At 61.4% G+C, this 230,686-nt stretch carries 198 protein-coding genes, 1 pseudogene and 1 riboswitch; of the genes and pseudogenes, 97 read left to right on the top strand and 102 right to left on the bottom strand.

Translation table 11 applies throughout. From position 1 onward, the window contains the following. The first annotated feature begins 37 nt into the window (after positions 1-37). The gene (locus T3A99_RS11350) at positions 38-1,093 is read left to right on the top strand and encodes a phosphorylcholine phosphatase (protein WP_107321390.1); all 1,056 of its coding nucleotides are present in this window, start codon (positions 38-40) and stop codon (positions 1,091-1,093) included. A 167-nt stretch (positions 1,094-1,260) separates the two neighbouring features. On the opposite strand, the gene ilvD is transcribed toward T3A99_RS11350, so the two are convergent. The 5 genes from ilvD to T3A99_RS11325 form a co-directional block, all read right to left on the bottom strand. Continuing rightward, on the bottom strand, positions 1,261-3,102 hold the full coding sequence (ilvD, locus tag T3A99_RS11345) for a dihydroxy-acid dehydratase (RefSeq protein ID WP_047226039.1): 1,842 nt from the start codon (positions 3,100-3,102) through the stop codon (positions 1,261-1,263). 267 nt (positions 3,103-3,369) lie between these two features. After that, on the bottom strand, positions 3,370-4,572 hold the full coding sequence (locus T3A99_RS11340; protein WP_281459630.1) for an MFS transporter: 1,203 nt from the start codon (positions 4,570-4,572) through the stop codon (positions 3,370-3,372). After that, on the bottom strand, positions 4,565-5,509 hold the full coding sequence (locus tag T3A99_RS11335) for a diiron oxygenase (RefSeq protein WP_288911928.1): 945 nt from the start codon (positions 5,507-5,509) through the stop codon (positions 4,565-4,567). Before T3A99_RS11335 ends, T3A99_RS11340 begins: the two co-directional genes overlap by 8 nt. Further along, positions 5,506-6,588, bottom strand: coding sequence for a SagB family peptide dehydrogenase (locus tag T3A99_RS11330; protein WP_047226036.1), 1,083 nt, complete (start codon positions 6,586-6,588; stop codon positions 5,506-5,508). The genes T3A99_RS11335 and T3A99_RS11330 overlap by 4 nt, the downstream gene beginning before the upstream one ends. Before the next feature lie 404 nt (positions 6,589-6,992). After that, the gene (locus T3A99_RS11325) at positions 6,993-8,189 is read right to left on the bottom strand and encodes a class I SAM-dependent rRNA methyltransferase (protein ID WP_047226035.1); all 1,197 of its coding nucleotides are present in this window, start codon (positions 8,187-8,189) and stop codon (positions 6,993-6,995) included. Between the two features lie 199 nt (positions 8,190-8,388). Here T3A99_RS11325 and T3A99_RS11320 point away from each other — a divergent pair, with 199 nt between their 5' ends. From T3A99_RS11320 to T3A99_RS11310, 3 genes are all read left to right on the top strand, one after another. After that, positions 8,389-9,204: an HDOD domain-containing protein gene (locus T3A99_RS11320; RefSeq protein WP_171061309.1), complete on the top strand. Its 816-nt coding sequence runs from the start codon at positions 8,389-8,391 to the stop codon at positions 9,202-9,204. Between the two features lie 45 nt (positions 9,205-9,249). Further along, positions 9,250-10,062, top strand: a complete 813-nt coding sequence (gene mutM, locus T3A99_RS11315; protein ID WP_047226033.1) for a bifunctional DNA-formamidopyrimidine glycosylase/DNA-(apurinic or apyrimidinic site) lyase — start codon at positions 9,250-9,252, stop codon at positions 10,060-10,062. Positions 10,063-10,124: 62 nt separating this feature from the next. Next, positions 10,125-10,442 carry a hypothetical protein gene (locus T3A99_RS11310; protein ID WP_047226032.1) on the top strand — a complete coding sequence of 106 codons (318 nt, stop codon included), beginning with the start codon at positions 10,125-10,127 and terminating at the stop codon, positions 10,440-10,442. Between the two features lie 148 nt (positions 10,443-10,590). Here T3A99_RS11310 and T3A99_RS11305 read toward each other — a convergent pair whose 3' ends face one another. The 5 genes from T3A99_RS11305 to T3A99_RS11285 form a co-directional block, all read right to left on the bottom strand. Beyond that, positions 10,591-10,842: a YfhL family 4Fe-4S dicluster ferredoxin gene (locus tag T3A99_RS11305; protein WP_047226031.1), complete on the bottom strand. Its 252-nt coding sequence runs from the start codon at positions 10,840-10,842 to the stop codon at positions 10,591-10,593. A 136-nt stretch (positions 10,843-10,978) separates the two neighbouring features. After that, the gene (gene coaD / locus T3A99_RS11300) at positions 10,979-11,458 is read right to left on the bottom strand and encodes a pantetheine-phosphate adenylyltransferase (protein WP_007897855.1); all 480 of its coding nucleotides are present in this window, start codon (positions 11,456-11,458) and stop codon (positions 10,979-10,981) included. A 115-nt stretch (positions 11,459-11,573) separates the two neighbouring features. Next, entirely contained in the window at positions 11,574-13,169 is a 1,596-nt protein-coding gene (locus T3A99_RS11295) for a GMC family oxidoreductase (protein WP_322834311.1), read from the bottom strand. A 146-nt stretch (positions 13,170-13,315) separates the two neighbouring features. Next, positions 13,316-13,861: a hypothetical protein gene (locus T3A99_RS11290; protein ID WP_047226029.1), complete on the bottom strand. Its 546-nt coding sequence runs from the start codon at positions 13,859-13,861 to the stop codon at positions 13,316-13,318. 27 nt (positions 13,862-13,888) lie between these two features. After that, on the bottom strand, positions 13,889-15,319 hold the full coding sequence (locus T3A99_RS11285) for a coniferyl aldehyde dehydrogenase (RefSeq protein WP_047226028.1): 1,431 nt from the start codon (positions 15,317-15,319) through the stop codon (positions 13,889-13,891). A gap of 148 nt (positions 15,320-15,467) precedes the next feature. Between T3A99_RS11285 and T3A99_RS11280 the strand changes: the two genes are divergently transcribed. Continuing rightward, positions 15,468-16,139 (top strand): TetR/AcrR family transcriptional regulator, encoded by a 672-nt coding sequence (locus tag T3A99_RS11280; RefSeq protein ID WP_047226027.1) that lies wholly within the window; start codon positions 15,468-15,470, stop codon positions 16,137-16,139. 33 nt (positions 16,140-16,172) lie between these two features. Beyond that, the gene (locus T3A99_RS11275) at positions 16,173-17,027 is read left to right on the top strand and encodes a sulfurtransferase (RefSeq protein WP_288911935.1); all 855 of its coding nucleotides are present in this window, start codon (positions 16,173-16,175) and stop codon (positions 17,025-17,027) included. A 39-nt stretch (positions 17,028-17,066) separates the two neighbouring features. Here the strand turns inward: T3A99_RS11275 and T3A99_RS11270 are convergent, their stop codons facing one another. The 4 genes from T3A99_RS11270 to T3A99_RS11255 are packed head-to-tail and all read right to left on the bottom strand — an operon-like array spanning position 17,067 to position 21,547. After that, positions 17,067-18,068 carry a hydrolase gene (locus tag T3A99_RS11270; protein ID WP_281459629.1) on the bottom strand — a complete coding sequence of 334 codons (1,002 nt, stop codon included), beginning with the start codon at positions 18,066-18,068 and terminating at the stop codon, positions 17,067-17,069. A 29-nt stretch (positions 18,069-18,097) separates the two neighbouring features. Then, positions 18,098-18,709 carry a 16S rRNA (guanine(966)-N(2))-methyltransferase RsmD gene (gene rsmD, locus T3A99_RS11265; RefSeq protein ID WP_107321394.1) on the bottom strand — a complete coding sequence of 204 codons (612 nt, stop codon included), beginning with the start codon at positions 18,707-18,709 and terminating at the stop codon, positions 18,098-18,100. Continuing rightward, entirely contained in the window at positions 18,709-20,199 is a 1,491-nt protein-coding gene (locus T3A99_RS11260; protein ID WP_076383035.1) for a M16 family metallopeptidase, read from the bottom strand. The genes rsmD and T3A99_RS11260 overlap by 1 nt, the downstream gene beginning before the upstream one ends. After that, the gene (locus tag T3A99_RS11255; protein WP_274090485.1) at positions 20,192-21,547 is read right to left on the bottom strand and encodes a M16 family metallopeptidase; all 1,356 of its coding nucleotides are present in this window, start codon (positions 21,545-21,547) and stop codon (positions 20,192-20,194) included. The genes T3A99_RS11260 and T3A99_RS11255 overlap by 8 nt, the downstream gene beginning before the upstream one ends. Positions 21,548-21,891: 344 nt before the next feature. On the opposite strand from T3A99_RS11255, the gene ftsY reads away from it, so the two are divergent. The 4 genes from ftsY to rpoH all read left to right on the top strand — a co-directional run bounded on the left by ftsY (position 21,892) and on the right by rpoH (position 25,988). Continuing rightward, the gene (ftsY, locus tag T3A99_RS11250) at positions 21,892-23,334 is read left to right on the top strand and encodes a signal recognition particle-docking protein FtsY (protein WP_076383032.1); all 1,443 of its coding nucleotides are present in this window, start codon (positions 21,892-21,894) and stop codon (positions 23,332-23,334) included. Beyond that, entirely contained in the window at positions 23,331-24,002 is a 672-nt protein-coding gene (gene ftsE, locus T3A99_RS11245) for a cell division ATP-binding protein FtsE (protein ID WP_024778908.1), read from the top strand. Before ftsY ends, ftsE begins: the two co-directional genes overlap by 4 nt. Then, positions 23,999-25,021 (top strand): permease-like cell division protein FtsX, encoded by a 1,023-nt coding sequence (gene ftsX / locus T3A99_RS11240; protein ID WP_047226021.1) that lies wholly within the window; start codon positions 23,999-24,001, stop codon positions 25,019-25,021. The genes ftsE and ftsX overlap by 4 nt, the downstream gene beginning before the upstream one ends. Before the next feature lie 112 nt (positions 25,022-25,133). Then, positions 25,134-25,988, top strand: a complete 855-nt coding sequence (gene rpoH, locus T3A99_RS11235) for an RNA polymerase sigma factor RpoH (protein WP_003177476.1) — start codon at positions 25,134-25,136, stop codon at positions 25,986-25,988. Between the two features lie 198 nt (positions 25,989-26,186). On the opposite strand, the gene mtgA is transcribed toward rpoH, so the two are convergent. Beyond that, positions 26,187-26,909 (bottom strand): monofunctional biosynthetic peptidoglycan transglycosylase, encoded by a 723-nt coding sequence (gene mtgA, locus T3A99_RS11230; RefSeq protein WP_281459626.1) that lies wholly within the window; start codon positions 26,907-26,909, stop codon positions 26,187-26,189. 73 nt (positions 26,910-26,982) lie between these two features. Between mtgA and T3A99_RS11225 the strand changes: the two genes are divergently transcribed. The 4 genes from T3A99_RS11225 to trmB all read left to right on the top strand — a co-directional run bounded on the left by T3A99_RS11225 (position 26,983) and on the right by trmB (position 29,229). Then, complete coding sequence (locus T3A99_RS11225) at positions 26,983-27,354, top strand: DUF423 domain-containing protein (protein ID WP_047226019.1); 372 nt, start codon at positions 26,983-26,985, stop codon at positions 27,352-27,354. A 90-nt stretch (positions 27,355-27,444) separates the two neighbouring features. Beyond that, complete coding sequence (gene thiS, locus T3A99_RS11220; protein WP_160893822.1) at positions 27,445-27,645, top strand: sulfur carrier protein ThiS; 201 nt, start codon at positions 27,445-27,447, stop codon at positions 27,643-27,645. 54 nt (positions 27,646-27,699) lie between these two features. Continuing rightward, complete coding sequence (locus T3A99_RS11215) at positions 27,700-28,494, top strand: thiazole synthase (protein ID WP_003177480.1); 795 nt, start codon at positions 27,700-27,702, stop codon at positions 28,492-28,494. A 9-nt stretch (positions 28,495-28,503) separates the two neighbouring features. Further along, positions 28,504-29,229: a tRNA (guanosine(46)-N7)-methyltransferase TrmB gene (gene trmB, locus T3A99_RS11210; protein WP_047226017.1), complete on the top strand. Its 726-nt coding sequence runs from the start codon at positions 28,504-28,506 to the stop codon at positions 29,227-29,229. 146 nt (positions 29,230-29,375) lie between these two features. On the opposite strand, the gene T3A99_RS11205 is transcribed toward trmB, so the two are convergent. From T3A99_RS11205 to T3A99_RS11165, 9 genes are all read right to left on the bottom strand, one after another. Next, positions 29,376-29,699: a DUF3392 domain-containing protein gene (locus T3A99_RS11205; protein ID WP_047226016.1), complete on the bottom strand. Its 324-nt coding sequence runs from the start codon at positions 29,697-29,699 to the stop codon at positions 29,376-29,378. A gap of 17 nt (positions 29,700-29,716) precedes the next feature. Continuing rightward, complete coding sequence (gene hemW, locus T3A99_RS11200; RefSeq protein WP_322834310.1) at positions 29,717-30,916, bottom strand: radical SAM family heme chaperone HemW; 1,200 nt, start codon at positions 30,914-30,916, stop codon at positions 29,717-29,719. After that, on the bottom strand, positions 30,913-31,509 hold the full coding sequence (gene rdgB, locus T3A99_RS11195; protein WP_047226014.1) for an RdgB/HAM1 family non-canonical purine NTP pyrophosphatase: 597 nt from the start codon (positions 31,507-31,509) through the stop codon (positions 30,913-30,915). Before rdgB ends, hemW begins: the two co-directional genes overlap by 4 nt. Then, a complete protein-coding gene (locus T3A99_RS11190; RefSeq protein ID WP_047226013.1) occupies positions 31,506-31,940 on the bottom strand; it encodes a DUF4426 domain-containing protein in 435 nt (144 codons plus the stop codon). The genes rdgB and T3A99_RS11190 overlap by 4 nt, the downstream gene beginning before the upstream one ends. Positions 31,941-31,965: 25 nt before the next feature. Then, positions 31,966-32,586 (bottom strand): methionine biosynthesis protein MetW, encoded by a 621-nt coding sequence (gene metW, locus T3A99_RS11185; RefSeq protein ID WP_047226012.1) that lies wholly within the window; start codon positions 32,584-32,586, stop codon positions 31,966-31,968. Between the two features lie 7 nt (positions 32,587-32,593). Beyond that, complete coding sequence (gene metX, locus T3A99_RS11180) at positions 32,594-33,733, bottom strand: homoserine O-succinyltransferase MetX (RefSeq protein ID WP_047226011.1); 1,140 nt, start codon at positions 33,731-33,733, stop codon at positions 32,594-32,596. Between the two features lie 139 nt (positions 33,734-33,872). Further along, a complete protein-coding gene (locus tag T3A99_RS11175) occupies positions 33,873-34,463 on the bottom strand; it encodes a YggT family protein (RefSeq protein WP_047226010.1) in 591 nt (196 codons plus the stop codon). A gap of 10 nt (positions 34,464-34,473) precedes the next feature. Continuing rightward, the gene (gene proC / locus T3A99_RS11170) at positions 34,474-35,292 is read right to left on the bottom strand and encodes a pyrroline-5-carboxylate reductase (RefSeq protein WP_322834309.1); all 819 of its coding nucleotides are present in this window, start codon (positions 35,290-35,292) and stop codon (positions 34,474-34,476) included. A gap of 42 nt (positions 35,293-35,334) precedes the next feature. Continuing rightward, entirely contained in the window at positions 35,335-36,021 is a 687-nt protein-coding gene (locus tag T3A99_RS11165; protein ID WP_047226008.1) for a YggS family pyridoxal phosphate-dependent enzyme, read from the bottom strand. A 54-nt stretch (positions 36,022-36,075) separates the two neighbouring features. On the opposite strand from T3A99_RS11165, the gene T3A99_RS11160 reads away from it, so the two are divergent. Then, positions 36,076-37,110 (top strand): type IV pilus twitching motility protein PilT, encoded by a 1,035-nt coding sequence (locus T3A99_RS11160; protein WP_322834308.1) that lies wholly within the window; start codon positions 36,076-36,078, stop codon positions 37,108-37,110. A gap of 144 nt (positions 37,111-37,254) precedes the next feature. Here T3A99_RS11160 and T3A99_RS11155 read toward each other — a convergent pair whose 3' ends face one another. Beyond that, on the bottom strand, positions 37,255-37,866 hold the full coding sequence (locus T3A99_RS11155; RefSeq protein WP_322834307.1) for a C40 family peptidase: 612 nt from the start codon (positions 37,864-37,866) through the stop codon (positions 37,255-37,257). A 249-nt stretch (positions 37,867-38,115) separates the two neighbouring features. Here T3A99_RS11155 and T3A99_RS11150 point away from each other — a divergent pair, with 249 nt between their 5' ends. Continuing rightward, positions 38,116-38,544 carry an NINE protein gene (locus T3A99_RS11150; protein ID WP_047226005.1) on the top strand — a complete coding sequence of 143 codons (429 nt, stop codon included), beginning with the start codon at positions 38,116-38,118 and terminating at the stop codon, positions 38,542-38,544. Positions 38,545-38,665: 121 nt separating this feature from the next. Here T3A99_RS11150 and T3A99_RS11145 read toward each other — a convergent pair whose 3' ends face one another. The 7 genes from T3A99_RS11145 to gshB form a co-directional block, all read right to left on the bottom strand. After that, on the bottom strand, positions 38,666-39,937 hold the full coding sequence (locus tag T3A99_RS11145; protein ID WP_076383024.1) for a dihydroorotase: 1,272 nt from the start codon (positions 39,935-39,937) through the stop codon (positions 38,666-38,668). After that, positions 39,934-40,938: an aspartate carbamoyltransferase catalytic subunit gene (locus T3A99_RS11140; protein WP_047226003.1), complete on the bottom strand. Its 1,005-nt coding sequence runs from the start codon at positions 40,936-40,938 to the stop codon at positions 39,934-39,936. The genes T3A99_RS11145 and T3A99_RS11140 overlap by 4 nt, the downstream gene beginning before the upstream one ends. Before the next feature lie 24 nt (positions 40,939-40,962). After that, on the bottom strand, positions 40,963-41,469 hold the full coding sequence (gene pyrR / locus T3A99_RS11135) for a bifunctional pyr operon transcriptional regulator/uracil phosphoribosyltransferase PyrR (protein ID WP_274090489.1): 507 nt from the start codon (positions 41,467-41,469) through the stop codon (positions 40,963-40,965). An 85-nt stretch (positions 41,470-41,554) separates the two neighbouring features. After that, the gene (gene ruvX / locus T3A99_RS11130) at positions 41,555-41,992 is read right to left on the bottom strand and encodes a Holliday junction resolvase RuvX (RefSeq protein ID WP_047226001.1); all 438 of its coding nucleotides are present in this window, start codon (positions 41,990-41,992) and stop codon (positions 41,555-41,557) included. Then, positions 41,992-42,561 (bottom strand): YqgE/AlgH family protein, encoded by a 570-nt coding sequence (locus tag T3A99_RS11125; RefSeq protein ID WP_047226000.1) that lies wholly within the window; start codon positions 42,559-42,561, stop codon positions 41,992-41,994. Before T3A99_RS11125 ends, ruvX begins: the two co-directional genes overlap by 1 nt. A gap of 178 nt (positions 42,562-42,739) precedes the next feature. Beyond that, positions 42,740-43,636 (bottom strand): energy transducer TonB, encoded by an 897-nt coding sequence (locus tag T3A99_RS11120; RefSeq protein WP_047225999.1) that lies wholly within the window; start codon positions 43,634-43,636, stop codon positions 42,740-42,742. Between the two features lie 77 nt (positions 43,637-43,713). Further along, a complete protein-coding gene (gene gshB, locus T3A99_RS11115) occupies positions 43,714-44,667 on the bottom strand; it encodes a glutathione synthase (RefSeq protein WP_076383022.1) in 954 nt (317 codons plus the stop codon). 223 nt (positions 44,668-44,890) lie between these two features. On the opposite strand from gshB, the gene T3A99_RS11110 reads away from it, so the two are divergent. The 6 genes from T3A99_RS11110 to T3A99_RS11085 all read left to right on the top strand — a co-directional run bounded on the left by T3A99_RS11110 (position 44,891) and on the right by T3A99_RS11085 (position 55,156). Next, on the top strand, positions 44,891-45,319 hold the full coding sequence (locus T3A99_RS11110; RefSeq protein ID WP_047225997.1) for a response regulator: 429 nt from the start codon (positions 44,891-44,893) through the stop codon (positions 45,317-45,319). A 47-nt stretch (positions 45,320-45,366) separates the two neighbouring features. Next, entirely contained in the window at positions 45,367-45,732 is a 366-nt protein-coding gene (gene pilH / locus T3A99_RS11105) for a twitching motility response regulator PilH (RefSeq protein WP_047226188.1), read from the top strand. 10 nt (positions 45,733-45,742) lie between these two features. Then, the gene (locus T3A99_RS11100; protein ID WP_047225996.1) at positions 45,743-46,282 is read left to right on the top strand and encodes a chemotaxis protein CheW; all 540 of its coding nucleotides are present in this window, start codon (positions 45,743-45,745) and stop codon (positions 46,280-46,282) included. A 213-nt stretch (positions 46,283-46,495) separates the two neighbouring features. Further along, complete coding sequence (locus T3A99_RS11095) at positions 46,496-48,556, top strand: methyl-accepting chemotaxis protein (RefSeq protein WP_173407474.1); 2,061 nt, start codon at positions 46,496-46,498, stop codon at positions 48,554-48,556. 221 nt (positions 48,557-48,777) lie between these two features. After that, complete coding sequence (locus T3A99_RS11090) at positions 48,778-54,696, top strand: Hpt domain-containing protein (RefSeq protein ID WP_076383020.1); 5,919 nt, start codon at positions 48,778-48,780, stop codon at positions 54,694-54,696. After that, positions 54,689-55,156 carry a chemotaxis protein CheW gene (locus tag T3A99_RS11085; protein ID WP_047225993.1) on the top strand — a complete coding sequence of 156 codons (468 nt, stop codon included), beginning with the start codon at positions 54,689-54,691 and terminating at the stop codon, positions 55,154-55,156. Before T3A99_RS11090 ends, T3A99_RS11085 begins: the two co-directional genes overlap by 8 nt. A 147-nt stretch (positions 55,157-55,303) precedes the next feature. Here T3A99_RS11085 and T3A99_RS11080 read toward each other — a convergent pair whose 3' ends face one another. The 10 genes and pseudogenes from T3A99_RS11080 to ubiE form a co-directional block, all read right to left on the bottom strand. After that, positions 55,304-57,211: a methyl-accepting chemotaxis protein gene (locus tag T3A99_RS11080; RefSeq protein WP_370695183.1), complete on the bottom strand. Its 1,908-nt coding sequence runs from the start codon at positions 57,209-57,211 to the stop codon at positions 55,304-55,306. 134 nt (positions 57,212-57,345) lie between these two features. Further along, on the bottom strand, positions 57,346-58,053 hold the full coding sequence (locus T3A99_RS11075; RefSeq protein ID WP_047225991.1) for a 16S rRNA (uracil(1498)-N(3))-methyltransferase: 708 nt from the start codon (positions 58,051-58,053) through the stop codon (positions 57,346-57,348). Continuing rightward, complete coding sequence (gene tatC, locus T3A99_RS11070; RefSeq protein ID WP_047225990.1) at positions 58,050-58,844, bottom strand: twin-arginine translocase subunit TatC; 795 nt, start codon at positions 58,842-58,844, stop codon at positions 58,050-58,052. Before tatC ends, T3A99_RS11075 begins: the two co-directional genes overlap by 4 nt. After that, positions 58,841-59,260: a Sec-independent protein translocase protein TatB gene (gene tatB, locus T3A99_RS11065; protein WP_047225989.1), complete on the bottom strand. Its 420-nt coding sequence runs from the start codon at positions 59,258-59,260 to the stop codon at positions 58,841-58,843. The genes tatC and tatB overlap by 4 nt, the downstream gene beginning before the upstream one ends. Before the next feature lie 10 nt (positions 59,261-59,270). After that, positions 59,271-59,558, bottom strand: coding sequence for a twin-arginine translocase TatA/TatE family subunit (locus T3A99_RS11060; protein WP_047225988.1), 288 nt, complete (start codon positions 59,556-59,558; stop codon positions 59,271-59,273). Positions 59,559-59,582: 24 nt separating this feature from the next. Next, positions 59,583-59,915, bottom strand: a complete 333-nt coding sequence (locus T3A99_RS11055) for a phosphoribosyl-ATP diphosphatase (RefSeq protein WP_003186671.1) — start codon at positions 59,913-59,915, stop codon at positions 59,583-59,585. Beyond that, positions 59,908-60,306: a phosphoribosyl-AMP cyclohydrolase gene (hisI, locus tag T3A99_RS11050; RefSeq protein ID WP_003196931.1), complete on the bottom strand. Its 399-nt coding sequence runs from the start codon at positions 60,304-60,306 to the stop codon at positions 59,908-59,910. The genes T3A99_RS11055 and hisI overlap by 8 nt, the downstream gene beginning before the upstream one ends. 81 nt (positions 60,307-60,387) lie before the next feature. Further along, positions 60,388-61,992, bottom strand: a complete 1,605-nt coding sequence (gene ubiB, locus T3A99_RS11045) for a ubiquinone biosynthesis regulatory protein kinase UbiB (RefSeq protein ID WP_047225986.1) — start codon at positions 61,990-61,992, stop codon at positions 60,388-60,390. Beyond that, positions 61,989-62,613, bottom strand: a pseudogene (locus tag T3A99_RS11040) (ubiquinone biosynthesis accessory factor UbiJ). The gene ubiB and the pseudogene T3A99_RS11040 overlap by 4 nt, the downstream one beginning before the upstream one ends. Further along, the gene (gene ubiE / locus T3A99_RS11035; protein ID WP_047225985.1) at positions 62,613-63,383 is read right to left on the bottom strand and encodes a bifunctional demethylmenaquinone methyltransferase/2-methoxy-6-polyprenyl-1,4-benzoquinol methylase UbiE; all 771 of its coding nucleotides are present in this window, start codon (positions 63,381-63,383) and stop codon (positions 62,613-62,615) included. Before ubiE ends, T3A99_RS11040 begins: the two are co-directional and overlap by 1 nt. Positions 63,384-63,538: 155 nt before the next feature. Between ubiE and T3A99_RS11030 the strand changes: the two genes are divergently transcribed. From T3A99_RS11030 to T3A99_RS11020, 3 genes are all read left to right on the top strand, one after another. Continuing rightward, positions 63,539-63,814 carry a polyhydroxyalkanoic acid system family protein gene (locus T3A99_RS11030; RefSeq protein WP_076383012.1) on the top strand — a complete coding sequence of 92 codons (276 nt, stop codon included), beginning with the start codon at positions 63,539-63,541 and terminating at the stop codon, positions 63,812-63,814. Between the two features lie 252 nt (positions 63,815-64,066). Next, positions 64,067-64,489, top strand: coding sequence for a phasin family protein (locus T3A99_RS11025; protein WP_076383010.1), 423 nt, complete (start codon positions 64,067-64,069; stop codon positions 64,487-64,489). A 10-nt stretch (positions 64,490-64,499) separates the two neighbouring features. Then, positions 64,500-65,384: a phasin family protein gene (locus tag T3A99_RS11020; RefSeq protein ID WP_047225982.1), complete on the top strand. Its 885-nt coding sequence runs from the start codon at positions 64,500-64,502 to the stop codon at positions 65,382-65,384. 249 nt (positions 65,385-65,633) lie between these two features. Here the strand turns inward: T3A99_RS11020 and T3A99_RS11015 are convergent, their stop codons facing one another. From T3A99_RS11015 to T3A99_RS10970, 10 genes are all read right to left on the bottom strand, one after another. Then, entirely contained in the window at positions 65,634-66,254 is a 621-nt protein-coding gene (locus T3A99_RS11015; protein ID WP_047225981.1) for a TetR/AcrR family transcriptional regulator, read from the bottom strand. 60 nt (positions 66,255-66,314) lie between these two features. Continuing rightward, positions 66,315-67,997, bottom strand: a complete 1,683-nt coding sequence (phaC, locus tag T3A99_RS11010) for a class II poly(R)-hydroxyalkanoic acid synthase (protein ID WP_322834306.1) — start codon at positions 67,995-67,997, stop codon at positions 66,315-66,317. 112 nt (positions 67,998-68,109) lie between these two features. Then, positions 68,110-68,967 (bottom strand): poly(3-hydroxyalkanoate) depolymerase, encoded by an 858-nt coding sequence (gene phaZ / locus T3A99_RS11005; RefSeq protein ID WP_047225979.1) that lies wholly within the window; start codon positions 68,965-68,967, stop codon positions 68,110-68,112. Between the two features lie 258 nt (positions 68,968-69,225). After that, a complete protein-coding gene (gene phaC, locus T3A99_RS11000) occupies positions 69,226-70,905 on the bottom strand; it encodes a class II poly(R)-hydroxyalkanoic acid synthase (protein WP_047225978.1) in 1,680 nt (559 codons plus the stop codon). Between the two features lie 275 nt (positions 70,906-71,180). Further along, positions 71,181-71,558: a gamma-butyrobetaine hydroxylase-like domain-containing protein gene (locus T3A99_RS10995; RefSeq protein WP_076383002.1), complete on the bottom strand. Its 378-nt coding sequence runs from the start codon at positions 71,556-71,558 to the stop codon at positions 71,181-71,183. Between the two features lie 168 nt (positions 71,559-71,726). After that, on the bottom strand, positions 71,727-73,064 hold the full coding sequence (gene hslU / locus T3A99_RS10990; RefSeq protein WP_047225976.1) for an ATP-dependent protease ATPase subunit HslU: 1,338 nt from the start codon (positions 73,062-73,064) through the stop codon (positions 71,727-71,729). Between the two features lie 49 nt (positions 73,065-73,113). Further along, complete coding sequence (hslV, locus tag T3A99_RS10985; RefSeq protein ID WP_003186641.1) at positions 73,114-73,644, bottom strand: ATP-dependent protease subunit HslV; 531 nt, start codon at positions 73,642-73,644, stop codon at positions 73,114-73,116. Between the two features lie 281 nt (positions 73,645-73,925). Next, positions 73,926-74,621: an SPOR domain-containing protein gene (locus T3A99_RS10980; protein WP_047225975.1), complete on the bottom strand. Its 696-nt coding sequence runs from the start codon at positions 74,619-74,621 to the stop codon at positions 73,926-73,928. A gap of 1 nt (position 74,622) precedes the next feature. Further along, positions 74,623-76,359: an arginine--tRNA ligase gene (gene argS / locus T3A99_RS10975; protein WP_322834305.1), complete on the bottom strand. Its 1,737-nt coding sequence runs from the start codon at positions 76,357-76,359 to the stop codon at positions 74,623-74,625. Positions 76,360-76,569: 210 nt separating this feature from the next. Then, positions 76,570-78,789, bottom strand: coding sequence for a primosomal protein N' (locus tag T3A99_RS10970; RefSeq protein ID WP_160893802.1), 2,220 nt, complete (start codon positions 78,787-78,789; stop codon positions 76,570-76,572). Between the two features lie 292 nt (positions 78,790-79,081). On the opposite strand from T3A99_RS10970, the gene rpmE reads away from it, so the two are divergent. From rpmE to T3A99_RS10955, 3 genes are all read left to right on the top strand, one after another. After that, the gene (gene rpmE, locus T3A99_RS10965) at positions 79,082-79,303 is read left to right on the top strand and encodes a 50S ribosomal protein L31 (protein WP_047225972.1); all 222 of its coding nucleotides are present in this window, start codon (positions 79,082-79,084) and stop codon (positions 79,301-79,303) included. A 41-nt stretch (positions 79,304-79,344) separates the two neighbouring features. Continuing rightward, positions 79,345-80,130 carry a thermonuclease family protein gene (locus T3A99_RS10960; protein WP_322834304.1) on the top strand — a complete coding sequence of 262 codons (786 nt, stop codon included), beginning with the start codon at positions 79,345-79,347 and terminating at the stop codon, positions 80,128-80,130. 181 nt (positions 80,131-80,311) lie between these two features. Beyond that, positions 80,312-81,580, top strand: a complete 1,269-nt coding sequence (locus T3A99_RS10955; RefSeq protein WP_047225970.1) for a malic enzyme-like NAD(P)-binding protein — start codon at positions 80,312-80,314, stop codon at positions 81,578-81,580. Between the two features lie 256 nt (positions 81,581-81,836). Here the strand turns inward: T3A99_RS10955 and T3A99_RS10950 are convergent, their stop codons facing one another. After that, complete coding sequence (locus T3A99_RS10950; protein WP_173407570.1) at positions 81,837-84,281, bottom strand: penicillin-binding protein 1A; 2,445 nt, start codon at positions 84,279-84,281, stop codon at positions 81,837-81,839. Positions 84,282-84,488: 207 nt separating this feature from the next. Between T3A99_RS10950 and T3A99_RS10945 the strand changes: the two genes are divergently transcribed. From T3A99_RS10945 to gspM, 23 genes are all read left to right on the top strand, one after another. Continuing rightward, positions 84,489-85,553 (top strand): pilus assembly protein PilM, encoded by a 1,065-nt coding sequence (locus T3A99_RS10945; protein ID WP_047225968.1) that lies wholly within the window; start codon positions 84,489-84,491, stop codon positions 85,551-85,553. Continuing rightward, the gene (locus T3A99_RS10940) at positions 85,553-86,119 is read left to right on the top strand and encodes a PilN domain-containing protein (RefSeq protein WP_047225967.1); all 567 of its coding nucleotides are present in this window, start codon (positions 85,553-85,555) and stop codon (positions 86,117-86,119) included. Before T3A99_RS10945 ends, T3A99_RS10940 begins: the two co-directional genes overlap by 1 nt. Beyond that, positions 86,116-86,739, top strand: coding sequence for a type 4a pilus biogenesis protein PilO (gene pilO / locus T3A99_RS10935; RefSeq protein WP_047225966.1), 624 nt, complete (start codon positions 86,116-86,118; stop codon positions 86,737-86,739). Before T3A99_RS10940 ends, pilO begins: the two co-directional genes overlap by 4 nt. Further along, positions 86,736-87,281, top strand: coding sequence for a pilus assembly protein PilP (locus T3A99_RS10930; RefSeq protein WP_076382994.1), 546 nt, complete (start codon positions 86,736-86,738; stop codon positions 87,279-87,281). The genes pilO and T3A99_RS10930 overlap by 4 nt, the downstream gene beginning before the upstream one ends. Further along, positions 87,278-89,350: a type IV pilus secretin PilQ gene (gene pilQ / locus T3A99_RS10925; RefSeq protein ID WP_160893796.1), complete on the top strand. Its 2,073-nt coding sequence runs from the start codon at positions 87,278-87,280 to the stop codon at positions 89,348-89,350. The genes T3A99_RS10930 and pilQ overlap by 4 nt, the downstream gene beginning before the upstream one ends. A 4-nt stretch (positions 89,351-89,354) precedes the next feature. Further along, complete coding sequence (gene aroK / locus T3A99_RS10920) at positions 89,355-89,873, top strand: shikimate kinase AroK (protein ID WP_003196983.1); 519 nt, start codon at positions 89,355-89,357, stop codon at positions 89,871-89,873. Positions 89,874-90,020: 147 nt separating this feature from the next. After that, entirely contained in the window at positions 90,021-91,121 is a 1,101-nt protein-coding gene (aroB, locus tag T3A99_RS10915; protein WP_047225963.1) for a 3-dehydroquinate synthase, read from the top strand. A 10-nt stretch (positions 91,122-91,131) separates the two neighbouring features. After that, positions 91,132-92,694 (top strand): AAA family ATPase, encoded by a 1,563-nt coding sequence (locus T3A99_RS10910; protein ID WP_139048628.1) that lies wholly within the window; start codon positions 91,132-91,134, stop codon positions 92,692-92,694. Positions 92,695-93,043: 349 nt separating this feature from the next. Beyond that, complete coding sequence (gene gltB / locus T3A99_RS10905; RefSeq protein ID WP_047225961.1) at positions 93,044-97,492, top strand: glutamate synthase large subunit; 4,449 nt, start codon at positions 93,044-93,046, stop codon at positions 97,490-97,492. A 33-nt stretch (positions 97,493-97,525) separates the two neighbouring features. After that, the gene (locus tag T3A99_RS10900; protein ID WP_047225960.1) at positions 97,526-98,944 is read left to right on the top strand and encodes an FAD-dependent oxidoreductase; all 1,419 of its coding nucleotides are present in this window, start codon (positions 97,526-97,528) and stop codon (positions 98,942-98,944) included. 240 nt (positions 98,945-99,184) lie between these two features. Further along, positions 99,185-100,252 carry a uroporphyrinogen decarboxylase gene (hemE, locus tag T3A99_RS10895; RefSeq protein WP_047225959.1) on the top strand — a complete coding sequence of 356 codons (1,068 nt, stop codon included), beginning with the start codon at positions 99,185-99,187 and terminating at the stop codon, positions 100,250-100,252. A 335-nt stretch (positions 100,253-100,587) separates the two neighbouring features. Next, positions 100,588-102,054 carry an N-acetylglucosamine-binding protein GbpA gene (gene gbpA, locus T3A99_RS10890; protein WP_322834303.1) on the top strand — a complete coding sequence of 489 codons (1,467 nt, stop codon included), beginning with the start codon at positions 100,588-100,590 and terminating at the stop codon, positions 102,052-102,054. A gap of 55 nt (positions 102,055-102,109) precedes the next feature. Further along, positions 102,110-102,637 carry a type II secretion system protein N gene (locus tag T3A99_RS10885; RefSeq protein WP_322834302.1) on the top strand — a complete coding sequence of 176 codons (528 nt, stop codon included), beginning with the start codon at positions 102,110-102,112 and terminating at the stop codon, positions 102,635-102,637. A 9-nt stretch (positions 102,638-102,646) separates the two neighbouring features. Beyond that, complete coding sequence (gspD, locus tag T3A99_RS10880) at positions 102,647-104,566, top strand: type II secretion system secretin GspD (protein WP_322834301.1); 1,920 nt, start codon at positions 102,647-102,649, stop codon at positions 104,564-104,566. Next, on the top strand, positions 104,563-106,035 hold the full coding sequence (gene gspE / locus T3A99_RS10875) for a type II secretion system ATPase GspE (RefSeq protein WP_322834300.1): 1,473 nt from the start codon (positions 104,563-104,565) through the stop codon (positions 106,033-106,035). The genes gspD and gspE overlap by 4 nt, the downstream gene beginning before the upstream one ends. Positions 106,036-106,039: 4 nt before the next feature. Beyond that, on the top strand, positions 106,040-107,248 hold the full coding sequence (gene gspF, locus T3A99_RS10870; protein WP_322834299.1) for a type II secretion system inner membrane protein GspF: 1,209 nt from the start codon (positions 106,040-106,042) through the stop codon (positions 107,246-107,248). A 3-nt stretch (positions 107,249-107,251) separates the two neighbouring features. Beyond that, a complete protein-coding gene (gene gspG / locus T3A99_RS10865) occupies positions 107,252-107,707 on the top strand; it encodes a type II secretion system major pseudopilin GspG (RefSeq protein ID WP_322834298.1) in 456 nt (151 codons plus the stop codon). Further along, positions 107,704-108,177, top strand: coding sequence for a type II secretion system minor pseudopilin GspH (gene gspH, locus T3A99_RS10860; RefSeq protein WP_416221551.1), 474 nt, complete (start codon positions 107,704-107,706; stop codon positions 108,175-108,177). Before gspG ends, gspH begins: the two co-directional genes overlap by 4 nt. Further along, complete coding sequence (gene gspI / locus T3A99_RS10855) at positions 108,170-108,541, top strand: type II secretion system minor pseudopilin GspI (RefSeq protein WP_322834296.1); 372 nt, start codon at positions 108,170-108,172, stop codon at positions 108,539-108,541. Before gspH ends, gspI begins: the two co-directional genes overlap by 8 nt. Next, positions 108,534-109,067, top strand: a complete 534-nt coding sequence (locus T3A99_RS10850) for a type II secretion system protein GspJ (protein ID WP_322834295.1) — start codon at positions 108,534-108,536, stop codon at positions 109,065-109,067. The genes gspI and T3A99_RS10850 overlap by 8 nt, the downstream gene beginning before the upstream one ends. Continuing rightward, entirely contained in the window at positions 109,064-109,906 is an 843-nt protein-coding gene (locus tag T3A99_RS10845; RefSeq protein ID WP_322834294.1) for a type II secretion system protein GspK, read from the top strand. Before T3A99_RS10850 ends, T3A99_RS10845 begins: the two co-directional genes overlap by 4 nt. Beyond that, positions 109,906-111,009, top strand: coding sequence for a type II secretion system protein GspL (gene gspL / locus T3A99_RS10840; protein ID WP_322834293.1), 1,104 nt, complete (start codon positions 109,906-109,908; stop codon positions 111,007-111,009). The genes T3A99_RS10845 and gspL overlap by 1 nt, the downstream gene beginning before the upstream one ends. Next, positions 111,009-111,461 (top strand): type II secretion system protein GspM, encoded by a 453-nt coding sequence (gspM, locus tag T3A99_RS10835; protein ID WP_322834292.1) that lies wholly within the window; start codon positions 111,009-111,011, stop codon positions 111,459-111,461. Before gspL ends, gspM begins: the two co-directional genes overlap by 1 nt. A gap of 35 nt (positions 111,462-111,496) precedes the next feature. On the opposite strand, the gene T3A99_RS10830 is transcribed toward gspM, so the two are convergent. Continuing rightward, positions 111,497-112,750 (bottom strand): MFS transporter, encoded by a 1,254-nt coding sequence (locus T3A99_RS10830; RefSeq protein ID WP_223194559.1) that lies wholly within the window; start codon positions 112,748-112,750, stop codon positions 111,497-111,499. Positions 112,751-112,890: 140 nt separating this feature from the next. Here T3A99_RS10830 and T3A99_RS10825 point away from each other — a divergent pair, with 140 nt between their 5' ends. Beyond that, on the top strand, positions 112,891-113,802 hold the full coding sequence (locus tag T3A99_RS10825; protein ID WP_322834291.1) for a LysR family transcriptional regulator: 912 nt from the start codon (positions 112,891-112,893) through the stop codon (positions 113,800-113,802). A gap of 59 nt (positions 113,803-113,861) precedes the next feature. Beyond that, on the top strand, positions 113,862-114,305 hold the full coding sequence (locus T3A99_RS10820; protein ID WP_047225955.1) for a DUF2846 domain-containing protein: 444 nt from the start codon (positions 113,862-113,864) through the stop codon (positions 114,303-114,305). 123 nt (positions 114,306-114,428) lie between these two features. On the opposite strand, the gene T3A99_RS10815 is transcribed toward T3A99_RS10820, so the two are convergent. The 21 genes from T3A99_RS10815 to T3A99_RS10715 all read right to left on the bottom strand — a co-directional run bounded on the left by T3A99_RS10815 (position 114,429) and on the right by T3A99_RS10715 (position 136,855). Then, positions 114,429-118,481 carry a dermonecrotic toxin domain-containing protein gene (locus T3A99_RS10815; protein ID WP_322834290.1) on the bottom strand — a complete coding sequence of 1,351 codons (4,053 nt, stop codon included), beginning with the start codon at positions 118,479-118,481 and terminating at the stop codon, positions 114,429-114,431. A 239-nt stretch (positions 118,482-118,720) separates the two neighbouring features. Further along, positions 118,721-119,947 (bottom strand): beta-ketoacyl-ACP synthase, encoded by a 1,227-nt coding sequence (locus tag T3A99_RS10810; protein WP_047225953.1) that lies wholly within the window; start codon positions 119,945-119,947, stop codon positions 118,721-118,723. Then, a complete protein-coding gene (locus T3A99_RS10805) occupies positions 119,947-120,675 on the bottom strand; it encodes a 3-ketoacyl-ACP reductase FabG2 (RefSeq protein ID WP_188252175.1) in 729 nt (242 codons plus the stop codon). Before T3A99_RS10805 ends, T3A99_RS10810 begins: the two co-directional genes overlap by 1 nt. Then, positions 120,672-121,139, bottom strand: coding sequence for a hotdog family protein (locus T3A99_RS10800; protein WP_047225951.1), 468 nt, complete (start codon positions 121,137-121,139; stop codon positions 120,672-120,674). Before T3A99_RS10800 ends, T3A99_RS10805 begins: the two co-directional genes overlap by 4 nt. Further along, positions 121,136-122,332 (bottom strand): beta-ketoacyl-[acyl-carrier-protein] synthase family protein, encoded by a 1,197-nt coding sequence (locus T3A99_RS10795; protein WP_322834289.1) that lies wholly within the window; start codon positions 122,330-122,332, stop codon positions 121,136-121,138. Before T3A99_RS10795 ends, T3A99_RS10800 begins: the two co-directional genes overlap by 4 nt. Further along, on the bottom strand, positions 122,329-122,811 hold the full coding sequence (locus T3A99_RS10790; protein WP_139048622.1) for a DUF3261 domain-containing protein: 483 nt from the start codon (positions 122,809-122,811) through the stop codon (positions 122,329-122,331). The genes T3A99_RS10795 and T3A99_RS10790 overlap by 4 nt, the downstream gene beginning before the upstream one ends. After that, complete coding sequence (locus T3A99_RS10785) at positions 122,808-123,536, bottom strand: class I SAM-dependent methyltransferase (protein WP_047225948.1); 729 nt, start codon at positions 123,534-123,536, stop codon at positions 122,808-122,810. Before T3A99_RS10785 ends, T3A99_RS10790 begins: the two co-directional genes overlap by 4 nt. Positions 123,537-123,546: 10 nt before the next feature. Next, positions 123,547-124,794 carry an NAD(P)/FAD-dependent oxidoreductase gene (locus tag T3A99_RS10780; RefSeq protein ID WP_322834288.1) on the bottom strand — a complete coding sequence of 416 codons (1,248 nt, stop codon included), beginning with the start codon at positions 124,792-124,794 and terminating at the stop codon, positions 123,547-123,549. Then, complete coding sequence (locus tag T3A99_RS10775) at positions 124,781-125,938, bottom strand: sodium:proton antiporter (protein ID WP_322834287.1); 1,158 nt, start codon at positions 125,936-125,938, stop codon at positions 124,781-124,783. The genes T3A99_RS10780 and T3A99_RS10775 overlap by 14 nt, the downstream gene beginning before the upstream one ends. Next, positions 125,935-128,274, bottom strand: a complete 2,340-nt coding sequence (locus T3A99_RS10770; RefSeq protein ID WP_322834286.1) for an MMPL family transporter — start codon at positions 128,272-128,274, stop codon at positions 125,935-125,937. The genes T3A99_RS10775 and T3A99_RS10770 overlap by 4 nt, the downstream gene beginning before the upstream one ends. Continuing rightward, positions 128,258-128,851 carry an outer membrane lipoprotein carrier protein LolA gene (locus T3A99_RS10765; protein WP_047225944.1) on the bottom strand — a complete coding sequence of 198 codons (594 nt, stop codon included), beginning with the start codon at positions 128,849-128,851 and terminating at the stop codon, positions 128,258-128,260. The genes T3A99_RS10770 and T3A99_RS10765 overlap by 17 nt, the downstream gene beginning before the upstream one ends. Beyond that, a complete protein-coding gene (locus T3A99_RS10760) occupies positions 128,848-129,273 on the bottom strand; it encodes an acyl-CoA thioesterase (protein ID WP_076382963.1) in 426 nt (141 codons plus the stop codon). Before T3A99_RS10760 ends, T3A99_RS10765 begins: the two co-directional genes overlap by 4 nt. Beyond that, a complete protein-coding gene (locus tag T3A99_RS10755; RefSeq protein WP_047225942.1) occupies positions 129,266-130,810 on the bottom strand; it encodes an HAL/PAL/TAL family ammonia-lyase in 1,545 nt (514 codons plus the stop codon). The genes T3A99_RS10760 and T3A99_RS10755 overlap by 8 nt, the downstream gene beginning before the upstream one ends. After that, on the bottom strand, positions 130,791-131,735 hold the full coding sequence (locus T3A99_RS10750; protein WP_047225941.1) for a glycosyl transferase: 945 nt from the start codon (positions 131,733-131,735) through the stop codon (positions 130,791-130,793). The genes T3A99_RS10755 and T3A99_RS10750 overlap by 20 nt, the downstream gene beginning before the upstream one ends. Next, the gene (locus tag T3A99_RS10745; RefSeq protein ID WP_274090507.1) at positions 131,732-132,466 is read right to left on the bottom strand and encodes a glycosyltransferase family 2 protein; all 735 of its coding nucleotides are present in this window, start codon (positions 132,464-132,466) and stop codon (positions 131,732-131,734) included. Before T3A99_RS10745 ends, T3A99_RS10750 begins: the two co-directional genes overlap by 4 nt. A gap of 161 nt (positions 132,467-132,627) precedes the next feature. Beyond that, positions 132,628-134,307 (bottom strand): AMP-binding protein, encoded by a 1,680-nt coding sequence (locus T3A99_RS10740; protein WP_274090508.1) that lies wholly within the window; start codon positions 134,305-134,307, stop codon positions 132,628-132,630. Then, entirely contained in the window at positions 134,304-134,849 is a 546-nt protein-coding gene (locus T3A99_RS10735) for a membrane protein (RefSeq protein WP_047225938.1), read from the bottom strand. Before T3A99_RS10735 ends, T3A99_RS10740 begins: the two co-directional genes overlap by 4 nt. Continuing rightward, a complete protein-coding gene (locus T3A99_RS10730) occupies positions 134,846-135,100 on the bottom strand; it encodes an acyl carrier protein (protein WP_030140951.1) in 255 nt (84 codons plus the stop codon). The genes T3A99_RS10735 and T3A99_RS10730 overlap by 4 nt, the downstream gene beginning before the upstream one ends. A 9-nt stretch (positions 135,101-135,109) precedes the next feature. After that, a complete protein-coding gene (locus T3A99_RS10725; RefSeq protein ID WP_047225937.1) occupies positions 135,110-135,370 on the bottom strand; it encodes a phosphopantetheine-binding protein in 261 nt (86 codons plus the stop codon). After that, positions 135,351-136,160: a lysophospholipid acyltransferase family protein gene (locus tag T3A99_RS10720; protein ID WP_047225936.1), complete on the bottom strand. Its 810-nt coding sequence runs from the start codon at positions 136,158-136,160 to the stop codon at positions 135,351-135,353. Before T3A99_RS10720 ends, T3A99_RS10725 begins: the two co-directional genes overlap by 20 nt. Further along, positions 136,136-136,855, bottom strand: coding sequence for a beta-ketoacyl synthase chain length factor (locus T3A99_RS10715; RefSeq protein ID WP_076386490.1), 720 nt, complete (start codon positions 136,853-136,855; stop codon positions 136,136-136,138). Before T3A99_RS10715 ends, T3A99_RS10720 begins: the two co-directional genes overlap by 25 nt. Positions 136,856-137,213: 358 nt before the next feature. Here T3A99_RS10715 and T3A99_RS10710 point away from each other — a divergent pair, with 358 nt between their 5' ends. Further along, complete coding sequence (locus T3A99_RS10710) at positions 137,214-137,984, top strand: ParA family protein (RefSeq protein WP_047225935.1); 771 nt, start codon at positions 137,214-137,216, stop codon at positions 137,982-137,984. A 122-nt stretch (positions 137,985-138,106) separates the two neighbouring features. On the opposite strand, the gene trxC is transcribed toward T3A99_RS10710, so the two are convergent. After that, entirely contained in the window at positions 138,107-138,529 is a 423-nt protein-coding gene (trxC, locus tag T3A99_RS10705; protein ID WP_173407460.1) for a thioredoxin TrxC, read from the bottom strand. A 173-nt stretch (positions 138,530-138,702) separates the two neighbouring features. Further along, positions 138,703-139,329: an isochorismate family cysteine hydrolase YcaC gene (gene ycaC, locus T3A99_RS10700; RefSeq protein WP_047225933.1), complete on the bottom strand. Its 627-nt coding sequence runs from the start codon at positions 139,327-139,329 to the stop codon at positions 138,703-138,705. Between the two features lie 156 nt (positions 139,330-139,485). Between ycaC and T3A99_RS10695 the strand changes: the two genes are divergently transcribed. The 4 genes from T3A99_RS10695 to T3A99_RS10680 all read left to right on the top strand — a co-directional run bounded on the left by T3A99_RS10695 (position 139,486) and on the right by T3A99_RS10680 (position 141,698). Beyond that, a complete protein-coding gene (locus tag T3A99_RS10695) occupies positions 139,486-140,391 on the top strand; it encodes a LysR family transcriptional regulator (protein WP_188252209.1) in 906 nt (301 codons plus the stop codon). 165 nt (positions 140,392-140,556) lie between these two features. Further along, positions 140,557-140,838: a hypothetical protein gene (locus T3A99_RS10690; RefSeq protein WP_047225931.1), complete on the top strand. Its 282-nt coding sequence runs from the start codon at positions 140,557-140,559 to the stop codon at positions 140,836-140,838. Positions 140,839-141,003: 165 nt separating this feature from the next. Next, positions 141,004-141,300 carry a type II toxin-antitoxin system HigB family toxin gene (locus T3A99_RS10685; protein ID WP_076382959.1) on the top strand — a complete coding sequence of 99 codons (297 nt, stop codon included), beginning with the start codon at positions 141,004-141,006 and terminating at the stop codon, positions 141,298-141,300. Next, complete coding sequence (locus T3A99_RS10680) at positions 141,297-141,698, top strand: helix-turn-helix domain-containing protein (protein ID WP_076382957.1); 402 nt, start codon at positions 141,297-141,299, stop codon at positions 141,696-141,698. Before T3A99_RS10685 ends, T3A99_RS10680 begins: the two co-directional genes overlap by 4 nt. A gap of 124 nt (positions 141,699-141,822) precedes the next feature. On the opposite strand, the gene selO is transcribed toward T3A99_RS10680, so the two are convergent. From selO to T3A99_RS10660, 4 genes are all read right to left on the bottom strand, one after another. Next, on the bottom strand, positions 141,823-143,286 hold the full coding sequence (selO, locus tag T3A99_RS10675; RefSeq protein WP_107321425.1) for a protein adenylyltransferase SelO: 1,464 nt from the start codon (positions 143,284-143,286) through the stop codon (positions 141,823-141,825). A 37-nt stretch (positions 143,287-143,323) separates the two neighbouring features. Further along, entirely contained in the window at positions 143,324-146,686 is a 3,363-nt protein-coding gene (gene mscK / locus T3A99_RS10670; protein ID WP_274090509.1) for a mechanosensitive channel MscK, read from the bottom strand. Between the two features lie 34 nt (positions 146,687-146,720). Then, positions 146,721-148,463: a potassium/proton antiporter gene (locus T3A99_RS10665; RefSeq protein ID WP_047225926.1), complete on the bottom strand. Its 1,743-nt coding sequence runs from the start codon at positions 148,461-148,463 to the stop codon at positions 146,721-146,723. Positions 148,464-148,754: 291 nt separating this feature from the next. Next, positions 148,755-150,380, bottom strand: a complete 1,626-nt coding sequence (locus T3A99_RS10660) for a methyl-accepting chemotaxis protein (protein WP_047225925.1) — start codon at positions 150,378-150,380, stop codon at positions 148,755-148,757. A 258-nt stretch (positions 150,381-150,638) separates the two neighbouring features. Here T3A99_RS10660 and T3A99_RS10655 point away from each other — a divergent pair, with 258 nt between their 5' ends. Then, entirely contained in the window at positions 150,639-150,869 is a 231-nt protein-coding gene (locus T3A99_RS10655; protein WP_047225924.1) for a hypothetical protein, read from the top strand. Next, the gene (locus T3A99_RS10650; protein ID WP_047225923.1) at positions 150,866-151,168 is read left to right on the top strand and encodes a cell division protein ZapA; all 303 of its coding nucleotides are present in this window, start codon (positions 150,866-150,868) and stop codon (positions 151,166-151,168) included. Before T3A99_RS10655 ends, T3A99_RS10650 begins: the two co-directional genes overlap by 4 nt. 164 nt (positions 151,169-151,332) lie before the next feature. On the opposite strand, the gene T3A99_RS10645 is transcribed toward T3A99_RS10650, so the two are convergent. Further along, entirely contained in the window at positions 151,333-153,135 is a 1,803-nt protein-coding gene (locus T3A99_RS10645; RefSeq protein ID WP_274090510.1) for an acyl-CoA dehydrogenase, read from the bottom strand. A gap of 245 nt (positions 153,136-153,380) precedes the next feature. Continuing rightward, complete coding sequence (gene putA, locus T3A99_RS10640; protein ID WP_076382950.1) at positions 153,381-157,334, bottom strand: trifunctional transcriptional regulator/proline dehydrogenase/L-glutamate gamma-semialdehyde dehydrogenase; 3,954 nt, start codon at positions 157,332-157,334, stop codon at positions 153,381-153,383. A 466-nt stretch (positions 157,335-157,800) separates the two neighbouring features. On the opposite strand from putA, the gene putP reads away from it, so the two are divergent. Then, on the top strand, positions 157,801-159,285 hold the full coding sequence (gene putP, locus T3A99_RS10635; RefSeq protein WP_047225920.1) for a sodium/proline symporter PutP: 1,485 nt from the start codon (positions 157,801-157,803) through the stop codon (positions 159,283-159,285). A gap of 91 nt (positions 159,286-159,376) precedes the next feature. On the opposite strand, the gene T3A99_RS10630 is transcribed toward putP, so the two are convergent. Further along, positions 159,377-159,871, bottom strand: a complete 495-nt coding sequence (locus T3A99_RS10630; protein ID WP_076382946.1) for a DUF2165 family protein — start codon at positions 159,869-159,871, stop codon at positions 159,377-159,379. 266 nt (positions 159,872-160,137) lie between these two features. Here T3A99_RS10630 and T3A99_RS10625 point away from each other — a divergent pair, with 266 nt between their 5' ends. From T3A99_RS10625 to T3A99_RS10615, 3 genes are all read left to right on the top strand, one after another. Beyond that, a complete protein-coding gene (locus T3A99_RS10625) occupies positions 160,138-162,195 on the top strand; it encodes a type VI secretion system tip protein VgrG (RefSeq protein WP_322834285.1) in 2,058 nt (685 codons plus the stop codon). After that, positions 162,192-162,926 (top strand): DUF4123 domain-containing protein, encoded by a 735-nt coding sequence (locus tag T3A99_RS10620; RefSeq protein ID WP_322834284.1) that lies wholly within the window; start codon positions 162,192-162,194, stop codon positions 162,924-162,926. The genes T3A99_RS10625 and T3A99_RS10620 overlap by 4 nt, the downstream gene beginning before the upstream one ends. Before the next feature lie 94 nt (positions 162,927-163,020). Further along, positions 163,021-163,860: a 23S rRNA (adenine(2030)-N(6))-methyltransferase RlmJ gene (locus T3A99_RS10615; RefSeq protein WP_076382940.1), complete on the top strand. Its 840-nt coding sequence runs from the start codon at positions 163,021-163,023 to the stop codon at positions 163,858-163,860. A 118-nt stretch (positions 163,861-163,978) separates the two neighbouring features. Here the strand turns inward: T3A99_RS10615 and msrA are convergent, their stop codons facing one another. The 5 genes from msrA to aceE all read right to left on the bottom strand — a co-directional run bounded on the left by msrA (position 163,979) and on the right by aceE (position 173,613). Then, the gene (gene msrA / locus T3A99_RS10610) at positions 163,979-164,626 is read right to left on the bottom strand and encodes a peptide-methionine (S)-S-oxide reductase MsrA (RefSeq protein ID WP_047226186.1); all 648 of its coding nucleotides are present in this window, start codon (positions 164,624-164,626) and stop codon (positions 163,979-163,981) included. Positions 164,627-164,705: 79 nt separating this feature from the next. Continuing rightward, complete coding sequence (locus tag T3A99_RS10605) at positions 164,706-167,399, bottom strand: putative bifunctional diguanylate cyclase/phosphodiesterase (protein ID WP_047225915.1); 2,694 nt, start codon at positions 167,397-167,399, stop codon at positions 164,706-164,708. A 194-nt stretch (positions 167,400-167,593) separates the two neighbouring features. Continuing rightward, positions 167,594-168,988: an alkaline phosphatase D family protein gene (locus tag T3A99_RS10600; protein ID WP_322834283.1), complete on the bottom strand. Its 1,395-nt coding sequence runs from the start codon at positions 168,986-168,988 to the stop codon at positions 167,594-167,596. 321 nt (positions 168,989-169,309) lie between these two features. Continuing rightward, the gene (gene aceF, locus T3A99_RS10595) at positions 169,310-170,956 is read right to left on the bottom strand and encodes a dihydrolipoyllysine-residue acetyltransferase (RefSeq protein ID WP_322834282.1); all 1,647 of its coding nucleotides are present in this window, start codon (positions 170,954-170,956) and stop codon (positions 169,310-169,312) included. Between the two features lie 11 nt (positions 170,957-170,967). Beyond that, entirely contained in the window at positions 170,968-173,613 is a 2,646-nt protein-coding gene (gene aceE, locus T3A99_RS10590) for a pyruvate dehydrogenase (acetyl-transferring), homodimeric type (RefSeq protein ID WP_047225912.1), read from the bottom strand. A 383-nt stretch (positions 173,614-173,996) separates the two neighbouring features. Between aceE and glnE the strand changes: the two genes are divergently transcribed. The 13 genes from glnE to T3A99_RS10525 all read left to right on the top strand — a co-directional run bounded on the left by glnE (position 173,997) and on the right by T3A99_RS10525 (position 190,003). Continuing rightward, complete coding sequence (gene glnE, locus T3A99_RS10585; RefSeq protein WP_322834281.1) at positions 173,997-176,936, top strand: bifunctional [glutamate--ammonia ligase]-adenylyl-L-tyrosine phosphorylase/[glutamate--ammonia-ligase] adenylyltransferase; 2,940 nt, start codon at positions 173,997-173,999, stop codon at positions 176,934-176,936. A gap of 327 nt (positions 176,937-177,263) precedes the next feature. Continuing rightward, positions 177,264-178,298, top strand: a complete 1,035-nt coding sequence (gene waaF / locus T3A99_RS10580; RefSeq protein WP_107321432.1) for a lipopolysaccharide heptosyltransferase II — start codon at positions 177,264-177,266, stop codon at positions 178,296-178,298. 1 nt (position 178,299) lies between these two features. After that, a complete protein-coding gene (waaC, locus tag T3A99_RS10575; RefSeq protein WP_047225909.1) occupies positions 178,300-179,358 on the top strand; it encodes a lipopolysaccharide heptosyltransferase I in 1,059 nt (352 codons plus the stop codon). Continuing rightward, positions 179,358-180,482 (top strand): glycosyltransferase family 4 protein, encoded by a 1,125-nt coding sequence (locus tag T3A99_RS10570; protein WP_139048600.1) that lies wholly within the window; start codon positions 179,358-179,360, stop codon positions 180,480-180,482. The genes waaC and T3A99_RS10570 overlap by 1 nt, the downstream gene beginning before the upstream one ends. Then, positions 180,479-181,285: a lipopolysaccharide core heptose(I) kinase RfaP gene (rfaP, locus tag T3A99_RS10565; protein WP_322834280.1), complete on the top strand. Its 807-nt coding sequence runs from the start codon at positions 180,479-180,481 to the stop codon at positions 181,283-181,285. The genes T3A99_RS10570 and rfaP overlap by 4 nt, the downstream gene beginning before the upstream one ends. Next, positions 181,285-182,019 (top strand): lipopolysaccharide kinase InaA family protein, encoded by a 735-nt coding sequence (locus tag T3A99_RS10560; RefSeq protein ID WP_322834279.1) that lies wholly within the window; start codon positions 181,285-181,287, stop codon positions 182,017-182,019. Before rfaP ends, T3A99_RS10560 begins: the two co-directional genes overlap by 1 nt. Next, complete coding sequence (locus T3A99_RS10555; protein ID WP_047225905.1) at positions 182,016-182,768, top strand: lipopolysaccharide kinase InaA family protein; 753 nt, start codon at positions 182,016-182,018, stop codon at positions 182,766-182,768. Before T3A99_RS10560 ends, T3A99_RS10555 begins: the two co-directional genes overlap by 4 nt. Then, the gene (locus T3A99_RS10550) at positions 182,768-184,207 is read left to right on the top strand and encodes a lipopolysaccharide kinase InaA family protein (protein ID WP_322834278.1); all 1,440 of its coding nucleotides are present in this window, start codon (positions 182,768-182,770) and stop codon (positions 184,205-184,207) included. Before T3A99_RS10555 ends, T3A99_RS10550 begins: the two co-directional genes overlap by 1 nt. A 252-nt stretch (positions 184,208-184,459) precedes the next feature. Continuing rightward, positions 184,460-186,208: a carbamoyltransferase gene (locus T3A99_RS10545; RefSeq protein ID WP_092222386.1), complete on the top strand. Its 1,749-nt coding sequence runs from the start codon at positions 184,460-184,462 to the stop codon at positions 186,206-186,208. Next, entirely contained in the window at positions 186,201-187,100 is a 900-nt protein-coding gene (locus T3A99_RS10540; protein ID WP_274090516.1) for a glycosyltransferase family 2 protein, read from the top strand. Before T3A99_RS10545 ends, T3A99_RS10540 begins: the two co-directional genes overlap by 8 nt. Continuing rightward, positions 187,101-188,063 carry a glycosyltransferase family protein gene (locus T3A99_RS10535; protein ID WP_274090517.1) on the top strand — a complete coding sequence of 321 codons (963 nt, stop codon included), beginning with the start codon at positions 187,101-187,103 and terminating at the stop codon, positions 188,061-188,063. After that, positions 188,041-189,216 (top strand): hypothetical protein, encoded by a 1,176-nt coding sequence (locus T3A99_RS10530; RefSeq protein ID WP_274090518.1) that lies wholly within the window; start codon positions 188,041-188,043, stop codon positions 189,214-189,216. The genes T3A99_RS10535 and T3A99_RS10530 overlap by 23 nt, the downstream gene beginning before the upstream one ends. After that, a complete protein-coding gene (locus tag T3A99_RS10525) occupies positions 189,206-190,003 on the top strand; it encodes a polysaccharide pyruvyl transferase family protein (RefSeq protein WP_274090519.1) in 798 nt (265 codons plus the stop codon). The genes T3A99_RS10530 and T3A99_RS10525 overlap by 11 nt, the downstream gene beginning before the upstream one ends. A gap of 525 nt (positions 190,004-190,528) precedes the next feature. On the opposite strand, the gene T3A99_RS10520 is transcribed toward T3A99_RS10525, so the two are convergent. Further along, on the bottom strand, positions 190,529-191,140 hold the full coding sequence (locus T3A99_RS10520) for a lipopolysaccharide kinase InaA family protein (RefSeq protein WP_274090520.1): 612 nt from the start codon (positions 191,138-191,140) through the stop codon (positions 190,529-190,531). Between the two features lie 35 nt (positions 191,141-191,175). Here T3A99_RS10520 and msbA point away from each other — a divergent pair, with 35 nt between their 5' ends. The 3 genes from msbA to hldE all read left to right on the top strand — a co-directional run bounded on the left by msbA (position 191,176) and on the right by hldE (position 195,126). After that, a complete protein-coding gene (gene msbA, locus T3A99_RS10515) occupies positions 191,176-192,966 on the top strand; it encodes a lipid A export permease/ATP-binding protein MsbA (protein WP_274090521.1) in 1,791 nt (596 codons plus the stop codon). A gap of 42 nt (positions 192,967-193,008) precedes the next feature. Then, positions 193,009-193,605, top strand: a complete 597-nt coding sequence (gene cysC / locus T3A99_RS10510) for an adenylyl-sulfate kinase (RefSeq protein ID WP_274090522.1) — start codon at positions 193,009-193,011, stop codon at positions 193,603-193,605. A 99-nt stretch (positions 193,606-193,704) separates the two neighbouring features. Beyond that, the gene (gene hldE / locus T3A99_RS10505) at positions 193,705-195,126 is read left to right on the top strand and encodes a bifunctional D-glycero-beta-D-manno-heptose-7-phosphate kinase/D-glycero-beta-D-manno-heptose 1-phosphate adenylyltransferase HldE (protein ID WP_047225895.1); all 1,422 of its coding nucleotides are present in this window, start codon (positions 193,705-193,707) and stop codon (positions 195,124-195,126) included. Positions 195,127-195,278: 152 nt separating this feature from the next. Here the strand turns inward: hldE and T3A99_RS10500 are convergent, their stop codons facing one another. The 4 genes from T3A99_RS10500 to T3A99_RS10485 all read right to left on the bottom strand — a co-directional run bounded on the left by T3A99_RS10500 (position 195,279) and on the right by T3A99_RS10485 (position 198,801). Next, the gene (locus T3A99_RS10500; protein WP_047225894.1) at positions 195,279-196,244 is read right to left on the bottom strand and encodes a hypothetical protein; all 966 of its coding nucleotides are present in this window, start codon (positions 196,242-196,244) and stop codon (positions 195,279-195,281) included. Positions 196,245-196,278: 34 nt separating this feature from the next. Beyond that, positions 196,279-197,091 (bottom strand): aldo/keto reductase, encoded by an 813-nt coding sequence (locus T3A99_RS10495; RefSeq protein WP_274090523.1) that lies wholly within the window; start codon positions 197,089-197,091, stop codon positions 196,279-196,281. Beyond that, positions 197,088-198,263 carry an NAD(P)/FAD-dependent oxidoreductase gene (locus T3A99_RS10490; protein WP_274090524.1) on the bottom strand — a complete coding sequence of 392 codons (1,176 nt, stop codon included), beginning with the start codon at positions 198,261-198,263 and terminating at the stop codon, positions 197,088-197,090. Before T3A99_RS10490 ends, T3A99_RS10495 begins: the two co-directional genes overlap by 4 nt. Before the next feature lie 205 nt (positions 198,264-198,468). Then, a complete protein-coding gene (locus T3A99_RS10485) occupies positions 198,469-198,801 on the bottom strand; it encodes a DMT family transporter (RefSeq protein WP_047225891.1) in 333 nt (110 codons plus the stop codon). 104 nt (positions 198,802-198,905) lie between these two features. Here T3A99_RS10485 and T3A99_RS10480 point away from each other — a divergent pair, with 104 nt between their 5' ends. Both T3A99_RS10480 and waaA read left to right on the top strand, forming a co-directional pair. Continuing rightward, a complete protein-coding gene (locus tag T3A99_RS10480) occupies positions 198,906-199,796 on the top strand; it encodes a LysR family transcriptional regulator (protein ID WP_047225890.1) in 891 nt (296 codons plus the stop codon). A 22-nt stretch (positions 199,797-199,818) separates the two neighbouring features. Then, positions 199,819-201,093, top strand: a complete 1,275-nt coding sequence (gene waaA, locus T3A99_RS10475) for a lipid IV(A) 3-deoxy-D-manno-octulosonic acid transferase (RefSeq protein WP_322834277.1) — start codon at positions 199,819-199,821, stop codon at positions 201,091-201,093. 124 nt (positions 201,094-201,217) lie between these two features. Here the strand turns inward: waaA and T3A99_RS10470 are convergent, their stop codons facing one another. Continuing rightward, a complete protein-coding gene (locus T3A99_RS10470) occupies positions 201,218-202,657 on the bottom strand; it encodes a TolC family outer membrane protein (RefSeq protein WP_322834276.1) in 1,440 nt (479 codons plus the stop codon). Positions 202,658-202,811: 154 nt separating this feature from the next. Further along, positions 202,812-202,917, top strand: a riboswitch (TPP riboswitch). A 175-nt stretch (positions 202,918-203,092) separates the two neighbouring features. On the opposite strand from T3A99_RS10470, the gene thiC reads away from it, so the two are divergent. Both thiC and cytX read left to right on the top strand, forming a co-directional pair. Beyond that, a complete protein-coding gene (gene thiC, locus T3A99_RS10465) occupies positions 203,093-204,982 on the top strand; it encodes a phosphomethylpyrimidine synthase ThiC (RefSeq protein ID WP_047225887.1) in 1,890 nt (629 codons plus the stop codon). Between the two features lie 171 nt (positions 204,983-205,153). Further along, the gene (gene cytX / locus T3A99_RS10460) at positions 205,154-206,446 is read left to right on the top strand and encodes a putative hydroxymethylpyrimidine transporter CytX (RefSeq protein WP_322834275.1); all 1,293 of its coding nucleotides are present in this window, start codon (positions 205,154-205,156) and stop codon (positions 206,444-206,446) included. Here cytX and T3A99_RS10455 read toward each other — a convergent pair. Beyond that, positions 206,415-207,161, bottom strand: a complete 747-nt coding sequence (locus T3A99_RS10455) for a DUF3298 domain-containing protein (RefSeq protein ID WP_076382914.1) — start codon at positions 207,159-207,161, stop codon at positions 206,415-206,417. The genes cytX and T3A99_RS10455 overlap by 32 nt on opposite strands. A gap of 214 nt (positions 207,162-207,375) precedes the next feature. Between T3A99_RS10455 and T3A99_RS10450 the strand changes: the two genes are divergently transcribed. The 10 genes from T3A99_RS10450 (at position 207,376) to T3A99_RS10405 (ending at position 218,798) form a co-directional block, all read left to right on the top strand. Continuing rightward, entirely contained in the window at positions 207,376-207,993 is a 618-nt protein-coding gene (locus T3A99_RS10450; protein ID WP_139048582.1) for an NUDIX domain-containing protein, read from the top strand. After that, a complete protein-coding gene (locus T3A99_RS10445) occupies positions 207,984-208,436 on the top strand; it encodes a DUF1249 domain-containing protein (RefSeq protein ID WP_047225883.1) in 453 nt (150 codons plus the stop codon). Before T3A99_RS10450 ends, T3A99_RS10445 begins: the two co-directional genes overlap by 10 nt. Before the next feature lie 123 nt (positions 208,437-208,559). Continuing rightward, positions 208,560-209,375 (top strand): 3',5'-cyclic-AMP phosphodiesterase, encoded by an 816-nt coding sequence (cpdA, locus tag T3A99_RS10440; protein ID WP_274090526.1) that lies wholly within the window; start codon positions 208,560-208,562, stop codon positions 209,373-209,375. A gap of 1,116 nt (positions 209,376-210,491) precedes the next feature. After that, positions 210,492-210,848: a DUF6124 family protein gene (locus tag T3A99_RS10435; protein WP_274090527.1), complete on the top strand. Its 357-nt coding sequence runs from the start codon at positions 210,492-210,494 to the stop codon at positions 210,846-210,848. Positions 210,849-211,580: 732 nt separating this feature from the next. Continuing rightward, entirely contained in the window at positions 211,581-212,189 is a 609-nt protein-coding gene (locus tag T3A99_RS10430; RefSeq protein ID WP_047227287.1) for a YqiA/YcfP family alpha/beta fold hydrolase, read from the top strand. Between the two features lie 41 nt (positions 212,190-212,230). Next, the gene (gene parE / locus T3A99_RS10425; protein WP_047227288.1) at positions 212,231-214,135 is read left to right on the top strand and encodes a DNA topoisomerase IV subunit B; all 1,905 of its coding nucleotides are present in this window, start codon (positions 212,231-212,233) and stop codon (positions 214,133-214,135) included. Beyond that, positions 214,135-215,121, top strand: coding sequence for an esterase-like activity of phytase family protein (locus T3A99_RS10420; RefSeq protein ID WP_076382908.1), 987 nt, complete (start codon positions 214,135-214,137; stop codon positions 215,119-215,121). Before parE ends, T3A99_RS10420 begins: the two co-directional genes overlap by 1 nt. Next, a complete protein-coding gene (locus T3A99_RS10415; protein ID WP_076382906.1) occupies positions 215,118-215,639 on the top strand; it encodes a retropepsin-like aspartic protease family protein in 522 nt (173 codons plus the stop codon). The genes T3A99_RS10420 and T3A99_RS10415 overlap by 4 nt, the downstream gene beginning before the upstream one ends. Positions 215,640-215,649: 10 nt before the next feature. Then, complete coding sequence (gene parC / locus T3A99_RS10410; protein WP_047227291.1) at positions 215,650-217,914, top strand: DNA topoisomerase IV subunit A; 2,265 nt, start codon at positions 215,650-215,652, stop codon at positions 217,912-217,914. 179 nt (positions 217,915-218,093) lie between these two features. Then, on the top strand, positions 218,094-218,798 hold the full coding sequence (locus tag T3A99_RS10405) for a PqiC family protein (RefSeq protein ID WP_047227292.1): 705 nt from the start codon (positions 218,094-218,096) through the stop codon (positions 218,796-218,798). Positions 218,799-219,035: 237 nt separating this feature from the next. Here the strand turns inward: T3A99_RS10405 and T3A99_RS10400 are convergent, their stop codons facing one another. Continuing rightward, the gene (locus T3A99_RS10400; RefSeq protein ID WP_047227293.1) at positions 219,036-220,553 is read right to left on the bottom strand and encodes an AhpA/YtjB family protein; all 1,518 of its coding nucleotides are present in this window, start codon (positions 220,551-220,553) and stop codon (positions 219,036-219,038) included. A 133-nt stretch (positions 220,554-220,686) separates the two neighbouring features. On the opposite strand from T3A99_RS10400, the gene serB reads away from it, so the two are divergent. Then, positions 220,687-221,901 (top strand): phosphoserine phosphatase SerB, encoded by a 1,215-nt coding sequence (gene serB / locus T3A99_RS10395; protein ID WP_076382904.1) that lies wholly within the window; start codon positions 220,687-220,689, stop codon positions 221,899-221,901. Between the two features lie 92 nt (positions 221,902-221,993). Here serB and T3A99_RS10390 read toward each other — a convergent pair whose 3' ends face one another. The 4 genes from T3A99_RS10390 to T3A99_RS10375 form a co-directional block, all read right to left on the bottom strand. Continuing rightward, complete coding sequence (locus T3A99_RS10390) at positions 221,994-223,754, bottom strand: hypothetical protein (protein ID WP_047227295.1); 1,761 nt, start codon at positions 223,752-223,754, stop codon at positions 221,994-221,996. 195 nt (positions 223,755-223,949) lie between these two features. Beyond that, positions 223,950-224,810 (bottom strand): archaetidylserine decarboxylase, encoded by an 861-nt coding sequence (gene asd / locus T3A99_RS10385; protein ID WP_047227296.1) that lies wholly within the window; start codon positions 224,808-224,810, stop codon positions 223,950-223,952. A gap of 19 nt (positions 224,811-224,829) precedes the next feature. Continuing rightward, positions 224,830-225,645, bottom strand: a complete 816-nt coding sequence (locus T3A99_RS10380) for a rhodanese-like domain-containing protein (RefSeq protein ID WP_076382902.1) — start codon at positions 225,643-225,645, stop codon at positions 224,830-224,832. Positions 225,646-225,687: 42 nt separating this feature from the next. After that, positions 225,688-227,226: an HDOD domain-containing protein gene (locus T3A99_RS10375; protein WP_047227298.1), complete on the bottom strand. Its 1,539-nt coding sequence runs from the start codon at positions 227,224-227,226 to the stop codon at positions 225,688-225,690. Positions 227,227-227,392: 166 nt separating this feature from the next. On the opposite strand from T3A99_RS10375, the gene motA reads away from it, so the two are divergent. Further along, on the top strand, positions 227,393-228,244 hold the full coding sequence (gene motA, locus T3A99_RS10370; protein ID WP_139048564.1) for a flagellar motor stator protein MotA: 852 nt from the start codon (positions 227,393-227,395) through the stop codon (positions 228,242-228,244). A 1-nt stretch (position 228,245) separates the two neighbouring features. Further along, positions 228,246-229,283: a flagellar motor protein MotB gene (gene motB, locus T3A99_RS10365; protein ID WP_160893736.1), complete on the top strand. Its 1,038-nt coding sequence runs from the start codon at positions 228,246-228,248 to the stop codon at positions 229,281-229,283. Positions 229,284-229,451: 168 nt separating this feature from the next. Here the strand turns inward: motB and rsgA are convergent, their stop codons facing one another. Next, positions 229,452-230,483, bottom strand: coding sequence for a small ribosomal subunit biogenesis GTPase RsgA (rsgA, locus tag T3A99_RS10360; protein ID WP_047227301.1), 1,032 nt, complete (start codon positions 230,481-230,483; stop codon positions 229,452-229,454). Positions 230,484-230,686 lie beyond the last annotated feature (203 nt).

The raw sequence follows: 230,686 nt of genomic DNA, 5'->3' as shown, positions 1-230,686 counted from the left end.
GTTAGCGTCGAGTTCTTTGAACCTTGGAGAAACGCCGATGAAGCTTGCACCTCACCTTCTCGTTGTCGCCATGGGCCTGGGCCTCGTTGGCCAGGCGCTCGCCACTGAGCTCAAGCACTGGCCAGCGGAACAGGCCAAGGCGCTGGACGCGATGATCGCGGCCAACGCCAACAAAGGTAACTACGCGGTGTTCGACATGGACAACACCAGTTACCGCTACGACCTGGAAGAGTCGTTGCTGCCGTTCATGGAGAACAAGGGCCTCATCACCCGCGAAACCCTCGACCCATCTCTGAAGCTGATGCCGTTCAAAGACACGGCCGAACACAAGGAAAGCCTGTTCAGCTACTACTACCGTTTGTGCGAAGTGGACGACATGGTCTGCTACCCCTGGGTCGCCCAGGTGTTTTCCGGCTTTACCCTCAAAGAACTCAAAGGCTACGTCGACGAATTGATGGCTTCTGGCAAGCCGGTCCCGACCACGTATTACGACGGCGACAAGGTGGTCAACTACAACGTCAACCCGCCGAAGATTTTCACCGGTCAGGTCGAGCTGTACAACAAACTGATGGAAAACGGCATCGAGGTCTATGTCATGACCGCGGCTTCGGAAGAATTGGTGCGCATGGTCGCCGCCGATCCGAAGTACGGCTACAACCTCAAGCCGCAGAACATCATCGGCGTGACCACGTTGCTCAAGGATCGCAAGACCGGCGAACTGACCACCGCCCGCAAGCAGATCAGCAATGGCAAATATGACGAGAAGGCCAACCTGAGCCTTGAGTACACACCGTATCTGTGGACTCCGGCGACCTGGATGGCCGGCAAGCACGCGGCAATCCTGACGTACATCGACGAATGGAAAAAACCGGTGCTTGTGGCTGGCGACACCCCCAGCAGCGACGGCTACATGCTGTTCCACGATGTGAACGTGGCCAAGGGCGGCATTCACCTGTGGGTCAACCGCAAGGACAAGTACATGGACCAGATCAACGGCATGATGGCCAAGCACGCCGCGGCCCAGGCCAAGGAAGGGCTGCCAGTGACGGCGGACAAGAACTGGGTGATCGTCAAGCCGGAAGATATCCAGTAAACCCTGTGGGAGCGAGCCTGCTCGCGATGACGGTGTGTCAGCCAACTGAGATGTTACTGAACGTTATCGCGAGCAGGCTCGCTCCACAGTTGATCACCGATGGTTTGTTTCACTGCAAAAAAATGCCCCACCTTGAGTGGGGCATTTTTATTGCTGTTTATGGACGCTTACAACCCGTCGAGCATCGCCTTGTTACGCACCGCGCCCTTGTCGGCGCTGGTGGCGAGCAGGGCATAGGCCTTGAGGGCGGTGGTGACTTTGCGCGGACGCACTTCCACCGGCTTCCAGCCTTTGTTGTCCTGTTCAACACGGCGTCCGGCCAGTTCTTCATCGCTGATCAGCAGGTTGATCGAGCGGTTCGGAATGTCGATCAGGACTTTGTCGCCGTCGCGCACCAGGCCGATGGCACCGCCAGCAGCGGCTTCCGGTGAAGCGTGGCCGATGGACAGGCCCGAGGTGCCGCCGGAGAAACGGCCATCGGTCAGCAGTGCGCAGTCTTTACCCAGTCCTTTGGACTTCAGGTAGGACGTGGGGTAAAGCATTTCCTGCATGCCCGGACCACCTTTTGGCCCTTCGTAGCGGATGATCACGATATCGCCGGCCTTCACTTCGTCGGCGAGGATCCCGCGCACGGCGCTGTCCTGGCTTTCGAAAATCTTGGCGTTGCCTTCGAACACATGGATCGATTCGTCGACGCCGGCGGTTTTCACCACGCAGCCATCCAGAGCGATGTTGCCGTACAGCACAGCCAGGCCACCTTCTTTGGAGTACGCGTGCTCGACGCTGCGGATGCAGCCGTTTTCACGGTCATCGTCCAGGGTTTCCCAACGAGTCGATTGGCTGAACGCCGTTTGCGTTGGAATACCTGCCGGGCCGGCCTTGAAGAAATGATGCACGGCTTCGTCGGTGGTTTGGGTGATGTCCCACTTGGCGATGGCCTCGGCCATGGTTTTGCTGTGTACGGTCGGCAGGTCGGTGTGCAACAGGCCACCACGGGCCAGGGAGCCGAGGATGCTGAAGATCCCGCCAGCGCGGTGCACGTCTTCCATGTGGTACTTCTGGATGTTCGGCGCGACCTTGCACAGCTGCGGCACGTGACGGGACAGACGGTCGATGTCGCGCAGGTCGAAATCGATCTCGGCTTCCTGGGCGGCGGCCAGCAAATGCAGGATGGTGTTGGTGGAGCCGCCCATGGCGATGTCCAGGGTCATGGCGTTTTCGAACGCCTTGAAGTTGGCGATGTTGCGCGGCAGCACCGACTCGTCATCCTCGCCGTAGTAACGCTTGCACAGCTCGACGATGGTCCGGCCGGCCTGCAGGAACAGCTGTTCGCGATCGCTGTGGGTGGCGAGGGTCGAACCGTTGCCCGGCAGGGCCAGGCCAAGGGCTTCGGTCAGGCAGTTCATCGAGTTGGCGGTGAACATGCCGGAGCACGAACCGCAGGTCGGACAGGCGCTGCGCTCATACTCCGCGACCTTTTCGTCGGAAGCGCTGGAGTCGGCGGCGATCACCATGGCGTCCACCAGGTCAAGGCCATGGCTGGCGAGCTTGGTCTTGCCGGCTTCCATAGGGCCGCCGGAAACGAAGATCACCGGGATGTTCAGGCGCAAGGCCGCCATGAGCATGCCGGGGGTGATCTTGTCGCAGTTGGAAATGCACACGATGGCGTCGGCGCAATGGGCATTGACCATGTATTCGACGGAGTCGGCGATGATCTCGCGACTGGGCAGCGAATAAAGCATGCCGTCGTGGCCCATGGCGATACCGTCATCCACGGCAATGGTGTTGAACTCTTTGGCTACGCCACCCGCGCGTTCGATTTCCCGGGCAACCAGTTGACCCAGGTCCTTGAGGTGAACATGGCCTGGCACGAACTGGGTGAAGGAGTTGGCAATGGCGATGATCGGCTTCTTGAAGTCGTCATCCTTCATCCCCGTGGCGCGCCACAATGCACGGGCGCCGGCCATGTTGCGGCCATGGGTGGATGTTTTCGAGCGGTAATCAGGCATGGAGCACTCCGGGCGGCAAATCAGGTACGTATCAGGTATCAATGGGAAGTGAGCTTCTGTTGACGTCTGGAACACCCGGGTTTGGCCGTGTGTCCGGAAGTGGCCGATGACTTTGCAGGATCGCTGCGCGCCTCAGCATGAGCTCATAAACCCGCCGGGGATGAATGGCGATGAATGTCGCGATTCTACACCCCTGGCGTCAGGATGAAATGACGCAAAGCGCTGATCGGGTGCCAATGTCGTGCTCGGGATGACGACTGGCGATGTTCAACCCGTCAACAGCGTCCTGTGACGATGCCGGAGCAGACCATTGAGTGCCAGCCCCAGGAGGCTGAGCAACATCAGGCATAGAGCCAGGGTGGTTTGCAGGTCCAGCGGAGTGAGGCTGAGCGCGGCGCTGGTCAAACCGCCGACAATGAAGATCAGCACGCTGCCTGCCGAGGCGGATGTACCTGCTTGCTCGGGGAAGATATTCATCGCCCGGGTGTGGGCGGCCGCACGAGCAATGGTCGTTCCGGCGGTGCACACGATCATGGGCAGCAGCAGCGTGGTGACCGACAAGCCCAGATGGCTGGAGAGCCCAAGCATCAACACTCCCGCCGTCAGGATCAGGCACAGCCCCGTGAGGATTTGCGTCTGTGGGTCGATCCGGTTGCTCAGCACGGTCGCGACCGCTCCACCGCCGATATAGGCCAGCCCGTAGCCCAGCAACGTCAGCGAAAATGCCTGCGGCGACAGTTGCAGCTGGTCAATGAAAACCAGCGGTGAGATGACGATGAACGAGAAATGGCAGGAAAAAGCCAATGCTGACGTCAGCCAGTAGGCCATGAAGTTGAAGTCACTGCATACCGTCCGGTAGGACGCAATGAAGTCCGGGCGCCTGGGTTGGCTATCCGCTGGCAAAGGCTTGAGTAGAAGACTGGCGCTCAAGAACACACTGACAGCCAGGGCAATGAATACCAGGAAGCTGCCGCGCCAGCCCATCCAGCTTTGCAGTCCGGTGCCGGCCAAGGGCGAAACGGAAATGAAAATGCCGCCGCAGGTGACCAGGAAAATCCGTAATCGCTGCTGCTCCTGACCTGTAAACAGGTCCTGGATCAGTGCCTGAGAGAGCACGAAACAACCGCATCCCACGGCTTGGATGACCCGGAAAAGCAGGAAGGACCAGTAGTCATTGGCCACGACGCACCCGGTCGCGCCAATGGCCGAGACGATGATCCCGATCAGCAACAGGTTCCTTCGTCCCATGGCGTCGGAAAGCGGGCCGACCAGCAGTTGGGACATTGCGATCCCCACTGCGAACAGGCTGACAGACAGGGCAATATCGGGCGATGGACGCTCAAAGTGTTCGGACAGCGCCGGAAACGAAGGCAGCACCACATCGATGGGGAATACGCCGAGCAAGGTCAGCATCAACAATAAGCCGACAGTGGCCGTTTTGCGTGTGGCGAGATCATGAGTGTCAGCCATCGATAAACCCCGCCTGGAAGAACCTCTGCCGATTGGGGCCGTCTTCGAAGAAACCTGCCTGCTGCATGGCTGTGAAGGTCGAGACTGCCCCCGAGCGAACTCGCTGGGCGTGAGCGTCCGGTTGCAGGAGGTTTGCAACGATCTTCAACGCGTCCTGTTCGTCAAAGCCGACGCTGGCGAGGCTGCGCGTTAACCAAGGGATGTCGGGCTCGAAGTAAAGGCCGATGATGTCCAGCAGCAGCTTTGCGGCCAGAGCACGCTGGTCAGGGGCCAGGGAGGACCACAGATACTGGAACACCTCGCTGAAATAGCGACTATGGCGTGCCTCGTCCTCGAGATGATCCCTGAGCATCTGGTAAACCGTGGAGACCAAGGTCTCGCGGGTAATGGACAGCAGCTCCTTGGCGATGATCGTTTCGGAAACGAACCCCAGCAGAAACCACGCCAGAGGGCGATCCGGGGGGCTTGTGGCTTCGATCACGCCCACCAGGCGGTCGATGCGCCTGGGGAGCGAGCGGTCGCGGATGTCGTACAGGGCGACGATCTGTTCGGCCACTTCATTGGAAAACAGTGCGTGGTAACCCTCGTCGGTGTAGAGCTGCAGGGCGGCGGTTTTCATCTGGCTGGGGATGGGTACGCTCAGTTCGCCATGGACGATGGTTTCCACTGCGCGATTGACCACCCGGTGTTCGAGCAAGGTGGTGTAGTCGAGGAAGTACACCAGGTGATTGGCCGCCAGGCGTTGGGCAATGGCGCGCCCCGCCTTATTGATCAGCGGATGTTCGATATAGGGTATGAAGGCTGGCGCAAACCAGTCCCGACTGGCGAGTTGATGCTCCAGATCGTCGGGTAGGCGGTAGTGGTTTTTGCGCACGCGCACCGCAGCTTTGTTATCCCAGTCGCCCAAGGTGTAGCGCGGCCTCTGAGTGAAGGTCATGATGCAGAGTCCTGGCCATTGACCAGCGCCATCAGCGCCTGGCAGTGGACCTGCCCATCGCCATGACCGCAACCGACAAAAAACAACGGCTGTTCGGGAGTGTCTTCAAGGTCAAGCAGCCGTTCTACCTGACGGTCGCTCAATGCCCCGGTCAGCCAGGTCTTGAGGCCCAGCGCAGTGGCCACCATCAAAAAGGTCTGGGACACGTGGCCCGTTTCGACAAACGCCATTCGATAGGCGCGCGAGTGTTCGTACTTCCACCAGAGCTTGTCGAAGCGCGAAGTGATGAATAGCCCGAATGGCAACGGATTGATGAAGTGCTGTCCGGCTAACAATTGGCCCAGGGGTTCATCCGGAAGTGATCGGATCAGGCTCAAGGCATGTTCGGCCGGGTGGTAGGCGTAGATTCCAGGTTCCAGCCCGGCCACGTGACGCACGTACAGGTAACCTTCGCAGGCATTCAGGCCGCCGCCCGAGGGGCTACTGCGTCGCGCGCCCAGCGTTTCGGGATGACCGGTCTCGTGAGCAAAAGGGCGCTCGTTCAGGTAACCCAGGGTCAGGTAGAGGAGGGTGCTGACCTGCTCGATTGAAATGGCTCGTTCGCTGAATGAGCGAGAGGTGCTTCGACTGACAAGCGTCTGCCCCAGCGAAACGTCCTCGATGTCGACCAGGGAGCAGGGCGTCAAGGCAATCAGGTCAACCGGGCACGGTTTTATGCGGCAGGCCGGCGGCGGTGATGATAGAACCTCTTGGCAATGCTGCAGGTACAGGGTTGCCCATTCCTCGACATTTTGGGGAACACTTTCGCAAGGAATATTTTTTGTGCCGATATGAAATATTCTGGATAACTCGTCCCATCGCCATTCGAGGGCTTCCTTGGGTTCTGCAGTCAATATGCCGGCATTCAGGAATTCAATGTCGATGGGGTTGCAAGTGTCGAAGTGTGAAGGGTTGTGAATAAGTTGTGCCAGTCGCGTTGAATAATGCAGATCGAGCTCGAACTGAGTGTGCTGCTCATAGTTCCATACAATCTGGTGCGGCGGGCGCGCAAGTATGAAAACGCACGGATTTATATGCATTAAGGTTTTCCGCTGAGGGGGCGAGCATGGATGGGCTGAGGCGCCGGCACTCCTCAGCTCCACCCTTTACTTACTTAGCGGCCTGTTGGAACAATCAGGCCGGCCAGGTTTGCGATCTTGTTAGCTTCCAGATTGATTGCTTTCATGATACAGCTCCTTTTTTGAATAAGAGGTTTGAATAAATGTTGTTTTTTTCGAGGGTCATCACTTGCGAAGTGACAGTTCAATCATAGTTTTTAATGAGTGCTTGGCAAGCGGATATTGAGTAGGAAAGTTCCAGTAATAATGTGGGATGACTCATACAAAAAGTTATTTTGTAGGCTTTTGCTTAAGCGCTCGGTAACTTTTCACACGTGCAAAAAAAACGCAGCCAGGGCTGCGTTTAATAAGGGTCAGCAAATGATTCAGCTGTTGGGCAGCAACCGGCAGGTGATGCTCTTGATGTAGCGGGTCTCGGCGATGGCTGGGTGTACCGGATGGTCCGGTCCCTGGCCCCCGCGTTCGAGCAGCTGGATGTTGCGGTCCAGGTGCCGGGCGCTGGTCAGCAGGATGTTTTGCAGGTCGTCTTCGGGCAGGTGCATCGAGCACGAAGCGCTGACCAGGATGCCATCCTTGCTGAGCAGGCGCATGGCCTGTTCGTTGAGGCGGCGATAGGCGCCTTCACCGTTTTTCAGGTCTTTCTTGCGCTTGATGAACGCTGGCGGGTCGGCAACGATGACGTCGAAACGCTCTTCACTGGCCTTGAGTTCTTTCAGGGCTTCGAACACGTCGCCTTCAATGCAGGTCAGCTTTTCGGCAAAGCCATTCAACGCCGCGTTGCGCTCTACGCCATCGAGGGCGAAGGCCGAGGCGTCGACGCAGAATACTTCGCTGGCACCGAACGCCGCGGCCTGCACGCCCCAACCGCCGATGTAGCTGAACAGATCCAGTACGCGCTTGCCCTTGGCATACGGCGCCAGGCGTGCGCGGTTCATGCGGTGGTCGTAGAACCAGCCGGTTTTCTGACCTGCCATGACTGGAGCTTCGAACTTCACGCCGTTCTCTTCCAGGGCGACCCACTCCGGTACGAGGCCGAACACTGTCTCGACGTAGCGGTTCAGGCCTTCGGCATCGCGGGCGGCGGAATCGTTCTTGAACAGGATGCCGCTGGGCTTGAGCACCTGGGTCAGGGCGGCGATCACGTCGTCCTTGTGGGCTTCCATGGTGGCCGAGGCGATCTGCACCACCAGGATGTCGCCGAAACGGTCGACTACAAGGCCAGGCAGCAGGTCGGAGTCGCCGTAGACCAGGCGATAGAACGGCTTGTCGAACAAGCGCTCACGCAACGACAGCGCCACGTTGAGACGATGCACCAGCAGGGATTTGTCCAGCGGCAGCTTCACGTCACGGGACAGCAGGCGGGCGCAGATCAGGTTGTTGGGGCTCATCGCGACGATGCCCAACGGCTTGCCGCCAGCGGCTTCGAGGATGGCCTGGTCGCCGGCCTTGAAGCCGTGCAGCGGGGTAGCGGCTACATCGATTTCGTTGCTGTAGACCCACAGATGGCCGGCGCGCAGGCGACGGTCGGCGTTGGCTTTGAGGCGCAGGCTGGGCAGGGACATGACGTCGCTCCGGAAAAAAGAGCGGGAGTATAGCGTGTTGCGGCCTGTGCGGGGCTTGTGATGGACATGTGGCGCGATTTGCCCGACGGTGTATCGGATCCATCTTTAAGGGTTAGAATCGCCGCCTGACCCAGAGTGTATGCCCATGTCCCAAGAGCTTTCCGCCGAACAGATCCAACAGTCCCTGCAAGGCATCAGTGTGCCGCCCCAGCCGCAGATCATGGTGGATCTGCAGATGGAGCAGTACATGCCTGATCCGGACCTGGAGACCATTGCCAAGCTGATCTCCCATGACCCGGGCCTCTCGGGTGCCTTGCTCAAGATCGTCAATTCGCCGTACTACGGCCTGCGCAACAAGATCACTTCGATCCAGCGCGCGGTGAACCTGCTGGGCAGCCGTTCGATCATCAACCTGATCAACGCGCAGTCGATCAAGGGCGAGCTGCACGATGATGCCATCGTCACCCTCAATCGCTTCTGGGATACGGCCCAGGACGTGGCGATGACCTGCCTGACCCTGGCCAAGCGCGTCGGTCTGGAAAACGGTGATGAAGCCTACGCCTTGGGGCTGTTCCATGATTGCGGCGTGCCGTTGATGCTCAAGCAGTTCCCCAACTACATGAGTGTGCTGGAGCAGGCCTACGCCAATGCCAGCGCCGAGTGCCGGGTGGTGGACACCGAGAACCGCGAATTCAACACCAACCATGCGGTGGTCGGGTACTACACTTCCAAATCCTGGCGCCTGCCGGACCATGTCAGCCAGGCCATCGCCAACCATCACAACGCCCTGGCGATTTTCAGCGATGAGACGTCACGCAACAACAGTCAGCTGAAAAACCTGCTGGCGATCCTGAAAATGTCCGAAAACATCTGCTCATCGCACCGGGTCCTGGGCAATCAGCCGGTCGATCATGAGTGGGCCTGTGTCGGCGCTCTGGTGCTCGATTACATCGGTTTGTCGGAATACGATTTCCAGACCCAGAAGCAGGAAATTCGCGACCTCGCCACGCGCTAAGCATCGAAAACCAGCACCAGGCCTTCGCCTTATTCGAGAACCCCCATGCCAGAACTGCCGGAAGTCGAAACCACCCGCCGCGGAATTGCGCCCCACCTGGAAGGGCAGCGTGTCAGCCGTGTGGTCGTACGCGACCGGCGCTTGCGCTGGCCGATCCCCGAAGACCTTGATGTGCGACTGTCGGGTCAGCGGATAGTGCTGGTGGAGCGGCGGGCCAAGTACCTGCTGATCAACGCCGAAGTTGGCACCTTGATCAGCCACTTGGGCATGTCCGGTAACCTGCGCTTGGTGGAAGTCGGCATGCCTGCCGCCAAACATGAGCATGTGGACATCGAACTGGAATCCGGCCTGGCCTTGCGCTACACCGACCCGCGCCGCTTCGGGGCGATGCTCTGGAGCCTCGACCCGCTCAACCACGAATTGCTGATTCGCCTCGGGCCGGAACCGTTGACCGATCTATTCGATGGCGAGCGTCTGTTCCAGCTTTCCCGAGGACGCTCCATGGCGGTCAAGCCGTTCATCATGGATAACGCGGTGGTGGTGGGGGTGGGCAATATCTATGCGACCGAAGCGCTGTTCGCCGCCGGGATCGACCCACGCCGCGAAGCCGGGGGCATTTCCCGGGCGCGCTATCTGAAACTGGCGATCGAGATCAAACGCATCCTTGCCCATGCCATCGAGCGCGGCGGTACGACGCTACGTGATTTCATCGGGGGAGACGGCCAGCCGGGTTACTTCCAGCAGGAACTCTTCGTGTATGGCCGGGGCGGCGAGTCATGTAAGGTCTGCGGTACGGGGCTGCGGGAGATTCGCCTGGGCCAGCGCGCCAGCGTCTGGTGCCCACGCTGTCAGAGCTGATCCGTCCTGCGGTCTATAGTCTTATAGTCAGTTGTCATACTGCCTAGCCGAAGGATCGCCCGATGAATCTGCTCCGACCTGTCGTTCTCGCGCTGCTGTTGTGTCTCGGTTTGCCTGCCCAGGCGAACAGCGGCAGCGGCGACCCGCGCTACACCATCCAGAATCCGCCGGCCTACGCCATGATCGGCGACCTGCTGATCGCCCGTCCGCTGCTGCTCGCCGCCACCGTGATCGGTGCCGGGGCATTTGTGGTGTCGTTACCCTTTACGGCGTTGGGCGGTGGCGTCGGCGATGCGGGGAAGGCGTTGGTGGTGGACCCGGCGAAGGCGACGTTTGTGCGGTGCCTGGGGTGTGTTGGGGAGGGGTTTGAGCAGGAGTGATGTCGCTGTGGCTGCTGGCCTCATCGCGAGCAGGCTCGCTCCCACAAGGGATTTTGCTTAAGACATGAATGGTGTCGCCACCACAGAACCCTGTGGGAGCGAGCCTGCTCGCGATGAGGCCGGCACAGGCCCTACAGAACTACCTGGCTCAAACCTTGCCAGTAATCTTGCGATATTTCGCCATCAACTGTTCTTCCGTTTCCGGATGGGCCTCGTCCAGCGGAATGCAATCTACCGGGCAGACCTGTTGGCACTGAGGTTCGTCGTAATGGCCGACACACTGGGTGCACAGGTTCGGGTCGATGACGTAGATCTCTTCGCCTTGGGAGATGGCCTCGTTCGGGCACTCGGGTTCGCAGACGTCGCAATTGATGCAGTCGTCGGTGATGATCAGGGACATGCAGGCTCCTGCCGGGGCGTTGGGCCCGGGCATCTGAAAAACGTATGTGCGCAATTGTGCCGCATTGGCGAGCGCAGTGCACGCGGGCGCGATGGACTGCGCTGTGTTGGCTGCGAAGCGGATCGCAGCCAGCGGGTTATTTCTTGAAGCGCAGGGTCAACGCATCGGCCACGGCCGGGTGGACGAACTTGGTGATATCGCCGCCCAACGCCGCAATTTCCCGCACCAGGGTCGAGGAAATGAAGGAGTAGCGCTCCGACGGCGTCAGGAACAGGCTTTCGACGTCCGGCGCCAACTGGCGGTTCATGTTGGCCAGTTGGAACTCGTATTCGAAGTCCGAGACCGCACGCAGGCCACGCAGGAACACATTGGCGTTCTTTTCCTTGGCAAAGTGCGCCAGCAGCGTCGAGAAGCCGACCACTTCCACATTGGGCAGATGTTTGGTGACCTCGCGGGCCAGCTCCACACGTTGCTCCAGCGGGAACAGCGGGTTTTTCTTCGGGCTGGCGGCGACGGCGATGATCACATGGTCGAACAGGCGCGAGGCGCGTTCGACCAGATCGCCATGGCCCTTGGTAATAGGGTCGAAGGTACCTGGGTACAACACTCGGTTCATCGCGTCGTCCTGGCGGGTGTCCGTTGGGGAGTCGGATGGTATCGCAGCCTACTCGGTCGGCCAAGTCGGCTGTAAGGTAAGTAAGCACTATAGACAGTGCGAATAATCCGCCAACTCATGGGTTTTTCAAGCGATCGGCCAGGGATGTGGCCAATTGTGCCGTCAGCCCATACACCGATAATTGCGGATTGGCGCCAATGCTGGTGGGGAACAGCGAGCCGTCATGGATGGAAAGATTACTCAATTGATGATGTCGCCCAAGGCTGTCGGTGACGGCGCTTTTCGGATCTTCGCCCATGGCGCAACCACCCATCACATGGGCGCTGCCCAGGCGCGTGCGGTACAAGGCCAGGTCCAGGCCGTCGATCAGCGTACGGGCCTGGGCCAGGTTTTTCACGTAACGGGCGTCACTGTGCATTGGCATGACCGCCCTGGCGCCGCCGGCAAACTGAATCTCGGCCATGCTGTGAAACGCCCGGCGCAAGCCGTCCCAGGCATAAGGAGACACCGCATAGTCGAGCACAGGTGTGCCGTCGCTGCGCAACTGAACGTTGCCGCCGCTGCTGTCGGGGTGAAAACCATCGCGCAACAGCGCCAGCATGGCGTGGGTGTGGGGCAGTTGCGCCATATGCTCGGCGTTCTCGCTGCCAAACCCGCCCAGTAGCGCGGCGGCGAGGGCCGGGTGCAGGGGCGGAACTTCCAGTTTGTAGGACATCTTGCCGGTGGCGCCGTCCTGCCACTGGAAATGATCTGAATAAATCGATTGTGGTGCGCCGTAGAACGGATTGATCACCTCGTCGAATTGACCGGCCGACATGTTTACCAAGTGCAGGAAGGTGCGTTTACCCAGGCGTCCGTGCGGGTCGGGCGCTTCGGAGCGCAACAGCAAGGCCGGGCTGTTGATGCTGCCGCCGGCCAGTACGTAGTGCCGCGCCTTGACCGTGACGTGCCGTCCTGTCGGTGCCACACAACGTTCGTCCATGGCCAGGCATTCGAGGCCGACAACCGCAGCGTTTTTGATCATCAGCCGTTCGGCCCGTGCCAGGTAAAGCAGCGCGCCACCCTTGTCCAGCGTGGCCGGAATGGTGGTGACCAGCATCGACTGCTTGGCGTTGGTCGGGCAGCCCATGCCGCAATAGCCCAGGTTCCAGCAACCGCGCACATTGCGCGGGATGACGTGCCAGCTATAGCCCAGCTGTTCACAGCCTTTGCGGATCACGTCGTTGTTGGCATTGGGCGGAACCTGCCAGGGCGCCACCCCAAGGCGCTGTTCCATTTTTTCGAACCAGGGCGCCATTTCCTCGGGGCTGTGGCCCTTGACGTTGTGCTCGGTGGCCCAGTGATCCAGGGTCTGATCGGGCGTGCGGAAACAGGAGGTCCAGTTGATCAATGTCGTGCCACCCACCGCGCGCCCCTGAAGAATGGTGATGGCGCCGTCCTTACTCATGCGTCCGAGGCCTTCCTGGTAAAGGCTGGTGTAGGCCTGGTCCTCAAGCAGCTTGAAGTCATGGCTGGTCTTGAGGGGACCCTCCTCGATCAACACCACCTTGTAGCCGGCGGCGCTGAGGATTTCTGCCGTGGTGCCCCCGCCGGCGCCGCTGCCGATGATCGCAACGTCCGCTTCCAGGGTCAGGTCCTGGGTCAACTGCGCACCGTTGTAGGTGGTCCAGCCGCGGGCAAGACCTTCGCGGAAGAGATCGGGTACGGGCATGTTGGTGTTCTCTTATTTTTATGAGTATGTGATGCCCCCCTTTGGGAGCGAGCCTGCTCGCGATGGCGTCGGATCAGTTGCATCTGTATTGACTGACATACCGCCATCGCGAGCCTGCTCGCTCCCACAGGGTTTGGATGTGACTGTTAAACCGTTGGCGGTCCCGGGTATCCACAATGCGCCCAGGCCTCGGCCTGGCTGTACCACGCCATCATGACCATTTGCAGCAACGAGCTGTGCCCCTGGCGAAGCAGGTCGAGCGAGCTGTTTTCCCACCGACCGAGAAATTTCTGGATGTCATCGACGCTGGCGTTTTCCCACGAGCCCCAGATTCCGGTCAGTGGCCCACGGGTAACGCCCAGCGTGAGCACGTCGAATAACTGGTGCGTGAGCTTGAGCATGGATGGGGACAGATGAGCCAGGGTGGTGTCCAGGCTTTGCAAGGTCGCTTCAGCGGCGCCAGGAAGCTTTTCAGCGACCACGGAGCCGTCCAGCATCACGGGAATGACGGCGCGCAAAAACGGCAGGTCGTTGTCACGCAAGGCTACAAAACCGCTGGCCGAGCGGCTGGGGCCGCAACCGCTCAGGCTGGCACCCAGCCCGACGGTGACCAGGAAGGCGCTGGCGCCGAGGCTGAACTGCAACAGGCCGCGTCGTGAGAGGGCAGGTGTATCGGTCAGGCTTGGATTCATTATTGTTATTACCCGGAAAGACTGCTGCTAACGGACAAACAACTTCTGGATCAGTTTCTGGAGGGGCTTGCCGTATGGTGGATAAATCAGTTTCGCCGCGTTGAACCGCTGTTTGCTCAGTACGCCCTTGGCCTTGCTGAACGTCAGGAAGCCTTCGTGACCGTGGTAGTGCCCCATCCCCGAGGCGCCAATGCCGCCGAAGGGCAGGTCGTCCTGGGCGACGTGCAGCAGCGTATCGTTCAGGCAAACGCCACCGGAATGGGTCTCGTTGAGCACGCGATGATGCTCGGCCTTGTTGTAGCCAAAGTAGTAGAGCGCCAGCGGGCGAGGCCGCTGATTGATGTAGGCAAATGCCTGGTCCAGGTCCTGATAAGGCACGATGGGCAGCAGCGGGCCGAAGATTTCGTCCTGCATGACGGTCATGTCATCGCTGACGTTGAGCAACAGGCTGTGGGCCATGCGTCGCCCCTGACCTCGATCGAACAACTCGATCAGCAATGCGCCCTTGCTGGTGGCATCGCTTATGTAGCCGTTGAGTCGCGCCAATTGTCGTTCGTTGATGATCGCGGTGTAGTCCGGATTGTCAGTCAGGGTCGGATAAAACCCGCGAACCGCTTCGCGATACGCTTCAACGAATTCGCCGACACGGTTCTGCGGCACCAGTACGTAGTCTGGCGCGACACAGGTTTGTCCGGCATTCAGGGTTTTGCCGAATGCAATGCGCTCGGCGGCGTCTTTGACGGGCACGTCCGCGGATACGATGGCGGGCGATTTGCCTCCCAGTTCGAGCGTGACCGGGGTCAGGTTCTCGGCGGCGGCGCGCATCACGTGCTTGCCAATGCTGGTGGCGCCGGTGAACAGCAAGTGGTCGAAGGGCAACCTGGAAAACGCCATGCCGACCTCAGCCTCGCCGAGCACCACGCACACCAGATCCTGAGGGAAAATGCGCGCCAGCAGTTGTTTGAGCAGCAACCCGGTGGCAGGGGTCGATTCGCTCAGCTTGAGCATCACCCTGTTGCCCGCCGACAATGCCCCCACCAGCGGCCCGATAGCCAGGAACAGTGGGTAGTTCCAAGGCACGATGACCCCGACAACGCCCAACGGTTGGTACACCACTTTGGCTGACGCCGGCTGGAAGGCCACGCCTACCTTGCGCCGGGAAGGTTTCATCCAGCCCTTGAGGTGTCGGCTGGCGTAATGGATGCCGTGCAGGCTCGGCATGAGCTCGGCCAGCAGCGTTTCGTCCGCGCTGCGGTGGCTGAAGTCCTGGCTGATAGCATCGATCAGTGCTTGTCGCTCGTTGCTCAGTAGCTCGCGCAACGCCTTGAGCCATTGCCGCCGCTGCTCGGCAGGTGGCATGGGGTGGGCGGCAAAGGCCTGGCGCTGGGTGTCGAAAAGCGCTTGCAGTTCGCCCAGGTGCTGTTGAGATTCGCGCAGGTAAGCAACGTCGGCAGGCATGGGCGGGCACCGATAGTATTAGAGTGAGTGTTTTCTAGAGCTTGTGCTCTAAAAAGTCAACCGACATCCGTGACGCCTTTGGGTTTGTCCCGTGACCGATAGGTCGTAAGATGCCGTTAAATGCTTTCGTCGAATTAAAGCTCAAGCCATGGCCATACGAATAAAAACCAGCGAGCGCATCGTGCAGAACAGCCTTGAGCTGTTCAATCAGCAGGGTGAGCGCAGCGTCAGCACCAACCATATCGCCGCCCACATGGACATGTCCCCGGGCAATCTCTACTACCACTTCCCCAACAAGCAGGCGATCATCGCCGTATTGTTCAGTGAATACGAAAACCTGGTGGACAGTTTCCTGCGTCCGCCCCAAGGCCGTGCGGCTACTGTCGAGGACAAGCGTTTCTATCTGCAGGAGTTGCTCTCGGCGATGTGGCGCTACCGCTTCCTGCACCGAGACCTGGAGCATCTGCTCGACAGCGACCCGGACCTTGCCGCGCGCTATCGTCGGTTTTCCCAGCGTAGCCTGATTCACGGCACCGCTATCTACGAGGGCTTCGTGGCCGCCGGTATTCTGAAAATGGACCGGGTGCAAATCGAGTCCCTCACCCTCAATGCCTGGATCATCCTCACGTCCTGGGTCCGTTTCCTCTGCACCACACGGGAAAATTCCAACCATTTGAGCGAGCAGGCCATCAAGCGTGGGGTCTATCAAGTGCTGGTGCTGGAGGCCGGTTTCGTGACTGAGCAGGCCCGCGAAGCGGTGGATGCGCTGTTCAAGGAGTTCTATGTCCCCCTGGCCCAGACCCTGGAAGAAGGGGCGTAAGATTCAAATTCGATCGAGCCACAGGAGCCCGTTATGCCCATTGCGCAACTCATCAGTCCTCAAGTCCTGGAACACAGGCGGTCGCAGCCCGGACTGGTGATCCTCGATTGTCGTTTTGCCTTGGAGGACTCGGACTACGGCCAGCGCAGTTACGCCGAAGGCCATATTGCCGGGGCGTCCTTCGCTGACCTCGAACGGGACCTGAGTGGGCCGGTCACCAAAGGCGTGACCGGCCGCCATCCGCTGCCGGAGCCTGAGGCCCTGATGAAGCGTTTGCGGGCCTGGGGGATCGGCAACGACAGTGACATCGTTTTGTACGATGACGGCCCTGGCGCCTATGCCGCCCGGGCCTGGTGGTTGCTGGCCTGGCTGGGTAAGCGCGCTGGCGTTTATATCCTCGATGGCGGGCTCAAGGCTTGGCATGCTGCCGGTTTGCCCTTGAGTCTCGATCCACCGGTCAACGGTCCCGGGACCTTCAGTGGTTCGCCGGACGCGACCCTGTTGCTCAGTGCCGAGGCGCTTGAGCAGCGTCTTGGTGATCCGGACATGACCTTGCTCGATGCCCGGGCGTTGCCGCGTTTCAAGGGTGAGGTCGAGCCGATCGATCCGGTGGCCGGACATATTCCGGGCGCGCAGTGCGCAGCGTTCACCGAGAACCTGGGTGCTGATGGGCGCTTCCTGCCAGTCGACCAGCTCAAGCAGCGCTTTGCCGAGAAATTGGGAGGACGCTCGCCGACGGAACTGGTGGCCTATTGCGGCTCTGGCGTGACGGCATGCCATAACCTGTTTGCCTTGTGCCTGGCGGGGTATCCGTTGGGGAGGTTGTACGCCGGTTCATGGAGTGAGTGGATCACCGATCCCCAAAGGCAAGTGGCGGTCGGTGACTGAACGCAGGCCCCGCAGGAGATCGCAGCCTTGTTGCGCTCCTCAGCTCCTACAGGACAGGCCCGCCAGCCAACCGGGGATTCGCCGCTCCAGATAATACCCTGGGCGGCGCAAGCTCCCGTCGACAAAGCCCACATGCCCGCCTTGTGCATGCAGTTCAAGCTGGGTAGAGGCGGACAGCTCGCCAGGTTCGGGCACGCTGTGGGGGAATACGAAAGGATCGTCGCAGGCCTGGATGACCAGGGTCGGCGTACTGATCTCGCCCAGAAAGTAGCGACTGGAGGCGCGGCGGTAATAGTCCGCCGCGTCAGAGAAGCCGTGCAGCGGCGCCGTCACCCGTCCATCGAAGTCCCAGAAGGTGCGCATGTTTTCCAGGGGGCCCAGTGCTGTGAGGGTCGCCAGACCCTCGTGGCGTCCGTCGTGCTGGAACTGGCGTTGCTTGTTGCGCACGTAGGCCACCATCTCGCGCATGAAATGGGCCTGATAAAACCTGGAAAATCCCTGTCCGATGCGATCGGCACACTGGTCGAGGCGAAACGGTACCGACACCGCGACCGCTCCTTGCAACTGACTGTCGCCGCCTGTTTCCCCCAGGTGCTTGAGCAGCACGTTGCCGCCCAGTGAATAGCCCACCGCAAACAGCGGTGCCAAGGGGCGGCGGGACCGCAGATGGGCGATGGCGGCGGCCAGGTCTTCGCTGGCCCCCGAGTGATAGCTGCGGGGCAACAGGTTCGGTTCTCCCGAGCAACCGCGCCAGTTCAACGCCACGCTGGCCCAGCCCTGATTGCCAAGAGCCTGTTGCAGGCCGGCCACGTAGGGCGAGTTGGAAGAACCGGTCAGCCCGTGAAGCACCAGCACCAGTGGCGCGTCGACTCGATGTGGGCCATGCCAGTCGAGATCGAGAAAGTCGCCGTCTTCCAGCCACAGGCGCTCACGTTCCCGAGTGATGTGGATGGTCTTGCGCCACAGCGGTCCCCACAAGGTTTGCAAGTGCGGGTTGCCAAGGCCCAGGGCCGGGACGAAGTGTTCAGATGCAGCAGACACGATCATTTCTCGATGCACTGGCCAGCCGTTCAGCCAACGGCCTCGGCCACACGTTGCCACAACGCGTAATACACCCGTCCGGATTTCTGTTCACGATGCAGGCGCCAGTTGTCCGGCAACCCCAATGTGGACGGGGCGGCTTCGCTTTCAGTGTAGACCCAGGCATCGTCGGCCAGCCAATGACGTTCTTCGAGCAAGGTGCAAACGGCTGGCAGCAGGTTCTGATTGAAAGGCGGGTCGAGGAACACCAGGTCGAAAGGCGTCGCTGGCTGGCTGTCCAGATAGCGCAGCGCGTCGGCGGTCTGCACCTGACCGACGGTGCAGCGCAGTGTGCCCAGGTGCTCTTTCAGGCTGGAGACCGCCAGGCTGCTGGCGTCCAGCGCCTGCCCCATGGCGGCGCCACGAGACAACGCCTCAAGAAACAATGCACCGCTGCCGGCAAACGGGTCGAGTACCCGAGCACCGGCCACGTAGGGCGCGAGCCAATTGAACAGGGTTTCGCGTACCCGGTCCGGGGTTGGGCGCAGGCCCGGCGCGTCGGGGAAGCTCAAGCGCCGGCTGCGCCATTGGCCGCCGATGATGCGCAACTGATTCACACCGTTATGCACGGGTTTCTTGCTGGAATTGGATGGGCGGGCCATTAGTGCTCCGGAACCCCGAGCGGTTGCTCGGCAGGTTTTTCAGTGGGTGCCGGCAGCGGCTTTTGCGGCACGGTCGGGCCGGCGGTGACGATGACCATTTTATCCGTGCTCAGGTGTTTGTTCAGCGCGGCCTTGACCTGTTCGACGGTCAGTTCCTGGGACTGACGCATGAAGTCTTCCAGGTAGCTGAGCGGCAAGTCATAGAAACCCATGGCCCCGAGCTGGCCGACGATGTCTTCGTTGCTGGCGGTGGACAGCGGGAAACTGCCGGCCAGCTCGCGCTTGGCGTCATCGAGCTCTTTTTGGGTCGGGCCGTTCTTCAGGTAATCGGCGAAAACCTCCTGCACCAGTTTCAGCGTGCCTTCGCTCATTTCGGCGCGGGTCTGCAGGTTGATCATGAACGGGCCACGGGCCTGCATCGGCGAGAAGCCGGAATACACGCCGTAGGTCAAGCCACGCTTTTCCCGGACTTCGGTCATCAGTCGCGTGCCGAAACCACCACCGCCGAGGATCTGGTTGCCCAGGGACACGGCCGCATAGTCCGGGTCGTCCCGATCGATGCCCAGTTGCGCGAGCATCAGGTTGGTCTGCTTGGACGGGAACTCGATGTGACCGATGCTCGCCTTCGGTTCAACCGGTTGCACGGTCTTTGCCAGCGCCGGGCCCTTCGGCAGTGCGGCGGACACCTGATTGGCAATCGCTTCGGCTTCGGCGCGGGACAGGTCCCCCACCAGCGCAATCACCGCGTTGCCGGCGGCGTAGGCCCTGGCGTGGAAAGCCTGGACCTGGGCCAGCGTGATCGCAGGAATGCTTTGCGCGGTGCCGTCACTGGAATGGGCATACGGATGATCACCGTACAGACGCTTCATCAGTTCCAGCCCCGCCAGTTTGCCGGGGTTCTGCTTCTGGTACTCGAAACCGGCCAGCAACTGATTCTTGATGCGCGCAAAGGAGTCGGCGGGGAAGGTCGGTTTGCCAACGACGTCAGCGAACAGCTTCAGCGCCGGCTCGCGCTTGTCCACCACGCTGAGACTGCGCAGTGACGCCAGGGCCATGTCCCGCAAGGCACCGTTGCCGAAGTCGGCGCCGAGGCTTTCGAACCCCTGGGCAATGGCGCTGACATCCTTGCCCGCTACGCCCTCATTGAGCATGGCGTTGGTCAACAGCGCCAGGCCGGGTGTATCGCCGTCCTGGCTGCTGCCGGCGGCGAATGTCAGGCGCAGGTCGAACATTGGCAATTCCCGGGCTTCGACGAACAACACTTTGGCGCCGTCAGCGGTTGTCCAGGTTTGTACGTCGAGCTGGCGACGGCTGGGTGCCTTGCCGTCCAGTTCGGCCAAAGATTGCAGCTTGTTGCTGGCCTTGGCTTTGTCCAGCGCCTGGCTGGCGTTGGTGTCATTGGATGGCGACAGGTAAAAGGCCAAGGCGCCGATCAGGGCGATCAACACCACACCGATCAGCACCAGACGCGATGATTTGCGCTCACTCATGAGCTTTCTCCTCGGGCAGGACGTGCGCGACGCTCAGGCGCGAGCGGGTGAAATACAGCTGGGCTGCCTTCTGGATATCTTGCGGGGTCACGCTTTGCAGTTCAGCGAGTTCGGTGTCCATCAGTTTCCAGGACAAACCGACCGTTTCCAGTTGGCCGATGGCGGTGGCCTGGCTGGTGATCGAATCGCGCTCGTACACCAGGCCAGCGATGACCTGGGCGCGGACGCGCTCCAGCTCCTCGGCGGTCGGGGCAGTGGTTTTCAACTGTTCGAGCAGGCGCCACAGACCGGCCTCGGCCTGGGCCATGGTCTTGTTTTTCTGGGTGTTGGGCGTGGCCGACAAGGTGAACAGCGTGTCGCCACGGGTAAAGGCGTCGTAGCTCGACGAACCGCCGGACACCAGCTCTTCGCCGCGTTCCAGCTGGGTCGGGATCCGCCCGCTGTAGCCGCCATCCAGCAAGGCCGAGATCAGCCGCAGGGCATTGACCGAGCGTTTGTCGGTCGCGGTGGCGATGCTCGGTACGTTGAAGGCCAGCATCAGGCTTGGCAGTTGGGTCTGCACATGCAGGGTAATCTGCCGCTCGCCAGGTTCGGCCAGTTCCAGGGGAATCTTCGCCGGCGGCACGTCGCGCCGGGCAACCGGACCAAAGTAACGCTGGGCCAGCGTCTTGACCTCGTCGGGCGTGACGTCGCCGACCACCACCAGGGTCGCGTTGTTCGGCGCGTACCAGGATTCGTACCAGTGGCGCAGTTCCTCGACTTTCATCCGCTCCAGGTCGGCCATCCAGCCGATGGTCGGCGTGTGGTAGCCGCTGGCCGGGTAAGCCATGGCCTTGAAGCGCTCATAGGCCTTGGACATCGGCTTGTCGTCGGTGCGCATGCGGCGCTCTTCCTTGATCACCTCGATCTCGCGGCTGAACTCCTCCGGCGGCAGGCGCAGGCTGGCCATGCGGTCGGCTTCCAGTTCGAAGGCAACGCCCAGGCGATCGCGGGCCAGCACCTGGTAGTAAGCGGTGAAGTCATCGCTGGTGAAAGCGTTTTCTTCGGCGCCAAGGTCGCGCAGGATCAGCGAAGCTTCGCCGGGGCCGACTTTCGAGCTGCCCTTGAACATCATGTGTTCCAGCGCGTGGGACAAACCGGTCTGGCCCGGGGTTTCATAACTGGAGCCAACCTTGTACCAGACCTGGGACACCACCACTGGTGCGCGATGATCTTCGCGCACCACGACCTTCAGGCCGTTGTCGAGGGTAAATTCATGGGTGGGTTGTGGATCGGCAGCCAAGGCTGAAAAAGGCAGACAAACTGTGCTGAGCAGCAGGCCTGCAGCACGGCGGGCAAGAGCATTCATTCGTGTTTAAACCTGTTGGGCTGCCCGCTAGGTCTTAGCGTCGGCGGGCGAGAGGGTGCTAGGATACTGATCCGTTTTACTGGCGGCCACGCCTATCGGGCCTTTTCTCGGTCCGGGGTTGTTTGGGTTCTCGGAAGAAGCCCTGGGTTTGTTCGTTGATCCCAGCGTTTTCGCCGATGATGCCCTGCCAGTCCTTCGAAAAAATCGACCTTGAGGTGTCCTGGGGACAACTCGACAAAATGTTGCGCGTGAACAAGCTGGGTGAAACGCAGTCTGTTCAGCATCGAATATTTATCACCGAGGCGCCCTGATGGCGCGTCGCTACCGTGAGATAGCCGTCCTCCATGTTTGGTTCCAACGACGACAAGAAGACCCCAGCTGCGGCTGGCGAGAAAAAAGGCCTGTTCGGATGGCTGCGCAAGAAGCCGCAGGAAACTGTCGTCGAACAGCCGCAACCGCTGCCTGAGCCCGATGCCGAGGCGGTCGCCGAACAAGCAGCCCCGATTGTCCTGCCGATTGCCGAGCCGGTATTGCAACCGGCCGAGCCCGAGCCGGAGTCGAGCGCTGAACCGGTGGCCGAGCAACCGCTGGCCCCACCCGAAGGGCAAACCCCCTGGCTGACCTTGCCCGTGGCGGAAGAGCCGGTAGCGTTGGTGGAGGACGCGCAGGCGTCGCATACCGCCCCGCCGATTCCGGCACTGACCCCATCTGTCGCGGCCCCGGCCGTGGAGCCGATCGTCGAAGTGCCAGCGCCTGCCATCATGCCTGTCGCTGCCCCAGCCGCCCCTGAACCGGAGCCTGTTGCAGTTGAATTGCCAGCTCTCGCAGAGCCCGCGCCTGCCGCCGAAGAGAACAAGGTCGGCTTCTTCGCCCGCCTCAAGCAAGGCCTGTCCAAGACCAGCGCCAGCATCGGCGAAGGCATGGCCAGCCTGTTTCTGGGCAAGAAAGTCATCGACGACGAATTGCTGGAAGACATCGAAACGCGCTTGCTGACCGCCGATGTCGGCGTCGAGGCGACGTCGGTGATCATCCAGAGCCTGACTCAAAAGGTGGCGCGCAAGCAGCTCACCGACGCCGACGCTTTGTACAAGTCTTTGCAGGGCGAGTTGACCAACATGCTCAAACCGGTGGAACAGCCGCTGGTGATTGCCTCACAGAACAAGCCGTTCGTGATCCTGGTCGTGGGCGTCAACGGCGCCGGCAAGACCACGACCATTGGCAAACTGGCGAAGAAGCTGCAGTTGGAGGGCAAGAAAGTCATGCTCGCCGCCGGCGACACCTTTCGCGCCGCTGCGGTCGAACAGCTGCAAGTGTGGGGCGAGCGCAACAAGATTCCGGTAATCGCCCAGCACACCGGCGCCGACTCCGCTTCAGTGATTTTCGACGCCGTGCAGGCCGCCAAGGCCCGTGGCATCGATGTGCTGATTGCCGACACGGCCGGTCGCCTGCACACCAAAGACAACCTGATGGAAGAGCTGAAGAAGGTTCGCCGGGTGATCGGCAAGCTCGATGCCGACGCACCCCATGAGGTGCTGTTGGTGCTGGACGCCGGCACTGGCCAGAACGCCATCAACCAGGCCAAGCAGTTCAACCAGACCGTCCAACTGACCGGACTGGCCCTGACCAAGCTCGACGGGACCGCCAAGGGCGGGGTGATTTTCGCCCTGGCCAAGCAGTTCGGCCTGCCGATTCGCTACATCGGCGTGGGTGAAGGCATCGACGATCTGCGCACCTTTGAAGCCGAGCCCTTTGTCCAGGCACTGTTTGCCGAGCGGGAGCACTCATGATTCGTTTCGAACAGGTCGGTAAACGCTATCCGAACGGTCACGTCGGCTTGCATGAGCTGAGCTTTCGGGTCCGTCGTGGCGAGTTTCTGTTTGTCACCGGCCATTCTGGCGCCGGTAAAAGTACCTTGCTGCGCCTGCTGCTGGCGATGGAACGGCCCACCACCGGCAAATTGCTGTTGGCCGGCCAGGACCTGAGCACCATCAGCAATGCCCAGATTCCTTACTTGCGTCGGCAGATCGGCGTGGTGTTCCAGAATCACCAGTTGCTGTTCGATCGCACGGTGTTCAACAACGTGGCGTTGCCCTTGCAGATCCTTGGCCTGTCCAAGGCCGAGATCAACAAGCGCGTGGATTCGGCCCTGGAGCGTGTGGCGCTGTCGGACAAGACCGATCTGTACCCCGGCGACCTGTCCACCGGCCAGCAACAGCGCGTGGGCATCGCCCGCGCCATCGTTCATCGCCCGGCCTTGCTGTTGGCGGACGAACCCACCGGTAACCTGGACCCGCGTCTGGCGGCGGAAATCATGGGCGTATTCGAAGACATCAATCGCTTGGGCACCAGCGTGCTGATTGCCAGTCACGACTTGGCCCTGATCGCGCGCATGCGTCACCGCATGCTCACCTTGCAACGCGGTCGACTGATCGGTGACGGGGAGGCTGGCGTATGAGTGCGACCCGCAGCCCCAAGGTGGCCGAGCGCGTGGCTCCGAAAGCCTCCGATCCGCAGCCGCCAAAGAAGAAGCGCGACGATGACGACGGCCCGGATTTCGCGACACTGTTTCACGCCTGGGTCGAAAGCCATCGCGCCAGCCTGCTGGACAGCCTCAAGCGTCTGGGCAAGCAGCCGATCGGCAGCTTTTTTACCTGCATGGTGATGGCGGTGGCCCTGAGTTTGCCCATGGGCCTGTCATTATTGCTAAGTAATGTGGAGCGCCTGGGTGGCTCCTGGCAGCGTGCCGCGCAGATTTCCCTGTATTTGCAGCTGGAAGCGAGCCCTGCCGAAGGCCAGGCGTTGCGCGAGCAGATCAAGGCCATGCCGGGCGTGGCCGACGCCGAATACATTGGTCGCGAGCAGGCGCTGGAAGAATTCCAGCAGCAGTCCGGCCTGGGCGATGCCCTCAAGGAACTGCCGGAAAACCCGCTGCCAGGTGTGGTACTGGTGACACCCGACGAAGTCGACAAGCCGACCCTTGAAGCATTAAGACAAAGACTTTCCGAGTTGCCGAAGGTACAACAGGCGCAACTTGATCTAGTCTGGGTCGAGCGTCTTGCGGCGATCCTCAAGCTCGGCGACCGATTTGTCTTCGGTCTGACGGTGCTTCTGGTTTCTGCATTACTTTTGGTGATAGGCAATACCATTCGTCTTCATATTGAAAACCGCCGCACCGAGATAGAAGTGATTAAACTCGTCGGCGGTACGGACAGTTATGTACGCAGGCCCTTCCTTTATATGGGAGCGCTGTATGGCTTCGGTGCGGGGATTCTGTCCTGGGGCGTATTGGCGTTTGGCCTGGACTGGCTGAATGACGCGGTAGTGGGGCTGGCCGGTTTGTACGGCAGTGATTTTTCCCTGGCCGGAGTGCCAGCCGCCGACGGTCTGTCGCTCTTGCTTGGCGCGGTGCTGTTGGGTTATATCGGTGCATGGATTGCGGTAGCACGCCACTTGCGTGAGCTTGCTCCAAAATAGTGTTTTTTGCGCGTATTGACCTTTCGGTTTTTGTGGGAACTTGTCCTACGGTTCCCGGTCAATTTTCGCAGTGCTGAACTGCACGAGTTATGTGAGTCGGAGGTTTTTTCGTATGACCACTTCTTTGCAACCTGCTTATGCTCTGGTCCCGGGTGCGAACCTGGAGGCTTATGTGCACACGGTGAACAGCATCCCTTTGCTGACGCCCGAGCAGGAGCGTGAACTGGCCGAGAGTCTCTATTATGAGCAGGATCTTGAGGCGGCTCGGCAGATGGTGCTCGCCCACCTGCGTTTTGTTGTACATATCGCCCGCAGCTATTCCGGCTACGGGCTGGCCCAGGCCGACCTGATCCAGGAAGGCAACGTCGGCCTGATGAAGGCGGTCAAGCGTTTCAACCCGGAAATGGGTGTGCGCCTGGTGTCGTTTGCAGTGCACTGGATCAAGGCGGAAATCCACGAGTTCATCCTGCGCAACTGGCGCATCGTGAAAGTCGCGACCACCAAGGCCCAGCGCAAGCTGTTCTTCAACCTGCGCAGCCAGAAGAAACGTCTGGCCTGGCTGAACAATGAAGAAGTCCATCGTGTGGCCGAGAGCCTGGGCGTCGAGCCGCGGGAAGTGCGCGAGATGGAAAGTCGCCTGACCGGCCATGACATGGCCTTTGACCCGGCCGCCGAAGCGGACGACGACAGCGCTTTCCAGTCGCCGGCCAACTACCTGGAAGACCACCGGTATGACCCGGCGCGTCAACTGGAAGACGCCGACTGGAGCGACAACTCCAACACCAACCTGCACGAAGCCCTGGAAGTGCTGGACGAGCGCAGCCGTGACATCCTTTACCAGCGCTGGCTGGCCGAGGAAAAAGCCACGCTGCACGACCTGGCGCAGAAGTACAACGTGTCGGCCGAGCGGATTCGCCAGCTTGAGAAGAGCGCGATGAACAAGCTCAAGGTGTCGATTGCGGCTTGACCTGCGCAACAGCCATAAAAAACGCCCCGATCAGTGATGATCGGGGCGTTTTTGTGTGTGCTCACTATTGGATTCGCCGCAGACCCCCTGTGGGAGCGAGCTTGCTCGCGATGGCGGCTTATCATTCAACATCGATGCTGCCTGACCCTCCGCCATCGCGAGCAAGCTCGCTCCCACAGTTGAATGTCGGTGTCTGGTCTACTGGGCCCAAGGCGCCCGCCGCGAATCATTGAGCCCCAGCAGGTAGCTGTCACCCCCCAACTGGCTCATCTGCCGGCGGATCCAGTTCGCGCGCCGCAGTACATAAGGGCTTGGGCGTGCGGCGCTCCATACCCGGGGGTTGGGCAGGACCGCCGCCAGCAGGCTGGCCTGTTGCCGGGACAATGCAGCGGCGCTTACCCCAAAGTGATGCCGCGCTGCGGCTTCGGCACCGAACACACCGTCATCCCACTCGACGCTGTTGAGGTACACCTCGAGGATCCGCTGCTTGGGCCAGAGTATTTCGATCAGCGCGGTAAACCAAGCTTCCAGGCCCTTGCGCAGCCAGCTGCGGCCCGGCCACAGGAACAAGTTCTTGGACACTTGCTGGCTGAGGGTGCTGGCGCCGCGAATCGAGCCGCCACGTCCGTTATGGGTAAGCGCGGCCTGGATCGCACCGAAGTCGAAGCCCCAGTGCTCTGGAAATTTCTGGTCCTCACCTGCGATTACCGCGATTTTGAGGTTGTCGGAAATCTGATCCCAGGGTTGCCAGGTACGCTGCAGGTCGATCGGCTCGCCACCGAACCAGGACTCAACCTTGCGCTCGATCATCAGCGCGGTGAACGGCGGCGGCACCACGCGAAACAACAGCACTAGCACAACGCTGCCGACGGCGAACCAGAGCAGGGCTTTAACGAATCGTCGAAACAATGAACGCAACATAGAGATGGCTTGGCCGAACCCGTCGAGCGGGCCATTATACAGACCCTGTCCACCGAGTCTGACTGGAGTTCTCATGCTGCGTAGTTTTCTGATGCTGGCTGCTTTTTTCGGCTTCACCGGCGTGGCACTGGGAGCGTTTGCCGCCCACGGCCTGAAAAATCGCCTGAGCGCCGATTACCTGGCGATCTTCCATACCGGCGTCACCTATCAGTTGGTACACACCCTGGCGTTGCTGGGCGTCGCGCTGCTGGCCACGCACATCCCCGGACGTATCGTCACCTGGGCCGGGATTTCGTTTGTCATCGGGATCCTGCTGTTCTCCGGGAGTCTGTATCTGCTGACGCTCACGGGCATCAGCAAACTGGGCATTATCACGCCGTTCGGTGGGGTGGCGTTCCTGATCGGCTGGTTGTGCCTGGGGCTTGCCGCCTGGCGGTTGGGCTGACCGCACGGTCCAATTCATGACGAATGGCTTGGGTCGTCCAGACTGATCGGGCTAGAATGCCAGCCCCTAAAAATGATGGCGGCATCCGGCATGCGCATTCAATTGAACGGCGAACCCCTTGATCTGCCCGACGGTGAAACCGTTGCGGCCCTGCTGACCCGTCTGGAGCTGACCGGACGCCGCGTCGCGGTGGAGCTCAATCTGGATATCGTCCCGCGCAGCCAGCACGCCGACACCACGTTGAACGATGGCGACAGCGTCGAAGTGGTCCACGCCATCGGCGGCGGCTAGTCCCTGCGGTTTTCCAGTATTTCGCAAGAACCTCACCCCAACAGAGGATTTCCCATGAGCATCGTTCGTAGCGACAAGCCCTTCGTCCTGGCCGGTCGTACCTACCAGTCGCGTCTGCTGGTTGGCACCGGCAAATACCGCGACATGGAAGAAACTCGCCTGGCCATCGAAGCCTCGGGCGCTGAAATCGTGACCGTTGCCGTGCGCCGCACCAACATCGGCCAGAACCCGGGCGAACCGAACCTGCTGGATATCCTGCCGCCAGATCGCTACACCATCCTGCCCAACACCGCCGGTTGCTTCGACGCCATTGAGGCCGTGCGCACCTGCCGCCTGGCCCGTGAGCTGCTCGACGGCCACAACCTGGTGAAGCTGGAAGTGCTGGCGGACCAGAAAACCCTGTTTCCCAACGTGATCGAAACCCTCAAGGCCGCCGAAACCCTGGTCAAGGAAGGTTTCGACGTGATGGTCTACACCAGCGATGACCCCATCATTGCCCGTCAACTGGCGGAAATCGGCTGCATCGCGGTGATGCCGCTGGCTGGCCTGATCGGCACGGGTCTGGGGATCTGCAACCCGTACAACCTGCAGATCATCCTGGAAGAAGCCAAGATTCCGGTGTTGGTGGATGCCGGTGTTGGCACCGCCTCCGACGCCACCATCGCCATGGAACTGGGCTGTGAAGCAGTGCTGATGAACTCGGCCATCGCCCATGCCCAGCAACCGATCCTGATGGCCGAAGCCATGAAGCACGCCATTGTGGCCGGTCGCCTGGCATACCTCGCCGGCCGCATGCCGAAAAAACTCTACGCCAGCGCCTCTTCGCCGCTGGATGGTCTGATCAAGTAAGAGCCATTGATGACTGAATCGAACGACACGCCTGTCCTCCCGGAAGAAGGCGAAGAGCGCCAACACCGCCGCATCAAGAGTTTCGTGATGCGCGCCGGGCGCATGACCGAAGGCCAGCAACGCGGCCTGGAACAGGGCACGCCGCTGTTTGTCCTGCCCCTGGCCGATGCGCCGGTGGACTTTGACCAGGTGTTCGGCCGCTCGGCGCCGCGCTCGCTGGAAATCGGCTTCGGCATGGGCCACTCGCTGCTGGAAATGGCCGCCGCGGCGCCGGAACAGGATTTCATCGGTGTGGAAGTTCATCGTCCCGGTGTGGGCGCGCTACTCAACGGCGTACTGACCCAAGGACTGACCAACCTGCGGGTCTACGACTGCGACGCCATCGAAGTGCTCAACCGCTGTGTGGCCGACAACAGCCTCGACCGGCTGATGCTGTTCTTCCCTGACCCATGGCACAAGAGCCGCCATCACAAGCGCCGTATCGTCCAGGCGTCGTTCGCTGAGTTGGTGCGCAGCAAGTTGAAGGTCGGCGGTGTGCTGCACATGGCCACCGACTGGGAACCCTACGCCGAGTACATGCTGGAAGTGATGAACGTCGCCCCGGGTTACCGTAACCTGGCCGAAGACGGCAAGTGCGTACCGCGCCCGGCCGAACGACCGATCACCAAGTTCGAACGCCGTGGCGAACGCTTGGGGCATGGGGTTTGGGATTTGAAGTTCGAGAAGGTGGCTTAAACACCAGAAGATCCTGCTGAGATGGGATCCCCTGTGGGAGCGAGCTTGCTCGCGATGAGGCCAAAACATTCAATATCAATGTTGACTGTCAGGCCGCCATCGCGAGCAAGCTCGCTCCCACATTTCGTTCTGTGCTACATCGAAAATCAGCGACGGTCAGCGACCACCCCAATCAACACCAGCACCACCAACAGCACCGGTGCCAGGCTGTAGTTGTTGAACTGGCTCAAGCCCCGGACGACCCACGGCGTGGCGTAGATCAAGGCCGCGCCGCTGCCGATCATGCACAGCAGGGCGATCAGCGGGACGCGCAAGGCCCCGGCAATATTGCCAAGGCGTTGTTCGACCCAGCCCTTGATGTCGGCACCAAACAGCACCAGCAGACAGCCTACCAATGCCAGGGAGATTTCCGACAGGTTGCTGCGGCTCCAGCGGGACACGGTGGCGAGCAGGTCGAGTACCAGATCCATGGGGTTTCCTTGTGTGATTAGCTCAAAAATTTCTGCAACAGGTCATTGAGAAACAACTGTCCGCGCTCGGTGGCTGCCAGACGTGCCGGTTCGACCCGCAACAACCCGCTTTGTTCGGCCTCGCGTCGGCCTTCAGCCAGACTCTGCAAAGGCAGGCCGGTGCGTTCTGGGTAGAGCCGCGCGTCCACACCTTCGGTCAGGCGCAGCGCGTTCATCAGGAACTCGAAGGGCAGTTCTTCATTGCTCAGGGTTTTCTCGCCGGCCAGGAAGCGTTTGGCTGGGTTGAGGTAGTCCTTGGGCAGGCGGGTTTTCCAGGTGCGCACAATACGCCCGTCCGGATGGCTGAGCTTGCCGTGGGCGCCCGCGCCGATGCCGATGAAGTCGCCGAAACTCCAGTAATTGAGGTTATGCCGCGCCGGTCGCCCGGGCTGGGCGTAGGCCGAGACTTCGTATTGGCTGTAGCCATGTTCGGCCAGCAGCGCTTGCCCGGCTTCCTGGATGTCCCACAGCGTGTCGTCCTCCGGCAAGGTCGGCGGCTGGTTCCAGAACACCGTGTTTGGCTCCAGGGTCAACTGATACCAGGACAGATGCGCGGGCTTCAACGCAATGGCCTGGCGCAAGTCGCTCAAGGCGTCGTCCAGGGACTGATCGGGCAGGCCATGCATCAGGTCCAGGTTGAAGTTGTCGAACCCGGCCTGACGGGCCATGCCGGCGGCGCGCACAGCTTCGTCACCGTTATGAATCCGGCCCAAAGCCTTGAGCTTGGCTTCCTGAAAGCTCTGGATGCCAATGGATAGGCGATTGATGCCCAGTGCCCGGTAAGCGACAAATTTCTCTTGCTCGAAGGTCCCTGGGTTGGCTTCCAGGGTGATTTCAATGTCATGGGCGAAGGGGATTCGCGCCTCGACACCTTTGAGCAGCCGGCCCAGGGCCTGGGCGCTGAACAGGCTTGGAGTACCGCCGCCGAAAAAGATCGAGCTCAGTTCCCGGCCATACACCGCCTGCAGGTCCTGGTCGAGATCGGCCAGCAAGGCGTCGACGTATTCTTCTTCCGGCAACTGCGGGCTGGCGGCATGGGAATTGAAATCGCAATACGGGCATTTGCGTACACACCACGGAATGTGGATGTACAACGCCAAAGGCGGCAGCACTGGCAGCGGTGCCCGAGGCGTTTGCGCACCGCCATGGATCAGAGGTGCGGGGGACTCATCGATCATTGCAGGCCCAGGCGTTGGCGCAGCAAAGCCATGGCGCGGGCGCGGTGGCTCAGCTGGTTTTTTTCCACCGGGCCCAGTTCGGCGCTGGAGCAGTTGCGCTCCGGCACCCAGAACAGCGGATCGTAGCCAAAACCGTGCTCGCCGCTGGCTTCGGTGAGAATGCGCCCGTGCCACAAGCCTTCGCAGAGGATCGGCAGTGGATCGTCGGCATGACGGACGAGGGCCAGGACGCAGACGAACTGTGCGCCGCGCTCGGCTTCGGGCACATCCTTGAGGGCCTCGAGCAGCTTGGCGTTGTTCGCCGCGTCGCCTTTGCCATCTGCGTAGCGGGCTGAATAGATGCCCGGCGCACCGCCGAGAAAGTCCACCGCCAGCCCGGAGTCGTCGGCCAGCGCCGGCAGGCCGGAAATGCGCGCGGCGTTGCGGGCCTTGAGGATGGCGTTCTCGACGAACGACAGGCCGGTTTCTTCAGGTTCGACCTGGCTGAACTCGCCAATCGAGCGCAGTTGCACCGACCCGCCGAGCATGGCCTGGAGTTCCTTGAGTTTGCCGGCGTTGTGGCTGGCCAGTACGAGTTGGGTGAAATTCATCATTCGCCGGGGAACAGTTCCTGGTTGAAGTTGAGGGTGTTGATCTTATCGCCCGTTTTCACCTGGATGTTGAAGGTGCGGGTTTCCTGCTGTTTCACCGGGTATTGGGCGATGTAATAGGTCGCGTTGGGTTCGGCCACCTCCTTGAAGTTCAGCGTGACACTGCTGCTGGTAAGGTCCTTGACTGTCCCGCTGACCTCGGCCTTCAAGGGTTTACCATCCTTGAGTACCGAAACGTTGATCACGCCCTGGGTCTTGTCGCGGATCAATCCGGCGGCGTCGGCAATATCCGGCGTCAGGAAGGTGGAATTGAAGGTGTTGTAATGCACGGTGATGTCGCCGAACACTTCCTTGCGATCGCTCTTGATGACATCCGCGGCCATGGCTCCGGCGCTCAGGCAGGCGGTAATGAGAAACAACGCTAGACGTTTCATGTCGTGCTCCTGGTAAGGCCGGGGTTCACACCGCGACCTGATGATCGGCAAGGCCTGGGCTGCTGACCCGATAGATGCCTATTTCACCTAACAGATTAGGCCATAGCTTGCTGGCCCACCCGTGGCGGTGCTGCTGGTCCACCGCCAGGCGATCGATGACCTTGGCTTGGCGTTCGCGGCACAACGCCTCAAAATCCTCGAAGGTGCAGAAGTGGATGTTCGGCGTGTTGTACCAGGTGTAGGGCAGAAATTCCGACACCGGCATGCGCCCCTTGCTCGCCAGGTACCAGCGGCAGCGCCAGTGACCGAAGTTGGGGAAGGTGATGATGCACTGGCGCCCGACCCGCAGCATTTCGTCGAGGATCTTGTCCGGGTAGTGCACCGCTTGCAGCGCCTGGGTCATGACCACGATGTCGAAGCTGTTGCTGGCGAAGTTGCCCAGGCCCTTGTCCAGGTCCTGCTCGATCACGTTTATGCCCTTGGCCACGCACTCGGCGATGTTGTCCGGGTCGTTTTCCAGGCCGTAGCCGGTGACTTGCTTGTGGTCGCGCAGCCAGGTCAGCAGTTCGCCGTTGCCGCAGCCCAGGTCGAGCACGCGGCTGCCGGCGGGGATCCATTCCTGGATGATGTCCAGATCGGCTCTCATGGCGTCCTCACAGCGTTATACGGTTCATGTAGTTGCCGAACGCCTGCAGGTAGCGCGGGATCGGGATCAGAAAGGCGTCGTGACCCTGGGGCGCGTCGATTTCCAGGTAGCAGACGTCCTTGCGGGCAGCCATCAGCGCGTCCACCAGCTCCCGTGAGCGGGCCGGGGAGAAGCGCCAGTCGGTGGTGAACGACATCACGCAGAACCTGGCGGTGGCGCCTGCAAAGGTTTTTGCCAGGTCATCGTCGAAGTTCGCCGCCGGATCGAAGTAGTCCAGGGCTTTCGTCATCAACAGGTAGGTGTTGGCATCGAAGCGTCCGGAGAATTCTTCGCCCTGGTAGCGCAGGTAGCTTTCCACCTGGAATTCGACGCTGTGGAAGTCGTAGTTGAGCTTTTCGCTCTTGAGACCGCGGCCGAATTTCTCGCCCATGGAATCATCGGACAGGTAGGTGATATGCCCGACCATCCGCGCCAGCATCAGCCCGCGCTTGGGAATCACGCCGTGTTCCTGGAACGAGCCGCCGTGGAATTCCGGATCGGTGAGGATCGCCTGGCGCGCCACTTCGTTGAAGGCGATGTTCTGCGCCGACAGCTTGGGGGCCGAGGCGATTGCCAGGCAGTGGCGCACACGGTCCGGGTAAGTGATGGTCCATTGCAGGGCTTGCATGCCGCCCAGGCTGCCGCCGATCACTGCGGCCCACTGGGCGATACCGAGGCGGTCCGCCAGGCGTGCCTGACTGTGGACCCAGTCTTCCACGGTCAGCACCGGAAAGTCGGCGCCGAAGGGCTTGCCGGTGTCCGGGTTGACGCTGCTGGGGCCGGTGGAACCGTTGCAGCCGCCGAGGTTGTTCAGGCTGACCACGAAGAACTTGTTGGTGTCGATGGGCTTGCCCGGGCCGATGCAACTGTCCCACCAGCCCGGCTTGCGGTCGTCGACACTGTGATAGCCGGCGGCGTGGTGATGCCCCGACAAGGCATGGCAGATCAGCACGGCATTGCTCGCCGTGGCATTGAGGGTGCCGTAGGTTTCGAAAATCAGGTCATAGGCTGGCAACGAACGACCGCAGGCCAGGGCCAGGGGCTCGCTGAAATGCGCCATTTGCGGCGTCACCAGACCAACGGAATCGGGGGGAAAGGCAGCTGGCATCGACCCTGCTCTCGTTGAAATGAGGCGTAAGTCTAAAGACCGCTGTGGCAAGCGGCAAGCAAAGGGCAGAGCTGATTGTCCGCCGCTTTACCCATGGTGAGGGAGCAAGCTCCCTCGCCATAGGAAAGGCTGCAGCGTTTTAGATCAGCAACCGCAGGATTTCCGGCATCATGGTCATCGCTGCCAGGTTGTTGATCACCAGCATGTCGATCAGCTTGAGCACCAGGAACGCCAGGATCGGCGAGATATCCAGCCCGCCGAGGTTCGGCACGATGCGGCGGAACGGTGCCAGCGCCGGCTCGCAGATCTGGTTCACCAGTTCGGCGCCCGGGTTGTGGCTGCCGGGAGCGACCCAGGACAGGATCACGCTGATGATCAGGGCGAAGAAGAAAATCTTCAGGAACAGCGCGGTCACGCCAATGATCGACCAGATCAGCAGTTGCAGCGGGTTGCCGGTGGTGCCGTAGGTCAGCAGCAGGGTCAGGGCCATCAGCGCCAGTTGCACGATGATTGCCAGTACCAGCGACGACATGTCCAGGCCGAACACGCTCGGAATGATCCGGCGCAGTGGCTTGAGCAATGGCTGGGTGGCCTTGACGATGAACTGGCACAGTGGGTTGTAGAAGTTGGCGCGCACCAGTTGCAGCACAAAGCGCAGCAGTACGATCAGCAGGTACAGGCTGCCGAGGGTTTGCAGCACGTAGACCGCTGCAGTGTTCAATCCGATCATGAATGGCTCCTTATTGGCCCAGTTGTTCGGCCATTTCGGCCGAGCGGTGCGCGGCGGCGCCGAGTGCTTTTTCCACCAGGGCTTCGAAGCCCCCGGCCTGGAACGATTTGATGGCGGCTTCGGTGGTGCCGGCTGGCGAAGTCACCCGGCGCCGCAGTTCGGCCGCATCGACATCGCTGGACACTGCCATGTGGGCGGCGCCCAGGGCGGTCTGCAACGTCAGTTTGGCGGCGGTTTCGCGCGGCAGGCCGAGTTTTTCACCGGCGGCGGTCATGGCTTCGATCAGCAGGAAAAAGTATGCCGGGCCCGAGCCGGACACGGCCGTCACCGCATCCAGTTGCTGCTCGGTTTCCAGCCACAGTGCCAGGCCTACGGCCGAGAGCAGCTCTTCGGCCTGCTGGCGCTGTTCGGCGGTCACTTGTGCGGTCGCGAACAGCCCACTGGCGCCCTGGCGCAGCAGCGCCGGGGTGTTGGGCATGCAGCGCACGATCGGCTGGGACCCGAGCCAGTTGTTCATGCTGGCGCAGGTAATGCCGGCGGCGATCGACACCACCATCTGATGGGGTTTGAGGCTTGGACGAATGGCCTCGCAAACAGTTTTCATCGCCTGTGGCTTGACCGCCAGCACGACGACGTCCGCGCCCTCGATGGCCTGGGCGTTGTCGGCGAACGTTTCGATGCCGTGCTCTGTGCTCACCCGGGCGCGAGTCTCGGCCCCCGGATCGCTGGCGCGGATCTGCGAAGCGTCCAGACCCTTGGCCCGCAGGCCGCCGATCAGGCTGGCGGCCATGTTGCCGGCGCCGATGAAGGCAATACGTGTGTTGCTCATGACAGGTCCTTGATTAGAGAGTTGAGTCAGCATGGCGTACGGCTAGCTACGGCTATAGTCGCGCGCACCAAACAGCGCGGTACCGATCCGCACCCAGGTGGCGCCCTGGGCAATGGCCGACTCGAGGTCATGGCTCATGCCCATGGAAAGGGTGTCCAGCGGTAGCTTCAGATCGGCTTGCAAGCGTTGAACCGCTGCGAAGGCGGCATCCTGGGCGGCACGCTCCTCGGTCGGTTCGGGAATCGCCATCAACCCACGCAGCTTCAGGCGTGGCAACGCGCTGATGGCGCTGGCCAGAGCGGGCAGGTCCGCCGCGGTGCAGCCGGATTTGCTGTCTTCACCGCTGACGTTGACCTGGATGCAGATATTCAGCGGCGGTAGGTCGGCCGGGCGCTGCTCGGACAGGCGTTGTGCAATTTTCAAACGATCCACGGAATGCACCCAGTCGAAATGTTCGGCGATAGCGCGCGTCTTGTTCGATTGAATGGGGCCGATGAAGTGCCAGATCAAGGGCAGGTCGGTCAGTTCGGCCTGTTTGCCCAGCGCCTCCTGCAGATAGTTCTCGCCAAAGTCCCGCAGGCCGGCGGCATAGGCTTCACGCAGGGCCTGGGCGGGCTTGGTCTTGCTCACCGCCAGCAGCTGCACGCTGTGTTCGTCGCGGTGGGCGGCTTGTTCGGCTGCGCGGATACGCGATCTAACCTGAGCAATGTTGTCTGCTATCGTGGACATTAAAGAAGCGCCAGCGGTGAGGTTCGCGGCATTCTACTGGAATTGAGGAGCGCTATGGATATCACTGAGCTACTGGCGTTCAGCGCCAAACAGGGCGCATCGGACCTGCACTTGTCCGCCGGGCTGCCGCCGATGATCCGTGTCGATGGCGATGTGAGGCGGATCAACCTGCCGGCCCTGGACCACAAGCAGGTCCATGAGCTGATCTACGACATCATGAACGACCGGCAGCGGGTAGATTACGAGAAGTTTCTGGAAACCGACTTTTCCTTCGACGTGCCGGGCGTCGCACGGTTCCGGGTCAATGCGTTCAACCAGAATCGCGGTGCAGGTGCGGTGTTCCGGACCATCCCGTCGAAAGTCCTGACCATGGAAGACCTGGGGATGGGCGATGTGTTTCGCAAGGTGACCGAGGCGCCTCGCGGGCTGGTGTTGGTGACCGGGCCGACCGGCTCCGGCAAGTCCACCACCCTGGCGGCGATGATCGACTACCTCAACACCCACAAACACCATCACATCCTCACCATCGAAGATCCCATCGAGTTTGTCCACGAGCCGCGCAAATGCCTGATCAACCAGCGCGAAGTGCACCGCGACACCCAAAGTTTCTCCACGGCCCTGCGCTCAGCCCTGCGCGAAGACCCGGACGTGATTCTGGTGGGGGAGATGCGTGACCTGGAGACCATCCGCCTGGCCCTGACCGCCGCCGAAACCGGTCACCTGGTGTTTGGCACCTTGCACACCACCTCGGCGGCCAAGACCATCGACCGGGTGGTGGACGTGTTCCCGGGGGATGAGAAATCCATGGTTCGTTCGATGTTGTCCGAATCCTTGCAGGCGGTGATTTCACAGACGCTGGTCAAGAAGATTGGCGGCGGCCGGGTCGCGGCTCATGAAATCATGCTGGGAACGTCGGCGATCCGTAACCTGATCCGCGAGGACAAGGTGGCGCAGATGTACTCGGCGATCCAGACCGGTGGGTCGCTGGGGATGCAGACATTGGATATGTGTTTGAAGGATTTGCTGAGCAAGGGGCTGATCAGTCGCGAACATGCGCGGGAGCGGGCGCGTACGCCGGATAACTTCTGAGGATCGGCCACAAAACCTCCTGTGGGAGCGAGCTTGCTCGCGATAGCGTTGGATCAGCCAACATTGAAGTTGACGGATGTACCGCTATCGCGAACAGGCTAGCTCCCACAGTTTGCTTGAACTGGCAAATGTGCCACTTTCAAATCAGCGCTGAACCAGCTGCATCCCTTTCGACTCTTTGGGCAGCACTCGCTTGGCAAGGACGTAGTGGCTGTTCCAGTACGGCTTGTTCAAGGTGTCGATGGTCACCGACTTGCCACGGCGCGGGGCGTGGATGAAGCGGTCGTTACCCAGGTAGATGGCCACGTGGTTGACCCGGCGGCTCTTGAGCTTGAAGAAGATCAGATCGCCGGGCTTGAGGTCCTTGCGATCGACCTTCTGGCCGTGACCGCTGGCCATCGCATTGGAAGTGCGCGGCAGGTCGAAGGTGGCATCGTTGAAGGCGTACTTCACCAGGCCGCTGCAATCGAAACCTTTGCTTGGGCTACTGCCGCCCCAACGGTAAGGTGTTCCCAGTACGTTCACGGCACGGCTCAAGACGTTGCTGCTTGTCTTGGCGGTCATGACCGGAACCAGCTTGCTATTGGCGGTGCTCAAACGCTGGGCGTTTCGCTTGTTCTTGCTCGAAGGAGCAGAAACATGGGATTGGGGGGTGTAGCCGTTGACGTTGGGAAGACGTTGCTCACGATTGGTGGCGTGGGCGGCCAGGGGCAATAATAGGCAAATGGTTAGCCATGTCTTGATAAATGGACGCATTAGGCAGGGCTCTTGAAGGTAAGCGCGCAACTTTATAACAGCTTTTTTTACTGTTCCGAGGCCGTTTGTCGAATCGCAACCCCAGGTGAAACCCGCATAATTGCGACATATTGACCTGATTGTCTGACAGAACCCAGACAGCACGGGGGTTTACCGGGTTCCTGACGCTGGAGACCGCTTGTCGGCAATCCATAAAAAAGTCACAAATAATCCGAACAAATTTATCTATCGAGGCAAAAGAGGCGATTCATGAACAGCTATCAGCAGGACGCTTTACGCGATACCCACAGCAAAGTGATCGGCTATCTCTTGTGGATTTTCGGCTTTACCGGCGCCCACCGCTTCTATTACGGCAAGCCGGTCACCGGCACGATCTGGTTTTTCACCTTTGGCCTGTTGGGCATCGGCTGGCTGATCGACCTGTTCCTGATTCCGGCCATGGATCGGGAGGCCGATCTGCGCTTCACCCCGGGTCCCCTCGAGTACAGCGTGGCGTGGATTCTGCTGACGTTTCTCGGTGTGCTGGGTGTGCACCGCATGTACCAGGGCAAATGGCTCACCGGCATCCTTTACCTGCTGACTGGCGGGGTGTTTTTCCTGGGGGTGCTGTATGACTTCTGGACGCTGAACGATCAGGTCTCGATTCGCAATGCGCAGAAGCGCGGGGCTTTTCACTAAGACCGAGTCGCCTGCATCGCGAGCAGGCTCGCTCCCACACTGGATCAAGGTGTTCACAGGTTATGTGTTCACCGAAGATCCCTGTGGGAGCGAGCCTGCTCGCGATAAGACCGACGCGATGTCAGGCCTGGTGAGTAATCCGCCCATCCATCAGCGTATAACGCACCACCCCCGGCAAACTGTGGCCAAGGAACGGGCAGTTGTCACCCTTGGAGCGCCAGGCTTCACCCGCCACAGTGGACGCCGCCGGGTCGAACAGCACCAGGTCCGCCGCCGCGCCCACTGCCAGTTTACCCACCGGTAATTGCAGCGCGTCGGCCGGGCCGTTGCTCAGGCGTGCGAGCAGGGTCGGCAGGTCCAGCAATCCGTCTTCCACCAGTGTCATGGCCAGTGGCAGCAACAGTTCGACACTGCTGATGCCCGGTTCCGTGGCGCCGAATGGTGCCAGCTTGGCATCGCGCTCGTGGGGCTGGTGATGGCTGGAGATGGCCGAGATCACCCCGGACTTCACAGCCTCGCGCAAGCCATCGCGGTCGGCGCGGGTGCGCAGCGGCGGTTGGACGTGATAGACGCTGTTGAAGTCGATCAGAGCTTCGTCGGTCAGGATCAGTTGGTACAGTGCCACATCGGCGGTGACGGGCAGGCCGCGAGCCTGGGCCTGGGCGATCAGTGCGGCGCCGCGGGCGCTGGTCAACTGGCTGAAGTGTGCGCGCACGCCGCTTTGTTCCACCAGCAGCAGGTCCCGGGCCAGGGCCACGGTCTCGGCGGTTTCCGGAATGCCCGGCAGGCCGAGGAAACTGGCGGTCGGGCCTTCGTGGGCCAGCCCGCCTTCAGCCAGATCGTGATCCTGGGAGTTGAAGATCACCGTCAGGCCGAAGGTCGCGGCGTATTCCAGGGCGCGGCACAGGGTGCGGGTATTGCGAAAACTGTTCAGGCCATTGCCGAACGCCACGCAACCGGCGTCGCGTAGCGCAATGAGTTCTGCCAATTGCTCGCCATCGAGGCCTTTGCTCAAGGCGCCGATAGGGAAGACCTTGGTGTTGCCGGCTTCGCGGGCGCGATCAAGGATCAGCTCGGCCACGGCCGAGGTGTCCAGTACCGGCTTGGTCTGCGGCGGGCAGCACAAACTGGTCACGCCACCGGCGGCGGCGGCCTGGGTTTCGCTGACGATACTGCCTTTGCGGCTGTAACCGGGTTCGCGCAGGGCGACGTTCAGGTCCACCAGGCCAGGGGCGGCCACCAGGCCTTGGGCGTTGAGGGTATCGACGGCGGTAAAACCGGCCGGAGCGGCGCCAAGGGCGACAATTTTGCAGGCATCGATATGGATGTCAGTCACTTGATCCAGGCCGCTGGCCGGATCGATCACGCGTGCGCCGAGAATGCTGAGCTTCACTGGGCGTTCTCCTGGTCGAATTGGCGCTGGGCCGTTTGCCCGCTCATGGCCATGGACAGCACGGCCATACGGATGGCGATGCCGTAGGTCACCTGGTTGAGGATCACCGAATGTGGTCCGTCGGCCACTGCCGACTCGATCTCCACCCCGCGGTTGATCGGCCCCGGGTGCATGACGATGGCGTCCGGCTTGGCCCCGGCCAGGCGCGCGGTGGTCAGGCCGAACAGGCGGTAGAACTCGCCTTCGCTCGGCAGCAGGCCGCCGGTCATGCGTTCGCGCTGCAGGCGCAGCATGATCACCACGTCCACGTCCTTGAGGCCTTCGGTCATGTCGGTGTAGACCTTCACGCCATACTGCTCGACGCCAATGGGCAGCAGGGTTTTCGGCGCGATCACGCGGATGTCCGGGCAGCCGAGGGTCTTGAGGGCGAGCATGTTCGAACGGGCCACCCGCGAGTGCAGGATGTCGCCGACGATAGCCACCGACAGGTTCTCGAAGCTGCCCTTGTGCCGACGGATGGTCAGCATGTCCAGCATGCCCTGGGTTGGGTGGGCGTGACGGCCGTCGCCGCCGTTGATGATCGCCACTTGCGGGCATACATGCTCGGCAATGAAATGCGCGGCGCCGGAATCACCGTGACGCACGACGAACATGTCGGCCGCCATGGCCTCGAGGTTGCGCAAGGTGTCGAGCAGGGTTTCGCCCTTGCTCGCCGAGGAGGTGGACACGTTCAGGGTGATCACGTCCGCCGACAGTCGCTGGGCCGCCAGTTCGAAGGTGGTGCGGGTGCGGGTGGAGTTTTCGAAGAACACGTTGCACACGGTCTTGCCGCGCAGCAACGGGACTTTCTTGACCGCCCGGGCCCCGACTTCGAGGAACGAATCGGCGGTGTCGAGGATTTCCGTCAGCAGCTCGCGGCGCAGGCCGTCGAGGGACAGGAAGTGCCGCAGCTGGCCCTGATCGTTGAGCTGTAGCGCTCGCTTGGTTTCGAGAGGCGTCATCGCAATGGACTCTTACAAGGGCAGTTAAAGGGCAAGGTCTTGCAGTTCGAGTTGCAGCGGCGTGGGGCCGGACAGCTTGACTCGCTCGTGAGCGGCCAGCGTCAGCGTCGCGCCGACCACGTTCGGGCGGATCGGCAGCTCGCCGGCGTCCAGGTCCAGCAGGCACACCAGGGTCACGCTGGCGGGGCGGCCATAATCGAACAGTTCGTTCATGGCGGCGCGGATGGTCCGGCCGCTCATCAGCACATCGTCGATCAGTACCAGATGCTGGCCTTCAATCTCGAACGGCAGGGCCGAAGGGCGCACTTGCGGGTGCAGGCCGTTCTGGCTGAAGTCGTCGCGGTAGAACGACACATCGAGGGTGCCCAGCGGCGCATCGCTGCCCAGTTCTTCGAGCAAGGCCTGGGCGACCCAGACGCCACCGGTGCGAATGCCGATGTAGCGCGGTTCGCTGATGCCGCGTTGTTCCAGATGCGCCGTGAGACGAATCGCCATCTGGCTGATCAGTTCGGCGGGATTGGGCAGGCTCATGCTGGCTCCTTCAGGTTCCCGGGCCGGTGGTCAGAGGCCCGGTTTATCGCTAAAAGAAAGCGCCCTGGCGGCGCTTTCAAAAAAATCAGGTTTCGAACAGGGCGGCGTTGGCGTCGAGCCAGCCTTGCAGCAGCAGGGCGGCCGCGATGGCGTCTACCGGGTTGTCGCGGTAACTGCCTTTCTGCCCGCCACGTACCAGGCGTTCGCCCTTGGCCTCGAACGTGGTCAGACGCTCGTCGTGGGTATAGAAAGGCAGGTTGTAGCGGCCGTTGAGCCTGCGGGCGAATTTCTCCGCACGAACGCACATCTCGCTGGGCGTGCCGTCCATGTTCAGGGGCAGGCCGACCACCACGGCGTCGGGTTTCCACTCCTTGATCAGCGCTTCGACCTGGTTCCAGTCGGGAACGCCGTTCTGCGCTTTGAGGGTGCACAGCTCGCGGGCCTGGCCGGTAATCACCTGGCCGACCGCCACGCCGATCTGTTTGGTGCCGTAATCGAAGCCCAGCAGCAAGCGCAGGGCCATCAGGCGTGTCCTGCCTGGCTGGTGAGCAGACTGAGGTTGACCCCCAGCCGGCTGGCCGCTGCTTCCAGGCGCAGTTCGCTGCTGGTGTTGAACAGGATGTCGGCGTCGAACGGGCAGGTCAGCCAGGCGTTATCGGCCAGCTCGGCTTCCAGTTGTCCGGCTTCCCAACCGGCATAGCCGAGGGCGATCAGGCTTTTTTCCGGGCCTACGCCGTCGGCGATGGCGAACAGCACATCCTGGGAGGTGGACAGCGATACGCCATCCAGGTCCACGGTGGCCTGGTAGGACGGCCCCGTCGGGTGGAGCACGAAGCCTCGGTCGGTCTGCACCGGGCCGCCGATGAAAATCGGGACGTGCTGGCACAAGAGTGGCGGTTCTACATCCGGGCGCAACTGCTCAAGAATGTCCGCCAGGTTCAGTTCCTGCGGCCGATTGATCACCAGCCCCATGGCCCCATTGGCCGTGTGCTCGACGATGTAGGTCAAGGTGTGGGCAAAGTTCGGATCGGCCATGTGTGGCATGGCAATCAGGAAGTGATGCTTGAGGTAGGTGGGGCTGACGTTTTTCATAGGCGCTAGTGTGGCGGCGCAGGGGCGAACTGACAAGCTGGGGATGTGCAGCAAATGCCGGAGACTGTCACGAAACCCTTGTGGGAGCGAGCCTGCTCGCGATGCGGTGTGTCAGGCGACATCATGCTGAATGTTCGATTGCTATCGCGAGCAGGCTCGCTCCCACAAGGGGATGGGGTCAGTTGCTGGAGAGACGATCGCCCCGGGCGAACTTCCAGGTGCGGATGATTTCCAGGCGGTCGATGTCCGACAGGTCCCCGGTAAACGGTGCGAACGGCGCGGCCAGGCGCACGATCCGCTGGGCGGCCTGATCCAGCAATGGCTGGCCGGAGGACTCCAGCACCAGCACTTCATACAACGAGCCGTCGCGGTTGATCGAGACCAGCAGCCGCAAGTTGCCATAGATCTGCTTGCGCCGGGCTTCGTCGGGGTAGTTGAGATTGCCGATGCGCTCGACTTTCTTGCGCCACTCATCTTTGTACCAGGCGCCCTTGTCGCGCATGGTCGAGGCGGCGCTCAGGCGGTGGATACGCGGGCGTTTGGCATACAACTGCTGTTCCTGGGCCAGCTCGGCTTCCAGGCTGGCGATGTCGCTGGACAGTTGGGCGCTGTCGAAGGTGGGCACCGGGGCCTTGGGTTTGGGGTCGGGCCTGACCTCTTCCTTGACCGGGGCTTTTTTCGGCTTTGGCGCCACGGTGGTCACGGCTGCCTTGGGCGCCGTCTCCCGGACCTCGGGCTTGGCCGCTGGCGGCGGTGTGACCTTCTGCACTTTATTGTCCTGGAACGGCGCGATCTGGGTGGTCTTGGGCGTCGCCTTTTTTTCCAGGGTGCCACTGCCTTGCTGGTTTTCCTGGGCGAGGAAGTCCGCTTTTTGTGGCTTGGCTTCGCTTTTGAAGGTGGCCAGGGTGATTTCCAGGGTCTGGCTGATCTGTTTGGGTTCTACCGTGGCAAACCCGACGCCCAGCAGCAGTGCCAAGTGGATCAATGCCGCCAGGAACAGGGTAAAACCGAGACGATCAGCCGGGCGCACGCCGCGATGGGCGAGCTCTTGGGGCAGATCGGACGGGAGGGTCATGGCAAGGAAACCAACATCGCGTTTTTTTCAGGCCGGGCATGATAACGCAATGTGGGTTTCCTTCAGCAGGATCTGGATCAACGAGCCTTGAGCTTCTGATCGATGGCATCCATCAGCATCGCGCCGATGTCGGTGCCGAAGGCGTTGTCGATCTCGCGGATGCAGGTCGGGCTGGTGACGTTGATTTCCGTCAGGTGCTCGCCGATCACGTCCAGGCCCACGAACAGCAGACCTTTCTCCCGCAGGGTCGGGCCGACCTGGGCCGCGATCCAGCGGTCCTTTTCAGTCAACGGACGCGCCTCGCCACGCCCGCCGGCCGCCAGGTTGCCGCGGGTTTCGCCGGCCGCGGGAATGCGCGCCAGGCAATAGTCCACCGGTTCGCCGTCGATCATCAGGATGCGCTTGTCGCCATCGACGATGGCCGGCAGGTATCCCTGGATCATGATCTGCTGCTGACCGTGCAGGGTCAGGGTTTCGAGGATCACTGACAGGTTGGGGTGGCCGGCGGTGTGACGGAAAATCGAGGAGCCGCCCATGCCGTCCAGGGGCTTGAGGATCACGTCGCCGTGATGGTCGGCGAATTCACGCAGCACGTCCGGGCGACGGCTGACGATGGTGGGCGGCGTGCATTGCGGGAACAGCGTGGCGAACAGCTTTTCGTTGCAGTCGCGCAGGCTCTGGGGTTTGTTGACCACCAGCACACCGGCGTTTTCGGCCTGCTCCAGCAGGTAGGTGGAATACACGAACTCCATGTCGAAGGGCGGATCCTTGCGCATGAGGATCACGTCCAGGTCGCTGAGCAGCGCATCGCGTTCGGCGCCCAGCTCAAACCATTTTTCGGGGTTGGCGAAGACGTTCAGCGGCTTCATCCGCGCCCGTGCCTGGCCTTCGGCCTGGTAGAGGTCGCGCTGTTCCATGTAGAACAGCTCCCAGCCGCGCTTCTGAGCGGCCAGCAGCATGGCCAGCGAGCTATCCTTTTTATAGGAAATGCTGGCGATAGGGTCCATGACAATGCCGACGCGTACGCTCATGGCTTGGTTCCTCGAAAATTGATGGGCACAAATGGTGTGAAAAAGTGGCGTCAGAGTGGCGCCCGGAAGATTGGCGGTCAAGGAAAAACCACTGTACCGAGCGGCCGATAGATCGGCGATGGAGACTGTGCTAAAAAGGCTGGCATGTGACGTGCGGGCCTTGAACATCAAGGGTTTGCGCTGTCGTTCACACTTACGCGTTAAAAACCGGTTTGCAGTGGCAATGGCAGAGCATCTTACGCAGCAGCAACCCAGCGCCTTGAAGGTCATGGTCATCGACGACTCGAAGACCATCCGCCGCACCGCCGAGACCTTGTTGCGCAACGTGGGTTGCGAGGTCATCACGGCGGTCGATGGCTTCGATGCCCTGGCCAAGATCGCCGACCATCATCCGGGCATTATCTTTGTCGACATCATGATGCCGCGCCTGGACGGTTACCAGACTTGTGCCCTGATCAAGAACAACAGCGTTTTCAAGGCCACGCCGGTGATCATGTTGTCGTCCCGGGACGGTTTGTTCGACAAGGCCAAGGGGCGCATCGTCGGCTCCGATCAGTTTTTGACCAAGCCTTTCAGCAAGGAAGAACTGCTGGGCGCGATACGGGCTCATGTTCCGGGCTTTGCCGCTGTCCAGCCGCACCAGGCACATTAATGACACTCGGCCATCGGGCCTGGGGTCAACAAAAAATGGGGAACACCATGGCACGAATTCTGATCGTCGATGATTCGCCGACCGAAATGTACAAACTGACCGGCATGCTGGAAAAGCACGGCCACCAGGTCCTGAAGGCCGAAAACGGCGCCGACGGCGTGGCCCTGGCTCGCCAGGAAAAGCCCGACGCGGTCCTGATGGATATCGTCATGCCCGGCCTCAACGGTTTCCAGGCCACGCGCCAGTTGACCAAGGATCCGGACACCGGGCACATCCCGGTGATCATCATCACCACCAAGGACCAGGACACCGACAAGGTCTGGGGCACTCGCCAAGGCGCGAAGGACTACCTGACCAAACCGGTGGACGAAGAAACCCTGATCAAGACCCTGAACAACGTGCTGGCGGGTTGATGACACGGCCATGAGCCAATCCCTGACCGCTTTCGAACTGCTCCTGCAGATCGACCGGCGTTGCCGGCTGCTGGGGGCGGACCTGCCGTCACAACCGACCCACGGCGACAGCTGGAGCGGCATCGGTTTTCGCCTCGGCGAACACTGGTACGTGGCGCCCATGGGCGAAGTCAGCGAAGTGCTGCACGAACCGCGCTACACACATTTGCCCGGGGTCAAGCCATGGGTTCGTGGTGTGGCTAATCTGCGCGGGCGCTTATTGCCGTTGATGGATTTGTGCGGTTTCTTCGGCCATGAGCTGTCGAGCGTGCGCAAGCAGCGGCGGGTGCTGGTGGTGGATCATGACGAGGTCTTTACCGGGTTGCTGGTGGATGAAGTCCTCGGATTGCAGCATTTTGCCCAGGACAGCCTGGAGCCGACGCTGATGGACGACCTTGACGGCCCGGAGTCGGCCTTCGTCAAGGGCCGGTTTCGCGGTGAACGGCAGTGGCAGGTGTTCAGCCCGTTTGCGCTGACGCGCTCGCCGGGGTTCATGGATGTAGCTGTTTGACGAGATGCCACACGGTCCCTTGTGGGAACGAGCCAGTGGGAGCAAAGCTTGCTCGCGATGGCGGCGCCTCGGTAGGCGGGAAACCGTGTTGTTTTCATCGCAGGCAAGCCTTGCTCCCACAGAGTCACACTGATTGAGCAGGCTGCACTACAAGGGCTTGCTTACAGTTGGCAGTGGTGAGTGGGTTGGATTGGGCAGTACAGGCGAGAACCGATGATCAAAGCAAATACAGGTAAGCCTCTGGAAGCGTCGCGTAGTCGTTCGCAGATCATCGTGCTGTTCGTCGCGCTGATTGTCTTCATCATGCTGCTGTTCGCCAACTTCGCTTACCTCAACACCCAGTCCAACTACGACAAGCAGTACATCGGCCACGCCGGTGAGTTGCGGGTGCTGTCCCAGCGCATCGCGAAGAACGCCACCGAGGCGGCCGCCGGCAAGGCCGCGGCGTTCAAGTTGCTGAGCGAGGCGCGCAATGATTTCGCCCAGCGCTGGGGCTACCTAAAGCAAGGCGACCCGGTGACCGGCCTGCCACCGGCACCTGCTGCCCTGCGCCCGCAGATGCGTGCCGTACAGCTGGACTGGGAACGCCTGCTCAAGAACACCGATGCCATCCTGTCCAGCGAACAGACTGTGCTGTCGCTGCATCAGGTGGCGGCGACCCTCGCCGAAACCGTGCCGCAATTGCAGGTCGAGTACGAAAAGGTCGTCGAAATTCTCCTGCAGCGCGGCGCGCCCGCCGCGCAGGTCGCCATGGCCCAGCGCCAGTCGTTGCTGGCCGAACGGATTCTCGGGGCGGTGAACACCGTGCTGGCGGGGGATGAAAACGCCAGTCAGGCCGCCGATACCTTTGGTCGCGATGCCGCACGTTTTGGTCAGGTGCTCAATGGCATGTCGCAAGGTGACCCGGCCTTGAAGATCTCCCAGGTACAGGACCGCGATGCCCGGGCTCGCCTGAGTGAGATCAGCGAACTCTTCGAATTCGTCTCCGGCTCGGTGGACGAAATCCTCGAAACCTCTCCTGAGCTATTCAAGGTGCGCGAGTCGGCAGGCAACATCTTCAACCTGTCGCAAACCTTGCTGGACGAAGCGTCGCACCTGGCCACCGCGTTCGAAAACCTGGCCGGCGGGCGTTCCGCAAACGCCATCGGTGGTTATGTGCTGGGCCTGTTGGCGCTGATGTCGATCATCCTGATCGGGCTGGTGATGGTCCGCGAAACCAACCGGCAGTTGCGTGAAACCGCAGAAAAGAATGAGCGCAACCAGAACGCGATCATGCGTCTGCTGGACGAGATCGAAGACCTGGCCGATGGCGACCTGACCGTGACCGCCTCGGTTACCGAAGACTTTACCGGCACCATCGCCGATTCCATCAACTATTCGGTGGACCAACTGCGTGACCTTGTGGCCACCATCAACCTCACCGCCGGCCAGGTCGCCGCTGCGGTGCAGGAAACCCAGGCTACGGCGATGCACCTGGCGCAGGCTTCCGAACATCAGGCCCAGCAGATATCCGAAGCTTCGACTTCAATCAATGAAATGGCCCAGTCCATCGATCAGGTCTCGGCCAATGCCGCCGAGTCGTCGGCGGTGGCCGAGCGTTCCGTGGAGATCGCCAACAAAGGCAACGAGGTGGTGCACAACACCATTCATGGCATGGACAACATTCGCGAGCAGATCCAGGACACGGCCAAGCGCATCAAGCGCCTGGGGGAGTCGTCTCAGGAAATCGGCGACATTGTCAGCCTGATCGATGACATTGCCGACCAGACCAACATCCTGGCCCTCAACGCCGCTATCCAGGCGTCCATGGCCGGTGACGCCGGGCGCGGGTTCGCGGTGGTGGCCGATGAAGTGCAGCGGCTGGCGGAGCGCTCTTCGGCGGCGACCCGGCAGATCGAGACCCTGGTGCGGGCGATTCAGGCTGACACCAACGAGGCGGTGATTTCCATGGAACAGACCACCACCGAAGTGGTGCGCGGCGCCCGACTGGCCCAGGATGCCGGGGTGGCCCTGGAAGAAATCGAAGGCGTGTCCAAGACCCTGGCGGCGCTGATCCAGAGCATTTCCAACGCGGCGCAGCAACAGACCACGTCGGCGGGGCAGATTTCCTTGACCATGAACGTGATCCAGCAGATCACCACGCAAACCTCTTCCGGCTCCACCGCCACCGCCGAGAGCATCGGCAACCTGGCGAAAATGGCCAGTCAGCTGCGTCGTTCGGTGTCGGGGTTTACTTTGCCGGCGGCGGCTGCGGCGGATGAGAACAAGGCGTAACTGGCTGGATCTGTATATTGAGAAGGGTCATGTGGCGAGGAAGCTTTTGTGGCGAGGGGATTTATCCCCGCTGGACTGCGAAGCAGTCCCAAAATAGCCAGTCTGGGACATAGATGTTGGATTCTGCATTGCAGGGGGCCGCTTCGCAGCCCAGCGGGGATAAATCCCCTCGCCACAAGGGCTGATGTTCCTGCGTCTTAGACTGTTGATTTGGAGTGGTTATGGGTGATCGGCACGACTATGTGGCCCTGGAGTGGGTCAAGGGCGAGATTGCCGAAACGCTGAAGCAGGCCCATCTGGCGCTCAACCGCCTGGTGGACGACCCGCAGGCGGCGGATGCCCTCGCGCATTGCCTGGCGTGCATTCATCAGGTGCACGGCGGCCTGCAGATGGTCGAGTTCTATGGTGCCGCGCTGCTGGCCGAGGAGATGGAACAGCTATGCGTCGCCCTGCAGGACAACCGCATCGCCCATCGCGACGAAGCCATCAGTCTGTTGAGCCAGGCCCTTGGGCAGTTGCCGATCTATCTGGACCGCATCCAAGGTGCCCGCCGCGATCTGCCGTTGGTGGTGCTGCCATTGATCAATGATTTGCGCAGCGCCCGGGGCGAGAGCCTGTTGTCGGAGACCAGCCTGTTCAGTCCAGAGTTACCGCTGATCGCGCCGCTCAGTGACGAGGCCTTGAAGCGACTCGAACCGCCTGACCTGCCCAACACCTTGCGCAAACTGCGCCAGACCCTGCAAGTGGCCCTGGTGGGGCTGTTGCGCGAACAGGACGACGCCACCCATCTCGGCTATCTGGCCAAGGTCTTCCACCGCCTGGAAGGGCTGTGCGCCGCCGCACCGCTCAATGCGCTGTGGCAGGTGGCGTCGGCCCTGGTCGAAGGCATGCGCGAGGGGCGTATCGCCAATAGCCCGGCCCTGCGCAGCTTATTCAAGGAAGCGGACAAGGAACTCAAGCGCCTGTTGGACCAGGGCCTGCAAGGCATCAATCAACCGGCGCCGCCACAGTTGCTGACGAGTTTGTTGTTCTATATTGCCAAGGCCGAACATCCCAGCGGGCAGATGCAGATCATGAAAGAACGCTACTCACTGGACGACGCGCTGCCCGACAGCGCCATGGTCGACGAAGAACGCGCACGCCTGGCCGGACCGGACCGCGATGCCATGCGCTCGGTGCTCGCCGCACTCTGCGAAGAGCTGGTGCGGGTCAAGGAGCGGCTCGACCTGTTCGTGCGCAGTGACCGCCAGCACGCCTCGGAGCTGGACAGCCTGCTGGCGCCCCTGCGACAGATCGCCGACACCCTGGCGGTGCTCGGCTTCGGTCAGCCGCGAAAAGTGATCATCGATCAATTGGCGGTGGTCCTGAGCCTCGCCCAAGGTCATCGCGAGCCGGATGACGCGACGCTCATGGATGTCGCCGGGGCCTTGCTCTACGTCGAGGCCACTCTGGCCGGCATGGTCGGCACCGTCGAGCCCGAGAGCCCTGAAGACAGCCACCTGCCCACCACAGACCTGACCCAGATCCACCAGATTGTTATCAAGGAAGCCCACACCTGCCTGCAACAGGCCAAGGACATGATCGTCGACTACATCGACGCCGACTGGAACAGCGAACAACTGCAAGCGCTACCGGCGTTGCTGACCCAGGTGCGCGGCGCGCTGGCGATGATCCCCTTGAGCCGCGCCGCCAGCCTTGTGGAGGCGTGCAATGGTTTCATTCGCGAGCATCTGCTGTTGGATCACGCCCAGCCGGGCTGGGAAGAACTCGATCACCTGGCCGACGTAATCACCGGCCTCGAATATTACCTGGAACGTTTGAGCGAAGACCCGGAAACGCCCGGCGAACCCTTGTTGGACGTGGTCGAGCGCAGCCTGGGTGCCCTCGGTTATTTCCCCGACGAAGCCCGGGTGCCGTTGCTTGACGATGTGCTGAGCCCGAACGAGGCCCAGGTCATGCAGGACTTGCAGGAGCTGGATGACCCGCAGACCGTGCAGTCCTTGGCCCAAATGCTGGCCAGCCCGGTCTCGGCGGTCAACCCGCCGGCCCGGAGCACGCCGGGTAGCCTGCTGCCGCCGCCGTTGGACGAGCATCCGGTGGACGACGAGCTGCGCGAGGTCTTCCTTGAAGAAGCCGACGAGGTGCTCGACGTTTTGCGCGAATACCTGCCGCGCTGGGCCGCTCACCCTGACGACCATGGCGCCCTGGCCGAATTGCGCAGGGCCTTCCATACCCTCAAGGGCAGCGGTCGGATGGTGCGGGCGCTGGTCTTGGGTGAGCTGGCCTGGGCCGTGGAAAACCTGCTCAACCGGGTGCTGGAGCGCAGTGTTGAGCCGGGTGCTGCGGTCCGGCAGTTGCTCGATGACACGGTGCAGTTGCTACCGGCCCTGGTGAGCGAGTTTGCAGACAACCGCCAGCGTCAGCGCGACGATGTCGACCGTCTGGCCGCCCGTGCCCATGCGCTGGCAAAGGGCGTCGATGACGATGAAGACGCCCAGGATGTCGCCGCCCTCGACCCGTTGTTGCTGAAGATATTCGACAACGAAGCCCAGGGTCACCTTGCCAGCCTCAATCGCTTTCTCGACCAGGCCGCCGAACACTTGCCGCTGCAGGCCAACGACGAATTGCAGCGAGCCTTGCATACCCTCAAGGGCAGCGCATCAATGGCCGGCGTGTTGCCGATTGCCGAGCTGGCCGGCGCGATGGACCAGTTGGCCCGGGAATACAAGGCGCACCTGATCGCCCTCGACCTTGATGAAACTGAATTGCTGCTGGAGGCCGAGGGCCTGTTGCGCCTGGGCTTGCGTCAGTTGCACGGTGACCCCCTGGCGCCGATCCCCGGCGCAGAAGAGCTGATCCAGCGAACCCAAACGCTGCTGGCCGAGCGCCTGCAAACGGCCCTCAGTGCACCGGACAAAGGCTTGCGGACCAAGCGCGATCCCCAACTGATCAACAACTTCCTCGCCCAGGGCATGGACATCCTGCTCGATGCCGAAAACCTGTTGCGCCGTTGGCAGCAGCACCCCGGCGAAGGCCAGGAACTCAGTGCACTGCTGGACGAGCTGACCACCCTCGGCGAAGGCGCGCACTTGGCCGACTTGCACCCGGTGGACGAGCTCTGTGAAGCCTTGCTCGATCTCTATGGCGCAGTGGAGGAAAGCAGCCTGGCAGTCAGCGACGTGTTTTTCCAGGAAGCGCAGCGCGCCCATGAAGCCTTGATCGACATGCTCGATGAATTGGCCGCCGGGCAACACGTGCACTCGCAGCCCGAGCGGGTGCAGGCCCTGCGCGGCTTGCTCCAAGAGAGCCTGGACCCATCCGCCACCGGCCTGATCCGCAGCGATGGCAGCCGCACCCTGAGCATCCGCGAACTGGGTAACGCGACAGCGGAACTGCAGCGCAGCGCCCCTGCTGAGACCTCAGTGGACGACGACATTGCCTCGATCTTCCTCGAAGAGGCGCAGGACATCCTCGAAAGCGCCGCCCAGGCCCTGCAACGTTGGCTGGCCGACCCGGACAACGCAGCGCCGCTGTCCTCGTTGCAACGCGACTTGCACACCCTCAAGGGCGGCGCACGAATGGCCGATATCCGGCCGGTGAGCGACCTGGCCCAGGAGCTGGAAAATCTCTACGAAGGGCTGGTGGACCGCCGTTACAGCCACAGCGAGGAACTCGAGCAACTGCTCAGCAGCAGTCACGAACGCCTCGATCTGCTGCTCGGGCAGTTGCAGCAGGGCCAGCCGTTGGGCGATCCCGTTGCGCTGATCGACGCCATTCGCCGGTTCCGTCAGGACAAGCCGAACCCAATCGATTCGGCAGGGGCGGTTCAGGGCGAGGGGGCCGGACATGACCCGGAGCTGCTGGAAATCTTCCTCGAAGAAGGTTTCGACATTCTCGACAGCGCAGGCTCAGCGCTGCTGCGCTGGCAGGACGAACCATCGAACCGTCAGGCCCTGGAAACGCTGTTGCGGGATTTGCACACCCTCAAGGGTGGTGCGCGGATGGTGGAAATCGTCCCCATCGGCGACCTGGCCCATGAGCTGGAAAATCTCTATGAAGGCTTGTCGGCGGGGCTGCTCCAACCGACTCCAGCGCTGTTCGCCTTGCTGCAAAGCAGCCATGACCGGCTGGCGCAGATGCTCGATGCGGTACGCGCCGGCCACCCCTGCCCCGTTGCCGACCGGCTGATCGCGCAGATCCAGGCGGTGAATCATCCGCAGGACAGCGAGACGCCCAAAGTCGTCCCCGCGCCGGAACCGGCCCCGACCCCGCCGCCTGCACCCACAAGGCCTGAGACCGGCACCCCGAGCGACGGCGCGGACATGGTCAAAGTCTCCGCCGAATTGCTTGACGACCTGGTGAACCTGGCTGGGGAAACCTCGATTTTCCGTGGGCGTATCGAACAGCAGGTCAACGACGCGCGCGTGGCCCTGGGCGAGATGGAAACCACTATCGAGCGCATGCGCGACCAGTTGCGCCGTCTTGATACCGAAACCCAGGGCCGGATCCTCAGTCGCCAGCAGGTCGAGGCCGAGCGCCTGGGCTACGAAGAATTCGACCCGCTGGAGATGGACCGGCATTCCCAGTTGCAGCAATTGTCCCGGGCGCTGTTCGAATCGGCCTCGGACTTGCTCGATCTCAAGGAAACCCTCGAACGCAGCAATCACGACGCTGAGAACCTGCTGCAACAGCAGGGGCGGGTCAATACCGAACTTCAGGAAGGGTTGATGCGCACGCGCATGGTGCCGTTCGAGCGCATGTTGCCGCGCCTCAAACGCATCGTGCGGCAAGTGGCGCAGGAGTTGGGCAAGGACGTGGAGTTCGTGGTTGGCAATGCTGAAGGCGAAATGGACCGTAGCGTGCTGGAGCGCATGGCCGCGCCCTTGGAGCATATGCTGCGCAACGCCGTCGACCACGGCCTGGAGCCAGCCGACGTGCGCATCGCTGCCGGGAAACCGGCCCGGGGGCGCATCAGCCTCGACCTGTCCCGGGAAGGTGGCGACATCATTTTCGACATTCGCGACGACGGCGCCGGCGTGCCGCTGGAGGCGGTGCGCAGCAAGGCGATCAAGCGTGGTCTGCTGGCACCGGACAGCGACATCAGCGACCGCGACGTGCTGCAATTCATCTTGCAGCCGGGCTTTTCCACCGCCGAAAAAATCACCCAGATTTCCGGGCGCGGCGTCGGCATGGACGTGGTCCACGAAGAGGTGCGGCAACTGGGCGGCAGCATGGTCATCGACTCCACACCGGGGCAGGGCGTGCATTTCCGCATTCGCCTGCCGTTTACCGTGGCGGTGAACCGGGCGTTGATGGTGCAATGTCACGAAGACCAGTACGCGATCCCACTGAACACCATCGAAAGTATCGTCCGGGTGTTGCCCGCTGAACTGGATGGCTATTACCAGCTCGACCCGCCGACCTACACCTACGCCGGGCAACGCTATGAGCTGTGCTACCTGGGTGAGCTATTGAAAACCGGCGCTCGCCCGAAACTGTTGGGCCAGAGCCAACCGTTGCCGGTGCTGCTGATGCAATGCAGCGAGCGGCATATCGCGGTGCAAGTGGACGCTACCGCTGGGACCCGGGAGATCGTGGTCAAGAGCCTCGGCCCGCAATTTTCGGCGGTGCAGGGCTTGTCGGGGGCGACGATCCTGGGCGATGGCCGGGTGGTGTTGATTCTCGACCTGTTGGCGCCGATCCGCGCCTTGCCTCATCAGGTCCCACGCCGCCCGGCAGCGGCGCAAGGCGAGGGCGAACACCCGCGAGCATTGCTGGTGCTGGTGGTGGACGACTCGGTGACGGTCCGCAAGGTCACCAGCCGCCTGCTGGAGCGCCACGGCATGCACGTGCTCACCGCCAAGGATGGCGTGGATGCCATGGCGCTGCTGGCCGAACACTCCCCCGACCTGATGTTGCTGGACATCGAAATGCCGCGCATGGACGGCTTCGAAGTGGCCACGCAAGTACGCAATGACCCGCGCCTGGCTCACCTGCCGATCATCATGATCACCTCCCGCACCGGCCAGAAACACCGCGACCGCGCCATGGCCATCGGCGTCAACGACTACCTGGGCAAGCCGTACCAGGAATCGGTGCTGCTCGACAGCATCGCCCGCTGGAGCAAAACCCATGCATGACCTTCACCCGCGTACCGGGCACATCACTGGGCTGCTGCTACCCCTGGCCGACCGGCACCTGATTTTACCCAACGTGGCCGTGGCCGAGCTGATCGACTACCAGAGCAGCGCGTTCGATATGGACACTCCGCCGTGGTTCCTGGGTTGGGTGAGCTGGCGCGAACGGCAAATCCCGTTGCTGAGTTTCGAGTCGGCCTGCGGCCAGAAAACCGTGATCGGCGAGCGTGCGCGCATCGTCGTGCTCAATGCCCTGGGCGGGCGCCCGGAGTTGCGGTTCATTGCGCTGCTGGTCCAGGGTATCCCGCGCTCCTACAAACTCGACACCCAGTTGAGCTACGTCGATGTACCGCTGTGTGGGCTGGAACAGGCGGCGGTACAAGTGGGCGAGCATGTGGCGAAGGTGCCGGATTTGTTGGCCCTGGAAGAGTTGGTCGTTGCCTCGGGGTTGGCAAAAAGCTAGGTCAGACACGGTACCTGTGGGAGCGGGCTTGCTCGCGAAGTCGGGCTGATAGCCGGCCAGGGTTTTGTTGACTGAGTACATATCCATTGCCGCCGTTACCGCAGCAACGGATATACACACAAAACTCAAGTAAGCAGCCCCAAGTCATCAAACCCTGAACCGCCCCACCAACGTCTGCAAATGAACCCCCAACCGCGCCAATTCAGCGCTCGAAGCGGCCGTCTCTTCACTGGACGACGCAGTTTGCTCCGACACATCGCGCACATTCAGCACGCTGCGGTTGATCTCCTCGGCCACGGCACTCTGCTGCTCGGCCGCAGCGGCGATCTGCTGGTTCATCGACTGAATGGCCGAGACCGTGCGGGTGATGTTTTCCAGGGAACCACCGGCGCGGCGGGTCAGTTCGACGCTGTTGTCGGTCAGGCTGCGGCTGTTGTCCATGATGGTCGCGACCTGCTCGGTGCCTGACTGCAGGCCGACGATCAGTTCTTCGATTTCTTCTGTGGACTTCTGGGTGCGCTGGGCCAGGCTGCGGACCTCGTCAGCCACCACCGCGAAACCACGTCCGGCTTCGCCCGCACGGGCCGCTTCGATGGCCGCGTTGAGGGCCAGCAGGTTGGTTTGCTGGGCTACGGACTTGATCACGTCCAGCACGCTGCCGATCTTGTCGCTTTCGCGCTTGAGGTCGCCCATGGCTGTGGTGGAGTTACCCACTTCGAGGGCCAGGCGTTCGATCTGGGCGATGGCTTCGCCGACCACTTTTTCACCCTCGCGTGCCTGCTGGTCAGCCGCGACGGCCGCTTCGGAAGCTTCCTCGGCATTGCGCGCCACTTCCTGCACCGTGGCGGTCATTTCGTGCATGGCGGTGGCGACCTGGTCGGTTTCCACTTTCTGGCTGTTGACCCCGGCGCTGGTCTGCTCGGTCACGGCCGAGAGTTGTTCGGCGGCGCTGGCGATTTGTGTAACGCCGTCGCTGATGCCGCCGATCAACTGCCGCAGGCCCACGGTCATGCTCTGCATGGCGCGCTGCAATTGACCGAGTTCGTCGCGGCGCTCGGAGGTGAGGTTGTGGGTCAGGTCGCCCGCGGCAATGCGCTCGGCGACTTTGAGGGTCTGGTCCAGCGGGCCGACGATCTGCCGGGTGATGACCAATGCTGCGATCACGCCGAACAACATGGCCAGCACGGCAGCCGATACCAGGACGGTCTTGGCCTGGGCGGCGTCCTGGTCGCGCACGGCGGTCTGGGACACGGTCAGGCTTTTGCTGGACTCAAGCAATACTTCGCCTTGCTCGGTCATGCGCTTGAGCGCCGCGGCGGTATCAAGCTGGGAATCGCGAAACTGACTGACCGCCGCACGGTAGGCGTTGATCGAATCGCTGGCTTGCTGCAGGTTGGCGGAGTGCTCCTCAGGCAACTGCGCCGGTAGGCGTGCGAGAAGTTTGAGGGCATCGGTAATGGCGTCAAGGGCCGGTTGCTGGGCTTCGTTCTTACCGCTGTAGGTGTAGCCGCGAACCTGATAACGCGCTTGCTGGATCGCCTTGCTCAGGGATACCACGCTGTTGAATTGGGCGACGTTCTCGCTTTGCAGCGTGGCTTTTTCAACCTCGGCGACGCGGGCCACGGCGTTGTCGGCGCTGGCGCCGAGTTTGCTGCGGGCATCTTCGCGACTGACGGTGGCGCTGGCCATCTCGGCGAAGGCGCTTTTGTACTCGGCCACAGCGGCCAGTTGTTTGTCGATCAGCGCCACGTCGGCCGGCTGCTCGATCATCTGGCGGGCTGCGGTCAGGCCGGTCTCGAGTTTGGCAAGCAGATCGTTGACTTCCTGCGGACCGTTTTCACCCCGCGTGGTGTAGTAGTCCAGGCGTGCCAGGCGCAGGTCCTTGCTCAACTCGTTCAGGCTGGAAATGTAGCCCAGCTTGTCGCCACGGCTAATGACATTGCCCAGGCCGCTCCAGCCGGTGAAAGCGATCATCAAGGTTAGAAATAGCACCAGACCGAAGCCGAAGCCGAGTTTGCGATTGACGCTTACGTTTCCCAGACTCTGGGTAAGCATTCGGAACATGCTGATTTCTCCCTTGCTGCACTGAATTGGTTTTATGGGAGCTGTATCGGCGGGGCGGGAGGGATCTGTAGAAATGAACTGAGAATCCTGGCGCTCGCCACAAAAAACGGGCAAGCGGCAGGGGGTCAGAACAACCGTGCGAGCAGCGCGGTAACGGCGGTTTCGACGCGCAGGATGCGTTCGCCCAGTTGTACCGGTTGCAGTCCGGCCTTGGCCAGCAGGTCGATTTCGTAAGGAATCCAGCCGCCTTCGGGGCCGATGGCCAGGGTCACGGGTTCGTCCAGCGCGCGAGGGCAGGGGGGGTAGTTCCCCGGATGGCCGACCAGACCGCAGGTGCCGTTCGCCATGGCCGGCAGGCGGTCTTCAACGAAGGGCTTGAAGCGCTTTTCGATGATGATCTCCGGCAGCACGCTGTCGCGCGCCTGCTCCAGGCCAAGGATCAGTTGTTCGCGAATGGCCTCGGGCTCCAGGAACGGGGTCTGCCAGAAGCTCTTTTCCACGCGGTAACTGTTGACCAGTACCACGCGCGGCACGCCCATGCTGGCGATGGTCTGGAGCACTCGCCGGAGCATTTTCGGTCGAGGCAGGGCCAGCACCAGTGTCAGTGGCAGCTTGACCGGCGCAGGTTGGTCGAGTGTCACTTGCAGTTCGGCTTCATGGGCTTCCAGGCGCAGCACCTGGGCCGTGCCCATCAACCCGCCGATACGCCCGACCCGCAGGCTGTCACCGACGGCGCTACGGTGCACTTGCTGCATGTGGGTCAAGCGGCGATCGCTCAGCACGACGCGGTCAGGCCCGATGAAGTCGGCCTCTTCAAGCAGCAGCAGGTTCACGCTTGGGTCGCTGGCGGCTGGTCGTTATGGTCGTCGACCGGCTGATCGTCTACTTCTTCCCGGCGCTTGCGCACCAGACCGCCGAACAGGATGCCGATCTCGAACAGCAGCCACATCGGCACGGCCAGCAGGGTCTGGGAGAAGATGTCCGGCGGGGTCAGGATCATGCCGACCACGAAGCAGCCGATGATCACGTACGGACGGATTTTCTTCAGGTACGCAACGTCGACCACGCCGATCCACACCAACAGCACCACGGCTACCGGGATTTCGAACGCCACGCCGAAGGCGAAGAACAGCGTCATGACGAAATCCAGGTAGCTGGTGATGTCGGTCATCATTTCCACGCCCGCGGGAGTGGCGGCGGCAAAGAACTTGAAGATCAACGGGAATACGAAGAAGTAGGCGAAGGCCATGCCGGTGTAGAACAGCAGAATGCTGGACACCAGCAGCGGCACGGCAACGCGTTTTTCATGCTTGTACAGGCCTGGCGCGATGAAGCCCCAGATCTGGTGCAGGATCACCGGGATCGCCAGGAACAACGAGACCATCATCGTCAGCTTGAGCGGCGTCAGGAACGGTGACGACACGTCGGTGGCGATCATCGTCGCGCCTTCCGGCAGGTACTGGCGCAGCGGTGTGGAAACGAAGGTGTAGATCTGTTGGGTGAAGGCAAACAGCCCGGCGAAGATGACGAAAATCGCCGCCACGCAACGCAACAGGCGGGTGCGCAACTCGGTGAGGTGCGATACCAGCGGCATCGGCTGGTCGTTTTCAGGAATATCGCTCATGGGGCTCGCGGCGGCAAAGTAGGGTCGTTAGGAACGGCTGGTGCCGCCACTGTCGGGGCGGGCTCCACGGGGTTCGCGGGCGCGGCTGCTACAGGCGGCGTGTCATCCACCGGCGCCTGGGGGGCAATCGTCGGCTCGACCGCCGGCTGAACCGGTGTCGGCTCCTGCTGGGTCGGGGTGAAGATTTTCCGCGCTTCCTGCTCCAGAGACAGAATGTGTTCGTTGTGCAGTTGCCGACGAATGTCGTCGGCCCCGATTTCACGTTCAACTTCCTGTTTGATCGCATTGAAGCTGCGCTTGAGCCGCCCGATCCATAGACCTGCGGTGCGCGCAGCGCCCGGCAGCCGCTCGGGGCCCAGTACCAGCAGGGCGACGAGGCCGACGAGCAGCAGTTCAGTGAAGCTGATCCCAAACATTAGTCAGTGCTCACGAGTCTTTGCGGGCCGGCTCTTCGACTTTCTGTGCCTGCACATCGATGGTGTGCGGGGCATTCACAGGTTGAGTGGCCTGTGGGTGAACCGGTTGGCTCGGCTGCGCTGGTTGAGCGGGCGTCGCTGCCGGGTCGGCCGGTTTTTCGTCGTCGTTCATGGCCTTGCGAAAGCCCTTGATCGACTCGCCAACGTCAGTGCCCAGGTTCTTGAGTTTCTTGGTGCCGAACACCAGTACCACGACCACCAGAATGACGACCCAGTGTTTCCAGTCAAAAATACCCATGTGGCTATTCCTCTCGTAAGTTGATCAGGCGGACGGACGCGAGGCTTTCTCGACGTGCCCGGACAGACCGAAACGACGGTCCAGTTCATCCAGTACAGCCTGCGGGTGCTGCCCCAGTTGGGCAAGCATGACCAGGCTATGGAACCACAGGTCGGCGGTCTCGTAGATCACGTCACTGCAGTCGCCACTGATGGCGGCGTCCTTGGCGGCGATGATGGTCTCGACCGACTCTTCACCGACCTTTTCCAGAATCTTGTTCAAACCCTTGTGGTACAGACTGGCGACATAGGAACTGTCGGCCGCTGCGCCTTTGCGCTCTTCCAGCACCTGGGCCAGGCGGGTCAGGGTGTCACTCATGGGTATGTCCTGAATAAATGGCGTGCGGGTCCTTGAGCACCGGGTCGACGGTTTTCCAGTCGCCGTTCTCGAAGACGCGATAGAAGCAGCTTTGACGGCCGGTGTGGCAGGCGATCTCACCGACCTGCTCGACCATCAGGATGATGACGTCGCCGTCGCAGTCCAGGCGCATCTCGTGCAGGTGCTGCACGTGCCCGGACTCTTCACCCTTGCGCCACAGCTTGCCACGCGAACGTGACCAATAGATGGCGCGGTTCTCAGCGGCGGTCAGGGCCAGCGCTTCACGGTTCATCCAGGCCATCATCAGCACGCGCCCGGTCTTGTGATCCTGGGCGATGGCCGGCACCAGGCCGTCAGCGTCCCATTTGATCTCGTCCTGCCAGTTTTTCATCTTCGACTCCGACAATGGGCCGCGCATCTCAAGTCGACGGGCCCAGCCTTGAAACAGTGTGCCAGCGTGAACCGATGCTGGCTATCGACGAACGACCAGATACAAACCAACGATGACCATGATGCCGGCGGGCCAGTGGCCCAGCTGACTCAACGGGCCCCCGCTCGCCAGTACTGCACCGCCACCCAGGTGAGCGGCGCCGAGCAGGCGCATGAACCAGTCGTCCCCGCGCTCTTTCCACGGCGGCGCGGGATCGTGGGCGTGGGGTTGGGACATGCGTTCGAGCAGGTCGCGGGTCATGTTGGCCAGGTGCGGGAGCTGCTCGAACTGGCTCTGCACGTTGCCCAGCAAGGTTTTGGGGCTCACGCGCTCACGCATCCAGCGTTCGAGGAACGGCTGGGCGGTGTTCCACAGGTCCAGGTCCGGGTATAGCTGGCGACCAAGGCCTTCGATGTTCAGCAAGGTTTTCTGCAACAGTACCAACTGCGGCTGAACCTCCATATTGAAGCGACGCGCGGTCTGGAACAGGCGCATCAGCACCTGGCCGAATGAAATATCTTTTAACGGTTTTTCGAAGATCGGTTCGCATACCGTGCGGATCGCCGCTTCGAATTCGTTGAGTTTGGTCTCGGCCGGCACCCAGCCGGAGTCGATGTGCAGTTGCGCGACGCGGCGGTAGTCGCGCTTGAAGAAGGCGAACAGGTTGCGGGCCAGATAGTCCTGGTCTTCGGGAGTCAGGCTGCCGACGATGCCGCAGTCGATGGCAATGTATTGCGGGCTCCACGGTTGCACGGTGCTGACAAAGATATTCCCCGGGTGCATGTCGGCGTGGAAGAAGCTGTCGCGGAACACCTGGGTGAAGAAGATTTCCACGCCGCGCTCGGCCAGCAGTTTCATGTCGGTGCGCTGGTCGGCCAGGGTCGCCAGGTCGGTGACCTGGATGCCGTAGATACGCTCCATCACCAACACTTTCGGACGGCACCAGTCCCAATAGACTTGCGGCACATAGAGCAGCGGCGAGCCTTCGAAGTTACGCCGCAGTTGGCTGGCGTTGGCGGCTTCGCGCAGCAGATCGAGTTCGTCGTAAATGGTTTTTTCGTAATCCAGGACCACGTCAACCGGGTGCAACAGGCGCGCATCGGCCGACAGCCGCTCGGCGGCCCGGGCGAGAATGAACAGCCACGCCAGGTCCTGGGCAATGATCGGCTTGAGACCCGGGCGGATAACCTTCACCACCACTTCTTCGCCGCTCTTGAGCTGCGCAGCGTGAACCTGGGCCACGGAGGCCGAGGCCAGCGGTTCGACGTCGAAACGGCTGAACACTTCGCTGATCTTCTTGCCCAGTTGCTCTTCGATCAGGGCCACCGACACCTTTGAATCGAACGGCGGCACGCGGTCTTGAAGCATCATCAATTCATCGGCGATGTCTTCGGGCAACAGGTCGCGACGAGTCGAGAGGATCTGCCCGAACTTGATGAAGATCGGTCCCAGGTCCTGCAAGGCCAGGCGCAGGCGTGCGCCGCGACTCAGGTCCAGCGTTCGCCGGGGAAACCAGCGCCACGGCAGCACGAAGCGCAGCGCCAGCAAAAACCAGGGCAGCGGCAGGGCGAACAGCAGGTCATCGAGGCGATAGCGGATCACGACGCGCTGGATGCGCAACAAACGGCGGACGGCAAGCAGCTTCATGCGTTATCGCTTGGTTTCAAGGGAGCGGGAAAGGCGCTCGAAACGCGCCTCGAGACGTTCCAGGTCAAGTTTGATCTGGTCCAGTTCATTAAAGCGGGCGTCGGCTTCGCGTTGGCCTACGAGAGTACGCGATTCCTCGGCCAGGTATTCACTCAGATTCTGCCCCAGGCTGGCGAAGCCTTGGCGATACCAGCGAGTGCGGCTGCGCAGATGGCCACTGAGTAGCTGAGTGGCCACCGGCCCGAGCCAGCGGGATACTTCATATTCCCAGTCCAGCTCCAGGTCCTGGAGAATCGCCGCCAGCTCCAGCAGCACGCCGCTGTCGCCGTCCAGTTCCACCTCAGGGCCATGCAGCACGGCGGTCTTGTCCTTGCTCAGGGCCAGGTTCACCAGGCTCGATGCCGGGGCACGCAGGGTGCAGTGGGCCTCGGCTTCCCAGTGTGCAGCGAGCATCAGGCCTTCGTCGCTGGGCAGGATGAACAGCCGCAATGCGGGGCTGCGGCAATCCACCGCAATCACCTTGCCGCTCAAGTGCGCCAAGCGCGCCAGCGCCGTACTGTCCAGGCGCAGGACGCGATTGACGCCGAGTTCGACGCTGGCGAGCAGGCCGGTGAGCAGCATCAGGGCTTGATACCGCGGTGCAGGGCCACGATGCCCGAGGTCATGTTGTGGTAGGTCACGCGGTCGAAACCGGCCTCGACCATCATCGACTTCAGGGTTTCCTGATCCGGGTGCATGCGGATCGATTCGGCCAGGTAGCGATAGCTTTCCGAGTCGTTGGTGATCAGCTTGCCCATCAGTGGCATGAAGGCGAACGAGTAGGCGTCGTAGGCCTTGGACATCAGCGCGTTGGTCGGCTTGGAGAATTCCAGCACCAGCAGACGGCCGCCGGGTTTGAGGACTCGTAGCATCGAGCGCAGGGCGTCTTCCTTGTGGGTGACGTTGCGCAGGCCGAAGGCGATGGTGACGCAATCGAAATGGTTGTCAGGGAAGGGCAGCTTCTCGGCGTCGGCCTGGACGAACTCGACATTGCCGGCCACACCCAGGTCCAGCAGGCGGTCACGACCGACCTTGAGCATGGACTCGTTGATGTCAGCGAGCACCACCTGACCGGTCGGCCCGACAATGTGAGAAAACTTCTTCGTCAGGTCGCCCGTGCCACCGGCGATGTCCAGCACCCGATTGCCGCTGCGCACACCCGACAGTTCGATCGCGAAACGCTTCCACAGACGGTGCATGCCACCCGAGAGCAGATCGTTCATCAAGTCATATTTGGCGGCTACCGAGTGGAAAACCTCAGCGACTTTTTCCGCCTTTTGGCTTTCCGGCACGTTCTTGAAGCCGAAGTGAGTGGTGGGTTCGGCATCGCTGCCTTTGCGCTGATCAGTCATATCGCTGTCACCAAAAAAGAATGCGGGACATTCTAATCCCGGTGGAGGGCTTTGTCTTGGCAAGCCTGAAGGTAAGATGAGCGACCGCCGGGACGTTTTGACGCAGCCAGGGTCAGAAACGTCCAGGCAAGTCCCGATAAAACAGGAGTCATCAGATGGCCCGTATAACAGTTGAGCGTGCCCATGGCCTGGGCAAGGAAGCGGCCCGCGCGAAAGCCGACCAGTTGGCGCAGAAACTGTCCGACAGCTATGGCCTGGAGCCGCAGTGGTCGGGCGACACGCTGAAGCTCAAGCGCTCCGGGGTCAAAGGCGAGGTGCATGTGGGCGAGGACTCGATCCGTGTCGATGTCGAACTGGGCATGTTGATGTCGGCCATGAGCGGCACGATCAAGACGGAAATTGAAAAGGCGTTGGATAAAGCATTGGCTTGATTGAAGAGATGACTCAAGTTCATCACTCATTCACCTGTGGGAGCGAGCCTGCTCGCGATAGCGGCGTGTCATTCAACATCAATGTTGCCGGTCTATCGCCATCGCGAGCAGGCTCGCTCCCACAGGGGAAGTCATCACCTCGGATTCTGTGGCAGTAGTTAGGGTGCCGTTTCTAATTATTGTCACTACTTTGTGCCTGAGCCCGACCGTGTACGGGCAGTTCCTCAAACCTGTTATCGAGTGAGGTGCACCATGGCCAAAGTTATTTTGAAGAAAAAAACCGACGTTGAATCTTCCACGCTCAGCGACGTGAAAACGTACGCGCGCAAGATCTGGCTGGCGGGCCTGGGCGCCTACACCAAGGTCGGCCAGGAAGGCAGCGAGTACTTCCAGGAGTTGGTAAAAGCCGGTGAAGTTGTTGAAACCAAAGGCAAAAAGAACATTGCCGGAAAACTCGAAGCGGCCAACAGCGAACTGATTGAAGCCAAGACTGACGTCAACACGTTCAAGGCCCGGGTTGAAGTACAACTCGATAAAGTCGAGAAGGTATTCGACGCCCGTGTTGCAAGTGCCTTGAATCGTATCGGCATTCCGTCTAAACATGACGTTGAGACACTCTCTGCTAAGCTCGATGAGCTGACGGCATTGCTTGAACGTGTCGCGCGTAAACATTAAGGAGAACGGGATGGCTGGCAAAAAAATCACCGAAAAAGAAGGCAGCTCGTGGGCCGGGAAGATTGAAAAATACTCCCGCAAAATCTGGCTTGCTGGTTTAGGCGTGTACTCGAAGATTGACACTGACGGCAGCAAACTCTTCGAGTCCCTGGTTAAGGACGGCGAGAAGGCCGAAAAACTCACCAAGACGGCGGTCGGCAAACAAGTCGATGCCACCAAGGACTCCGTCGAGTCCGCCAAGTCGCGAATCGGCGGTGTGAAGGATCGCGCACTGGGCAAGTGGGACGAACTGGAAGGGGCTTTCGACAAGCGCCTGAACAGCGCGATCTCTCGGCTGGGCGTGCCGAGCCGCAATGAAGTCAAGGCGCTGCACAGCAAGGTCGACACCCTGACCAAGCAGATCGAAAAACTCACCGGCGCCAAGGTCGCGCCAGTGGCGGCCAAGACTGCGGCAGCCAAACCTGCCACCAAGACGGCAGCCAAGCCATTGGTCAAGGCCGCGGCGAAAGCCGTCGCTAAGCCTGCGGCAAAAGCAGCGGCCAAGCCGGCGGCGAAAACCGCAGCCGCCAAACCTGCCGCCAAGGCAGCGGCCAAGGCAGCGGCCAAGCCGGTAGCAGCCAAACCCGCGACCAAAGCAGCGGCCAAGCCGGCTGCCAAACCCGCGGCCGCCAAACCTGCTGCCAAGCCTGCGGCAAAAGCGGCGGCCAAACCCGCTGCGGCGAAAAAGCCTGCGGTGAAAAAACCGGCCGCGCCAAAAGCTGCCGCACCGAAGGCGCCGACTGCTGCCGCCAAACCGGCCGCCCCGACGAGCCCCGCGAACTCCGCTTCGGCTCCGACTCCGGCGGTTACCCCGACCGCTGCGCCGGCTCCATCCACGCCTACCACCCAGTCCTGATATCCAGGGCAAACAAAAACGCCCGGCCTGTGAAGGTCGGGTTTTTTTATGCGTATGCATTTGAATGCACCGCAGAAGCGGGCTTGCTTCCACAGGGGGCTGGTGGTGATGCAAATATTGAAATCACCCAGAAAACAATGTGGGAGCGAGCCTGCTCGCGATAGCGGTGTGTCAGCCACATTGATGTTGGATGTGCGTCCGCCATCGCGAGCAGGCTCGCTCCCACAAGGGATCTTCCTCTGCTGGTCGTTAGTCGTGCTCTTCCAGGTACCGCAACGCCAGTTGCTCGGTCGCAACCTTTGCCGCCGGCGGCAGATGCGGCGCTACCAGCATCATGACCTGATAGACCACCAGTCGAACTTCACCCTCGCGGTCGAGGATTCGCTGATAGTCCAGCGAGAACAGTAAGGTCATGGTGATCTGTTCCACCAGTTGCCCCAATGCCTGGGTATCGCTGACCAGCATCCCCTGGGCCTTGAGTTGCGCCAGCAGCGAGGCCAGGGTGCGTTTCAGGGCGTTGAGCAACTGGCGGATGCCCTTGGCCAGTTTTGGCAGGCGTCCGGCCAGGTTCGACAGGTCCTGGAACAGAAACCGGTATTGAGCCAGCCGTTCGACGATCAGGTGCAGGAACAGCCAATAATCTTCCGGCGCCAGTTGTACATCTGCCGGTGGGTCCAGCAGCGGTGCCAGTTCGCCCTGGAAGCGCTCGAACAACCCGAGGATCAGGGGCTCCTTGCCATGAAAGTGGTAATAGAGATTGCCTGGGCTGATGCCTATTTCGTTGGCGACTTCCATGGTGGAAACGTTCGGTTCGCCCTTCTCATTGAACAACTGCAGGGCGCATTCAAGAATGCGGTCGCGGGTTTTCATCCGGTCTTCTTAGTGATGGAAATCGTGCCACGGCCCAGTGTCTGGCCGTGGAGTGAGCCCTTAGCGCACGCGCACATAGGTTCCCGGCGCCGCTTCCAGGGGCGGGTAGTTCGCGTTGCCCAGGGTCATCTGTGTTTCGCGTTGGGCGCCGGAGCGTTCCTGGACCCAACCCAGCCACTGGGTCCACCAACTGCCCTCGATGTGCTTGGCGTCGTAATACCAGGCCCGCGGGTCGCTGCTCAGTTTCGGGTTTTCGACGTAGTTGGCCTTGGGGTTGCCCGGCGGGTTGAGAATGCTTTGGACGTGACCGCTGTTGGACAGCACGAAGCGTCGCTCGCCACCGAGCAACAGCGTTGAGCGATAGACCGCGTCCCATGGCGTGATGTGGTCATTGATGCCCGCCACGCTGAAGCTGTCCACTGTCACTTTGTGCAGGTCGATCGGCGTACCGCACACTTCCAGGCCGCCGGGGTGGGTCAGGGGGTTGTGCTTGAAGAAGTCCAGCAGGTCGCCATGGTAGGCCGCCGGCAGTCGGGTGCAGTCGTTGTTCCAGTAGAGGATGTCGAACGCCGGCGGCTCCTTGCCCAGGAGGTAGTTGTTGATGAAATAAGTCCAGATCAGGTCATTGGGGCGCATCCAGGCAAACACCCGGGCCATGTCGCGGCCATCGAGGATGCCTTTCTGGTAGGAGCGGCGCTTGGCGGCTTCCAGGGTCTGCTCGTCAGTGAATAGCGTGGCCGGGCTCTCCATCTGGCTGTCCAGCAGGCTCACCAGGTAAGTGGCGCTGGCGACCCGGCGCAGTTGGCGCTTGGCTTGCAGATGGCCTTGCAGGGCGGCGATGGTCATGCCGCCGGCGCAGGCGCCCATCAGGTTGACCTCACGGGCGCCGGTGATCGCCCGGCAGACATTCATGGCTTCTTCCGTCGCCTCGACATAGCTGGACAGGCCCCATTCGCGGTGACGTACATCGGGGTTGCGCCAACTGATGATGAACACCTGCAAACCGTTTTTCAGGGCGTACTGGACGAAGCTGTTGGAAGGGCTCAGGTCGAAGATGTAGAACTTGTTGATCTGCGGCGGCACGATCAGCAACGGCTTGGCGTATTGCTTTTCGCTCATGGACTTGTACTGGATCAGCTCGAGCATTTCGTTGCGAAACACCACCGCCCCCGGTGTGGTCGCCAGGGTCTTGCCGACTTCGAAGGCATGGGGCGTGACTTGTCGTGGCAGCCCGTCGTTGTGCAGCAGGTCGTCCACCAAGTGGCTGATGCCACGAATCAGGCTGGTACCGCCGGAATTGAACAGCTCCTTGACCGCCAGCGGGTTGAGCAAGGTATTGGAAGGCGATACGGCATCGTTGAGCAGGGCGAAAGCGAAGTGAGCCCGGGCACGGTCATCGGGGCTCATGTCGCATTCGTCGATCCAGCTCTTCATCTGTTTCTGCCAGCTCAGGTAGGCCTGCAGGCTGCGACGATAGAACGGATTGAGCTCCCAGGTGGGATCGGCGAAACGCTTGTCGTTGGGGTTGGTGGGGTGCAGGGTTTCCCCTAGCAGCACGCGGCCCAACTGGCTGCCCAACTTCAACGCATGCCGGGCGCTGTGCACTGGGTTGCGCAAGCCGTGTACGGCAACACTGCGCAGGGTGGAAAGCAGGTCCCGGCCCCGCAGGCCGGTGACCGCACTTTGTGCGTTGATGAAGTTGGCAGGGGCGGGCATGGAACCCTTCGCCGGTTTGTCGCGCATGAGTCAACTCCTTCGTCATCAGGCTAAAAACAAACACACCGAACCAGACAACATAGTCGCTGTTCCGGGTAGTTGCGCGATCCGGCGTCCTGCCAGGCGCTTTTGGGCGGTGTCAGCCGCCACCCAGCGGCGCGGGATGCGGGTGCATGACCGCGCGCTGACGTTCTTCCTCCAGAAACTTCATGATGATCGGCGCCACAGCCTCGGCCCGGGTAATCAGGAACAGATGGCCGTCGTCGATGATGTGCAACTGGGCGTTGGGGATGCGCCAGGCCAGCATGCGCATGTTGATCAACGGGATCAGTGGATCGTCGTCGCCGGCCAGCACCAGGGTCGGCTGGTGGATCTTGTGCAGCCAGTGGATGCTGGTCCAGCCCAGGCCGGCGAACAGTTGCCAGTAATAACCCAGCTTGCCGGCCGAACGCACCTTGGCCGCATGACTGGCCGCCAGGCTGGGGTCGCGGCGGAACGAGCCGCCGTAGATCAGTGGGGCGATACGCATAACGTGGGACGGTTGCACGTAGCGCCGGGGGCTGGCCATCATCCACAGCACTTTCGGTTTGCCCGGCACCATCACTGCGCCAGCGGCGGTGGCCGCCAGCACCAGCTTTTTGCAGCGCTCAGGGTAGTCATGGGCAAATTGCTGGGCCAGGGCGCCGCCCCAGGACACGCCGATCACGTTGACCTGTCCGTAATCGAGGTAATCGAGCATCCGCGCGGTGAGTTTTGCCAGGCCGGGAAAGCGATACGGCCGGCTGGGCGTCGACGAGCCGCCGACGCCGGGAACGTCAAAGGCGATGACTTCCAGGTCCGGGTCCAGGGCCTGGATGAACGGGAACACCAGCTCAAGGTTGGCGCCGATGCCGTTGAAAATCAGCAGGGGCGTCAAATGAGGCTTGCCGGGGCGTACCGCGGTGCGCAAGGTCTGGCCATCCAGATCGACGGTACGGAAGATGTACGGTTGCGGCATGCTTCAAGCCCTGTGGGTTGGGTCGCTGTCTTTCATTTTTCCCCCGATCCCTGTGGGAGCGAGCCTGCTCGCGATAAGGCCGTTGCATTCAACATCACTGTTGCCTGACGCACCGCTATCGCGAGCGGGCTCGCTCCCACATTGGATCTGCTGTTAACGCAAGTTTGCGTTCACCAGCGGCGTGGGCCTTGCATTAATGTCGGCTGTTGACATGCTTTCGTGAGTAACCTCACGGCTGCAACAGACGAGTTGCACCAGTTACCGCTCATGCACATACGTGCCCGGCGCCGCTTCTCCCGCCGGATAAGTCTTGTTGCCCAGCACCGTGGGTGCCTTTTTCAGTTTGCCCGAGCGTTCTGCCTGCCACGCCTGCCAATGCAGCCACCAGGAATCGGTGTGCTTGGTGGAGTTCTCCTGCCAGTCCTCGGCCTTGGCCGGCATGTCCTCGCTGGTCATGTAGCGCGACTTGGGGTTACCCGGTGGGTTGAGGATGCTTTGGATGTGACCGCTGCTCGACAGCACGAATTCCACCTTGCCGCCAAACAGCTGCGCGGATTTGTAGCAGGACTTCCAAGGGGTGATGTGGTCGTTGGTGCCGGCCAGGGAGAAGATGTCGGCGGTGACCTGCTTGAGGTCGATCGGTGTGCCGCACACTTCCAGTGCATTGGGCCGGATCAGCGGGTTGTTCTTGAACATCTCGATGAGGTCGCCATGGAATGCCGCCGGCAGCCGGGTGGTGTCGTTGTTCCAGAACAGAATGTCGAACACCGGCGGCTCGTTGCCCAGCAGATAGTTGTTGACCCAGTAGTTCCAGATCAGATCGTTGGGACGCATCCAGGCGAAGACCTTGGCCATGTCGCGACCTTCAAGCACGCCGGCTTGATAGGAGTGACGCTTGGCCGCCTCCAGGGTCTGCTCGTCGACGAACAGCGCCACGTCGGTGTCCAGGGTGGTGTCGAGCACGCTCACCAGCAGGGTCAGGGCGTTGACCTTCTTCTCGCCCAGAGCGGCGTAATGCCCCAGCAGCGCGGTGCAAGTGATGCCGCCCGAGCAGGCTCCGAGCATGTTCACATCCTTGCTGCCGGTGATGGCCGTGACCACGTCCACCGCTTCCTTGAGTGCCTCGATGTAGGTCGACAGGCCCCACTCGCGCTGCTCCTTGGTGGGGTTGCGCCAGCTGACAATGAACGTCTGCACATTGCTGCGCAGGCAGAAGCGCGCCAGGCTCTTGTCCGGGCTCAGGTCGAAGACGTAGAACTTGTTGATCTGCGGCGGCACCACCAGCAGTGGGCGCTCGTGGACCTGTTCGGTGATGGGGCGGTACTGGATCAACTCCAGCACGTCGTTGCGAAACACCACGGCGCCTTCCGTCACGCCCAGGCTCTTGCCGACTTCGAATGCGCCCATGTCGACCTGGCTCGGCATCCCGCCGTTGTGCACCAGGTCCTTGGCCAGGTGCGAAAGGCCGTCCAGCAGGCTCTTGCCGCCGGTTTCGAAAAAGCGTTTGACCGCCGCCGGGTTGGCTGCCGAATTGGTCGGGGCCATGGCCTCGGTCATCAGGTTGATCACGAAGTGCCCGCGGCTGATGTCCTGGGGCGAAAGGTTGCTCTCGTCGATCCAGGCGTGCAGCTCCTTGCGCCACGCCAGGTAGGTTTGCAGATAGCGTTTGTAGAGCGGGTTCTGGCTCCAGGCCGGGTCGTTGAAGCGACGGTCATCGCCCGCAGGTTGCAGCTCGGATCTGCCGAACAGGACGTTCTTGAGTTCGACGCCGAAATGGGCGACGTGCTTGACGCTGTGCAGCGGTTGTTTGATGGCCTGGGTCAGCACCATTCGGGCAGAGGCCAGCAGATCTTTTCTGCGCAAGCCGACGACAGGATTCAACCCCAGGGTATTTTCCGAGGCTTGGTACTTCAGGTCATCGTTGTTCTTGTTGCTCATCTACGACGCTCCATTGTCCTTCAGACGAGTACCTGGGCCATGCCAGAAAGCCCATAGCCAATGCCAGGTACGCTGCTCGGGTGACCGTTAATTCCGCATCGAGGCAATGAGGAAACATGTGCAAGGAATTCGCCGATTCCTTTGCAGGGAACTTGCCAGCTCCATTGGTTACCCGAGTTTAATTTTTTTCGCAAGCAGGCCAGTCATTGACGTTGCCGCGGGGGCATTCAAGCAGATGAGTCTAGAAAATTCGCCCTAAAGCGCCAGCCCTTGAGTTAGAGCATCAGCTTGACGACCGACTCGTTTGGGTCGCGGGTTTTTCCGGCCGTCTTGAGTTCGGCAAGATAATCGTTCCACAGGTCCTCCTGGCGTACCGCCAACTGGTACAGGTAGTCCCAGGTGAACAGTCCGCTGTCGTGACCGTCGTCGAAGGTCAATTTCAGTGCGTACTGGCCGGCCGGTTCGACCTTGGTCAGGCCGACGCCGATTTTTCCGTATTGCAGGATCGGTTTGCCGTGGCCCTGAACCTCGGCGGAAGGCGAGTGCACCCGCAGGAATTCGGCGGGCAGGTGATACTCCTCGTCCGGCGCGTATTTGAGCGTCAGGGTCTTGGAGGCTTTGTGCAGGTTGATGGCGCTGGGAAGTTTGGTCATGGCCTCTGATCCGTTTCTGAAGGGAGCCTTGATCTGCAAAAACGACAAAGGTCCATGTGGGAGCGAGCTTGCTCGCGATGCGGTTTGACAGTCAACGCATTGGTTGAATGATACGCCGCCATCGCGAGCAAGCTCGCTCCCACAGGTCCGAGGAAACCTGTCGGTGACTTACAGGATATACCGCGACAGGTCTTCGTTCTCTGCCAGTTCACCCAGGTGGCTGTTGACGTACTCGGCATCGATGAGGATCGGCGCTTCGTTATGGGCGCTGGCCAGGTCGCCGGCACTGAACGAGACTTCCTCGAGCAGGCGTTCGAGCAGGGTGTGCAGGCGCCGGGCACCGATGTTCTCGGTCTTCTCGTTGACCTGCCAGGCGATCTGCGCCAGGCGCTTGATGCCTTCCGGCGCGAACTCGATGTTCAGGCCTTCGGTCTTGAGCAGGGCGCAATACTGTTCGGTCAGGGACGCGTGGGGTTCGCTCAGGATGCGTTCGAAGTCTTCCGGCGTCAGGGCCTTGAGCTCGACGCGGATCGGCAGGCGACCTTGCAGCTCGGGCACCAGGTCGCTGGGCTTGCTCAGGTGGAACGCACCGGAGGCGATGAACAGGATGTGGTCGGTCTTGACCATGCCCAGCTTGGTGTTGACCGTGCAGCCTTCGATCAGCGGCAGCAGGTCGCGTTGCACGCCTTCGCGGGACACGTCGGCGCCGCCGACATTGCCGCGCTTGGCGACCTTGTCGATTTCGTCGATGAACACAATGCCGTGCTGCTCGACGGCCTCCAGGGCCTTGGCCTTCAACTCTTCTTCGTTGACCAGGCGACTGGCTTCTTCATCGCGAACCAGTTTCAGCGCTTCCTTGACCTTGAGCTTGCGGTTCTTGCGCTTGCCCTTGCCCATGTTGGCGAACAGGCTTTGCAATTGATTGGTCATTTCCTCCATGCCGGGCGGCGCGGAGATGTCGACGCCGGCCATTTCGGCCACTTCGATCTCGATTTCCTTGTCGTCGAGCTGGCCTTCGCGCAGGCGCTTGCGGAACAGCTGGCGAGTGTTGGAATCCTGGGTCGCAGCGGATTCGGCGTTGAAGCCCATGCGCGCTGGCGGCAGCAGCGCGTCGAGGATGCGCTCTTCGGCAGCATCTTCGGCACGGTGACGAACCTTGGTGATTTCCTGTTCGCGCAGCAACTTGATGGCGGCATCGGCCAGGTCGCGGATGATCGATTCGACGTCGCGACCGACATAACCGACTTCGGTGAACTTGGTGGCTTCGACCTTGATGAACGGCGCGTTGGCCAGTTTGGCCAGGCGACGGGCGATTTCGGTTTTACCGACACCGGTCGGGCCGATCATCAGGATGTTCTTGGGGGTCACTTCGACGCGCAGCTCTTCAGGCAGCTGCATCCGACGCCAGCGGTTACGCAAGGCGATGGCGACGGCGCGCTTGGCATCGTCCTGGCCGATGATGTGGCGGTTGAGTTCGTGGACGATTTCGCGGGGAGTCATGGACATAGTATTTGGCGGTCCTCAAGCAGGAATGAGCCGTGGCACAGGGCCAGGCTTATTCCGCGAGATCCTGCTCCTCAATGGTCTGGGTGTGGTTGGTGAAGACGCAGATGTCGCCGGCGATGCCCAAGGCAGTCTCGACGATTTCGCGGGCCGACAGATCGGTCTTTTTCAACAGGGCGCTGGCTGCGGCCTGGGCGTAGGCGCCGCCGGAACCCATGGCGATCAGGCCATCCTCGGGTTCAACGACGTCACCGTTACCGGTAATGATCAGCGAGGCGTCCTTGTTGGCGACCGCGAGCATGGCTTCGAGGCGGCTCAGGGAGCGGTCGGTACGCCATTCCTTGGCCAGTTCCACGGCGGCACGCACCAGATGGCCCTGATGTTTCTCAAGCTGGCCTTCGAAACGCTCAAACAGGGTGAAAGCATCGGCGGTGGCCCCGGCGAAGCCGGCGATGACCTGGCCGTGGTACAGGCGGCGGACTTTCTTCGCATTGCCTTTCATCACGGTGTTGCCTAGTGAAACCTGGCCGTCGCCGCCCATGACGACTTTGCCATGACGGCGGACTGAAACGATGGTGGTCAAGGGAAGAGTCTCCACGCAGCGGGGCGAAAATGCCCGGATGGAACTCATATGGGGGTGGCGTGGGTTTTTTCAACTGTGGAGTGGGAGAGGGGACGAGTGGCTTGTTTTGCTTTGAGGGCTGATCACGGCCCCTGTGGCGAGGGGATTTATCCCCGCTGGGGCGCGCAGCGCCCCTAAGATCTGCGACGCGGTATGGCAGGTCTATCGCATCAAGCCTTTAGGGGCTGCTGCGCAGCCCAGCGGGGATAAATCCCCTCGCCACAGGGCTGCGTTCACCTGCTTCAGCGGCTCTGGCGCTGTTGTAACAACAGGTTGCTGAAACCGCTGCCGGCCAATTGTTTTTGGGCTTTTGTCAGTTCTTCGCGGTTGCTGAACGGACCGACCAGCACCCGATACCAGGTTTCTTCCTTCACCGTGCCGGACTCCACCGCCACGGACTGGCCCAGCAGAATGATCTGCGCGCGTACCTTGTCGGCGTCGGCTTCCTTGCGGAACGAGCCGGCCTGCAGGAAGAACTTCGTCACCGGAGCGGCTTTCTGCACGGGCGGAGCCGGCGGCGGCGTGATGCCGGCCAGGGCTGCCTGAGCGCGAGCGGTGTCGATCTTCGCCGCTTCGGCCGGAGTTACCGGCGTGGTGGGCACCTGTGGCGTCGGCAGGGTTTTCTCCGGCACGGCATCGGGCGGCACGATGACTTCCGATTCCGGCAGCAGGGTGTAGAAGTCGTACTTGGGCTTGACCGGTTGCGTCGGGCTCGGCGGGGTCTTGTTGGCCTCGGCGATGCGCGTGGCTTTCTGTTGCTCTTGGCGCACGCGCTTGACGTCATCGCCCTGGCCCGGCTCCAGCTTCATCAGAAACACAATGAAAGCGCCGACGGTCAGGCCGATAGCCATCCACAACCAGCCGGGAATCGGCTGTTTGGCTGGGGGCTGGTAACGACTGGCGCCGCGTTTGGGTGCAGGTTTTTTCTTGGCGGCCAACTTACATGCGCTCCAGCGTTTCCAGGCCCAGCAGTTCCAGGCCTTGCTTGAGGGTGCGCCCGGTCAGTGCGGCGAGGCGCAGGCGACTCTGCATTTGCTCTGGCGTTTCGGCGTTGAGGATCGGGCAGTTCTCGTAGAAGCTGGAGAACAGACCGGCCACATCGTACAGGTACGCGCACAGGGTGTGTGGGGTGCCTTTGTCTGCGACGTTGTTCAGCACTTCGCCGAACTGCGCCAGTCTGGCTGCCAGCTCCTGTTCGTGAGGGGCTTGAAGCACAATCCGGCCGTCGACCTCATCGAAGTTCTTGCCGAGCTTGCGGAACACACCGGCCACGCGGGTGTAGGCGTACAGCAGGTACGGCGCGGTGTTGCCCTCGAAATTGAGCATCAAGTCGAAGTTGAAGCTGTAGTCGCTGGTGCGGTGCTTGGACAGGTCGGCGTATTTCACCGCGTCGATGCCCACGACCTTGGCGATCTGGCGCAGTTCGTCTTCGGCCAGGTCCGGGTTCTTGCCCTTGACCAGGGTGTAGGCGCGATCCTGGGCTTCGCTCAGCAGGTCGATGAGCTTGACCGTGCCACCGTCGCGGGTCTTGAACGGACGGCCGTCGGCGCCGTTCATGGTGCCGAAGCCCATGTGTTCCATCTCCATCGGACGGGTCACGAAACCGGCCTGGCGTGCGACTTCGAACACTTGCTGGAAGTGCAGGGCCTGGCGCTGGTCGACGAAATACAGCACTCGATCGGCCTTGAGCACGTTGTTGCGGTAGCGCACGGCCGCCAGGTCGGTGGTGGCGTAGAGGTAGCCGCCGTCAGCCTTGACGATGATCACCGGCAGCGGCTCACCGTCAGCGGTCTTGAACTGCTCGAGGAATACGCACTGGGCGCCGTTGCTTTCCACCAGCATGCCCTTGGCCTTGAGGTCGTTGACCACGTTGATCAGGTCATCGTTGTAGGCGCTTTCGCCCATCACGTCGGCCATGGTCAATTTGACGTTCAGCAGCTCGTAGATTTTCTGGCAGTGGGACAGGGAGATGTCCTTGAACTTGCTCCAGAGCGCCAGGCACTCGGCATCGCCGGCCTGCAGCTTGACCACCAGGCCACGGGCGCGGTCAGCAAATTCGGGCGACTCGTCGAAGCGTTGCTTGGCGGCGCGGTAGAAGTTCTCCAGGTCCGACAGCTCATCGCTGGTGATCGGGTTTTCCTGCAGGTAGGCCATCAGCATGCCGAACTGGGTGCCCCAGTCGCCGACGTGGTTCTGGCGGATCACCGTGTCGCCGAGAAACTCCAGTACTCGGGCCACGCCGTCACCAATGATGGTCGAGCGCAGATGGCCGACATGCATTTCCTTGGCGAGGTTGGGGGCCGAAAGGTCGACCACGGTGCGTTGCAGCGGACCGGCCTTGCGCACGCCGATGCGTTCGTCGGCCAGGGCCGCGTCCAGGCGTGAGGCCAGGGCCTGGGTGTTCTGGAAGAAATTGATGAAGCCTGGGCCGGCAATGTCAGCCTTGCTGACGTTTTCGTCAGCCGGCAGCGCGGCGATGATCTTTTCGGCCAGGTCCCGCGGTTTCATGCCGGCCGGTTTGGCGAGCATCATCGCGATGTTGCTGGCGAAATCGCCGTGGGTCTTGTCACGGGTGTTTTCGACCTGAATCGCCGGCGACAGGCCTTCTGGCAGCACACCTTCAGCGACGAGTTGGGCGATGGCTTGCTGGATGAGCTGGCGAATGGTGTCTTTCATGGTCTTCTCTTTCAACCGCAGGCGCGGCGGCGCTTCGATGCGCTGGTGGAAAAACTGGGCATTATCCGTGGCGAAGGCAAACTTGCCAACTGTAGCGGGTCGGGTGGGGATGTGTGGTGGCTATTCGGGCCTCATCGCGAGCAGGCTCGCTCCCACAGGAAATTGCATTCCAATGTGGGAGCGAGCCTGCTCGCGATGAGGATGCCTGGGTCAATACAAATCCACCGGATCCACATCCAGCGACCAGCGCACCGCCCGCCCGCTGGGCATCTGCTCCAGCGCCAGCAGCCAGGTACTTAATAGCCGATGCAAAGGGGCCCGGGCATTGGCCTGTAGTAGAAGTTGAGCCCTGTAACGCCCGGCCCGTCGTTCCATCGGAGCCGGTACCGGGCCCAATAGTTCGATGCCGGTGAGGTTCTGTTGCCCCAGCAGGCGTTCGGCCTCGCTGCAGGCTTCGTCAAGGAACGCTTCGGCCTGCCCGGGTTTATGGGCTTCGGCCCGCAACAACGCCAGGTGAGCAAACGGCGGCAGGCCGGCGCCGCGACGCTCGCTCAAGGCCTGCTCGGCGAAGGCGAAGTAGCCTTGTTCGGTCAGTTGTATCAGCAGCGGATGGTCGGCCAGGTGGGTCTGGATAATTACCTTGCCCGGCTCCTCGGCCCGTCCGGCCCGGCCTGCGACCTGAACGATCAACTGCGCCATGCGCTCGCTGGCACGGAAGTCGCCGGAGAACAGTCCGCCGTCGGCATCAAGGATCGACACCAGCGTGACCCGAGGAAAGTGATGCCCCTTGGCGAGCATCTGCGTGCCCACCAGGATGCACGGCTGGCCTTTCTGAATGGTAGCGAACAACTGATTCATGGCGTCCTTGCGCGAAGTGCTGTCGCGATCGACCCGCAGTACCGGGTAATCGGGAAACAGGATGCCCAGCCGTTCTTCGGCGCGTTCGGTGCCGGCCCCCACCGGGCGCAGGTCCACTTTGCCGCACTGCGGGCAGTGCCTCGGCACTCGTTCGGCGTGGCCGCAATGATGGCAGCGCAGCTCGCCGTGGCGTTGGTGCACGGTCATGCGTGCGTCGCAGCGTTCGCAGCCCGACATCCAGCCGCAGTCATGGCACAGCAGGGTCGGGGCGAAACCCCGGCGGTTGAGGAACACCAAGACCTGTTGCCCGGCGGCCAGGGTCTGGCCGATGGCTTGTTGCATCGGCCCGGAAATGCCGCTGTCCAGCGGACGACTTTTTACATCCAGGCGCAGAAACCGTGGCTGCTTGGCGCCGCCGGCCCGTTCGTTCAGGCGCAGGAGCCCGTAACGTCCGGTGTAGGCGTTGTGCAGGCTTTCCAGGGACGGCGTGGCTGAACCGAGAACAATGGGAATGTTTTCCTGGCGCGCCCGCACCAGTGCCAGATCGCGGGCGTGGTAGCGCAGGCCTTCCTGCTGCTTATAAGAGCCGTCATGTTCTTCGTCGATGATGATCAGGCCGGGGTTTTTCATCGGTGTGAACAGGGCCGAGCGGGTGCCGATGATGATGTCGGCCTCACCGTCCCGGGCGGCGAGCCAGGCTTCCAGGCGTTCTCGGTCGTTGACCGCCGAATGCACCAGGGCGATCCGCGCGTTGAACCGTTGTTCGAAGCGCGCCAGGGTCTGTGGCCCAAGGTTGATTTCCGGAATCAGCACCAGGGCCTGCTTGCCGGCTTCCAGGGTCTGGCGGATCAGTTGCAGATAGACCTCGGTCTTGCCGCTGCCGGTGACGCCGGCCAGCAAGAAGGCGTGATAGCTGTCGAAACCGGCGCGAATCGCCTCGCAGGCGGCCCGCTGTTCGGCATTGAGCGGCAGTTCCGGCTGGGCCAGCCAATGCTCATGGCGAACACCCGGAGCGTGCCGGCGGATGTCTACCTGGACCAGGTCTTTGGCCAGCAGCAGGTCGAGGCTGTCCTTGCTGAGCATCAGTTTGCTCAATAGCTGATGGGCCACGCCGTGGGGATGCTGGGCCAGGGTCGCCAGGGCCTCACGCTGACGCGGGGCGCGGGCGATGCGCGGGTCGTCCAGCGAGGCGCCCGGTGTTACCGACCAGAACCGCTCCTGGCGTGCCTCGGCCGGTTCGCCCTGGCGCAACAATACCGGCAGCGCCCAGCTCAGGGTGTCGCCGAGGCTGTGTTGATAGTACTGGGAGGTCCACAGGCACAGCTTGAACAGCGAGGCGGGCAGCGGCGGCGTCGCATCGAGCAAGGCCAGGGCCGGCTTCAGTTTGTCGGCCGGGACTTCGCTGTGGTCGGCGACCTCGACCAGAATCCCGATCATCTCCCGTCGGCCGAACGGCACCCGCAGGCGCATGCCCGGATGCAACTGCTCACGCAGGACTCCGGCCGGGGCCCGGTAGTCGAACAGGCGGCGCAGAGGCGAAGGCAGGGCGAGGCGCAGGATGGCGTCGGGCACGCGGGAGGGTCTCGATATACAGACAAATTCAGAAGGCTTGGCACAACCCTTGTGGGAGCGAGCCTGCTCGCGATGGCGGAGTGTCAATCAATACCCATGCGGCTGATCCACCGCCATCGCGAACAGGCTCGCTCCCACAGAAGAGCTTGCGCATGAGGCGGGGAGCCTAGCAGACGGTTGGTACAAGTCATAGCTTGCGTGATTGATGTTGTCTGGTAGAATCCGCGGCCTAATTACGTGCGGTATTCAACAATAGTGTTGGGTGGCGGCACGCTAGCCTGAGGAAAACCCCATGAAAACCGATATCCATCCGGAATACCCAGAAATTGCCGTGACCTGCAGCTGCGGCAATAAGTTCGAAACTCGTTCGACCTACGGCAAAGCCCTGTCGATCGACGTTTGCAACGAATGCCACCCGTTCTACACCGGTAAGCAAAAGACTCTGGATACCGGCGGCCGCGTTCAGAAGTTCGCCGATCGTTTCGGTGCTTTTGGCGCTACCAAAAAAGCCTGAGGCTAATCATTTTGGATGGTCGTTTCGGCTGCTCCAGACTGATGAAGAAGGCGTCCCTTGCGGGCGCCTTTTTTGTGTCCGCGATTTGGCTGAGCAGCGCGCAGGCCTTCTGCCCGGCGCCACCTGGCCTGGCCCATGTGACGGTCCAGAAGGTGGTGGACGGCGATACCCTGCGCCTGGCTGATGGCCGCAGCGTGCGCATGATCGGTCTCAACAGTCCTGAACTGGGGCGTCGAGGGCGTTCCGATGAGCCGTTCGCCGTCGCTGCACGCCGGCGCCTTGAGTCATTGGTGGGCGCCAGTGCGGGGCGCGTGGGGTTGCTGCCCGGCAAGGAAGACAAGGATCGCTACGGTCGCACGCTGGCCCATGTCTACAGCGCCGACGGTCAGAATCTGGAAGCGCAGTTGCTCGCCGAGGGCTTGGGATTTCACGTGGTGGTCGCGCCGAATGTCGATCTGGCGCATTGTCAGCGCGCTGCCGAACGCCAGGCGCGGGAAGCGGGCGTCGGGGTGTGGAAGCGTTCGCCTGTGCTTGAGGCGCACAATATCAAGGCACCAGGCTTTGCCGTGCTCACTGGCCGCGTGATCGACGTCTCGCGCAATCGCGGCGGTATTTGGCTCCAGTTGGAGGGGCCGGTTGTATTGCGCGTTGCCCCCAATCTGGTGAGTCACTTCGATATGGCGTCGCTCGAGCGACTCAAAGGCAAGCGGATCGAAGCGCGTGGCTGGGTGGTCGACCGTTCGCGTCGCGGCGGGCTTGAGCCGGGGCAGGCGCGCTGGTTACTGCCGTTGACCGATTCAGGGATGTTGAGTCGCGCGTCTCGATAAAAAATTGTAGACATTTATGCTTCGGATTGTATGCATGTAGGCCTTGTGTTCTGCGGCTCTTGGCCCAAAGTCGTAGGGGGGCGCGCTTGACAGGGGTGACTGGTCAGTCTTGTAGGGACTTTGCGAGGCGCGTATCCTCGGCGGTCCGTCTGTCCAACACAGTAAAAAGCGGAATGCCCACATGTCTGATCTGAAAACTGCCGCTCTCGAATATCACGCTAATCCTCGTCCAGGGAAGCTGAGTGTCGAGCTCACCAAGGCCACCGCTACTGCCCGCGATCTGTCGCTGGCCTACAGCCCCGGCGTAGCCGAACCAGTACGCGAAATCGCTCGCGACCCTGAGCTGGCCTACAAATACACCGGCAAGGGCAACCTGGTGGCAGTCATTTCCGACGGCACCGCGATTCTCGGCCTGGGTAACCTCGGCCCATTGGCCTCCAAGCCGGTCATGGAAGGCAAGGGCGTTTTGTTCAAGCGTTTCGCCGGTATTGACGTGTTCGACATCGAAGTCGACTCCGAAAGCCCGCAAGCCTTCATCGACACCGTCAAGCGTATCTCCATTACCTTCGGTGGCATCAACCTGGAAGACATCAAGGCGCCTGAGTGCTTTGAGATCGAACGTGCCCTGATCGAGCAGTGCGACATTCCAGTGTTCCACGATGACCAGCACGGCACCGCGATCGTGACCGCGGCCGGTATGATCAATGCCCTGGAAATCGCTGGCAAAACCCTGCCACAAGCCAAGATCGTCTGCCTGGGTGCCGGCGCTGCGGCCATCTCCTGCATGAAGTTGCTGGTGAGCATGGGCGCCAAGATCGAAAACATCTTCATGGTTGACCGTACCGGCGTGATCCATTCCGGCCGTGACGACCTGAACCAGTACAAGGCCGTGTTTGCCCACGCCACTGACAAGCGCTCCCTGGCCGACGCGCTGGACGGTGCCGACGTATTCGTTGGCCTGTCGGGTCCGAACCTGCTGAGCCCGGAAAACCTGCTGCGCATGGCGCCGAACCCGATCGTGTTCGCCTGCTCGAACCCGGATCCGGAAATCTCCCCGGAACTGGCTCACGCTACCCGCAGCGACGTGATCATGGCCACCGGCCGTTCGGACTACCCGAACCAGGTCAACAACGTACTGGGCTTCCCGTTCATTTTCCGTGGTGCCCTGGACGTTCGCGCCAAGCGCATCAACGAAGAAATGAAAGTCGCGGCCGCCAACGCCCTGCGCGAACTGGCCAAGCTGCCAGTGCCTCAGGAAGTGTGCGATGCCTACGGCGGCATCAAGCTGGAATTTGGTCGTGAGTACATCATTCCCAAGCCAATGGATGCCCGCCTGATCACCCTGATCTCCGACGCCGTGGCCAAGGCCGCGATCGAGACCGGCGTGGCTACCCTGCCGTATCCGAAGAACTACCCGCTCAAGAGCGTGGATGACGTGTTCAACGGTTAAGCCGTTGTAGCGTTCAATAAAAAGCCCCGGCTCTCTTTGAGTCGGGGCTTTTTTGTACCTGCCGATTTTGTGTGACCACCGCAAATCCTGTGGGAGCCGAGCTTGCTCGCGATTGCAGTCTGGTATTCAACATGGATGCAAGCTGACCTGCCGCCATCGCGAGCAAGCTCGGCTCCTACAGGGGAGTGTGTAATTTGAGGGCCTGAAAAAAGCCCCGCGCTTCTTTCGAAGGCGGGGCTTTTTGCGAGAGGCCCGATCAGAACAAATCGATCGGCGCCGCCTCATCCGCCGGTAGCGGGCTGCCTGGCGCTACGCCGTTGCCCAGCTCGTTGACTGACGGTGGGGTGTCTTCGCTCTTGAACAGCTCGAAGTACGCTCCCGGAGTGCCTGGGGTGGCTGCTCGGCCGCTGACCGGGTCAACCCGCAGGCTGAGGATGCCTTCGGGTTCCGGTTGGGTGTGTGGCGGTTTGTCCTTGAGGGCAGCGCCCATGTAACTCATCCAGATCGGCAGCGCGACGGTGCCGCCATATTCGCGCCGACCGAGGCTTTCAGGCTGGTCGAACCCGGTCCAGACGGTGGTGACGTAATCGCCGTTGTAGCCCGAGAACCAGGCGTCCTTGGATTCGTTCGTGGTGCCGGTCTTGCCGGCCAGGTCGGTACGGCCCAGGGCCAGGGCGCGGCGGCCGGTGCCGAGCTTGATCACGTCCTGCAGCATGCTGTTGAGAATGTAGGTGGTGCGGCCATCGATGATGCGTTCGGCGATGACCGGCGCTTGCGGTACGGCTGGCGCTGTCGTGGCTTCACCTGGTGTTGCCTCTACCGTGAACGTCTCGCTGGCCGGTGCGGCGACGCCGTCGCTGGCCTGTTCGCCTGAAGGCACCCGTGGTGGGTTGGCGAGGAACAACGTGTCGCCGTTGCGGCTTTCGATCTTGTCGATGAGGTACGGGGTGACTTTGTATCCGCCATTGGCGAACGTGCTCCAGCCCGTGGCGATTTCCATCGGGGTCAGGGTTGCGGTGCCCAGGGCCAGGGACAGGTTGCGCGGCAAGTCCTGCTTGTTGAAGCCGAACTTGCTGATGTAGTCGATGGTACGGTCCACACCCAGCGCCTGCAGCAAACGGATCGATACCAGGTTACGCGACTTGTACAGCGCTTCGCGCATGCGGATCGGACCCAGGAAGGTATTGGTGTCGTTCTTCGGGCGCCAGACCTTGTCCAGGTATTCGTCGACAAACACGATCGGTGCGTCGTTCACCAGGCTGGCGGCGGTGTAGCCGTTATCCAGGGCGGCGCTGTACACGAACGGTTTGAAGCTTGAACCCGGCTGGCGCTTGGCCTGCATCGCGCGATTGTAATTGCTCTGCTCGAAGGCGAAGCCGCCGACCAGCGACCGGATGGCGCCGTCCTGCGGGTCAAGCGACACCAGGGCGCCTTGGGCGGCCGGGATCTGGCTGAACTTGAGGGTGTTGTCCGGCTGGCGCTGTACCCGGATCAGATCACCCACCTGGGCGACGTCCGACGGTTGGCGGGGGTTGGCGCCCATGCTGTTGGTGTTGAGGAATGGGCGGGCCCATTTCATGGTCTCCCAGCTCACGTGCTCTTCCAGCTCGCCATTGCGGGTCAGCACCATGATGCCGTCCTTGTCCACCTGGGTGACGATCGCCGGTTCCAGGCTGCTGATGGTGCGCTGCTTGGTCAATTCCTCGGCCCAGGCTTCTTTGGTCTTGCCTGGCAGGCGCGATTCAGGCCCGCGGTAGCCGTGGCGCTGATCGTAGGTGATCAGGCCCTCGTGCAGCGCGGTGTTGGCCATCTCCTGCAGATTGCTCGGCACCGTGGTGACCACGCGGAAACCCTCGGTGTAGGCGTCGCTGCCATAACGCCCAACCATCTCGGCACGGGCCATTTCGGCGATGTACGGCGCGTTCACCTCGGGGGTCGGCACGTGGTAGCTGGCGTTCAGAGGCTCATTGATCGCTGCGGTGTATTCGGCCTCGCTGATCTTGCCCAGCTTGTACATGCGCCCCAGGATCCAGTCGCGACGTTCCTTGCTGCGCGCCGGGTTGGCCAGTGGATTGAAGCGCGACGGTGCCTTGGGCAGGCCGGCGATCATCGCCATTTGCGCCAGGCTCACATCACGAATCGACTTGCCGTAATACACCTGCGCCGCCGCCTCGATACCGTAGGCGCGGTTGCCTAGGTAGATCTTGTTGACGTACAGCTCCAGGATCTCGTCCTTGGTCAGCTGTCGCTCGATTTGCAGGGCCAGGAGGATCTCGGTGGTCTTGCGCGAGAAGCTGCGCTCACTGGTCAGGAAGAAGTTTTTCGCCACCTGCATGGTGATGGTGCTGCCACCGGACTGGATATGGCCGCTTTTGATCAGCTGGCTGGCCGCCCGCATCAGGCTGCCCGGATCGACGCCGTAGTGATTGGCGAAGTTGTCGTCTTCAGCACTTAGTAACGCATTGATGAAATTGGGGGGAATGTCGGCGAAACGGATCGGCGTGCGGCGCATTTCGCCAAACTCTGCGATCAACTTGTCGTCGCTGCTGTACACCCGCAATGGAATCTGCAACTGAATACTTCTCAGCGCCTCCACGGACGGCAATCCCGGACTAAGGTAAAGAAACGCACCGCTCAGACCCAGGAGCAGTCCGCAGAAAACGGCGAGGATGGACCATCCGAAAAATTTCAGCAGACGAATCAAGGCTTTTGGATATCCAGGCAAAGAATGAAAAGGCGCCAGGTGCAGGGAAGGACCCGTGCTTGCAACAAAGCGAAAAAAAACGCTGGGCATTATAAGCATTTTTTTTCGTCGGTAACGCCACCCGGACGTCCGTCGGGCCGGAGTGATTGAACGCAACGCATATTAGAGAGTCCGTAACTCACGGATAGTCATAGGGAATTGGTAGTGCTACGACTCTTCAATAAAAAAGCCCATACGCTTTTGGGGATAGACATCAGTTCCACGTCGGTGAAGCTGCTCGAGTTGAGCCGCCAGGGTGACCGCTACCGTGTCGAGTCTTACGCGGTCGAGCCGTTGCCGGCCAACGCCGTGGTCGAAAAGAACATCGCCGAGCTCGAGGGCGTGGGCCAGGCATTGTCACGGGTGCTCGCCAAGGCCAGAACACCCTTGCGCAACGTGGCGGTGGCTGTAGCGGGGTCGGCGGTGATCACCAAGACCATCGAGATGGACGCCGGACTTTCCGACGACGACATGGAAAACCAGCTCAAGATCGAAGCCGATCAATACATTCCTTATCCGCTGGACGAGGTGGCCATCGACTTCGAAGTCCTGGGCGTTTCACCGCGCAGCGCCGAGCGGGTCGAGGTGCTGTTGGCCGCCTGTCGCAAGGAAAACGTCGAAGTTCGCGAGGCTGCGCTGGCGCTCGCCGGGCTCACGGCCAAGGTGGTCGATGTGGAGGCCTACGCGCTGGAGCGCGCCTTCGGGCTGCTTGCCACGCAACTGGCCGCGTCCCAGGAGCGGCTGACGGTGGCGGTGATCGACATCGGCGCCACCATGACCACCCTGAGCGTGCTGCATAACGGGCGCATCATCTATACCCGCGAACAATTGTTCGGCGGTCGCCAGCTCACCGAAGAAATCCAGCGCCGCTACGGCCTGTCACCCGAGCAGGCCGGGCAGGCAAAGAAGCAGGGTGGCCTGCCGGACGATTACCTCGGTGAGGTCCTGCAACCTTTTCGCGAGGCCCTGGTGCAACAGGTATCGAGGTCCTTGCAGTTTTTCTTCGCCTCGGGCCAGTACAGTGCGGTGGACCACATCCTCTTGGCTGGAGGCACCGCCTCGGTCGCAGGCCTGGACCGGCTGATCGAACAGCGCCTGGGCACGCCGACCCAGGTGGCCAACCCGTTTTCCAACATGGCCCTGGGCAGCAAGGTCAACGCCGGTGCCCTGGCCAGTGACGCACCGGCCTTGATGATTGCCTGCGGGCTGGCCCTCAGGAGCTTCGACTGATGGCGCGGATCAACCTTCTTCCCTGGCGAGAGGAGCTGCGTGAGGAGCGTCGCAAACGCTTTTTGCTGGCATTGGTGGGCGCATTGGTCGGTGCGGTGGGCCTGACGCTGATTGCGGTCCGCTACCTGGACAGTGCCATTGACCACCAGATGGCTCGCAACAGTCATATCAGCGAGCAGATAGCCGTGCTGGACGAGCGCATCAAGCAGATCAGCGAACTCAAGGCCCGCCGCCAGCAACTGCTGGAGCGCATGCGCATCATCCAGGACTTGCAGGGTAACCGGCCGGTGAGCGGGCGCATCTTCGATCAACTGGCGCGCACCCTGCCTGACGGAGTGTATTTCACCGAAGTGAAGATGGAAGACAAGACCCTCTCCATCAAGGGCGCGGCGGAATCGAACAACCGGGTCTCGGACCTGATGCGTAACCTGGACTCATCGGACCTGTTCGATGCGCCCAGCCTGACGGAAGTCAAGGCCACCACGGCCGGTCAGCTCGATCAGGCCAACGTCTTCCAGCTGACGGTTCGCCAGACCCGTCCGGCCATTGTCGAGGACGCCCAATGAAGCCGGGAGAGTGGTTCGAAGCGCTGCGCAAGATCGACATCAGTGAGCTGGATACCAACAACATTGGCTCCTGGCCGATGCCGGTCAAATGGTTGAGCGGCATCCTGCTGGTCATCCTGGTGCTGGGGTTGGGCTACAACTTTGCCTTGAGTGACTTGGAGAACCAGCTGCAGCAAGTGCGCGGGGAAGAAAACACCCTCAAGGCACAGTTTGCGGGCAAAGCTCACATGGCCGCGAACCTGGAGCGCTACACCGAACAGATGAAGCAGATGGAAGCCTCCTTCGGCGTGCTGTTGCGGCAATTGCCCAGTGACACCGAAGTGCCAGGCCTGCTGGAGGACATCACCCGCACCGGTCTGGGCAGTGGCCTGGAGTTCGAGGAGATCAAGCTGTTACCGGAGGTCACCCAGCCGTTTTACATCGAACTGCCGATCCAGATTACTGTGACCGGCGACTATCATGACCTGGCAACCTTCGTCAGCGGCGTTGCCGGACTGCCACGGATCGTCACGCTGCACGATTTCGACATCGCCCCGATGGAGCCCGACGCAGGAGCGAAACTGCGCATGAGCATCCAGGCCAAGACCTACCGGTACAACGAGCAGGAGGTGCAGCCATGAAGCCGGCTTGGCGCATTATCCTGCTGGCGGGGCTGGTCGTGCTGGCGGGCTGCAACAACGATAACGGCTTCAGCGACCTGGACGCCTACATGAACGAAGTGCGGCTGCGCCCGCCCGGCAAGATCGAGCCAACGCCGACGTTCAGGCCTTACGAAACCTTCACTTACAGCGCCGCCGACCTGCGCAGCCCGTTTTCACGGCAGGTCAGGGTGGATCAGGCCGGCCGCCAGAAGGGTGCACGCAACGTCCGGCCCGACCCGACTCGGGTCAAGCAATACCTGGAAGGCTTCAACATCGAGCAGTTTGAAATGGTCGGGACGATTTCCAACGTCAGCGGCTCCTTCGCGCTCCTGCGCGGCGCGGGCGGGGTGCACCGGCTCAAGGTCGGTGACTATCTGGGACGCAACGACGGGCGGATCGTCGGCATTAGCGCCACCCAGGTCGAGGTGGTCGAAATCGTTCCTGATGGCGAGGGCGCCTGGCTGGAACGGCCACGGACCATTCCTCTGAAAGAGCACTCAATAGTGGAACTCGAACAATGAACAGGTTTTTTTCAGCCCTCGGTATTTCGCTATGGATAGCGCTGTTGTCGCCGATGGTTCATGCGGTCAATCTGAAAACGCTGGATGTCGCGGCGCTGCCGGGGGACCGCATCGAGTTGAAACTCACCTTCGACGGGCCGCCCCCTGCGCCTCGGGGCTACACGACCGAGCAGCCGGCCCGGATCGCTCTGGATCTGCCGGGGGTGACCAGCCAGTTGGCCCACAAGAGACATGATCTTGGTGCTGGCAATGCGCGAAGCGCCACGGTGGTCGAGGCGGCTGATCGTACCCGTCTGATCATTGGCCTTACCCAGCTTGCGCCCTATACCGCGCGGGTGGAGGGCAACAGCCTGCTCGTGGTGGTCGGCAAGGGAGCGGTTGCCAGCGCTACTGCCCAGGCGCCACGCCCGGCGGCTCCCAGCGCTGTGCCCACCAGAGCCAGTGCGCCGGTGGGCAAGGCGATCCGAGGGGTAGATTTCCAGCGCGGCACCCAGGGCGAAGGCAACGTGGTGATCGATCTGTCGGACCCCTCGATCGCCCCGGACATCCAGGAGCGTGAAGGCAAGATCATCCTCAACTTCGCCAAGACCCGGTTACCCGAACCGCTGCGCGTGCGCCTGGACGTAAAGGACTTCGCCACCCCGGTGCAGTTCGTCAATGCCAGTGCCGGCGCCGACCGGGCCACCATCAGCATCGAACCCAGCGGTACTTTCGATTACTCCACCTACCAGACGGACAACAAACTGACCGTCAGTGTCCGACCCATGACAGTCGAGGATCTGCAAAAACGCGATGCCAGTCGCGAGGCCTACAACGGTGAAAAGCTGTCCCTCAACTTTCAGGACATCGAGGTGCGCTCGGTCCTGCAACTGATTGCCGATTTCACCAACCTCAACCTGGTGGCCAGTGACACGGTGCAGGGCGGCATTACCCTGCGCCTGCAAAATGTGCCTTGGGACCAGGCGCTGGACCTGGTGCTCAAGACCAAAGGGCTGGACAAGCGCAAGGTCGGCAATGTGCTGCTGGTCGCCCCCGCCGACGAAATCGCGGCCCGTGAGCGCCAGGAACTCGAATCCCAGAAGCAGATTGCCGACCTGGCGCCGCTACGGCGTGAGCTGTTGCAGGTCAACTATGCGAAGGCTGCGGACATCGCCAAGCTGTTCCAGTCTGTGACCAGCGCCGAAGCCAAGGCCGATGAGCGCGGTACGATCACGGTCGATGAGCGAACCAACAACATCATTGCCTACCAGACCCAGGACCGGCTCGACGAACTGCGCCGGATCGTGGCGCAGCTGGATATCCCGGTGCGCCAGGTGATGATCGAGGCGCGGATTGTCGAGGCCAACGTTGACTACGACAAGAGCCTGGGCGTGCGCTGGGGTGGATCGATCCAGAACAAAGGCAACTGGAACACTTCAGGGGTCACCACCGGCGACTCCACCACCATCGGCACGCCTGGCAGCACCAGCACCAACCAGCCGTTTGTCGATCTGGGCGCGTCGGGCAATACCTCCGGCATCGGCATCGCCTTCATCACCGACAATGTACTGCTGGACCTGGAATTGACGGCCATGGAGAAAACCGGCAACGGGGAAATCGTCTCTCAGCCCAAGGTGGTGACGTCCGACAAAGAGACGGCAAAAATCCTCAAGGGCACGGAGATTCCCTATCAGGAAGCCAGTTCCAGTGGTGCCACCTCGGTGTCGTTCAAGGAGGCCTCGCTGTCTCTGGAGGTGACCCCGCAGATCACCCCGGACAACCGCATCATCATGGAGGTCAAGGTCACCAAGGATGAGCCGGATTACCTGAACAAGGTGAATGATGTGCCGCCAATCAAGAAAAACGAAGTCAACGCCAAGGTGCTGGTCAATGACGGCGAGACCATTGTGATTGGCGGGGTTTTCTCAAATACTCAGAGCAAGGTCGTAGATAAGGTGCCATTTCTTGGCGATGTGCCGTATCTTGGCCGCCTTTTCCGGCGTGATGTGGTTTCGGAGCAAAAATCCGAGCTGCTGGTGTTCCTCACTCCGCGTATCATGAATAACCAGGCGATTGCTGTGAGTCGTTGATTCTGTGCGAAATTTGATTCTTGTTGGGCCGATGGGCGCTGGAAAAAGCACCATCGGCCGTTTGCTGGCCAAAGAGCTGCGCCTGCCATTCAAAGATTCCGACAAGGAAATTGAATTGCGCACGGGTGCCAATATCCCATGGATCTTCGATAAGGAAGGCGAGCCCGGCTTTCGTGACCGTGAGCAGGCGATGATCGCCGAACTGTGCGCGTTCGACGGTGTGGTACTGGCCACCGGTGGCGGCGCGGTGATGCGCGAGGCCAATCGTCGGGCATTGCATGCCGGCGGACGAGTGGTCTATCTGCACGCCTCCGTCGAGCAGCAGGTGGGTCGCACCGCCCGGGATCGTAACCGTCCGCTGTTGCGCACCGCCGACCCGGCCAAGACCTTGCGCGACCTGCTGGAGCTGCGTGATCCGCTGTACCGGGAGATTGCTGATCTGGTGGTGGAAACCGACGAGCGGCCGCCGCGGATGGTGGTGCTGGACATTCTTGATCGCCTGCAGCAACTGCCACCCCGTTAATGCGTCGCGGGAAATGCGCTATCCTCGGCGTCCCGTCATGGCCCGCCGGGACGTGGCCGATGGCCATCGATTGACATCACAACAGGCACCGTGGACTTTCGTTAATTGCAGGCAGGACGCCTGATTCCATCTTCACTGTGGGGACACATGCAGACACTTAAGGTCGACCTGGGCGAGCGCAGCTACCCGATTCACATTGGCGAAGGTTTGCTGGACCGGCCCGACTTGCTGGCGCCGCATATCGCCGGACGGCAAGTGGCGATTATCTCCAACGAAACCGTCGCACCTTTGTATCTGGAGCGTCTGACCCGCAGCCTGTCGGCTTTCTCGGTCATTTCCGTGGTGCTGCCTGACGGCGAAGCCTTCAAGAATTGGGAAACCCTGCAGCTTATTTTCGATGGCCTGCTGACCGCGCGGCATGACCGCCGCACCACGGTGGTGGCCTTGGGCGGCGGCGTGATCGGCGACATGGCCGGTTTCGCCGCCGCTTGCTATCAGCGCGGTGTTGATTTCATCCAGATCCCCACGACCCTGTTGTCCCAGGTGGACTCGTCGGTGGGCGGCAAGACCGGGATCAACCATCCTCTGGGCAAAAACATGGTGGGTGCTTTCTACCAGCCCAACGTGGTGCTGATCGACACCGCGACTCTCAATACATTGCCCGCCCGCGAGCTGTCTGCGGGGCTGGCTGAAGTCATCAAGTACGGGCTGATCTGCGACGAACCGTTCCTGGGCTGGCTGGAAGAAAACGTCGACCGCCTGCGTGCGCTGGATCAGGCTGCGCTGACCTACGCTATCGAACGTTCCTGTGCGGCCAAGGCTGCGGTGGTCGGTGCCGATGAGCGCGAGTCGGGCGTGCGCGCCACGCTCAACCTGGGGCATACCTTTGGCCACGCCATCGAAACCCATATGGGCTATGGTGTCTGGCTCCATGGCGAAGCGGTTGCGGCCGGTACGGTCATGGCCCTGGAGATGTCCGCGCGTTTGGGCTGGATCAGTGAACAGGAGCGCGATCGCGGTATTGCTCTGTTCCAGCGCGCCGGGTTGCCGGTGATCCCGCCCGAAGAAATGACCGAAGCCGATTTTCTCGAACACATGGCAATCGACAAAAAAGTGATCGACGGTCGCCTGCGTCTGGTGCTGCTGCGCCACATGGGCGAAGCTGTGGTGACCGACGATTATCCGAAAGAGGTTCTACAGGCCACGCTGGGAGCGGATTATCGCGCCCTGGCTCAGCTTAAAGGTTAATAAGATTCCGATGACTAGTTTGCATGCCGACGAGGCTTTCCTCGGCCATTTCCAGTTGAGTCATGACCCTTTCGCGCCACGGGTTCCAGGCTTCAAGTTTTTCCCCGCCCAACGCAAACCGGTTCTGGGCCAGTTGCATCACCTGGCGCGTTACAGCCAGCTGTTGCTGGTGGTCACCGGCCCTCAAGGCAGCGGCAAGACCTTGCTGCGCCAGGCCCTGGTGGCCAGCACCAACAAGCAGTCGGTGCAAAGCGTGGTGGTGTCGGCTCGCGGCGCCGGTGATGCAGCCGGTGTGTTGCGTCAGGTGGCCCAGGCGCTGAATGTCGCCCAGGCTGAAGTCGGTGCGATTCTGGATCAGATCGTGCAACTGGCGCTGACCGGGCAGGAAGTCTATCTGCTGGTGGACGACGCCGAGCAACTCGACGAGTCGGCCCTGGAAGCCTTGCTGGCTCTGGCTGCCGGTGCGCCGGAAGGCCGTCCCCACGTCTTCCTGTTTGGTGAGTCGTCGCTGATCGCCGATCTGGAGCAGCTGAATCTTGAGCAAGAGCGCTTCCACGTCATTGAGCTGGCGCCCTACACCGAAGAAGAAACCCGTGAATACCTGGCCCAACGCCTTGAAGGCGCCGGTCGGGGCATCGAACTTTTCACCGCGGATCAGATCTCTGAGATTCACGAAAGCTCCGATGGCTGGCCTGGAAATATTAATCAGGTGGCCCGCGATGCTCTCATCGAAGTCATGATTGCCAGCCGCTCAGCGGTAAAGCGTCCAAGTATGGGGTTCAACATGCCGAAGAAACACGTATTGGCGATTTCCGCCGTCGTCGTGGTCGCGATCGCCGCCGCCTGGCTGATGCCGGGTCGCAGCAAGGCGCCGACCACCGGCGCACCCGCCAACGAGCAGGCACAACTGCCTCTGGGCCAGGACGCAGCGCAGCCCAATGGCGGTGCTCCGGAGGTGGAGTTCGCCGGTAACACTCAGCCGATGCCGCTGCCGCTGGTCGGCCAGTCGCAACCGGTCATGCGCAGTCCCTTGGCTGAGGCCGCTGGCGGTATCACCGAGGGTGACGACGGCGCGCCACCACCGATCGATGACACCAGCGATACGCCGCCAACCGTGACCACCAGCGCCCCACCGGCGGGTGTGCCAGCTGGCCCGGCACCAGCGCCAACTCCAGCCCCAGCCCCGGCGCCCGCTCCGGCCGCCAAACCAGCGCCGGCTCCCGCCCAGGTGGCCACCGCCAAACCTGCTCCAGCTCCGGCCGCCAAGCCGGCCACTCAGGCCGCTGGCGGTAACTGGTACGCCGGTCAGGCTCCAGGCAGCTACGTGGTACAGATCCTCGGCACCAGCTCCGAAGCGTCTGCGCAAAAATTCGTCAAGGAGCAGGGCGGCGAGTACCGTTATTTCAAGAAAATGCTCAACGGCAAACCGCTTTATGTCATCACCTACGGCAATTTCGCCAACCGTGATGCAGCCGTTTCCGCCATCAAGGCCTTGCCAGCGAAGGTTCAGGCTGGTAAACCTTGGCCTCGCACTGTCGCCAGCGTCCAACAGGAACTGGCAGCAACTCGCTGAAGATTCGGCGGCCTTACCCAGGCCGCCTCTCCCGGCACCTCAAAATTTCCGCAAGGGCGAGCGACCTTTCAGGCCGCGCGCCTTGTGGTGTCTGCGTCACAGTAGCGTTTGAGTCGCAGCGGTCGAACCCAAAAAAGTTTTGACTAGCACAGCGTATAGCTTTAAACCTTTCACAAATGCGACATGGATTTGCGACGTTTCGTCGTCAAATTTGTGAGCCCTTGTGTCGGTGTGTACAATGACCTCCCTTTTGCCCCCGCAAAGCTGGCGTACGTTCGGCGCGGCACGCAACTGGCTGAATTGAAAAGAAATTTGCCTCGATAAGAGGCAGCCTGGTGAGAAAGTGTCTATGAAAGCAGGTCTGTACCAACCAGATGAATTCAAGGATAACTGCGGTTTCGGCCTGATTGCTCATATGCAGGGCGAACCCAGCCATACCCTTTTACAAACGGCCATTGAGGCCCTGACCTGCATGACCCACCGCGGTGGGATCAACGCCGACGGCAAGACCGGTGACGGTTGTGGCTTGCTGATTCAAAAGCCTGACGAGTTCCTGCGTGCCATTGCCCAGGAAACGTTTGGCGTGACCCTGCCCAAGCAGTACGCGGTGGGCATGGTGTTCTTCAATCAGGACCCGGTGAAGGCCCAAGCGGCTCGCGAAAACATGAACCGCGAGATCCTGGCCGCCGGCCTGCAATTGGTGGGCTGGCGCAAGGTGCCGATCGACACCAGCGTCCTCGGCCGCCTGGCCCTTGAGCGTCTGCCGCAGATCGAACAAGTGTTCATCGCGGGCGAAGGTCTGAGCGACCAGGACATGTCGATCAAGCTGTTCAGCTCCCGTCGTCGTTCGTCCGTGGCCAACGCCGCCGACACCGATCACTACATCTGCAGCTTTTCCCACAAGACCATCATCTATAAAGGCCTGATGATGCCGGCGGACCTGACCGCCTTCTATCCGGACCTGAGCGACGAGCGCCTGAAAACCGCGATCTGCGTGTTCCACCAGCGCTTCTCCACTAACACCCTGCCGAAATGGCCGCTGGCCCAGCCATTCCGCTTCCTCGCCCACAACGGCGAGATCAACACCATCACCGGCAACCGCAACTGGGCGCTGGCCCGTCGCACCAAGTTCGCCAACGATCTGATGCCGGATCTGGAAGAACTCGGCCCGCTGGTCAACCGTGTGGGCTCGGACTCCTCGAGCATGGACAACATGCTGGAACTGATGGTCACCGGCGGCATCGACCTGTTCCGTGGCGTGCGCATGCTGGTGCCGCCGGCCTGGCAGAACGTCGAGACCATGGACCCGGACCTGCGTGCGTTCTACGAATACAACTCCATGCACATGGAACCGTGGGACGGCCCGGCCGGTATCGTCATGACCGACGGCCGCTACGCCGTGTGCCTGCTCGACCGTAACGGTCTGCGTCCGGCGCGCTGGGTAACCACCACCAACGGGTTCATCACCCTGGCTTCGGAAATCGGTGTCTGGAACTACCAGCCCGAAGACGTCATCGCCAAGGGCCGCGTGGGCCCGGGCCAGATCTTTGCCGTGGACACCGAAACCGGCCAGATCCTCGACACCGACGCCATCGACAACCGTCTCAAGTCCCGTCATCCGTACAAGCAATGGCTGCGCAAGAACGCCCTGCGCATTCAGGCGACCATGGAGGACAACGATCACGGTTCGGCTTTTTACGACGTCGATCAGCTCAAGCAGTACATGAAGATGTACCAGGTGACGTTCGAAGAGCGTGACCAGGTGCTGCGTCCGTTGGGTGAGCAGGGCTACGAAGCGGTCGGTTCCATGGGCGACGACACGCCGATGGCCGTGCTGTCCCAGCGCGTGCGTACGCCGTACGACTATTTCCGCCAGCAGTTCGCTCAGGTGACCAACCCACCGATCGACCCGCTGCGCGAAGCGATCGTGATGTCCCTGGAAATCTGCCTCGGTGCCGAGCGCAACATCTTCCAGGAGTCGCCGGAACACGCCTCGCGTGTGATCCTCAGTTCGCCGGTCATTTCCCCGGCCAAATGGCGCTCGCTGACCAACCTCGACCGCCCGGGTTTCCAGCGTCAGGTCATCGACCTGAACTACGACGAAAGCGTGGGCCTTGAAGCGGCGATCCGCAACGTGGCCGATCAGGCTGAAGAAGCCGCGCGCGCCGGTCGCACCCAGATCGTGCTGACCGACCGTCACATCGCCCCGGGCAAGTTGCCGATCCACGCGTCCTTGGCCACCGGTGCGGTGCACCATCGCCTGACCGAAAAAGGCCTGCGTTGCGATTCCAACATCCTGGTGGAAACCGCCACCGCTCGCGATCCGCATCACTTTGCGGTGTTGATCGGTTTCGGTGCCTCGGCGGTGTATCCGTTCCTGGCCTATGAAGTGCTGGGTGACCTGATCCGTACCGGTGAAGTGCTGGGCGACCTCTATGAGGTGTTCAAGAACTACCGCAAAGGCATCACCAAGGGCCTGCTCAAGATCCTCTCGAAGATGGGGATCTCGACCATCGCTTCGTACCGCGGTGCGCAACTGTTCGAGGCCATCGGCCTGTCCGAAGAAGTCTGCGAGCTGAGCTTCCGTGGCGTGCCGAGCCGCATCAAGGGTGCACGTTTCGTCGACATCGAAGCCGAACAGAAAGCCCTGGCGGCCGAAGCCTGGAGCCCGCGCAAGCCGATCCAGCAAGGCGGCCTGCTGAAGTTCGTCCACGGTGGCGAATACCACGCCTACAACCCGGACGTGGTCAACACCCTGCAAGCCGCTGTGCAGCAGGGCGACTACGGCAAGTTCAAGGAATACACCTCGCTGGTGGACAACCGTCCGGTGTCGATGATTCGCGACCTGCTCAAGGTCAAGACCCTGGACACACCGCTGGACATCAGCGAAATCGAGCCGCTGGAATCGGTGCTCAAGCGCTTCGATTCCGCTGGTATCTCCTTGGGGGCCTTGTCTCCGGAAGCTCATGAAGCCCTGGCTGAAGCCATGAACCGCCTCGGCGCGCGTTCCAACTCCGGCGAAGGCGGTGAAGACCCGGCGCGCTACGGCACCATCAAGAGTTCGAAAATCAAGCAGGTGGCCACCGGTCGCTTCGGTGTGACACCGGAGTACCTGGTCAACGCTGAAGTGCTGCAGATCAAGGTTGCCCAGGGCGCCAAGCCCGGCGAAGGCGGCCAACTGCCCGGCGGCAAGGTCAACGGCCTGATCGCCAAACTGCGTTACGCAGTACCCGGCGTGACCCTGATCTCGCCGCCGCCGCATCACGACATCTATTCGATCGAAGACTTGTCGCAACTGATCTTCGACCTCAAGCAGGTGAACCCGAAGGCGCTGGTCTCGGTGAAGCTGGTGGCAGAAGCCGGCGTTGGCACCATCGCCGCCGGTGTGGCCAAGGCCTACGCCGACCTGATCACCATCTCCGGTTATGACGGCGGCACCGGCGCATCGCCGCTGACCTCGATCAAATATGCCGGCGCGCCGTGGGAACTGGGCCTGGCCGAGACCCACCAGACCCTGCGCGGCAACGACCTGCGCGGCAAGGTCCGGGTGCAGACCGACGGCGGCCTGAAAACCGGCCTGGACGTGATCAAGGCGGCCATCCTCGGCGCCGAGAGCTTCGGCTTCGGCACCGCGCCGATGATCGCCCTGGGTTGCAAATACCTGCGCATCTGCCACCTGAACAACTGCGCTACCGGTGTGGCGACCCAGAACGAAAAGCTGCGCAAGGACCACTACATCGGCACCGTCGACATGGTGGTGAACTTCTTCACCTACGTCGCCGAGGAAACCCGCGAGTGGCTGGCGAAGCTGGGCGTGCGCTCGCTCGAAGAGCTGATCGGCCGTACCGACCTGCTGGAAGTGCTCGAGGGCCAGACCGCCAAGCAGCATCACCTGGACCTGACGCCGTTGCTGGGCAGCGATCTCATCCCGGCGGACAAGCCACAGTTCTGCCAGGTTGATCGCAACCCGCCGTTCGACAAAGGTGAGTTGGCCGAGAAGATGGTCGACATGGCCGCTTCGGCGATCAACGACCTCAGTGGTGCCGAGTTCGACCTGGATATCTGCAACTGCGACCGTTCCATCGGCGCGCGGATCTCCGGCGAAATCGCGCGCAAGCACGGCAACCAGGGCATGGCCAAGGCGCCGATCACCTTCCGCTTCAAGGGCACTGCAGGCCAGAGCTTCGGCGTCTGGAACGCCGGTGGCCTGAATATGTACTTGGAAGGCGATGCCAACGATTACGTGGGCAAGGGCATGACCGGCGGCAAACTGGTCATCGTTCCGCCCAAGGCCAGCGTCTACAAGACTCAGGACAGTGCCATCATCGGCAACACCTGCCTGTACGGCGCTACCGGCGGCAAGCTGTTCGCCGCCGGCACCGCGGGCGAGCGTTTCGCCGTGCGTAACTCCGGGGCCCACACTGTGGTGGAAGGCACCGGTGATCATTGCTGCGAGTACATGACCGGTGGTTTCGTCTGTGTCCTGGGCAAGACCGGTTACAACTTCGGCTCTGGCATGACCGGCGGTTTCGCCTACGTGCTCGACCAGGACAACACCTTCGTTGACCGGGTCAATCACGAACTGGTGGAAATCCAGCGGATCAGCGGCGAGGCGATGGAAGCCTACCGCAGCCACTTGCAGCGCGTGCTGGACGAATACGTCGAGGAAACCGACAGCGAGTGGGGTCGTGAACTCGCCGAAAACCTCGATGACTATCTGCGTCGTTTCTGGCTGGTCAAGCCCAAGGCTGCCAACCTGAAATCGTTGCTTTCCAGCACCCGTGCCAACCCGCAGTGATATGCGCCTGAAGAGTTTGATGAGGTTTTAACAATGGCTGAACGTCTGAGTAATGACTTCCAGTTCATCGATGTCGGGCGCAAGGATCCGAAGAAGAAACTGTTGCGTCAACGCAAGAAAGAGTTCGTGGAAATCTACGAGCCTTTCAAACCCCAGCAGTCGGCCGACCAGGCCCACCGCTGCCTGGGCTGCGGTAACCCGTACTGCGAATGGAAGTGCCCGGTGCACAACTTCATTCCCAACTGGCTGAAGCTGGTGGCCGAGGGCAACATCCTCCAGGCCGCCGAGTTGTCCCACCAGACCAACACCCTGCCGGAAGTCTGCGGCCGGGTGTGTCCGCAGGACCGCCTGTGTGAGGGTGCATGCACCCTCAACGACGGTTTTGGCGCGGTGACCATCGGTTCGGTGGAGAAGTACATCACCGACACCGCGTTCGCCATGGGCTGGCGCCCGGACATGTCCAAGGTCAAGCCGACCGGCAAGCGCGTGGCGATCATTGGGGCCGGCCCGGCGGGCCTGGGTTGCGCCGATGTGCTGGTGCGCGGCGGCGTGACCCCGGTGGTGTTCGACAAGAACCCGGAAATCGGCGGCCTGCTGACCTTCGGCATCCCCGAGTTCAAGCTGGAAAAGACCGTGCTGAGCAATCGTCGCGAAGTCTTCACCGGCATGGGCATCGAGTTTCGCCTGAACACCGAAGTAGGCAAGGACGTGACCATGGAGCAACTGCTCGAAGAGTACGATGCCGTATTCATGGGCATGGGCACCTACACCTACATGAAGGGCGGCTTTGCCGGCGAGGACCTGCCGGGCGTCTACGACGCGCTGGACTTCCTGATCGCCAACGTCAACCGCAACCTGGGCTTTGAAAAGTCGCCGGAAGATTTCGTCGACATGAAAGGCAAGAAGGTCGTGGTGCTGGGCGGCGGTGACACGGCGATGGACTGCAACCGCACTTCGATTCGCCAGGGCGCCAAGTCGGTGACCTGCGCCTATCGTCGTGACGAAGCGAACATGCCCGGCTCGCGCAAAGAAGTGAAGAACGCCAAGGAAGAGGGCGTGAAGTTCCTCTACAACCGCCAGCCGATCGCCATTGTCGGTGAAGACAAGGTCGAGGGCGTGAAGGTGGTCGAGACCCGTCTCGGCGAACCGGACGCCCGCGGTCGTCGCAGCCCCGAGCCGATCCCCGGTTCCGAAGAGATCATCCCGGCCGATGCCGTGGTCATCGCCTTCGGCTTCCGCCCGAGCCCGGCACCGTGGTTCGAGCAGTTCAGCATCCAGACCGACAGCCAGGGCCGCGTCGTGGCCCCGGAGCAAGGCCAGTACAAGCACCAGACCAGTAACCCGAAGATCTTCGCCGGCGGCGACATGGTTCGGGGTTCCGATCTGGTGGTGACGGCGATCTTCGAAGGCCGCAATGCGGCGGAAGGGATTCTGGATTACTTGGGGGTCTGATCATTTCCTGAATGGGAATGCAATCAAATGTGGGAGCGAGCTTGCTCGCGATAGCGGCGAATCGGTCGACGAAAATGTTGAATGTGATGCCCTCATCGCGAGCAAGCTCGCTCCCACAGTGGTTTTAGGTGTTGCCTGATACCGCGACAAATTGCCCCGATAGATAAAAGGCACGGCTCTTGCCGTGCCTTTTGCGTCGCGCTCTGAGAAAATGCCCGCACTTTTTTTCCGGATGCCGACATGACTGCCCTGAAGAACGACCGTTTCCTCCGTGCCCTGCTCAAGCAACCCGTAGACGTCACTCCCGTGTGGATGATGCGTCAGGCCGGTCGCTACTTGCCGGAATACCGCGCCAGTCGGGCCAAGGCCGGCGACTTCATGAGCCTGTGCATGAATCCCCAGTTCGCCTGCGAAGTCACGATGCAGCCGCTGGATCGTTACCCGCAGCTGGACGCGGCGATTCTGTTTTCCGACATTCTCACCATTCCCGACGCCATGGGCCAGGGTCTGTACTTCGAGACCGGCGAAGGCCCGCGCTTCAAGAAAGTCGTCAGCACTCTGGCCGACATCGAAGCCCTGCCGATCCCCGATCCGCAGAAGGACCTGGGTTATGTCATGGACGCGGTCAGCACCATCCGTCGAGAACTCAACGGTCGCGTGCCGCTGATCGGCTTCTCCGGCAGCCCCTGGACCCTGGCCACCTACATGGTTGAAGGCGGCTCGTCGAAAGACTTCCGCAAGACCAAGGCGATGCTCTACGACAACCCGCAAGCCATGCACCTGCTGCTGGACAAGCTGGCCCAGTCGGTGACGTCCTATCTCAACGGGCAGATCCTGGCCGGTGCGCAAGCGGTGCAGATCTTCGACACCTGGGGCGGCAACCTGTCGGCGGCGGCGTACCAGGAGTTTTCCCTGGCCTACATGCGCAAGATCGTCAGCGGCCTGATCCGCGAACATGAAGGTCGTAAAGTACCGGTGATCCTGTTCACCAAGAACGGCGGCCTGTGGCTGGAAAGCATCGCCGATGCCGGTGCCGACGCCCTGGGCCTGGATTGGACCTGCGACATTGGCAACGCCCGCGAGCGTGTCGGCAGCAAAGTCGCTCTGCAAGGCAACATGGATCCGACTGTGCTTTACGCCAAACCGCAAGCCATCCGCACCGAAGTCGGGCGCATCCTCGCCAGCTATGGCAAGGGCAGCGGTCATGTGTTCAACCTCGGCCATGGCATTACGCCGGAAGTCGATCCGGAACACGCCGGTGCTTTCCTGCGCGCGGTGCATGAGTTGTCGGCGCAATACCACGACTGATCGTAGCTCGTTCATCCAGCCTGTCGGGATTCGTTCCAGGCAGGCTTTTTTTTGCCTGCTAATTATTCAATGAAACAAGTTGGCTATCTTTGTCGGTTTGCCTGTTTTCTTTTGTTTAGTAACTAACTTTGCCTGTAAGAAGTTTTTCTTCTGGACTCGGAAAAATAGATTCAGGGATTGTTCCTTCTATTTTGAGAGATTTTCCCTACATAGCGATTGTTCAAGTTTCCATTAAGGTTTCGGCGCTTGCCAGGCACAGCGCTGAGGGATCCGGTGTGCCTTCCAAGATGAAGTTTGTTAAATCTCCCAATCTCGATGAGTCGTCTGGAATTTATATGAAGATCAACTTTCACCAGAACAAGATGCTGACGGGTTTTGCTTGCTCGTTAGTTATGCTGTCCACCGTGGGGACATCCCAGGGTGCATTTGCCCATGGTTATCTTGAAGTACCGCCCTCACGTGCCTTGTTGTGCCAGAGAGGCGAAAATAAAAACTGCGGCGGCGCGCAATACGAACCGCAAAGTACGGGCGAAACTTTCAAAGGCTTTCCCAATGGCGCAGGCGGTGCGCCCCTCCAGGGCCCCGTCGATGGCAAGATCGCCAGCGGTGGCAACCCTTTGTTTTCCGCCCTCGATGCCCAGTCAGCCACGCGCTGGAACCTGACTGAACTCAGGGACCGCAACATCGCCTTTCAATGGCAATACACCGCCGCGCATCCTGCGACCAGGCATGAGTATTTCATTACCCGCGACGATTGGAAGCCGAACGAGCCGCTCAAGCGCGCGTCGTTCGACAGCGCGCCATTCTGTACGGTAGAGGGCGCCCATCAGATTCCGGAGGCAGGAGCCAAGCACCATTGCGTGATTCCCGACAGCAAGTCGGGTCATCACGTCATCCTGGCGGTCTGGACGGTTGGCGACACCGATAACGCGTTCTATGACCCGGCGGATGTGAACATCCTCGCCGAAGCGGCCTTGCCAGGTGGCTGGTTACCAGTGGGCAGCATTGCGCCTGCCGCGCCGTTGCTGGTGGGCGACAAGGTCAAGGCCCGAGCCTTTTCAGCCGCTGGTGAGAATGCTGAATACAGCGTGGAGATCGGCATCGATAACGCTGAAGAAGGTCGACCGGAAAACTGGTCGTTCAAGCTGGCCGATGCCATCAACCGGGCCCATACCTTGGTTCGCGCCGGTATCCGCGATGAGCAGGGCGACATCACCCCGATCAAAGGCATCAACAAACTGTATGCCCAGCAAGAGACCGGCGTGAACCGGTATGAAGTGCAGTTGCAAATGCAGGAAGACCCTGCCGCCAGCATGACCATTTCCTCTCTGCAGCCGGAGTATGTGCTCGACAAGGGGCGGGTCGACATGACGTTCACGGTGTCGACCAATCGCAGGATGAACCTCGAAGCCACCCTGTTCGATGAAAAGGACAAGCCGGTCGGCGTCGTAACCCAGGCCGTGGGCGAAGGCAGCAGTGGCCTGAGCATGGCGGTCCGTAGCGCGCCGGGTGCCCATACCCTGACGCTGGTGGGCACCACCGAGGACGGCAGGACCACGCGCCAGGAAACCCGGGAGGTCCCCCTGACCGGTGAAGGCGCGGGGATCGAATACGACTTCGTATTTCCCCAAGGCATCAGTGACTACGCCGCCGGTACGAAGGTATTGCAGCCCAAGACGGATGAAGTCTTCCAGTGCAAACCCTTCCCCGCGTCTGGCTATTGCAAGCAATACAGCCCTTCGGCGAACGGTTACGAGCCTGGGGTCGGTGCCCATTGGCACATGGCCTGGGAAAAGCTCTAAGACATGAGGCTCAGGGCTCCAGGTCATCCTGGGGCCCTGCAAGGGGAGCAGGCAAATGAATGCTTTTTTCCGGGCCAGCGGTGGCCTGCCGAAGGCGGTACTGGTGTCGGTGGCCTTGCTTTACGGGATTTTCCTGGCGTGGCAGGAGTGGCGTTTTCGGCAGGAGCTCAGGCGCGAAGTGCCGATGAGTGCGGCGCCGGTCGTGGCTCAGAGCGGCGCTACGCTCAACGTCCAGGCGGTGACCAGTGTGCTCGGCCTGGCCTCTCGAGAGGCCACGGCCCTCAGCGCCGAACCGATCACTCTGCAGGCCAGCTTCGTCAACGGCGGCGGATTGTCACGGGCGTTACTGGCCGATGCCACGGGGCCGCGCATTTATCAGGTCGGTGAGCGCCTGCCCGGCGGCAGCGTGTTGCGCCGGGTCGATGCCTCTCATGTGGTGTTGTGGCGCAACGGACGGGAGGAGCGGGTGGCCCTGCAACGCACGGGCGAGTCGTTCCTGCGCCGACTGCCTCCTGGAACCGGGGGGCAGCCTCCGTCTCGTTCCTCGCAATACCTACACCCGGTCGCCGGGTTATCAGAGTGATTTGAATCGATGAATAGTTTGATCCGGGGCCGTGCGTTGCGCGCCCTGTTGTGTCTCGGCCTGTTTGCCGTGCTGGTGCCGTCGTGGGCGCAGGAGGCTCAATGGCAGTTGGCGATGAACAATGCGGAACTGCGCGATGTCGTCGAGGAGATTTCGGCGATTCTCGGCCAGACCGTGGTGCTCGACCCGCGCGTCTCGGGACGCATCACTGTCATGTCCCGGCAGGCGCTGGATCGCGAGGGCGTGCGGCGGCTGTTCTATTCGGTGCTCGATGCGCACAACTTCACCGTGATCGACGAAGGCGAACGGATCCTGATCACGCCGGTCGTCGATGCGAGGACACGTGCTGGTCTCGACGACGCCAAGGACACCACGCCGTCCCAGTACGTCACCCGGGTCCTCGAGTTGCAATCGAGTATCGCCGCCGATATCGCCGGGTTGGTCCGGCCCCTGGTGTCGAGCAATGGCTACATCGGCCCTTCGGTCTCTTCCAACGCCTTAGTGGTGACCGACACTGCCGCCAATGTGCGACGTATCGCCCAAGTGGTGCGTCAGTTGGACTCGGGGCGCAATCGCAATCATGTCGTGCTGCGCTTGCGCCATGCCCAGGCCGGGGATATCGCGCCGGTCCTGGAAGCATCCGGCGGCAAGCGCGAGGGGGATGCGGCGGGTTCCGTGATTGCCGATCCCCGCAGCAACCACCTGGTGATCATCGGCGCGCCGATGGTGCGCCAGCGTCTGCTCGATCTGGCCCGGGCGCTGGATGTTCCGGCGGCTGCCTTCCAGGATAACGCGCGGGTCATTCGCCTTCACCACAGCGATGCCAGGCAGTTGGCCGAGGTGCTGGAAGCCGTCGGGCAAGAGAAAAAAACCACCGCGTCCCCGGGCGGCCAGCGGGATAGCGGTGCCGCCAACCCGTTCATGATCAAGGCTGATGAAAGCCAGAACGCCTTGGTGCTGATCGCCGAGCCCGCCCAGGTGCGTACCGTCGAGAGCATCGTTCGCGAACTCGATCAGCCTCGCGCCCAGGTGCTGATCCACGCGGCCATCGTCGAGATTTCCGGGGATACCGCCGAAGCGCTGGGGGTGCAGTGGAGTCTTAATACCGGCAACGCGTCAGGGTTCATCAATTTTCCGGGAACCAACATTCCGATCACGGGTGGGCTGGACGCCAATGCCCTGAAAGACGACGCGGAAGGCGCGGTCCTGCGACTCGGAGGAGACCGCTTCAGTGCGCTGGTCTCGGCATTGGCGAGCAATACCCGCAGCAATCTGCTGTCCACGCCCAGCCTATTGACGCTGGATAACCAGGAAGCGGAAATCATCGTCGGCCAGAACGTCCCGTTCAAGACGGGTTCCTACGCCACCAACAGCAGTGGTGCGGACAACCCGTTCACCACCGTGGAGCGCAAGGACGTCGGCATCAGCCTCAGGATCAAGCCCTACATCAATGAAGGTTCCACCCTGCGCCTCGATGTCCAGCAGGAAGTCTCGGACATCGCACCGGCTGTCTCCGGCGTGGATTCCTCGGACCTGATTACCAACAAGCGTGCCCTCAAGAGCACGATCCTGGCAGACGATGGTGAGATCATCGTGATCGGTGGCCTGATTCGCGACAGTGTCCGCACCCAGGAAAGCGGCGTGCCGCTGTTGCGCAGCATTCCCTACCTGGGCGCGCTGTTTCGCTGGACCCGCGATACCCAGACCAAAAGCAACCTGATGGTGTTCCTGCGCCCGACCATTGTGCGTAGCAAAGAAGGCCTGGCCGATGTGAGCCGTCAGCGCTACGACGCGCTTCGAGAGCTGAGTAAACCCGGCTCGCGGAAAAATAATTCGCTGTTGCTGCCTCGGGACGCCCGCGAGTTGTTCGAACCAGCCGCCGACGCGCCGCTGGCAGAGCCGCGCCAACAGACTCCGGGTGTCCTGTGAGTGATCCACAGGCCTCGTTGCCCTTTGGTTTTGCCCGGCGCCTGGGCGTGCTGTTGGAAGGCGAGGGCCCGGCCTTGCGCCTGGTGATGCGCCGCGATACACCGTTGACCGCGCTGGCCGAGGTTTGGCGCTGGTGTGGTCGGGAGTTGCCCATCCAGGTGCTGGAGCCGGCGCCGTTCGCTACGCGCCTGGCTTGCGTTTACCGCCAGGGCCAGAGCGCCGCCGAGCAGGTTGCCCAAGGACTGGACGAGGAGCTGGACCTGCTCAGCCTGGCCGATCAAGTGCCGCAGACCACCGACCTACTGGAGCAGCAGGGCGATGCGCCGATCATCCGGTTGATCAATGCCCTGCTCAGCGAAGCGGTCCGCGAACAGGCCTCGGATGTGCATCTGGAAACGTTCGAGCAGTACCTGTCGGTCCGCATGCGCATCGACGGCCAGTTACAGGAAATGCTGCGCCCGCGCCGGGAACTGGCGAGCCTGTTGGTGTCGCGGATCAAGGTCATGGCACGCCTGGACATCGCTGAAAAACGTGTGCCCCAGGACGGGCGCATGGCGTTGCGGCTGGCTGGGCATGAAGTCGATGTGCGAGTCTCGACCCTGCCTTCGGCCCATGGCGAGCGAGTGGTGTTGCGTCTGCTCGACAAGCAGGCCGGGCGCCTGGATCTGATCCGCCTGGGCCTGCCGGATGACACCCTGGCAGACCTGCGTCGGTTGCTCGGCAAACCTCACGGCATCGTGCTGGTGACCGGCCCCACGGGCTCGGGGAAAACCACCAGCCTGTACGCGGCGCTGAGCAGCATCAACGACCAGAGCCGCAACATCCTCACCGTCGAAGACCCGATCGAATATCACCTGCCGGGTATCGGCCAGATGCCGGTCAATCCGAAAGTCGACATGACCTTTGCCCGGGGCTTGCGAGCGATTTTGCGTCAGGACCCGGATGTGGTGATGGTGGGCGAGATCCGCGATCGTGAGACCGCCGAAATCGCGGTGCAGGCGTCCCTGACCGGTCATCTGGTGCTCTCGACCCTGCACACCAACACCGCCGTGGGCGCGGTTACGCGACTGAAGGACATGGGCCTGGACGCCTATCTGCTGGCCTCATCCCTGGCGGGCATTGTGGCCCAGCGCTTGTTGCGCACCTTGTGTCCATCCTGCAAGACGCCCTATGTGGCCGACGCTGCAACCTGTCGGCGCTTGGGGCTCGACGCCAACGCCGCGCCACGGTTGTTCAAGGCCCGGGGCTGCGAGCAATGCCAGAAAGGTTTTCGCGGGCGCATAGGCATCTATGAACTGGTGAGTGTCAGCACCACGTTGTCTCAATTGATTCATCAGGGCGCCCCTGAGCAGGCGCTGACCCTTGAGGCGCGCAAAACCTCCCGCAGCCTGTTTCAGGACGGGTGCCAGCGGGTTCTGGAAGGCCTGACCAGTGTCGATGAACTGCTGCGCATCACCCAGGAGGATTAGCCCCATGCCGACCTTCGACTATCGAGCAGAGGATGCCCGGGGCCGACGCTGCAAAGGCCGCGTGGAAGCCGACAACCCTCGTCATGCCCGTCAGTTGCTGCGCGGGCGCGGCTTGCTGCCCAGCGAACTGCACGAAGCGAAGGCGCAACGAACCCTGGGCACTCGGCACGCCGGGGGGCGTTTGAGCCCGGCGGATCTGGCGTTGCTGACGTTGCAGCTGTCCACCTTGATTCAGGCCGGCCTGCCCCTCGAAGAGGCCCTCGGCGCCGTCGCCCAACAAAGCCAGAAGCGGCGCGTTGCAAGCCTGCTGTCGGCGGTACGCGGTCGTGTGATGGAAGGTCACGCCCTGGCCACGGCGCTGGCGGCGTTTCCCCAGGCGTTTCCCGAGCTGTTCTGCGCCACGGTTGCTGCCGGCGAACAGTCCGGCCACTTGGGCCTGGTGCTGGAGCAGTTGGCGGCCTACACCCAGGCACGCCAGGCATCGCGCCAACGCATTCAACTGGCGTTGGTGTATCCGCTGATTCTGATGCTGGCCTGCGTCGCGATTGTCGCCTTCCTGTTGGGGTACGTGGTGCCGGATGTGGTGAAGATATTCGTCGACAGCGGCCAATCGTTGCCCTGGCTGACCGAGGCGCTGATCGTCCTGAGTGACGGATTGCGTCGCTATGGCTTCTCGCTGCTCGGGCTGCTGGTCGGGTTGCTCGGGTTGTGGCGCTGGAGCCTGCGCCAACCTGCTTGGCGCCTGCGCTGGCATCGTCTGTTGCTCAAGCTGCCTGTGTTCGGCGAGGTGCTGCGGGCGATGGAGGCGGCCCGATTCGCCAGCACCCTGGCGATCCTCAGCAAAAGTGCCGTGCCGCTGGTGGATGCCCTGCGCATCGCCGCGCAGGTGATCGGCAACCTGACGATCCGTGCCCGCATGGCTGACGTCGCCCGTTCGGTCCGCGAGGGCGGGACCCTGACCCGTGGCCTGGAGCTTGGCGGGGATATTCCGCCACTGATGCTGCACATGATCGCCAGCGGCGAACGGGCCGGTGAACTCGACAGCATGCTGGCCCGGGCCGCCGAACAACAGGAGGCCAGCCTCGCGGCGCGTATCGCGCTGGTGGTGAGCCTTTTCGAACCGGCCATGCTGGTGCTGATGGGCGGCGTCGTGCTGCTGATTGTCATGGCCATCCTGCTTCCAATCCTGAGCCTCAACCAATTGGTGAATTGACCCATGAAACTTCAGCACAACCGACTTGCACGCCTTCAGCGCGGCTTTACCCTGATCGAAATCATGGTGGTGGTGGTCATCATCGGCGTCCTGGGCGCCATTGTGGTGCCGCAGTTCATGAGCCGGCCCGATCAAGCCAAGGCCACGGCCGCGCGAACCGATATCCAGGCGATTGCCACGGCCCTGGAGATGTACCGCCTGGACAACTATCACTATCCATCGACCCAACAGGGGCTGGAGGCGTTGAGCAAGCGTCCCTCCGGCACCCCCGCGGCCAGTAACTGGAACCCCCAGGGGTATCTGAAAAACCTGCCGGTCGATCCCTGGGGCACGCCCTATCAATACCTCAACCCGGGCCTCAAATCGGCCGATGGCAGCTATGACCTGTACTCCCTGGGCGCCGATGGCTTGTCGGGAGGGGAGGGGATGGCGGCCGACATAGGCAATTGGGCGCAATGAAAATGGGACGAGATTGTCGAGGATTCACCTTGCTGGAGCTGATGATCGTCATCGTCCTGATCGGGATGCTGGCGGGCATGGTCAGCCTGGCCAGCGGTCCGAGCCCGGCGCGCCAGGCCCGACAGCAGGCCGAGGATTTCATCCGCGTGGTGCAGCAACTGCGCGAACGGGCGGTGCTGGATGCCCGTGAATATGGCCTGCGCCTGCAGTCTCGCGCCTACCAGCCAGTACGGCTCGAAGCCCGGGGCTGGACGGCGGTGACGTCTTTGCATTGGTTGCCGGAAAACCTGACGCTTGGGCTTGAGCAAGATGGCCAGATCCTGCCGCTCGACGATGTCCGGGACACACCGCAACTGCTGATGCTCAGCAGTGACGAAATCAGTCCGTTCAGGCTGTTCATCAAGGTGACCGGACAGACCTTGTTGCAGGTGTCGAGCGATGGTGTGGCGGAGCCGTTCGTTCATGAATAGCACCGATAGCCAAGGGTTCACGCTGCTGGAAGTCATGATTGCGCTGGCGGTTTTCGCAACGATGGCGGCGGCGATGTTGTCGGCCAGCCAGTTCGTGCTTAAGCAAAGCGTCGTGCTTGAGGAGCGTCTGTTCGCTGCCTGGCTGGCGGACAACCAACTGAGCGAGCTGCGCCTGCAAAGAGCGACGCCAAAGGGGCAGCAGCGTTTGAGTCGAGACCTGGGCCAGCGCGACTGGATCCTGCAGCAGCATATCGTCCCGGCCCGCGATCCGCGCCTGCTCAAGGTCGAGATCCAGGTCAGCCGTGCCGGCAGTTCGTCCGTTGCCCACCGCACCACCGGATGGATTGGCAATCGTCATGAATGAACAGTCGGGTTTCACATTATTGGAGCTGGTTATCGCCATCGCGCTGTTTGCCTTGCTCGGCCTGGCGGGTTGGCGTCTGTTCGAGGGTGTCTTGCGTACACAGCAGGGTACCGGCCAGCATGAGCGCGACATCAGAAGCCTGCAGCGTGCCGTGGGGGTGATCGAGCGAGATGCCTGGCAGGCGGTCGCCGGCTCTGCCGAACTCGCGTCGGGGCGCCTGCAACTGCACCGTAGCCATTGGCGCAATCCACTGGACCTGCCGCGCAGTGAACGGCAAGTCGTGCAGTATCGACTCGAGGGGGCCGCGCTATGGCGCGACAGTCGCGGCGAAGGCGCGGCTGGCCCGCAGCAGCAGAAACTGTTGGATGATGTACGCAGCCTGAGCTGGCGACTGTTCGACCCGGAACAGGGCTGGTACACCGAAACGCGGAACGAGCAATCGCCTCTGGCGCTGGAACTGGTCGTCTCGACAGGGCGTTTCGAACAGATTCGTCGAGTGCTGCTATTGCCGGGAGCCTTGCCATGAGCCGACAACGAGGCGCGGCGCTGATCAGTGTGCTGCTGGTCCTCAGCCTGGCGTTGCTCCTCACCGCTGGCATGCTACGCAGTCATCGCCTGCTGTTGCAGGGCAGTGCGCAGCAGTTGCATCAGGTCCAGTTGCGTCAACTGGCGCTGGCCGGTGAAGCCTGGGCCCGGAGCGTCCTGCAAGACAGTGCCAGCGCGCCATCGGGGCAGGTGGACTTGAGCCAGGCGTGGGCCCGGCAAGAGCCGGCGTTCGAAGAAGAGGCCGATATCCGCGTCGAGATCCATGACCTCTCCGGGCGCCTGAACCTCAACGCATTGACCACCCAGGGACAGATCGATCAGCTCACGCTGGAGCGCTGGCCGCGATTGCTGGCCTTACTGGATCTGCCCGAACTGTCCTTGCCTCAGGTCGGATTGATACAGGAGTTGAGTCAGTTGCGCCTGTTGCCGGGCATAGACGGCCAGACACTGCGGCGCCTGGAACCCTGGGTGGCGGTACTGCCCCGGGAAGCTCGGCTGAACATCAATACCGCGCCACGACTGTTGTTGATGACCCTGGACGGTATGGAACAGGCGTCGGCCGATGCGCTGATCAACCAGCGTCCTCACACGCCGTACCACAGTGTGCCGGCCTTCACGAATGACCCTTTGCTGGCCGGCCTGGGCATCCGCGGCCATGGGCTGGGCGTGAGCAGCCGCTGGTTCCGGATCAGGGTGGACGTGGCCTTCGCAGACCGTCAGCTGCGGCTGGTCTCGGACATTGAGCGCAACCCTGACACCGGTCGTTGGACTGTGCTTCAGCGTCGTTTCCAACCCCTGCTTCCCAGCGAGTTCCATTGATGAAAACCTGGCTTTACCTCACCGCCGAAGGCATGGACGCCCTCAGTCCCGACTGGCCATGTTGTGTCTGGTCGGTCGCGGCCGAGCGCCGCTGCCTGCCTCTGCACGAAGCTGCCCAGGCGCTGCGTGGGCGAGTCGTCGACGTGCTGCTGCCGATGGAGATGTGCAGTTGGTTCCAGAGCGATCCATGGCCTTCCCGACGCCAGCCAAAACCCCAGGCACTCGCGTTCGCCATCGAAGAACAACTGAGCGAGAACCTGGAAGCGTTGCACATCTGTGCCAGTGTTCGAGACCGTCGGCAGCGCTACGCGGTGATGGTGACTCAACGGGCCCGGTTCCAGGCGCTGCTGGCGTTGCTCGCGGCGCACGAAGTGGATATGCGCGCCATGCATGTCGATGCCGACCTGTTGCCCGATGATGCGGCCTTTGGCGTGCGCTGGTTTGGTCGCTGGTTGCTGGGTGGCGCCCTTGCGGCACGCCTGTCGCTGTCGGCCCGGGCCCTTGCCACGCTCAAGCCTGACCTGCCCGAGGACATCCATTGGCTGGACGAGGAGCGGGACCGCCCGGGTATCGATGAGTGGTTGCTGGCCGCTGATGGACATCCTATCGACTTGTTGCAGGGGGAGTTCCGTCAACGTCGACAACGTCTGCCATGGCGTGGCATGGCGGCTGGTGCGTTGGGATTATGCTTGCTGACCTGGGGCGCCAGCGAAGCTCGCATCGGATTTCTTGAACACGAAGCCCGGCTTTTGCAGGTCCAGAGCGAGCAGCGATTCCGGTTGCTGTATCCCGATCAAGAACGGATTGTCGACCTGGCGGCGCAGTTCCAGGCGTTGCAGAGTCATCGCGAGCAAAGACGGGAGACCCGGGTCGCGCGTCTGGTCCAACTGACGGAACAGGTCATCGGCGCCAGCGACGTCGAGGTACTGCGCATCGATTTTCGGATCGATGACGGCTGGAAAATCCGACTGTCCGCCAACAGCTTCGTCGAGCTGGAGCAACTGCGTGAACGTGGGCTTAAAAGCGGACGGCCCCTCACCCTGGTCAACGCCAGCAAGCAGAACGATCGGGTTCAAGCCACTCTCGCACTGGAGAGCAATTGATGGGTTTCAAGGAATGGCAGCGCTGCAAACAGGTCTGGGAAAGTATGTCGCACCGTGAGCAACGGTTGCTGTCGGGGCTTGTCGGACTTGTGCTGGTAATCGTGAGTTACACCTCGATCTGGCAGCCCACCCGACATCGGCTCGACCTGGCCGAGCGTCAGTATTGGCAGCAGGCCGAACTCGCTGCCCGGATCCAGCGCCTGGAACCCACCGGCGCTACGACCGCCACGAGCTCTTTGTCCGTCAGGATCAACGACAGTGCGACGGCCGCGGGGCTGGAGCTGGCGGAGCTGGAGATCGACGGTGATTCGTTACGGCTTGCCGTCAGTGGCGATGCCAATCGACTGCTCGACTGGCTGGACCGACACGAGCGGGACGGCGCCACCTTGCAGGTGCTGAGCCTGGAAGTGCGCAACGGTGTCCTGGACGCGCGGATGGTGTTGGGGCAATGACTTGAGCGGCGGGCCAGCGCCTGAACAGTGTCCGCTCAAACCTGAGCGTTGCCCGGCAACACCGGCAACTTCGCCAGTTTCACCGCCACCAGCAACGCCACCACCAGCAAGCCGCCGATGAACAGGCTGACACCGTTCCATCCGCCCAGATGCCAGGCTACCCCGCCAGCCGTACCTGCGACGCTGGAGCCGGCGTAGTAGCTGAACAGGTACAACGACGAGGCCTGTCCCTTGGCTTTGGTTGCGCGGCGGCCGATCCAGCTGCTGGCGACCGAGTGAGCGCCGAAGAAGCCGAAGGTGAACACCAGCATGCCCAGGATCACCAGCCACAGCGGCGTGGTCATGGTCAGCGCAAGACCGGCCAGCATCAGCGCGATGGTCGCCCAGAGCATTTTGCGCCGGCCGTGTTTGTCGGCCAGTGCGCCGACTTTCGCCGAGCTGTAGATACCCGACAGGTAGACCACCGAGAGCAACCCGACAAAGGCCTGGTCCAAGTGATAAGGCCCGGCCAGCAGGCGATAGCCGATGTAGTTGAACAGCGTCACGAATGCACCCATCAATACGAAGGCTTCGAGAAACAACAGCGGCAACCCGGCATCGCGAAAGTGCATGGTGAAACCGTCCAGCAAGCTGCGCGGATGCAGCGAGCGGGGGCGGAAATTGCGTGACTCGGGAAGAATCCTCCAGAACACCGCCGCCGCGATCAAGGCCAGGCCACCGACCACCAACATCGCGGCGTGCCAGCTGACGAAGTCAATCAGCACCCCGGCGATCAAGCGGCCGCTCATGCCTCCGATGGCGTTGCCGGCGATGTACAAGCCCATCGCCAGGCCAATGTGCTTGGGATGGATTTCTTCACCCAGGTAAGTCATCGCGACTGCCGCCACGCCGCTCAACGACAGCCCCACCAGGGCACGCAGCACCAGTACACCCTGCCAGGTCGGCATCATCGCGCTGGCAATGGTGCACAACGCCGCGGCAAACAGCGCCGCGACCATCACTGACTTGCGGCCGATGCGATCGGAAATCGGGCCGGTGATCAGCAGCCCGACGGCGAGCAGGCCGGTCGCCACCGACAGGATCAAACTGCTCTGGGCGGCATTGATGGAAAACTCTTCGGAGAGCAGCGGCATCATCGGTTGCACGCAATACAACAGGGCGAAGGTCGCAAAACCGCCACAAAACAACGCCAGCACCGTACGCATGAACAACGGTGTGCCTTTTTCAATGTAAATGTCTTTGCGTCCGGTGACGCCATCATCGGCAGGCGGCGGGATCTCATGGGCCAGTGGAGCGACAGCAGTTTTCACGGTGAACCTCGCAGGAGCACGACCAGGCAGGCAATGGAAAAAGCATATAGCCGGTTAATGTTTCTATCCAATATATTGTTCGACCTGTTTAAGACGTTCTACGACCTATTGGATTGCTTATGGAACTGCGTCATCTGCGTTACTTCATAGCCGTTGCCGAAGAACTGCATTTTGGTCGCGCCGCGCTGGCGCTGGGCATCTCCCAGCCGCCCCTTAGCCAGCAGATCCAGGCACTGGAGCAAGAGATCGGCGCGCGGCTGTTCAATCGCACCAATCGTCGCGTCGAACTGAGTGAAGCCGGACGTTTGTTTCTCGAAGAGGCCCGACAGGTGTTGGCCCAGGTCGACAAGGCCGCCGATGTCGCCCGCCGCGCAGAGTTGGGCGAACTGGGCGAGCTGAAAATCGGCTTCACATCATCGGCGCCTTTCAACTCCACCATCCCCCAGGCGATTTTCACGTTTCGCCAGCGCTTTCCCGCCGTACACCTGAACCTTCGGGAAATGAGCAGCACCCAAGTGGCTGACGCCCTGGTGGACGAGGCAATCGAGGTGGGCATCATGCGGCCCTTGCCGCTGCCCGACTCCCTGCAGGAGATCGAATTGAGCCGCGAGCCGCTGGTGGCCGTGCTCAGTTCCAAGCATCCACTGGCCCAGGGCAGCGAAGGGGGCCTGTTCCTCTCTGCACTGGCCCAGGAACCGTTCGTGTTCTTCCCCCGCAGCTACGGCAGCGGCCTCTATGCACAACTCCTGAGCCTGGCCCGCGACGCCGGCTTCAGCCCGAACTTCGCCCAGGAGGCCGGTGAGGCCATGACCATCATCGGCCTGGTGGCGGCGGGGCTGGGCGTCTCGGTCCTGCCGGCGTCCTACCAGCGCATGCGTATTGACGGCGTGGTCTACCGGCCACTGCTTGATCCGGCGGCAATGTCGGCGGTGTGGCTGGTGCAACGCAAGGATCAGTGCTCGCCGATGGCAAGGGCGTTTGTGGAGTTGTTGACCAATAGGGGACAACAACTTATGCCGGAAGAAGCCTGAATATTTGCATGTGTCAGCCGATAACCCGTTGTTCGACCCACAAACCATGGAGAAACAGGATGTTCAAGCAGTTGACCTTCACCGCTTTGCTGGCAGTCGCCGCGCTGACCACGGGCTGCGCTTCGGTAAAAATGGCGGATGACACTCAGGATGCTCAGGCAAAAACATTCCAGACTGTCCCCGACAAAGCCAACATCTACCTTTATCGCAACGAGAGCATGGGCGCTGGCGTAAAAATGCCGGTGACGCTCAACGGTAAAGCTGTAGGCCAGACTGTCGCTAAGTCGTACTTGATGCTGTCAGTACCGGCTGGCCAGCAGACCCTGGTGTCATCAGCGGAGAACGACTCAGAGCTCAAGCTCAGCACAGAAGCCGGGAAAAACTATTTCGTCTGGCAGGAAGTGAAAGTGGGCTTCATCAAAGCGCGGAACAACCTGCAGGTTGTCGATGAAAAAACCGGCCGCGCCGGAGTGGCTGAAAGCAAATTGATTCAGGCCCAATAACTCGACTGCTTGCACCGAGCTATTCATTGAAGGGCGCCCAAAGGCGCCCTTCGTCGTTCATGGCCGCATCATCGGTCTGTACAAACCCAGCGGGAAAACCGTCTGCGATGAACGACTCTTTACTTAACCCTCCCAAACCGTCGCAGGCCTATTGACGTGATAGTCATAAAACCCTTGAAGGGTCCAGGTATCGCCCTTGCGTTCAAAGGCAGCGCGCCATGCGCCTCTGCCACTTCCGGGTGACAGTTGCGCCATGTCGTACCAGTAATACCGGTTGATGCGCTTGGTGGTGACCCGGCCTGCACGAATGTCAGCCATGATTTCCGTTATTTTCGTTTTGGCTGCCTCAGTAAAAGTGTCATATGACATCTGTGACTCGGCCAGCAGGCTGGTGCTTGTCGAAAATTTGTCTGCGACAACCGGGCCTTCCGCAACAGCGAGGTGGGCGGTCGCGGCCGCAGGCTTGCCGGTGACTTTCTTCGTCGGGACTTGGGTCACGACCTCGATATCAAACGTGTCGTAGTTCGAGAGGTTTTTACTGAAGTTCGTGATGTCCTCGCCGGTGACCAATAATGTTTTCCGCTGCGACTTGCCCTTGTTGACGATGACATAAGGAATCTTATGGTTGCGGATTTCGGTCAGGAGGCCGGGCTTGTGTCTTTTTTTCATCTCGTCCCTGAACGCGCTGAGTTTGTTACTTTTATACGCCCGGAAATTTTCAGGGTGCTGTTTATATTGTTCCCTGGCCGCTTCCACCTCGGGTCCCGTCCCTGAGTACCGCTCGCCCAGATCGACCCAGACGCGCTTTTCCGCTGCCTCGACCACGTCATGAATATCGTCCTGGATTTTAGTCATGGCGGCTTTCTTTTTCCCCTGTTCAGGGATGATGGTAATGAATGACGCGCCGGTGAGATTGTCGGGCAAGGAGGACATCATCATCTTGAAGTTGCCTTCGCTGTCGAAAAGCTCCCTTTTTAGCGGCAGGGTCATGTCGAATACTTTTATCTTTTGAGCGGCCGTCAGCTGGATCCCTCTTGCCTGGGAGTCGATGTCTCTGGTGCAGTAGTCGACGGCCTGCCATACGTTGTATTTATACAGCAGGCTGTCGTGGGCCTTTTTATGTTGCGTGAGGTCCTGGTGTCCTTTGTTTATCCAGTTTATTCGTGAGCGATAAGTGTCTATGTCGCGTACGTGGATGTCATTCATGCTCTCGCGCACGATACGCTCTGCCAGTTCCTCGGGCATCGAGTAGATGACTTTTTTTGCCGTATTCACCACTGCCCGAGACGGCCACTGATGGTCGACGAGGACGCCCTCTACCAACGCGTTATAGGTTTTCTGTTGCGGGGTTTCCGGAGTCCGACCGAACAGGCTTTGTATGACTCCACCACCGAGCAGCCGTTTTGGTTCTTCGATCTGCCAGCGGCCATTTTCCCAGGTTACCGTCCGCTGGTCGGTACGGTTGTTCGGCCCGTAGATGATTCGTTCGCCTGCTTGTATGGCGGTTTTGCAGTAGTCCTTCCCCAGCTTCAGATAGCCCTGCCCACCGGCGTCCCTGTACCGATTGCGCCCCTCGGGCACCAGTCCCTTGCCGTCGAACCCTTTGAGGATGAACGGTTCGAGCTCCGGGTCCGGCATGCGGGGCAAGGCTGAGAGCGCCGGGCGAGGCTTACCTCGGCGCCGTGCCGCGCGGGACATGATCAGGTCCTGACCGCCCTCTGCCAGTACCTCACCGAGCCCGCTGATAAGATCACTCGTCCACTGGCTGAAGCTGCCCCCTTCATCCTTTATCGCCGACACCGCAGCGCCGCCGGTCATCACGGGCAGAATCGCGCGGCCCAGTACCCCACCCAGCCGGCCTGCATAGAACATTGACATCGCCCCCGTCAGTAGCATGACTGCAGTCCTGCGCCCATCTTGTGCCGCTGTGCTGTCGCGCTCGGCGTTGGTCACGGTCAGCAGGTCCGCCGTCTGGATCGCGTGGGTGATCTGCGTCTCATGCAGCGCTTTGAAAAGGTTGCCTTTAACCACGGGCGAATAGACTTTCAATGCGAAGTCGTCCTGAACCCTGTGCTTGATCCAGGAGAACGTGGGTTGCGTCACTTTCTTGATCTTCTCGTTGAGGGTCAGGTTTTCCGCGGACGGCACCAGGCTGGCAAGCTGATCGGCTTGCTTGAGCAGCGGCAGGTGCGAAATCAGCCAGCGGGTCATTTCCGGCGTGGCGGTGAGCGTCCGCACCAGGGCCGCCTCCAGCTCCCGGTCGCTTCCGGCATCGACGTCCCTGAACTGCTTGCCGTCCGGTGCTTCTGGTGTGTACAGGGTCAACGAAGGCCGGCTGCCAAGGGTCTTCACCCCAAAGGCCAGCAGCTCCTTGAGTACGCTGTCACCCCACTGGATCTGGCGGACCACCACCTCGTGTCCGTTGACCTTGCTGCGCCCCTGCGGCGTCGGGCTGTCCAGCGCCGCCAGCACCAGGTTCAGCCCGGTATTGTCCTTGTCGTGGGTAAAGTCGCCCGAGATATGGGCGGCCCACGCCTGCGCCCGCATCTGTTTGGCCTTCAGGGACATCCACTGTGCTTGCTGCTCCCGGGCTGCGAGCTGCAACGCGGGCGAGAGCCGGGCACCGATGTTTGCCCGTTCAATGACTTCTACAATCTGCGCAAAACTCAGCGGACCTTCCACCGTGGTGTCGCTGGCCGTGCGTTCCTCCGGCGTCAGGTTGGACATTGCCCACTGCGTCAGGGAGCGGCGGTCATCAAATTGGCCCTTCACCTTGCCCGACGAGAGCCCGGAGCCGAATGGTGACTCGCCTGTCGGGGCGTGCGGATCGAGCAGATGCTTGCGGATACTCAGAGAGACCTGGTCAGGATCGACCGGTGGGTACTTCTCCTTGATGAACCTGGCAAGCAGGGTGCGAGTCCGGTCATGAAGGGCGTCAGGGGTTGCCAGGGTGACCGGGTCCGGCGGTGGTGGCGAATCTGTCAGGGTTTGCTGCAAGTCCTGCACGGCCTTCCACCAGGCCAGACGGTCGCTGCCGATAACGTTAGGGGCGCGGTGCAGCCAGTCGTGCAGTTTTTTCCGGTTCAGCCGTAACTCGCGCTCGTCCATGGCGCCGGCCAGATCCAGCTTGTGCCTGAGGTCCGCCGCCGCATCTATCCTGGCCATCCAGGTGGTGAGACTCTCTCCCTCTGCCGGGCCGCTGGATAGAACCTCGCTCACGGCGGTTTTCTGCGCCGCTCGCAGGTCAGTGACCAGGCGAGCGAGAAAGTTCTGCGCCATTGACGCCGTGCTCACCGTATCCTGAGTGCCGTCTTCCACCAGGCTGGCCTTCAACGTCGTCAAGTCAGCGTAAACCTCCAGTGGGCTACCCGGGCTGCATAGCACCGCGCCCCCCGGATGATCGGCATTATCATGCTGCGTCAGCGCAACCGCCCCCGGCATCGGTACGCTGAACCCCCACCCTTCGGGGGTCAGATTCAAACCGTAGACCCCGGGCCGGACACGCTCCGCCAGCTTGACACGGGACGCGCCGTCCGGCGCCGACAGGGCGAAGTCCGCCACCGCTTTGTGCATCGGCAGGCTCAACACAGCGTCCTGCCGGTGGAGATCCGCCTGTGCCTTGAGTTGCGTGCCGAACTCATCGGCCAGCCAGTCGCTGACACTGCGGCCTTGGCTGAACTCGGCAGGTTTATCCCAAAAATGCTCCAGCGCCCGCTCCAGCAGTCGTGCATGAGACGCGGGCGTGACGCTTATCCGCCGCCTGATCTCTTCCTTTGCGTCACGACTATTGAGGACTGCCGGCATTTGCGTGGCATCATCCTTACCCGTGACGATGTCGATGTTGTCCAATTCGAGGAAGAACTCGCGCGCGTTGATCTCGCCGGCGATCGCGCGCCAGAAAAGCGTATCGAGGGGAACAGTCTGCACCACCGTTCGTTTTGAAGTCGGCTCGTCCTGCCGCCGGCACACCAGTATGTCTTTGGCTACCAGAGTGTTCGCCAGGCTGGGAAAGGCTTTCGCCAGCCAGTACTCCATATGTTGGGCTGTCACCTTCGACGCACGCGGAACGGCGCCGTTCAGGTGGATCATCTGCTGCTGCGAGGCATTGAGCCGGTTTATCAGCGCAGCACTTTTGGCCATGGCACTGTCGGCCTGTAACGGGTTGTCTTCCAGCATGTTCTCTTCCTGAGAAATTTTCGGAAGGAGCAACCTATGGGAGAAGAATGAAGGCAGGGTGGTAGATAGATACCGCCTGCAGCGGCGTCAGGCGGTGTACGAAAGAAACGGTCGAAGCCACTGCATCTGTGGGAGCAAGTTTTGCTCCCGCAGATTGTTTGGCTGCCTGGTGCAAGCCGATCAATGCCGGTCGCAGCCCCTCATTCCTTGATCACGGGCAACAGGGATATCAATCCAACTCAGCGCCAGCGGCGGAAAATCAACGAGGTGTTGACCCCACCAAAAGCGAAGTTGTTGTTCATCACGTACTCGTTGCTCATGGACCTGAACTCATTGCACAGGTAGTCGAGCTTGCCGCACTGGGGATCGACCTCATCGAGGTTGAAGGTGTGCACGTAGAGATCGCGGTTCATCATTTCGATGCTGAACCACGATTCCAGCGCACCGCAGGCGCCGAGGGTATGACCGAGAAAGCTTTTCTGCGAACTGATGGGCATGTGTTCGCCAAACAGGCTGCTGGTGGCCAGGGTTTCGGCGATGTCGCCCTGTTCGGTGGCGGTGCCGTGGCCGTTGACGTAGCCGATGGCGGCAGGTTCCAGGCCAGCGTCTTCCAGGGCCAGTTCCATGGCCCGGCGCATGGTGCTCAGTTCGGGACGGGTAGCGTGCTGACCGTCGGCGTTGCTGCCGAAGCCGACGATTTCGGCATGGATTCGCGCTCCTCGGGCCAGGGCGTGCTCCAGTTCTTCGAGTACCAGCATGCCGGCGCCTTCACCGATCACCAGGCCATCGCGGTCCTTGTCATAGGGCCGTGGGCTGGTCTGCGGGGCGTCGTTTTTCAGGCTGGTGGCGTACAGCGCATCGAAGACCATCGCTTCGGTCGGGCAGAGCTCTTCCGCGCCGCCGGCGAGCATCAGCGGCAGGCGACCGAACTTGATTGCCTCATAGGCATAGCCGATGCCATGGCTGCCGCTGGTGCAGGCGCTGGAGGTGGGGATCAGCCGTCCGGTAAGCCCGAAGAAGATACTGATATTGGCCGCCGTGGTGTGGGGCATCATCCGTACATAGGAGTTGGCGTTCAACCCTTCGGCCACGCTGTTGAGCAGCATGTTGCCGAACGCCTTGATCTCGTCGGTACTGCCGGTTGACGAACCACAGGAGACGCCCATGCGCCCGTCCTTGATCGACTCATCGCCCAACAGCCCCGCATCGGCCAGGGCCTGTTCGGCGGCGCCGACGGCCAGGCGCGATACCCGACCCATGCTGCGCAGTTGCTTGCGCGTCCAGTGGGTCGGGACCTGGAAATCATCGACAGGCCCGGCCAGGCGTGTATTCAGCTCGGTGAACCGGTCCCATTCATCCATGCGTCGTATGCCGCTGCGGTTGGCGGCGAAGTTGGCAGCGATGGTTTCCCAGTCGCTGCCCAGAGAGGTGATGCCGGCCATGCCGGTAACGACGACGCGCTTCATCAGCACAGGCCTCCGTTGACGGCCAGGACCTGCCGGGTGATGTAGCCGGCCTCGGCGGACATCAGGAAATTCACCGCGCTCGCGACTTCTTCCGGGGTACCCATGCGCTGGGCGGGGATCATTTTCATCAGTTCTTCCACGGGCACGTTTTCATCGAGCATGGCGGTATCGATCAGTCCGGGCGCGACGCAATTGACAGTGATCTTGCGCTTGCCCAACTCGATTGCCAACGCCTTTGCCGCGCCGATCAGGCCGGCTTTCGACGCGCTGTAATTGACCTGGCCGCGATTGCCGATCAGCCCCGAAACGGAGGTGATGCAAACAACTCGCCCAGCGGCGCGCCGACGGATCATCGGCATCATCACCGGGTGCAGGACGTTGTAGAAACCGTCCAGGTTGGTCCGCATCACCACATCCCAGTCGTCCTCGCTCAAGGCTGGGAATGCGCCGTCGCGGGTCAGGCCGGCGTTGAGCACCACGCCGTAATAGGCACCGTGGGTTTCAACATCAGCCTCGAGAATGGTTTTGCACGCGCTGCGGTCCGACACGTCGAATTGCAGCACCCGGGCATTGCGGCCCAGCGCCTGGATTTCGACCTGGACGGCCTCAGCCTCGGCGCGCCCGCTGCGGCAATGCAGCACGATGTCGTGCCCGGCCTGGGCCAGGCGCAGGGCGATGGCACGGCCGATGCCACGGCTGGAGCCGGTGACCAGTACGGATTCAGTCATGGCGTATTTCCTGTTGCGGACGGTTCATGAAGGTAGTGGGCTGGCTGAGGTGGCCGGAACACATTCAACCGGGCCATGGCATGAATGCCCGGGGCGTTGATGTGGCATTCGAACACGCCCATGCCGTTGTCGTCTTCCAGCGAGCGCAAACCGTGGATGGTCAATTCGGTCCCGGCCGGGAAAAATTCGACATTGCATTCGAACTTGCGGGTGCCGAGCAAAAAACCCAGCTCCACGGCGTCGCCGCGGCGGCGTGCATGACAACCGGCAAACGCGGCGACGCTCTGGGCCATCAATTCAATGCCGACCCAGGCCGGCAGCCCGCCGTCGTCGCGGCTGAACAACCCGCCGGGCTTGACGGTGGCGAGGGTGTGGATCTGCTCATCATCGAACGCCAGGACGCGGTCGATGAGAATCATGTCGCCGGCGTGGGGCAGGAGTTCGGCGAGCGGCCAGTCAATCATGGGGCGTCTCCGATAATCAGGCTGACGTTATTGCCGCCGAAGGCGAACGAGTTGCTCATCAGGCGGCGCGGTGATGTCGGGTTCAGGCGGGTGTCGGTAGTGACCCACTTCAATGCCGGCAGTGCAGGATCGGCCTGGCCGTCCCAGACATGCGGCGGCAAGGCCTGGGTGGTGTTTTGCGTACTCAGGCTCAACCAGCAGAACGCCGCTTCCAGCGCCCCGGCGGCCCCGAGGGTATGGCCGGTCATGGGCTTGGTCGACGAACAGGGCACTCCCGCTGGAAACAGCCCGGCCACTGCCTGGCTTTCCATGGCGTCGTTGTGTTGCGTGGCGGTGCCGTGCAGGTTCAGGTAATCGATCTGGCCGGGTTGCAGGCCGGCGCGACGCAAGGCTTTTTCCATGGCCTGGCGAGCGCCGCGACCACTGGGCTCCGGCGCTGAAATATGGTGGGCATCGGAGCTGGCGCCGTCACCCAGCAAGGCGATCGGTGCCGGATGTCCCGGCGTCCTGCTCATGAGAAACAGCACCGCGGCCTCGCCGATGTTGATGCCGCTGCGGTTGACCGAAAACGGATTACAGCGCTCCCCCGATACCGCTTCCAGGGCCGAAAAGCCGTTGAGGGTCAGTTTGCACAGGCTGTCCACGCCGCCGCAGAGCACCGCATCGCACAGGCCCAGGTCGAGCAGGCGTCGGGCGCTCATCAAGGCCCGGGCGCTGGATGTGCAGGCGGTGGATATCACATAGGACGGGCCGCTCAGCTCCAGCCAGTCGCAAAGGAAGTTGGCCGGTGCGCTCAGTTCCTGTTGCTGGTAGTCGTAGCCGTCGGGGAAGTGCTGCTCACGCAGGTAATGAGCAATGCCCTGACTGGCTTCTTCGATGCCCGAGGTACTGGTGCCCAGCACGACACCGATGCGAGCGCGACCGTAGGTCTGGATGGCCTGATCGATCTCATCGCGAATCTGCAGTCCCGCTTCGAGCAGCAACTGATTGTTGCGGCTGCGGTGCGCGATCAAGGATTGCGGTATGCAAGCGAGTTCACCGGGCACCGAGGCCACCGGCAATTTACGTTCGGCCACCCAGCCATCCTGCACGCGCACGCCGCCGCAGTCGCCGGCAAACAGGTTGCGCGCCACTTCATCTTTACCCCGGCCCAGGGCGCAAATTACCCCCAGGGCATTCAAATAAGCGGTCATGGGGTACTCTCGGTCAACGGCATGATGCGGTAGTGCGGGCCTTCGTGCAGGCCCAGTTCAAAATCCAGCGGTTGCTTGTAGCGCACTTGCCAGCGTTGGCCCAGGGTTCGTTGCCGAACCTCTTGCCGGGCGGTGGGGTAGTTGTCCGGCAGCTCGGTTTCAGGCGTCAGGGCAAACAACAGCGCGGCGAAAAGCTCACGGGCTTCGGCATTGGGTGGCAGCAGTCCGTCGGCTTGCCACTGGCCGTCCACCAGGCGTTGGCGGGCCAGGGGAATGCCCAGCGGGTCCAGCATCGACCAGCGGATACCGGCGCCTTCGCGCTGGATCACCAGCAGCCAATCCTGGCGCTGTCCGGCCAGTTGCCGCTCGATATGCAACTGCAGCGGCAGTGCCAGGGTTGGTGTGCGTTCCGGCAGCGGCGCCTGACTGGCGCAGGCACCGAGCAACAGCAAGCAGCCAAAAAGCAGCGCACGAATCATTCGACAGTCCCTTCAACGGGTTTACGGGCCACTACATTGATCAGGGTTTCCTCCCGCTCGCCAAAGGGCCGCGGGCGGCGCAGGCCGAAGCGTTCGAGAAGGCCGAAATCCCTGGCGCGGCTCCACCACAGATAGGGATACGAGACGTTGGCGGCTTCGAACTGGAAACCCTGATCGCGGATCATCTCCAGGTACTGCGCGGCACTTTTTTGCACGTGCATGGGATGACGGAACAGCCAGCGGATCACCCAGGTATCGATGTAGGCCGCCGTGGACTCCGCGAACATCAGATAGCCGCCGGGCTTGAGCACGCGATAGAACTCGGCGAGGGCTTTTTCCTGCTCCACCAGGTGATGAAAGGTTTGATGGCAGAACAGCAGGTCGACGCTGTCATCAGGCACCGTCAACGTCGCGCAATCGCTGCCGACCAGTTCCACGGCCATGCCTTGGCGTGCGGCTTCCGCAAGACTCAGGTCCAGGCTGTGAGGGTCGGCGTCGACGCCGATCAGGCGTTGTGGCGCGAACACCTGGCGCAGGTATTGGAACGACTTGCCCTGGCCGCAACCGGCATCGAGCAGCACCGGAGCCACCGGCAACGGGCCGCTGAAAAGGTTGCGCAGGTCATTGATCGCCACCCGCAAGACATGGTGCTGCCAGGTGTGGCTGCGCAGGAACCAGAAACCGAAGCGGGTCTCTTCGACGTAGTTGTCGCTCAGGTAGCTCATGGCTGCTTTCTCATGGTGCCGGGCTCGCACAGATTTGCGACAGCATGCGCAGGCGCCGCTTGGGCTCGCTGACGAACGGATTGCGCTCATCCCAGGCATAACCGGCCAGGATCGCGCTGATCATGCGGCGAATGTCTGGCGAGCCGTCGGTGTAGAAAATCACGTCCTGGAAGGTGCCGGCGTACCAGCCCTCGACGTAGCAGCGGAAGGTGTCGACGCCACGTTTGAGTGGCTCGGCGAATTCGCTTTGCCAGTCCACGCTTTCTCCTTGCAACTGCCGATGCAGCACCCCAGCGGCCATGCTGGCCGAGCGCATGGCGATGGTCACGCCGGAAGAGAACACCGGGTCGAGGAACTCCGCGGCGTTGCCCAGCAGGGCGAAGCCTGGGCCATGCAGCGTTTTGACATTGGCCGAGTAGCCGCCGATGGTTCGCGCCGGGGTGTCCCATATCGCGTTGCTGAGTACGCCGGCCAGGCTTGGCGTTTCGTCCATGAAGCCGCGCAGGCAAGCGTCAAGATCGTCAGTGCGACCGGCGAAATGTTCCGCCGCCGCGACTACGCCGACTGAACAGCGCCCGTCACTGAACGGGATGGTCCAGAACCACACATCGCGTTGGGTCGGGTGAGTGGTGATAAGGATTTTTTCGCGGTCGAAGGTTGGGGCATCGATGCAATCTTCGATGTGGGTGAACACCGCCTGGCGCAGCGGAAAGTTCGAGGGCGCCTCAAGGTCCAGCAGGCGTGGCAAGACCCGGCCATAGCCGCTGGCGTCGAGGACGAAATCGGCCTCGACGAGATACGCGCTGCCGTCTTCGCGCTGGACGCCCAGTTGTGGTTTGGCAAGTGAGAAGTCGGCGCCGGTGATGGCCTGCCCATAACGGATCTCGACACCTTGCAACGCCGCCTGATCGGCCAGCAGCTTGTCGAAGTCGGCGCGCTGCACCTGGAAGGTGGTGGGCTTGCCTTTGCTGAAGGTATCGCCGAAATCGAAGGCGCTGTAGCGCTCGCCCCAGGCGAACGCCGCGCCATTCTTGCGCTGAAACCCGGCGGCATTCACCGCCTCGAGCATGCCGGCCTCTTCGACGAAGTCCAGGCAATGGGACAACAGGCTTTCGCCGATGGAAAACCGTGGGAAATGCTGGCGCTCGATGACTAGCACATCGTGGCCCTTGCGCTTGAGCAGCGCGGCGGCGATAGCGCCAGAGGGACCTGCGCCGATGACGACGACCTGTCGACGTTCCATTTCAACTGTTGGCACTGGAGCTCCTGGCCGGGACGGCAATCGAGGGAATACGGTGGAAGCCGGCCAGGGCCGGCAGCAATGTCGCGATCAGGCCCATCAGCATCAGCGCAAAGTACACCGCCGGGCTGATGAGCTGTTGTTGTAGCAGCAGGTTGAGGAACACGATTTCACTCAAGCCGCGAATGTTCAGCAAGACACTTTCGCGCCAGCGACTGGCGCCAGGGAACGAGGCCCCGGCCCAGCCCAATCCCAGCCAGTTGCCCAGCAGTTTGCTGGCGATGGGTAACAGCAGCAATGCGCCGATCTGGAGCCAGTCGAGGCGACTCAGGGCGCTGTGGACGTTGATCTGCACGATGCCGAAGGTGAGGATCAGCGGGATCGCCAGGTAGGTCTGCAAACCTTGCATCCAGTTCGTGTTGAGCGGTAACACCAGCGGCACCTTGAGCGCGGCCATGCACAGCAGATAGCCGATGCCGACAATCAGCGCGTTGAGCCGGTAGTGTTCGGCCACCACCAGCAAGGCGAAAAAGATCCCGCTGTGCAGCAGCGGCTGGCGCAGGCCAAGCAGTCGCAACAGCAGCGGCACACAGGCACCGGCCAACGGCAGCAACAGGCTGGCCAGGTGCAGGCTGCCTTGGGCCAGGGCGAACAGGCTCCAGCAGATCAAGTCGATCAGAATCGCGGTTTGCACCAGGCGCCGTGTGGCGGCGGGCGGGTAGTCGATGTGACGCAGGTACAGGTACAGCACCGGGATGGCGGTGATCGCAAACAGCAGCCCCACCGCCAGGGAACTGATCCAGGGCTGGGGCGGTAGCAGCCAGAGCGCGGTCGCCAAACCGCAGGCGAATGGAACGCCGAAGCTGGGCAGGGCGACTTTCACGCTCTGGCGGTCCAGCCGCAGGTCGATCACGTCGCTGAGGATGTGCCCCAGCAACAGGGCGAAGGCGAGGCTGTAGAGACTGCTCAGCCACACCGGCGCCACCAGTTGCGCGCCGCTGAGCTGCCAGCCTGGTTCGATCCAGAAGTACATCAGCAACGGCAGGCCAAGCGTCGCCAGCAGCAATTGGCTGACAATCGGGATCAGCCCGACGCGACGGCCGATGACTGTCGCCACCGCGAACAGCCCCAGGGCCATAAGCCAGAACATCAGGATGATCACTGGGCCGGCTCCGTAACCGCTGCCGCGTGGGCCTGATGCCCGGCCCACGGCGCTAGCATGAAACTGAAGGCCAGCCCCAGGCTGACCGCCAGGCCGAAGTTGCTCACCGCCGGCGTGCTGGAAACTGCCAACAGGCCGAACGACAACCAGGTGGTGACTGCCGCCAGCAGGGTGCCCAGCAGGCTCACCGCGGCGCCGCCTATCTGTTCGCGCATCAGGATCGCGTAATCGACACCGATGGCGGTGACCAGCAACAGACCGAACAGGCCGAACAGGGTCAGTGGCTGGCCCAGCCAGCCGAGGCTCGCCAGGCTGCACAGCGCCGCCAGCAACGGTAGCGCGACGACGCGAAGGGCGCCGCCGACACCGAACGGCCAGGTCAATAACAGCAGGATGAGCACGCAGGAGGCCAGTTTCAACTCGGCGGCGCTGACTTGCGTGGCGGCAAAGACCCGGTTCAGGTCCCCCAGACGATCGACCAGTTGTACGCCGGGCAAATCCAGCGTCTGCACCCTGAGCAGCGCTGCATCATTCAAGCCTTGCAGGCTGACCACCGCCGCCACGCCCTCCGCCGTCGGGCCGAGCCAGAGTGTGCGGTACGGTTCGGCCAGGGGGCCGGCCAGTGCGGTATCGATGTCGGTCACCGGCAAGGCCTGCAATTGCGTCAGTTCGGCTTGCAGTGCGGCGACCGGCACTCCCAGGTCCAGCAGCGGTTGCCAGAACGCCGGCAACCGGGCCAGGGCGTCACGCACTTTCTGCTGTTCGGCGGGCGGGCTGACCAGTTGGTTCAGCGACAGGTAGCCCTCCAGCTTCTCCAGGCCAATCAACTGCTCCAGCCGCTCGTTGAGCACCGTCTGACGTTCCAGCAGGTGTGACTGATTATCGGCGCGGATCAGGAAGAATTGGCTGGTGGGTTGGAAGCCGGTGATACGGGCGATGGCCTGGGCTTCGTCGGTCAACTGCTCAGGCGTGCCGATCCATTGGCGAATGTCGTTTTTCGTGGTCAGTTGCCAGAGGCCGCCGGCGCAGAAGATCAGCAAGAGCCCTAACAAGACCGGTGTTCGCACCCGCGCCAGCAACGCTTCGCGCGCCCTGAGCAGGTGTTCGCACAGTCGCAGCGGCCACTGGGCCGGGTGTAAGTCCACGCCCTTGAGCAGTGCCGGCAAGAGGCAAACCGCTGTCAGGTAAGCACCGATCAAACCGGCGGCGGAAAAGATCGCGATCTGGGTCAGGGCCGGGAACGGCGTCCAGGCCAGGGCCAGGTAGCCGATGCAGGTGGTCGCCAGGCTCAGGCTCAGTCCCGGCAGGGTCAGGCGTAGGGCCGACCAACTGCGCCACGGTTTGAGGCCCCAGCTTTTGGACAGGTAGTGCAGCGGATAATCCACCGCCACACCGATCAGGCTGGAACCCAGCACCAGGGTCATGACATGCATGCGACCGAACAGCGCCACGCAGGCCACCGCGCCGAACAGGATGCCCACCAGTACCGGCACGAATGCCAGCCACGCTCGCAAGCGCCGGAAGGCCAGCAACAGCAACAGCAAAATGCCGATTGTCGCCCCGCCGCCCACCCAGGTGATTTCCCGCGAAGCCTGTTGTTGGCCACTGGCGGCGTACAGCAGGCCGCTGGCCGCCAGCAATTGCCCTTGGGTCTGGCCCGCCTGATCACGGCTGCGTTGCAGCAGATCGGCCACTTGCAGCGGCAGGTCCATGTCGAAGGCGTTGCCATGGGTGCGGGCGCGCAACAGCACCCAGTGTTTGCCGTCGGCTTCAGCGATCAGCGCGCCGCTGCCCACATCCAGCTGTATCGCACCGCGTTGGGGCTGGCTGTTCTGGATGCGCCCGGTCAGGCCCAGCCAGTCGTCCTGGCTCGGCACCAGGCTGAAGCCGCTGAACGGATCGAAGAGCGCCTGCACCCGTTGCTGAATGAAAGCCTGGGGCTGATCGATCAGTTGTTGCCGATCCGCGGCCGAGAGCATCGCCAGTCGCCCCTTGAGCAATTGCATGCGCAATGCCGGCAGATCGGTCTGCAACGTCCACTGGACCTTGTCGAACAAACCGCTGGCCTGCCATTGCTCGCCAAGGGTTTGCGCCAAAGCGATCGCCTGTTGGCGCTCGGTGTGCCCGACCAGTAGCAGCACCTCGCGGTTGAGGGGTTCTTGCATGCGTTGTTCGGCGATGAGTTCAAGCGCATCAGGAGCGGTACCGGGCACCAGCTCCATGAGGTTGGCCGACAGCGGCGCGCCATTGCGCCACTGCCAACCGGCCAGCGCCAGCACCGCCAACAGCAGAATCAGGAACAGTCGCGGCAGCTTGTGTTCACTCGGCAAAGTCATGTTGCTCCGCTTCGCTCAAGGCTTTCGCGCTGGTGCTGTTTTGCATGCGCAGCACGGTACGGTCACCCTGGGTTTCCAGCAGTTCGATACGCTGCACCAGTTCGCCGCCATCGATGTTGATCTGGTTGAAGATTTGTTTGAGCAGCACCGAGCGCGGGGTCAAGGTGAGCTTCCACTGCTGCGGTTGGCCCGACAGACTGAGGTCGAAGTCCCGTTGCAGGCCGCTGCTGTCGCCCTGTAACACCGCAAGGAACAAACGATTCTGCTCGGCGCCGGCACTCTTGTTCGGCAGTGTCTGCCAGGTGCCGCCATCGCGCCGGGCGATTCCCAGGGGGGTGATGCGGTAATCCTGCTGCAGCGGGGTTTGCAGCAGCCACAGCAGGCCATGGTTTTTTGCCAATACGAAACGGCCCTTGCTGGTGAGCGGCTGGGGCAGGGCGCGCAGGTGTTTTTCCTGGATGAACTGGCCGTGGATCACGTCCGGGCGCGCCAGTTGTTCGCTCAACTGTTGCAAGTCGAACGCCTGGGCAAAGGGCGCCAGGCCCCACAGCAGCAGCCAGATGAACAGGCGCTTCACGGTAGTTTCCTCTCGACGGCTTGGACAAAGACCCGCGGCGAGGCCAGCAGCATTTCGCGACTCGCGACGTCCACCGCCACTTGCACCGAGCTGGCGCGGGTCAGACGTTCACCCGTGGCTGCGTCGCTGATCAGGTAATTGATCTTCAGGCGGTTCTCCCATTCCACCAGGCTGGCGCGCACGGTCAGGGTCTGACCGAACACGGCGCTGCGCACGTAGCGCAGTTGCAGGTCGATCACCGGCCACGCATAGCCGGATGCGAGCATGTCGTTGTAGTTGTGGCCGATCAGGTCGAGCAAGGCGCAGCGGGCCACTTCCAGGTACTTGACGTAATGACCGTGCCAGACCACGTTCATCGAATCGACATCGAAAAACGGCACCACGATCTGCGTTTCGACGTGCAACACCCCTTGGCTACGCATGCAGCCTCCAGTGTTGTTCGGCGATGCGTTGCAGGCACAGGCGCAATTCGCCTTCCAGAGCGCGATCCTCGATGACTGGCGGGAAATCCACGGCCAGCTGTTCGTGCATGTCGGCCAAGGCCGGCGGCAGCGGTCGGGCATCTTCGGCACGGCTGCGCAGCCACACGCCCTGGTTGGCGGCCAGCAGCGTCGCGGCGGCCACTTGTTCGGTCAGTTCCAGCACGCGGATCGCATCCCGGGCAGCGATGGTGCCCATGCTCACTTTGTCCTGGTTGTGGCATTCGGTGGAGCGCGAGAACACGCTGGCCGGCATGGTGTTTTTCAAGGCTTCGGCGGTCCAGGCGCTGGTGCCGATCTGCACCGCCTTGAAGCCATGGTTGAGCATCGCTCGCTCGGCGCTGGCGCCGGACAGGTTGCTCGGCAAGCCGTGGTTGTAGCGTTCGTCGACCAATAGCGCGAGCTGGCGGTCCAGCAGATCGGCGACGTTGGCCACCAGGTTCTTGAGGCTGTCCATGGCAAAGGCGATATGCCCGCCGTAGAAATGCCCGCCGTGCAGTACGCGCTCGGCTTCGGCGTCGATGATCGGGTTGTCGTTGGCGCTGTTGAGCTCGATTTCGATGAATGAACGCAGCCAGTTCAGACTGTCGGCCAGCACGCCGAGCACGTGGGGGGCGCAGCGCAGGGAGTAGCGATCCTGCAGGCGATGCAGCGGCGCGGTGGGGGCGTCGATCGCCAGGTCCTTGCGCAGCCACGCGGCCACTTGCATTTGCCCCGGATGCGGCTTGGCGGCGAACAGGCGCTCGTCGAAGTGCTCCGGGTTGCCTTGCAGCGCGACCACGTTCAGCGCGGTGATGCGGGTTGCCAGTTGCAACAGGTAGTCGGCGCGGGCGAAGGCCAGGCAGGCCAGGCCGGTCATCACGGCGGTGCCGTTCATCAGCGCGAGGGCTTCCTTGGGCCGCAGCACCAACGGAGTCCAACCGAGTTCGCGGTGCACATCGGCGGCCAGGCGGCGTTCGCCAGCGAACATCACTTCCCGCTCGCCGGAGAGGGTGGCGGCGACGTAGGACAGGGGCGTCAGGTCCCCGCTGGCGCCCACCGAGCCTTCTTCCGGAATCAGCGGCAGGATGTCATGTTCGAGAAAGGCCTGGAGTCGCTCCAGCAGTTCCACGCGCACCCCGGACACGCCGTGGCACAGCGACTGCAAGCGTGCCGCCAGCACGGCGCGGGTGGCCTGCGGATCCAGCAGTTTGCCCAGGCCGCAACCGTGGAACGTATACAAGTGACGGGGCAGGGCCTCGACGTGGTGCAACGGCACGGCCACTACGCAGGAGTCGCCGTAACCGGTGGTCACGCCGTAGATCACGCCTTCCTTGTCCAGCAAAGAGTCGAGGAATTGCGCACCCTTGGCGATGCGCTGGCGGAATGCCGGATCATCCTGCAAGCGCGTCTGCACCTGACGATTGGCCAGGGCCAGTACGTCCTCGATGCGCAAGGGGCGTTCGCCGAAGGTTACCGGCTCAAGAGTGGGCATCGTCATCGGTCTTCCAGAAAGGGTAAAAGTTGAACCACTGTTGCGGTGCCTGGAGGCAATAGTGCGCCAGGCGCTGGGCGTAGAGGCCGGCCCAATGGGTGATGACCTGCTCGCGGTCGCTGCGTTTCCACACCACGGCCTCGGCGAAGGGTTCGAGGGTGACCCGATAGCGTCCCTCGTGCTTGAGGCACATCAGCAGGTTGATCGGGCATTTGAGCAGCCCGGCCAGCAGCCAGGGCCCTTGGGGAAATGCCGCCGGGCGACCCATGAAGTCCACGGTCACAGTGCGTGCGCCGTGCAGCGGTATGCGGTCGCCGGCTATCGCCAGCCACTCGCCGCGTTCCAGGCGTTCGCTCAGTTGCAGCATGATCACCGGGTCCAGCTCGCTGACCTGGATCAGCCGCAGATGCGTGGCGCCGGCTTCCCCCAGCAAACGATTGAACTGTTCGGCATGCTTGGTGTGCACCAGCACGTTCATGGTCACTTTCTCGCCCAGCTCGGCCAGGGCCCGGCACATTTCCAGGTTGCCCAGGTGTGCGCCCACCAGCATCTGCCCACGGCCGTCGCGCAAGTGATTGCGCAGCAATGCCGGATCGACGATTTCGATCTGTTCCAGGCTCAGCTTGCCGTTCCAGACGTCGAGCTTGTCCAGCAGGGAGTCGGCAAACGCCATGAACTGCCCGAACACTCGCCAATGGCTTGGGCGCAGCTCGGTGCGGCCGCTCCAGTCGGCCAGGCGCTGCTGGTATTGCCAGGCTGCCTGCCGGGCGCTGCGGCCGAAAATGAAGAAGTACAGGACGATGCCGTAGAGCAACGGGCTCAATAAGCGGCGGCCCAACACCTTGGCGGCGAACGCGGTGAGTTTCATCAGCCAGAAACTGCCGCGCTCCTGGCGATCGGCCCAGTGCTGCTTGTCTGTCTCAAGGCTCATGTTCGCCACCGTCGCCAGAGAATCAGGGGGGAGCGCACCAGCATGCCGAAGAACAACCGGGTGTGCATGCTGGAAATCAGTACGTTGTCGTGGAACAGGCGAAAGTGCGAAACCCCGTCCAAGGGGTAGTGAACCCGGGTACGCAACCAGCGCATCGGTTGATTGCGCCAGGCCAGGCGCACCAGGATGTCGGAGTCGAAATCCATGCGCTTGCCAATGTTCGTCGAATCGATCAGCGTCAGGACCGGTGGCAAGGGGTAGACCCGAAACCCGCACATCGAGTCGCGGATTTGCAGGGACAGGCTGTTGATCCAGACCATGACATGCGTCAGGTAGCGTGCATACAAGCGGCCTTTGGGCACGCTCTCATCGTATTGGGGATAACCGCAGATCACCGCCTCCGGGTGAGCGCGGGATTGCTCGATGAAGTTCCTTACGTCGCCAAGATCGTGTTGCCCGTCGGCATCGACCTGCAGGGCGTGGCTGAAGCCCAGGCGCGACGCTTCCCGCAGACCGGTCATCACCGCGCCACCCTTGCCTTGATTGACCGCCAGCCTGACCAGATGAACCTGCTCGCCCTCGGCCAGGAGCTCCAATACCGCCGCGCAGGCCGGGCTGCTGGCGTCGTCCACCAGCACGCAGGGCAAGCCGTTGGCGAGCAGTGCCTGCACCACGGTCGCGACGGCGGTTTCGTGGTTGTAGACCGGGATGACGGCGCAGGGGTTATGCATAATTTCCGTCCTGCCCCATTCCATTGTGGCGAGGGGATTTATCCCCGCTCGAGTGCGAAGCGCTCGTCATCGGGCAGTGTCGTTGCGCAGCTTTTGTGGTCGCTTCGCAACCCAGCGGGGATAAATCCCCTCGCCACAATGGAGCGGTGTTTTTGCATGAATCAATCATCGGCCACCCCCAGGACAATCCGCCCACTCGAACAGGCCGCCGTGTCATTGCGATAAGCGAAGTACAGCTTGCCGCGCTCGCGGTCGAAACGCAGGTGCAGTTGGATTTCATCGCCGGGGCGCATCAGTTGCTGGAACTTCAGCACTTCCATGCCGACGAACCGCGGCGGCAGGTCCATCAGTTGTCGGCCCAGGCTCAAGGCCCAGTCGACCTGCACCACGCCGGGGAGGACCGGTGCGGTGGGAAAGTGGCCGCTGAAATACGCCAGGTCCGGGGGCACCAGCAGTTGCAGGCTCCATTGCCCGTCGGTTTCGACCTGTTCGAGCACTTGCGGGGCTTTGGGGCGCGCAGCCATCAGCAGGGCTTCGACTTCGGCCTGGGGCAGCTTGCCTTGGGCGTTGAGCGGCAACTGCCGCAGCCAGCGCCAGCGCCGAGGCAAGGCGAGGGTTTCGCAGTGTTCGCTCAAGTGACGGCGCAAGGCCTCGGTCACGGCGCGTCGACCCAGGTTGCGCAAGGCGTGCAGGCCGCTTTCGCTCAGCACCAGCAGCGCCCCGAGGGAGGCGCGATTTTCCTGGACCACCCCCAGTCGGGCTTCGCTGACCCAGTCGTGGGCCATCAACGCCCGTTCCAGCATGGGCAGGGAGATGCGTTTTTCTTCAAGCTTGACGATGCGATCCAGCCGTCCGAGCAGTTCGAAGCGTCCATCCCCGGCGATCCGCGCCGCGTCGGCGGTGTGTTCCACATGGCCGGCCGGCAGATAAGGCGAGGCGATCAGCAAGGCGCCGTCACTGTCCTGGCTCAGCTTTACGTCGGCGAAGGGCTGCCATAAGCCTGCGCCCTGACGCCAGGCGATGCCGCCGGTTTCCGAACTGCCAAAGATTTCCGTCGGCCACTGCCCCAGCCGCTGGTGCAGGCTTTGGGCGGCCTCGGTCGGCAAGGCACCACCGGAGGAGAATACCCGGCGTACGCAGCTCAAGGCTGGCCAGTCGAGGTTATCGCCCATGCGCTTGAGCAAGGCCGGGCTGGCGACCCAGGCAAAAGCCGGGTACTGACGGCTGGCGCGTTGCAGGTCTTCGGGAAAAGCCAGTTGCCGGCGCACGAATGTACGCCCGGCACACAGCGGCCACAGCACCCGAAACAGCAGGCCATAGATGTGCTGGGTGGCGACGCTGCCGATCACGCAGGCCGGGCCCAGGTCGGTGCCCCACAATTGTTCCAGGGCCTGGACTTCGTTGCTCAACTGACGCAGATTTTTCTCGATGCGCTTGGGCTCGCCGCTTGACCCGGAGGTGCACAGGCTCAGCCAGCACTGATCGAGGTCCAGTTCAGTGGCCTCAAGGGGGGCTTGTCGCAGGTCGTCGAGACGGATGTCCGTGGGTTGATCGGTCAACCACAGGTCGACGTCCGCCGACCAGCGCTGGCGGGTCTGGGCTTGCAGGTCGGCCGGGAGCAGGACGCTGGCCCCGGCGCGCCAGGCACCGAGCAGGGCCACCGCCAGGTCGGCGGCGTCTTCCAGGTGCACCGCTATGCGCCGTACGCCGCGGGCCTGCAGACCGGCGGCCAGGCCCAGCGCCGCGTCCCGCAGTTGCGAGTGGCTTAGCGCCGGGTCGACGGCCACAGCACGGTCCGGCTGGGCTCTGAGCAACATCTGCTCAAGTGTTATCCAATTCATGGGCGGCCTCTTACCCGTTGTCGTATAAGCCATTCAATGGCAAACAGCAGCCCCATCAATCCGTAGGAAATCAGGCCGGTGTACAACATCCACCAGCTCAGCGGCGCCCAGAGGGTCAGGGCGGCGGCGAGCAAGCCGTTACACAGGAAAAATACACTCCAGACCACCGTGACCTGGCGGGTATACACCACCGCGTTGGCCGGTAGCTGCGGTTCGCGCAGGCGCGCCAGGCGCTCGACCATCGGCGGACCGTATTTCAGGCTCAGGGCGAACAGCCCGAGCATGAAGGCGCTGATCAGCACCGGATACCAGCGCAGCAGGAGCGGGCTGTCGAACAGCGCGAGCAAAACACTGAAGGCAATTGCCGTAACCGCCATCCAGCGGCTGCCGGGCCCGCTTTTACCGAGCAATGCCCGGGCCAGCCACAGGCTACCCAGCAGCAGGCCGAACTGCCATGGGGCGAAATGCTCCATGCCGAAATACACCGCAAAGGGGTACAACAGGCCCACCAGCAGCAGGCCGAGGCCAATCAGCCGGGTCATGCGGCCGGTTGAACCAGTCGATAGACCGCCTCGACCACGTCGTTGACGGTGCGCACCGACTTGAATTCTTCGGCGGCGATCTTCTTGCCGGTCTGGCGCTTGATGTGGTCGATCAGGTCGACCGCGTCGATGCTGTCGATTTCCAGGTCCTGGTACAGGTTCGACTCCAGCGTCACGCGCTCAGGGTCCAGCTCGAAAAGCTCGACCAGAGCATCGCGCAGGGTATTGAAAATGTCGTCACGAGTTTGCATGGTCCGGTCTCAGGCTACGCGATTTGCAGTGACGAAGGCCGCAAGGCTTGCCACATTGCTGAAATGGTTGCGGGTGTCCTTGGCGTCGGCATCGATCTTGATCCCGTACTCCCTCTGGATCGCCAGGCCCAGCTCCAGGGCATCCACCGAGTCCAGGCCCAGGCCTTCGCCGAACAGGGTCTGATGGTCGCCGATATCGTCGGTGCTGATGTCCTCCAGGCCGAGGGCGTCGATGATCAGCTGTTTGATGTCATGGTGCAGATCGCTCATCTTCGGCGAGCTCCTTGATGTAATAGTGATGCAGAAAATCGTTGAGCCTGCGCGAAGCCTGCGGCGCAGGGCCGAGCGCGGCGAACGCCTGTGGATCTATATCGGCCCCCACGTGGAAACTGAAGTGCACGCGGCGCTGAGGGATGCGATACCAGGGTTCGGCCTTGGTCAAAGTGGTGGGGCTGACCTTGATGGTCACCGGAGTGAGGATTTTCGCACCTCGCAGCGCGATGGCCGCTGCGCCCCGATGAAAGGCCGGTGGTTGGCCTGGCCGAGTACGGGTGCCTTCGGGGAACACGATCAGGCTCTGGCCGTCCTGCAGGGCGTCGCTGGCGGCATCAAGCATGTCCATGCTGCCGTCGTTGCTGATGTATTGGGTCGAACGCAGCGGGCCGCGGGTGAAGGGGTTTTCCCACAGGCTCTGCTTGACCACGCAGTTGGCGTCGCGCACCAGGCCGATCAGGAACACCACGTCGATCAGCGACGGATGGTTGGCGATGATCATTTGCCCGGGGCGACCGAGTTTCTCCGCGCCGTCGATCTGATAGGTGAGCACGCCGGTGCGGGCCATGAAACGGATAAAGAACCAGAACAGTCGCCCCACAGTGCGGCGGGCTCGCAGGCGGTGGGCCTGGGCGTCGCCGGGCAGCCAGGCCAGCAATGGAAACACCAGCAATCGCAGGCACAGCCCGCCTAGCCCGAACAGGACGAAGCTTGCCGCAGTCGCGATCAGGCGCCAGTAGTAGGCGTCGCGATGTTTACCGTTCACCGGTTGCGTTGCCAGGTCCATACACGATTCTTCCAGGCATGTTGGCAGGTGGATAGGTTGTTCAGCAGCGTACGCAACAAACCCAGGGCATGGGGCCAGTCGCTGGCGGGCCTTTGACCGGCCTGGGTGGACAGGTCCAGTTGCCAATCGTCGCCTGGAGTCAACAGCAAGCCCACTGCATAGGGGAAGGGCACATCGTTGACCCAGGGAGCGTACACCTGGGGTGGCTGCTCTTCGGTGATCACCAGCAGCACCGCCGCCGCTCCCTCGTTCAGCAGCGCAACGGCTTCCAGGATCCCGTGTTCCAGCCCGTCGCCCGTGGCCGCCAGGGCGGTCATTTCGCTGGTTTCGCCGCGCAGGATCGACCACAGGCCGATCACGGCGTTATGCACCGACAGGCTGAATTGAGTCGGCGATAACGGTTGGTTGGCTGCCAGGTCCTTGAGAATCTCAAAAGTACGCGGGGTTTCGCCGTGACGGGAAATAAAGACCAACGGCAGGTTCGACCGGCCTTCGGCCAGCGGCCAGCCCACGCTGAAGGCCATCCGCGCCAGGCGACTGAGGCGACGGCGCTGCATGGCCGGCAGAAACGAAACGTCAGGGGCGGCATCGCTGGCGGGCAACACGACCGGCTGTCGGCTCCATGCCTGCCAGTCGTCCACGCTTTCGAGCCCAGGGGCCCACGCGCGCCATTGGGCGATGTTGAAATTGATCACAAATACACCCCACCCCTGCGGGCTTTTATTGTCACGGTTCAGTGGTTTGACCCGCGTCCAACCCTGCATGGTCTTGCGACCCAAGTGGCGCGCATTATCCGGGTGCGGTTGGCTTGTAGCAAATGCTGGTTACATTTTGCTCAGCGAAATGTACCGGTTCGTTCGTCCAGGCGCAGACAAGAGCCATTGTCGCGATTATGACGAGTATGTCTGTCGGACGTTTCTGTCACTCTCGCGCCAAGTTGATGCTTCAGGGGTGGAAAAAACCTCCGGCGTCGTAGTCCATCCGCAGCGAAGGTAGCGAAGGGGTATCGAGGCCTACTACACTCGGGAATCTTTGATACACGGAGGTTTTGACATGCGGCGCGTGGTATTCAATCAGAAAGGTGGCGTGGGCAAGTCCAGCATCGCCTGCAATCTGGCAGCGGTCAGTGCCAGCGAGGGGTATCGCACGCTGTTGGTGGACCTGGATGCCCAGGCCAATTCGACTCAATACCTGACGGGCCTTACCGGCGACGACATCCCCATGGGTATTGCCGATTTCTTCAAGCAAACCCTGTCGTCCGGGCCCTTCTCGAAAAAGAACAAGGTGGATATCTACGAAACACCGTTCGACAACCTGCACGTCATCACTGCCACCGCCGAGCTGACGGATCTGCAACCCAAGCTTGAGGCGAAACACAAGATCAACAAACTGCGCAAGTTGCTCGAAGAGCTGGGCGAGGATTACGACCGGATCTATCTGGATACCCCGCCCGCCTTGAACTTCTATGCGGTTTCGGCACTGATCGCCGCTGATCGTGTGCTGATTCCCTTCGATTGCGACAGCTTTTCACGTCAGGCGTTGTACGGTCTGTTGGCGGAAATAGAAGAACTCAAGGACGACCACAACGAAGGGCTCGAAGTCGAAGGCATCGTCGTCAATCAGTTCCAGGCGCGGGCCAGCCTGCCGCAGCAGATCCTTGACGAACTCATTGCCGAAGGCTTGCCGGTTTTGCCGGTGTACCTGAGCAGTTCGGTGCGCATGCGAGAATCCCATCAGGCGAGCTTGCCCCTGATCCATCTGGACCCGCGGCACAAGCTGACCCAGCAGTTCATGGAGTTGCATAGCTTGCTGGAAAGCGCCTGATTGACTGGCGTATACAAGTCCACTGTGGGAGCGAGCCTGCTCGCGATTGCGGTGGCACATTCAACATAGAGGTAGCCAGGCAGTCCGCTATCGCGAGCAGGCTCGCTCCCACAGTGCTGAGGTCAAATCCCCTGGCCGCGCAACCAACTCATCAACTGCGGCAACGGCAATGCCCCGCTCTGGCGCGCCACTTCGCGGCCGTCCTTGAACAGGATCAGGCTGGGTATCGAGCGGATCCCCAGCTGTGCCGATAGCTGCTGGTTGGCTTCGCTGTCGAGCTTGGCCAGGCGGCATTTACCCACCAGTTGCATGGCGGCCTGTTCGAACACGGGCGCGAAGGATTTGCATGGCCCGCACCAATCGGCCCACACATCCACCAGTAACGGCAGGTCACCCTTGATCTGGCTGGCGTAGTCGCCTTGCTTGAGTTCGAACGGTTTGCTCAACAGCACCTGGGCCTTGCAGCGCCCGCACTTGGGCTCATCGCCCAGGCGTTCGGCGGGGATGCGGTTGAGCCCGTTGCAGTGGGGGCAGGGGATCAGCATTGGGACAACTCCAGAAAAGATCATTGGTAAAGATTTGACCACCGTGTAGAGCACACCGCAAACACTTGTGGGAGCGAGCCTGCTCGCGATTGCGGCCTGACAGTCAATACGTCATTGACTGTCAGACCGTCATCGCGAGCGGGCTCGCTCCCACAGGGGTTACGCGTTGCCGGTTACTTCGCGCTGGTCAGCGTGTTGTAGCTGGTCATCAGGTTGCGGTAGTCCGGGATGTGGTTGGAGAACAAGGTCGCCAGCCCTTCCACATCGTTGCGCCAGTCGCGGTGCAGTTCGCAGGCCAGACCGAACCAGGTCATCAATTGCGCACCCGAGGAGGACATGCGGTCCCAGGCCGATTGACGGGTCAGCTCGTTGAAGGTGCCAGAGGCATCGGTGACCACGAACACCTCGAAACCTTCGGCCAGGGCCGACAGTGCCGGGAAGGCTACACAGACTTCCGTGACGACGCCGGCGATGATCAGTTGCTTCTTGCCGGTGGCTTTGATCGCCTTGACGAAATCTTCGTTGTCCCAGGCGTTGATCTGGCCGGGGCGGGCGATGTACGGCGCGTCCGGGAACAGGCTCTTGAGCTCGGGCATCAACGGGCCGTTGGGGCCGGTTTCGAAACTGGTGGTGAGGATGGTCGGCAGCTCGAAGTATTTGGCCAGGTCGGCCAGGGCCAGCACGTTGTTCTTGAAGCGGTCCGGGTCGATGTCACGCACCAGCGACAGCAGGCCAGCCTGGTGGTCCACCAGCAGAACGGCGGCGTTATCTTTGTCGAGACGCTTGTAGGAAGTGGTCATGGCGTTAGTCCTCTAAGTTTTGGCTGCCGAGCGGTTCGGCGTGGTTAAAGTTTTCAGTGTTGGTGTGTTGCTAAGCGATGGACATAGATTAAAACTGGCACCTTTGATGCGCTAGACTGCAAAAATCAGCCTTAGCGTTCTATTTGGAGAACGATCATCGAAGACCTCAACACGCTTTACTACTTCACCCAAGTGGTCGAGCACGGCGGTTTCGCCGCCGCCGGCCGAGCGCTGGACATGCCCAAATCGAAGCTCAGCCGGCGCATTGCCCAACTGGAAGAACGCCTTGGGGTGCGGTTGATCCATCGCTCCAGTCGTCATTGCTCGTTGACGGAGATCGGCCAGGCCTACTACCAGCGCTGCCTGGCGATGCGGGTCGAGGCCGAGAGCGCGGCCGAAGTGATCGAGCGCAACCGCTCCGAGCCCCAGGGCCTGGTGCGTATCAGTTGCCCGACAGCGTTGCTCAACAGCTGGGTCGGGCCGATGCTGACCCGCTACATGCTCAAGTACCCACGGGTGGAGTTGTTCATTGAGAGCACCAACCGCCGGGTCGACCTGATCCATGAGGGTTTCGATATCGCGTTGCGGGTACGCTTTCCGCCGCTGGAAAACACCGACATGGTCATGAAAGTACTGGGCAATAGCACCCAGTGCCTGGTAGGCAGCCCGGCCTACCGCGAGCGTCTGTCCTCACCCGCTTCACCGGCGGACCTGCACGGTTTGCCGAGCGTGCACTGGGGGGCGGCGCAGCGTGAATACCAGTGGGAATTGTTCGGCCCGGACGGCGCCAGCGCGTTGATTCGCCATGAACCACGCATGGTCACCGATGACCTGCTGGCCCTGCGTCACGCGGTACTGGCGGGTATCGGCATCGCTCACCTGCCTGCCGTGGTGGTGCGCGAAGACCTGGCTGCTGGCCGGCTGGTGGAATTGGTACCGGGCTGGACGCCCAAGTGCGGGATCGTCCATGCGATCTTCGCCTCCCGGCGCGGGTTGCTGCCGTCGGTGCGCACGCTGATTGATTTTCTGGCCGAAGAATTCAGCCAGAGTGATATGGCGTAGGGCGCAGGCAGCATTACCACCGGATTTCCCTTGTGGGAGCGGACTCACGATCCAGGCATTTTCCCAGGACATTTATCAAGACTGCCATTCATCAGGTGCGCCGCACTGAAAACGCCCCAGGCCCTCAAAAAACACACAGCACCTGTTCGCAACCCAGGAGGCCCCATGAGCAATCCTCAAGACCCAACTATCCCCCAGGCACCCACCAACCCTAACGACGACGGCTTCGTCCTCGGCACCGCCGGCCGCGACGAAGACCCGAACGCCGCCCCGTCCTACGCCATCGACCGTCGCCACGAACGGGATGAACTGACTCCCGAAGACGCCCGCGGCATGCCCGGCTACCCCGAGAAAAAACCGCCGGCCAAACCGGCTGGTGAAGCAGAGAGTGGCGAGGCAGAACCGGGCATCGAGACGCCTGAGCAGGGCAACGATAAGGTGGGGTGAGCAAGGCTCACATCCGCTCACATTTTTTGCCGAAGTCTTGAAGCCTTGAGTGACTAGGCTAAAAAAACACTTCGGCAACCTTCTGTCTATTTGGCTCTATCGCAATTTGCGATGCGTCCGATCTGTGTTTAACTCCTCCATAGCAAAATGCGATAAGGACATTGCATGCATGTGATCACTGAGAAGCGCATCTGGGAGGCCAAGGAAAAATGGCCGCGCTGCGCCAATTCGCTGGATCAATGGTATCGGCTTATCAAACGCAACAGCCCGGCTGACTTCGCTGCGATGAAATCCATTTTTCCCGCAACCGACAAGGTCGGTCCGCTACATGTGTTCGATATTGGTGGCAATAAATTGCGACTGGTTGCCGTGGTTCGCTATCGGCCTCAGCGCTTGTACATCAAATGCGTGCTGGATCATCAGGAATACGACAGAGGCAAGTGGAAGGAGGAAAAGGGATGAGTGCACTAATCGAACAAGTCGCCGCCCATTGGGAGTTTGTGTCGCCCCTGCTGCGCAAACCCAGGAACGAGGAGGACTACGACCGGTTGGTCGCAGCTCTCGATGAATTGCTGGAATTGATTGGTGAAGACGAAGCCCATCCCCTTATGAGCCTGGTGGACATCATCGGCGAATGGATCGAGGCTTGGGATCACCAACATCGGCCAATGCCCAAGGCCAGCGGCGTCGAGACACTTCGCTACCTGATGCGCGAGCATGGGATGAGCCAGAGCGACTTGCCGGGCGTCGGCACCCAGTCGGTGGTATCGGAGGTGTTGAGCGGCAAGCGCCAGCTCAATTTGAGGCAGATCCGCTGGCTGGCGGGGCGCTTCGGCGTGTCGGTTGAAACCTTTATTTGACGTTTCCCTGTGGGAGCAAAGCTTGCTCGCGATACAGGCTCCTCGGTTTATGGGGAAGACCGAGTTGCTTTCATCGCGGGCAAGCCTTGCTCCCACATGCCTTGCCCTCGCAGGACTGAAGGTTTTACGACGAACAACTGATCTCCAGATGTTTGCCCCACTCCGGCGGGCGTTGCGCGTAGCTGTCCATGCCCGGCTGTTCTTCGAACGGCCTGCTCAGCACCGTGTGCAGGCGGCGGACTTCTTCGTAGTCGCCTGCCTCGGCGGCGTCGATGGCTTTCTGCGCCAGGTAGTTGCGCAGCACATACAGTGGGTTCACCGCGTGCATGCGGACGCGACGCAGGTCTTGATCGACAGGGCCTTCGCGGCTGACGCGGGCAACGTATAGCTCGCCCCAGGCGTCGAAGCCCTTGAGGTCGACGAAGTCATCGCGCAGGGCGGCGACGGCCTGTTCGGGGGACTGATCGCCTAGCCGGCGGAAGAACAGGCTGTAGTCGACGCCGCTGTTTTGCATCAATTGCAGCAGGCGCTCCACCAGGTTCTGGTCATCCTCCTCGGCGCTGGTCAGGCCCAGGCGGCGGCGCATCAGGTCCAGGTAGTGGGCCTGGTACAGCGGCAAATACAAACCGAGTGTTTCACGCAGGGCCTCGACGCTGATGAACGGTGTCAGGGCCTGGGCCAGTGCGCTGAGGTTCCATTGGCCGATTGGCACCTGGTTGCTGAACGAGTAGCGGCCCTGGTCGTCGGAGTGGTTGCAGATGAAGTTGGCGTCGAAGTCGTCGAGGAAGGCGAACGGCCCGAAATCGAAGGTGATGCCCAGGATCGACATGTTGTCGGTGTTCATCACACCGTGGCAGAAGCCGTAGGCTTGCCATTTGGCGATCAGTTCGGCGTTGCGCTCGACGATTTCGCGGAACATCGCCAGGTACGGCTCCGGTTGTTCGCGGCACTCGGCAAAGTGCATGTTCAGCACATGCTCCGCGAGGGTGGCATGCAACTCGGGCTTTTTGGTGTAGTAGAAGTATTCGAAATGCCCGAAGCGCACATGGCTCGGCGCCATCCGCAACACCATGGCGGCGCGCTCCTGCTTTTCGCGCCATACCGGGGTGTCGGAACCGATCACGCATAAGGCGCGTGTAGTCGGTATGCCCAGGGCGTGCAGCGCTTCGGACGCCAGGAACTCGCGGATCGAGGAGCGCAATACCGCCCGTCCATCGCCCATGCGTGAGAACGGTGTCTGGCCGGCGCCCTTGAGGTGCAGGTCCCAGTGGTCCCCGGCCTCGTTGTATACCTCCCCCAGTAGCAACCCGCGGCCGTCCCCCAGTTGTGGGTTGTAATGGCCGAACTGGTGGCCCGAATACACCATCGCCCGGGGCTCGGTTTCAGCCCACAGCTTGTGTCCGCCGAACAGCTCGGCGAACAGCGGCGCCTGGGCTTCGACTGGGTCCAGGTCCAGCAATGCCATGGCTTGGTCGCTGGCAACGACCAGCCGGGGATTGTCGATGGGCTCGGGTAGCACGTGGGCCGAGAAACCGTCGCCAAGACGGGCGAAGCGGTTATCGAAGGTCAATGTTTCCAGGGTTTTCATGGCCGTCTCCGGCGCGATGCCCGCAGGCTTCGCGCGATCAGTCGAGGGTGGCTGCCGGCGGCTCTGGCAAGGACTTGGGCCCTGGCGTGAGGGGAGGCTCAGGCGTCGCGGTTTTGTCTCCAGGCAAGACAGGTGTCAGCTTGTATTCCAGGCCTTGAAGATTTTTCAAGGAAACTTCTACCTGCCGGAACGCAATGCTGATGTTCTGCTTCTTGAATTCGCGACTGATGAACCGGTTGATCTCGTCCAGCACAGGATTGCGGTCACCCAGGTCGCGCACATGCATGCGCAGCTCATGGTCCAGGGTACTCTCCCCGAAGTTGAGGAAGTACACGAGTGGTTCTGGTTCTTTCAGCACGCGCGGGTTCTCGCGGGCAGCCTTGAGCAGCAGTTCCTTGACCAGATCAAGGTCTGATCCGTAGTCGACACCCAGTTTGAGGGTTACTCGGGTGACGGTGTCGGTCAGCGACCAGTTGATCAACTGTCCGGTGATGAACGTTTTGTTCGGAACGATGATGTCTTTACGGTCGAAGTCGGTGATGGTGGTGGCACGGATACGGATTTTGCTGACCGTGCCCGACAGGTTGCCAATGGTGATGGTGTCGCCGATCCGCACCGGACGTTCGAACAGGATCATGATCCCGGAGATGAAGTTGGCGAAGATTTCCTGCATGCCGAAGCCCAGGCCGACTGAGAGCGCGGCCACCAGCCATTGCAGCTTGTCCCAGCTCACGCCCAGGGTGGACAGTGTGGTGACGAAGCCGATGCCGGCGATCACATAGGACAGCAGCGTGGTGGCGGCATAGGCGCTGCCCTGGGCCAGGTTGAGCTTGGACAGGACGAACACTTCCAAAAGTCCCGGCAGGTTACGTGCCAGGGCGAAGGTGATGCCGATGATGATCAGGGCGCCGAGCATGTCACCGATGCTGATGGGCACCATGCTCATGGTGGCGCCGGTACCGCTGGTGTACTCGTAGAGGGTGATGTTGTCCAGGTAGGAGAACACGCTGATCAGGTCCGACCAGACCCAGTACAGCGCGGCGATGAAACCGCCCAGCAGCGCCAGGCGGATCAGGCGCAGGGACTGTTCGTTGACCTTTTCGATGTCCAGGGTCGGCTCCTCGACCACTGCTTCGCCATCACCGGCTTCCTTGGTCGCCTGACGCTTGGCCAGGGCGCGCTGGTAGGCCAGGCGCCGCGCCGCGACGGACAGGCCGCGCACGAAGGTGGCCTCGATCACCAGCCAGAACATCAGCAGGTACAGGGTATTGATCAGTCGGTCGCTGAGTTTGAGCGCGGTGTAGTAGTAGCCGAAGCACACCGCTACGAACAAGGCGATTGGCAGCGCGGTGAACATCACCCCGACGGCCTTGCGGAACAGCGAGGTGTTCTGGTGGGTCGGGCTGCTGAGCAACAGGCGGCTGAGCAGCCAGGCCATCAGGGCGTAGCAGGTCAGCACCACCGGCATGCCCAATACATCGTCGGCCAGGGCCGAGGGTTGCAATTCGGCCACGGCCACCACCGCGACCAGCGCCAGTACCACCAGCCCGAGCCGGCGGATCCAGCCCTGGAGGAATTCGACCTGGGGTTTTTCCCAGCGGAAATGCAACTCGGCCACGCCACCGGGCGCCAGCACCCTATAGGCGGTATAGAACACCAGCCAGGCCTGGCCGATCTGCAGCAGCGCCGCGCCGAGGTTGGCGTTCTGGCCCCGGGCGTCGATCTGCAGGGCGTAGCCGCACAGGGCCAGCGCCAGGGCTACCGGCATTGCCAGCAGGATATTGATCAGAATCGCCTGGGGGGTGTGCCACTGACTGTCACGCTTGAAGTGGCCGACGTCCTGGTGAACCTTGTTCAACCGGGCATACAGATTCTTGCGTCGCCACAGCAGCGCACCGATGAGCAGCGCCAGGGGCAGGAACAGCAGCGGCCGCTGGGTCAGGCCGTCCGCCAGCTCACTGAGACTCGAGGCCCAGGGTAGCGAGTCGACCTGTTTTTCCAGGCGCGCTGGCACGCCCCGCATCCATTCGAAATCCAGCGGCTTGTTGCTGGGAATCCAGAACATTTGCTCTTCCAGGGTCGCCCGCAAGTTTTGGGCAGTACTGAGCAGTTGCTTCTGGTTGAGCTGCAAGGTGATGGATTCGTTAAGCACCGCGCTCAACTCGCGGTTCAGCCTTTCCAGCAGGTCGACCCGGGTCAGGGCCAGTTCCAGCAGGGTCTTGCGCAGTTGCGGCGTGACTTGCTCGGCAGGCTGCGAGGCCAGCAGATTGTCGACATAGGCGCTTGGGTTGTTCAGCAGCTCGCGTTGTTGACTGACTTCGAACTGGTACAGGCGAATGTCGGCAATCTGGTCCGCCAGATTCTTGTCCAGTTCCAGGCGCGGCAGGGTCTGGCGCTGTTTGTAGAGAATCTTGGACAGCAGCAGGCTGCCCTTGAGTACGCTGATTTGCTCGTCCAGGGCCGCGTCTGTCTGGGTAACGCTGTCCAGCAGTTGCTTGGTCTGCAGGTTCTGCTGGGTGACCTCATTGAGGCGGTCGGTGCTTTTGAGCAGATAGTCGGAAAGTTTCAGGTTGGCCGTGCTTTCGGTCGCCAGCAGGCTGCTGCCGCCGGCCTTCTGGGCTTCGATGGATTGCTGGGTCACCGTTTCCTGGGACTGGGCCAGTCGCTTCTGGTTGATCAGCGTCTGCAGGTCCTGGATTTCCTGCTCCATGCGGTCGATCTTTTCCGTCAGCAAGTCGTGCTGACTGTTGCCCAGGTCTTGCAACTGGCTGTTGCCGGCCAGTTCCTGGCGCCGCAGCGGAATCAGGGCATTGAGTGCGGCCAGTTCGGCGTTGAGCTGGTCGCGCTGTTCGCCGTTCAGGGTTTTACCGGCATCCTTGCCCGTCTTGAGGATGGTGTTGATCTGCTGGATGCGGGTCTGGCTGCTGGCGATTTCGGCCTGGGCGCGCTCGGGGCGGGTCTGGGCGGTGATGATCAGGCTGTTGGCATCGGCCAGGGCTTTTTGCAGGTCACTCTGCTGGGTGGAACGGTCCGTCAGCATCTGTTCGAGCTGGGGCACCGGCAGGTTGGCGTAACGCTGCGCCACCGGCACCACGGGGGTGCTCTTGAGCCGGGCCAGCTCGCGCTGGTTTTCAATGTTTTGCTTGGGGGCACTGGCCAGCTGCTGTTTGAGATCGACCAGCTTCTGCTCGTATTCGGCCTTGCTGGTGAGCTGTGCCAAGGTCTTTTGCAGGGTCTCCTGCAAGGCCTTCTGCTCGGCTTCCGGCAGTTTGCGGTCAGCGATTTTGTCCAGGCTGGCCTGGACCGAAGCGCTGGTGAGCGGTTCGGCGGCTTGCAGTGGGCAGACGGAAAGACTCAGGCCCAGCAGGGCAATGGTTAAAAAGGAGCGCAGGGTAGGCATAGAGACCGGTCGAGCAAGTGAAAGTGGGAGCAGTTTAGAGGAACAAGCCGGGACCCGGGCGACTTCCTTCGGGGAATCTGACGCCCACTTTGCCGATCTTGTTCCCGTCCATGACCGCAACGGTCCAAAGGGTGTTGTTCCAATCCACCTGGTCACCGACTACTGGCGCGCCACCGACTTTCTGGGCGATGAAACGGCCCAGGGACATGTCCGGATCGATGCCGTCCAGCTTCAGCCCGTACAGGGCCGCAACCGCGGCCAGCTGGGCGTCTCCTTCGAGTACGAAGTCGCCGAAGAAGCGCAGATCCAAGCCCCTTTGCGGTGCCTGGCTGAACAGTTTTCCAAGGGCCGGCAAATCGTGTTCATGGCCGATCACACACAACAAATCACCGACTTCCAGCACCGTACTACCCGACGGATGGAGCAGTTGCTGGCCACGGAACAGGGCTGCGATCCGTGTACCGTCGGGCATTTTCAGATCCCGCAGGGGCGAGCCGATGCACCATTTCTCCGCGCCGAGGCGATAGATGAACAGTTCCCACTCGCTGGTGACGTGGACCTCCAGCGCTGCCCGGGAGATCGGCAGGGGTTCTGGCGGGACGGTAACGTGCAACAGTTTGGCGACCCACGGCAGGCTCGTACCCTGCACCAGCAACGACACCAGCACGATAAAGAACGCCAGGTTGAAGTAGAGCTGGGCGTTGGGCAGGCCGGCCATCAACGGGAACACTGCCAGGATGATTGGCACCGCGCCGCGTAGGCCGACCCAGGAAATGAACACTTTCTCGCGGCCATGGAAAGCCTTGAACGGCAACAGCCCCACCATCACCGACAGCGGACGTGCGATCAGGATCATCCACAAGGCCAGGCCCAGGGCCGGCAGGGCGATCGGCAACAGGTCATGGGGCGTGACCAGCAGCCCCAGCACCAGGAACATGCCGATCTGCGCCAGCCAGGCCATGCCATCGAGCATGTGCAGGATGCCATGACGGCTGCGCACCGGGCGGTTGCCGATCACCAGGCCGCACAGGTAAACCGCGAGGAAGCCGCTGCCGTGCAGGGCATTGGTCAGAGCGAACACCGCCAGGCCGCCGCTGATGACGAGGATCGGGTAGAGCCCGTTGGCCAGGTTGATGCGGTTGACCAGTTGCAGCATCAGCCAGCCACCACCCAGGCCGATCACCCCGCCGATGCCGAATTCACGCAACAAGTGCCCCAGCAGGTTCCAATGCAGACCGGTTTCACCGCTGGCGAGCATGCCGATCAGGGTTACGGTCAGGAACACCGCCATGGGGTCGTTGCTACCGGATTCGATCTCCAGTGTCGCGCTGACCCGCTCGTTCAGGCCCTTGCCGCCCAACAGCGAAAACACCGCCGCGGCATCGGTCGAGCCGACGATGGCGCCAATCAGCAGACCTTGCATCAGGTTCAGATTGAACAGCCACGCCGCCGCCAGGCCGGTCAGCCCGGTGGTGATCAGGACGCCAACGGTGGCCAGCGACAATGCTGGCCACAACGCCACGCGAAAGCTCGACACCCGTGTGCGCAAGCCGCCGTCCAGCAGAATGACCGCCAGCGCGAGGTTGCCGACCAGATAGGCCGTGGCGTAGTTATCGAACAGAATCCCGGCGCCGTCGACACCGGCAACCATGCCCACGGCCAGGATGATCACCAGAATCGGGATGCCCAGGCGGGACGAAAGAGAACTGACCAGAATGCTCGCACCTACCAGCAACGCGCCGATCAAGAACAGGCTGTTGATGGTCGTCGCAGTCAAAGGCAGTACTCCGAGCAAGCGTGGGGGGCGGGCGCAAACTGACCATGCAGTCTGCGTGCCAGCGATTCTAACCTGTTGAAATGTGATGCTGTCAAAAAAGGTTGGCGGATTGGGGGGTACAAGCGCGGCAGCAATACCGTGGCGAGGGAGCTTGCTCCCGTTCGGCTGCGAAGCAGTCGTCGCTTTTGAGGTTATGGGGCCGCTTCGCAGCCCAGCGGGAGCAAGCTCCCTCGCCACAAAAGCTGGAGGGTTGATCGCGCACGGTCTGTGGACGATCAACCGTTACGCGGGTTAAAGGCTGAACCGCCCAACCATGCTGTTCAAGTCCACGGCCAGACGCGACAGTTCGGCACTGGCGGCGCTGGTCTGGTTGGCGCCAGTGGCCGATTGCACCGAAAGGTCGCGGATGTTCACCAGGTTGCGGTCCACTTCACGGGCCACTTGGGCCTGTTCCTCGGCGGCGCTGGCGATCACCAGGTTGCGTTCGTTGATTTCGACGATGGCGGTGTTGATGGTGTCCAGGGACAGGCCGGCACCACGGGCGATGTTCAGCGTCGACTCGGCACGTTCGGTGCTGTTGCGCATCGAATCCACGGCGTGTTCGGTGCCGCTCTGGATGCTGCCGATCATGCGTTCGATCTCGCTGGTCGACTGCTGGGTGCGATGGGCCAGAGCGCGCACTTCGTCGGCCACCACGGCGAAACCACGACCGGCCTCACCGGCGCGGGCCGCTTCGATGGCGGCGTTCAAGGCCAGCAGGTTGGTCTGGTCAGCCAGGCCGCGGATCACGTCCAGCACCTTGCCGATGTCACGGGACTCGTTGGCCAGGTCGCCGATCAACGTGGCGGTGCTTTGCACATCGGCGCTCATGCGCTCGATGGCGCTGACAGTTTCCTGTACCAGGTCGCGACCGTCACCGGCAGAGGCGGTGGCGTCTTTCGAGGCTTCGGAGGTGCTGACCGCGTTGCGCGCCACTTCTTCGACGGCGCTGGTCATCTCGTTGACTGCGGTGGCGGCCTGTTCGATTTCATTGTTCTGCTGGGTCAGGCCACGGGCGCTTTCGTCGGTGACGCTGTTGAGCTCTTCGGCGGCGGAAGCCAGTTGGGTGGCCGAGCCGGAGATCCGTTGCAGGGTGTCGCGCAGTTTGTCCTGCATGGTCGACATCGCCCGCAGCAGGCGACCGGCTTCATCGTTGCCATCCACGGTAATCGGTCGGGTCAGGTTGCCCTTGGCGATTTCTTCGGCGGCGTCCAGGGCGCTGCCGATCGGACGGGTAATGCTGTTGGTCAGCAGCCAGGCGAACAGCAGGGTCAGGCCGGTGGCGATGACCAGCAGCGTGACCACCCAATTGAAGGCCGTTGAATATTGCTGGGTCGCACCCTGATTGAGGGCCTCGGCTTGCTGGTTGTTGATGTCCACCAAGCGGGCGATCGCCGCGTTGATGGCGTCTGAGTTGCTCAGCAGTTCAGTGTTGAGCAATGCACGCAGTTCATCGAGCTGATTGTTGCGCGACAACGTTTTCATCCGCTCTTCGAGCTGGCGGTATTGGCCCAGCAATTGAACGTATTGATCGTAGGCGGCCCGCTCTTGCGGGGAGCTGATGAGTTTTTCGTAGGCGCTTTGAGCCGTCTGGATCTGCTGGTTGCGTTGCTCGAACAAGCTGAAGGTTTTCTGCTGGACGTCCGGTTCGCGGTTGACCAGCAAGCGATAGGACAGCACGCGCAGACGCAGGGTCAGCGAGGTGAATTCATCCAGGGCCTTGATGCTGGGCACGCTGTTCTGGACGAGGCTTTCGCCGGATGCACGGATTTTGCTCATCTGGCTCAGGGCGAACACCCCGAGGGCCAGCATCAGGGCGCCGATCAGGGCAAACCCCAGGAACGCCCGCGGCGCGATATTCATATTACGTAGGGACATGGAAAGTACCGGAAGGGGGCGCGTCCGTGCGGGGGTGGTGACAGGTGTTCCCTGACTTATCGGTCATACGACTAAAGTCTTGAGTCGCTGCGTGCTTTTGTCGCAGGGCAGCGCCTGCTGCGCGACGAAGGGCGGGAACCAGATCTTCCATTCACAGTCTTTACAGCTCGCCAGCGAAGCACCGCCGCCCCAAGTCGTGGCATTGACGGTGACTTTTCTTTATCGTACGCGCCCCCTTGAAAAAGCCTGGAAATCAATATGTTGGAAACATCCCTCAGCCAACTGGAACAACTGGTCAACGATCTGGTGCAACAGAACCGTCAACTGGCCGGCCTGAATGAGACCCTGAACGCGGAACTGGCCAAGGCCAAGGATGAAAATGAAAGCCTGCAACTGAGCCTGATGGAACAGGAAGAGCTGCACGGCACCACCGCCGCGCGCATCCAGGCCCTGATCGAGCGCGCCAGCGCCGGTCCTGTCAGCGCATGAAGCATGGCGCCGACGGGGTGACGGTCGTCTCGATCCTGGGAGAGGACTATTCAATCAAGGCGCCGGCCGGGCAGGAACAGGCCCTGCTGGACGCCGCTTCGATGCTCAAGGCCGCCCTGGCCGACACCAAAAGGAAATACCCGACGCTGATCGGTGATCGTCTGCTGGTGCTGGCGGCCATGAACCTGTGCTCGCAGCAGATGGAAATGCAGAAGCAACATCAAGCGGAACTCGACCGTTACCAAGAGCAAGTCAGCGCCACGGTCGAGGTCATTTCCAAGACGATTCAGCAGGCTTGAAGTCGCAACTTGGCTTACAAAGCGTCGTTGTCTGTACTTAAGTCATCGCGAGCAGGCTCGCTCCCACATGGGGCTGAGTGAACGCAATATCCGTGTTCACCGCCGATCCACTGTGGGAGCGAGCCTGCTCGCGATTGGGTTTCAGCCGCGCCGCAAGAACTGGATCAGAACCACTCCTCCCGCATCCCAAGGCAGGTATCATCCCGCGCCTCAAGCAGCGCCAGCTCATGCTGACAACCCGGCACTTCCCAGGTCAGGAAATACCGCGCCGCTTGCAGCTTGCCCTTATAGAAGTCGGTGTCCGTCGCGTTCCCCTTGGCCAGGCCTTCCTCGGCCCGAATCGCCTGCTCCAGCCAGCGCCAGCCAATCACCATGTGCCCAAACACCTTGAGATACAGCGCCGAGTTGGCGAGGCTGCTGTTGACCTTGCCTTGGGCCAGGTCCGTCAGCAGGCCCAGGGTCACCGTTTGCAGGCGCGCCACCAGGGCTTCCAGCGGCTGACGCAACGCCGCCAATGATTCGTACGCCTGGGCGCGTTCGCTGGTGTCGGCCACCAGGCGGATCAGTTGCTTGAGCCCTGCACCGCCGTTTTGCGCCAGTTTACGTCCCAGCAGGTCCAGGGACTGGATGCCGTGGGTGCCTTCGTGAATCGGGTTCAAGCGGTTGTCGCGGTAATACTGTTCGACCGGGTATTCGCGGGTATAGCCGTGGCCCCCCAGAATCTGGATCGCCAGTTCGTTGGCTTTCAGGCAAAACTCCGATGGCCAGGATTTGACGATGGGGGTCAGCAGATCCAGCAACTCATGGGCGCGTCTGCGCTCGGCTTCGCTTTCAAGGGTGGTGGTGTCGTCGAACAGGCGTGCGGCGTACAGGCCCAAGTCAAATGCGCCTTCAACGTAGGCCTTCTGGGTCAGCAGCATGCGACGTACATCGGCGTGCTGGATGATCGCCACGGGAGCGGTGGTGGGGTCCTTGCTGTCGGGCACCCGGCCCTGCGGACGTTCGCGGGCGTATTCAAGGGAATACAGGTAGCCGGCGTAACCCAGCATGACCGCACCCATGCCAACGCCGATCCGCGCTTCGTTCATCATCTGGAACATGTAGCTCAGGCCGTGGTGCGGTTTCCCCACGAGGTAACCGACGCATTCGCCGTTGTCGCCGAAGTTCAGCGCCGTGGAGGTGGTGCCGCGCCAGCCCATCTTGTGGAACAGCCCGGCCAGCAGCACGTCGTTACGCTGGCCGAGGCTGCCGTCGTCGTTGACCAGGAACTTGGGCACGATAAACAGCGAGATGCCCTTAACGCCGGGTGGCGCGTCCGGCAGTTTCGCCAGGACCATGTGCACGATGTTTTCCGACAGCGGATGATCGCCGCCGGAGATGAAGATCTTGTTGCCCTTGAGCCGATAAGTGCCGTCGGATGCCGGCTCCGCACGGGTACGAATATCCGACAGCGAAGATCCGGCGTGGGGTTCGGTCAGGGCCATGGTGCCGAAGAAGCGACCATCGATCATCGGTTGCAGGAAACGTTGTTTCTGCTCCTCGCTGCCGAAGCTTTCGATCAGGTTCGCCGCGCCCATGGTCAGGAACGGGTAAGAGGTCGAAGCGGCGTTGGCCGACTGAAAGTGCGCGAAGCAGGCTTGGGACAGCAGCGTCGGCAATTGCATGCCGCCGGCGTCGAAACTGCGTGCGGCATTGAGAAAACCGGCCTCCAGGAAGGCATCCACCGCCGGCTTTACTTCCGGAATCAGGATCGCCTGACCGTCCTCGTAGCGCGGCTCGTTTTCATCGTTCTTGCGGTTATGCGGTGCGAAATATTTTTCGGCGATGCTGCGGGCGGTGCCGATGGCCGCGTCGAAGGTTTCGCGATTGTGCTCGGCGAACCGCTCGCGCTGGGTCAAGCCCTCGGCATCAAGGACTTCATACAGCTCGAAAGCCAGATTTCGGGAACTGAGCAACGTCTCGGACATGGCGGCTTACCTTTTTTTGGAATGGGCCGAGTCTAGGCGTGGCAATAGAGGCTGAACAGGATGATTGATGGCAGTGATGCAGAGGTGAGGGCAACACTAATCTAAATGTGGGAGCGAGCCTGCTCGCGATAGCGGTGGGTCAGTCAGGAATGTTGTCGACTGATCCACCGCTATCGCGAGCAGGCTCGCTCCCACAGGGATTTCGATGACCAGGCACCCATTGCAGATGCCTGGTCTACAGCGGTTTAGCCGATGGTCATCAGGCTGGCGTTGCCACCCGCCGCAGCGGTGTTGACGCTCAACGCCCGTTCGATCACCAGGCGCTCCAGTGCGATGTTGGTTTCGCCCTGGGACAAGCCCTGGACTCCGACAATGGCGCCGGCACGCTTGGCCACTTGCTGGCAAACGCTGCGCAGTTGATCCGAGTCGCCATGATGCAGGACGGCGTCGTAAGCCACTTCGTCCTTGGCCCAGTCGGAAACCCGCTGGATGCGCGCTTGAATTTCTTTCGGCAAGCGTGCGAACAGAGCTTTGCTGGTGTCGGTTTCCGGCCAAACAGCCGAGCCGCCTACCGCCAGCACCGCGGCCAGTTGCGTCAGCAGATCGCCCTCTACGTCCGCCAGGCACAGCACGTGCTCGCGGGGCAGAATGGCGTAGCTGTTGCGTTCGCCGGTCGGGCCGGTCAGTTGGCGGGTGATACCGCTTTGCGACTGAGCCGCGAACTGTACGCACAGGGCGCTCAATTCGGCGAGTTTCTGGCTGTCTGCCCAGGCTTGCAGGGCGGTCAGCGGCTTGCTCATGGCGTCACGCAAGCGCAGGTCTGGCGCGTTGAGGGCGTCGTCACGGACGAACGACTGCTGGATCGCATCGGTAGGCCGTGTCGACAGCAGGCGGTACAGGTACAGCGGACCACCGGCCTTGGGACCGGTGCCCGACAGGCCTTCGCCACCGAACGGTTGCACGCCGACCACGGCACCCACGATGTTGCGGTTCACATAGACGTTACCGGCATGGACGTTATCGATCACCTTGGCGATGGTCTCGTCGATGCGGGTGTGTACGCCCAGGGTCAAGCCATAACCGGAGGCATTGATCTGGTTGATCAGTTGATCCAGTTCCTTGCGCTTGTAGCGCACTACGTGCAGCACCGGACCAAAGATCTCACGCTGCAGCTCGTCGAAGCTTTCCAGCTCGATCAGGGTCGGCATCACAAACGTGCCGCGTTTGCACTCGGCGCTGTCGGCGATTGCCATCTGGTACACGGTGCGACCTTTGTCGCGCATGGCCTGGATGTGTTTCTCGATACCGGCCTTGGCTTCAGCATCGATCACCGGGCCGATGTCTACCGACAGACGCTCCGGGTTGCCGAGACGCGATTCAGCCATGGCACCCTTGAGCATTTCGATGACGCGGTCGGCCGAGTCTTCCTGCAAGCACAGGACCCGCAAAGCGGAGCAACGCTGGCCGGCGCTGTCGAATGCCGAAGACACCACGTCGATGACCACTTGTTCGGTCAGGGCCGAGGAGTCGACGATCATCGCGTTCTGGCCACCGGTTTCGGCGATCAGCGGGATCGGACGCCCCTGGTTGTCCAGGCGCCCGGCGATGTTGCGCTGCAACAGACGAGCGACTTCGGTGGAGCCGGTGAACATCACGCCTTTGACCCGATCATCACCCACCAGGCGGGCACCGACGGTTTCGCCACGGCCCGGCAGCAGTTGCAGAACGCCTTCCGGAATGCCGGCTTCGAGCATCAGGCGCACGGCTTGCGCAGCCACCAACGGCGTCTGCTCGGCAGGCTTGGCCAGTACCGGGTTACCGGCGGCCAGCGCGGCGGCCACTTGTCCGCTGAAAATCGCCAGCGGGAAGTTCCACGGGCTGATGCAGACCACCGGGCCCAGTGGGCGGTGGGCATCGTTGGTGAAGTCGTTGCGGGCCTGCACTGCGTAGTAACGCAGGAAGTCCACGGCTTCACGCACTTCGGCGATGGCGTTGGCGAAGGTCTTGCCGGCTTCGCGGGCCAGCAGGCCCATCAACGGCTGGATCTCGCCTTCCATCAGGTCGGCGGCGCGCTCCAGGATCGCAGCGCGCTCGGCCGGTGGCGTGGCCTGCCAGATCGGCGCCGCGTTGAGGGCGCACTGGATGGCGTTGTCGACGTCAGCGACCGTGGCTTCCTGCACATGGCCGACCACGTCACGGTGATCGGACGGGTTCAGCACCGGTGCCGGTGTTTCTTCGCTGGCTGCGCAACCGAGCATCGGCGCGGCTTTCCAGTTGTTATGGGCGGTGGCCAGCAGGGCGCAGGACAGCGAGGCCAGGCGATGTTCGTTGGCCAGGTCGATGCCGCTGGAGTTGGCGCGTTCGCTGCCATACAGGTCACGCGGCAGTGGGATACGCGGGTGCGGCAGGCCGAAGCCGCCTTCCAGGGTTGCCATCTGCTCGATGCTGGCAACCGGATCGGCCACCAGCTCCTGAATGGAAATGGACTGGTCGGCGATGCGGTTGACGAACGAGGTGTTGGCACCGTTTTCCAACAGGCGACGAACCAGATAAGCCAGCAGTGTCTCGTGGGTGCCGACCGGAGCGTACACGCGGCACGGACGGTTCAACTTGCCTTCGGAGACTTTGCCTACAACCTGCTCGTACAGCGGTTCACCCATGCCGTGCAGGCACTGGAACTCATACTGGCCCGGGTAATAGTTCTGACCGGCGATGTGGTAGATGGCCGACAGGGTATGGGCGTTGTGCGTGGCGAATTGCGGGTAGATAGCTTCCGGCACCGACAGCAGTTTGCGGGCGCAGGCGATGTAGGAAACGTCGGTGTACACCTTGCGGGTGTAGACCGGATAGCCTTCCAGGCCTTCGACCTGGGCGCGCTTGATCTCGCTGTCCCAGTAGGCGCCTTTCACCAGGCGGATCATCAGGCGGTGACGGCTGCGGCGGGCCAGATCGATGACGTAGTCGATCACGTACGGGCAACGCTTCTGGTACGCCTGGATCACGAAGCCAATGCCGTTCCAGCCGGTCAGCTGTGGTTCGAAGCACAGGCGTTCCAGCAGGTCCAGGGACAGTTCGAGGCGGTCGGCTTCTTCGGCGTCGATGTTCAAACCGATGTCGTATTGCTTGGCCAGCAGGGTCAGCGACAGCAGGCGCGGGTACAGCTCTTCCATGACGCGCTCGTACTGGGCGCGGCTGTAGCGGGGGTGCAGGGCCGAGAGCTTGATGGAAATGCCCGGACCTTCATAAATCCCGCGGCCGTGGGACGCCTTGCCGATCGAGTGGATGGCTTGTTCGTACGAGGCCAGGTACTTCTGGGCGTCATGCTCGGTGAGTGCGGCTTCACCCAGCATGTCGTAGGAATAGCGGAAACCCTTGGTCTCGAATTTGTTGGCGTTGGCCAGGGCTTCGGCGATGGTTTCACCGGTGACGAACTGCTCGCCCATCAGGCGCATGGCCATGTCGACGCCCTTGCGGATCATCGGCTCGCCACTCTTGCCAATGATGCGGCTCAGGGAGGAAGTCAGGCCCGCTTCATTATGGGTGGCGACCAGTTTGCCGGTCAGCAGCAGGCCCCAAGTGGCGGCGTTGACGAACAGCGATGGGCTGTTGCCCAGGTGCGGGTGCCAGTTGCCGGTGCTGATCTTGTCGCGGATCAGTGCGTCGCGAGTACCTTTGTCCGGGATACGCAGCAGCGCCTCGGCCAGGCACATCAGCGCCACGCCTTCCTGGGACGACAGGGAAAACTCCTGCAACAGCCCCTGAACAATACCGGCACGGCCGCCGGCACTCTTCTGGTTGCGCAGTTTTTCAGCAATCGAGGAGGCCAGTTTGTTGGTGGCTTCGGCCATGTCGGCCGGCAGGCGCGCCTGCTCGATCAGCATCGGCACCACTTCCGGTTCCGGACGACGGTAAGCGGCGGTGATAGAGGCGCGCAGGACCGATTGCGGCAAAATGCTTTCGGCAAACTCCAGGAAGCACTGGTGCGCGTGGTCGACCTGGACGTCGCCGGCTTCATCGTTGTCGGCGCGAGTCGAACCGTTCAGTTCGGTCAGGGTTGCACCACCCTCGAGTTTTTCCAGGTAATTGAAAATTGCCTGCTTGATCAGCCAGTGGGGCGTGCGATCAATCGAGGTTGCGGCCGCCTTGAGGCGTTCGCGGGTTGGGTCATCGAGTTTGACCCCAAGGGTGGTGGTAGCCATATTTTTATCCTCATGTTTACCACGTATTGCGTGGCATCAGCTGGCGGCAAGATTAGCTGCGAGCTGGCCGAGGTGCAACCGGGTGCAACCTTTTTTCGTCGAAAAAATAAGCAGCTCATCAGGAAAGCAAAATTCGCGGCGTGAGCGGTGCTTCTGCTTAGTGCATTGGCTTCTAGCCAAAGGTTGATATCGCACTAAAAGGGAGCAAAAAACGGTCATTTGGCGAAAAAACCGACTGGGTGCAACTGAATCGAGCGAAACTGGTTGCACCTTATTTCATTTGTTGAATAGCATTCGTCGCCAAGGTGCAACCGGCTCGAAGCCGAGGGGCATCGGCTGATGGCTTTCCTGGGGAAACATCAGTCATAAATTCGCGGGTCCTGGAAACGTCAAGCAAGGTCTATGGTTGTCTTGTCGACGCTTCCTACTGCCACCGCTACATAAAAACAAAGCCAGGGCGTAACTCATGAGTGTTAGTAATCCCACCCTGATCACTTTCGTGATCTATATCGCTGTAATGGTCCTGATCGGCCTGATGGCTTATCGCTCCACCAATAACCTTTCCGATTACATCCTGGGCGGTCGCAGCCTGGGCAGCGTCGTGACTGCATTGTCCGCCGGTGCCTCCGACATGAGCGGCTGGCTGTTGATGGGCTTGCCCGGTGCTATCTACATGTCCGGCCTGTCGGAAGGCTGGATCGCCATCGGCCTGATCATCGGTGCCTACCTGAACTGGCTGTTCGTGGCCGGTCGCCTGCGGGTACAGACCGAGCACAACGGTGACGCGCTGACACTGCCGGATTACTTCTCCAGCCGTTTTGAAGATACCAGCGGCCTGCTGCGGATCATCTCTGCGGTGGTGATCCTGGTGTTCTTCACCATCTACTGCGCTTCCGGCATCGTGGCCGGTGCCCGTCTGTTTGAAAGCACCTTCGGCATGTCCTACGAGACAGCGCTGTGGGCCGGTGCGGCGGCAACCATTGCCTACACCTTCATTGGTGGCTTCCTGGCCGTGAGCTGGACCGACACCGTACAAGCGACCCTGATGATCTTCGCGCTGATCCTCACGCCGATCATCGTGCTGCTGGCGACCGGCGGCGTGGACACCACGTTCCTGGCCATCGAAGCGAAAGATCCTACTGCTTTCGACATGCTGAAAAACACCACGTTCATCGGCGTGATCTCGCTGATGGGCTGGGGCCTGGGCTACTTCGGCCAGCCGCACATCCTGGCGCGTTTCATGGCTGCTGACTCGGTCAAGTCCATCGCCAAGGCTCGTCGTATCTCGATGGCCTGGATGATTCTCTGCCTGGGCGGCACCGTGGCTGTCGGCTTCTTCGGTATCGCTTACTTCTCGGCGCACCCGGAAGTGGCCGGCCCCGTGACCGAGAACCCTGAGCGTGTGTTCATCGAGCTGGCCAAGCTGCTGTTCAACCCATGGGTGGCCGGTGTGCTGCTGTCGGCGATCCTGGCAGCTGTCATGAGCACCCTGAGCTGCCAGTTGCTGGTGTGCTCCAGTGCCCTGACCGAAGACTTCTACAAGGCTTTCCTGCGCAAGCATGCTTCCCAGTTGGAGCTGGTCTGGGTCGGCCGCGCCATGGTGTTGCTGGTGGCAGTGGTTGCCATCTTCCTGGCTGCCAACCCGGAGAACCGTGTCCTGGGTCTGGTGAGCTACGCTTGGGCCGGTTTCGGTGCTGCCTTCGGTCCTGTTGTCCTGATCTCGGTGATCTGGAAAAACATGACCCGTAACGGCGCGCTGGCAGGCATCCTGGTGGGGGCGATCACCGTGATCGTCTGGAAACACTTCGAGCTGCTGGGCCTGTACGAAATCATCCCAGGCTTCATCTTCGCCAGCCTGGCTATCTACTTCGTCAGCAAGATGGGCTCGCCTACCGCCGGTATGCTGCAGCGCTTCGAAGCGGCTGAGAAAGATTTCCGCCTGAACCAGTAAGACCTCCAGCGAGGCCTTGACGGCTCGCGCGAAGCTTCTGAATAGAGAAACGGCCCGTCCTCCCATGGAGACGGGCCGTTTTTTATGGGCATCAGTCCAGCTCTGTGTCGGGCTGATTGAGAAATATCAGCACGCCCAGTAGCGCCATGTAGAACCTGAAGGCTGCGTCCTGGCCATTCCAGATTTCTGATTGCCACATCAGAAACCATTCCCCGCCGACGACCATGAAGCCAAAGAACCAGACGAAGAAACCCACCGTCAAACCGATGATGGCGCAGCGTTTGGCCTGAGCGAAAACCACGCTCGGGGTTTTACGTGCCTGCCATAGTTCGAGCGCGCCATAGCCCAGCAAGCCTGCGGTGAGCGCTTCGCCAAGGATGATCAGCCAGTAGGCGCCGTGCCATGCCCAAGGCTGGTCGATGGCGCGATAGCGCGCGGCATTGTCGGGAAAGGTGGTGTCCATACTCAGCACGTGATGGACGAAATTGAAGTTGGAATGGTAGTCCGTGATGTTGTTGAACACGGTCAGCAAGGCGAAAGCGGCGAGAGCCAGGGTCATTGCGATTTTTGCGTAGCGAGTCGTCATGGGTTGCGTCCTTTGCTTTTTTGCGACGAAAGGACGTTAGCACGGCCCAGTGCGGTCCTGAGGCCGTCAGGTTGTAGGAATTTGCTGATTGTTTCCTGCGGCGACTTCGGTCACCACCATGCGCGGAATGTCTGTCGGAAAACGCAGCGGACAATGCGGCTTTAATCTCCTTGAATGTAAGGCAATTCTGTTTTTCCTGAGGTCCGATCAACTCTCCCTGGTGCTCATGCAGAATCGCCCGCTTTTATTCAGCAGAGGCACATCGGATGTTCGCGCCTGCCAACCAACCACGTTTCACCCTGGCACTCGACAGCGGGCCGAATGAACTCAAGGTGCTTGAGTTCAGGGGCAAGGAAGCCATCAGTCAACCCTATTGCTTTGATCTGGAACTGGTCAGTGAGCGGCCGGATCTGGCGCTGGAAGACCTCCTGCATCGTCAGGCCTTTCTGGCTTTTGATGATCAGGGGCGGGGCATACACGGCCAGGTTTATAGCGCGGCCCAAGGCGACTCGGGCAAGCGCTTGACCCGTTACCAGATCAGACTGGTACCACGCCTGGCTTACCTGGACCATCGAATCAACCAGCGGATTTTCCAGCACCTGAGCGTGCCGGCAATCATTACCCTGATCCTGACGGATCACGGGATTCAGGGTGACGCGTTCCAGTTCAACCTCGGTGGGCAATACCCCGAACGCGAATACTGTGTGCAGTTTGGTGAAAGCGACCTGGCCTTCATCGGGCGGATCTGCGCCGAGGCCGGGATCCATTATCACTTCCGGCACAGCCGCGACGGCCATCTGTTGGTGTTCGGTGACGACCAGACGGTGTTTCCTCGCCTGCCCGAGTCGACGTTGTATCTGCCCGGCAGTGGCATGGCCGCCAGCGAGCCGGCGATCAAGCGCCTGGCTGTGCGTCTACAGACCCGGACCACGGCGGTGACGCTGCGTGACTACGATTTTCAAAAGCCCGGTCTGCTGTTGCAAACCAGTCTGGACAGTCAGCAGCAACCGGCTCTGGAGGCGTATCACTACCCCGGCCGGTTTTCCGATCGCGACCATGGCCGGCACCTTACCCGGCGCGCACTGGAGCGCCATGGCGCCGACCACCGTCTGGCCGAGGGGCGCAGCGACCAATGCGCACTCGTCAGTGGGCACTTCCTCCAAATCAACGGGCATCCCCGAGCGCAATGGAACGATCTCTGGCTGCTCACGCAAGTCACCCACCATGGTCGCCAGCCACAAGTGCTGGAGGAAACGGTCAGTGACAGCCCGGATGAGTTCCAGGGCTACAGCAATACGTTCCTCGCCATCCCGTGGGATGTTTTCTTTCGTCCGCCCCTGTCCCACCAAAAGCCAGCCGCCCACGGTTATCAGTCGGCGGTGGTGACGGGGCCGGTGGACAGCGAGATCCATTGCGACGAATACGGACGGGTCAAGGTGCAACTGATCTGGGATCGCCACGGTCAGCGCGACGAGCACTCCAGTTGCTGGCTACGGGTGGCCACGGGTTGGGCCCATGATCGCTATGGCAGCGTGATGATTCCCCGGGTCGGCATGGAGGTGCTGGTGGGTTTCATCGACGGTGATGTGGACAAGCCATTGGTCGTGGGCTGCCTGCCGAACGGCGCGACCCCGGTGCCCCTGGACCTGCCGGCCGATAAAACCCGCAGCATATTGCGCAGCCAGAGCAGCCCTGGCGGGGGCGGTTATAACGAATTGCGCATCGAGGATCGCCAGGGCGCCGAGGAGATTTACCTGCGGGCTCAACGCAACTGGACCCAGCATGTGCTACATGATCAGCGGGTTCAGGTTGATCACGAACGCAGCATCGTCGTCACCGGCACCGCGCGGCATGAGCTCAAGGCCGATGAGTTGCGCATCACCCATGGTCAGCGCCAGGTTGAGGTCAGGCAGGATGATCATCTGGTGGTGGCCGGCGAGCGGCATATTCGGGTAACCAGTCAGGCCCTCAATGCCACCCAGCAATTTCACGTCAGCGCCGGGCAGCAAGTGGTGCTGGATGGCGGCGTCAGCGCGACCATTCAGGCCGGTGGGCATTGGATCAACATCGGGGCTGGGGGAATCTTCAGCAGCGTGCCGATCCAGGTGGGTGGGGCACCGATGACGGCCAGGAGTGCCGCGCCAGGTTTACCCGGCTGTCCCGAAACACTTGTCGCGGCCGCAGCCGCGCAACTTTCCCTCGCGCAAGTTTTCAGCCTGCAGGGCCAGGCGCCATTCTGTGAGGAGTGTGAGCGTTGCAAAGAAGGCGTCTGCGAACCATTGCCGGTGATGCCCAGGCGGGCTGGTGTCCAGGAGCGTCCATGAGTACCGGTCAATCTCCCCGCGCCTGGCTTGAGCAACACCCCTTGCAGGCATCCGAGCAGCTCTACGCCATTTTCAGCAGCGCCAGCACCGCCGGGCCGCTGATGACCTGGAGGCGTTCGATGACGGTGGCGCCCAGCCCGATCTGGGCCGATACGCCTTACGCCGACTGGGAAACGGTCATGCCCTATGTCGGAGCTGTCGCCCCGGACAGCGAGTTTCTTGACTGGGTCGCGACGACCGACTCGCTTGATTGGGGCTGGCTGGCGGTGACCGCTTGCAGCCAGCAAAGCCTTGCCGAACATCTGTGCGGGCTCACCCAGGTTCTGCTGCCCGGTGGCAAGTCGGTCTTTTTCCGCTTTTGGGATGGGCGTTTTATCCAGCCGATCCTGCGATCGGATGCGGTGGAGGTCGGCCAGCTGTTGCCCGCCATCAGCCGTTGCCTGATCAACGGTCGGTCTTTCGAGATCCCGGGAAATGCCCTGCGCCCGGCCCGGGCGTTCCCCTGGTGGGAAGTGCCTGCGCTGTTGTTGCAGGAACTGGCCGGGGATACGACGGACTGTCTGCTCAATAACCTGCTCAAGTGGTTGAGCGAAGAGCATCCGTATCTGTTCGAACAGGCCGACGAGAGCATCCTGCGCTGCAAGATCAGGCATTTTCTTGGGGAGCCAGGGATGGTTCATGGGCCAAAAGCCCCCCTGCAAGAATACTTGATGCAGGAATTGGGCAGATGACCACCGGGTGTGGTCACGGCCCGTCCGCTCGGCTGCGACCCCCTGACGTTGGGCGCGCTTCAAGGTAAACTCCTCGGCCTTCGCAGGAGCCGCCATGAATTATCGCCACGCCTTCCACGCCGGCAATCACGCCGATGTGTTCAAACACCTGACCTTGACCCGTCTCATCGCTTTGATGTCGCGCAAGGAGCAGCCCTTCGCCTATCTCGATACCCATGCGGGCATCGGGCTGTACGACTTGCAGGGCGACCAGGCCAATCGTACCGGCGAATACCTTGAAGGCATAGCGCGGTTGTGGGGCCAGGAGGATCTGCCCGCGCTGACCGCCGACTACATGAAAGTGCTGCACGAAATGAACCCGGACGGGCAGTTGCGTTACTACCCGGGGTCACCGGAACTGGCGCGGCGCCTGACCCGTCCACAGGATCGGGTACTTCTGAACGAAAAACATCCAGAAGACGGTGTGCTGCTCAAGGACAACATGAAAGGCGATCGTCGCGTGGCGGTGCACCTGGGCGAAGGCTGGCATGTGCCCCGGGCGCTGCTGCCGGTGGCGGAAAAGCGCGGCCTGATGTTGATCGATCCGCCCTTTGAGCAGCTTGATGAGATGCAACGCTGCGCCGCGTCACTCAAGGAGGCCATCGGTCGGATGCGCCAGACAGTGGCAGCAATCTGGTACCCGGTGAAAGACCAGCGGATGTTGCGCCGCTTCTACCAGGACTTGGCCGGCACCGGTGCGCCGAAATTGTTGCGAGTGGAATTGCTGGTGCATCCGCTGGCCACGCCCAATAGCCTGAACGGCTCCGGCTTGGCGATTGCCAATCCGCCATGGGGGCTGGAGGAGGAATTGCGCGAGCTGCTGCCTTGGTTGTCGAAGAAGCTTGGGCAGACCCAGGGCGGCTGGCAGATGGATTGGTTGATCGCTGAAAGCTGATCAGATGCATTGATACCGTCTGATAGGGCGCCTTCGCGAGCAAGCCCGCTCCCACAGGGTTCTGAGCCTGACCAATGTGGGCGCGGGCTTGCTCGCGAAGCTTTTCAGCGGCAAAAAGTCAGATCGGGCAAGTCACGCCCGTACCGCCAATTCCGCAATAACCTTCAGGGTTCTTCGCCAGGTATTGCTGGTGATAAGCCTCGGCGAAGAAGAACGTCGGGGCTTCTTCGATTTCGGTGGTAATGACGCCTTTACCGGCCTTGGTCAATTCAGCCTGAAATACTTGCGCGCTGTGCTTGGCGGCAGCCAGTTGGGTTGGGTTGGTGGCATAGATCACCGAGCGGTACTGGGTGCCGATGTCATTGCCCTGGCGCATGCCCTGGGTCGGATTGTGCAGCTCCCAGAACATCTTCAGAAGCTGCTCGTAGCTGACTTTTTCTGGCTCGTAGACCACCAGGACCACTTCGCTGTGGCCGGTAAGGCCCGAGCAGACTTCTTCGTACGTCGGGTTCGGCGTAAAACCACCGGCGTAACCCACCGCTGTACTGACCACGCCTTCGCGCTGCCAGAACTTGCGTTCCGCGCCCCAGAAACAGCCCAGGCCGAAGATCGCGAAATCCACGTCCATGGCAAACGGACCCAGCAGCGGCGCATCGTGGACGAAGTGTTTTTCCGGCACGGTCATTGGGGTTTCGCGGCCAGGCAGAGCTTGTTCTTGAGTAGGGAGCACGTTTTTGTTCACCAGGATTTCCGAGCGCAAGACCATCATCAGTCCTCTCAGTCAGATTGAGTTGAGCGAATGTAAGCAATGAGACCGTCAGTGTGCCCGAGTGTTACACCGCTTGTCAGGCAATTGGGCCGCGCGGATAACGCTTGAGCTTCTCGATCAGCTCCGCGCCGGGGATCGGTCGGTCGAACAGGTAGCCCTGGCCGACGTCGCAGCGGTGGCGCCGCAGGAACGCCAGTTGCTGTGCGGTTTCGATACCTTCGGCCACCACCTTGAGTTTCAGGTTGTGGGCCATGGCGATCACCGCGGAAGTGATTTCCATGTCGTCCTGGTTGTCCGGGATCTCGTGGATGAAGCTGCGATCGATCTTGATGATGTCGATCGGGAATTTTTTCAGGTAACTCAGGGATGAGTAACCGGTGCCGAAGTCGTCCATGGCCAGGGTCAGGCCCAGGCGCTTGAGTTGGTCGAGCTGCAGGTGGGTGTCTTCGGTGGCCTCCAGCAGCAGACCTTCGGTCAGTTCCAGTTCCAGCAGGCGGGCCGGCAGTTGTTCTTCCTTGAGGATGCTGGCGATCGAGGCGACCAGGTCCGGGTCGGAGAACTGCTTGGGCGAGAGGTTGATCGCCACTTGCAGGTTGCCCAGGCCGGCGGCGGTCAATTGCTTGCTCATGCGGCATGCCTGACGGGCGATCCATTTGCCGATGGGGATGATCAGGCCGGTTTCTTCGGCCACGCTGATGAACTGATCCGGGCGAATCATGCCCTTCTCGGGATGGTTCCAGCGCAGCAGCGCCTCCATGCCCAGCAAGCGACCGCTGCGCAGGCACAGTTTTGGCTGGTAGAACACGTCCAGCTCGTTCTGGGTCAAGGCGCGGCGCAGGTTGTTTTCCACGAACAGCTTGTAGCTGGCCTCGGCGTTCAGCGCCTCGGTGAATACCTGGACCTGATGCTTGCCGTTGGCTTTGGCCTTGTGCAGGGCGAGTCCGGCGTTGCGCATCAGGGTCTGGGGGTCGCGGCCGTGCAGTGGCGCGCAGGCCAGGCCCACGGAGCCGGTCACGCTGATCAGCTGGTTATCGACGAACATCGGCTTGTCGAGCGTCATCAGCAACTGGCTGGCGATCTGCTGCCCGGCCTCCAGGTCGGTGTCGTCCAGCAGTACGGCGAATTCATTACTGGCGAACCGTGCCAGGCTGCCGCTGGGGCTCAGGCTGTTGCGCAGGCGGCGGGCCAGGCTGATCAGCAGCTTGTCGCCGGTCTGATGGCCGAGGCTGTCATTGATGCGCTTGAAGTTGTCGATGTCCACCAGCAACAGGCTGATGGGCGAATCGCTGTCCCGGGCAAAGCGCTCATCGAGGTTGCGGATGAACGCCGGGCGGTTGCCCAGGTTGGTCAGGTTGTCGGTGTAGGCCAGGCGCTCGATGCGCTGCTGGGCCAGTTTGGTCTGGGTGATGTCTTCGTAAATGCCGATGTAGTGGGTCAGTTCACGGTTATCGCCATAGACCTTGGAAATCGACAATTGGCCCCAGTAGGGTTCCAGATTCTTGCGTCGGCTCTTGAATTCACCTTGCCAGCTATTGCTCTGGGCCAGGGCCGACGGTGCATCGAACAGCAGCTCGCTGAGGTTTTCCAGGGCCGGTAGTTCCGACAGGCGCTGGCCGTGGACTTCCTCGGTGGAATATTGGGTGATGGCGGTGAAGCTGGGGTTGACGTATTCCACCACGCCGTCGCAATTGACCAGCAGGAACGCGTTGGCGCTCTGCTCCACGGCGCGCTGGAACAAGTGCAGGGCGTTGGTGGCGGTCCGGCGGTTGTGGTTGTTGATGACCTGGGCGAACTGGTCAGCCAGTTCACCGGCAAAGGCGATCTCGTCGGACTGCCAGGCGCGGGTGACGCCTATCTGCTCCAGGCACAGTACGCCCACCACCTGGCCGTCGATACGAACGCTGGCGTCGAGCATGGCGTTGACTTCACGGGTGCGCAGGCTTGCGGCCATTTCCCGGGTACGCGGGTCGCGCATCGCATTGTGCGCGTCGATGGCGCGGCAGGTCTGCAGCGCCTCCATGTAGTCAGGAAACTCGTTGGCGTTGATCACGTCCGGCAGAAAGTAGTCTTGGGAGGCGCGGTTATAAGCCGAAATCGGCACCAACTGGCCATCTTCCAGGTTCCAGATGCTGGCGCAATCAATCTGGTAGATGTCGCAGGCGCTGCGGGTGATGAGCTCGGCGGCTTCCTGCAGGGAATTGTTGGCGCTGTAGCGCTGGCGGGTCAGCAGCAGGATCAGGTCCTGCTGGGCGCGCACCCGGTCCAGGTGTTGCAGCTGCTCCTGCTGGGCGCGCTGGTTCAGTTCCAGGGCAATTTGCAGGCGCGAGTTTTGAGTTTCCAGGTCCAGGGCCGGCATCGACGGCTCGCTTGCCAGCAAATCGTCCACGGCCAGCAGGTAGCCGCGTAGTAGATGGCGATTGTGCTGTTTATAGGGCTCGCCCATTTCCAGCATATTCATGGCGCCCTTGGCGGTGTGGAGCGTGTAGCGGATCAGGTAATGCGGGGCCTGGGCCAACTGCTGCTGGATCGCATCGTGGAGTTGATAGCGCGCTTCGGGCTCCATCAGGCTGGCGTAGGGCGAACTGACCAGCGAGCAAAGCTCAACGGCCGGCAGACCGAAGTAACGCTCGCAGTTGGGGTCGAGGAACAGCAGCGCCCAGCTTGCTTCATTCAGCCGTTCGAAACGCAGCATGCCGAGCCGCGAGGGCACCGGTAACTGCGTCACTACCTCGGCCGCCATACGGCTGGCGGCATCGGGTTGGCTTTTCATGGGGAAACTCGCTTCGAAAATGCTGATCGCGCCGGGCTGACGCCCTCGTTATTACGGACTGCCGCAAGGTTGCATCATTGCGGCACTGGCTGACAAGAGAGATGAAGGCCAAGTGCTATAAACCTTTTATCGGCCGACGAAGGGATTTCTCCAGTCGCCCGCCGATCAGACGGCATGGGTGGTTATACCACCCGTCAGCGCAGCGGGATATCTACTGTATGTAATGGGCTGCCATCACGGTCGTGAAACGTGACCTGAACGCTCTGCGCCGTGACTTTCAGGTGGGCGAAGTTGTCCTGGCTGATGACCTTGCCGCTCAACCCATAGCGATAGTCCCCGCTGGGCGTCCGAGCCATGGCATCACCAAAAATAAAACTCGCGGCGCTGGCATAAGGAAGCAGTTTGCTGTTGCAAAACGGCGAGGAAACGATGGTATGTACCTCGAAGTCAGGGTCCTGGCTGTGACTCAGGCGACTGGTGAGAGAGCCATGGACGTCGCCGGACACGAAAATAACGTTCTTGATCCGATGGCGGCGAACGGTTTCCAGCAGGCGCAGACGCTGTTCCGGGAAGGCCTGCCAGGCGTCCGAGGTATTGAGCTTGCGGTCCGGGTAGAACATCACGCCGGTCACGATGAACTTGACCCGCGCCGGACTGTTGACCAGCCATTTGATCAGCGATCGTTCCTGCGCTTGATCCAGGATACGTCGATCATCCGCCGACAGATTGCGCTGGGTCCGACTGTCGGTGACGAACCATTCGATATCGCCGTGAGCGAACTGATACCAACATTGTCTCAATGGTTTGCTTAATGTTCCGTCACTTGATAGTTCATGTGCCGGACTATGGCTGGCTTGATAAAGCGCATAGGCGTCCATGGCATTGGCATAAAAGTTTTCGTCGCCTTTTTTCTTGCTAGCAGGCCAATTATCTTTGATTTCATGATCGTCGAGAATCATGTAGCTCGGTGTTCCCGCCATCAACTTTCTAATATGCGGCTGGGAAAAGGCGGTGCGGTATTTGAAAAGAATATCCTTTGGGTTCCGGTCCGGGGCGACAATATTCAAATCGTCTAGATAAACCTGGTCGCCGGTCATCACTACAGCACTGATCGGCGGGTCGGCCTGGGCCACGATGCGGTTGATGCCAGCGAAAGTCCGGTCGCCCAGTTCAGGTCTGGAGGGGACGCCGGCCGTCACCCGCAGGTAGCGGCAGGAACCCACGATATAGCTGCGCGGCGCACTGGTTTTGCTGGACGGCGTGCGCATCTGATAAATATCCCGAGGCCATTGCAGCGGCAGTTCCTGGACGGTTTCGATTGTATGAGTAGGGCTCAGGCGGCTGAACCAGCCGGCTTGGTATTCATAGACGGTATCGGCCTGAAGGTTCTTCAATACGATGACATCGGACATGTCGCGGTAAGCATGCAACTGAACAAAGTGTCCTTTCGACCAGATTGAATCTCCCTGGCGCCGGTAACGGATGGCGGCGAATACCAGGCTGTTCTTATCGTTATCCCCTCGCAGGAATATCCGCGTGTGATGAGGTGTCGTGTGGCCGACAATAGGGCCAACAGTGGGTTTGAACATCATTCGAGTCCATTCGAAGTTAAAGTTTTTTTAGATTTTTTGAGGTAAGTGGTTAATGGCTTCCCTGAACTCATCCTAAAGCGATGCATGGGATAAATATTGATAGGGGAGGGGGCGTGAGTTGTGGGAAACGTCCAATAGATGACGTAGTCATCTAGGTGGAGTGCAGTCGGAAAGTTGGGCCCTGGAACGGGCTGCTCTGCAAGTTCGACTTTATTTCAGGCAAAAAAAAGCCCCGCCAAACGGGCGGGGTTGAGGTACGAGCGTGGCGCTCGGAAAACAGCGGTCCGAAGGGCCCTCCGTGGGGAGGGCCGCCCGGTGTTACAGCAAGATGGTACGGATGTCGCCCAGCAGGTCGCTCAGACGCTTGGTGAAGCGTGCAGCGGCGGCGCCGTTGATCACACGGTGATCGTAGGACAGCGACAGTGGCAGCATCAGCTTCGGCTGGAAGGCTTTACCGTCCCAGACGGGCTGGATGGTGGCTTTGGAGACCCCCAGGATCGCCACTTCCGGCGCGTTGACGATCGGCGTGAAGCCGGTACCGCCAATGTGGCCGAGGCTGGAAATGGTGAAGCAGGCACCCTGCATGTCGTCGGCGGTGAGCTTTTTGCTCCGGGCTTTTTCGGCCAGGGCAGCGGCTTCGCCAGCCAGTTGCAGCAGGCTCTTCTGGTCGACGTTGCGGATGACCGGTACCAGCAGGCCTTCCGGGGTGTCGACGGCAAACCCGATGTGCACGTATTTCTTGCGAATGACAGCCTTGCCGCTTGGGGCCAGCGAGCTGTTGAAGTCCGGCAATTCCTTGAGCAGGTGCGCACAGGCCTTGAGCAGCAGTGGCAGCACGGTCAGCTTGACGCCAGCCTTCTCGGCCACGGCTTTCTGCGCGACGCGGAAAGCTTCCAGTTCGGTGATGTCGGCCTGGTCGAACTGAGTCACGTGCGGAATGTTCAGCCAGCTGCGATGCAGACTCGACGCGCCGATTTGCATCAGGCGAGTCATTGCCACTTCTTCGGTTTCACCGAAGCGGCTGAAATCCACTGCCGGGATCGGCGGGATGCCCGCACCACCGGTAGCACCTTCGGCCGGAGCGTTCTTGGCCTTCTGCATCATGGCCTTGACGTAAGTCTGCACGTCTTCTTTCAGCACGCGACCGTGTGGGCCGCTTGGGCTGACGGCGGACAGCTCGACACCAAATTCACGGGCCAGCTGACGCACCGCAGGGCCGGCATGCACCTTGGCACCGCTGGGTGCAGGTGTGGCGGCAGGAGCAGGAGCAGGAGCTGTCTCGGCCTTGGCGGCAGGCGCGGCAGCCGGAGCCGGAGCTGGAGCGGCTTCGGCCTTGGCGGCAGGCGCAGCAGCCTGGGCTGGGGCAGCAGGTGCCGCAGCACCGGCCACTTTCAGCTTCAGGATCAGGTCGCCGGTGCCCACTTCGTCTTCCAGCTTGATCTCGACGCTTTCCACCACGCCGGCGGCCGGCGACGGGATTTCCATGCTGGCTTTGTCGGATTCCAGGGTGATCAGCGACTGGTCGGCTTCGACGGTGTCGCCGACCTTGACCAGCACTTCGATGATCTTGGCCTTGCCCGAGGAGCCAATGTCCGGAACATGAATGTCCTGGACCGTGGCTGCGGCAGGCGCGGCGGCAGGGGCGGGAGCCGCCTCGGCAACCGGTGCGGCGGCAGGCTTTTCAGCCGCCGCCGGGGCAGCAGGAGCCGCCGCCTCAGGCGCCGCAGCGGCGCCCTCGACTTCCAGCTCCAGCAGTTCGTCGCCTTCTTTCAGGCGATCGCCTAGCTTCACTTTCAGGCTTTTGACGATACCGGCCTTCGGCGCAGGCACTTCCATGCTGGCCTTGTCCGATTCAAGCGTCAGGATGCTCTGCTCGGCTTCGATACGGTCGCCGACCTTCACAAACAGTTCAATTACTTCACCTTCACCGCTGCCGATGTCAGGTACGCGAATGAGTTCGCTCACGGAAATTCTCCTCAGCAGTCCAGTGGGTTGCGTTTTTCCGGATCGATGCCGAACTTGACGATGGCCTCGGCCACCACCTTGGGTTCGATATCGCCACGGTCAGCCAGGGCTTCCAGGGCTGCCAACACAACGAACTTACGGTCGACTTCGAAGAAGTGACGCAGCTTCTTGCGGCTGTCGCTACGGCCGAAACCGTCGGTGCCCAGCACCTTGAATTCCTTGGAAGGAACCCACTGACGGATCTGCTCGGCGAACAGTTTCATGTAGTCGGTAGAAGCGATGACCGGACCTTTGCGGCCGTTCAGGCATTCTTCGACGTAGCTCAGTTTCGGCTTCTGGCCCGGGTGCAGACGGTTGCTGCGCTCCACGGCCAGGCCATCGCGACGCAGTTCGTTGAAGCTGGTAACGCTCCACACGTCAGCGCCGACGTTGAACTCTTCACGCAGGATCTTCGCTGCTTCACGCACTTCGCGCAGGATGGTGCCGGAGCCCATCAGCTGGACGTGGTGCGCCGCTTCGCGGGTGTCTTCTTCGAGCAGGTACATGCCCTTGATGATGCCTTCCTCCACGCCGGCCGGCATGGCTGGCTGCTGGTAGGATTCGTTCATCACGGTGATGTAGTAGAAGACGTCCTGTTGCTCTTCGGTCATCTTCTTCATGCCGTCCTGGATGATCACCGCCAGCTCGTAGCCGTAGGTTGGATCAAAGGTGCGGCAGTTCGGGATGGTGGCAGCCAGGATGTGGCTGTGACCGTCTTCGTGTTGCAGGCCTTCGCCGTTGAGCGTGGTCCGGCCGGCGGTACCGCCGATCAGGAAGCCACGGGTCCGGCTGTCGCCAGCGGCCCAGGCCAGGTCGCCGATACGCTGGAAACCGAACATCGAATAGAAGATGTAGAACGGCAGCATCGGCTGGTTGTGGCTGGAGTACGAAGTACCGGCAGCGATGAAGGAGCTCATGGCGCCTGCTTCGTTGATGCCTTCTTCGAGGATCTGGCCCTTCTTGTCTTCCTTGTAGAACATCACCTGGTCTTTATCGACTGGCTCGTAGAGCTGGCCGACGGAGGAGTAGATGCCCAACTGACGGAACATGCCTTCCATACCGAAGGTACGGGCTTCGTCCGGGATGATTGGAACGATGCGCGGGCCGATTTCCTTGTCCTTGACCAATTGCGCGAGGATCCGCACGAAGGCCATGGTGGTGGAGATTTCACGGTCGCCCGAGCCGTCAAGGATCGCCTTGAGGGTATCGAGCGATGGGGTCGGCACGCTGAAGCTCTGGGCGCGGCGCTGGGGCACGAAACCACCCAGTGCGGTGCGACGCTCGCTCAGGTAGCGGGCTTCGGCGCTGTTGGGCTCCGGCTTGAAGAACGGCAGGTTTTCCAGTTCCTCGTCCTTGACCGGGATGTCGAAGCGGTCGCGGAACAACTTCAGGCTGTCGACGTCGACTTTCTTGGTGTTGTGCGCAGTGTTTTTCGCTTCGCCGGCACCGGTGCCATAACCCTTGATGGTCTTGGCCAGGATGACGGTCGGTTGTTCCTTGTGGTTGACTGCTTCGTGGTACGCCGCGTAGACCTTGTACGGGTCGTGGCCGCCACGGTTGAGCTTCCAGATCTCGTCGTCGGACAGATCGGCAACCATTGCCTTGAGTTCAGGCGTGTTGAAGAAGTGCTCACGGACGAACGCGCCGTCCTTGGCCTTGTAGTTCTGGTATTCGCCGTCGATGACTTCGTCCATGCGGCGCTGCAGGATGCCGTCGACGTCCTTGGCCAGCAGTGGGTCCCAGAAACGGCCCCAGATGACTTTGGTCACATTCCACTGGGCGCCACGGAACACGCCTTCGAGTTCCTGGATGATCTTGCCGTTGCCGCGAACGGGGCCGTCGAGGCGCTGCAGGTTGCAGTTGATGACGAAGATCAGGTTGTCCAGCTTCTCGCGGCCAGCCAGGGAGATCGCGCCCAGGGATTCCGGCTCGTCGCACTCGCCGTCGCCCAGGAAGCACCAGACTTTCTGCTTGCCTTCGGGAATGAAGCCACGGGCTTCCAGGTACTTCATGAAACGCGCCTGGTAGATGGCCTGGATCGGGCCCAGACCCATGGATACCGTCGGGAACTGCCAGAAATCAGGCATCAGCCAAGGGTGCGGGTAGGACGACAGGCCCTGACCATCCACTTCCTGGCGGAAGTTGTTCATCTGCTCTTCGCTGATGCGGCCTTCCATGAATGCACGGGCGTAAACGCCTGGCGAGGTGTGGCCCTGGAAGTAGATCAGGTCGCCGCCGTGTTCGTCGGTCGGGGCCTGGAAGAAATAGTTGAAGCCGATGTCGTACAAGGTTGCGCTGGAGGCGAAGCTGGAGATGTGACCGCCCAGGTCAGAATCTTTCAGGTTCGTACGCATCACCATGGCCATCGCGTTCCAGCGTACCAGCGAGCGAATGCGGCGTTCCATGAACAGGTCGCCGGGCATGCGTGCTTCGTGGGTAACGGGGATTGTGTTGCGGTATGGCGTGGTGATGGCGTAAGGCAATTGCGAACCGCTGCGGGTTGCGAGTTCGCCCATACGGGTCATCAGATAGTGAGCACGGTCTTCGCCTTCTTTGTCGAGAACCGATTCCAGGGCGTCCAGCCATTCCTGGGTTTCGACGGGATCGAGGTCTTGCATGGCTTGCTCCAGGGCGGAAAGGCTACCAGAATCGGTTGCCTGAGTTTGCGACTGGCCTTGTGGGCAGACGGTATAAATTCTTGGATTGCCGAAGGTTGTTTCGGCGGCGTGTAGTTTTACTACAAATCGTCGGCCGTTTCAGCCTTTCGAATGTATAGACGAGTAGTAAAACTACACATGAGCGGCTTATGGCCCCTCGTTTCGTTGTGAGAATAATCGTTACTGTTGGTCGTTAGCCAACTCGTACAGGTAAAAACTTGATGTCGGCTGCCAATAAAATCAGATTTTCAGCTATTTATCATCTTTGTTCGACAGTCGATCAGGTAGTGGCAGTTGAAAAAACACTACATCCAGCCTTTCCCCGCGCCGATCAAGGATAGACCATGAGCCTGCCCCCGCTTACCGAAGTTCCGGCAATTCTCCAGTCATTGGTCAGTCGTGCCGAGCAGTCGTTCCGTGCGGCGGTCGCTTCCCTGGACGACGACCACGGGCTGTCCACCTGGGCGCCCGAACGCTGGAGCGAGTTCAACCGTGTCGCCGCCGCCAGTGATTTTTTTATCGAGCAGAGTGTTCGTGACCCCTCTATGTTGCTGGAACTGGTGCGCAGCGGCGAACTGGACCGCCACCTGGCTCCCGGCGAAATGTGCGCTCAGATTGGCGCAGCCGTCCAGGCCGCCGAGACTGAAGACGAACTGGGTCGCATCCTGCGTCGCCAGCGCAGCCGCCAACAGGTGCGGATCATCTGGCGCGACCTGACCCGCCAGGCCGACCTGGTCCAGACCTGTCGCGATCTCTCCGACATGGCCGATACCTGCATCGACCAGGCCTATCAATGGCTGTACCAGCGCCATAGTCAGCAATTCGGTACGCCTACCGGGCGGCGCAGCGGTGAACCGCAGCACATGGTTATCCTGGGCATGGGCAAGCTTGGTGCGGTGGAGCTGAACCTGTCGTCGGACATCGATCTGATTTTCGCCTACCCCGAGGGCGGCGAGACCGTTGGCGCCAAGCGGGCACTGGATAACCAGGAGTTTTTCATTCGTGTGGGGCAGCGCCTGATCAAGGCCCTGGACCCGATGACCGTCGACGGCTTCGTATTTCGCGTCGACATGCGCCTGCGCCCCTATGGTTCGGCCGGAGCGCTGGTGCTGAGTTTCAACGCGCTGGAGCAGTATTACCAGGACCAGGGTCGTGACTGGGAACGCTACGCGATGATCAAGGCGCGGGTGGTGGCGGGAGACCAGGGGGCCGGCGCGCAACTGCTCGACATGCTGCGTCCGTTCGTTTATCGCCGTTACCTGGATTTTTCCGCCATCGAAGCGCTGCGCACCATGAAGCAGTTGATCCAGCAGGAAGTGCGGCGCAAGGGCATGGCCGACAACATCAAGCTGGGTTCGGGCGGCATCCGCGAGGTGGAGTTCATTGCCCAGGCGTTCCAGTTGATCCATGGCGGTCGTGACTTGAGTTTGCAGCAGCGCCCGCTGTTGAAAGTGCTGGCGACCCTGGAAGGCCAGGGCTATCTGCCGGCCAAGGTGGTCGATGAGCTGCGCCAGGGTTATGAATTCTTGCGTTACACCGAACACGCGATCCAGGCCATCGCCGACCGCCAGACCCAGATGCTGCCGGACACCCCGCAGGATCAGGCGCGCATCGCGTTCATGCTGGGTTTTGCCGACTGGGCGGCCTTCCATGAGCAATTGATGTACTGGCGCGGTCGCGTAGCCTGGCACTTCGGCCAGGTCATCGCCGACCCGGATGAAGAGCAGGACGGCGAAAGCGAAGTGACGGTGGGCGGCGAATGGTTGCCGCTGTGGGAAGACAGCCAGGATGAAGGGGCGGCGTGTCGTCAACTGGAGGAGGGCGGCTTCGCCGACGCACCCAAGGCGCTCAAAGCCCTGGCCGCCCTGCGCGGCAGTGCGCAATTGCGCGCCATGCAGCGTCTGGGGCGCGAGCGTCTGGATGCATTCATTCCGCGCCTGTTGGCCCAGGCGGTGGAGCATGCCAATCCGGACCTGGTGCTTGAGCGCGTATTGCCGCTGGTGGAAGCCGTGGCGCGCCGATCGGCCTATCTGGTGCTGCTGACGGAAAATCCCGGCGCCCTGCGACGCCTGCTGACGCTGTGCGCGGCGAGCCCGTGGATTGCCGAGCAGATCACCCGCTTTCCCCTGTTGCTCGATGAATTGCTCAACGAGGGGCGACTTTTCAAGCCCCCCCTGGCGCCGGAACTGGCGGCGGAGTTGCGTGAACGCCTGACACGCATCCCCGAGGATGATCTCGAGCAGCAGATGGAGGCCCTGCGGCATTTCAAGCTCGCGCACCGTTTGCGGGTGGCCGCCTCGGAAATCGCCGGCAGCCTGCCGTTGATGAAAGTCAGCGATTACCTGACCTGGCTCGCCGAAGCAATTCTTGAACAAGTGCTGGCCCTGGCCTGGCGCCAGACCGTGGCCAAGTATGGCGTGCCGCTGCGCACTGACGGCAGCCTGTGCGATCCGGGGTTCATCATTGTCGGTTATGGGAAAGTCGGCGGTCTGGAATTGGGGCATGGTTCCGACCTGGATCTGGTGTTCATCCACGATGGCGATCCGCAGGCGGAAACCGATGGCCCGAAACCCATCGACGGCGCGCAGTTTTTCACCCGGCTCGGCCAGCGAATCATCCATTTGCTGACGGCCCAGACCAACTCTGGACAGCTCTACGAAGTGGACATGCGCTTGCGGCCGTCCGGGGCGTCGGGGTTGCTGGTCAGCTCCCTCGGGGCTTTTGCACGCTATCAGGAGAACGAGGCCTGGACTTGGGAGCATCAGGCTTTGGTGCGGGCTCGGGTGCTGGTGGGCAGTCAGGACGTGGGTCAGGCGTTCGAGAAGGTTCGTGCCCAGGTGCTGGGGCGCAAGCGTGATTTGTCGACGCTGCGCCAGGAAGTCAGCGAGATGCGCGCCAAGATGCGCGATAACCTCGGCAGCAAGGTCACCGCTGCCGGAACCGCAGCAAATGCCTTTGAAGCCACCGCGCCGTTCGACCTCAAGCAGGATGCCGGAGGTATCGTCGACATTGAATTTATGGTGCAATACGCGGCCCTGGCGTGGTCCGAGGAGCACCCGTCGCTGCTGCGCTACACCGATAACATCCGCATTCTGGAAGGGTTGCAGGACGTCGGGCTGATGCCGGTCGAAGACGCTACCCTGCTGCGCGAGGCCTACAAAGCCTACCGCTCAGCCGCCCACCGCCAGGCTCTACAGAAAGACGCCGGGGTGATTACAGGCGACCAGTTTGTGGATGAGCGCAGGCAGGTGCTGCGAATCTGGCGAGAACTGGGGCTGAGCTGAAGATTTAAATGTGGGAGCGGGCTTGCTCGCGAAGGCGGAGTGTCAGGCGACATTGATGTTGGATGTGCCGGCCCCATCGCGAGCAGGCTCGCTCTCACAATGGATTTGTGGTGCTGCACCATACTTGAAGTAGATGAATTTCCCTGTGGGAGCGAGCCTGCTCGCGATAGCGGAGTGTCAGGCGACATTGATATTGGATGTGAGAGCCTCATCGCGAGCAGGCTCGCTCCCGCAGTTGTAGAGTGACGGCAGCAGGCAACGTCCTAAGCCACAGTGATTGTCGAGGCGGGGAGGCGTAGGCCTCCCCGCATCGTTTTTGGAAGCCACATGAATATTCTGATCGTAGGGCCCAGTTGGGTCGGTGACATGGTGATGGCGCAGACACTGTTCCAGTGCCTCAAGCAGCGCCACCCACAGTGCGAAATCGACGTGTTGGCCCCCGAGTGGAGTCGGCCGATTCTTGAGCGCATGCCCCAGGTGCGCAAGGCCTTGAGCTTCCCGCTCGGCCACGGTGTGCTGGAGCTGGCGACCCGTCGACGCATCGGCAAGTCCCTGGCCGGTCAGTACGACCAGGCGATCCTGTTGCCCAATTCGTTGAAATCGGCACTGGTGCCGTTCTTCGCCAGTATCCCCAAACGCACCGGTTGGCGTGGCGAGTTCCGCTACGGCTTGCTCAATGACGTGCGCACGCTGGACAAAGAACGCTACCCGCTGATGATCGAGCGCTTCATGGCCCTGGCCTACGAGCCAGGTGCCGAGTTGCCCAAGCCGTATCCGCGCCCAAGCCTTGCGATCGACCCGGTGACCCGCGAAGCGGCGCTGGCCAAGTTCGGTCTGAGCCTGGACCGCCCGGTGCTGGCTCTCTGCCCAGGCGCTGAGTTCGGTGAGTCCAAGCGCTGGCCGGCGGAGCATTACGCCCAGGTCGCCGAGACGAAGATTCGCGAAGGCTGGCAGGTCTGGTTGTTCGGTTCGAAAAACGATCATTCGGTGGGCGAGGACATCCGCTCGCGCCTGATCCCGGGCCTGCGGGAGGAGTCGGTGAACCTCAGCGGCGATACCTCCCTGGCCGAAGCCATCGACCTGTTGTCCTGCGCCGATTCGGTGGTGTCCAACGACTCCGGCCTGATGCACGTGGCCGCCGCCCTGAACCGGCCACTGGTGGCCGTGTACGGTTCCACTTCGCCGGGCTTTACGCCGCCGCTGGCCGAAAAAGTCGAAGTCGTACGCCTGGGCATCGAATGCAGTCCGTGCTTCGACCGCACCTGTCGCTTCGGTCATTACAACTGCCTGCGCCAGCTCATGCCGCCGTCGGTGAACGATGCCCTGGGGCGTTTGCAGGGCGCACCGGTGGAGGTTCAGTAACTTGCGGGTATTGCTGATCAAGACCTCTTCGCTGGGGGATGTGGTTCACACCCTGCCAGCGCTGACCGACGCGGCGCGGGCGATTCCCGGCATCAGGTTCGACTGGGTGGTGGAAGAAGGCTTTGCCGAAATTCCTACCTGGCATCCGGCGGTGGATACAGTCATTCCGGTGGCGATTCGTCGCTGGCGCAAGAACCTCTGGCAAACCATCAAAAGCGGCGAGTGGCGACGTTTCAAGCAAAGCGTGCGTGCCAAGAAGTACGATCTGGTGATCGACGCCCAAGGCCTGCTGAAAAGCGCCTGGCTGACCCGCTACGTCAAGGCCCCGGTGGCAGGCCTGGATAAAGAATCGGCCCGCGAACCCCTTGCAGCGCGCTTCTATTCCCGTCGCCTGGGCGTGGCTCGCGGTCAGCATGCGGTAGAGCGCGTGCGCCAGTTGTTTGCTGTGGCACTGGGTTATGACCTGCCCAAAACCATGGGCAGCTACGGCCTGAATGTCGATCGCCTGGTTGAATTGCCGCGCAGTTACCCTTACGTGGTGTTCCTGCACGGCACGACTTGGGAATCCAAGCACTGGCCTGAGCTCTACTGGCGTCAACTTGTTGAGCGCATGGGGCAGTTCGGCGTCGTGGTGAAGCTGCCATGGGGCAGCCCGCTGGAGAAAGCCCGGGCCGAGCGGATTGCCAATGGCCTGCGCAACGCCCTGGTATTGCCAAAGCTGAATCTGGGTGGGATGGGCAAGGTGTTGGCCGGCGCACAGGCCTGTGTGGCCGTGGACACCGGCCTTGGCCATCTGGCCGCGGCCCTGGATGTGCCGACCATTTCATTGCTCGGCCCCACCAACCCGGTGCTGACCGGTGCCTATGGCAAGGGGCAGATTCACCTCGCCAGTGATTTCCCTTGCGCGCCCTGCATGCAGAAACAATGCACTTATCCGCCGACCGCCGAAGATGCCCGTCGGTTTGACCTGAAACGCGAGCAGCCTCTGTGCTTCACGCGTCTGAATCCCGAGCGTGTTGCCAGCCACTTGAGCACGTTATTGGCTGAGGAGCCGCGCTGATGCAATTGGCTTTTGTCCTTTATAAATACTTCCCTTTCGGCGGCCTGCAGCGTGACTTCATGCGCATCGCCCTGGAATGCCAGCGGCGTGGTCACCAGATCCGCGTCTACACGCTGATCTGGGAAGGTGACGTCCCGCCGGGCTTCGAAGTGCTCGTGGCGCCGGTCAAGGCGCTGTTCAACCACCGTCGCAATGAAAAACTCAGTGCGTGGATGGAAAATGACCTGGCCAAGCGTCCGGTCGACCGTTTGATCGGCTTCAACAAAATGCCCGGCCTGGACGTGTATTACGCCGCTGACGGCTGCTTTGAAGACAAGGCGCAGAACCTGCGCAATTCGCTGTACCGGCGTTGGGGGCGTTACCGCCACTTTTCCGAGTACGAGCGAGCGGTATTCGCCAAGGATGCCAAGACCGAAATACTGATGATTTCCGAAGTGCAACAGCCTTTGTTCATCAAGCACTACGACACGCCGCTGGAGCGCTTTCACCTGCTGCCACCGGGCATCGCCCAGGATCGTCGCCGGCCCGCCGACGCCGATGAGGTTCGCGCCGCGTTTCGTGCTGAATTCGATCTGGCCGATGATGACCTGCTGCTGGTGCAGATCGGTTCCGGGTTCAAGACCAAGGGCGTGGATCGCAGCCTCAAGGCCCTGGCCGCGCTACCTTCGCAGCTTAAAAAACGCACCCGCCTGTTTGTAATCGGCCAGGACGACCCCAAAGTATTCCAATTGCAGAGCGCCGCGTTGGGGCTTGGTGACAACGTACGCTTCCTCAAGGGCCGCAGCGACATTCCGCGTTTCCTGCTGGGCGCCGACCTGTTGATCCACCCGGCGTACAACGAGAACACCGGCACCGTACTGCTTGAAGCGCTGGTGGCCGGCTTGCCGGTGCTGGTCAGTGCGGTGTGTGGATACGCCCATTACATCGCCGAGGCCGACAGTGGCCTGGTCTTGGACGAGCCGTTCGAACAGGCGCAGCTCACCGAGTACCTGGGGCGGATGTTGGGTGACGCCGACGCACGCGCGGCCTGGAGCCGCAACGGTCTGGCCTTCGCCGAGACGGCCGACCTCTACAGCATGCCGCAGCACGCGGCCGATGTGATATTGGCGGAGCACGCACAATGAAATTGATGCTGGCCGAACCGTTCAAGAGCCTTTGGGCCGGACGCGATGCGTTCGCCGAAGTCGAGGCGCTCAAGGGCGAGGTCTATCGCGAACTGGAAGCCCGGCGCACCTTGCGCACGGAGGTGGATGGTCGTGGCTTTTTCGTGAAAATCCACCGTGGCATCGGTTGGCGCGAGATCTTCAAGAACCTGCTGACCGCCAAGTTGCCGGTACTGGGTGCGGGACAGGAATGGAAAGCCATCCAGCGCTTGCAGCAGGTCGGTGTGCCGACCATGACCGCCGTCGCCTATGGCGAGAAAGGCAGCAACCCGGCCGACCAGCATTCGTTCATCGTCACCGAAGAACTGGCGCCGACCGTCAGTCTCGAAGATATCAGCATGGACTGGGTCAAGCAGCCGCCACAGCCGAAGCTCAAGCGAGCCCTGATCGCCGAAGTGGCGCGCATGACCGGCATGATGCATCGGGCCGGGGTCAACCATCGCGACTGCTACATCTGCCACTTTCTGCTGCACACCGATAAGCCCGTGACCGCCACGGATTTCAAACTTTCTGTGATTGACCTGCACCGTGCGCAGATCCGCCCGGCCATCCCCCTTCGTTGGCGCAACAAGGACCTGGCGGCGCTGTATTTCTCTGCACTGGACATCGGTCTGACCCGGCGTGACAAGTTGCGCTTCCTCAAGGGCTATTTCCAGCAGCCGCTACGGCGGATCCTGGCCGAAGAAGCTTCGCTGCTGACCTGGCTCGAAGGCAAAGCCAACCGGCTTTATGCGCGCAAGCTGCGGTACGGGGGCGCGCTCTGATGTCGGGTTGGGTACTGGAGCCTTCCTACGCTGAGCTGGCAGAGGATTTCGGCAGTCTTGATGCAGTGTTCGCCCTCGAGGGCGAGCGTCTGACGCGGGACCCGCTGTCCGAGGTGATTCGGGTACAGCGCAGCGGCGTGAATTACTATGTCAAACGCTACACCGGGGCCGGCAAGGGGCTGCGGCGATACTTGGGTAAGCCGCGGGTCAAGTCCGAATGGCAGAACCTCAAGCGCTTCGCCAAGTGGGGCATCCCCACTGCCGAAGTCGTGGCCTGGGGGCTGGAGCGACGTGGCGCAGCCTATGACCGTGGCGCGATGATCACGCGCGAGCTGCCGGGCACCGAAGACCTCTCGGCATTGGCAAGGCGTCACGATCCAAGGCTGGCCAATCGTGCCTGGGTCGACGGGGTGAGTCGGCAACTGGCCGGCTATACCCGGACCATGCACGAAAATCGCTTCACCCATAACGACCTGAAATGGCGCAACTTGCTGGTCGACGAGCAGTCACGGCTGTTTTTTATCGATTGCCCCAACGGCGATTTCTGGCGCGGCTTCTGGCTCAACTATCGCATCACCAAGGACCTGGCGTGCCTGGACAAGGTGGCCAAGTATCATTTGTCGGCCACTCAGCGCCTGCGTTTTTACCTGCAGTATCGCCAGCGTAACCGGCTCGATGCGTGTGACAAGAAGCGCATCCGTCACGTAGTGAGATTTTTCGAGGGGCGTGAATGACTGATTTTCTGGCGACTGAAGACCAGTCATTGTTGCAACGCCACGGCCTGGATAGCTTCGAAGCCCTTTGGGACCTGCAATTGGATGCGGTGGATGAACCCAACACCGCGGGCGGCGGTTGGAGCAGTGTCTTCCGGCTGGAACTGGAAGGGCGGGGTTATTACCTCAAGCGCCAGAGTAATTACCTCACCAGGACGTGGTCCCACCCCTTCGGCGAGCCCAGCTTTTCCCGGGAGTTTCGCAACATCAGCCGTTACCGCCAACTGGGGATTCCGGCCCTGCAAGCGGTGTTCTATGGTCAGCGCAACGTGGGCGGGGAGGTGCGGGCGATTCTGCTGACGCGTGCCCTGGACGGTTGGGATGACCTGGATTCATTGCTGCAACGCTGGTCCAGCCTGGCGGCGACGCAACGCGCCACCGTCCTGCAGGCTTGCGGGCAGTTGGCGCGACGCCTGCACGGCATGCGCCAGGTCCATGGTTGCTTCTACCCCAAGCACATTTTTCTGCAAGCCACCGCCAGTGGTTATCAGGCGCAGTTGATCGACCTCGAAAAGACCCGGCCGCTATTGTTCGGTCAGCGGGATCGAATCAAGGACCTGGAGCCCTTGCTGCGTCGCGCGCGAGCCTGGAGTGACGACGATGTGCGCCAGATGCTCTGCACCTACCTGGAGCAACCGCTCAAGAGTGCACTGGTTGACCGCTGGATGACCCGTCTGACCGCCCGGCGCAGCCATAAGGAGGCTCGTTGATGCATTTATCCGAATTGAAGAACGCCGGCCGCAGCCCCGGCCTGCCTTTGAGCCTGGAGCTGGCGGACGCCGCCGGCCCGGCGCAATTGCAGCTGCTTTCCCTGTTGCGTGTGTTGCCGGGACAGCGCTACGTCGGTGCTGGCGTCTGGCGCGGTCGTCCGGTGTTGGCCAAGTTGCTGGTCGGCAGTAAAGCGGGCAGGCACTTTCACCGCGAACTGCAAGGCGTGCGGCTGCTGGCCGAGCAGGGGCTGACTACGCCGCTGTTGCTGGCCGATGGCCTGAAAGAAGGCGAGGGTGGCTGGCTGCTGTTCGAATTGCTCGAGGGGGCCGAAAGCCTCGGGGACGCCTGGAAACAGGTCGAGGGCCTGCCATTGCTCGCCGACGAACAAACGGCGGTACTGGCCGAGGCGTTGGGAGCGATTGCACAACTGCACAGTAAAGGCCTGTGGCAGGAAGATCTGCACCTGGACAATCTGTTGCGTCACGGCGGCAAACTCTATTTGATCGACGGCGGCGGCATCCGCGCCGAAACCCCGGGCCAGCCATTGTCGCGCAACAAAGTGCTCGAAAACCTGGGGGTATTTTTCGCCCAGTTGCCCAAATCCCTCGAGCCTTTCAACGAAGAGTTGTTGGTGCATTACCTGCTGGGCAACGCCGAGCACGCATTGCCCATGGAGGCGTTGCAAAAACAGATCGACAAGGTATACGCCTGGCGCCTGAATGACTTTCTGGAAAAAGTCGGGCGTGAGTGCAGTCTGTTCAGCGTGCAGCGTGGTCCGTTCGGTTTGCGGGCGATTCGTCGTGATGAAGAGGCGGTCATGGCGCCGGTACTGGAGCAGGCTGATGCCTTGCTTGACCAAGGCCACTTATACAAGACCGGTGGGTCGGCGAGCGTTGGTAAAGTCGATGTGAACGGGCGCTCCGTGTTGATCAAGCGCTACAACATCAAAAACTTCGCCCACTGGCTCAAGCGTTTCTGGCGTCCGAGCCGCGCCTGGCATGCCTGGCGCGAAGGTCATCGCCTGACGTTCCTCGGTATCGCCACGCCCAAGCCGCTGGCGCTGCTGGAAAAGCGTTTTCTGTGGCTGCGCCGCGGCGCCTACTTGGTGACCGAGCACCTGCCTGGGCCTGACATCATCAAGCGCCTGGCCCCTTATGTCGAAAGCGGCGCCGCTCCCGAGCCTGAGTTGCTGGCGCTGGACCGGTTGTTCGCCGGCCTGATCCGCGAGCGTATCAGTCACGGCGACTTCAAGGGCCACAACCTGCTCTGGCAGGACGATCGCTGGGCGCTGATCGACCTGGACTCCATGTGCCAGCACCGCAGTCTCTCCAGCTTCACCCCAGCCTATGCCAGGGATCGTGCGCGGTTCATGCGCAACTGGCCGCAAGACAGTGCGTTGTATCAAGTGATTGATCAGCGGTTGCCCAAAAGTTTTTGAAGGGTGCCCCGATAGCTGCTTCGGCACGTCCCCTGTGTAGGAACTGCCGAAGGCTGCGATCTTTGTTTTATTCTTTGAGGTTCAAGGGAAAGATCAAAATCAAAAGATCGCAGCCTTTGGCAGCTCCTACGAGGCTTGCCAACGCTTTTAAGCTATAATCGCGCCCTTTAGCTGCCCCGCGCCCCGGCGTGTGGCACATCTTTTTTCGAGGCGCTTGTCGCCCGCATACAGACATTAAGAGGCTAGACCCCTGTGGCATTGACGATTCTTGGCCTGTCCGGCGCCCTTAGCCATGATCCCTCCGCAGCGCTGTACATCGACGGCAAGCTGATCGCGGCGGCGGAGGAAGAGCGCTTCGTACGCGATAAACATGCAAAGAACCGCATGCCCTACGAGTCGGCGAAGTTCTGTCTGGAACAGGCTGGCATCAAGCCGTCCGACGTCGACGTGGTGGCAATCCCGTTCGCTCCGATCAGCCTGTTCGGCGAAGCGCGCTGGCATTACGCCAAGCGTTACTGGTACGCCCCGGATCGCGCCCTCGATGCGATCCTGATGGGCAACCGTCGCTACAAGCGCTATCGCCGCAAGATTGTCTGGTGCCTGGAGCAGCTGGGTTTTGATCCGAAAAAGATCAAGATCGAGCCGGTCGAGCACCATCTGGCCCACGCCTCCAGTGCCTACCATTGCTCGGGCTTCCAGGAGAAAACCGCGATCCTGGGCATCGACGGCAAGGGCGAATACGCCACGACCTTCTTCGGCTACGGCGAAAACGGCAAGATCCACAAAATCAAGGAATTCTTCGACCCGGACTCCCTCGGCGGCCTGTATGGCGCGATCACCGAGTTCCTGGGGTTCGAGATGCTTGACGGTGAATTCAAGGTCATGGGCATGGCGCCTTACGGCGATGCCAGCAAGTACGACTTCTCGCGCCTGGCCTCGTTTGAAAACGGCGAACTGGTGATCAATACCGACTACGCCAACGTGATCGGCCTGCGTCGCTATAAAGAGAAGGGCAAGGGCTTCTACTTCTCGCCGAAGCTGATCGAATGGCTCGGCCCGAAACGTGAAGGCGACATCGCCGACGAGCCGTACATCCACTACGCGGCCAGCATGCAGGCGCTGTTCGAAAAGCTCGCGCTGCAGATGATTGACCACTATCTGGGCGACGTGCTCAAGGAAACCGGCAAGCTGGCGTTCGCCGGTGGCTGTGCGTTGAACGTCAAGCTGAACCAGAAAATCATCGCCCGTGACGACGTCAAGGAACTGTTCGTGCAACCGGCTTCCGGCGACGCCGGCACCGCCGTGGGGGCGGCAGCTTATGTGTCCCACGCCCGTGGCGTGCCGGTGGAGAAGATGGAACACGTCTACCTCGGCCCGGCCTACAGCAACGAAGACGTCATCGCCGCCTGCGCCCGCCATCCGAGCAAGCCTGCGTGGCGCAAGATCGACAACACCCCTGAGCGCATCGCCAAGATCATGGTCGACGGCAACCCGGTGGCCTGGTTCCAGGGGCGCATGGAGTTTGGCCCGCGTGCCTTGGGCGGTCGCTCGATCATCGGTTGCCCGAGCGCCAGCGGCGTGGCCGATCGCATCAACGAACAGATCAAGTTCCGCGAGCGCTGGAGGCCTTTCTGCCCGTCGATGCTCGACACGGTCGCACCGCAGATGATCAAGGTCGATCACCCCGCGCCGTTCATGACGTTCACCTTCGAAGTGGCTGAAGAGTGGAAAACCCGCGTGCCGGAAGTCGTCCATGAGGACGGCACATCCCGGGCCCAGGTACTCAAGCGTGAATACAACCCACGCTATTACGACATGATGAAGGCCCTGGAAGTACTGACCGGCAACGGCGTGTCCCTGAACACCTCACTCAACCGCCGTGGCGAACCGATGATCTGCTCGCCTACGGACGCTCTGAACATGTTCTTTGGCTCTGACCTGCAATACCTGATCATGGAGGATATTCTGGTGGTCAAAGACGGCGTGGATGCATATGACTGAAGTGCTGATCAGCGTCGTCATTCCTGCCTACAACTATGCCAAAACCTTGCCTAGGGCGCTGGATTCGATTTTGGTTCAGTGGGCCGATGATATTGAGCTGATTGTCATCAATGATGGATCGCGGGATAACACTCGTGAGGTGCTGGACGACTACCAGGTTCGGTATGCAGATTGTCTGCAAGTCGTGCACCAAGACAATGCTGGGGTCGCGGCTGCACGCAACCGGGGCATTGGGATGGCGCGCGGTGTATATGTCTTGTTGCTCGATGCGGATGATGAGTTGACTGTCGACGCGTTGAGCATTTTGCGTAATGTAATTGTGCGGTCGCCGCATGTTGGCATGATCCTCGGGGCCTACTTTTCCGTTTACCCAAATGGCAAGGAGCGGCTGCGCTTTCCGACACCCGTTTCAGGCAGTGTGCGCAAGCGCGCTGAGGACTATCTGCTACGCAAGAAAATATCGGTTTCTCATTGTTGTTCGTTGTTTCGAAGGGATCTGTTGTTAGAGCGTCCATATCCTGAAGAGCTTCGCTCGGGGGAAGATATACCTGTGTTTCTGCACCTATTGCTGCGAGCCGAGGTGGTATGTGTTGACGAGCCCCTCGCTCGTATCCACAAACACGCGACAAGCTTGCGCCACAGTAGGACAGATGACTCTGTGACGCAGATTGTCACGCGAGAAGTCGCCAGCGTTCTGCCTGCTGAGTGTCAATCGATGTTGGCCGATTATGAGTCTCAACGCTATTTATCAAGATTTCGAACGGCTTTGCGGCAAGGCGATCGAGTAAATGCACGGCACCTGTATTGGCGAGCAGTAAAATTGAGCAGGCGACAGGCGTTGCAATGGCGATACCTACGTAAGGTATTAAAGCTTGGCTTTTGGGTCGGTTGAATGAAAATTCTGGTACTTTCCAGCTGGCCCCGTGAACCAGACAATCGCTTGTTGTGGGAGGGGCTGGCCCAGCATGCCGATGTCGAGGTTCGATATGTCGACAAGGCGCAACAGAGGAAGCTGGGAGCGCTATTGGACTCCCTGGACTTCGCGTTGTACGACCGGGTCGTGCTGGATCTGCTGTTTCGTTACGTGCATCGGCATGTCAGGCGCCTAAGTCGTATTCCGGGTCTGACATTCTATGAAGAGGATGCTTGTCAGGAATTCATGCCGACGTCGCGCTGGCGTGGCAAATTTTCTGCGTTTTATCGTAGGTTGCCTCACGCCAGGATGATTTTTACGGGCTACCAAGTCTCCCGGCAGTTCCACGAAATGGGTGTAGATGCAAAATTCCTTGTTAAAGGTTATGACCGTTCGCACTTGTATGTAATGGATGAACCACGCGATATCGAGCTAGGGTTCATTGGGCGTCTCGGCAGTAATGCCTATAAACAACGTCGTGAATTTCTGACAAGTATCGAGTCGACCTGTGGCTTGCGGCTCATGCGGACGGAACCGGGGGCTGCTTATTGCGAGGCGCTTAACCGGATTCGTTTTTTTGTGAGCGCCGATATTGGATTTGGCGAATACATGGCCAAAAACTTTGAAGCGATGGCATGTGGTTGCTTGCTATTTGCTTATCGTCAGGGAGGAGGAGAGGAAGAGGCAATCGGTCTTGAGGATGGCGTAAATGTGTTGTTATTTGATGATCAGCAGACTTTTCTAAAACGCTTGGAGCAAGCGCGTAACGATGTTCAGTGGGCTGCGGATATAGCTGCCCGAGGGACAAAGTTTGCTCGCGAATATCTGAGCTACTACAATCAGTCTGACAAACTCTATCAAATACTCTCCGATCCCATGACGCGATCGCTCAAACAAAATTATTTTAAGAGGGTGATACGTGCCATCATCGGTCAGCACTAAAAGGTTGTCTATCTGGTTGTTGTGTTTGCTTTTTGTCTTTGTGGGCTCGTTTTTCTTTATTGATGTTGCAAAGACGCGAAACAATATATTTTATGCCGGTTTTGCGCTTCCTGTATTGATCTGGACGCTGGCGTCCTGGCGTTCAGCCCTGCAGATGCGCAGCCAGTCTCTCTTGTTGCTGTTGGTTTTTTTTGCGGCTATGGCGACGGTCGATATCATATTCCTGCGCGAGAATATGTATTCTGAACTGAAACATAGTATCTATTTGTTGATGTTTTTTATTGGTTTGCAATTGATCGTTGATCAGCCTCGTTACGAGGGCTATTGGATCAAGGCGTGGGGTTGTTTCGCGCTCTTATGTCTGCTTTACGCGACAGGGAAGTGGCTCTGGGTCTATCAGCAAACAGGGCAGTTGGTGCGGCTGCAGATGGCGGCAGCTGCCAGTAATCCTGTGCATGCAGCGCTTATGATCAGTTCGGGGATCTCGGCTTTCTGGCTTTTCGTGATAGAGCCTCGGCTGCAGCGATTCACGCATTTGGTGCTGGGCGGTTTGCTCATCGCAGGGTTGCAAGTTTGGGTGGCGCTAATCTTTGATGCGCGCTCCGCCTTGAGTGGTACGATTCTGTTTTTGACGGGGTGGGCGTTGTTCCGTGAACGCGGGGCCAGGCTATTGCTTGGCTTGGCTGTCGTGGTGGGACTTACACTTTATTTGACGGGACTGCTGGATCTGTTCATGTCCCGTGGCGCGAGTTATCGCCTGGTCATTTGGCAAGATGTGTTGCAAAGATTGGTCCACCATTGCGGTGTGGCGTTCGGCTGCGGCAAGGACGATTATCGGTTCCTTGGTGAGTTCTTCCACCCTCATAGTGGCTATCTTTCAGTACTTTATCGTTATGGTGCGTTCGTCGCTGTGATCGGTGCTCTGTGGATTGCCAGCTATTGGTATTGGGGTGTCCGGATGAAGAGTCGCTGGTTCTTGGTTTCGTTGATTGGTTGGGGCGGGTTGGTTACCACTGGGGCGGGCCTGTTGAGTTCACCTCAACCTTTCTGGCTATATTTTTGGATGCCTACGATGCTTTCGATGATTGAGGTCCGGCGTTTGCACCGGATAAACACCAATCCAGCATTGAAGGAACCCACGTATGGTAATTAAATTATATTGGCATCGGGGAGCAGGTCGTTCAGATCCTCGCCGTCAGAATTTCGGAGACTATCTTTCGCCTCTCATAGTGGAGGCTATCTCAAAAAAACGGGTTGAGTATGCGCCGCTTTCTCATGCCGACATGATGTCAATCGGAACAATTCTGGCTAATGAACCCAAGGCGAAACGCTTTGGGTTCAAGCGCCGCTTGCATATATGGGGATCAGGCTGCGGGAGGGAGCATGAGTCATTTTCTTCTCGCCATTATTATCATGCAGTACGAGGCCAGGAAACCCGAGCCAGAGTCGAAGATGGCAGGGCGTTCGACGCTGCGCTGGGAGATCCCGGTTTATTGTCCCCTTGGCTGATCGATCGCCCGGAGAAAAAGTGGCGTGTGGGTTTCGTCCCCCACTATGTTGACCAGCAATTGCCTGAGGCGCAGATGTTTATACAGGCCAACCCGGATGTGAAATTCATCAACGTTTTTGAGCATCCTCTTGATGTGCTCCGGGAAATAGCAAGTTGTGAATTTATCGTTTCCTCAAGCCTTCATGGCTTGATAGTCGCTGATGCCTTTGGTGTCCCTAATATCAGGGCTAGGCTATCGCATGGTTTGATCGATGAGTTGAAGTTTACCGATTATTATTCGGCGTTCGGGATTTTGCCGCCCGAGTTGCTAGAGGAAGGCCAGCTTTCCTCTGTATGGGGGAAGTTAGAAGCATTGCATCAGGCTCATAGCAGGCCTGGGCTTGAGGCGCTTCAGCTTGAGCTGGAGCAGAGTTTTCCGGCTGTTATTTGACCGTTGGAAGATAAAGAAAGGAAATCATTAACCATTGAGTACTCAGGTGCGTCGTTTAAGTGCTGGGCAAACTTGGGCGCCGACATACAATCGTTGGCGGCTAGAAAGTTATTGCTTTACGTTAACGGCGGCGTATTGAGGTTTTGGCTCGAACGGACAATACCGGCGTCTTGCCCATGAATGGTTATTTCATGGGGGCGTGTGAGATGCCCCGCCTCCAGCGGCTGAGCCAAGTGTATGACGTTGACACTACCACGCAATGGGAAAGTACTTATGGTTGGCCTGAGCAAAGGAGGCGAGAGCGCTGTCCCATGTGCCACAAAAATTCACAGCGCAATGCCGTGTACTGCCATGGGATTCCGATCGTATTCGGCAATCGCCTGCGCAGCAAACAAAATGACTGGGCACCAATATCCAAGGATGTCGAGGCCGAGAAACTAGTAATCAAGGCCTGATGCCGTGAGGCTTTCGGGGCGGGCTGCTCAGCGTTATAAGGCGAGAAACCGGGTGGCTGCCTGATACTTTTCAAGAGGACTGTGCGGCGATTCGGTAATACCGTATCAGCTCCTCCCATGGGAAGTCGCTGATTTTGCTGCGAGCCAAATAACGGCGAAGATGATGAAAGTTACGCTGTACCAAGCGAGCGCCCAGTGGGGGGCGCTTGAAGCGAGTATCAAGAAAGTCTATCAGGCCGAAGCAATGCTCTCGGACCAGCAATATGTTGCCCAGGTGCAGCGAGCGAAAATAGATCCCTTGTTGATGCAATGTGAAAATATAAGCGGCCAGTTGGGGCAGTAGCTCGTCGAATCGTCTGCGCTCATGCAAAAAAATCTTGTCCAGAGCACTTCCTTCCAGGGGGCTGTAAAGACAGCCGCTGACGCCTGCGGAGCGGTCTATCCAGAAATAATCCTTAACACATGGAGTACTGACTCCTCGTTCGCGCAGGCGCTCCTCGCATCGTGCAAAACGTCGCGCATCCGGCGTCAGGCGTACCAGCAGCGGGTGGCGGCGACTGCGAAATATCTTGAGAATGTCTCCGTTATCGAGTTTCAGTACCTTGGCGCCGCGGCTGTCTTTTTCTAAAACCTCGCCACCGCTTAGCCAATCTTGTAATTGGTTCGCTGTTACAATCCGCATCTTGTCTCTCTTTTCAAACATACGAGGCGCGTCGAATGGCCAGTTCCGACCAGCAATCGAGCATGAAGATTTACCTGCGGTTGCTGAAATACGTGCTCCCTTATTGGGGAGCTTTTGCCATCAGTATCATCGGCTTTGTGCTGTTCGCATCCAGTCAACCGATGCTGGCGGACATGCTCAAGCACTTCCTCGACGCTTTGCAAAAACCCAGCGACACCCAGTTTATGGGGATTTCACTGGTGCTCGGCGTGCCATTGTTGATTGTACTCATTGCGATCTACCAAGGCATAGGCTCATTTCTAGGTAACTACTACTTGGCCAAGGTCGCCCGTGGCGTTGTTCATGACCTGCGTTGTGCTCTGTTCGACAACCTGCTGACCCTGCCTAACCGCTATTTTGACAACCATAACTCGGGTCACCTGATTTCTCGTATTACCTACAACGTGACCATGGTCACCGGTGCCGCCACCGATGCGATCAAAGTGGTGATCCGCGAAGGACTGACCGTCGTATTCCTCTTCGGATACCTGCTTTATAGCAACTGGAAAATGACCCTCGTCTTGCTGGCGATCCTCCCCTTCATCGCGTTGATGGTCAGTAGCGCAAGCAAGAAATTTCGCAAGCAGAGCAAGAAAATCCAGGTGGCGATGGGCGATGTGACCCATGTGGCTTCGGAGACGATCCAGGGCTACCGTGTCGTTCGCAGTTTTGGCGGTGAAACCTACGAAATCGAACGGTTCCACAGAGCCAGTGCTGACAATATGAACCGAAGCCTGGGCATGACCCGCACTCAGTCGATCTATACGCCGATGCTACAACTGGTGATTTATATTGGTATGGCCATACTGATGTACTTGGTGCTTTATCTTCGCGGCGATGCTTCAGCCGGTGAACTGGTCGCCTACATCACTGCTGCGGGTTTGCTGCCCAAGCCGATTCGTCAACTGTCGGAAGTCAGCGCCACGATCCAGAAAGGATTGGCTGCAGCGGACAGTATTTTCGAGCAACTCGACGAAGAGCCGGAAGTGGATACGGGGACTCAGGAAATCGCTCGCGTAAACGGTCGCCTGGAGGTGCGCAACCTGAGCTTCCAGTACCCAGGCACCGAAAAACTCGTGCTTGACGACATTTCCTTTACCGCCGAAGAAGGGCAAATGATCGCTCTGGTAGGGCGTTCAGGCAGTGGCAAGTCGACCTTGGCCAACCTGATTCCGCGCTTTTATCATCATGACAAGGGTCAGATCCTGCTCGACGGTTTGGACGTAGAGCAATACAAGTTGACTAACCTGCGTCGTCACATCGCCCTGGTGACTCAACAGGTCACCCTGTTCAACGATAGCGTTTCCAACAACATCGCCTACGGTGACCTGGCAGGCGCCCCGTTCGAGGACGTGCGCAAGGCTGCCGAAGACGCCTACGCGGCCGAATTCATTGAGCAAATGCCTCAGGGTTACGACACCTTGGTGGGCGAAAACGGTGTTCTGCTTTCCGGCGGTCAGCGCCAGCGCCTGGCGATCGCTCGGGCCCTGCTCAAGAACGCTCCCCTGTTGATTTTGGATGAGGCCACTTCGGCCCTCGACACCGAGTCTGAGCGCCACATCCAGGGAGCTCTGGACCAAGTGATGAAGGGACGCACCACCCTAGTGATCGCCCATCGCTTGTCTACCATCGAGAAGGCTGACTTGATCCTGCTGATGGACAAGGGGCGTATTGTCGAGCGAGGTACTCATTCAGAGTTGTTGGCACTGAACGGTTTATACGCCCGCTTGCATGAGAAGGATTTCATCGATGGCACCGACGACGTGACGAAAGGTACCTTCGCCTGATTTCGGTTTTGCGCGATTCCAATATTCGCGAGAGGCTCGGCTATGGATGGAACGGTAAAGGTCTCGCTACAACAGCCGCATGGGCTCTCGATTTCTCCCGAGGCCCGGGCGGCGATCAAATGCCAGCAACCGCGATGCATATGGTTGACCGGACTTTCCGGGGCGGGAAAGTCGACACTGGCCAATGCGCTGGAAGTACGGCTTCACGGCAGTGGTCTTCATACCTGTCTGCTTGATGGCGACAACTTGCGCCGAGGTTTGTGCAGCGACCTGGGCATGACGTCTGAAGCCCGCAAGGAAAACGTCCGGCGTATCGCCGAAGTGGCACGGTTGATGGTCGACGCCGGACTGATTGTCATCGTTGCGGCCATTTCGCCATTTCGCGCCGACCGCGAAGCGGCACGCAAGTTGTTTCCCGAGGGTGCTTTCCTTGAAGTCTATGTCAGCACGTCTTTCGAGGTTTGTGCCCTGCGTGACCCCAAGGGGCTTTATCGGGAAGCGCGGGCCGGACGGTTGAAAAATTTCACCGGTCTCGACAGCCCGTACGAAGCCCCCCTGGAGCCCGATTGCGATATCGACACGGGCGAGCTAGCGCTGAGCGAGGCCTGCGAGCGGTTGTGGGCATTGCTGCAGCGCTGACTCCAGAACTGCTGTCGCATCCGCTTACAGCCATGCAAGAGCCTTCCTCAACCCTGTGCTAATATCGCGGCCCTGTTCATTTTGTATGTGGGATGCTCCATGAAGTTGTCCATGCCGCGATTCGATCAAGCCCCTGTATTGGTGGTCGGCGATGTCATGCTCGACCGCTATTGGCATGGCGGTACCTCACGGATTTCCCCTGAGGCGCCGGTTCCGGTGGTCAAGGTCGAACACATCGAGGACCGTCCCGGTGGTGCCGCCAACGTTGCCTTGAACATCGCCGCCCTTGGTGCGCCGGCCTCTCTGGTGGGGGTGACCGGTGACGACGAAGCCGCCGACAGCCTGACCAATAGCCTCAATGGCGCCGGCGTGCGGGCGATTTTCCAGCGCGTTGCGCACCAGCCGACCATCGTCAAGCTGCGGGTCATGAGCCGTCACCAGCAACTGTTGCGGATCGATTTCGAAGAACCGTTCGCCACCGATCCCCTGGCCCTCGGGGCGGAGGTCGATAACCTGCTCGAAGGCGTCAAGGTGCTGGTGTTGTCGGACTACGGCAAAGGTGCGTTGAAAAACCATCAGGCGCTGATCCAGGCTGCTCGTGCCCGTGGCATTCCGGTACTGGCTGACCCCAAGGGCAAGGATTTCTCGATCTACCGCGGCGCGAGCGTGATCACGCCGAATCTCAGCGAATTCGAAACCATCGTCGGCGGTTGCGCCGATGAGCACGAACTGGTGAGCAAAGGCGCACAGCTGATGCAAGACCTCGACCTCGGCGCTTTGCTGGTGACCCGTGGCGAACATGGCATGACCCTGTTGCGTCCCGATCATCCGGCGTTGCACCTGCCGGCTCGTGCCCGTGAAGTGTTCGACGTGACCGGTGCCGGCGATACCGTGATTTCCACCCTGGCCGCAGCCATCGCCGCCGGCGAGGAACTGCCCCATGCGGTGGCCCTGGCGAACCTGGCGGCGGGCATTGTCGTCGGCAAGCTCGGTACTGCCGCCATCAGCGCCCCGGAGCTACGCCGCGCGATCCAGCGCGAAGAAGGCTCCGAGCGGGGTGTGCTGGGCCTGGAGCAATTGCTGCTGGCCGTCGACGACGCCCGTGCCCACAACGAGACAATCGTTTTCACCAACGGCTGCTTCGACATCCTGCATGCTGGCCACGTGACCTATCTCGAGCAAGCTAGGGCCCAGGGCGATCGCCTGATCGTCGCGGTCAACGACGATGCATCCGTGAGTCGTCTCAAAGGGCCGGGGCGGCCGATCAACAGCGTCGACCGGCGCATGGCGGTCCTGGCTGGTCTTGGCGCGGTGGATTGGGTGATCAGCTTCAGCGAAGGCACGCCGGAAAACCTGCTGCGCGAGGTCAAGCCGGATGTGCTGGTCAAGGGCGGTGACTACGGGATCGATCAGGTCGTGGGAGCGGACATTGTCGCGGCCTACGGCGGCACTGTGAAGGTGTTGGGGCTGGTGGAAAACAGCTCGACGACGGCGATTGTGGAAAAGATCCGCAATCACTGAGCCTTTGCTGATGACAATGTGTCAGGCAAGGCGCCAACCTGTGGGAGCGAGCCTGCTCGCGATAGCGATGTGTCAGCCAAATCGAGGCTGACGGGTCCAACGCCATCGCGAGCAGGCTCGCTCCCGCAGGGCCCATCACCAACTCGATGACGTTAACGAGCCACCTTGCGCGGCACGATCTTCTTGAGCAATTGCCGGGCCTTGCCCCTCAGCCGGGTCAGCCCCGACTCCTTGCCCGGTGGCGTCAGCCCTTGCTGGTGCAGCCAATCCTTCCAGCGAATCCGCTCGTCTCGTACCAGCCAGCCGTCCTGCCTGGCAAAACTCTCCGCCAGGTACAGCCCGCGGGTGCTGGCCGGGTACAGTTGATCCTTCTTCAAGGTGTACAGCTCGGGCAAGGGTTGGCCGTCCTGTAGCGGCATCAGGTAAAGATCAGGTCGCTTGCGGTCCAGGCGCGCCACCAGTTGGTCTCCCTCCAGGCGCTCATCCACATGAAACAGGCTCAGGGACTTGGCTTCCTTGGGCACATCCAGGCGCAAATCGTAAATCAGTTGCAGCGAGGCCGTCGGCAGGTGCACGTAGGCGCGTGGTCGCTCGATCAGTTGCAGGTTGGCGCTGCGCACTGGGCGGGCCGAACCGGACAGCGGCGTCAGGCGAAACGGCAAGGCTTCACGATAATGCAGGGCGGTGGCGTAGGGTGCGGGCAACCAGGTGTCATTGAAGCGTCCGCCAAGCCAGCCCTCGGGGGTTTCCAGAAGGCATTCTTCGGCAATTTCACTGATGGCGGTGAGCAGCGGCAGGTTCAGTTCATGGGCCGGGACATAACCGGAAATCAACTTGAGCACCACGTCGCCGCGGTCCTGTCGACGCTGGCGCACCAGCACCCAATAGTCGCGGTTCTGCCAGTGCAGGGTCAGGCGCACCGAGACACCGAGGTTTGCCAGTTCCAGGGAAAAACGCTCGGGGTCGTCCACCGTCACCGGACGGCGCCGCTGCAGGGTTTGGGAAAAATTCAATGGCATCCCGACGCTCTGGTAAGTCAGGCCTTCGGGTGTCGCTTCGACGAACAGGGGCAGGGTCTTGAAGTTGCTGGGGTTTTTTCTGATGAGCGTGCGCGGCATGTCGGCTCCTTCCTTAAGGCCGCGCAGGGCGGCGTCAGTTTTTACGTAGGACCTTGGCTACGGTCGCGACGTTATGGGCGAGGTGCAGCGGATTGATGGTGCCGACAATAGCACTGGCGACACCGGGATGTTCAAACAACAGTTCGAAGCTGGCCCGGACCGGGTCCTCACCCGGGTTCAGGCAGACGTGACCGCTGGCCAAGGCTTTCTTCACCAGAATGGCCTTGCCATGCAAGGCTGCGTAGTCAATGACAGTCTTCTCGTTTCGTTCGTTCAGATTGTAGGTCACCATAGCGCAATCGCCTTGCTCCAGGGCTTTCAAACCGCCCTCGACGGTTTTGCCGGAAAAACCGTAGCCACCGATCTTGCCCTCGCGCTTGAGCGCCGCCAGGGTCGGGTAGACCTCGCTGTCGTTGAGGATCGCCAGGTCGTTGCCGTCGGAGTGCACCAGCACCATGTCGATGTAGTCCGTTTCCAGGCGCTTTAGGCTGCGTTCCACCGAGAGTCGGGTGTGGGCGGCACTGAAATCGTGGTGCGACTGGCCGTCACTGAACTCTTCACCGACCTTGCTGACAATCACCCAATCCTGACGCTGGCCGCGCAACAACGGGCCCAGGCGTTCTTCGCTGCGGCCATAGGCCGGCGCGGTGTCGATCAGGTTGATGCCCAGGTCACGCGCCAGTTTGAGCAGCATGCGCGCTTCGTCGTCATCGGGAATCTGGAAACCGTTGGGGTATTTGACCCCCTGGTCGCGGCCGAGCTTGACGGTCCCCAGGCCCAGGGGTGAAACCCGCGGGCCGTTATTGCCCAGCGGGCGATGCAAGTCGTGCAGGGTCGGTTGGCTCATGGCAGCAGTTGCTCCCAGGCCGGGATGCCCATGGGCGGTTTCGGCAGGTCCGGCAATGGCGCCGGATGGCTGGGGGCGATGCCATCGCGTTGCAGTGTGGCGATCACTCGATCGGCAAAGTCCGGGGCCAGGGCCAGTTTGGTCGGCCAGCCCACCAGCAGGCGATCCTGTTCGGCGAGAAAGGCGTTGTCCGGGCGGGTCAGGCCCGATTGCAGCGGTTCGGCGCGGTCGACCCGCAGCGTGGCCCATTGTGCGGCGCTGAGGTCGACCCAGGGCAGCAGTTGGCCAAGTTCTTTCTGGGCGGTAGCAATCTGCGCGGCGGGCTCGCGGGCCACGCCGTCGGCTTCGGCAATGTCGCCGCCCAGGTACCAGACCCATTGGCCATCGGCGGCCGGGTGGGTGGTCACGGTGATGCGCGGCTTCGGCCCGCCCCCCAGGCAGTGGGCGTACAGCGGCTTGAGGCTCGGTCCCTTGACCAGCACCATGTGCAACGGCCGACGCTGCATGGCCGGTTGCTCCAGGCCCAGGGCACTGAGCAGATCGGCGGTGCCGGCCCCGGCGCTGAGGACGATACGCTGGGCGCGGATCTCGCGGCCATCAACCTTGAGGCCGATCAGTTCGTCGCCGTCGCGCAACGGCTCGATATCTTTGCCGGCCAGCAAACCATCGCCGGCCAGATCTGCCAGCCGTGCAAGCAGGCTGGGGACGTCCACCACCAACTCGGCCAGGCGATAGACCTTGCCCTTGAAGCGCTTGTCTTGCAGGGCCGGCGGCAGTTGCTCGCCCTTGACCTGATCGACCCGCCCACGCACGGCCTTGCTGGCGAAGAAGCTGGTGAGGTTGCCGGCCAGGGTGCCGGGAGACCAGAGGTAGTGAGCTTCGGACAGCAGGCGCACGCCGGACAGATCCAGTTCGCCCTCGCCAGCCAGGGCTTCGCGCCAGCGGCGTGGCATGTCGGCGATGGCTTCCGAGGCGCCGGTGAGGGCACCGTGCAACGCGTACTTGGCGCCACCATGGATGATGCCCTGGGATTTGATGCTCTGCCCGCCGCCGAGGCTGGCGCTTTCCACCAACACAGTCGAAAAGCCCTGGCGGCGCAGGCGCGCATTCAGCCAGAGGCCGGCGACTCCGGCGCCGACAATCAGAACGTCGGTGGAAATAACGGATGGCATGCAGCGACCTCAGTGTTCAAGACGAGGGCGCAGTATACAGACTCGATGGATGGAGTTTTCGCCGCTCAACCTGTAGGAGCAACGCTTGCTCGCGATACCGGCGCCTCGGTTCCAGAGAGACCGCGTCATTTTATCGCGGGCAAGCCTTGCTCCCACAGATTTCTCCTTTCCACACATGTGCTATTAGCCCCATTAATCCATGTTTTCAGTGCCCGGCAGTCTTGGAAAACAGCTGGATCACCACCACCCCCAGTACAATCAACGCCATCCCCAGCATCGCCGGCACGTCCAGCTTCTGCCCGTAGATGAACAGCGCCGCCACGCTGACCATGACGATCCCCATCCCGGCCCAGACCGCATACGCCACGCCCACCGGAACGGTGCGCACCACCAGGGTCAGCATCCAGAATGCGATGCCGTAGCCGGCGATCACCAGCAGCAGAGGCAGGGGGGTGCTCAAGCCTTTGATCGCTTTCATCGACACGGTGGCGATCACTTCGGCGCAGATGGCGATGGCCAGGTAGTAGTAAGCGTTCATAGGCGAAAATCCTCTTGAAGGGTGCGTCTTTCTGTGTGGACATTTTAGGGCGCTGTTAGATGGGGTAAAGTCATTACCTATCTGTATACGAGATAGGTCGGGTCATGAGTGTTCTGTGGAATCTGGAGCAACTGCGGCTGTTTGTCGGTGTCGCCGAGAAACGTTCGTTTTCCGCCGTGGCGCGGGACCAGCGCAAGGCTCAATCGGCCATTAGCAGCGCGATTGCGTTGTTGGAAACCGATCTGGGCGTGACGCTGTTCGAGCGCAGCAGTGGCCGCCAGCCGAAGCTCACCGAAGCCGGCGAGGCCTTGTTGGAAGAGGCGCGGGAAGTGCTGCGCCAGTGTGAGCGTCTCAATGGCCGAGCCCTGGCCCTGATGCGCGGTCAGGAGGCGATGTTGCGTCTGGCTCAGGATGAGGCGATGCCCTATCAGCCGGTCATCGACAGCCTGGCGGCCCTGGCCGAGCGGTTCCCGACCCTCGAGGTACAACTGGCCAGCGCCGCGCAGGGCGATGTGGCGCGCAAACTGGTGGAGCGCCGCGCTGATCTGGGGCTGCTGTTTTATCACGACCAGATCCCCGAAGCGCTGGAGCGCCGGGTGCTGGGCAGCGTCGAGATGGTCACGGTCTGTGGCAGGGGGCATCCACTGGCGAGCCATGATTACGTGACCTGCCTGGAAATGGCCCGGCATCGGCAATTGCTCATGGCGACCCAGTCCAGTGTCTACCCTGGGAGTGAACAGGCCAGCCCGCAGGTCTGGCGCGCCGACAGTTTCTACGTCTTGGCCGAATGGCTGAGAAGCGGCCTGGGCTGGGCGTGGCTGCCACGGCATGTGGTGCAGTACCCGGCGTACCTGGGGGATATGGTCGAGCTCAACAGTGAGTGGACCCCGCCGGCCCTGGTGGTGGAACTGGTCTGGCGCCGCGACGAGCCTTTGGGCCCGGCCGCGCGCTGGCTGGCGGAACGTTTTGCCGTGCAGTTGCAGGCGATCGGCTGAAAACCCGATAAACTCCGCCGCCATGAACAGAACTCTCTATAGCGCATTGTTTTATCTGGGGCTGCCACTGGTAGCGATTCGGCTCTGGTTGCGGGCACGCAAGGCGCCGGCCTACGCCCGGCGCATCGGCGAGCGTTTTTCCTGGGGGTTGCCGGTGATGGTGCCGGGAGGCATCTGGGTCCACGCCGTGTCGGTGGGCGAGAGCATTGCCGCCGCGCCGATGATCCGCGCCTTGCTGCAACGTTATCCACAGTTGCCGATCACGGTCACCTGCATGACGCCCACCGGTTCCGAGCGCATCCAGGCGTTGTTCGCCAACGAGCCGCGCATCCAGCATTGCTATTTGCCCTACGACTTGCCCTGCGCGGCCAACCGTTTCCTCGATCGGGTTCGGCCGGTGCTCGCGGTGATCATGGAAACCGAATTGTGGCCCAACCACATTCATCAATGTGCCAGGCGCGGCATTCCTGTTGCCTTGGCCAACGCACGACTGTCGGAGCGTTCTGCGCGCGGTTATGCACGTTTGCCCAAACTCACCCGGCCAATGCTCGCCGAGATGAGCCTGTTCGCTGTCCAGACCGAAGCCGAGGCCGAGCGCTTGCGCCAGTTGGGTGCCCGGGCGCAAACCGTCGAGGTCACCGGTTCGATCAAGTTCGACCTGACCATCGATCCGCAACTGCTGGAAAGCGCCAGCGCCTTGCGCCACGAGTGGCAAGCGACAGAGCGCCCGGTGTGGATCGCCGCCAGTACCCATGAAGGCGAAGATGAGGTGGTGCTGGCCGCCCACCGTCGGTTGCTCGCCAGTTATCCCGATGCGCTGCTGATCCTGGTGCCGCGCCATCCCGAGCGTTTCGATTCAGTGCATCAATTGTGTGAGAACGAAGGTTTCGCCACGGTGCGGCGTTCCAGCGCACAGCCTGTCACTGCCCAGACCACGGTGCTGTTGGGCGATACCATGGGCGAGCTGTTGTTTCTCTACGCGCTGGCCGACAGCGCGTTTGTCGGCGGCAGCCTGGTACCCAACGGCGGGCATAACCTGCTGGAACCGGCGGCACTGGCCAAGCCGGTGCTCAGCGGGCCGCACCTGTTCAACTTCCTCGAAATCGCCGCGCAACTGCGGGCTGCCGGGGCGCTGGCGGAAGTCGAAGATGCCGAGAGTCTGGCCCTGGCGATACAACGCCTGTTCGAACTGCCCCGCGATGCCCAGCGCATGGCCGAGGCGGGGCTTGCGGTGATGCGCACCAATCAGGGCGCGTTGCAGCGGTTACTGGAGGGGTTGGGGCGGTTGATCGACTGAGTATCTGTGGGAGCAACGCTTGCTCGCGATGCAAGCGCCCCAGTTCCAGGGCGATCGAGTTGTATTCATCGCGGGCAAGCCTTGCTCCCACAGGAGGTCGCTGGCAGGGCTTCCCTCCGAGGGGTTACTGCGCCGGCCGCGAGCGCAGTTGCTCCGCCGCAGCCTGTGCCAGATCCGGCGGTAGAAAGTCCTTGTCCGGGTTGTAGTCGGGTTTGAGATAGCGCGATAGGTCCTGTAGATCCGACGGGCTCAACGTACCCGCTGCCTGCTTGAGCCGCAGATTGTCGAGGATGTAGTCGTAGCGGGCGTTGTTGTAGTTGCGCACCGAGGTGTACAGCTGACGCTGGGCATCGAGTACATCGACGATGTTGCGCGTGCCCACCTGGTAACCGATCTCCGTGGCTTCCACTGCGCTCTGGTTGGAGATGATGGACTGGCGGCGGGCCTGGACCTGTTCCACATCGGTATTCACCGCCCGGTGCAGGTTGCGGGTGTTCTCCACCACCTGCCGGCGCAGGGACTCGCGCTGCTGTTCGGTCTGAGTCAGTTGCGAATAGGATTCGCGCACCTGAGAGCTGGTCAGCCCGCCGCTGTAGATCGGGATGCTCAATTGCAGGCCGATGGTGCGTTGCTCGGCATCGCCACCATAACGCTGGCCGGTAGGGCTGGGGTTGGTAAAACCGAGGCCATCGTTGTCGCCTTTTTTGTATTGGGCAATCGCATCGAGGGTCGGGGCATGCCCGGACTTGCGCTGACGCAGGGTGTCCTCGGCGGCCGTGACGGCGTAGTTGCTGGCCATCAGATTGAGGTTCTGCTTGGCGGCCGTATCGACCCAGGCCTTGGCGTCGTTCGGTGCCGGCGGCAGGATCGGCAGCGTGTGGACGATGCCCTGGAGCGAGTTGTACTGACGGTTGGTCAGGGTGATCAAGGCTTCGAAGGCGTCGTCGACCTGCCGCTGGGCCAGGATCCGGTTGGCTCGCGCGGTGTCGTAGCTGGCCTGGGATTGCAGAACGTCGGTCTTGTCCGACAGGCCTACGTCGAAGCGCTCGTTGGACTGGTCGAGCTGACGCTTGAACGCCGCTTCCTCGGCCTTGGTCGAGGCCAGGTTGTCCTGGCTGCGCAGCACGTTGAAATAGCTCTCGGCGCTTTGCAGGATCATGTTCTGTTCAGTGGCCGAGAGTTGCAGCGACGCTTGTTCGTTGACCGACTTCGCCGCCTGGAACTGAAACCAGCGATCGGCACGGAAAATCGGCTGGGACAGCGTGGCCTGGTAGACCGTACCGCTACGGGAGGCGGTCATGGCGGGCTCGTCGAGCTCGGTACGGGTGTTGTTCAGGTCGGCACCGGCCGACAGGTTGGGTAACAACCCGGCGCGCGCCTGGGGCACCACTTCTTTCTGGGCGCCATACTGGGCGCGGGCGGCGGCCAGGTCGGCGTTGTTGTCCACCGCTTCCTGATACACGCTCACCAGATCGGTTTTGGTGGTCAAGGGCGCTTCGGCAGCCCAGGCCATTCCATTGGACGCACAAGACACGGCAAGGGCCAGTGAGAGTTTGCGCAGCATGAGGCGTTCCCTACTTCTCAAATGATTGCGCACAAGAGGCGCGGCGTAGCGAGTGTAGTTGCGCGCACGCACGGCAACAATCCTGTATATGCGCCATTCATCACGCCTTTTGCCGTCGCGATGGCGTTCTGCGGTGGTTATGTCTAGACTGGCCGGGTTCTTGTCGGGGTGCCTTGCTATGAGGCTGAGATCGAATAATTTCGGATCCCGTTGAACCTGATCAGGTTAGCGCCTGCGTAGGGAACAAGATTTCTCGTCACCCGGCGAGTCCTCTTGTGCTTCGTCCGGGATGTTGTTCGACAATCGACTTTCGATCTTCGAGCATCCTCGAGCAGCAAGCACAGCGTCCGCACTCTCGTGCAGGGACGCGTCCATTCGTTACAGGTTCGCTCCGACAAAAATCCACTGCCTGGATGTGTGTCTGGAGAGCCCGTGATGACGACAAAATCAAAAAACGCGACCAACCTCAGTGATTCGGCCAAGGTCGATGAGCAATCGGTTCAGCCCTTTACCCGCTCGCAAAAAATCTATGTCCAGGGCAGCCGCCCGGATATTCGCGTGCCCATGCGCGAAATCAGCCTCGACGTGACCCCCACCGACTTTGGCGGCGAAATCAATGCGCCCGTGGTGGTGTACGACACTTCGGGTCCCTACACCGACCCGAATGTGATCATCGACGTACGCAAAGGCCTGGCCGATGTGCGCTCACCGTGGATCGAAGCCCGTGGCGACACCGAGCGCCTGGCGGGACTGAGCTCCAACTTCGGCCAGGAACGCCTGGCCGATCCCGAGCTGACCAAACTGCGCTTCGCCCATGTGAACAACCCGCGTCGCGCCAAACCCGGCGCCAACGTCAGCCAGATGCACTACGCGCGCAAAGGCATCATCACCGCTGAGATGGAATACGTCGCCATCCGCGAAAACATGAAGCTGGAAGTGGCCCGCGCCGCCGGCCTGCTGGACCAGCAACACGCCGGCCACAGCTTCGGTGCCAGTGTGCCGAAAGTCATCACCCCGGAATTCGTGCGTGACGAAATCGCCCGGGGGCGCGCGATCATCCCGGCCAACATCAACCACACCGAACTGGAACCGATGATCATCGGCCGTAACTTCCTGGTGAAGATCAACGGCAACATCGGCAACAGCGCACTGGGCTCGTCCATCGAAGAAGAAGTGGCGAAGCTGACCTGGGGCATTCGCTGGGGTTCGGACACGGTCATGGACCTGTCCACCGGCAAGCACATCCACGAAACCCGCGAGTGGATCATCCGTAACTCGCCAGTTCCGATCGGCACCGTGCCGATCTATCAGGCCCTGGAAAAAGTCGGCGGCGTGGCCGAAGACCTGACCTGGGAGCTGTTCCGCGACACGTTGATCGAACAGGCCGAGCAGGGCGTCGACTACTTCACCATCCACGCCGGCGTGCTGTTGCGTTATGTGCCGATGACCGCCAAGCGCGTCACCGGCATCGTCAGCCGTGGCGGCTCGATCATGGCCAAGTGGTGCCTGGCGCACCACAAAGAGAACTTTCTCTACACCCACTTCGAAGACATCTGCGAAATCATGAAGGCCTACGACGTCAGCTTCTCGCTGGGCGATGGCCTGCGTCCGGGTTCGATTGCCGACGCCAACGACGAAGCGCAGTTTGGTGAGCTGGAAACCCTCGGCGAGCTGACCAAGATCGCCTGGAAGCATGACGTGCAGTGCATGATCGAAGGCCCGGGCCACGTGCCGATGCAACTGATCAAAGAGAACATGGACAAGCAGTTGGAGTGCTGCGACGAGGCGCCGTTCTACACCCTCGGCCCGCTGACCACCGACATTGCACCGGGCTATGACCACATCACCTCCGGTATCGGTGCGGCGATGATCGGCTGGTTCGGTTGCGCCATGCTCTGCTACGTCACCCCGAAAGAACACTTGGGACTGCCGAACAAGGATGACGTGAAGACCGGGATCATCACCTACAAGATCGCCGCGCATGCTGCCGATCTGGCCAAAGGGCACCCGGGCGCGCAAATCCGCGACAACGCCTTGAGCAAGGCGCGTTTCGAGTTCCGCTGGGAAGACCAGTTCAACCTCGGCCTGGATCCGGACACCGCCCGCTCGTACCACGATGAAACCCTGCCGAAGGATTCGGCCAAGGTCGCGCATTTCTGCTCGATGTGCGGGCCGAAGTTCTGCTCGATGAAAATCACCCAGGAAGTGCGCGAATACGCGGCCAACCAGCGCATTGAAGCGGTGGATGTCGATGTCGCCCAGGGCTTGGCGGAACAGGCTGAGCGGTTCAAGAAGGAAGGTAGTCAGCTGTACAAGAAAGTGTGATTTGAGCTGTGGGGGGCGGTGTTTTCACTGCCCTCATCGCGAGCAAGCTCGCTCCCACAGGGGATCTGCTGTGGACGCAAAGTCTGTGTGCGCCGTTGATCCTCTGTGGGAGCGAGCTTGCTCGCGATAGCGGCCAAAAAAACAACAAATATCCCTCTGAGATAACAACCCTTGAACATCCAACCCAGCACCTACTCCCCCGACGCCGCCGTCCCCTTGGACAGGCGCGTCTTCGGCGCCCGCGATCTGTTCTCCCTGTGGTTTTCCCTCGGCATCGGCCTGATGGTCTTGCAGGTCGGCGCCTTGCTCGCGCCTGGCCTGGGCCTGAGCGGTTCGTTGCTGGCGATTTTCCTCGGCACATTGGTGGGCGTCTTGCTGCTGGCGGCCGTCGGGGTGATCGGCAGTGACACCGGCCTGTCGGCCATGGCTGCCCTCAAGCTCAGCCTCGGCGGCAAGGGCGCGAGCGTGCCGGCGGTGTTGAACCTGCTGCAGTTGATCGGTTGGGGCTCATTCGAAATCATCGTCATGCGTGACGCCGCCAGCCTGCTCGGCGCCCGGGCCTTCAGCGAAGGCAGTCTGGGGTCGAACCCACTGCTGTGGACATTGTTTTTCGGCGCACTGGCGACCCTGCTGGCAGTGAGCGGGCCGCTGACGTTCGTGCGTAAGGTCCTGCGCAAGTGGGGCATCTGGCTGCTGCTGGCGGCGTGCATCTGGCTGACCTGGAACCTGTTTGCCAAGGCTGATCTGGCGGCGTTGTGGGCGCGGGCGGGAGATGGTTCGATGCCGTTTGCCGTCGGTTTCGACATTGCGATAGCCATGCCGCTGTCCTGGTTGCCGCTGATTGCCGACTACTCACGCTTCGGCAAACGCGCAAAAAACGTCTTCGGCGGCACCGCGCTGGGGTTCTTCATCGGTAATTTCTGGCTGATGAGCCTGGGCGTGGCCTACACCCTGGCGTTCGCGCCGAGCGGTGAAGTCAACGCGCTGTTGCTGGCCCTGTCGGGCGCCGGGTTGGGTATCCCGCTGCTGCTGATTTTGCTGGATGAATCGGAAAATGCCTTCGCTGATATCCACTCGGCGGCGGTGTCCAGCGGCATGCTGACGGGGTTGAAAGTCGAGCACCTGGCCTTGGCGATTGGCGTGGTCTGCACCTTGATCGCCTGCTTCGCGCCGTTGGCGCAGTATCAGAATTTCCTGTTGCTGATCGGCTCGGTGTTCGCACCGCTGTTCGGGGTGGTGCTGGTGGACCACTTCATCCTGCGCAAGCGCGCCAGCCGGGTCGTGTCAGCGGCGTTGTGCTGGCCGGCACTGTTGGCCTGGCTGGGCGGGGTGAGCACCTATCACCTGCTGGCCAACTTCTACCCGGACATCGGCGCCACCCTGCCGTCGCTGGTCCTGGCAGGGTTGCTGCAACTGATACTGGGCCGGGCTTTCAACTACGGCCGGGAAACAGCTCGGGCTTGAGGATGCCATTGAGGCGCGGGTAAGCGATCTTCAGTTCGATGTGGCCCAGGGCGTATGGCGCGATGGTGCTCACTTGGTACTTGAGGATCACCCCGCCGTAGGTCAGCGCCACGTTCGGGGTTTTCTGGAACGGCCACTGCTTCACGAACTCCGGTTCCTGATCCAGTTTGGTGCTGATCAGCCAGCTGTTGTGGGCGACCTGCACGGCTTTCCAGAACGCCTCTTCCTGGCCCGGCAGCAGCATGTCCGACAGCGTCAATACCTTGTGCTGTTGGCGTGAATAGTTGATGAAACCACGACCCGGTGTACCGTGCGCACCGCCAGTGTCCAGGTAACTGGACAATTCGATGATCACCAAGCCGTCATGCTGCTCCCGTACCTTGGCTTGCAAGTAACTGCTGTTGCGCGGCGCGGCGCTGCGCAAAAACTGCTCGCGGTAGGCGGCCAGCGTCGGCGCCACCGGAGCGTCCGGTGTGGTGCGGGTCATTTGCAGCAGGCGTTTCTCGATAATGCCGTCCAAGGCCGGCTCGGCGGGAAAGCGCAGGGTGTCAATGTTGACCAAGGGGCAGTCGGCGCTGGCGCATCCTGGTTGCAGTTGTTCCGAGGCATCGCGGGTGGTTTCCAGCGGAGCGCGGTAGTTGGGTTGGAACAGGCTTTGGCAAGCGCCCAGGGTCAGGGCAATAGTGGCCACGCAAAGGGTTTTGAAAAGCGACATGGGCGTCCTTCATGAAACAGGGAAAGGCGAAAAGTTACCCGCTTCGACTGTCGGCAGGGCAATCAGTTCGCCACTAAGCTCATTAGAGTGGCTTTGAGGGCAGCCGTCTATCCCGATGACTGGAAAGGGGCTGCATCAAACGGTACGGGCGCGTTAGGATGGCGCGAAGCCGAGGCTGGAACCTCGCATCGATCCGCTGCAAACGAGGACTGTCATGACCGATTTCGCCAACGCCACACCGAGCGCCGTGGACATCGTCAAGCGTGAAAACTGCTTTCAGGGTTTCTACAAACTCGATCGCGTCCACCTGCGCCACGAATTGTTTGCCGGTGGCATGAGCCGTGAAATCAGCCGTGAACTGTTCGTGCGTCATGACGCGGTGTGCGTGCTGCCCTACGATCCGCAACGCGATGAGGTGGTACTGATCGAGCAGTTTCGCGTCGGGGCCATTGGCAAGACCACCAACCCCTGGCTGGTGGAACTGGTGGCCGGCCTGATCGACAAGGATGAGCAACCGGAAGAAGTTGCTCATCGCGAAGCGCAGGAGGAAGCTGGGCTTGTCTTCGCTGCGCTCTGGCCGATGACCAAGTATTTTCCATCGCCGGGCGGCAGCAATGAATTCGTGCATCTTTATTTGGGGCGTTGCGACAGTGTGGGGGCCGGTGGCCTGCATGGGCTTGTGGAAGAAGCCGAAGACATTCGTGTGAAGGTCTGGGCTTTTGAAGATGCCTTGCAAGCAGTGCGCGACGGGCAGATTTGCAACGCGGCCAGCATCATTGCCTTGCAATGGCTGGCCTTGAATCGCGATGAAGTGAGGGGGCTATGGTCTTAAGCAAGCTGCGCGACCGTTATCGCGTCGATCTGGTCGGGTTGCAGGCCGCCTGCGAGGCCAACTACGCCCGCCTGATGCGCTTGTTGCCGGACATGCGCAACGACCCCGCGCCCCGGCGCATCGCCGTGACCCATGGCGACCAGATGCTCGGCGTGCTGGCCATTGAAGTGCTGCAAACCTGCCCATACACCACCACCTTGCAAGTGCGCCAGGAACACAGCCTGCCCTGGTTGCCGGTGCCGCAACTGGAAGTGCAGGTCTATCACGATGCGCGCATGGCCGAAGTCGTGAGCGCCGAACATGCGCGACGTTTTCGCGGCATCTATCCTTATCCCAATGCGTCGATGCACCAACCGGATGAAAAGGCCCAGTTGAACCTGTTTCTGGGGGAATGGCTGAGTCATTGCCTGGCGCTGGGCCACGAATTCGAGGTTGTTCGGTAGCTGCCGGTCAAAAACTGGACACTGGTTGTGAACCGGTTCCGGTTCGCGGGTTTCCCCTTTCGATCTTCCCCAGCATAATTGTCGCTTCATCCAATGGCGTAGTCGCGCCTGGGAGAGAGCGATTTGCCGAGCGTATCCACCTTGACCACCGCCGATACGGCGCTGCTGGTCCAACTGTCTGACAGTCACCTGTTTGCCGAGGCCGACGCTTCGTTGCTGGGCATGAACACCCGCGACAGCCTGCGGGCGGTCATTGACTTGGTGCTCAAGCAGCAGCCGAACATTGACCTGATGCTTGCCACTGGGGATTTGTCCCAGGACGGAACGCTGCAGTCCTATGAGGCGTTTCGGCAACTGAGTGCGCGTATCGACGCGCCGGCGCGTTGGATTCCCGGTAACCATGATGAGCCGCAGGTGATGCTTGAGGCGGCGGTCAAGAGTACGTTGCTCGATCCGGTGGTGGACATTGGCAATTGGCGGGTGACGATGCTCGATTCTGCCGTGCCAGGTTCTGTGCCGGGGTTTTTGGCCGAGGAGCAATTGATTCTGTTGGCCAATGCCTTGAGCGAGGCGCCGGAGCGACATCACTTGGTGTGCCTGCATCATCATCCTGTTTCGATTGGGTGTGCGTGGATGGAGCCGATTGGGTTGCGTAATCCTGAGGCGCTGTTTGCGGTGTTGGATCGGTTTCCTCAGGTGCGTGCTGTTCTGTGGGGGCATGTGCATCAGGAGGTTGATCAGGTGCGTGAGGGGGTTCGTTTGTTGGCTTCGCCTTCGACCTGTATTCAGTTTGAGCCGGGGAGTGAGGATTTTGCGGTGGGGGGGCAGGCGCCGGGGTATCGGTGGTTGCGGCTTTTGCCGGATGGGCGGTTGGAGACGGGGGTTGAGCGGGTGGTTGGGTTTGCGTTTACCCCGGACTATGGCTCCAACGGGTATTAAGTTCGGCCCAACTGTGGGAGCGAGCTTGCTCGCGAAGGCGGCGGTACATTCAGCATCGATGCAAGCAGATTCACCGCTATCGGGGCGGTGGACACTGATCGTATAAACGACCAAAAAACTGTGTGGGAGCGAGCTTGCTCGCGATGGCGGCCTTACAGCCGGCCAGGATGTTGTTGACCGGGTACATATCCATTGCTGCGGTAACGGCCACTTATGGTTCCGCCCTTACGGCGGGTCACTTTCGAAAAGCGCGAAAGTAACCAAAGCGCTTCTGCCCCACCACTCGGCACCTCGCCTAGGCTCGGTGTGCCCGAACGTAGGCATTGCTCCGTGGGCCCGCCGCGAAGGGCCATCCATGGCCCAGCGCGGCTACCTCGGCATCCATGCCGAGGTGCCCACTACGCAATACCTACGTTCGGCCAGCGTGGTTAACGGGGCGCCCAAGATCAACCTCCACCGCGAGGCGGCCTGATAGCCGGCCTGGCTCTTGCGGGGGGTGTACACCCATCAGACTTGTTTGAGCTGGACCTGTGGGAGTAAAGCTTGCTCGCGAGGCGGCCTTATAGCCGACCTGGCTCTTGCGGGTGTACTCCAATCCAATTGTGGGAGCGGGCTTGCTCGCGAAGGCGGCGGTACATTCGGCATTGATGCAAGCAGACTCACCGCTATCGCGAGCAAGCTTTGCTCTCACAAGATTGGCGGTGGGCACTGATCTTATAAGCGACCGAAATCAGTGTGGGAGCGAGCCTGCTCGCGATGGCGGCCTGACAGCCGACCAGGATTGTGGGAATGGTCGGACAGGCCTCCGGGCTGCAGTAGATTTTTCCGACGAACTCTGGCGGTTGCCGGGTGGGAAGGGCTGTCGCTAGTCTTTTCCCGTCGCTGCAAATTCAGCGGCCGGGCTTGGAAATCCGATAAGTAGACGGCGCGAAAGCGCCCTTCATAACGTATGCTTGCGGTCGTTTTTTGACCATGCTTTCGTTATGGCGGCTGTGCGCGGGAGACCTTCGGGTCTGTCGGGCTCGTTTACCCCGGTTTTCCAACCTGCGTACGGCTGCCACCCCCTCGCTTGGAAACGAACGTGGTAGCTCCAACCAGTAAACGGAGTGTCACCCTATGTTCAAAGCCACACCCAATCCCCCCGAAACCGATCCCTCATCACCCCACGCCGGTCTCGATCCCCAAAAACTCGATGAAGCCGCCAAGCGCGCCATCGACCATTACCTCGACCCCAAGCCCCAACCCAAGAAGAAACAACCCTCAGGTCCATTGTTCTCCGTCGCGGAGAGCGCAGACACCGAAACCCTCCTAGCCAACCTCAGCGAAACCCTAGCCTCCGCCAACGCCATGCTCGGCGACCTGACCTTCGACCTGGAAGGCTCGCGTCGGCATTTCGCCCTGGGAGTCCAGCAGATGATCGAACTCAGTGCATTGTTGGCGAACCGGGCGTTGGATATCGTCGATCCGCGCTAGCGCCGAGCGGAAGCATTGTGGGGGAGCACTTATCGCCGACCTGTCTCCGGTGGCAGTACTTCAATCCAACTGTGGGAGCGAGCTTGCTCGCGAAGATGGTGGTCCATCCAACGCTGATGCAAGCTGGTCCACCGCCATCGCGAGCAGGCTCGCTCCCACATTTTTTTCGAGTTGTTCTCAGGTATCGCATTCACCACAAATCCCTGTGGGAGCGAGCCTGCTCGCGATGGCAGCGGCACATTCAGCATTGATGCAAGCAGACCCATCGCCATCGCGAGCAAGCTCGCTCCCACAGGAGAAACGCGATCACCCTAAGCCAGGTCGGCTCTCAGGCCGCCTCGCGGTGGACGTTGATGTTGGGCGCCCCGTTAACCACGCTGGCCGAACGCAGGCATTGTGGAGTGGGCATCCCGGCATGGATGCCGGGATAGCCGCGCTGGGCCATGGATGGCCCTTCGCGGCGGGCCCACGGAGCAATGCCGGAGTGAGGGCATGCCGAGCCAAAGCGAGGCACCGAGTGGTGGGGCAGAAGCGCTTTGGTTACTTTCGCGCTTTTCGAAAGTGACCCGCTGTAAGAGCGGAACCATAAGTGGCCGTTACCACAGCAACGGATATGTACTCACAGGCACTGCGATCAACTGATCATCGGCGACAACAAGACAGTCAAATCCACCAAACCCCCACAAACTCCCTGTAAACTCCGGCCTTTGCCCAACACCCAGGGAGTCGGCAATGTCGGGTTCGATCCTTTACATCCACGGCTTCAACAGCGCCCCAGCGTCGACCAAGGCCAGTCAGTTGATCGAAGTAATGGCACGCCTCGGCCTCAGCGACCAGCTACAGGTGCCCGCCTTGCACCACCACCCCCGCCAGGCCATCGGTCAGCTGGAACAGGCGATTGCACAACTGGGCCGCCCACTGCTGGTCGGCAGCTCGCTCGGCGGCTACTATGCGACTCACTTGGCCGAGCGCCACGGGCTCAAGGCCCTGCTGGTCAACCCTGCGGTCAGCCCCCATCGGATGTTCGACGGTTACCTGGGCACGCAGAAGAATTTGTACACCGATGAAACCTGGGAATTGACCCACGACCACGTCACGGCCCTGGCCGAACTGGAAGTGCCGGCGCCCCAGGATCCGCAGCGGTATCAGGTATGGTTGCAAACCGGTGACGAAACGCTGGATTATCGCCACGCCCAGCAGTATTACCGCGCCTGTGCCTTGCGCATCCAGGCCGGCGGCGACCACAGTTTCCAAGGGTTTGCCCAGCAGTTGCCGGCGCTGTTGAGTTTTGCCGGCATTGGCGCCGATTTGTACCAGGCGATCGACTTCACGTCGCTGTGAGCCATCGCCTCTTTTTCATTGAACACTGACGACGAGACCCCATGGCCACTCCCAGCGCTAGCTCTTATAACGCAGACGCCATCGAAGTCCTCTCGGGCCTCGACCCGGTGCGCAAGCGCCCCGGCATGTACACCGACACCAGTCGGCCGAACCACCTTGCCCAGGAAGTCATCGACAACAGTGTCGACGAAGCCTTGGCCGGGCACGCCCGTTCGGTGCAGGTCATCCTGCACGCCGATCACTCGCTGGAAGTCAGCGACGACGGTCGCGGTATGCCGGTGGATATTCACCCTGAAGAGGGCGTATCCGGCGTCGAGTTGATCCTCACCAAGCTCCATGCGGGTGGCAAGTTTTCCAACAAGAACTACCAGTTCTCCGGCGGTTTGCACGGGGTAGGTATTTCCGTGGTCAACGCCTTGTCGACCCTGGTCCGCGTGCGGGTCAAGCGTGACGGCAACGAATACCAGATGACGTTCGCCGATGGCTACAAGGCCACCGAACTGGAAGTGGTCGGCACCGTCGGCAAGCGCAACACCGGGACCAGCGTGTATTTTGCGCCGGACCCGAAGTATTTCGATTCGCCTAAATTCTCCGTCACCCGCCTCAAGCACGTGCTCAAGGCCAAGGCCGTGTTGTGTCCGGGGCTGCTGGTCAGTTTCGAGGACAAGGCCACCGGCGAGAAAGTCGAGTGGCATTACGAGGACGGCCTGCGTTCTTACCTGGTGGACGCGGTCAACGGTTTCGAACGCCTGCCGGACGAGCCATTCTGCGGCAGCCTGGCCGGGAACAAGGAAGCGGTGGACTGGGCGCTGTTGTGGCTGCCCGAAGGCGGCGAAAGCGTCCAGGAAAGCTACGTCAACCTGATCCCCACCGCTCAGGGCGGCACCCACGTGAACGGGTTGCGCCAGGGTTTGCTCGACGCCATGCGCGAGTTCTGCGAGTTCCGCAACCTGCTGCCCCGTGGCGTGAAGCTGGCGCCGGAAGACGTCTGGGAGCGCATTGCCTTCGTATTGTCGATGAAGATGCAGGAGCCGCAATTCTCCGGCCAGACCAAAGAGCGTCTGTCGTCCCGCGAAGCGGCGGCGTTTGTTTCCGGGGTGGTCAAGGATGCGTTCAGCCTGTGGCTCAATGCTAACCCGGAAACCGGCTTGGCCCTGGCAGAACTGGCGATCAACAACGCCGGCCGGCGCCTCAAGGCCAGCAAGAAGGTCGAGCGCAAGCGCATCACCCAGGGGCCGGCGTTGCCCGGCAAGCTCGCTGACTGTGCCGGGCAGGACCCGATGCGTTCCGAGCTGTTTTTGGTGGAAGGTGATTCCGCCGGCGGTTCGGCCAAGCAGGCGCGGGACAAAGAATTCCAGGCGATCCTGCCGTTGCGCGGCAAGATCCTCAACACCTGGGAAGTGGACGGCAGCGAAGTGCTGGCCAGCCAGGAAGTGCATAACATTGCCGTGGCCATCGGTGTCGATCCGGGCGCCGCGGACATGAGCCAACTGCGTTACGGCAAGATCTGCATCCTCGCCGACGCCGACTCCGACGGTCTGCACATCGCCACGTTGCTCTGCGCGTTGTTCGTCCAGCATTTCCGCCCGCTGGTGGACGCCGGTCACGTCTACGTGGCGATGCCGCCGCTGTACCGTATCGACCTGGGCAAAGAGATTTACTACGCCCTGGACGAAGCCGAGCGCGATGGCATTCTTGATCGTTTGGTGGCCGAAAAGAAACGCGGCAAACCGCAGGTCACCCGATTCAAGGGTCTTGGCGAGATGAACCCGCCGCAACTGCGCGAAACCACCATGGATCCGAACACGCGCCGCCTGGTGCAGTTGACCCTGGATGATTTCGAAGCGACCTCGGAAATGATGGACATGCTGCTGGCGAAAAAACGCGCTGGCGATCGCAAGTCCTGGCTCGAATCCAAAGGGGACCTGGCCGAGGTGCTGGCCTGATGCGCAACGGTTTCGCCCTGGCGTTGTTGCTGTGGGCGGGGGTGGTGGTCGCAGGTCCTGCACCGCAGTTGAAGTTGCTGTCCGAGCATGCCGTCGAGGATTTGCGTGGCGGTAACTTGTCCGGGCTGGCCGTGTGCGGGGGTGAAATGTGGACGGTGTCGGATCGCGATGACGATCGGATCTACCGTCTCAAGTCTTCTGATGCGCCGGTCTGGCAGGCAGAAGCCGTTGAAATCGAGGTGCCGCCGGTGCCGGACAGCGGTTTGCCGTGGGGTTTGAGATCGCGGACCTGGGCGGCGTCGTACCTGCGCGGTGGCGAACTGGATTTCGAAGGCATCAGTTGTGACAGTGCCGGCAATCGCTACGTGGTCAGTGAATCCCATGCCGCGGTGTTGCAGGTGTCGCCGACGGGCGCCGCGTCCTGGTTGAAAATCGGACCGGCGATGATCCGCCAGGCGCGGGCCAGCGGCATGTTGCTGCATTTCAATGCGTTGTTTGAAGGCTTGGCGATCAATCCGGCCGGTGATCAGCTATGGCTGGCCGCTGAGCGGGAGCGTCGCGGGTTGTTGCTGATCAAGCGTCAGCAAGCGGTGTGGGAGTGTGATGGCAACTGCGTGTTGCTCAGTGAAGCGGGGAAGCAGATGCAACCTGAGCAGTTTCTCAATGCCCGGGCGGTATCACGGGATTTCGCCGATCTGTCACTGTTCGACGGCAAGCTGTTTACCCTGGAGCGCAACGCTTATCAGATCTGCCGGCGTGACTCGCAAACCGCTCAAGTGGAGCGTTGCTGGTCGTTCGCCGCCGAGGCGTTGCAGGAAAACCGTCGTTATTCACAGAACTACGGCTTGGCCGAAGCGCTGGTGGTGGATGCCGAGGGCGCCTGGGTTGGTCTGGATAACAACGACGGGGCACGGGCCGACGGTGAACGGCGGCCGATCATCTGGCGCTTTGCTGCGCCGGACGGTGGTTGGGGCGCCACGCCATGAGCCAGCAACCGCCGGGCAAGCGCGCCGGCCGGGTGTTGATGATACTGGCCTGGTGCGCGGCGCTGTTTCTGGCGACGCGGTTTTTTGCCCAGTGGGAGCAGCGTGCGCAGAATCCCAATACCGAGGTGTATTCGCAAAAGGGTGAAGGTTTTATCGAGGTGAAGCTGGTCAGCAATAAACAGGGGCATTTTGTCGCCAGCGGCCAGATCAACGGCCAACCGGTGGACTTCATGCTCGACACCGGCGCCACGGACGTGGCGATCCCGCAGGAGCTGGCTGCGCGCCTCAAGCTGGAAAAAGGTTTCGGTGTGACGTTGAGCACCGCCAACGGTTTGAGCGAGGGTTATCGCACCCGTATCGACCGTTTGCAATTGGGTGACATCGTATTGCGCGATGTCCGTGCCCTGGTGGCGCCAGGCCTGGGCGGCACGCAAGTGCTGCTGGGCATGAGCGCCCTGAACAAACTTGAATTTACCCAGCGCGGCGGCACCATGTTGCTGCGCCAGACAACGAACTGATGAGGCCCGCATGAGCGACATTCTTGCAGACAGCTTAGACGGCGTAGAGCGCCGGTCGCTGGCTGACTTCACCGAAAATGCCTACCTCAATTACTCCATGTACGTGATCATGGACCGCGCCTTGCCGCACATCGGCGACGGTCTGAAGCCGGTTCAGCGGCGGATCATCTACGCCATGAGTGAGCTGGGGCTGGATGCCGATTCCAAGCACAAGAAGTCGGCGCGTACCGTCGGTGACGTGCTCGGTAAGTTCCATCCTCACGGTGACTCGGCCTGCTACGAAGCCATGGTGCTGATGGCCCAGCCGTTCAGCTACCGCTACACCCTGGTGGACGGCCAGGGGAACTGGGGTGCGCCAGACGATCCCAAGTCTTTTGCTGCCATGCGTTACACCGAGGCACGGCTGTCGCGTTATTCCGAAGTGCTGCTCAGCGAGCTGGGCCAGGGCACCGCGGACTGGGGGCCGAACTTCGACGGTACTCTCGATGAACCCCTGGTGTTGCCAGCGCGTTTGCCGAACATCCTGCTCAATGGCACCACCGGTATCGCCGTGGGCATGGCCACCGATGTGCCGCCCCACAACCTGCGGGAAGTGGCCACCGCGTGCGTGCGCTTGCTGGACGAGCCCAAAGCCACGGTGGAGCAGCTCTGCGAACACATTCAGGGCCCGGACTACCCAACCGAAGCGGAAATCATCACCCCGCGCGCCGACCTGCTGAAGATCTACGAAACCGGTCGCGGTTCGGTGCGTATGCGCGCGGTGTACCACATCGAAGATGGCGACATCATCGTCACCGCCCTGCCGCACCAGGTTTCCGGGGCCAAGGTGCTGGAACAGATTGCCGCGATGATGCAGGCAAAACCGTCGAAAGCACCGCAAGTCGCTGACCTGCGCGACGAATCCGACCACGAGAACCCCTGCCGGATCGTGATTATTCCGGTCAACAGTCGAGTTGATCATGACGCGCTGATGCAGCACCTGTTTGCCAGTACCGATCTTGAATCCAGCTACCGGGTCAACATCAACATCATCGGTCTGGACGGCAAGCCACAGCTGAAAAACCTGCGGGCGCTGCTGGTGGAATGGCTGGAGTTCCGGGTCAAGACCGTGCGCCGGCGCCTGCAATTTCGCCTGGACAAGGTCGAACGTCGCCTGCACCTGTTGGACGGTTTGCTGATTGCCTACCTCAACCTGGATGAAGTGATTCATATCATCCGTACCGAGGAGCACCCCAAGGCCAGCCTGATCGAGCGTTTCGCCTTGAGCGAAATCCAGGCCGACTACATTCTCGATACCCGCCTGCGGCAACTGGCGCGGCTGGAAGAGATGAAGCTGCGGGCCGAGCAGGATGAACTGCTCAAGGAGCAGGCCAAGCTGCAAGCCTTGCTGGGCAGCGAAGCCAAGCTCAAGAAGCTGGTGCGCACCGAACTGCTCAAGGACGCCGAAACCTACGGCGACGACCGTCGCTCGCCTATCGTCGAGCGCGCCGAAGCCAAGGCGCTGAGTGAGCACGATCTGCTGCCGAACGAGAAAGTGACTGTCGTGCTGTCAGAAAAAGGTTGGGTACGCTCTGCCAAAGGTCATGATATTGACGCGACGGGGCTTTCCTACAAGGCCGGGGATGGCTTCAAGGCCCTGGCGGCCGGGCGTTCCAACCAGTTTGCGGTGTTCGTCGACTCCACCGGGCGCAGTTATTCGGTGCCGGCGCATACCCTGCCATCGGCTCGCGGACAGGGCGAGCCACTGACCGGTCGATTAACTCCTCCACCGGGTGCAACTTTTGAATGCGTGCTGATGCCTGATGATGACGGGCTGTACGTTATTGCGTCGGACGCCGGCTACGGGTTTGTCGTCAAGGGTGAGGACCTGCAAGCCAAGAACAAGGCGGGCAAGGCGTTGTTGAGCCTGCCGAATAACGCCAAGGTCATAGCGCCGCGACCTGTGTCCGATCGTGAGAACAACTGGCTGGCATCGGTGACGACCGAAGGTCGGTTGCTGGTCTTCAAAATCAGTGACTTGCCACAGTTGGGTAAAGGTAAAGGCAACAAGATCATCGGTATTTCCGGCGAACGGGTGGCAAGTCGTGAGGAATATGTCACGGATATTGCAGTGTTGCCGGAAGGCGCCACGCTTGTGCTGCAGGCTGGAAAGCGTACGCTTTCGTTGAAGGCAGACGATCTTGAACACTACAAAGGTGAACGCGGTCGGCGGGGCAACAAGCTTCCGAGAGGGTTTCAGCGGGTCGATGCACTGCTCGTCGAAAACCTCAATTAAGCGTGCTAGAGCGCTCGGTCTGCGATTAAAAGCCGCAGATCGGCACTTTCGCGCTGGAGTCGGAGCGCATATTCACGGATGATAGGCCCTTTCAAGCGCCGGCGTGGCCGAGCGTTCTTCATATTGACCGAGTATTTTTTCACTGTGGTAAGCCTTGTGGCCGCCACCTGGACGGGACGATGACTGCTCTGCGCCTTCCTATTTTGTGGCTCGCCGGCCTGCTTGGCCTGGCGGGCTGTAGCGTCAATCAGCCAGTGTCGCTGTATCAACTCGACAGCGGAAACCCGGCCCAGCCTGCACAAAGCGCAGGCATGGCGGTATTACTGGGCCCGGTATTGATTGCCGATTACCTGCAACGTGAAACCCTATTGCAACGCCAACCGGACGGCAGCCTGCAGGCCGCCACCGACGGTCGTTGGGCCGGCAGCCTGTCGTCGGACATTGACCAGCTGTTGCTGCGTCAGGTCGCCGGGCATCTGGACAGCCAGCGCGTAGTACTCGCGCCGGCCACCCAGGGCTTTACCCCGGATGTTCAGGTCTTGCTGTCGATTACCCGGCTGGATTCGGGCGAATCGCAACCGGCGGTACTGGATGCCCAGTGGCGCCTGATCGATCGTCGCGGAAAGGTTCGCGAGAACCGGATCATTCATCTGCAGGAGCAACATGCCGGCGGTACCGCGGCGCAGGTTCAGGCTCAGGGCGTGCTGCTGCAACGTCTGGCCGAGCAACTGTCCGTGGCGCTCAAGCCTTTGGCCAACCAGCCGCCTGTCGCAGAGGTGCCGCGCAAATCTGCTCCTGCAGCGACCAAAAAGGTCGAGAAGGAAAAGGACAAGATTCCAATGGCCTTGCCGATCCGTACGGACATGGAAGTGTTCAGGTTCTGATGGTTGAACTGGATGCAAAACAAAGCCCGCGTTGATGCGGGCTTTGTTGTTTCTGTGGGGTGCAGTCTCGGGTGTCTATGCCGGCCTCATCGCGAGCAGGCTCGCTCTCACACTGGATCTGTGGCTAGCAGAGATCCCTGTGGGAGCGAGCTTGCTCGCGATGAGGTAGGCGAAGGCCACAAAAAAGCCCGCAGACAATCACTCATCTGCGGGCTTCGTCATTTCAGGTGTTGAGGCTCAGGCCTGACGCTCATGCATCCGCGCCAGTTGTCGCTCCAGCATCGACGGATAGGGCTCCATCAGTCGCTCGACGCAGCATGCGCCTTCCGGGCTGGCGATAGGGCGGATGCGGGCGCGCTGGCGGATCAGGGCATCGTCGTTGATCTTGCGCTCCACCAGCAGCAAGTTGCGGCTGTGCTGCGACAGGGCCAGGGCGTCCTGGGCGGTTTCGGTCAGCAGCAGGTCGATCTGGCTCAGGCCGAACAGCCCGTCACCCAAGGTCAGGCCCAACTGCAATTGCAGGGTGATGCCGCTGTCGGCGACTTCGATCTGCAACTGGTGGCCCAGGGCTCGGAGCAACTCACCGCAGCAAATGGCGTTGGTGAGGTAGTCATCACCGCTGTCCTCGGTGTGGAACAGCATCAGCGTGCTGCCATCGTTCAGGGTGTGCAGTTGGCCCTGATACAGCGATGCGGCTTGGTCGAGGCAGTCGCGGTAACGCTCAAGCAGTTCCTTCAGACGCGCCTGGGGCAGCCGGCGCAGTTGGTCCTGGGCGCCCAGTTGCACGGCCAGCACGGCACTGTGTTGGGGCAGGTCCGAGGCGACGGGTCTGGCGACCGATTGCGGCTCATCGGCGATTGAGTCGTCACGCAGGTCGGCGAAAGCATCGTCGTCTTCATCGTCCTCTACCGTGCGGACCACGCGGCGTGGCCCGGGCCTGGAGGCGGGTAGAGGTTGGCTTTCATCGAAGTCCGGGTCCCGCAGGTTACGCACTTCGAAACCTGGTTCGGCTTCGTCGTCGTCACTGTAGTCGATGTCTTCAGGCTCCGGCACGGGGGCAGGTTCCGGGGCGAAGCTGGCGTGCAGTTGCCGAGCCAGATCGCCAATTTCGTCCTGGCGCTGGGTCGCTGGGGTGTGCTCGTCGATATCCCGCAGCCAGACCCGCAGTTGCAGCAATGGCGTAGAGATGTGCCGTCCCAGGCGCAAGCTCAAGGCCAGCGCCAGCGCCAGCAATATCGCGCTGAGGATGCCCATGCTTTGCAGGCTGATGGTCATCGGCTGCTGGAACTGGTCCATGTCCAGGCTGATGCGCAGTTGCCCGGCGGTCACGTCCTGGAAAGTGATCCTGCTCTGGTACATGCCGCCGGATTCGCCCAGCAGGCCCGGCTTGGGACGCTGGCCGGCTTCGGCGAGGATGCGGTTGTCCACGCTATAAATGGCGGCGTGGGCCACCAGTTTGTTTTTGGTGAGGTTGTTGAGCAGCACGTTGAGGCTGAGGATGTCGTTGGACACCAGTAGCTCGGTGGCGGACGTGGCGGTCTGCGTGGTCAGGCTCTCGCCCAGGGCGTCGGCCTGTTCGTGCATTGCCTGCTTGAACTGCAGGCCCATCACGCAGGCATAGATCACCAGGGCCAGGGCGACCAGGATCACGTTATGGCTGGCAATGCGCAATGCAATCGGCACGCGACGGTGGCGCAGTGCACGGAAGATCAGCAGAAAGAAATTGTCGGTTTTGACTGGCGTGGGCCGGTTCACTGAGCTCGGCTCTTTGTCCGTGAAATTGACGCGCAGTATAGCGACAGGCCCATGACCGGCAAAGCACCGACGGTGCCCGATGGTCACTGAAAGTGGGTAGAATGCGGTTTTTTTCCACCTGCGGGGGTGCGCCTTGCGCGAAATCGTCCTGATAAACATCACTGGCAGTGACCGTCCGGGTCTGACTGCGGCCATTACCGGCGTTCTGGCCCAGGGTGGTGTGAACATTCTCGACATTGGTCAGGCGGTGATTCACGACACACTGTCGTTCGGCATCCTGGTTGAAATCCCGGACGCCGAGCAAAGCAAGTCGGTGCTCAAGGACATCCTGTTCACCGCCTACAAGCTCGACCAACAGGTGCGTTTCACCCCGGTGTCCGAAGCCGATTACCAGCATTGGGTCAATGGCCAGGGCAAGAAGCGTCACATTGTGACCCTGTTGACCCGCAAGGTTACCGCCGAGCAATTGCAGCGGGTCAGTTCGATCACTGCCAAATACGACCTGAACATCGACCACATCGACCGTTTGTCCGGGCGCATGCCGCTGGATACGCCGGATGACAAGGGCAAGGGCTGCATCGAATTCTCCGTGCGCGGCGAGCCGGCCGATCCCCAGGCGCTGCGTGCCGAGTTCCTCAGCGTGGCCCAGGAGTTGAATGTCGACATCGCGTTCCAGGAAGACTCGCTGTTCCGCCGCAACCGCCGCCTGGCGGTGTTTGACATGGATTCGACGCTGATTGAAGCCGAAGTCATCGACGAACTGGCCAAGGCCGCCGGCGTGGGCGACAAGGTGTCGGCCATCACTGAGCGCGCCATGGCCGGCGAGTTGGATTTTCGCGCCAGCTTCAAGGAGCGCCTGGCGCTACTCAAGGGGCTGGACGTCAGCGTGCTGGACTCCATCGGCGCTTCCTTGCGCCTGACCGAGGGCGCCGAAACCCTGTTCGCCGAACTCAAGCGTCTGGGCTACAAGACCGCGATCCTGTCGGGTGGCTTCACCTACTTTGCCAAGCAGTTGCAGGCCAAACTCGGCATCGACTACGTGTTCGCCAATGAACTGGAAGTCGTGGATGGCAAGGTCACGGGCGTGGCCGTCGAACCGATCGTCGATGCCCAGCGCAAGGCGGATCTGTTGCGCGAACTGGCCGAGAAGGAAGGCCTGCGCCTGGAACAGACCATCGCCGTCGGCGACGGCGCCAATGACCTGCCAATGCTGGCGATCGCCGGTCTGGGCGTGGCGTTCCGGGCCAAGCCGCTGGTCAAGCAGTCGGCCCGGCAGGCGATCTCAACCCTGGGGTTGGATGGGGTGTTGTATCTGCTGGGCTTCAGGGATCGCGACGGGCAGCTCTGACTCAATCTCCTGTGGCAAGGGGATTTATCTGTGGGAGCAAGCTTTGCTCCCACAGAGAGCTCTCTCTTCACAAAGGGTTATGTATTGGCGGTCTAAAGCGACTTCCACAACGAATCAAAATCCCCTTCATTGTCGTGGCCATCTCCGGTGGTCGCTGAGTCTTCCTGTCGATAAGCAAACTGGTTGAAGCTGTGCGTGCTGGTCACCCGTCGGTCCAGGCTGGCGCGGCGTTCCTGGCCGTTGGTGTTGATCAGCACTTGCTGGCCTTCCTGGAAAGGCAGGCGGGGCGCGATCATGGTGGGAGGCAGGTCAATGGCGCTGATCTCAGGCAGCAGCAGCCCTCGCAGGTAGTGACCATGCTCATCCTTCTCTCGTACCAGTTGCAGCCCGCAAGGCTGGGCATGGGGCGCGACCAGCTCGATACCCATTTGCATGGCGCCATTGCGCACTTGCCTGATCCAGCGCACCACGGCGATGCTCCAGGCTTGATCGTTAGTGTCGCGAATGCCGACCATTTCCCCGGCCTGCAGTTGCTCAGGCACCTCCTTCGGCCAGCCGAGGCAGTAACCTCCGGGGCTGTGATTGATGATGGGCAGGTCGTAGGTCGCGAAGTGGTGCTGGTTGTCGGAGCTGGCGCCGTCGTCATCGGCTGGATTGACCGGGTACTCGATTTCTTCATAGGGCAACAGATCACTGTCACCGGCCGCAGCTGCGTCGAAAGCCTGGCTCCAGGTGTCGTTGGTCTTGGTCGGTGTGGCCTCGAACCGGGCCTTGCGCGTTGCAGAGTCCTTGAGGATTTCGCTGAAAGAGCGCTCGCCGCCCAGGTAATAGTGCAAAGCGCTCATGCCCACGCAGAGCGTCAGCGTGCCGTTGCCCTCCGTGCGCTGGAAGCTGCGTTCGACCGCTTCGCCCCAGGCCGCTTGCAGGTGATGCAAGGTGTCGGCGTTCATTGCGCCAGGCACGGGCAAGGTGTGATCGTCGGGTTGCTCCAGATGAGTGGCAATGGCGCGCACCAGCGGCTGCGGATCGAAACCCAGCAGGCTGGGCTGTTGCTCGGCCCTGAACTTGGAGCGATAGCGCGGCCCGATATCCAGTTGCGGTGCAACGGCGAACAGGCTCGTGGCGGTGGTGGCCGGGTCCAGCGTGACCTTCTGACTCCAGGATTCGAGCACCTCGACGAGTCGCGCAATCTGGCCCTGGCGCAGTTGATTGCTGCGTGAGGTGCCCAGCAGCAGGGCGACCACGTAGGTTTGCTCGACATTCAACTGATGCACCTGGCTGGCCAGTTCATCGCTGACGCTGAGGTGTTGCAGCCGATGGTGGCAGGCGATTCGGTACAACTGATGCAAATCGAGCCACAGCCCTTCGGGTACCGGGCTATACAACTGGCTGATACGCAGCAGCGTGCCGTCCAGGGCATGCATCGCGCGTTGCAGCGCGGTGCTCAGCAGCCGGGCGCGGTCCTTGGAGTATTTCGGCGAGATGCGCGCGACGATCTGTTTGTAACCCATGGCCAATTGGGTTTGCAGGGCCTGGCACAGGTTGACGATCTTGCGCGAGCGCTCATCCAGAACGATGGCCTGTTGCAAAAAATGCCGCTCCAGGTGTTTGCAGACGTAATACACCTCGGGCCGCAACAATTCGAGCAGTTGCAGGCGATTATCGCTGGGGGTGATCAGTTGGTTGAGTTCGCCGATGGCCTGGTACAGCAGGCGTGCGGTTTCGCCGATATTGGCCTTGGGCAGGTTGGCGATCCAGCGCTTGAGGTCGCGCGGCGTGGCGTCGCAGAACGACAGGCGCGACTGGGTCGGTGTCAGAACGCGCGAAAGCTGGAGAGGGCTGGTCTCATTCATGCCGTGGATGGGCTCCGGCGGGAAATGAAAGGGATGTTCCCAACTCTAGCAGCTGACAGAGAAGCGCGCCGCGCTGGATGTGCTGTGGGAGCCAAGCTTGCTCGCGATGCAGGCGCCGCGGTCTTTGTTTCAGACTGCGTTATCGTTCATCGCGGGCAAGCCTTGCTCCCACAAGCCGGCTTCCAAGGGCGTGAATCAGGCTTTTGGCAATGCCAACCCCTGGCCCATCTGCACCGGCGAACCGGCCACCAGGTCTTCGACCCATTGCACCTGATTCGGGCCGAACAGCACGATGGCGGTCGATCCCAGTTTGAAGCGGCCCAGCTCGGCGCCTTTCTCCAGGTGGATCGGCGCCCGGGCGGCTTCGTCGTAACGGAAGGTTTTCAGTTCGCGCTTGGGTGGCGTCACCAGGCCGGCCCAGACGGTTTCGATGGAGGCAACGATCATCGCGCCCACCAGCACCACGGCCATCGGCCCGCGCTCGGTGTCGAAAATGCACGCCACGCGCTCGTTACGGGCGAACAGTTCCGGAACGTTTTCGGCGGTGGTCTGGTTCACCGAGAAAATCCGTCCCGGGATGTAGACCATTTCCCGCAGGGTGCCGGCCAGTGGCATGTGCACGCGGTGATAGTCCTTGGGCGACAGGTAGATGGTGGCGAAATCGCCGCCCATGAACGGCGCTGCGTTGGCTGCATCGCCGCCCAGCAGTTCCAGCACGCTGAAGCTGTGGCCCTTGGCTTGGAATACCCGGCCGTGCTCGATGGGACCGAGTTGGCTGACGGCACCGTCGGCGGGGCTGAGGATCGCTCCCGGTGTTGGGTCCAGCGGGCGGGCGCCTTCTTTCAGCGCTCGGGTGAAGAACGCATTGAAGTGCTCGTAGGCCGTAAGGTCTTCGACCAGCGCCTGGGACATGTCCACCTGATAACGTTTGGCGAACCATTGGGTGAAGGCATTCTTGAACCAGCGCACGCGGCATTCGGCAATGCAGCCGGCCAGCCGAGACAGCAGGTGGTGGGGTAGCAGGTATTGGCTGAGGATGAACAAGCGGTTTTTCATTAACTGTCCTTAAGAACCTTCAGAGCTCGATGGGGGTATCAGGGTGGTTGCCCCATTCGCCCCAGGAGCCGGCATAGCCTTTGACTCGCGGATAACCGAGCGCCTTGGCCACCAGATAGGTGAAGCCAGAGCGGTGGTGGGTCTGGCAATGGGTGATGATTTCTTTGTCAGGCGTGATGCCCAACTGTTCGAGGATCTGCGGCATGTCGCTGCGGATGCGCAGGTTGCGTGCCTGATCCATGCCGGCGGTCCATTCGAAGTTGATCGCGCCGGGAATATGTCCGCCCCTGGCTGCGACGACTTTCTCGCCGGAATATTCCAGCGGCCCGCGTGCGTCCCAGATCGCCAGGTCAGCGGCACCGAGGCGGCTTTGCAGGTATTCGCGGGTGGCGGTGGGTTCATCGTGCAGGGTCAGGCTCACCGGGCCTGTGGCGGGCGGCGGCACTTCAGTGGACACCGGCAGGCCTTCGTCCAGCCACGACAGCAAACCACCGTCGAGGTAGTGGTAGTTCGAATGGCCGATCACATCCAGCAGCCAGATAAAGCGCCCGGCCCAGCCACCGCCTTCATCGTCATAGACCACGTAGACCGCATTCGGGTTGTGCCCCAGTTCGCCGAACAGCGTCTCGAGGTCGGCTTTTGCTGGCAACAGGCCTGGTGCCGGGGGCTGGCCCAGTTGGGTGCGCTTGGGGTCGACGAAGCGTGCGCCAGGGATGTGCCCGGTGCTGTAGCGGGCGGCACTGGTCAGGTCCACCAGAATCAGTTCGCGGGCGTCGAGGCGCGACAGCAGGTCGCTCGGCTCGATTACCAGCGGCAAGCCAGAGAAGTCAGGCATGTGAGGTCTCCAGGGGCGCAAAGGGAAAAGATTGTATCAAGATCAGCGACCGCGGTTGGTAAAGCTGTGCAAGGCGCGTTCGATACACTGCACGGTTTTACCGAAGGCTTGCACCGTCACGTCCGAGAAGGGCCCGCCGCCCTGGTCCACCGCCACCAGCATGATCACCCGGCCGTTGCAGGTCAGTGAACGCAGCAGCAGGTGTTCGCCGCGAAACAGGCTGCGCAGGCCCGGCGGCAGCAACGCCGAAAACTGAGCGTTGTTGTCCGGGTTCAGGCGAACCTGGGCCTGCTGGGCCTGCAACCGTTGCAACACTTTGCTTTGGCTGATGGAAAAACTCATGGCCGCCGCTTCTTTGGGCAGGCCGGCGATCTGATGCACGCGCAAGCTGGTCTGGCTGCGGTCGGCCATCAGAATCATCACTCGCCGCATGCCGCAGGCCACCAAGGCGTCCCGTGCCGAGGTGGTCAGGTGCATGGCGTTGCTGAACGGGCTCGGTTCCAGCAGCAGTTCGGCGCATTGCTTGCGCCACTGGGTCAGGTCTTCGGCGCTGGGCGGGGCGGCCGGCAGCAGCCCCGGGTGGACGCGTCGGCTGCCCCAGGGCCAGATCAACGCCACAGCCGGATGCCAGAGGTCCGGCATGGTGTTGTGGCGGGCACTGATGACGGCTTGCTGGTGCAATTGCTGCTGGACGTCATCCATGGACATCTGCAGATACAAACTTGTCAGATATTGCCAGCGGGTGCTGTGAGGGCCGTCCCACGCCTGTTGCGCTGAAAGGGCCAGGCCGTTGGCTAGCAGCACTGTGTTGGCTGGCTGATTGAGCCAGCGCCGCAGGGTCGGGTCATCGTCCAGGCGATTCTGCTGGCGCAGCGGGTGTTCACTGTCCCGGGCGATGCGTAGGACTTTCACCAGCTCGCGGCGTTCGTTGAGCAGCAGGCGGTAGCCCTGCGCCACCCAGACCGGCAGGCGCCAGGTCTCTACCAGCGCCAGGCAGATTTTCAGCAGGCTGACGCCGAACAACTCGCGCTCCACTTTGCTCGCTGACTGGCCTTTATGGACAACCCGCAATTCCCACTCGCCCAGCAATCCCGGATGAGTCAGGGCCAGCGGCCAGAGCGGTGACAGAAACAGCAGGCTGCCCCAGTGGATGTCTTGCCATAGCCGCGCCAGGCGGCTGGCAAAAAAACCATTGGCCTGTTGTGTTGCGTGCTGGCTGATCAATTGCAGTTGGCGCAGCGCGAGGGGGATTTGCTGTTCCGGCAACGAGGGCAGTCGGGCGAGCAGTTCTTCGGTGCGCTTGAGGCCGAGGCGGTTGATGGCCACTTCGAGATTTTCTGCCGGTTCGGCAAAGTTGCCATGGGTGTGATGGTTGGCTTCACGAATGACGCTCAGCGCCAGGGCGGGGCTGTCCTGGATCAGCTCGGCAATGTCGCGCAGTGAGCGGCGGCTGTCGGCAATGGCTTTGCAGACCAGGTCATGACTGGCTTGCGGCACTGGCAGATGGACGCCCTCGAGCAGCTTGACCCAGCCTTCGAGCGTGTTCGGTCGTGGAGTTGGAACCTTCGTTTCATTAGCCATGGCTGGACGCGATCATCATAGGGAGTATCTACGCCCGGAACGGGGCAAATTGGCTTTTCGCCTGAACTGGCTATAGTCTGGCGCAGTTTTGCCGATAAGTAGAAGAAGAGATTTTTCAGCTTCCGAATATGACCTTGAACCCGACTTAAATAAGTACTTTCTATCTATGGCTAAAATTATCGGCATCATTGTCGTGTTCGCGAGCGTTCTGGGCGGATACGTGCTCTCCCATGGCAAGATTGCCGCCCTGATCCAGCCCTTTGAGGTTCTGATCATCGGCGGCGCGGCCCTTGGCGCATTCCTGCAAGCCAACCCCGGCTACATGACGATGCACGTGCTCAAGAAGTCCTTGAGCATGTTCGGCTCGCGTTTCAGCCACACTTTCTACCTTGAGGTGCTGGGGCTGATCTACGAGATCCTCAACAAGAGCCGCCGCGAAGGCATGATGGCGATCGAAGGGGATATCGAAGACGCAGCGTCCAGCCCGATCTTCGCCAAGTACCCCACGGTGCTCAAGGATGAGCGCATGACGGCGTTCGTCTGTGATTACCTGCGCATCATGTCGTCCGGCAACATGGCTCCCCATGAGCTCGAAGGCCTGTTCGACATGGAACTGTACAGCCTCAAGGAAGACCTGGAGCACCCGTCTCACGCGGTCAACGGCATCGCCGACGGCATGCCGGGTTTCGGTATCGTCGCGGCGGTATTGGGCATCGTGGTGACCATGGCCTCCCTGGGCGAAGGCGACCAGGCATCTATCGGCCTGCACGTAGGTGCGGCACTGGTAGGTACCTTCTTCGGTATTCTCGCCGCGTATGGCTTCTTTGGCCCGTTGGCCCATTCCCTGGCCCACGACGCCAAGGAAGAACTCAATGTCTACGAAGCCATCAAGGCATCGCTCGTGGCCTCGGCTTCGGGCATGCCTCCATCGCTGGCTGTGGAGTTCGGTCGCAAGGTCCTGTACCCGGCGCACCGTCCAAGCTTCGCCGAGTTAGAACAAGCGGTTCGCGGTCGCTAAGATGGAAAACAACCAGCCGATCATTATCAAGCGCGTCAAGCGCATAGCCGGCGGGCATCACGGGGGCGCCTGGAAAATCGCCTTCGCCGACTTCGCGACGGCGATGATGGCGTTCTTTCTGGTGCTGTGGCTGCTGTCCACCGCGACTCCAGAGCAGAAAATCGCCATCGCCGGTTATTTCAAGGACCCGGTGGGTTTTTCCGAAAGCGGCACGCCGTATATCATCGACCTGGGCGGCTCGCCGGTCCTGGCGCCGGAAAACACCCTCAACCCTGAAGTCGAATCCCAGCCTCAGCCCGACAAGGCGAAGGTAGACGCCAATGACGCCGAAGGCATGGCCGAGGAGGTCGAGCGAGAGCGTCTGGAGTTGTTGCTGCAAGAGTTGCAGAACAAAGTCGAAGAGAACCCTCAACTGCAGAAGTTCAAGGACCAGATCCTGTTCGAAATCACGCCGAACGGCTTGCGCATCCAGATCATGGACGCCGAGAACCGTCCGATGTTCGACTCTGGCAGCGCGCGCCTGAAACCTTATTTCGAAGATATTCTGCTGGCCATGGCCGACACCATCAAAGCGGTGCCGAACAAGATCAGCATCAGTGGTCATACCGATGCCAAGCCCTTCATCGGCAAAGGCGATTTCGGTAACTGGGAACTCTCCGCCAATCGCGCCAATGCGGCTCGTCGGGCCCTGGTGGCCGGCAGTTATCCGGACGAGCAGGTGGCGCGGGTGGTCGGTTATGCCTCCTCGGCGCTGTTCGACCGCAAAGACCCGTTCAACCCGGTCAACCGGCGGATCGATATCGTGGTGTTGACCAAGAAGGCCCAGAAAGCCATCGAAGGTTCGCAAACCGATGACCCGGCGCCGGACCCGGCCCAGGGCGCCGGCGCGCCGGGTGAAGTGCCGGGTACGCCCGGCGCGGCGGCGGATCCGAACGCATTGCCGGCGGACCAGCAGCCTGTTCCCGCCCATGAGGTACGTGAGCGTCTGAATCTGTTCGATGATCTCGCGCCGAAACCGGCCGAGCCGCCTGCGCAGTGACCTGACTGGCGAGCGTAAACCTGTGGCGAGGGGATTTATCCCCGTTGGGCTGCGAAGTAGCCCCTCTTTTTTCATCTGATATTCGGGGTGATAAAGGGGGGGCGCTTCGCGCCCCAGCGGGGATAAATCCCCTCGCCACAACTGTGTCCGGCTTGTCTTCCTTTCGGATCAGTAACTGCTTTCCGGCAAGCTGGCGATGATCGAGCGATAGCTGTTCATCCGTTGCTGCTGCACACGACCGTCTTCCAGCGCCTTGAGCAGGGCGCAACCGGGTTCGCGGTCGTGCTTGCAGTCGCGGAAACGGCAGGTGCCGATCAGGTCGTTGAACTCGATGAACCCCGCTTCCACATCGGCTCGGCTGACGTGGCCCAGGCCAAACTCGCGGATGCCCGGCGAGTCGATCAATTCACCGCCGCCGGGGAAGTGGAACAACCGCGCCGTGGTGGTGGTGTGAGTGCCCTGGCCGGACAGCTCGGACAGCGGCCCGACGCGCGTCTCGACTTCCGGCAGCAGGCTGTTGACCAGCGACGACTTACCGACACCGGACTGGCCGACAAACACGCTGATGCGCCCGTCCAGTTGTTCCTGCAATTTTTCCATGCCGTCGCCGTGGTGAGCCGAAACCTCCAGCACCGGGTAGCCCAAGTGCCGATAGACCGAGAGCAGTGCGTTCAGCGCCGGGGCGTTGTGTTCATCGATCAGGTCGAATTTGTTGAGCAGCAACAAGGGGCGGATGCCGGCGTGTTCGGCCGCGACCAAATAGCGGTCGATCAGGTTGGCGTGGGGCTCGGGTAGCGGGGCGAAGACGATGACGATCATGTCGACGTTGGCCGCCACCGGCTTGAGCTGGCCTCGGCTGTCCGGACGGCACAGTTCGGTGTGGCGCGGCAGTTGAGCCACGATCACGCCGATGCCTTGGTTGCCGGCACGCCAGACCACCTGATCACCAGTGACCAGGGCCGGCAGGTTGGCTCGCAGGTGGCAGCGGAATACCTGGCCGGCCAATTCGCCTTCACGGGCCTCGACCTCGACCTGTACACCGAAGTGCGCGATCACCAGGCCGGTCTGTTCAGGGCCCAGGTCGCCGCCCTCCAGCGCTTGTACCGCGCTGGATTCGCGTTTGGCGGCGCGGGCGGCGCGCTCGCCCTGAATCTTTTCGATGCGCCAGTTTTGACGACGATTGAGTTGGCGTTTGGCCATGGGTGTTCCGTATGAAGAATGCAGCGATTAGGTAAAAACGGCCGCGAGTTTAGCACGCTCAAGGCCCTGCCTCGGGTTTGAACGAAAAGTCGCCGAGCAGCGATCAGGCAGGGCGAAAACAGGCGAGGAAACGGCGTTGACTGGTGGTCAATGAGCATTCCGAGGCTGTTTTCAACGCAGCATGATCGTCGCGCAGGCACTTT

It is taken from the genome of Pseudomonas sp. N-137, from assembly GCF_034555295.1.
GTDB classification, from domain to species: Bacteria; Pseudomonadota; Gammaproteobacteria; order Pseudomonadales; family Pseudomonadaceae; genus Aquipseudomonas; species Aquipseudomonas rhizophila.
This window is presented reverse-complemented; position numbering and strand designations above follow the sequence as displayed.

Coding starts and splice junctions, on each gene's coding strand:
- T3A99_RS11350 (WP_107321390.1), top strand. CDS start 38: ATGAAGCTTGCACCTCACCTTCTCGTTGTCGCCATGGGCCTGGGCCTC.
- ilvD (WP_047226039.1), bottom strand. CDS start 3,102: ATGCCTGATTACCGCTCGAAAACATCCACCCATGGCCGCAACATGGCC.
- T3A99_RS11340 (WP_281459630.1), bottom strand. CDS start 4,572: ATGGCTGACACTCATGATCTCGCCACACGCAAAACGGCCACTGTCGGC.
- T3A99_RS11335 (WP_288911928.1), bottom strand. CDS start 5,509: ATGACCTTCACTCAGAGGCCGCGCTACACCTTGGGCGACTGGGATAAC.
- T3A99_RS11330 (WP_047226036.1), bottom strand. CDS start 6,588: ATGCATATAAATCCGTGCGTTTTCATACTTGCGCGCCCGCCGCACCAG.
- T3A99_RS11325 (WP_047226035.1), bottom strand. CDS start 8,189: ATGTCCCTGCCCAGCCTGCGCCTCAAAGCCAACGCCGACCGTCGCCTG.
- mutM (WP_047226033.1), top strand. CDS start 9,250: ATGCCAGAACTGCCGGAAGTCGAAACCACCCGCCGCGGAATTGCGCCC.
- T3A99_RS11310 (WP_047226032.1), top strand. CDS start 10,125: ATGAATCTGCTCCGACCTGTCGTTCTCGCGCTGCTGTTGTGTCTCGGT.
- T3A99_RS11305 (WP_047226031.1), bottom strand. CDS start 10,842: ATGTCCCTGATCATCACCGACGACTGCATCAATTGCGACGTCTGCGAA.
- coaD (WP_007897855.1), bottom strand. CDS start 11,458: ATGAACCGAGTGTTGTACCCAGGTACCTTCGACCCTATTACCAAGGGC.
- T3A99_RS11295 (WP_322834311.1), bottom strand. CDS start 13,169: ATGCCCGTACCCGATCTCTTCCGCGAAGGTCTTGCCCGCGGCTGGACC.
- T3A99_RS11290 (WP_047226029.1), bottom strand. CDS start 13,861: ATGAATCCAAGCCTGACCGATACACCTGCCCTCTCACGACGCGGCCTG.
- T3A99_RS11285 (WP_047226028.1), bottom strand. CDS start 15,319: ATGCCTGCCGACGTTGCTTACCTGCGCGAATCTCAACAGCACCTGGGC.
- T3A99_RS11280 (WP_047226027.1), top strand. CDS start 15,468: ATGGCCATACGAATAAAAACCAGCGAGCGCATCGTGCAGAACAGCCTT.
- T3A99_RS11275 (WP_288911935.1), top strand. CDS start 16,173: ATGCCCATTGCGCAACTCATCAGTCCTCAAGTCCTGGAACACAGGCGG.
- rsmD (WP_107321394.1), bottom strand. CDS start 18,709: ATGGCCCGCCCATCCAATTCCAGCAAGAAACCCGTGCATAACGGTGTG.
- T3A99_RS11260 (WP_076383035.1), bottom strand. CDS start 20,199: ATGAGTGAGCGCAAATCATCGCGTCTGGTGCTGATCGGTGTGGTGTTG.
- T3A99_RS11255 (WP_274090485.1), bottom strand. CDS start 21,547: ATGAATGCTCTTGCCCGCCGTGCTGCAGGCCTGCTGCTCAGCACAGTT.
- ftsY (WP_076383032.1), top strand. CDS start 21,892: ATGTTTGGTTCCAACGACGACAAGAAGACCCCAGCTGCGGCTGGCGAG.
- ftsE (WP_024778908.1), top strand. CDS start 23,331: ATGATTCGTTTCGAACAGGTCGGTAAACGCTATCCGAACGGTCACGTC.
- ftsX (WP_047226021.1), top strand. CDS start 23,999: ATGAGTGCGACCCGCAGCCCCAAGGTGGCCGAGCGCGTGGCTCCGAAA.
- rpoH (WP_003177476.1), top strand. CDS start 25,134: ATGACCACTTCTTTGCAACCTGCTTATGCTCTGGTCCCGGGTGCGAAC.
- mtgA (WP_281459626.1), bottom strand. CDS start 26,909: ATGTTGCGTTCATTGTTTCGACGATTCGTTAAAGCCCTGCTCTGGTTC.
- T3A99_RS11225 (WP_047226019.1), top strand. CDS start 26,983: ATGCTGCGTAGTTTTCTGATGCTGGCTGCTTTTTTCGGCTTCACCGGC.
- thiS (WP_160893822.1), top strand. CDS start 27,445: ATGCGCATTCAATTGAACGGCGAACCCCTTGATCTGCCCGACGGTGAA.
- T3A99_RS11215 (WP_003177480.1), top strand. CDS start 27,700: ATGAGCATCGTTCGTAGCGACAAGCCCTTCGTCCTGGCCGGTCGTACC.
- trmB (WP_047226017.1), top strand. CDS start 28,504: ATGACTGAATCGAACGACACGCCTGTCCTCCCGGAAGAAGGCGAAGAG.
- T3A99_RS11205 (WP_047226016.1), bottom strand. CDS start 29,699: ATGGATCTGGTACTCGACCTGCTCGCCACCGTGTCCCGCTGGAGCCGC.
- hemW (WP_322834310.1), bottom strand. CDS start 30,916: ATGATCGATGAGTCCCCCGCACCTCTGATCCATGGCGGTGCGCAAACG.
- rdgB (WP_047226014.1), bottom strand. CDS start 31,509: ATGATGAATTTCACCCAACTCGTACTGGCCAGCCACAACGCCGGCAAA.
- T3A99_RS11190 (WP_047226013.1), bottom strand. CDS start 31,940: ATGAAACGTCTAGCGTTGTTTCTCATTACCGCCTGCCTGAGCGCCGGA.
- metW (WP_047226012.1), bottom strand. CDS start 32,586: ATGAGAGCCGATCTGGACATCATCCAGGAATGGATCCCCGCCGGCAGC.
- metX (WP_047226011.1), bottom strand. CDS start 33,733: ATGCCAGCTGCCTTTCCCCCCGATTCCGTTGGTCTGGTGACGCCGCAA.
- T3A99_RS11175 (WP_047226010.1), bottom strand. CDS start 34,463: ATGATCGGATTGAACACTGCAGCGGTCTACGTGCTGCAAACCCTCGGC.
- proC (WP_322834309.1), bottom strand. CDS start 35,292: ATGAGCAACACACGTATTGCCTTCATCGGCGCCGGCAACATGGCCGCC.
- T3A99_RS11165 (WP_047226008.1), bottom strand. CDS start 36,021: ATGTCCACGATAGCAGACAACATTGCTCAGGTTAGATCGCGTATCCGC.
- T3A99_RS11160 (WP_322834308.1), top strand. CDS start 36,076: ATGGATATCACTGAGCTACTGGCGTTCAGCGCCAAACAGGGCGCATCG.
- T3A99_RS11155 (WP_322834307.1), bottom strand. CDS start 37,866: ATGCGTCCATTTATCAAGACATGGCTAACCATTTGCCTATTATTGCCC.
- T3A99_RS11150 (WP_047226005.1), top strand. CDS start 38,116: ATGAACAGCTATCAGCAGGACGCTTTACGCGATACCCACAGCAAAGTG.
- T3A99_RS11140 (WP_047226003.1), bottom strand. CDS start 40,938: ATGACGCCTCTCGAAACCAAGCGAGCGCTACAGCTCAACGATCAGGGC.
- pyrR (WP_274090489.1), bottom strand. CDS start 41,469: ATGAGCCTGCCCAATCCCGCCGAACTGATCAGCCAGATGGCGATTCGT.
- ruvX (WP_047226001.1), bottom strand. CDS start 41,992: ATGGCCCTGCGCTTGCTGCTGGGCTTCGATTACGGCACCAAACAGATC.
- T3A99_RS11125 (WP_047226000.1), bottom strand. CDS start 42,561: ATGAAAAACGTCAGCCCCACCTACCTCAAGCATCACTTCCTGATTGCC.
- T3A99_RS11120 (WP_047225999.1), bottom strand. CDS start 43,636: ATGACCCTCCCGTCCGATCTGCCCCAAGAGCTCGCCCATCGCGGCGTG.
- gshB (WP_076383022.1), bottom strand. CDS start 44,667: ATGAGCGTACGCGTCGGCATTGTCATGGACCCTATCGCCAGCATTTCC.
- T3A99_RS11110 (WP_047225997.1), top strand. CDS start 44,891: ATGGCAGAGCATCTTACGCAGCAGCAACCCAGCGCCTTGAAGGTCATG.
- pilH (WP_047226188.1), top strand. CDS start 45,367: ATGGCACGAATTCTGATCGTCGATGATTCGCCGACCGAAATGTACAAA.
- T3A99_RS11100 (WP_047225996.1), top strand. CDS start 45,743: ATGAGCCAATCCCTGACCGCTTTCGAACTGCTCCTGCAGATCGACCGG.
- T3A99_RS11095 (WP_173407474.1), top strand. CDS start 46,496: ATGATCAAAGCAAATACAGGTAAGCCTCTGGAAGCGTCGCGTAGTCGT.
- T3A99_RS11090 (WP_076383020.1), top strand. CDS start 48,778: ATGGGTGATCGGCACGACTATGTGGCCCTGGAGTGGGTCAAGGGCGAG.
- T3A99_RS11085 (WP_047225993.1), top strand. CDS start 54,689: ATGCATGACCTTCACCCGCGTACCGGGCACATCACTGGGCTGCTGCTA.
- T3A99_RS11080 (WP_370695183.1), bottom strand. CDS start 57,211: ATGCTTACCCAGAGTCTGGGAAACGTAAGCGTCAATCGCAAACTCGGC.
- tatC (WP_047225990.1), bottom strand. CDS start 58,844: ATGAGCGATATTCCTGAAAACGACCAGCCGATGCCGCTGGTATCGCAC.
- tatB (WP_047225989.1), bottom strand. CDS start 59,260: ATGTTTGGGATCAGCTTCACTGAACTGCTGCTCGTCGGCCTCGTCGCC.
- T3A99_RS11060 (WP_047225988.1), bottom strand. CDS start 59,558: ATGGGTATTTTTGACTGGAAACACTGGGTCGTCATTCTGGTGGTCGTG.
- T3A99_RS11055 (WP_003186671.1), bottom strand. CDS start 59,915: ATGAGTGACACCCTGACCCGCCTGGCCCAGGTGCTGGAAGAGCGCAAA.
- hisI (WP_003196931.1), bottom strand. CDS start 60,306: ATGAAAAACTGGCAGGACGAGATCAAATGGGACGCTGACGGCCTGGTG.
- ubiB (WP_047225986.1), bottom strand. CDS start 61,992: ATGAAGCTGCTTGCCGTCCGCCGTTTGTTGCGCATCCAGCGCGTCGTG.
- ubiE (WP_047225985.1), bottom strand. CDS start 63,383: ATGACTGATCAGCGCAAAGGCAGCGATGCCGAACCCACCACTCACTTC.
- T3A99_RS11030 (WP_076383012.1), top strand. CDS start 63,539: ATGGCCCGTATAACAGTTGAGCGTGCCCATGGCCTGGGCAAGGAAGCG.
- T3A99_RS11025 (WP_076383010.1), top strand. CDS start 64,067: ATGGCCAAAGTTATTTTGAAGAAAAAAACCGACGTTGAATCTTCCACG.
- T3A99_RS11020 (WP_047225982.1), top strand. CDS start 64,500: ATGGCTGGCAAAAAAATCACCGAAAAAGAAGGCAGCTCGTGGGCCGGG.
- T3A99_RS11015 (WP_047225981.1), bottom strand. CDS start 66,254: ATGAAAACCCGCGACCGCATTCTTGAATGCGCCCTGCAGTTGTTCAAT.
- phaC (WP_322834306.1), bottom strand. CDS start 67,997: ATGCGCGACAAACCGGCGAAGGGTTCCATGCCCGCCCCTGCCAACTTC.
- phaZ (WP_047225979.1), bottom strand. CDS start 68,967: ATGCCGCAACCGTACATCTTCCGTACCGTCGATCTGGATGGCCAGACC.
- phaC (WP_047225978.1), bottom strand. CDS start 70,905: ATGAGCAACAAGAACAACGATGACCTGAAGTACCAAGCCTCGGAAAAT.
- T3A99_RS10995 (WP_076383002.1), bottom strand. CDS start 71,558: ATGACCAAACTTCCCAGCGCCATCAACCTGCACAAAGCCTCCAAGACC.
- hslU (WP_047225976.1), bottom strand. CDS start 73,064: ATGTCCATGACTCCCCGCGAAATCGTCCACGAACTCAACCGCCACATC.
- argS (WP_322834305.1), bottom strand. CDS start 76,359: ATGAAAGACACCATTCGCCAGCTCATCCAGCAAGCCATCGCCCAACTC.
- rpmE (WP_047225972.1), top strand. CDS start 79,082: ATGAAAACCGATATCCATCCGGAATACCCAGAAATTGCCGTGACCTGC.
- T3A99_RS10960 (WP_322834304.1), top strand. CDS start 79,345: ATGAAGAAGGCGTCCCTTGCGGGCGCCTTTTTTGTGTCCGCGATTTGG.
- T3A99_RS10955 (WP_047225970.1), top strand. CDS start 80,312: ATGTCTGATCTGAAAACTGCCGCTCTCGAATATCACGCTAATCCTCGT.
- T3A99_RS10940 (WP_047225967.1), top strand. CDS start 85,553: ATGGCGCGGATCAACCTTCTTCCCTGGCGAGAGGAGCTGCGTGAGGAG.
- pilO (WP_047225966.1), top strand. CDS start 86,116: ATGAAGCCGGGAGAGTGGTTCGAAGCGCTGCGCAAGATCGACATCAGT.
- T3A99_RS10930 (WP_076382994.1), top strand. CDS start 86,736: ATGAAGCCGGCTTGGCGCATTATCCTGCTGGCGGGGCTGGTCGTGCTG.
- pilQ (WP_160893796.1), top strand. CDS start 87,278: ATGAACAGGTTTTTTTCAGCCCTCGGTATTTCGCTATGGATAGCGCTG.
- aroB (WP_047225963.1), top strand. CDS start 90,021: ATGCAGACACTTAAGGTCGACCTGGGCGAGCGCAGCTACCCGATTCAC.
- T3A99_RS10910 (WP_139048628.1), top strand. CDS start 91,132: ATGACTAGTTTGCATGCCGACGAGGCTTTCCTCGGCCATTTCCAGTTG.
- gltB (WP_047225961.1), top strand. CDS start 93,044: ATGAAAGCAGGTCTGTACCAACCAGATGAATTCAAGGATAACTGCGGT.
- T3A99_RS10900 (WP_047225960.1), top strand. CDS start 97,526: ATGGCTGAACGTCTGAGTAATGACTTCCAGTTCATCGATGTCGGGCGC.
- hemE (WP_047225959.1), top strand. CDS start 99,185: ATGACTGCCCTGAAGAACGACCGTTTCCTCCGTGCCCTGCTCAAGCAA.
- gbpA (WP_322834303.1), top strand. CDS start 100,588: ATGAAGATCAACTTTCACCAGAACAAGATGCTGACGGGTTTTGCTTGC.
- T3A99_RS10885 (WP_322834302.1), top strand. CDS start 102,110: ATGAATGCTTTTTTCCGGGCCAGCGGTGGCCTGCCGAAGGCGGTACTG.
- gspD (WP_322834301.1), top strand. CDS start 102,647: ATGAATAGTTTGATCCGGGGCCGTGCGTTGCGCGCCCTGTTGTGTCTC.
- gspF (WP_322834299.1), top strand. CDS start 106,040: ATGCCGACCTTCGACTATCGAGCAGAGGATGCCCGGGGCCGACGCTGC.
- gspG (WP_322834298.1), top strand. CDS start 107,252: ATGAAACTTCAGCACAACCGACTTGCACGCCTTCAGCGCGGCTTTACC.
- gspH (WP_416221551.1), top strand. CDS start 107,704: ATGAAAATGGGACGAGATTGTCGAGGATTCACCTTGCTGGAGCTGATG.
- gspI (WP_322834296.1), top strand. CDS start 108,170: ATGAATAGCACCGATAGCCAAGGGTTCACGCTGCTGGAAGTCATGATT.
- T3A99_RS10850 (WP_322834295.1), top strand. CDS start 108,534: ATGAATGAACAGTCGGGTTTCACATTATTGGAGCTGGTTATCGCCATC.
- T3A99_RS10845 (WP_322834294.1), top strand. CDS start 109,064: ATGAGCCGACAACGAGGCGCGGCGCTGATCAGTGTGCTGCTGGTCCTC.
- gspL (WP_322834293.1), top strand. CDS start 109,906: ATGAAAACCTGGCTTTACCTCACCGCCGAAGGCATGGACGCCCTCAGT.
- gspM (WP_322834292.1), top strand. CDS start 111,009: ATGGGTTTCAAGGAATGGCAGCGCTGCAAACAGGTCTGGGAAAGTATG.
- T3A99_RS10825 (WP_322834291.1), top strand. CDS start 112,891: ATGGAACTGCGTCATCTGCGTTACTTCATAGCCGTTGCCGAAGAACTG.
- T3A99_RS10820 (WP_047225955.1), top strand. CDS start 113,862: ATGTTCAAGCAGTTGACCTTCACCGCTTTGCTGGCAGTCGCCGCGCTG.
- T3A99_RS10815 (WP_322834290.1), bottom strand. CDS start 118,481: ATGCTGGAAGACAACCCGTTACAGGCCGACAGTGCCATGGCCAAAAGT.
- T3A99_RS10810 (WP_047225953.1), bottom strand. CDS start 119,947: ATGAAGCGCGTCGTCGTTACCGGCATGGCCGGCATCACCTCTCTGGGC.
- T3A99_RS10805 (WP_188252175.1), bottom strand. CDS start 120,675: ATGACTGAATCCGTACTGGTCACCGGCTCCAGCCGTGGCATCGGCCGT.
- T3A99_RS10800 (WP_047225951.1), bottom strand. CDS start 121,139: ATGATTGACTGGCCGCTCGCCGAACTCCTGCCCCACGCCGGCGACATG.
- T3A99_RS10795 (WP_322834289.1), bottom strand. CDS start 122,332: ATGACCGCTTATTTGAATGCCCTGGGGGTAATTTGCGCCCTGGGCCGG.
- T3A99_RS10790 (WP_139048622.1), bottom strand. CDS start 122,811: ATGATTCGTGCGCTGCTTTTTGGCTGCTTGCTGTTGCTCGGTGCCTGC.
- T3A99_RS10785 (WP_047225948.1), bottom strand. CDS start 123,536: ATGAGCTACCTGAGCGACAACTACGTCGAAGAGACCCGCTTCGGTTTC.
- T3A99_RS10770 (WP_322834286.1), bottom strand. CDS start 128,274: ATGACTTTGCCGAGTGAACACAAGCTGCCGCGACTGTTCCTGATTCTG.
- T3A99_RS10760 (WP_076382963.1), bottom strand. CDS start 129,273: ATGCGTAGCCAAGGGGTGTTGCACGTCGAAACGCAGATCGTGGTGCCG.
- T3A99_RS10755 (WP_047225942.1), bottom strand. CDS start 130,810: ATGACGATGCCCACTCTTGAGCCGGTAACCTTCGGCGAACGCCCCTTG.
- T3A99_RS10750 (WP_047225941.1), bottom strand. CDS start 131,735: ATGAGCCTTGAGACAGACAAGCAGCACTGGGCCGATCGCCAGGAGCGC.
- T3A99_RS10745 (WP_274090507.1), bottom strand. CDS start 132,466: ATGCATAACCCCTGCGCCGTCATCCCGGTCTACAACCACGAAACCGCC.
- T3A99_RS10740 (WP_274090508.1), bottom strand. CDS start 134,307: ATGAATTGGATAACACTTGAGCAGATGTTGCTCAGAGCCCAGCCGGAC.
- T3A99_RS10735 (WP_047225938.1), bottom strand. CDS start 134,849: ATGACCCGGCTGATTGGCCTCGGCCTGCTGCTGGTGGGCCTGTTGTAC.
- T3A99_RS10730 (WP_030140951.1), bottom strand. CDS start 135,100: ATGCAAACTCGTGACGACATTTTCAATACCCTGCGCGATGCTCTGGTC.
- T3A99_RS10725 (WP_047225937.1), bottom strand. CDS start 135,370: ATGAGCGATCTGCACCATGACATCAAACAGCTGATCATCGACGCCCTC.
- T3A99_RS10720 (WP_047225936.1), bottom strand. CDS start 136,160: ATGGACCTGGCAACGCAACCGGTGAACGGTAAACATCGCGACGCCTAC.
- T3A99_RS10710 (WP_047225935.1), top strand. CDS start 137,214: ATGCGGCGCGTGGTATTCAATCAGAAAGGTGGCGTGGGCAAGTCCAGC.
- trxC (WP_173407460.1), bottom strand. CDS start 138,529: ATGCTGATCCCCTGCCCCCACTGCAACGGGCTCAACCGCATCCCCGCC.
- ycaC (WP_047225933.1), bottom strand. CDS start 139,329: ATGACCACTTCCTACAAGCGTCTCGACAAAGATAACGCCGCCGTTCTG.
- T3A99_RS10690 (WP_047225931.1), top strand. CDS start 140,557: ATGAGCAATCCTCAAGACCCAACTATCCCCCAGGCACCCACCAACCCT.
- T3A99_RS10685 (WP_076382959.1), top strand. CDS start 141,004: ATGCATGTGATCACTGAGAAGCGCATCTGGGAGGCCAAGGAAAAATGG.
- T3A99_RS10680 (WP_076382957.1), top strand. CDS start 141,297: ATGAGTGCACTAATCGAACAAGTCGCCGCCCATTGGGAGTTTGTGTCG.
- selO (WP_107321425.1), bottom strand. CDS start 143,286: ATGAAAACCCTGGAAACATTGACCTTCGATAACCGCTTCGCCCGTCTT.
- mscK (WP_274090509.1), bottom strand. CDS start 146,686: ATGCCTACCCTGCGCTCCTTTTTAACCATTGCCCTGCTGGGCCTGAGT.
- T3A99_RS10660 (WP_047225925.1), bottom strand. CDS start 150,380: ATGTCCCTACGTAATATGAATATCGCGCCGCGGGCGTTCCTGGGGTTT.
- T3A99_RS10655 (WP_047225924.1), top strand. CDS start 150,639: ATGTTGGAAACATCCCTCAGCCAACTGGAACAACTGGTCAACGATCTG.
- T3A99_RS10650 (WP_047225923.1), top strand. CDS start 150,866: ATGAAGCATGGCGCCGACGGGGTGACGGTCGTCTCGATCCTGGGAGAG.
- T3A99_RS10645 (WP_274090510.1), bottom strand. CDS start 153,135: ATGTCCGAGACGTTGCTCAGTTCCCGAAATCTGGCTTTCGAGCTGTAT.
- putA (WP_076382950.1), bottom strand. CDS start 157,334: ATGGCTACCACCACCCTTGGGGTCAAACTCGATGACCCAACCCGCGAA.
- putP (WP_047225920.1), top strand. CDS start 157,801: ATGAGTGTTAGTAATCCCACCCTGATCACTTTCGTGATCTATATCGCT.
- T3A99_RS10630 (WP_076382946.1), bottom strand. CDS start 159,871: ATGACGACTCGCTACGCAAAAATCGCAATGACCCTGGCTCTCGCCGCT.
- T3A99_RS10625 (WP_322834285.1), top strand. CDS start 160,138: ATGTTCGCGCCTGCCAACCAACCACGTTTCACCCTGGCACTCGACAGC.
- T3A99_RS10620 (WP_322834284.1), top strand. CDS start 162,192: ATGAGTACCGGTCAATCTCCCCGCGCCTGGCTTGAGCAACACCCCTTG.
- T3A99_RS10615 (WP_076382940.1), top strand. CDS start 163,021: ATGAATTATCGCCACGCCTTCCACGCCGGCAATCACGCCGATGTGTTC.
- msrA (WP_047226186.1), bottom strand. CDS start 164,626: ATGGTCTTGCGCTCGGAAATCCTGGTGAACAAAAACGTGCTCCCTACT.
- T3A99_RS10605 (WP_047225915.1), bottom strand. CDS start 167,399: ATGAAAAGCCAACCCGATGCCGCCAGCCGTATGGCGGCCGAGGTAGTG.
- T3A99_RS10600 (WP_322834283.1), bottom strand. CDS start 168,988: ATGTTCAAACCCACTGTTGGCCCTATTGTCGGCCACACGACACCTCAT.
- aceE (WP_047225912.1), bottom strand. CDS start 173,613: ATGCAAGACCTCGATCCCGTCGAAACCCAGGAATGGCTGGACGCCCTG.
- glnE (WP_322834281.1), top strand. CDS start 173,997: ATGAGCCTGCCCCCGCTTACCGAAGTTCCGGCAATTCTCCAGTCATTG.
- waaF (WP_107321432.1), top strand. CDS start 177,264: ATGAATATTCTGATCGTAGGGCCCAGTTGGGTCGGTGACATGGTGATG.
- T3A99_RS10570 (WP_139048600.1), top strand. CDS start 179,358: ATGCAATTGGCTTTTGTCCTTTATAAATACTTCCCTTTCGGCGGCCTG.
- rfaP (WP_322834280.1), top strand. CDS start 180,479: ATGAAATTGATGCTGGCCGAACCGTTCAAGAGCCTTTGGGCCGGACGC.
- T3A99_RS10560 (WP_322834279.1), top strand. CDS start 181,285: ATGTCGGGTTGGGTACTGGAGCCTTCCTACGCTGAGCTGGCAGAGGAT.
- T3A99_RS10555 (WP_047225905.1), top strand. CDS start 182,016: ATGACTGATTTTCTGGCGACTGAAGACCAGTCATTGTTGCAACGCCAC.
- T3A99_RS10550 (WP_322834278.1), top strand. CDS start 182,768: ATGCATTTATCCGAATTGAAGAACGCCGGCCGCAGCCCCGGCCTGCCT.
- T3A99_RS10540 (WP_274090516.1), top strand. CDS start 186,201: ATGACTGAAGTGCTGATCAGCGTCGTCATTCCTGCCTACAACTATGCC.
- T3A99_RS10535 (WP_274090517.1), top strand. CDS start 187,101: ATGAAAATTCTGGTACTTTCCAGCTGGCCCCGTGAACCAGACAATCGC.
- T3A99_RS10525 (WP_274090519.1), top strand. CDS start 189,206: ATGGTAATTAAATTATATTGGCATCGGGGAGCAGGTCGTTCAGATCCT.
- T3A99_RS10520 (WP_274090520.1), bottom strand. CDS start 191,140: ATGCGGATTGTAACAGCGAACCAATTACAAGATTGGCTAAGCGGTGGC.
- msbA (WP_274090521.1), top strand. CDS start 191,176: ATGGCCAGTTCCGACCAGCAATCGAGCATGAAGATTTACCTGCGGTTG.
- cysC (WP_274090522.1), top strand. CDS start 193,009: ATGGATGGAACGGTAAAGGTCTCGCTACAACAGCCGCATGGGCTCTCG.
- hldE (WP_047225895.1), top strand. CDS start 193,705: ATGAAGTTGTCCATGCCGCGATTCGATCAAGCCCCTGTATTGGTGGTC.
- T3A99_RS10500 (WP_047225894.1), bottom strand. CDS start 196,244: ATGCCGCGCACGCTCATCAGAAAAAACCCCAGCAACTTCAAGACCCTG.
- T3A99_RS10495 (WP_274090523.1), bottom strand. CDS start 197,091: ATGAGCCAACCGACCCTGCACGACTTGCATCGCCCGCTGGGCAATAAC.
- T3A99_RS10490 (WP_274090524.1), bottom strand. CDS start 198,263: ATGCCATCCGTTATTTCCACCGACGTTCTGATTGTCGGCGCCGGAGTC.
- T3A99_RS10485 (WP_047225891.1), bottom strand. CDS start 198,801: ATGAACGCTTACTACTACCTGGCCATCGCCATCTGCGCCGAAGTGATC.
- T3A99_RS10480 (WP_047225890.1), top strand. CDS start 198,906: ATGAGTGTTCTGTGGAATCTGGAGCAACTGCGGCTGTTTGTCGGTGTC.
- waaA (WP_322834277.1), top strand. CDS start 199,819: ATGAACAGAACTCTCTATAGCGCATTGTTTTATCTGGGGCTGCCACTG.
- T3A99_RS10470 (WP_322834276.1), bottom strand. CDS start 202,657: ATGCTGCGCAAACTCTCACTGGCCCTTGCCGTGTCTTGTGCGTCCAAT.
- thiC (WP_047225887.1), top strand. CDS start 203,093: ATGACGACAAAATCAAAAAACGCGACCAACCTCAGTGATTCGGCCAAG.
- T3A99_RS10455 (WP_076382914.1), bottom strand. CDS start 207,161: ATGTCGCTTTTCAAAACCCTTTGCGTGGCCACTATTGCCCTGACCCTG.
- T3A99_RS10450 (WP_139048582.1), top strand. CDS start 207,376: ATGACCGATTTCGCCAACGCCACACCGAGCGCCGTGGACATCGTCAAG.
- T3A99_RS10445 (WP_047225883.1), top strand. CDS start 207,984: ATGGTCTTAAGCAAGCTGCGCGACCGTTATCGCGTCGATCTGGTCGGG.
- T3A99_RS10435 (WP_274090527.1), top strand. CDS start 210,492: ATGTTCAAAGCCACACCCAATCCCCCCGAAACCGATCCCTCATCACCC.
- T3A99_RS10430 (WP_047227287.1), top strand. CDS start 211,581: ATGTCGGGTTCGATCCTTTACATCCACGGCTTCAACAGCGCCCCAGCG.
- parE (WP_047227288.1), top strand. CDS start 212,231: ATGGCCACTCCCAGCGCTAGCTCTTATAACGCAGACGCCATCGAAGTC.
- T3A99_RS10420 (WP_076382908.1), top strand. CDS start 214,135: ATGCGCAACGGTTTCGCCCTGGCGTTGTTGCTGTGGGCGGGGGTGGTG.
- T3A99_RS10415 (WP_076382906.1), top strand. CDS start 215,118: ATGAGCCAGCAACCGCCGGGCAAGCGCGCCGGCCGGGTGTTGATGATA.
- parC (WP_047227291.1), top strand. CDS start 215,650: ATGAGCGACATTCTTGCAGACAGCTTAGACGGCGTAGAGCGCCGGTCG.
- T3A99_RS10405 (WP_047227292.1), top strand. CDS start 218,094: ATGACTGCTCTGCGCCTTCCTATTTTGTGGCTCGCCGGCCTGCTTGGC.
- T3A99_RS10390 (WP_047227295.1), bottom strand. CDS start 223,754: ATGAATGAGACCAGCCCTCTCCAGCTTTCGCGCGTTCTGACACCGACC.
- asd (WP_047227296.1), bottom strand. CDS start 224,810: ATGAAAAACCGCTTGTTCATCCTCAGCCAATACCTGCTACCCCACCAC.
- T3A99_RS10380 (WP_076382902.1), bottom strand. CDS start 225,645: ATGCCTGACTTCTCTGGCTTGCCGCTGGTAATCGAGCCGAGCGACCTG.
- T3A99_RS10375 (WP_047227298.1), bottom strand. CDS start 227,226: ATGGCTAATGAAACGAAGGTTCCAACTCCACGACCGAACACGCTCGAA.
- motA (WP_139048564.1), top strand. CDS start 227,393: ATGGCTAAAATTATCGGCATCATTGTCGTGTTCGCGAGCGTTCTGGGC.
- motB (WP_160893736.1), top strand. CDS start 228,246: ATGGAAAACAACCAGCCGATCATTATCAAGCGCGTCAAGCGCATAGCC.
- rsgA (WP_047227301.1), bottom strand. CDS start 230,483: ATGGCCAAACGCCAACTCAATCGTCGTCAAAACTGGCGCATCGAAAAG.